231 protein-coding genes, 3 tRNA genes and 3 pseudogenes (2 of these 237 running past the window's edge) are annotated in these 222,678 nt (G+C 61.3%); 128 read left to right on the top strand and 109 right to left on the bottom strand.

What is annotated here, in order from left to right:
* Positions 1 to 1,939, top strand: partial view of an aminomethyl-transferring glycine dehydrogenase gene (gene gcvP, locus T8A63_RS15955; protein ID WP_322344395.1) — the 3' portion only. The gene continues 908 nt to the left of window position 1, outside the view; the window shows 1,939 of its 2,847 coding nt (coding positions 909–2,847); its start codon lies beyond the left edge, outside the window; it ends in the stop codon at positions 1,937 to 1,939.
* A 32-nt stretch (positions 1,940 to 1,971) separates the two neighbouring features.
* Here gcvP and T8A63_RS15950 read toward each other — a convergent pair whose 3' ends face one another.
* Together T8A63_RS15950 and T8A63_RS15945 are read right to left on the bottom strand one after the other, a co-directional pair.
* Positions 1,972 to 4,503 (bottom strand): ABC transporter permease, encoded by a 2,532-nt coding sequence (locus T8A63_RS15950; RefSeq protein ID WP_322344394.1) that lies wholly within the window; start codon positions 4,501 to 4,503, stop codon positions 1,972 to 1,974.
* Positions 4,500 to 5,168 (bottom strand): ABC transporter ATP-binding protein, encoded by a 669-nt coding sequence (locus T8A63_RS15945; RefSeq protein WP_067623362.1) that lies wholly within the window; start codon positions 5,166 to 5,168, stop codon positions 4,500 to 4,502. The genes T8A63_RS15950 and T8A63_RS15945 overlap by 4 nt, the downstream gene beginning before the upstream one ends.
* Positions 5,169 to 5,217: 49 nt before the next feature.
* Between T8A63_RS15945 and T8A63_RS15940 the strand changes: the two genes are divergently transcribed.
* Positions 5,218 to 5,874 (top strand): arylesterase, encoded by a 657-nt coding sequence (locus T8A63_RS15940; RefSeq protein WP_322344393.1) that lies wholly within the window; start codon positions 5,218 to 5,220, stop codon positions 5,872 to 5,874.
* 50 nt (positions 5,875 to 5,924) lie between these two features.
* Here T8A63_RS15940 and T8A63_RS15935 read toward each other — a convergent pair whose 3' ends face one another.
* Entirely contained in the window at positions 5,925 to 6,131 is a 207-nt protein-coding gene (locus T8A63_RS15935) for a cold-shock protein (RefSeq protein WP_067623368.1), read from the bottom strand.
* On the opposite strand from T8A63_RS15935, the gene T8A63_RS15930 reads away from it, so the two are divergent.
* From T8A63_RS15930 to preA, 3 genes are read left to right on the top strand one after another with little or no spacing between them, the layout of a single operon-like run.
* Positions 6,130 to 6,402: a hypothetical protein gene (locus tag T8A63_RS15930; RefSeq protein WP_150121181.1), complete on the top strand. Its 273-nt coding sequence runs from the start codon at positions 6,130 to 6,132 to the stop codon at positions 6,400 to 6,402. The genes T8A63_RS15935 and T8A63_RS15930 overlap by 2 nt on opposite strands.
* A gap of 60 nt (positions 6,403 to 6,462) precedes the next feature.
* Positions 6,463 to 7,794, top strand: coding sequence for an NAD(P)-dependent oxidoreductase (locus T8A63_RS15925; protein WP_322344392.1), 1,332 nt, complete (start codon positions 6,463 to 6,465; stop codon positions 7,792 to 7,794).
* A gap of 25 nt (positions 7,795 to 7,819) precedes the next feature.
* On the top strand, positions 7,820 to 9,133 hold the full coding sequence (gene preA / locus T8A63_RS15920; protein ID WP_067623374.1) for an NAD-dependent dihydropyrimidine dehydrogenase subunit PreA: 1,314 nt from the start codon (positions 7,820 to 7,822) through the stop codon (positions 9,131 to 9,133).
* Between the two features lie 21 nt (positions 9,134 to 9,154).
* Here the strand turns inward: preA and T8A63_RS15915 are convergent, their stop codons facing one another.
* Together T8A63_RS15915 and T8A63_RS15910 are read right to left on the bottom strand one after the other, a co-directional pair.
* On the bottom strand, positions 9,155 to 9,370 hold the full coding sequence (locus T8A63_RS15915; RefSeq protein ID WP_322344391.1) for a hypothetical protein: 216 nt from the start codon (positions 9,368 to 9,370) through the stop codon (positions 9,155 to 9,157).
* 98 nt (positions 9,371 to 9,468) lie between these two features.
* Positions 9,469 to 10,107, bottom strand: a complete 639-nt coding sequence (locus T8A63_RS15910; RefSeq protein WP_322344390.1) for a TetR family transcriptional regulator C-terminal domain-containing protein — start codon at positions 10,105 to 10,107, stop codon at positions 9,469 to 9,471.
* Positions 10,108 to 10,263: 156 nt separating this feature from the next.
* On the opposite strand from T8A63_RS15910, the gene T8A63_RS15905 reads away from it, so the two are divergent.
* The 6 genes from T8A63_RS15905 to T8A63_RS15880 all read left to right on the top strand — a co-directional run bounded on the left by T8A63_RS15905 (position 10,264) and on the right by T8A63_RS15880 (position 16,615).
* Positions 10,264 to 11,514, top strand: coding sequence for a Zn-dependent hydrolase (locus T8A63_RS15905; protein WP_322344389.1), 1,251 nt, complete (start codon positions 10,264 to 10,266; stop codon positions 11,512 to 11,514).
* Positions 11,515 to 11,587: 73 nt separating this feature from the next.
* The gene (gene hydA / locus T8A63_RS15900; protein WP_322344388.1) at positions 11,588 to 13,048 is read left to right on the top strand and encodes a dihydropyrimidinase; all 1,461 of its coding nucleotides are present in this window, start codon (positions 11,588 to 11,590) and stop codon (positions 13,046 to 13,048) included.
* A 74-nt stretch (positions 13,049 to 13,122) separates the two neighbouring features.
* The gene (locus tag T8A63_RS15895) at positions 13,123 to 13,908 is read left to right on the top strand and encodes an ABC transporter ATP-binding protein (protein WP_243261492.1); all 786 of its coding nucleotides are present in this window, start codon (positions 13,123 to 13,125) and stop codon (positions 13,906 to 13,908) included.
* Positions 13,908 to 14,768, top strand: coding sequence for an ABC transporter permease (locus T8A63_RS15890; protein WP_205570897.1), 861 nt, complete (start codon positions 13,908 to 13,910; stop codon positions 14,766 to 14,768). The genes T8A63_RS15895 and T8A63_RS15890 overlap by 1 nt, the downstream gene beginning before the upstream one ends.
* On the top strand, positions 14,768 to 15,607 hold the full coding sequence (locus T8A63_RS15885) for an ABC transporter permease (protein ID WP_322345754.1): 840 nt from the start codon (positions 14,768 to 14,770) through the stop codon (positions 15,605 to 15,607). The genes T8A63_RS15890 and T8A63_RS15885 overlap by 1 nt, the downstream gene beginning before the upstream one ends.
* A 27-nt stretch (positions 15,608 to 15,634) precedes the next feature.
* Positions 15,635 to 16,615, top strand: a complete 981-nt coding sequence (locus T8A63_RS15880) for an ABC transporter substrate-binding protein (RefSeq protein ID WP_300055517.1) — start codon at positions 15,635 to 15,637, stop codon at positions 16,613 to 16,615.
* A gap of 313 nt (positions 16,616 to 16,928) precedes the next feature.
* On the opposite strand, the gene T8A63_RS15875 is transcribed toward T8A63_RS15880, so the two are convergent.
* Positions 16,929 to 17,480: a L,D-transpeptidase gene (locus T8A63_RS15875; protein WP_322344387.1), complete on the bottom strand. Its 552-nt coding sequence runs from the start codon at positions 17,478 to 17,480 to the stop codon at positions 16,929 to 16,931.
* A 142-nt stretch (positions 17,481 to 17,622) separates the two neighbouring features.
* Entirely contained in the window at positions 17,623 to 17,829 is a 207-nt protein-coding gene (locus tag T8A63_RS15870) for a cold-shock protein (protein WP_067265226.1), read from the bottom strand.
* Positions 17,830 to 18,205: 376 nt separating this feature from the next.
* Here T8A63_RS15870 and T8A63_RS15865 point away from each other — a divergent pair, with 376 nt between their 5' ends.
* Entirely contained in the window at positions 18,206 to 19,183 is a 978-nt protein-coding gene (locus tag T8A63_RS15865; RefSeq protein WP_259947514.1) for a response regulator, read from the top strand.
* A 297-nt stretch (positions 19,184 to 19,480) separates the two neighbouring features.
* Here the strand turns inward: T8A63_RS15865 and ettA are convergent, their stop codons facing one another.
* Positions 19,481 to 21,136, bottom strand: coding sequence for an energy-dependent translational throttle protein EttA (gene ettA, locus T8A63_RS15860; protein ID WP_120350171.1), 1,656 nt, complete (start codon positions 21,134 to 21,136; stop codon positions 19,481 to 19,483).
* 356 nt (positions 21,137 to 21,492) lie between these two features.
* Here ettA and T8A63_RS15855 point away from each other — a divergent pair, with 356 nt between their 5' ends.
* From T8A63_RS15855 to T8A63_RS15845, 3 genes are all read left to right on the top strand, one after another.
* Positions 21,493 to 21,930 carry a universal stress protein gene (locus T8A63_RS15855; RefSeq protein WP_067623405.1) on the top strand — a complete coding sequence of 146 codons (438 nt, stop codon included), beginning with the start codon at positions 21,493 to 21,495 and terminating at the stop codon, positions 21,928 to 21,930.
* 11 nt (positions 21,931 to 21,941) lie between these two features.
* Entirely contained in the window at positions 21,942 to 23,489 is a 1,548-nt protein-coding gene (locus tag T8A63_RS15850; protein WP_067623408.1) for an alanine/glycine:cation symporter family protein, read from the top strand.
* Positions 23,490 to 23,571: 82 nt separating this feature from the next.
* On the top strand, positions 23,572 to 24,165 hold the full coding sequence (locus T8A63_RS15845) for a nicotinate-nucleotide adenylyltransferase (protein ID WP_322345750.1): 594 nt from the start codon (positions 23,572 to 23,574) through the stop codon (positions 24,163 to 24,165).
* Here T8A63_RS15845 and T8A63_RS15840 read toward each other — a convergent pair.
* Entirely contained in the window at positions 24,157 to 24,990 is an 834-nt protein-coding gene (locus T8A63_RS15840; protein WP_322344386.1) for a DMT family transporter, read from the bottom strand. The two genes, T8A63_RS15845 and T8A63_RS15840, sit on opposite strands and share 9 nt — an antisense overlap.
* A 100-nt stretch (positions 24,991 to 25,090) precedes the next feature.
* On the opposite strand from T8A63_RS15840, the gene dacB reads away from it, so the two are divergent.
* On the top strand, positions 25,091 to 26,680 hold the full coding sequence (gene dacB / locus T8A63_RS15835; protein WP_322344385.1) for a D-alanyl-D-alanine carboxypeptidase/D-alanyl-D-alanine-endopeptidase: 1,590 nt from the start codon (positions 25,091 to 25,093) through the stop codon (positions 26,678 to 26,680).
* A 7-nt stretch (positions 26,681 to 26,687) separates the two neighbouring features.
* On the opposite strand, the gene T8A63_RS15830 is transcribed toward dacB, so the two are convergent.
* Complete coding sequence (locus tag T8A63_RS15830) at positions 26,688 to 27,110, bottom strand: tellurite resistance TerB family protein (RefSeq protein WP_067622015.1); 423 nt, start codon at positions 27,108 to 27,110, stop codon at positions 26,688 to 26,690.
* Between the two features lie 122 nt (positions 27,111 to 27,232).
* On the opposite strand from T8A63_RS15830, the gene T8A63_RS15825 reads away from it, so the two are divergent.
* The 4 genes from T8A63_RS15825 to T8A63_RS15810 all read left to right on the top strand — a co-directional run bounded on the left by T8A63_RS15825 (position 27,233) and on the right by T8A63_RS15810 (position 33,628).
* A complete protein-coding gene (locus T8A63_RS15825; protein ID WP_322344384.1) occupies positions 27,233 to 28,813 on the top strand; it encodes a lysine--tRNA ligase in 1,581 nt (526 codons plus the stop codon).
* A gap of 134 nt (positions 28,814 to 28,947) precedes the next feature.
* Positions 28,948 to 30,303 (top strand): IS1380-like element IS1247 family transposase, encoded by a 1,356-nt coding sequence (locus T8A63_RS15820; RefSeq protein ID WP_006473457.1) that lies wholly within the window; start codon positions 28,948 to 28,950, stop codon positions 30,301 to 30,303.
* 475 nt (positions 30,304 to 30,778) lie between these two features.
* Positions 30,779 to 31,192, top strand: a complete 414-nt coding sequence (locus tag T8A63_RS15815) for a DUF4864 domain-containing protein (RefSeq protein WP_322344383.1) — start codon at positions 30,779 to 30,781, stop codon at positions 31,190 to 31,192.
* A 147-nt stretch (positions 31,193 to 31,339) separates the two neighbouring features.
* Positions 31,340 to 33,628, top strand: coding sequence for a glycosyl hydrolase family 28-related protein (locus T8A63_RS15810; protein ID WP_322344382.1), 2,289 nt, complete (start codon positions 31,340 to 31,342; stop codon positions 33,626 to 33,628).
* 60 nt (positions 33,629 to 33,688) lie between these two features.
* On the opposite strand, the gene T8A63_RS15805 is transcribed toward T8A63_RS15810, so the two are convergent.
* A complete protein-coding gene (locus T8A63_RS15805) occupies positions 33,689 to 34,360 on the bottom strand; it encodes a hypothetical protein (RefSeq protein ID WP_322344381.1) in 672 nt (223 codons plus the stop codon).
* A 118-nt stretch (positions 34,361 to 34,478) separates the two neighbouring features.
* Entirely contained in the window at positions 34,479 to 34,664 is a 186-nt protein-coding gene (locus T8A63_RS15800; protein ID WP_067622028.1) for a PLDc N-terminal domain-containing protein, read from the bottom strand.
* Positions 34,665 to 34,844: 180 nt separating this feature from the next.
* On the opposite strand from T8A63_RS15800, the gene T8A63_RS15795 reads away from it, so the two are divergent.
* Positions 34,845 to 35,201 (top strand): PRC-barrel domain-containing protein, encoded by a 357-nt coding sequence (locus tag T8A63_RS15795; RefSeq protein ID WP_067622031.1) that lies wholly within the window; start codon positions 34,845 to 34,847, stop codon positions 35,199 to 35,201.
* A gap of 238 nt (positions 35,202 to 35,439) precedes the next feature.
* Positions 35,440 to 35,709, top strand: a complete 270-nt coding sequence (locus T8A63_RS15790; protein WP_067622034.1) for a hypothetical protein — start codon at positions 35,440 to 35,442, stop codon at positions 35,707 to 35,709.
* A 61-nt stretch (positions 35,710 to 35,770) separates the two neighbouring features.
* Here the strand turns inward: T8A63_RS15790 and uvrB are convergent, their stop codons facing one another.
* Together uvrB and T8A63_RS15780 are read right to left on the bottom strand one after the other, a co-directional pair.
* The gene (gene uvrB, locus T8A63_RS15785; RefSeq protein WP_322344380.1) at positions 35,771 to 37,975 is read right to left on the bottom strand and encodes an excinuclease ABC subunit UvrB; all 2,205 of its coding nucleotides are present in this window, start codon (positions 37,973 to 37,975) and stop codon (positions 35,771 to 35,773) included.
* 87 nt (positions 37,976 to 38,062) lie between these two features.
* Positions 38,063 to 38,425, bottom strand: a complete 363-nt coding sequence (locus tag T8A63_RS15780; RefSeq protein ID WP_236627512.1) for an antifreeze protein — start codon at positions 38,423 to 38,425, stop codon at positions 38,063 to 38,065.
* A 63-nt stretch (positions 38,426 to 38,488) separates the two neighbouring features.
* On the opposite strand from T8A63_RS15780, the gene T8A63_RS15775 reads away from it, so the two are divergent.
* Positions 38,489 to 38,800, top strand: a complete 312-nt coding sequence (locus T8A63_RS15775; protein WP_067622040.1) for an ETC complex I subunit — start codon at positions 38,489 to 38,491, stop codon at positions 38,798 to 38,800.
* 339 nt (positions 38,801 to 39,139) lie between these two features.
* Here T8A63_RS15775 and T8A63_RS15770 read toward each other — a convergent pair whose 3' ends face one another.
* A complete protein-coding gene (locus tag T8A63_RS15770) occupies positions 39,140 to 39,706 on the bottom strand; it encodes a hypothetical protein (RefSeq protein ID WP_236646165.1) in 567 nt (188 codons plus the stop codon).
* 500 nt (positions 39,707 to 40,206) lie between these two features.
* Between T8A63_RS15770 and T8A63_RS15765 the strand changes: the two genes are divergently transcribed.
* The 3 genes from T8A63_RS15765 (at position 40,207) to T8A63_RS15755 (ending at position 43,046) form a co-directional block, all read left to right on the top strand.
* Positions 40,207 to 40,392 (top strand): hypothetical protein, encoded by a 186-nt coding sequence (locus tag T8A63_RS15765; RefSeq protein ID WP_150119947.1) that lies wholly within the window; start codon positions 40,207 to 40,209, stop codon positions 40,390 to 40,392.
* A 215-nt stretch (positions 40,393 to 40,607) separates the two neighbouring features.
* On the top strand, positions 40,608 to 41,804 hold the full coding sequence (locus tag T8A63_RS15760) for a GAF domain-containing sensor histidine kinase (protein ID WP_322344379.1): 1,197 nt from the start codon (positions 40,608 to 40,610) through the stop codon (positions 41,802 to 41,804).
* 219 nt (positions 41,805 to 42,023) lie between these two features.
* The gene (locus T8A63_RS15755) at positions 42,024 to 43,046 is read left to right on the top strand and encodes an IS110 family transposase (protein ID WP_322344378.1); all 1,023 of its coding nucleotides are present in this window, start codon (positions 42,024 to 42,026) and stop codon (positions 43,044 to 43,046) included.
* Between the two features lie 280 nt (positions 43,047 to 43,326).
* Here T8A63_RS15755 and T8A63_RS15750 read toward each other — a convergent pair whose 3' ends face one another.
* Genes T8A63_RS15750 through T8A63_RS15740 form a run of 3 tightly spaced genes read right to left on the bottom strand, consistent with a single transcriptional unit; the run spans position 43,327 to position 45,088 of the window.
* The gene (locus tag T8A63_RS15750) at positions 43,327 to 43,968 is read right to left on the bottom strand and encodes a transmembrane anchor protein (protein ID WP_322344377.1); all 642 of its coding nucleotides are present in this window, start codon (positions 43,966 to 43,968) and stop codon (positions 43,327 to 43,329) included.
* Between the two features lie 19 nt (positions 43,969 to 43,987).
* Positions 43,988 to 44,716, bottom strand: a complete 729-nt coding sequence (locus T8A63_RS15745) for a HupE/UreJ family protein (RefSeq protein WP_150119990.1) — start codon at positions 44,714 to 44,716, stop codon at positions 43,988 to 43,990.
* 57 nt (positions 44,717 to 44,773) lie between these two features.
* The gene (locus T8A63_RS15740) at positions 44,774 to 45,088 is read right to left on the bottom strand and encodes a hypothetical protein (protein ID WP_322345749.1); all 315 of its coding nucleotides are present in this window, start codon (positions 45,086 to 45,088) and stop codon (positions 44,774 to 44,776) included.
* A 106-nt stretch (positions 45,089 to 45,194) separates the two neighbouring features.
* On the opposite strand from T8A63_RS15740, the gene T8A63_RS15735 reads away from it, so the two are divergent.
* Both T8A63_RS15735 and T8A63_RS15730 read left to right on the top strand, forming a co-directional pair.
* Entirely contained in the window at positions 45,195 to 45,455 is a 261-nt protein-coding gene (locus T8A63_RS15735) for a metal-sensing transcriptional repressor (RefSeq protein WP_067623590.1), read from the top strand.
* Between the two features lie 10 nt (positions 45,456 to 45,465).
* Positions 45,466 to 46,788, top strand: coding sequence for an MFS transporter (locus T8A63_RS15730; protein WP_067623592.1), 1,323 nt, complete (start codon positions 45,466 to 45,468; stop codon positions 46,786 to 46,788).
* Positions 46,789 to 46,875: 87 nt separating this feature from the next.
* On the opposite strand, the gene T8A63_RS15725 is transcribed toward T8A63_RS15730, so the two are convergent.
* From T8A63_RS15725 to dsbD, 5 genes are read right to left on the bottom strand one after another with little or no spacing between them, the layout of a single operon-like run.
* Entirely contained in the window at positions 46,876 to 47,427 is a 552-nt protein-coding gene (locus T8A63_RS15725) for a L,D-transpeptidase (protein ID WP_067623595.1), read from the bottom strand.
* A gap of 32 nt (positions 47,428 to 47,459) precedes the next feature.
* A complete protein-coding gene (locus tag T8A63_RS15720) occupies positions 47,460 to 48,086 on the bottom strand; it encodes a DsbA family protein (protein WP_322344376.1) in 627 nt (208 codons plus the stop codon).
* 9 nt (positions 48,087 to 48,095) lie between these two features.
* The gene (locus tag T8A63_RS15715) at positions 48,096 to 48,821 is read right to left on the bottom strand and encodes a L,D-transpeptidase (RefSeq protein WP_300057804.1); all 726 of its coding nucleotides are present in this window, start codon (positions 48,819 to 48,821) and stop codon (positions 48,096 to 48,098) included.
* Complete coding sequence (locus tag T8A63_RS15710) at positions 48,818 to 49,633, bottom strand: TlpA disulfide reductase family protein (RefSeq protein ID WP_322344375.1); 816 nt, start codon at positions 49,631 to 49,633, stop codon at positions 48,818 to 48,820. Before T8A63_RS15710 ends, T8A63_RS15715 begins: the two co-directional genes overlap by 4 nt.
* Complete coding sequence (dsbD, locus tag T8A63_RS15705; protein WP_322344374.1) at positions 49,630 to 51,435, bottom strand: protein-disulfide reductase DsbD; 1,806 nt, start codon at positions 51,433 to 51,435, stop codon at positions 49,630 to 49,632. The genes T8A63_RS15710 and dsbD overlap by 4 nt, the downstream gene beginning before the upstream one ends.
* A 79-nt stretch (positions 51,436 to 51,514) precedes the next feature.
* On the opposite strand from dsbD, the gene T8A63_RS15700 reads away from it, so the two are divergent.
* Together T8A63_RS15700 and T8A63_RS15695 are read left to right on the top strand one after the other, a co-directional pair.
* The gene (locus T8A63_RS15700; RefSeq protein WP_067623611.1) at positions 51,515 to 52,180 is read left to right on the top strand and encodes a response regulator transcription factor; all 666 of its coding nucleotides are present in this window, start codon (positions 51,515 to 51,517) and stop codon (positions 52,178 to 52,180) included.
* On the top strand, positions 52,177 to 53,538 hold the full coding sequence (locus T8A63_RS15695) for an ATP-binding protein (RefSeq protein WP_067623614.1): 1,362 nt from the start codon (positions 52,177 to 52,179) through the stop codon (positions 53,536 to 53,538). Before T8A63_RS15700 ends, T8A63_RS15695 begins: the two co-directional genes overlap by 4 nt.
* Before the next feature lie 448 nt (positions 53,539 to 53,986).
* Here the strand turns inward: T8A63_RS15695 and T8A63_RS15690 are convergent, their stop codons facing one another.
* Positions 53,987 to 54,766 (bottom strand): 2OG-Fe(II) oxygenase, encoded by a 780-nt coding sequence (locus T8A63_RS15690; protein ID WP_322344373.1) that lies wholly within the window; start codon positions 54,764 to 54,766, stop codon positions 53,987 to 53,989.
* Positions 54,767 to 54,874: 108 nt separating this feature from the next.
* Here T8A63_RS15690 and T8A63_RS15685 point away from each other — a divergent pair, with 108 nt between their 5' ends.
* From T8A63_RS15685 to T8A63_RS15675, 3 genes and pseudogenes are all read left to right on the top strand, one after another.
* A complete protein-coding gene (locus tag T8A63_RS15685) occupies positions 54,875 to 55,789 on the top strand; it encodes a LysR family transcriptional regulator (protein ID WP_322344372.1) in 915 nt (304 codons plus the stop codon).
* A gap of 222 nt (positions 55,790 to 56,011) precedes the next feature.
* Positions 56,012 to 56,104 (top strand): annotated as a pseudogene (locus tag T8A63_RS15680) (VOC family protein); the annotation flags it as partial.
* Between the two features lie 92 nt (positions 56,105 to 56,196).
* Positions 56,197 to 56,412 carry a VOC family protein gene (locus tag T8A63_RS15675; RefSeq protein ID WP_322345747.1) on the top strand — a complete coding sequence of 72 codons (216 nt, stop codon included), beginning with the start codon at positions 56,197 to 56,199 and terminating at the stop codon, positions 56,410 to 56,412.
* Between the two features lie 361 nt (positions 56,413 to 56,773).
* Here T8A63_RS15675 and T8A63_RS15670 read toward each other — a convergent pair whose 3' ends face one another.
* The gene (locus T8A63_RS15670; protein ID WP_322344371.1) at positions 56,774 to 57,991 is read right to left on the bottom strand and encodes a multidrug effflux MFS transporter; all 1,218 of its coding nucleotides are present in this window, start codon (positions 57,989 to 57,991) and stop codon (positions 56,774 to 56,776) included.
* Positions 57,992 to 58,095: 104 nt separating this feature from the next.
* On the opposite strand from T8A63_RS15670, the gene T8A63_RS15665 reads away from it, so the two are divergent.
* A complete protein-coding gene (locus tag T8A63_RS15665; RefSeq protein ID WP_322344370.1) occupies positions 58,096 to 58,668 on the top strand; it encodes a TetR/AcrR family transcriptional regulator in 573 nt (190 codons plus the stop codon).
* 96 nt (positions 58,669 to 58,764) lie between these two features.
* Here the strand turns inward: T8A63_RS15665 and T8A63_RS15660 are convergent, their stop codons facing one another.
* The gene (locus T8A63_RS15660) at positions 58,765 to 59,349 is read right to left on the bottom strand and encodes a TetR/AcrR family transcriptional regulator (protein ID WP_322344369.1); all 585 of its coding nucleotides are present in this window, start codon (positions 59,347 to 59,349) and stop codon (positions 58,765 to 58,767) included.
* Between the two features lie 78 nt (positions 59,350 to 59,427).
* Between T8A63_RS15660 and T8A63_RS15655 the strand changes: the two genes are divergently transcribed.
* The 5 genes from T8A63_RS15655 to T8A63_RS15635 are packed head-to-tail and all read left to right on the top strand — an operon-like array spanning position 59,428 to position 66,382.
* Complete coding sequence (locus T8A63_RS15655; protein WP_322344368.1) at positions 59,428 to 60,609, top strand: efflux RND transporter periplasmic adaptor subunit; 1,182 nt, start codon at positions 59,428 to 59,430, stop codon at positions 60,607 to 60,609.
* 3 nt (positions 60,610 to 60,612) lie between these two features.
* Positions 60,613 to 63,720, top strand: a complete 3,108-nt coding sequence (locus T8A63_RS15650) for an efflux RND transporter permease subunit (protein ID WP_322344367.1) — start codon at positions 60,613 to 60,615, stop codon at positions 63,718 to 63,720.
* On the top strand, positions 63,717 to 65,075 hold the full coding sequence (locus tag T8A63_RS15645) for an efflux transporter outer membrane subunit (protein WP_322344366.1): 1,359 nt from the start codon (positions 63,717 to 63,719) through the stop codon (positions 65,073 to 65,075). Before T8A63_RS15650 ends, T8A63_RS15645 begins: the two co-directional genes overlap by 4 nt.
* A gap of 35 nt (positions 65,076 to 65,110) precedes the next feature.
* Positions 65,111 to 65,839 carry a DUF1499 domain-containing protein gene (locus T8A63_RS15640; protein ID WP_067626973.1) on the top strand — a complete coding sequence of 243 codons (729 nt, stop codon included), beginning with the start codon at positions 65,111 to 65,113 and terminating at the stop codon, positions 65,837 to 65,839.
* A gap of 3 nt (positions 65,840 to 65,842) precedes the next feature.
* A complete protein-coding gene (locus T8A63_RS15635; protein ID WP_322344365.1) occupies positions 65,843 to 66,382 on the top strand; it encodes a ricin-type beta-trefoil lectin domain protein in 540 nt (179 codons plus the stop codon).
* 1,117 nt (positions 66,383 to 67,499) lie between these two features.
* On the opposite strand, the gene T8A63_RS15630 is transcribed toward T8A63_RS15635, so the two are convergent.
* Positions 67,500 to 68,918, bottom strand: a complete 1,419-nt coding sequence (locus T8A63_RS15630) for an amidase (protein ID WP_322344364.1) — start codon at positions 68,916 to 68,918, stop codon at positions 67,500 to 67,502.
* 210 nt (positions 68,919 to 69,128) lie between these two features.
* Positions 69,129 to 69,935, bottom strand: a complete 807-nt coding sequence (locus T8A63_RS15625; protein WP_067628406.1) for an IclR family transcriptional regulator — start codon at positions 69,933 to 69,935, stop codon at positions 69,129 to 69,131.
* Positions 69,936 to 70,083: 148 nt separating this feature from the next.
* Here T8A63_RS15625 and T8A63_RS15620 point away from each other — a divergent pair, with 148 nt between their 5' ends.
* From T8A63_RS15620 to T8A63_RS15590, 7 genes are all read left to right on the top strand, one after another.
* Positions 70,084 to 71,640 carry a M81 family metallopeptidase gene (locus tag T8A63_RS15620; RefSeq protein ID WP_322344363.1) on the top strand — a complete coding sequence of 519 codons (1,557 nt, stop codon included), beginning with the start codon at positions 70,084 to 70,086 and terminating at the stop codon, positions 71,638 to 71,640.
* A gap of 34 nt (positions 71,641 to 71,674) precedes the next feature.
* Positions 71,675 to 73,285 carry an ABC transporter substrate-binding protein gene (locus T8A63_RS15615; protein ID WP_322344362.1) on the top strand — a complete coding sequence of 537 codons (1,611 nt, stop codon included), beginning with the start codon at positions 71,675 to 71,677 and terminating at the stop codon, positions 73,283 to 73,285.
* Between the two features lie 115 nt (positions 73,286 to 73,400).
* Positions 73,401 to 74,342, top strand: a complete 942-nt coding sequence (locus T8A63_RS15610; protein WP_120350187.1) for an ABC transporter permease — start codon at positions 73,401 to 73,403, stop codon at positions 74,340 to 74,342.
* A 1-nt stretch (position 74,343) separates the two neighbouring features.
* The gene (locus tag T8A63_RS15605; RefSeq protein ID WP_067625113.1) at positions 74,344 to 75,231 is read left to right on the top strand and encodes an ABC transporter permease; all 888 of its coding nucleotides are present in this window, start codon (positions 74,344 to 74,346) and stop codon (positions 75,229 to 75,231) included.
* Between the two features lie 3 nt (positions 75,232 to 75,234).
* Entirely contained in the window at positions 75,235 to 76,920 is a 1,686-nt protein-coding gene (locus T8A63_RS15600) for an ABC transporter ATP-binding protein (RefSeq protein WP_322344361.1), read from the top strand.
* Entirely contained in the window at positions 76,917 to 78,089 is a 1,173-nt protein-coding gene (locus T8A63_RS15595; protein WP_322344360.1) for a M20 aminoacylase family protein, read from the top strand. Before T8A63_RS15600 ends, T8A63_RS15595 begins: the two co-directional genes overlap by 4 nt.
* 71 nt (positions 78,090 to 78,160) lie before the next feature.
* Positions 78,161 to 79,300, top strand: a complete 1,140-nt coding sequence (locus tag T8A63_RS15590) for a M20/M25/M40 family metallo-hydrolase (protein ID WP_322344359.1) — start codon at positions 78,161 to 78,163, stop codon at positions 79,298 to 79,300.
* Between the two features lie 38 nt (positions 79,301 to 79,338).
* Here the strand turns inward: T8A63_RS15590 and T8A63_RS15585 are convergent, their stop codons facing one another.
* On the bottom strand, positions 79,339 to 80,232 hold the full coding sequence (locus T8A63_RS15585; RefSeq protein ID WP_322344358.1) for an AraC family transcriptional regulator: 894 nt from the start codon (positions 80,230 to 80,232) through the stop codon (positions 79,339 to 79,341).
* A 154-nt stretch (positions 80,233 to 80,386) separates the two neighbouring features.
* Here T8A63_RS15585 and T8A63_RS15580 point away from each other — a divergent pair, with 154 nt between their 5' ends.
* The 7 genes and pseudogenes from T8A63_RS15580 (at position 80,387) to T8A63_RS15550 (ending at position 87,251) form a co-directional block, all read left to right on the top strand.
* Positions 80,387 to 81,334: an SDR family oxidoreductase gene (locus T8A63_RS15580; RefSeq protein ID WP_322344357.1), complete on the top strand. Its 948-nt coding sequence runs from the start codon at positions 80,387 to 80,389 to the stop codon at positions 81,332 to 81,334.
* A 231-nt stretch (positions 81,335 to 81,565) separates the two neighbouring features.
* Positions 81,566 to 82,696 (top strand): TRAP transporter substrate-binding protein, encoded by a 1,131-nt coding sequence (locus T8A63_RS15575; RefSeq protein WP_322344356.1) that lies wholly within the window; start codon positions 81,566 to 81,568, stop codon positions 82,694 to 82,696.
* A 74-nt stretch (positions 82,697 to 82,770) separates the two neighbouring features.
* Entirely contained in the window at positions 82,771 to 83,355 is a 585-nt protein-coding gene (locus T8A63_RS15570; RefSeq protein ID WP_067625093.1) for a TRAP transporter small permease subunit, read from the top strand.
* A complete protein-coding gene (locus tag T8A63_RS15565) occupies positions 83,352 to 84,770 on the top strand; it encodes a TRAP transporter large permease (protein ID WP_067625090.1) in 1,419 nt (472 codons plus the stop codon). The genes T8A63_RS15570 and T8A63_RS15565 overlap by 4 nt, the downstream gene beginning before the upstream one ends.
* Entirely contained in the window at positions 84,760 to 86,115 is a 1,356-nt protein-coding gene (locus T8A63_RS15560; protein WP_416153219.1) for an amidase, read from the top strand. The genes T8A63_RS15565 and T8A63_RS15560 overlap by 11 nt, the downstream gene beginning before the upstream one ends.
* Positions 86,116 to 86,125: 10 nt before the next feature.
* Positions 86,126 to 86,287, top strand: a complete 162-nt coding sequence (locus tag T8A63_RS15555) for a hypothetical protein (RefSeq protein ID WP_162931793.1) — start codon at positions 86,126 to 86,128, stop codon at positions 86,285 to 86,287.
* A gap of 3 nt (positions 86,288 to 86,290) precedes the next feature.
* Positions 86,291 to 87,251, top strand: a pseudogene (locus T8A63_RS15550) (2-hydroxyacid dehydrogenase).
* 13 nt (positions 87,252 to 87,264) lie between these two features.
* Here the strand turns inward: T8A63_RS15550 and T8A63_RS15545 are convergent.
* Entirely contained in the window at positions 87,265 to 88,200 is a 936-nt protein-coding gene (locus T8A63_RS15545; RefSeq protein WP_322344354.1) for a DMT family transporter, read from the bottom strand.
* Complete coding sequence (locus tag T8A63_RS15540) at positions 88,197 to 88,733, bottom strand: TetR/AcrR family transcriptional regulator (RefSeq protein WP_322344353.1); 537 nt, start codon at positions 88,731 to 88,733, stop codon at positions 88,197 to 88,199. The genes T8A63_RS15545 and T8A63_RS15540 overlap by 4 nt, the downstream gene beginning before the upstream one ends.
* 73 nt (positions 88,734 to 88,806) lie before the next feature.
* Between T8A63_RS15540 and T8A63_RS15535 the strand changes: the two genes are divergently transcribed.
* The 13 genes from T8A63_RS15535 (at position 88,807) to T8A63_RS15475 (ending at position 104,615) form a co-directional block, all read left to right on the top strand.
* The gene (locus tag T8A63_RS15535) at positions 88,807 to 89,877 is read left to right on the top strand and encodes an alcohol dehydrogenase family protein (protein ID WP_322344352.1); all 1,071 of its coding nucleotides are present in this window, start codon (positions 88,807 to 88,809) and stop codon (positions 89,875 to 89,877) included.
* Between the two features lie 199 nt (positions 89,878 to 90,076).
* Positions 90,077 to 91,204, top strand: coding sequence for an ROK family transcriptional regulator (locus tag T8A63_RS15530; protein WP_322345746.1), 1,128 nt, complete (start codon positions 90,077 to 90,079; stop codon positions 91,202 to 91,204).
* Between the two features lie 3 nt (positions 91,205 to 91,207).
* Positions 91,208 to 92,134: a carbohydrate kinase family protein gene (locus T8A63_RS15525; protein ID WP_067627022.1), complete on the top strand. Its 927-nt coding sequence runs from the start codon at positions 91,208 to 91,210 to the stop codon at positions 92,132 to 92,134.
* A 149-nt stretch (positions 92,135 to 92,283) separates the two neighbouring features.
* On the top strand, positions 92,284 to 93,747 hold the full coding sequence (zwf, locus tag T8A63_RS15520) for a glucose-6-phosphate dehydrogenase (protein ID WP_322344351.1): 1,464 nt from the start codon (positions 92,284 to 92,286) through the stop codon (positions 93,745 to 93,747).
* Entirely contained in the window at positions 93,744 to 95,552 is a 1,809-nt protein-coding gene (edd, locus tag T8A63_RS15515; protein WP_322344350.1) for a phosphogluconate dehydratase, read from the top strand. The genes zwf and edd overlap by 4 nt, the downstream gene beginning before the upstream one ends.
* 3 nt (positions 95,553 to 95,555) lie before the next feature.
* On the top strand, positions 95,556 to 96,209 hold the full coding sequence (gene eda, locus T8A63_RS15510) for a bifunctional 4-hydroxy-2-oxoglutarate aldolase/2-dehydro-3-deoxy-phosphogluconate aldolase (RefSeq protein WP_322344349.1): 654 nt from the start codon (positions 95,556 to 95,558) through the stop codon (positions 96,207 to 96,209).
* 148 nt (positions 96,210 to 96,357) lie between these two features.
* Positions 96,358 to 97,386: an IS110 family transposase gene (locus T8A63_RS15505; RefSeq protein WP_067629787.1), complete on the top strand. Its 1,029-nt coding sequence runs from the start codon at positions 96,358 to 96,360 to the stop codon at positions 97,384 to 97,386.
* A gap of 351 nt (positions 97,387 to 97,737) precedes the next feature.
* Positions 97,738 to 98,769, top strand: coding sequence for a LacI family DNA-binding transcriptional regulator (locus T8A63_RS15500; RefSeq protein WP_322344348.1), 1,032 nt, complete (start codon positions 97,738 to 97,740; stop codon positions 98,767 to 98,769).
* Positions 98,770 to 98,884: 115 nt separating this feature from the next.
* Positions 98,885 to 100,189, top strand: a complete 1,305-nt coding sequence (locus tag T8A63_RS15495; protein ID WP_322344347.1) for a sugar ABC transporter substrate-binding protein — start codon at positions 98,885 to 98,887, stop codon at positions 100,187 to 100,189.
* 118 nt (positions 100,190 to 100,307) lie between these two features.
* Positions 100,308 to 101,174 (top strand): carbohydrate ABC transporter permease, encoded by an 867-nt coding sequence (locus T8A63_RS15490; RefSeq protein WP_120350206.1) that lies wholly within the window; start codon positions 100,308 to 100,310, stop codon positions 101,172 to 101,174.
* Positions 101,175 to 101,186: 12 nt separating this feature from the next.
* Positions 101,187 to 102,017, top strand: coding sequence for a carbohydrate ABC transporter permease (locus T8A63_RS15485; RefSeq protein WP_067625898.1), 831 nt, complete (start codon positions 101,187 to 101,189; stop codon positions 102,015 to 102,017).
* Between the two features lie 15 nt (positions 102,018 to 102,032).
* Complete coding sequence (locus T8A63_RS15480) at positions 102,033 to 103,037, top strand: ABC transporter ATP-binding protein (protein WP_067625895.1); 1,005 nt, start codon at positions 102,033 to 102,035, stop codon at positions 103,035 to 103,037.
* Between the two features lie 72 nt (positions 103,038 to 103,109).
* A complete protein-coding gene (locus T8A63_RS15475; RefSeq protein WP_322344346.1) occupies positions 103,110 to 104,615 on the top strand; it encodes a mannitol dehydrogenase family protein in 1,506 nt (501 codons plus the stop codon).
* 3 nt (positions 104,616 to 104,618) lie between these two features.
* Here the strand turns inward: T8A63_RS15475 and arsJ are convergent, their stop codons facing one another.
* The 3 genes from arsJ to T8A63_RS15460 are packed head-to-tail and all read right to left on the bottom strand — an operon-like array spanning position 104,619 to position 107,715.
* A complete protein-coding gene (gene arsJ, locus T8A63_RS15470) occupies positions 104,619 to 105,881 on the bottom strand; it encodes an organoarsenical effux MFS transporter ArsJ (RefSeq protein WP_322344345.1) in 1,263 nt (420 codons plus the stop codon).
* A complete protein-coding gene (locus T8A63_RS15465; RefSeq protein WP_067625889.1) occupies positions 105,878 to 106,876 on the bottom strand; it encodes an ArsJ-associated glyceraldehyde-3-phosphate dehydrogenase in 999 nt (332 codons plus the stop codon). Before T8A63_RS15465 ends, arsJ begins: the two co-directional genes overlap by 4 nt.
* Positions 106,873 to 107,715, bottom strand: coding sequence for a helix-turn-helix domain-containing protein (locus T8A63_RS15460; protein ID WP_322344344.1), 843 nt, complete (start codon positions 107,713 to 107,715; stop codon positions 106,873 to 106,875). Before T8A63_RS15460 ends, T8A63_RS15465 begins: the two co-directional genes overlap by 4 nt.
* Positions 107,716 to 108,339: 624 nt before the next feature.
* Here T8A63_RS15460 and T8A63_RS15455 point away from each other — a divergent pair.
* Together T8A63_RS15455 and T8A63_RS15450 are read left to right on the top strand one after the other, a co-directional pair.
* Positions 108,340 to 109,059 carry a LuxR family transcriptional regulator gene (locus tag T8A63_RS15455; protein ID WP_322344343.1) on the top strand — a complete coding sequence of 240 codons (720 nt, stop codon included), beginning with the start codon at positions 108,340 to 108,342 and terminating at the stop codon, positions 109,057 to 109,059.
* Positions 109,060 to 109,130: 71 nt separating this feature from the next.
* Positions 109,131 to 109,838, top strand: a complete 708-nt coding sequence (locus tag T8A63_RS15450) for an SDR family oxidoreductase (protein WP_067939457.1) — start codon at positions 109,131 to 109,133, stop codon at positions 109,836 to 109,838.
* A 15-nt stretch (positions 109,839 to 109,853) separates the two neighbouring features.
* Here the strand turns inward: T8A63_RS15450 and T8A63_RS15445 are convergent, their stop codons facing one another.
* On the bottom strand, positions 109,854 to 111,635 hold the full coding sequence (locus tag T8A63_RS15445; protein WP_067625878.1) for a histidine kinase N-terminal 7TM domain-containing protein: 1,782 nt from the start codon (positions 111,633 to 111,635) through the stop codon (positions 109,854 to 109,856).
* A 413-nt stretch (positions 111,636 to 112,048) separates the two neighbouring features.
* Here T8A63_RS15445 and T8A63_RS15440 point away from each other — a divergent pair, with 413 nt between their 5' ends.
* From T8A63_RS15440 to T8A63_RS15420, 5 genes are all read left to right on the top strand, one after another.
* Positions 112,049 to 113,590, top strand: a complete 1,542-nt coding sequence (locus T8A63_RS15440; protein WP_322344342.1) for an MHYT domain-containing protein — start codon at positions 112,049 to 112,051, stop codon at positions 113,588 to 113,590.
* A 331-nt stretch (positions 113,591 to 113,921) separates the two neighbouring features.
* A complete protein-coding gene (locus T8A63_RS15435; RefSeq protein WP_322344341.1) occupies positions 113,922 to 115,370 on the top strand; it encodes a histidine kinase dimerization/phosphoacceptor domain -containing protein in 1,449 nt (482 codons plus the stop codon).
* A 6-nt stretch (positions 115,371 to 115,376) separates the two neighbouring features.
* The gene (locus T8A63_RS15430) at positions 115,377 to 115,736 is read left to right on the top strand and encodes a response regulator (protein WP_322344340.1); all 360 of its coding nucleotides are present in this window, start codon (positions 115,377 to 115,379) and stop codon (positions 115,734 to 115,736) included.
* Between the two features lie 187 nt (positions 115,737 to 115,923).
* The gene (locus tag T8A63_RS15425; RefSeq protein ID WP_322344339.1) at positions 115,924 to 117,114 is read left to right on the top strand and encodes a tyrosine-type recombinase/integrase; all 1,191 of its coding nucleotides are present in this window, start codon (positions 115,924 to 115,926) and stop codon (positions 117,112 to 117,114) included.
* A 31-nt stretch (positions 117,115 to 117,145) separates the two neighbouring features.
* On the top strand, positions 117,146 to 117,292 hold the full coding sequence (locus T8A63_RS15420; RefSeq protein ID WP_322344338.1) for a hypothetical protein: 147 nt from the start codon (positions 117,146 to 117,148) through the stop codon (positions 117,290 to 117,292).
* 126 nt (positions 117,293 to 117,418) lie between these two features.
* Here the strand turns inward: T8A63_RS15420 and T8A63_RS15415 are convergent, their stop codons facing one another.
* The 7 genes from T8A63_RS15415 to T8A63_RS15385 form a co-directional block, all read right to left on the bottom strand.
* The gene (locus T8A63_RS15415; RefSeq protein WP_322344337.1) at positions 117,419 to 117,583 is read right to left on the bottom strand and encodes a hypothetical protein; all 165 of its coding nucleotides are present in this window, start codon (positions 117,581 to 117,583) and stop codon (positions 117,419 to 117,421) included.
* A gap of 9 nt (positions 117,584 to 117,592) precedes the next feature.
* Entirely contained in the window at positions 117,593 to 117,823 is a 231-nt protein-coding gene (locus T8A63_RS15410) for a hypothetical protein (protein WP_322344336.1), read from the bottom strand.
* A gap of 15 nt (positions 117,824 to 117,838) precedes the next feature.
* Positions 117,839 to 118,183 (bottom strand): hypothetical protein, encoded by a 345-nt coding sequence (locus T8A63_RS15405; RefSeq protein WP_322344335.1) that lies wholly within the window; start codon positions 118,181 to 118,183, stop codon positions 117,839 to 117,841.
* A gap of 11 nt (positions 118,184 to 118,194) precedes the next feature.
* Positions 118,195 to 118,398, bottom strand: a complete 204-nt coding sequence (locus T8A63_RS15400; RefSeq protein WP_322344334.1) for a hypothetical protein — start codon at positions 118,396 to 118,398, stop codon at positions 118,195 to 118,197.
* Positions 118,399 to 118,422: 24 nt separating this feature from the next.
* Positions 118,423 to 118,716: a hypothetical protein gene (locus T8A63_RS15395; RefSeq protein ID WP_322344333.1), complete on the bottom strand. Its 294-nt coding sequence runs from the start codon at positions 118,714 to 118,716 to the stop codon at positions 118,423 to 118,425.
* 172 nt (positions 118,717 to 118,888) lie between these two features.
* Entirely contained in the window at positions 118,889 to 119,089 is a 201-nt protein-coding gene (locus T8A63_RS15390) for a hypothetical protein (RefSeq protein ID WP_322344332.1), read from the bottom strand.
* 145 nt (positions 119,090 to 119,234) lie between these two features.
* Positions 119,235 to 119,717: a hypothetical protein gene (locus tag T8A63_RS15385; protein ID WP_322344331.1), complete on the bottom strand. Its 483-nt coding sequence runs from the start codon at positions 119,715 to 119,717 to the stop codon at positions 119,235 to 119,237.
* Positions 119,718 to 119,829: 112 nt separating this feature from the next.
* On the opposite strand from T8A63_RS15385, the gene T8A63_RS15380 reads away from it, so the two are divergent.
* The 4 genes from T8A63_RS15380 to T8A63_RS15365 all read left to right on the top strand — a co-directional run bounded on the left by T8A63_RS15380 (position 119,830) and on the right by T8A63_RS15365 (position 121,440).
* Positions 119,830 to 120,114, top strand: coding sequence for a hypothetical protein (locus T8A63_RS15380; RefSeq protein ID WP_322344330.1), 285 nt, complete (start codon positions 119,830 to 119,832; stop codon positions 120,112 to 120,114).
* Positions 120,115 to 120,185: 71 nt separating this feature from the next.
* Complete coding sequence (locus T8A63_RS15375) at positions 120,186 to 120,359, top strand: hypothetical protein (RefSeq protein WP_322344329.1); 174 nt, start codon at positions 120,186 to 120,188, stop codon at positions 120,357 to 120,359.
* 15 nt (positions 120,360 to 120,374) lie between these two features.
* Positions 120,375 to 120,575, top strand: a complete 201-nt coding sequence (locus tag T8A63_RS15370; RefSeq protein WP_322344328.1) for a hypothetical protein — start codon at positions 120,375 to 120,377, stop codon at positions 120,573 to 120,575.
* Positions 120,576 to 120,936: 361 nt separating this feature from the next.
* On the top strand, positions 120,937 to 121,440 hold the full coding sequence (locus tag T8A63_RS15365) for a hypothetical protein (protein WP_322344327.1): 504 nt from the start codon (positions 120,937 to 120,939) through the stop codon (positions 121,438 to 121,440).
* 21 nt (positions 121,441 to 121,461) lie between these two features.
* On the opposite strand, the gene T8A63_RS15360 is transcribed toward T8A63_RS15365, so the two are convergent.
* The 40 genes and pseudogenes from T8A63_RS15360 to T8A63_RS15165 form a co-directional block, all read right to left on the bottom strand.
* Complete coding sequence (locus T8A63_RS15360; protein ID WP_322344326.1) at positions 121,462 to 121,887, bottom strand: hypothetical protein; 426 nt, start codon at positions 121,885 to 121,887, stop codon at positions 121,462 to 121,464.
* Positions 121,884 to 122,561: a hypothetical protein gene (locus tag T8A63_RS15355; RefSeq protein WP_322344325.1), complete on the bottom strand. Its 678-nt coding sequence runs from the start codon at positions 122,559 to 122,561 to the stop codon at positions 121,884 to 121,886. Before T8A63_RS15355 ends, T8A63_RS15360 begins: the two co-directional genes overlap by 4 nt.
* Before the next feature lie 124 nt (positions 122,562 to 122,685).
* Positions 122,686 to 122,970: a hypothetical protein gene (locus T8A63_RS15350; RefSeq protein ID WP_322344324.1), complete on the bottom strand. Its 285-nt coding sequence runs from the start codon at positions 122,968 to 122,970 to the stop codon at positions 122,686 to 122,688.
* 127 nt (positions 122,971 to 123,097) lie between these two features.
* The gene (locus T8A63_RS15345) at positions 123,098 to 124,096 is read right to left on the bottom strand and encodes a phage late control D family protein (protein WP_322345744.1); all 999 of its coding nucleotides are present in this window, start codon (positions 124,094 to 124,096) and stop codon (positions 123,098 to 123,100) included.
* Complete coding sequence (locus T8A63_RS15340; RefSeq protein ID WP_322344323.1) at positions 124,096 to 124,317, bottom strand: tail protein X; 222 nt, start codon at positions 124,315 to 124,317, stop codon at positions 124,096 to 124,098. The genes T8A63_RS15345 and T8A63_RS15340 overlap by 1 nt, the downstream gene beginning before the upstream one ends.
* On the bottom strand, positions 124,286 to 124,696 hold the full coding sequence (locus T8A63_RS15335; RefSeq protein ID WP_322344322.1) for a phage tail protein: 411 nt from the start codon (positions 124,694 to 124,696) through the stop codon (positions 124,286 to 124,288). The genes T8A63_RS15340 and T8A63_RS15335 overlap by 32 nt, the downstream gene beginning before the upstream one ends.
* Positions 124,693 to 126,744 carry a hypothetical protein gene (locus T8A63_RS15330; RefSeq protein ID WP_322344321.1) on the bottom strand — a complete coding sequence of 684 codons (2,052 nt, stop codon included), beginning with the start codon at positions 126,742 to 126,744 and terminating at the stop codon, positions 124,693 to 124,695. Before T8A63_RS15330 ends, T8A63_RS15335 begins: the two co-directional genes overlap by 4 nt.
* A 117-nt stretch (positions 126,745 to 126,861) precedes the next feature.
* Positions 126,862 to 127,161 carry a phage tail assembly protein gene (locus T8A63_RS15325; protein WP_322344320.1) on the bottom strand — a complete coding sequence of 100 codons (300 nt, stop codon included), beginning with the start codon at positions 127,159 to 127,161 and terminating at the stop codon, positions 126,862 to 126,864.
* 9 nt (positions 127,162 to 127,170) lie between these two features.
* Entirely contained in the window at positions 127,171 to 127,677 is a 507-nt protein-coding gene (locus T8A63_RS15320; RefSeq protein WP_322344319.1) for a phage major tail tube protein, read from the bottom strand.
* The gene (locus T8A63_RS15315) at positions 127,677 to 128,864 is read right to left on the bottom strand and encodes a phage tail sheath subtilisin-like domain-containing protein (protein WP_322344318.1); all 1,188 of its coding nucleotides are present in this window, start codon (positions 128,862 to 128,864) and stop codon (positions 127,677 to 127,679) included. Before T8A63_RS15315 ends, T8A63_RS15320 begins: the two co-directional genes overlap by 1 nt.
* A gap of 83 nt (positions 128,865 to 128,947) precedes the next feature.
* A complete protein-coding gene (locus tag T8A63_RS15310) occupies positions 128,948 to 129,325 on the bottom strand; it encodes a hypothetical protein (RefSeq protein WP_322344317.1) in 378 nt (125 codons plus the stop codon).
* Between the two features lie 53 nt (positions 129,326 to 129,378).
* Positions 129,379 to 129,981 carry a DUF4376 domain-containing protein gene (locus T8A63_RS15305; protein ID WP_322344316.1) on the bottom strand — a complete coding sequence of 201 codons (603 nt, stop codon included), beginning with the start codon at positions 129,979 to 129,981 and terminating at the stop codon, positions 129,379 to 129,381.
* Between the two features lie 5 nt (positions 129,982 to 129,986).
* Positions 129,987 to 130,742 carry a hypothetical protein gene (locus tag T8A63_RS15300; protein WP_322344315.1) on the bottom strand — a complete coding sequence of 252 codons (756 nt, stop codon included), beginning with the start codon at positions 130,740 to 130,742 and terminating at the stop codon, positions 129,987 to 129,989.
* A gap of 3 nt (positions 130,743 to 130,745) precedes the next feature.
* On the bottom strand, positions 130,746 to 131,246 hold the full coding sequence (locus tag T8A63_RS15295) for a hypothetical protein (protein WP_322344314.1): 501 nt from the start codon (positions 131,244 to 131,246) through the stop codon (positions 130,746 to 130,748).
* The gene (locus T8A63_RS15290) at positions 131,243 to 131,596 is read right to left on the bottom strand and encodes a hypothetical protein (RefSeq protein WP_322344313.1); all 354 of its coding nucleotides are present in this window, start codon (positions 131,594 to 131,596) and stop codon (positions 131,243 to 131,245) included. Before T8A63_RS15290 ends, T8A63_RS15295 begins: the two co-directional genes overlap by 4 nt.
* 2 nt (positions 131,597 to 131,598) lie before the next feature.
* Positions 131,599 to 132,534 carry a hypothetical protein gene (locus T8A63_RS15285; RefSeq protein WP_322344312.1) on the bottom strand — a complete coding sequence of 312 codons (936 nt, stop codon included), beginning with the start codon at positions 132,532 to 132,534 and terminating at the stop codon, positions 131,599 to 131,601.
* 14 nt (positions 132,535 to 132,548) lie between these two features.
* Positions 132,549 to 133,358 (bottom strand): phage tail protein, encoded by an 810-nt coding sequence (locus T8A63_RS15280; protein ID WP_322344311.1) that lies wholly within the window; start codon positions 133,356 to 133,358, stop codon positions 132,549 to 132,551.
* A gap of 3 nt (positions 133,359 to 133,361) precedes the next feature.
* Positions 133,362 to 133,988, bottom strand: coding sequence for a phage tail protein I (locus T8A63_RS15275; RefSeq protein WP_322344310.1), 627 nt, complete (start codon positions 133,986 to 133,988; stop codon positions 133,362 to 133,364).
* Positions 133,985 to 134,947: a baseplate assembly protein gene (locus T8A63_RS15270; protein ID WP_322344309.1), complete on the bottom strand. Its 963-nt coding sequence runs from the start codon at positions 134,945 to 134,947 to the stop codon at positions 133,985 to 133,987. The genes T8A63_RS15275 and T8A63_RS15270 overlap by 4 nt, the downstream gene beginning before the upstream one ends.
* Entirely contained in the window at positions 134,944 to 135,282 is a 339-nt protein-coding gene (locus T8A63_RS15265; RefSeq protein ID WP_322344308.1) for a GPW/gp25 family protein, read from the bottom strand. Before T8A63_RS15265 ends, T8A63_RS15270 begins: the two co-directional genes overlap by 4 nt.
* Before the next feature lie 58 nt (positions 135,283 to 135,340).
* A complete protein-coding gene (locus T8A63_RS15260) occupies positions 135,341 to 135,838 on the bottom strand; it encodes a phage baseplate assembly protein V (RefSeq protein ID WP_322344307.1) in 498 nt (165 codons plus the stop codon).
* On the bottom strand, positions 135,835 to 136,380 hold the full coding sequence (locus T8A63_RS15255; RefSeq protein WP_322344306.1) for a hypothetical protein: 546 nt from the start codon (positions 136,378 to 136,380) through the stop codon (positions 135,835 to 135,837). Before T8A63_RS15255 ends, T8A63_RS15260 begins: the two co-directional genes overlap by 4 nt.
* Entirely contained in the window at positions 136,377 to 136,925 is a 549-nt protein-coding gene (locus T8A63_RS15250; RefSeq protein ID WP_322344305.1) for a phage tail protein, read from the bottom strand. The genes T8A63_RS15255 and T8A63_RS15250 overlap by 4 nt, the downstream gene beginning before the upstream one ends.
* Positions 136,912 to 137,244 (bottom strand): head-tail joining protein, encoded by a 333-nt coding sequence (locus tag T8A63_RS15245; protein ID WP_322344304.1) that lies wholly within the window; start codon positions 137,242 to 137,244, stop codon positions 136,912 to 136,914. The genes T8A63_RS15250 and T8A63_RS15245 overlap by 14 nt, the downstream gene beginning before the upstream one ends.
* 5 nt (positions 137,245 to 137,249) lie before the next feature.
* A complete protein-coding gene (locus T8A63_RS15240; protein ID WP_322344303.1) occupies positions 137,250 to 137,507 on the bottom strand; it encodes a hypothetical protein in 258 nt (85 codons plus the stop codon).
* A 64-nt stretch (positions 137,508 to 137,571) separates the two neighbouring features.
* Positions 137,572 to 139,656, bottom strand: a complete 2,085-nt coding sequence (locus tag T8A63_RS15235) for a phage major capsid protein (protein ID WP_322344302.1) — start codon at positions 139,654 to 139,656, stop codon at positions 137,572 to 137,574.
* The gene (locus tag T8A63_RS15230) at positions 139,583 to 141,202 is read right to left on the bottom strand and encodes a phage portal protein (protein WP_322344301.1); all 1,620 of its coding nucleotides are present in this window, start codon (positions 141,200 to 141,202) and stop codon (positions 139,583 to 139,585) included. The genes T8A63_RS15235 and T8A63_RS15230 overlap by 74 nt, the downstream gene beginning before the upstream one ends.
* Complete coding sequence (locus T8A63_RS15225; RefSeq protein ID WP_322344300.1) at positions 141,202 to 141,735, bottom strand: hypothetical protein; 534 nt, start codon at positions 141,733 to 141,735, stop codon at positions 141,202 to 141,204. Before T8A63_RS15225 ends, T8A63_RS15230 begins: the two co-directional genes overlap by 1 nt.
* A gap of 18 nt (positions 141,736 to 141,753) precedes the next feature.
* Positions 141,754 to 143,697, bottom strand: coding sequence for a phage terminase large subunit family protein (locus T8A63_RS15220; RefSeq protein WP_322344299.1), 1,944 nt, complete (start codon positions 143,695 to 143,697; stop codon positions 141,754 to 141,756).
* Positions 143,694 to 144,194 carry a terminase small subunit gene (locus T8A63_RS15215; protein WP_416153218.1) on the bottom strand — a complete coding sequence of 167 codons (501 nt, stop codon included), beginning with the start codon at positions 144,192 to 144,194 and terminating at the stop codon, positions 143,694 to 143,696. Before T8A63_RS15215 ends, T8A63_RS15220 begins: the two co-directional genes overlap by 4 nt.
* A 126-nt stretch (positions 144,195 to 144,320) precedes the next feature.
* Positions 144,321 to 144,848 (bottom strand): hypothetical protein, encoded by a 528-nt coding sequence (locus tag T8A63_RS15210; RefSeq protein WP_322344297.1) that lies wholly within the window; start codon positions 144,846 to 144,848, stop codon positions 144,321 to 144,323.
* Between the two features lie 389 nt (positions 144,849 to 145,237).
* Positions 145,238 to 145,447: a hypothetical protein gene (locus T8A63_RS15205; protein WP_322344296.1), complete on the bottom strand. Its 210-nt coding sequence runs from the start codon at positions 145,445 to 145,447 to the stop codon at positions 145,238 to 145,240.
* Positions 145,448 to 145,642: 195 nt separating this feature from the next.
* Complete coding sequence (locus T8A63_RS15200) at positions 145,643 to 146,263, bottom strand: YcbK family protein (protein WP_322344295.1); 621 nt, start codon at positions 146,261 to 146,263, stop codon at positions 145,643 to 145,645.
* Positions 146,256 to 146,702, bottom strand: coding sequence for a hypothetical protein (locus tag T8A63_RS15195; protein WP_322344294.1), 447 nt, complete (start codon positions 146,700 to 146,702; stop codon positions 146,256 to 146,258). The genes T8A63_RS15200 and T8A63_RS15195 overlap by 8 nt, the downstream gene beginning before the upstream one ends.
* 164 nt (positions 146,703 to 146,866) lie before the next feature.
* Positions 146,867 to 147,094 carry a hypothetical protein gene (locus T8A63_RS15190; RefSeq protein ID WP_322344293.1) on the bottom strand — a complete coding sequence of 76 codons (228 nt, stop codon included), beginning with the start codon at positions 147,092 to 147,094 and terminating at the stop codon, positions 146,867 to 146,869.
* A gap of 33 nt (positions 147,095 to 147,127) precedes the next feature.
* Positions 147,128 to 147,589 (bottom strand): hypothetical protein, encoded by a 462-nt coding sequence (locus T8A63_RS15185; RefSeq protein WP_322344292.1) that lies wholly within the window; start codon positions 147,587 to 147,589, stop codon positions 147,128 to 147,130.
* Positions 147,586 to 147,834 carry a hypothetical protein gene (locus T8A63_RS15180; RefSeq protein ID WP_322344291.1) on the bottom strand — a complete coding sequence of 83 codons (249 nt, stop codon included), beginning with the start codon at positions 147,832 to 147,834 and terminating at the stop codon, positions 147,586 to 147,588. The genes T8A63_RS15185 and T8A63_RS15180 overlap by 4 nt, the downstream gene beginning before the upstream one ends.
* A complete protein-coding gene (locus tag T8A63_RS15175) occupies positions 147,834 to 148,229 on the bottom strand; it encodes a hypothetical protein (protein WP_322345795.1) in 396 nt (131 codons plus the stop codon). Before T8A63_RS15175 ends, T8A63_RS15180 begins: the two co-directional genes overlap by 1 nt.
* Positions 148,230 to 148,547: 318 nt before the next feature.
* Positions 148,548 to 148,736 (bottom strand): annotated as a pseudogene (locus tag T8A63_RS15170) (helix-turn-helix domain-containing protein); the annotation flags it as partial.
* Positions 148,733 to 149,134 (bottom strand): VRR-NUC domain-containing protein, encoded by a 402-nt coding sequence (locus tag T8A63_RS15165; RefSeq protein WP_322344290.1) that lies wholly within the window; start codon positions 149,132 to 149,134, stop codon positions 148,733 to 148,735. The gene T8A63_RS15165 and the pseudogene T8A63_RS15170, both read right to left, overlap by 4 nt.
* A gap of 314 nt (positions 149,135 to 149,448) precedes the next feature.
* Here T8A63_RS15165 and T8A63_RS15160 point away from each other — a divergent pair, with 314 nt between their 5' ends.
* Positions 149,449 to 149,901, top strand: coding sequence for a hypothetical protein (locus tag T8A63_RS15160; protein ID WP_322344289.1), 453 nt, complete (start codon positions 149,449 to 149,451; stop codon positions 149,899 to 149,901).
* Positions 149,902 to 149,983: 82 nt separating this feature from the next.
* Here T8A63_RS15160 and T8A63_RS15155 read toward each other — a convergent pair whose 3' ends face one another.
* On the bottom strand, positions 149,984 to 150,457 hold the full coding sequence (locus T8A63_RS15155) for a hypothetical protein (RefSeq protein ID WP_322344288.1): 474 nt from the start codon (positions 150,455 to 150,457) through the stop codon (positions 149,984 to 149,986).
* A gap of 340 nt (positions 150,458 to 150,797) precedes the next feature.
* Between T8A63_RS15155 and T8A63_RS22425 the strand changes: the two genes are divergently transcribed.
* The 10 genes from T8A63_RS22425 (at position 150,798) to T8A63_RS15110 (ending at position 155,379) form a co-directional block, all read left to right on the top strand.
* Positions 150,798 to 151,139, top strand: coding sequence for a helix-turn-helix domain-containing protein (locus T8A63_RS22425; protein WP_416153217.1), 342 nt, complete (start codon positions 150,798 to 150,800; stop codon positions 151,137 to 151,139).
* 167 nt (positions 151,140 to 151,306) lie between these two features.
* The gene (locus T8A63_RS15150) at positions 151,307 to 152,020 is read left to right on the top strand and encodes a hypothetical protein (RefSeq protein ID WP_322344287.1); all 714 of its coding nucleotides are present in this window, start codon (positions 151,307 to 151,309) and stop codon (positions 152,018 to 152,020) included.
* Positions 152,021 to 152,112: 92 nt separating this feature from the next.
* A complete protein-coding gene (locus T8A63_RS15145; protein WP_322344286.1) occupies positions 152,113 to 152,256 on the top strand; it encodes a hypothetical protein in 144 nt (47 codons plus the stop codon).
* 356 nt (positions 152,257 to 152,612) lie between these two features.
* Complete coding sequence (locus T8A63_RS15140; protein ID WP_322344285.1) at positions 152,613 to 152,831, top strand: hypothetical protein; 219 nt, start codon at positions 152,613 to 152,615, stop codon at positions 152,829 to 152,831.
* 397 nt (positions 152,832 to 153,228) lie between these two features.
* Entirely contained in the window at positions 153,229 to 153,522 is a 294-nt protein-coding gene (locus tag T8A63_RS15135; protein ID WP_322344284.1) for a hypothetical protein, read from the top strand.
* Positions 153,519 to 153,869 (top strand): hypothetical protein, encoded by a 351-nt coding sequence (locus tag T8A63_RS15130; protein ID WP_322344283.1) that lies wholly within the window; start codon positions 153,519 to 153,521, stop codon positions 153,867 to 153,869. Before T8A63_RS15135 ends, T8A63_RS15130 begins: the two co-directional genes overlap by 4 nt.
* A 14-nt stretch (positions 153,870 to 153,883) precedes the next feature.
* Positions 153,884 to 154,195 carry a hypothetical protein gene (locus T8A63_RS15125; protein WP_322344282.1) on the top strand — a complete coding sequence of 104 codons (312 nt, stop codon included), beginning with the start codon at positions 153,884 to 153,886 and terminating at the stop codon, positions 154,193 to 154,195.
* Positions 154,192 to 154,512, top strand: a complete 321-nt coding sequence (locus tag T8A63_RS15120) for a hypothetical protein (RefSeq protein ID WP_322344281.1) — start codon at positions 154,192 to 154,194, stop codon at positions 154,510 to 154,512. Before T8A63_RS15125 ends, T8A63_RS15120 begins: the two co-directional genes overlap by 4 nt.
* A gap of 237 nt (positions 154,513 to 154,749) precedes the next feature.
* Complete coding sequence (locus tag T8A63_RS15115; protein WP_322344280.1) at positions 154,750 to 155,145, top strand: hypothetical protein; 396 nt, start codon at positions 154,750 to 154,752, stop codon at positions 155,143 to 155,145.
* A 15-nt stretch (positions 155,146 to 155,160) separates the two neighbouring features.
* A complete protein-coding gene (locus T8A63_RS15110; RefSeq protein WP_322344279.1) occupies positions 155,161 to 155,379 on the top strand; it encodes a helix-turn-helix domain-containing protein in 219 nt (72 codons plus the stop codon).
* 20 nt (positions 155,380 to 155,399) lie between these two features.
* Here T8A63_RS15110 and T8A63_RS15105 read toward each other — a convergent pair.
* Positions 155,400 to 155,476 (bottom strand) — tRNA-Arg (locus tag T8A63_RS15105).
* A 103-nt stretch (positions 155,477 to 155,579) separates the two neighbouring features.
* Here T8A63_RS15105 and T8A63_RS15100 point away from each other — a divergent pair.
* Complete coding sequence (locus tag T8A63_RS15100; protein WP_322344278.1) at positions 155,580 to 156,098, top strand: superoxide dismutase family protein; 519 nt, start codon at positions 155,580 to 155,582, stop codon at positions 156,096 to 156,098.
* A gap of 340 nt (positions 156,099 to 156,438) precedes the next feature.
* Here T8A63_RS15100 and T8A63_RS15095 read toward each other — a convergent pair.
* Positions 156,439 to 156,513 (bottom strand) — tRNA-Thr (locus tag T8A63_RS15095).
* 85 nt (positions 156,514 to 156,598) lie between these two features.
* Between T8A63_RS15095 and T8A63_RS15090 the strand changes: the two genes are divergently transcribed.
* From T8A63_RS15090 to T8A63_RS15060, 7 genes are all read left to right on the top strand, one after another.
* Positions 156,599 to 156,775, top strand: coding sequence for a hypothetical protein (locus T8A63_RS15090; protein ID WP_162931795.1), 177 nt, complete (start codon positions 156,599 to 156,601; stop codon positions 156,773 to 156,775).
* 3 nt (positions 156,776 to 156,778) lie between these two features.
* Positions 156,779 to 158,050 (top strand): UDP-N-acetylglucosamine 1-carboxyvinyltransferase, encoded by a 1,272-nt coding sequence (gene murA, locus T8A63_RS15085; protein WP_120350217.1) that lies wholly within the window; start codon positions 156,779 to 156,781, stop codon positions 158,048 to 158,050.
* A complete protein-coding gene (locus T8A63_RS15080; protein ID WP_067623929.1) occupies positions 158,047 to 158,517 on the top strand; it encodes a DUF2948 family protein in 471 nt (156 codons plus the stop codon). Before murA ends, T8A63_RS15080 begins: the two co-directional genes overlap by 4 nt.
* A 29-nt stretch (positions 158,518 to 158,546) precedes the next feature.
* The gene (locus T8A63_RS15075; protein ID WP_120350219.1) at positions 158,547 to 158,876 is read left to right on the top strand and encodes a hypothetical protein; all 330 of its coding nucleotides are present in this window, start codon (positions 158,547 to 158,549) and stop codon (positions 158,874 to 158,876) included.
* A 51-nt stretch (positions 158,877 to 158,927) separates the two neighbouring features.
* Entirely contained in the window at positions 158,928 to 160,229 is a 1,302-nt protein-coding gene (gene hisD, locus T8A63_RS15070) for a histidinol dehydrogenase (RefSeq protein WP_322344277.1), read from the top strand.
* Positions 160,230 to 160,368: 139 nt separating this feature from the next.
* On the top strand, positions 160,369 to 160,872 hold the full coding sequence (locus T8A63_RS15065; protein WP_260012785.1) for a UPF0262 family protein: 504 nt from the start codon (positions 160,369 to 160,371) through the stop codon (positions 160,870 to 160,872).
* Positions 160,873 to 161,334 (top strand): low molecular weight phosphatase family protein, encoded by a 462-nt coding sequence (locus T8A63_RS15060; RefSeq protein ID WP_067939435.1) that lies wholly within the window; start codon positions 160,873 to 160,875, stop codon positions 161,332 to 161,334.
* A gap of 4 nt (positions 161,335 to 161,338) precedes the next feature.
* Here the strand turns inward: T8A63_RS15060 and T8A63_RS15055 are convergent, their stop codons facing one another.
* Positions 161,339 to 161,701, bottom strand: a complete 363-nt coding sequence (locus T8A63_RS15055; protein ID WP_067623915.1) for a hypothetical protein — start codon at positions 161,699 to 161,701, stop codon at positions 161,339 to 161,341.
* 212 nt (positions 161,702 to 161,913) lie between these two features.
* On the opposite strand from T8A63_RS15055, the gene lepA reads away from it, so the two are divergent.
* On the top strand, positions 161,914 to 163,716 hold the full coding sequence (gene lepA / locus T8A63_RS15050) for a translation elongation factor 4 (RefSeq protein WP_322344276.1): 1,803 nt from the start codon (positions 161,914 to 161,916) through the stop codon (positions 163,714 to 163,716).
* Positions 163,717 to 163,805: 89 nt separating this feature from the next.
* Here the strand turns inward: lepA and T8A63_RS15045 are convergent, their stop codons facing one another.
* Positions 163,806 to 164,477: a Fic family protein gene (locus tag T8A63_RS15045; protein ID WP_322344275.1), complete on the bottom strand. Its 672-nt coding sequence runs from the start codon at positions 164,475 to 164,477 to the stop codon at positions 163,806 to 163,808.
* Positions 164,474 to 164,656 (bottom strand): hypothetical protein, encoded by a 183-nt coding sequence (locus tag T8A63_RS15040; RefSeq protein ID WP_322344274.1) that lies wholly within the window; start codon positions 164,654 to 164,656, stop codon positions 164,474 to 164,476. The genes T8A63_RS15045 and T8A63_RS15040 overlap by 4 nt, the downstream gene beginning before the upstream one ends.
* A gap of 274 nt (positions 164,657 to 164,930) precedes the next feature.
* Here T8A63_RS15040 and T8A63_RS15035 point away from each other — a divergent pair, with 274 nt between their 5' ends.
* From T8A63_RS15035 to T8A63_RS14975, 13 genes are all read left to right on the top strand, one after another.
* Complete coding sequence (locus T8A63_RS15035) at positions 164,931 to 165,764, top strand: 3-keto-5-aminohexanoate cleavage protein (RefSeq protein WP_322344273.1); 834 nt, start codon at positions 164,931 to 164,933, stop codon at positions 165,762 to 165,764.
* Positions 165,765 to 165,844: 80 nt separating this feature from the next.
* Entirely contained in the window at positions 165,845 to 166,615 is a 771-nt protein-coding gene (locus T8A63_RS15030; RefSeq protein ID WP_067940103.1) for an MBL fold metallo-hydrolase, read from the top strand.
* A gap of 276 nt (positions 166,616 to 166,891) precedes the next feature.
* Positions 166,892 to 167,947, top strand: a complete 1,056-nt coding sequence (locus T8A63_RS15025; protein ID WP_322344272.1) for a C4-dicarboxylate TRAP transporter substrate-binding protein — start codon at positions 166,892 to 166,894, stop codon at positions 167,945 to 167,947.
* Between the two features lie 25 nt (positions 167,948 to 167,972).
* Positions 167,973 to 168,506: a TRAP transporter small permease gene (locus tag T8A63_RS15020; protein WP_067627369.1), complete on the top strand. Its 534-nt coding sequence runs from the start codon at positions 167,973 to 167,975 to the stop codon at positions 168,504 to 168,506.
* On the top strand, positions 168,506 to 169,846 hold the full coding sequence (locus T8A63_RS15015) for a TRAP transporter large permease (RefSeq protein WP_322344271.1): 1,341 nt from the start codon (positions 168,506 to 168,508) through the stop codon (positions 169,844 to 169,846). The genes T8A63_RS15020 and T8A63_RS15015 overlap by 1 nt, the downstream gene beginning before the upstream one ends.
* Positions 169,843 to 170,631, top strand: a complete 789-nt coding sequence (locus T8A63_RS15010; RefSeq protein ID WP_067629997.1) for an IclR family transcriptional regulator — start codon at positions 169,843 to 169,845, stop codon at positions 170,629 to 170,631. Before T8A63_RS15015 ends, T8A63_RS15010 begins: the two co-directional genes overlap by 4 nt.
* A gap of 17 nt (positions 170,632 to 170,648) precedes the next feature.
* Complete coding sequence (locus tag T8A63_RS15005; RefSeq protein ID WP_067629994.1) at positions 170,649 to 172,745, top strand: 3-hydroxyacyl-CoA dehydrogenase NAD-binding domain-containing protein; 2,097 nt, start codon at positions 170,649 to 170,651, stop codon at positions 172,743 to 172,745.
* The gene (locus T8A63_RS15000) at positions 172,742 to 173,917 is read left to right on the top strand and encodes an acetyl-CoA C-acyltransferase (RefSeq protein WP_322344270.1); all 1,176 of its coding nucleotides are present in this window, start codon (positions 172,742 to 172,744) and stop codon (positions 173,915 to 173,917) included. Before T8A63_RS15005 ends, T8A63_RS15000 begins: the two co-directional genes overlap by 4 nt.
* 11 nt (positions 173,918 to 173,928) lie before the next feature.
* Positions 173,929 to 175,128, top strand: coding sequence for an acyl-CoA dehydrogenase family protein (locus T8A63_RS14995; RefSeq protein WP_322344269.1), 1,200 nt, complete (start codon positions 173,929 to 173,931; stop codon positions 175,126 to 175,128).
* The gene (locus tag T8A63_RS14990) at positions 175,125 to 176,258 is read left to right on the top strand and encodes an acyl-CoA dehydrogenase (RefSeq protein WP_322344268.1); all 1,134 of its coding nucleotides are present in this window, start codon (positions 175,125 to 175,127) and stop codon (positions 176,256 to 176,258) included. The genes T8A63_RS14995 and T8A63_RS14990 overlap by 4 nt, the downstream gene beginning before the upstream one ends.
* On the top strand, positions 176,239 to 176,646 hold the full coding sequence (locus tag T8A63_RS14985) for a PaaI family thioesterase (protein ID WP_067629985.1): 408 nt from the start codon (positions 176,239 to 176,241) through the stop codon (positions 176,644 to 176,646). Before T8A63_RS14990 ends, T8A63_RS14985 begins: the two co-directional genes overlap by 20 nt.
* Positions 176,643 to 177,410 (top strand): oxepin-CoA hydrolase, alternative type, encoded by a 768-nt coding sequence (locus T8A63_RS14980; protein WP_300055947.1) that lies wholly within the window; start codon positions 176,643 to 176,645, stop codon positions 177,408 to 177,410. Before T8A63_RS14985 ends, T8A63_RS14980 begins: the two co-directional genes overlap by 4 nt.
* A gap of 53 nt (positions 177,411 to 177,463) precedes the next feature.
* Complete coding sequence (locus T8A63_RS14975; protein WP_322344267.1) at positions 177,464 to 178,966, top strand: class I adenylate-forming enzyme family protein; 1,503 nt, start codon at positions 177,464 to 177,466, stop codon at positions 178,964 to 178,966.
* A 27-nt stretch (positions 178,967 to 178,993) separates the two neighbouring features.
* On the opposite strand, the gene rpe is transcribed toward T8A63_RS14975, so the two are convergent.
* Both rpe and T8A63_RS14965 read right to left on the bottom strand, forming a co-directional pair.
* Entirely contained in the window at positions 178,994 to 179,683 is a 690-nt protein-coding gene (gene rpe / locus T8A63_RS14970) for a ribulose-phosphate 3-epimerase (protein WP_322344266.1), read from the bottom strand.
* A gap of 64 nt (positions 179,684 to 179,747) precedes the next feature.
* Positions 179,748 to 182,954 carry a 4Fe-4S double cluster binding domain-containing protein gene (locus T8A63_RS14965; RefSeq protein ID WP_322344265.1) on the bottom strand — a complete coding sequence of 1,069 codons (3,207 nt, stop codon included), beginning with the start codon at positions 182,952 to 182,954 and terminating at the stop codon, positions 179,748 to 179,750.
* 122 nt (positions 182,955 to 183,076) lie between these two features.
* Here T8A63_RS14965 and T8A63_RS14960 point away from each other — a divergent pair, with 122 nt between their 5' ends.
* From T8A63_RS14960 to T8A63_RS14940, 5 genes are all read left to right on the top strand, one after another.
* Entirely contained in the window at positions 183,077 to 184,096 is a 1,020-nt protein-coding gene (locus T8A63_RS14960) for an ABC transporter substrate-binding protein (RefSeq protein WP_322344264.1), read from the top strand.
* Positions 184,097 to 184,273: 177 nt separating this feature from the next.
* A complete protein-coding gene (locus T8A63_RS14955; RefSeq protein WP_322344263.1) occupies positions 184,274 to 185,533 on the top strand; it encodes a cation:proton antiporter in 1,260 nt (419 codons plus the stop codon).
* An 81-nt stretch (positions 185,534 to 185,614) separates the two neighbouring features.
* Positions 185,615 to 186,382, top strand: coding sequence for an ABC transporter ATP-binding protein (locus T8A63_RS14950; RefSeq protein ID WP_067940056.1), 768 nt, complete (start codon positions 185,615 to 185,617; stop codon positions 186,380 to 186,382).
* Positions 186,375 to 187,181, top strand: coding sequence for an ABC transporter permease (locus tag T8A63_RS14945; RefSeq protein WP_322344262.1), 807 nt, complete (start codon positions 186,375 to 186,377; stop codon positions 187,179 to 187,181). Before T8A63_RS14950 ends, T8A63_RS14945 begins: the two co-directional genes overlap by 8 nt.
* A gap of 272 nt (positions 187,182 to 187,453) precedes the next feature.
* A complete protein-coding gene (locus T8A63_RS14940; protein WP_322344261.1) occupies positions 187,454 to 188,368 on the top strand; it encodes a D-amino acid aminotransferase in 915 nt (304 codons plus the stop codon).
* Between the two features lie 59 nt (positions 188,369 to 188,427).
* Here T8A63_RS14940 and T8A63_RS14935 read toward each other — a convergent pair whose 3' ends face one another.
* The 7 genes from T8A63_RS14935 to T8A63_RS14905 all read right to left on the bottom strand — a co-directional run bounded on the left by T8A63_RS14935 (position 188,428) and on the right by T8A63_RS14905 (position 192,763).
* Positions 188,428 to 188,598, bottom strand: a complete 171-nt coding sequence (locus T8A63_RS14935) for a hypothetical protein (RefSeq protein ID WP_161487407.1) — start codon at positions 188,596 to 188,598, stop codon at positions 188,428 to 188,430.
* A gap of 18 nt (positions 188,599 to 188,616) precedes the next feature.
* Positions 188,617 to 189,108, bottom strand: coding sequence for a copper chaperone PCu(A)C (locus T8A63_RS14930; RefSeq protein ID WP_322344260.1), 492 nt, complete (start codon positions 189,106 to 189,108; stop codon positions 188,617 to 188,619).
* Between the two features lie 42 nt (positions 189,109 to 189,150).
* Positions 189,151 to 189,522, bottom strand: a complete 372-nt coding sequence (locus T8A63_RS14925; RefSeq protein ID WP_322344259.1) for a polyketide synthase — start codon at positions 189,520 to 189,522, stop codon at positions 189,151 to 189,153.
* A gap of 113 nt (positions 189,523 to 189,635) precedes the next feature.
* Positions 189,636 to 189,710 (bottom strand) — tRNA-Gln (locus tag T8A63_RS14920).
* Positions 189,711 to 189,772: 62 nt separating this feature from the next.
* Complete coding sequence (locus T8A63_RS14915; RefSeq protein WP_322344258.1) at positions 189,773 to 191,116, bottom strand: mechanosensitive ion channel family protein; 1,344 nt, start codon at positions 191,114 to 191,116, stop codon at positions 189,773 to 189,775.
* Between the two features lie 67 nt (positions 191,117 to 191,183).
* On the bottom strand, positions 191,184 to 192,176 hold the full coding sequence (locus T8A63_RS14910) for an NADPH:quinone reductase (protein ID WP_322344257.1): 993 nt from the start codon (positions 192,174 to 192,176) through the stop codon (positions 191,184 to 191,186).
* A gap of 77 nt (positions 192,177 to 192,253) precedes the next feature.
* The gene (locus T8A63_RS14905; protein WP_120350271.1) at positions 192,254 to 192,763 is read right to left on the bottom strand and encodes an SH3 domain-containing protein; all 510 of its coding nucleotides are present in this window, start codon (positions 192,761 to 192,763) and stop codon (positions 192,254 to 192,256) included.
* A 155-nt stretch (positions 192,764 to 192,918) separates the two neighbouring features.
* Here T8A63_RS14905 and T8A63_RS14900 point away from each other — a divergent pair, with 155 nt between their 5' ends.
* From T8A63_RS14900 to T8A63_RS14885, 4 genes are all read left to right on the top strand, one after another.
* Positions 192,919 to 193,905 carry a 2-hydroxyacid dehydrogenase gene (locus T8A63_RS14900; protein ID WP_120350272.1) on the top strand — a complete coding sequence of 329 codons (987 nt, stop codon included), beginning with the start codon at positions 192,919 to 192,921 and terminating at the stop codon, positions 193,903 to 193,905.
* A gap of 103 nt (positions 193,906 to 194,008) precedes the next feature.
* A complete protein-coding gene (locus tag T8A63_RS14895; RefSeq protein ID WP_322344256.1) occupies positions 194,009 to 195,412 on the top strand; it encodes an FAD-binding oxidoreductase in 1,404 nt (467 codons plus the stop codon).
* Positions 195,413 to 195,624: 212 nt separating this feature from the next.
* Entirely contained in the window at positions 195,625 to 198,117 is a 2,493-nt protein-coding gene (locus T8A63_RS14890) for an FAD-dependent oxidoreductase (protein ID WP_322344255.1), read from the top strand.
* A gap of 11 nt (positions 198,118 to 198,128) precedes the next feature.
* On the top strand, positions 198,129 to 198,860 hold the full coding sequence (locus tag T8A63_RS14885) for a hypothetical protein (RefSeq protein WP_132444609.1): 732 nt from the start codon (positions 198,129 to 198,131) through the stop codon (positions 198,858 to 198,860).
* Between the two features lie 97 nt (positions 198,861 to 198,957).
* Here T8A63_RS14885 and T8A63_RS14880 read toward each other — a convergent pair whose 3' ends face one another.
* The 11 genes from T8A63_RS14880 to xdhA form a co-directional block, all read right to left on the bottom strand.
* Positions 198,958 to 199,746: a GH25 family lysozyme gene (locus T8A63_RS14880; RefSeq protein ID WP_322344254.1), complete on the bottom strand. Its 789-nt coding sequence runs from the start codon at positions 199,744 to 199,746 to the stop codon at positions 198,958 to 198,960.
* Complete coding sequence (locus tag T8A63_RS14875) at positions 199,743 to 200,396, bottom strand: DUF938 domain-containing protein (protein ID WP_322344253.1); 654 nt, start codon at positions 200,394 to 200,396, stop codon at positions 199,743 to 199,745. Before T8A63_RS14875 ends, T8A63_RS14880 begins: the two co-directional genes overlap by 4 nt.
* Positions 200,393 to 201,331 (bottom strand): aldo/keto reductase, encoded by a 939-nt coding sequence (locus T8A63_RS14870; protein WP_300056829.1) that lies wholly within the window; start codon positions 201,329 to 201,331, stop codon positions 200,393 to 200,395. Before T8A63_RS14870 ends, T8A63_RS14875 begins: the two co-directional genes overlap by 4 nt.
* 65 nt (positions 201,332 to 201,396) lie before the next feature.
* Positions 201,397 to 202,014 carry a glutathione S-transferase family protein gene (locus T8A63_RS14865; protein ID WP_300056827.1) on the bottom strand — a complete coding sequence of 206 codons (618 nt, stop codon included), beginning with the start codon at positions 202,012 to 202,014 and terminating at the stop codon, positions 201,397 to 201,399.
* A 115-nt stretch (positions 202,015 to 202,129) separates the two neighbouring features.
* Positions 202,130 to 203,203, bottom strand: a complete 1,074-nt coding sequence (locus T8A63_RS14860; protein ID WP_322344252.1) for a BMP family ABC transporter substrate-binding protein — start codon at positions 203,201 to 203,203, stop codon at positions 202,130 to 202,132.
* Positions 203,204 to 203,274: 71 nt separating this feature from the next.
* Positions 203,275 to 204,195, bottom strand: a complete 921-nt coding sequence (locus T8A63_RS14855; protein WP_322344251.1) for an ABC transporter permease — start codon at positions 204,193 to 204,195, stop codon at positions 203,275 to 203,277.
* Entirely contained in the window at positions 204,195 to 205,277 is a 1,083-nt protein-coding gene (locus tag T8A63_RS14850) for an ABC transporter permease (RefSeq protein ID WP_322344250.1), read from the bottom strand. Before T8A63_RS14850 ends, T8A63_RS14855 begins: the two co-directional genes overlap by 1 nt.
* Before the next feature lie 42 nt (positions 205,278 to 205,319).
* On the bottom strand, positions 205,320 to 206,837 hold the full coding sequence (locus T8A63_RS14845) for an ABC transporter ATP-binding protein (RefSeq protein ID WP_322344249.1): 1,518 nt from the start codon (positions 206,835 to 206,837) through the stop codon (positions 205,320 to 205,322).
* Positions 206,834 to 207,592, bottom strand: coding sequence for a xanthine dehydrogenase accessory protein XdhC (gene xdhC / locus T8A63_RS14840; protein ID WP_322344248.1), 759 nt, complete (start codon positions 207,590 to 207,592; stop codon positions 206,834 to 206,836). Before xdhC ends, T8A63_RS14845 begins: the two co-directional genes overlap by 4 nt.
* Entirely contained in the window at positions 207,589 to 210,003 is a 2,415-nt protein-coding gene (xdhB, locus tag T8A63_RS14835) for a xanthine dehydrogenase molybdopterin binding subunit (RefSeq protein WP_322344247.1), read from the bottom strand. Before xdhB ends, xdhC begins: the two co-directional genes overlap by 4 nt.
* Positions 210,000 to 211,391, bottom strand: coding sequence for a xanthine dehydrogenase small subunit (xdhA, locus tag T8A63_RS14830; RefSeq protein ID WP_322344246.1), 1,392 nt, complete (start codon positions 211,389 to 211,391; stop codon positions 210,000 to 210,002). The genes xdhB and xdhA overlap by 4 nt, the downstream gene beginning before the upstream one ends.
* Before the next feature lie 199 nt (positions 211,392 to 211,590).
* Here xdhA and dnaE point away from each other — a divergent pair, with 199 nt between their 5' ends.
* Both dnaE and T8A63_RS14820 read left to right on the top strand, forming a co-directional pair.
* Positions 211,591 to 215,127 (top strand): DNA polymerase III subunit alpha, encoded by a 3,537-nt coding sequence (gene dnaE / locus T8A63_RS14825; RefSeq protein ID WP_322344245.1) that lies wholly within the window; start codon positions 211,591 to 211,593, stop codon positions 215,125 to 215,127.
* A 95-nt stretch (positions 215,128 to 215,222) separates the two neighbouring features.
* On the top strand, positions 215,223 to 215,789 hold the full coding sequence (locus T8A63_RS14820) for a hypothetical protein (RefSeq protein WP_322344244.1): 567 nt from the start codon (positions 215,223 to 215,225) through the stop codon (positions 215,787 to 215,789).
* Positions 215,790 to 215,802: 13 nt separating this feature from the next.
* Here the strand turns inward: T8A63_RS14820 and T8A63_RS14815 are convergent, their stop codons facing one another.
* On the bottom strand, positions 215,803 to 215,997 hold the full coding sequence (locus T8A63_RS14815) for a SlyX family protein (protein ID WP_040700622.1): 195 nt from the start codon (positions 215,995 to 215,997) through the stop codon (positions 215,803 to 215,805).
* Between the two features lie 167 nt (positions 215,998 to 216,164).
* Between T8A63_RS14815 and hisS the strand changes: the two genes are divergently transcribed.
* The 7 genes from hisS to T8A63_RS14780 all read left to right on the top strand — a co-directional run.
* Positions 216,165 to 217,661: a histidine--tRNA ligase gene (gene hisS / locus T8A63_RS14810; protein ID WP_322344243.1), complete on the top strand. Its 1,497-nt coding sequence runs from the start codon at positions 216,165 to 216,167 to the stop codon at positions 217,659 to 217,661.
* Positions 217,661 to 218,743 carry an ATP phosphoribosyltransferase regulatory subunit gene (locus T8A63_RS14805; protein ID WP_322344242.1) on the top strand — a complete coding sequence of 361 codons (1,083 nt, stop codon included), beginning with the start codon at positions 217,661 to 217,663 and terminating at the stop codon, positions 218,741 to 218,743. The genes hisS and T8A63_RS14805 overlap by 1 nt, the downstream gene beginning before the upstream one ends.
* Positions 218,740 to 219,429, top strand: coding sequence for an ATP phosphoribosyltransferase (gene hisG, locus T8A63_RS14800; protein WP_067624598.1), 690 nt, complete (start codon positions 218,740 to 218,742; stop codon positions 219,427 to 219,429). The genes T8A63_RS14805 and hisG overlap by 4 nt, the downstream gene beginning before the upstream one ends.
* Before the next feature lie 211 nt (positions 219,430 to 219,640).
* Positions 219,641 to 220,456 (top strand): ABC transporter ATP-binding protein, encoded by an 816-nt coding sequence (locus tag T8A63_RS14795; RefSeq protein ID WP_067938221.1) that lies wholly within the window; start codon positions 219,641 to 219,643, stop codon positions 220,454 to 220,456.
* Between the two features lie 70 nt (positions 220,457 to 220,526).
* Entirely contained in the window at positions 220,527 to 221,531 is a 1,005-nt protein-coding gene (locus T8A63_RS14790; RefSeq protein WP_067938219.1) for a branched-chain amino acid ABC transporter permease, read from the top strand.
* Positions 221,528 to 222,598, top strand: a complete 1,071-nt coding sequence (locus T8A63_RS14785; protein ID WP_067938217.1) for a branched-chain amino acid ABC transporter permease — start codon at positions 221,528 to 221,530, stop codon at positions 222,596 to 222,598. Before T8A63_RS14790 ends, T8A63_RS14785 begins: the two co-directional genes overlap by 4 nt.
* A 33-nt stretch (positions 222,599 to 222,631) precedes the next feature.
* Positions 222,632 to 222,678, top strand: the start of a protein-coding gene (locus T8A63_RS14780; RefSeq protein ID WP_322344241.1) for an ABC transporter substrate-binding protein. The gene runs 1,162 nt beyond the window's last position; the window shows 47 of its 1,209 coding nt (coding positions 1–47); the start codon lies at positions 222,632 to 222,634; its stop codon lies off the right edge, out of view.

Genomic DNA, 222,678 nt, shown 5'->3' with positions numbered 1-222,678 from the left:
AATCGACGCCCATGGCAACCGCGCTTACCGCCTGTCGCTGCAAACCCGCGAGCAACACATCCGCCGCGAGAAGGCGACCTCGAACGTCTGCACCGCGCAGGCGCTGCTGGCCGTCATGGCGTCGATGTATGCCGTGTTCCACGGGCCGGAAGGCTTGAAGGCCATCGCGCAGCGCATCCACCGCAAGACAGTGCGTCTGGCGAAGGGCCTGGAGGCCGCGGGCTTTGACGTGCAGCCCGAGAGCTATTTCGACACGGTCACCGTCGAGGTCGGCCCCTTGCAGGCCGCGGTGATGAAATCCGCCGTGGACGAAGGCATCAACCTGCGCCGTGTGGGCGCGACCAAGGTTGGCATCACCCTGGACGAGCGCACCCGTCCCGACACCATCGAAGCGGTCTGGCGCGCCTTTGGCATCCGTCAGGCGGATGATGATTTCACCCCTGAGTACCGCCTGCCCGACGCGATGGTTCGCACGAGCGACTACCTCACGCACCCAATCTTCCACATGAACCGGGCCGAGACCGAGATGATGCGTTACATGCGCCGCCTCGCGGACCGTGATCTGGCTTTGGACCGGGCGATGATCCCGCTGGGGTCTTGCACGATGAAGCTGAACTCAGCGGCTGAGATGATGCCGGTGACGTGGCGTGAATTCTCGCTGATCCATCCCTTCGTGCCCGCCGATCAGGCGCTTGGCTATCAGGAAATGATCGACGATCTGTCGAACAAGCTGTGCGAGATCACCGGCTATGACGCGATTTCGATGCAACCGAACTCGGGCGCGCAGGGCGAATATGCGGGGCTTTTGACCATCGCCGCCTATCACCGCGCCAAGGGCGAAGGGCATCGCAACATCTGCCTGATCCCGATGAGCGCCCATGGCACCAACCCGGCCTCCGCGCAGATGGTGGGCTGGAAGGTCGTGGTCATCAAGACGGCGGCCAACGGCGACATCGACCTCGACGATTTCCGCGCCAAGGCCGAGCAGCACAGCGAAAACCTTGCCGGTTGCATGATCACTTACCCGTCGACCCACGGCGTGTTCGAGGAAACCGTGCACGAGGTGACCAAGATCACCCATGATCACGGCGGGCAGGTCTATATCGACGGGGCCAATATGAACGCCATGGTGGGCCTGTCGCGCCCCGGCGATCTGGGCGGCGACGTGAGCCACCTCAACCTGCACAAGACTTTCTGCATCCCGCATGGCGGCGGCGGCCCCGGCATGGGTCCGATCGGTGTGAAATCGCATCTGATCGCGCATCTGCCGGGCCACCCGAACGAAGAGGGGGCCGCGGTCTCGGCGGCGCCTTACGGCTCGCCCTCGCTGTTGCCGATCTCTTGGTCTTACTGCCTGATGATGGGCGGTGACGGTCTGACGCAGGCGACCCGCGCCGCGATCCTCAATGCCAACTACATCGCCAAGCGTCTCGAAGGGGCCTATGATGTGCTCTATAAAGGGCCGAGCGGTCGGGTGGCGCATGAGTGCATCATCGACGTGCGCCCCTATGAGGAAACCGCGGGCATCACCAACGAGGATGTCGCCAAACGTCTGGTCGATTGCGGCTTCCACGCGCCGACGATGTCTTGGCCGGTGGCGGGCACGCTGATGGTTGAGCCGACGGAGTCAGAGACCAAGGCCGAGTTGGACCGTTTCTGCGACGCCATGCTGGCGATCCGCGAGGAAATCCGCGAGATCGAAGAGGGCCGGATGGACCGGGCCAACAACCCGCTGAAAAACGCACCGCATACTGTGGAGGATCTGGTTGTGGAATGGGGCGACCGGCCTTACAGCCGCGAACAGGGCTGCTTCCCCCCCGGTGCCTTCCGCGTCGACAAATACTGGCCGCCGGTCAACCGCGTCGACAACGTGCACGGCGACCGCAACCTGATCTGCACCTGCCCGCCGCTGGAGGACTACGCCGAAGCGGCGGAGTGATCAGACCACCAAGACAGCCAAAGGGCGCGGGATCATTCCTGCGCCCTTAGCATATCCGCAGGCCGGGCGTTCAGCGCCTTTAGCGCAAAGCCCAAGCCCGCGAGAACCGTCGCCAGCACCCCGCCTGCGATGATCATCAGCGCATTGGGCCAAATCACAGTGAAATCGGTCTCCATTACGTAATGGCTCACCGCCCAGCCACCCGCGATGCCTGCCATCAGCGCGACGCCCCCGGCAAAGAGACCCAGCAGGGCTGCGCGCAGTACAAAGCTGCTGGCAATGGTGCGTCGCGAAGCGCCCATGGTTTTTAGCAAGGCCGCCTCATAGCTGCGCGCTCCCGTGCCTGCGGCTGCCGCGCCGATCAACACCATGAAGCCGGTTGCCAGCGTCGCCAGCGCCCCGAACGAAATCGCCGAGGCCAGCCCCGCCAGCACCGCCGCCACCCGGTCGATTGCATCGCGCACCCGGATCGCGGTGATGTTGGGATAGGCTTCGGCCAAATCGCGCAGGATCGCGGTTTCGGCCTCGGGTTCGGCATAGACGGTTGAGATGAAACTATGCGGCGCGCCGGCCAGTGCAGCGGGGTTCATCGTCAGCACAAAGCCGATCCCGGCGGTGGAGAAATCAACCTCGCGGAAGCTGGTGATCTCGCCGGTGATGGCGCGGCCCAGCACGTTGAGGGTCAGGCTGTCGCCAAGGCTCAACCCCAGTTCCTCGGCCTCTTCGGCGGCAAAGCTGATCTGCGGCGGGCCGGTGTAGTCTTCGGCCCACCAGTCGCCCGCCGTGATCCGCGTGTCTTCCCCCGGCTTTGCGGCATAGGTGATGCCCCGGTCGCCGCGCACCACCCAGTGATCGCCCGCCACCTCTTGGGCCGGCTGGCCATTGATCTCGGTTACCACGCCGCGCAGCATCGGGGCGCTTTCAACCCGGCCGACTGCCGCGTCGCTGGTGAGCCTTTCGGTGAAACCGTCGATCTGATCCTTCTGGATGTCGACAAAGAAATAAGACGGCGCCACATCCGGCAGATTGCCCGAAATCGCACGGCGCAGATTGCCGTCAATCTGGCCCACTGCGGCCAAGACCGACAGGCCCAACCCAAGCGCCAGCACCACCGCCGTGGCCCCTTCGCCCGGCCCGCCAATCGCCGCCAGCGCCCACCGCAGGCGCGGATGCCCCCGCACGCGCTTGGCTGCGGCCCGCGCGATCAGCCGCAACACGGCTGCCGCCAGCGCCAGCACCGCCAGTGTCGCCGCCAAACCGCCAAGGGTCCAAAGCGTGAGCGACCACGATCCGTTAAACCAGCCCGCTAGCGCCAAGAGCGCGGCCAAGAGCAGCGCCATCGCCACAAGGTAGGGCGCGCCGGGCAAAGGCGATTGGCGCTGCCAGTCATCGCGAAACAGGGTGGCGGCACGCACGTCAGCGCTTCGGGCCAGCGGCCAAAGGGTGAAAAGCGCGGCCGTGAGCAACCCGTATAGCGCGGCCTCGGCCAGCGGGGCGGGATAAATCGCAAAACGGGCGGGAAGGGGCAGTTGCGCTTCGATCAGCGGGGAAAGCACCAGCGGCAGCCCAGCACCGATCAGCAGGCCAAGCGCCACGCCTATCACGGCCAGCAGCCCGACCTGAATGAAGTAGGTCTGAAAGATCGTCGCCCGCGTCGCGCCCATGGCGCGGAAGGTGGCGATCACGGCGGTCTTGCGTTGCAGATAGGCCCGCACCGCTGCCGCCACGCCAACCCCGCCCACCGCGAGGCCCGACAACCCCACCAGCACCAGAAAGGCGCTGAGCCGTTCGACGAAACGCGCCACGCCGGGCGCGCCGTTGCGGGCATCGGTCCAGCGCATCCCGGCCTCGGCAAACCGCGCCTCGGCCTCGGATTCCAACGGGTCAAGCGCGGTGCCTTCGGGCAGATCGAGCCGATATTTGCTGTTAAAGAGCGTCCCCGGTGCGAGCAGGCCCGAGCCATCCAGCGCGGCGCGCCGCACCAGCGTGCGGGGGCCGAGCGAGAAGCCACTGGCGGCGGAATCCGGTTCGCGTTCAATCAGGGCCGTCAGGCGAAATTCGGTTTCGCCGAGGGCAAAAACATCCCCCGGGGCAAGGCCGAGCCTGTCCGACAATGCACGTTCCATCACGGCACCGGGCCGTCCTTCGGGACCGGTCTCAAGCGCCTGCTCCAGCGGCAGGGCAGGGTCCAACACCATCTCACCGATCAATGGATAGAGGTCGTCCACCGCCTTGACCTGCGTCAGCGCGCGTTCAGAGGTGTCCCCCGCGCCGACCACGGCCATAGAGCGGAACTCAACGATTTCGGATACACGTTCGGCCCGCTCGGCCATCCACGCCTGCTCATCTGGGCTGGCCGATCGATAGGTGAAATCAAGTTCGGCATCGCCGCCCAAAAGTGCGGCACCCTCGGCTTCCAGCCCCGCTTCAATCGCAGCGCGGACCGAGCCTACGGCGGCCAAAGCGGCCACGCCGAGCGCGAGGCAGGCCAGCAGCAGACGAAAACCGCGCAATCCGCCGCGCATCTCACGGCGGGCGAAACGGGCCGCGAGGGACAGGCTCATGCGAGACGCCCGTCGGCCAATTGCACCACCCGGTCACAACGCGCGGCCAGATCGTCGGCATGGGTCACCAGCACCAGCGTCGCGCCATGGCGGTCGCGCAGTTCAAACAGCAGGTCCATGATCGCTGCGCCATTGCGGCTGTCGAGGCTGCCTGTCGGCTCATCCGCCAGCAGGATCGCCGGGCGCGGGGCGGCGGCGCGGGCGAGGGCCACGCGCTGCTGCTCGCCGCCTGACATCTGCGCAGGGTATTGATCAATCCGGTGGCCAAGACCGACGGCCTCCAACTCGCTGCGCGCGCGGTCAAAGGCGTCCTCCGCCCCCGAAAGCTCCAGCGGGGTGGCGACATTTTCCAGCGCGGTCATGGTGGGAATGAGGTGGAAGGACTGAAACACAATCCCCATGCGGCCTTGGCGAAACTGGGCCAACCCATCCTCGCGCAGCGCGCTGAGATCATGGCCAAGGGCCATGACCTTGCCGCCCGTGGCACGCTCAAGCCCGCCCATGACCATCAGCAGCGAAGATTTTCCCGATCCCGACGCCCCGGTCAGCGCGATGCTTTCCCCTTGCTGGACCTGCAGCGAAATGCCGCGCAGAATATCGACGGTTCCGGCATTGCCCTTGAGGCTTAACGTGACATCTTGAAGGTCATAGACTGGGTCGCTCATCGGGCCGCCTTTGTTCTGAGTATCAGTTGGATATGGAGGTCCGTGAAGGATGCGCAAGGTATTGATCTGTTGTGCCTTTATTTTAGGCAGCGCGGCACAGGCCGAAGAGGTGGTGATCGCCGCCCTTGGCGACAGTCTGACCCAAGGCTATGGCCTGCCCGCCGAAGAGGGGTTCGTGCCGCAATTGCAGGCGTGGCTGGATGCCGAAGGCGTTGAGGCGAAAATCGTCAACGCGGGTGTTTCGGGCGATACGACGGCAGGCGGGCGGGCGCGGGTGGATTGGACCCTGACGCCCGAAGTTGACGCGATGATCGTGACGCTCGGGGGTAATGACATGCTGCGCGGGCTGGACCCGGCGCAGGCGCGCGGCAACATCGATGACATTCTTGCGGCGGCAAAGCGCGCCGAGGTTGAGGTGCTGCTGGTCGGCATGTCGGCACCGGGCAATTACGGCGCGGGGTATAAGGCCGAATTCGAAGCGCTCTATCCCGACTTGGCCGAAGCCCATGGAACGCAGTTCTACCCGGATTTCTTTACCGGACTTCTGGCCGAAGAGAAGGGCGCGGCCAGCGCGCGAAGCGAGACGATCCAACGCTATTTTCAAGGGGATGGTATCCATCCCAATGCCGAAGGCGTGGCGCTGATCGTGGAGGACATCGGCCCGGCGGTGGCCAAGCTTGCCGCACAGGCCGCAGAGATCCGCTAACAAGAAACGGACGCCGCAGCGTCCGTTTCAATCATCAAAATGTGGCCCGGTCAGGCCAGCGCGATGTTGCTCGCGCTTTCGCGGCCATCACGGCCTGCTTCGACATCAAAGGTAACCTTTTGATTGTCGGCAAGCCCGGTCAGGCCTGCGCGCTCTACTGCGGAAATGTGGACAAAGATGTCTTTGCCGCCGCTGTCCGGCGCGATGAAGCCGTAGCCTTTTGTCGTGTTGAACCATTTGACGGTGCCAGTAGCCATGACCCGTGTCTCCCTCTGTCTGATCTGCCCGCAACATGCGGCAGCGCGGCTCGGTCGAATTCGTGATCGCTGGAGCCTTAGGGCAGCCGGGTCGAAAAGTCTTCGCGTCGCAGTTGTGATATTGGAATCTCTATTTTTAAAATCAAGGATTTTTACGGGGCGGCATGGGGCAAGCAAGGAAGCGCCCATGAAATATAACCTGCCTGTTACAAAACTGGCAGGTGTCACGGGTTTTTCGGGAAGTCGCGCTTTTCAAAAATTTACCAGTTGATAAAAAAATGATTCCGTGTGAGCATTTTCAAAACACCAAGAAAACGACAGGGATTTTGATATGGCACGAGATGTCTTTGAGCCGGGGATCGTTCCGGGGCGGTTAGAGCCGCAGAACTACGCAGAGGGGTTTTCGGATCTCCATCCACCCTTGGACGAACATGAGGCTCTGGTCGCGGCGGACCGCTGTTACTTCTGCCATGACGCACCTTGCATGACGGCCTGTCCGACCGACATCGATATTCCGCTGTTCATCCGCCAGATCGCCACCGGCACCCCCGATGCGGCGGCCAAGACGATCCTCAGCCAGAACATCCTTGGCGGCATGTGTGCACGGGTCTGCCCGACCGAAACGCTTTGCGAGGAAGTCTGCGTGCGCGAAGTGGCCGAGGGCAAGCCGGTCTTGATCGGCCAGTTGCAGCGCTATGCGACGGACCATCTGCAACAACAGGGCAAACATCCGTTTGAGCGTGCGGCCCCTACGGGCAAGCGCGTTGTCGTCGTCGGCGCAGGCCCGGCGGGTCTGTCCTGCGCCCACCGTCTGGCGATGCTGGGCCATGAGGTCGAAATCCTTGACGCACGGCCCAAGCCCGGCGGGCTTAACGAATATGGCATCGCTGCTTACAAAACGCCGAACGGCTTTGCGCAGGCCGAGGTAGATTGGCTGATGCAAATCGGTGGCATCACCTTCCGGCACGAGGTTGCTGTGGGGCGCGATGTCACGCTTGAGGAATTGAAGACCGACTATGACGCGGTTTTCCTCGGCATGGGGCTGGTGGGCGTCAATGCGCTTGGGGCCGAAGGCGAGGATAAGGCCGGGGTCGCCAATGCGGTCTATTTCATCTCTGAACTGCGCCAGTCGGGCGACATGTCAGGCGTGCCGATTGGCCGCGACGTGGTGGTCATCGGTGGCGGCATGACGGCAGTCGATGCCGCGGTGCAGGCGAAACTGCTGGGCGCGCTGAACGTGACGCTGGTCTACCGCCGTGGGCGGGACCGGATGAACGCGAGTGTGTTTGAGCAAGACCTCGCCGCCTCCAAAGGGGTGCGGATCGTGACCCATGCGGTGCCGATCGCGGTGCATGGCAATGGCTCGGTGCGCGAGATCGAGTTTGAATATGTCGATGAGGCAATGAAGGGCACCGGCCAAACCCTGCGCCTGCAAGCGGATCAAGTGTTCAAGGCCATCGGTCAAACGCTGTTGGGCGACGGGCTGCCCGAACTCGACGGGCGCAAGATCAAGGTTGATGGCACCGGGCGCACCAGTCTGGATGGCGTTTGGGCCGGGGGCGATTGCGCCAGCGGTGGTGATGACCTCACCGTGACCGCCGTGGCCGAGGGCCGCGACGCGGCGATGGACATTCACACCACATTGATGGGGGCGGCGGGCTGAGGCCGCGCCGAGAGGGAGACATAACATGGCTGATCTGAGAAGCGAATTCATCGGGATCAAATCCCCCAACCCGTTCTGGCTGGCCTCGGCGCCGCCGACGGACAAGGAATACAACGTGCGCCGCGCCTATGAGGCGGGCTGGGGCGGGGTGGTCTGGAAGACCCTCGGCATGGAAGGCCCGCCCGTGGTTAACGTCAATGGCCCGCGCTATGGCGCGATCTATGGCGCGGACCGGCGGCTGCTGGGGCTCAACAACATCGAATTGATCACCGACCGCCCGCTGGAAGTGAACCTGCGCGAGATGAAGGCGGTGAAACGCGACTACCCGGATCGGGCGCTGATTGCCTCGATCATGGTGCCTTGCGAGGAGGAAGCGTGGAAAGCGATCCTGCCGCATGTGGAAGAAACCGGGGCCGACGGGATTGAGCTGAACTTCGGTTGCCCCCATGGCATGGCCGAGCGCGGCATGGGGTCCGCCGTGGGGCAGGTGCCGGAATATATCGAGATGGTCACCCGCTGGTGCAAGATGTACACGCGGATGCCGGTGATCGTGAAGCTGACGCCGAACATCACCAATGTGCTCTACCCCGCCGAGGCCGCCAAGCGCGGTGGCGCGGATGCGGTGAGCCTGATCAACACGATCAATTCGATCACCTCGGTCGATCTGGACCTCTTTGCGCCAGAACCGATGATCGACGGCAAGGGCACCCATGGCGGCTATTGCGGCCCGGCGGTGAAGCCCATTGCGCTCAACATGGTGGCCGAGATTGCGCGTAATCCTGAGACCCACGGCCTGCCGATCAGCGGCATCGGTGGCGTCACCACATGGCGCGACGCGGCGGAGTTTCTGGCCCTCGGCGCGGGCAACGTGCAGGTCTGCACGGCGGCGATGACCTATGGCTTCAAGGTGGTCCAAGAGATGATCTCGGGCCTGTCGGAGTATATGGACGAGAAGGGCATGACCTCGGTCGATGAGCTTGTGGGCCGCGCGGTACCGAACGTCACCGATTGGAACCAGTTGAACCTGAATTACGTCGCCAAGGCGAAGATCGATCAGGACTTGTGCATCTCTTGTGGCCGCTGCTTTGCCGCCTGCGAGGATACCAGCCACCAAGCCATCGCCATGTCGGAGGATCGCACCTTTACCGTGATCGAAGAGGAATGCGTGGCCTGTAACCTTTGCGTCAATGTGTGTCCTGTCGAAGACTGTATCTCAATGGAAGAATTGGCCGTAGGTGCCACCGACCTGCGCACTGGCAAGACGGTAACGCCGGACTACGCCAACTGGACCACGCACCCCAACAACCCCTCTGCCAAAGCGGTTGAACCGGCAGAGTAAGTCAAGGCCGCCGCCCTGCGTTCAGGAGTTTCTGCGCGACGGGGCGGTGGTTTCGGCAGATGGCTGCGGGACCATCCGTGCCAGATCGCGCCGCGCCGCAATCACTGCCATGGCCGCATCCCGCGCCATCTCTTCGCGCGGGATCGGTCGCGTGATCGCCGCTTCATCAGACCCCTTTGCATCCAGCCCCTTCGCATTTCGCGCAGACCCTGCGCCGTTAAAATCGCCTACATTCATCACTGCCCCTTTAAACACTAAGGAGCCCACACCCGTAGGCAGATTGCGGCGGAAATGTTAATGGGGGATTAAACGCGGTCCATCTCTGGCGGCTATGGTTAACCGTTTGCCGATGGCTCCGGCAGGTCCAAAAGCGCGCCAAACATCGCCTGAAGATGCGCCTGCGCGCGGGGGCGGGGATCGGTCTCGGGTCCGAGCAGAATTTGCGCCTGCGCCTCGAAATCCGCGTAGTGCTGCGTTGTGGCCCAGATGGAGAAAATCAGATGTTGCGGGTCCAGCGGGGGCAGTTTGCCCGCTGCCACCCAGCCCGCGATCACGGCGCATTTCTCGTCAAAGAGCGGTTTGAGGTGGCGCTTCAACTCTGGCTCGATCCGCGGCGCGCCTTGCAGGATTTCATTGGCGAAAAGACGGCTCTCGCGCGGCAGTTCGCGCGACATGGTCAGCTTGCGTTCGACATAGTCCAAAATCTCGCTCCGGGGGTCGCCTTCGGGGTCCAGTTCCACCAGTGGGTCGAGCCATGTTTCCATCAGCTGCGACAGCAAAGTGACGTGAATGTCTTCTTTGCCATTGAAGTAATAGAGAATATTCGGTTTGCTCAGCCCAGCCTCGGCGGCGATCTGATCCAGCGTGGCACCCCGGTAGCCATGTTTGGAAAAGACTTCGAGCGCGGCATCCAGAATCACCCGGCGGTTGCGTCTTTGGATGCGGCTGGGTTTTTTGGCGGTGCTTTCGGGCAAGGCAATGATCCTTGGTGCTGCTAAAAAAGGCGTTTGCCGGGTCGGCGGTGGGTTGTTTCAAACCAGTTCTTGACAGAGCCTAACCTAATCGCAATCGTGGATTTACCAAATGGTAAAAAAACAACACGGCCCAAGCCGATGACAGAGGAGTGACCTATGCCCGCGCCCGGAGAGAACCTCAAGATTGATCCCGACCGTCTGTGGGATTCCTTGATGGAAATGGCCCAGATCGGCCCCGGCGTGGCGGGGGGCAATAACCGCCAGACGCTGACGGACGAAGACGCCGAAGGCCGCGCCCTGTTCCAGAAGTGGTGCGAAGATGCGGGCTGCACCATGGGTCTGGATCAGATGGGCAATATGTTCGCCCAGCGGGATGGCACCGACCCCGATGCGCTGCCGGTCTATGTGGGCAGCCACCTCGACACCCAGCCGACGGGCGGGAAATACGATGGCATCCTCGGCGTACTCGGCGGATTGGAAATCCTCCGCACGATGAATGACCTGGGGATCAAGACCAAACACCCGATCGTCGTGACCAACTTCACCAACGAAGAAGGCACCCGTTACGCCCCCGCGATGCTGTCGTCGGGGGTTTTTGCTGGTATTCACACGCAGGACTGGGCCTACGCGCGCACCGATGCCGAGGGCAAAACCTTTGGCGATGAGTTGCAGCGCATCGGCTGGAAGGGCGACGAGGAAGTGGGCGCGCGCAAGATGCATGCCTTCTTCGAATTGCACATCGAACAGGGCCCGATCCTAGAGGCCGAGGGCAAGGATATCGGCGTTGTGACCCACGGTCAGGGCCTGAGCTGGACGCAGGTGACGATCACCGGCAAGGACAGCCACACCGGCTCCACCCCGATGCCGATGCGCCGGGATGCCGGTCTTGGAATGGCGCGGGTGTTGGAGAAGGTGAACGAGATCGCGCTCAGCCATGCGCCCCATGCGGTGGGGGCGGCGGGCCATATCGAAGTCTACCCAAATTCGCGCAACGTGATCCCGGGCAAGACGGTCTTTACCGTCGATTTCCGGTCGCCCGAACTGGCCGTGATCGAGGATATGGAGGCCCGTCTGCGCGACGAGGGCCAAAAGATCGCCGATGATATGGACATGCAGATCGAGTTTGAAAAGGTCGGCGGTTTCGACCCCGTGGCCTTTGATGATGGCTGTGTCACGGCTGTGCGCAACGCCGCCGAGCGGTTGGGCTACAGCCATATGAACCTGATTTCGGGCGCGGGGCATGACGCCTGCTGGATCAACCGGGTGGCGCCCACGGCGATGGTGATGTGCCCCTGTGTCGATGGTCTGAGCCACAACGAGGCTGAAGAGATCACCAAGGATTGGGCCAAGGCGGGGGCGGATGTGCTGCTCCACGCGGTGCTGGAGACAGCGGAAATAGAGGGCTGAACACGCGGGCGGAGGTCTGGGGTGCTGCCCCGGCCCCCCGACGTGAATTGCCAGAAAAGATGGGGAGAAGAAGATGAGCAAGGTAATCAAGGGTGGCATGGTTTGCACGGCGGACCGGACATGGAAAGCCGATGTCCTGATTGAGGGCGAGAAGATCAAGCAGATCGGTGAAGACCTGAAGGGCGACGAATATATCGATGCCGAGGGCGCCTATGTGATCCCCGGCGGGATCGACCCGCATACGCATCTGGAGATGCCCTTTATGGGCACTACGGCGGCTGAGACCTTTGAGAGCGGCACATGGGCCGCGGCGGTGGGCGGCACCACGATGGTAGTGGACTTCTGTCTGCCCGGCGCCGATGGCAGCATCAAGAACGCGATCAACGAGTGGCACCGCAAATCCGCGCCGCAGATCTGCAGCGACATCGGCTATCACATGGCGATCACCGGCTGGGACGAAAACGTCTTTAACGAGATGAAAGACGCGGTCGACATGGGGGTGAACAGCTTTAAGCACTTCATGGCCTACAAAGGCGCGTTGATGATCGAAGATGACGAAATGTTCGCCTCCTTCAAGCGCTGTGCGGAACTCGGCGCGCTGCCGATGGTCCATGCCGAGAACGGCGATCTGGTGGCCGAGCTGCAGCAGAAGTATTTCGATCAAGGCATCACCGGGCCAGAAGGCCACGCCTATTCCCGTCCGCCTGAGTTGGAAGGCGAAGCAGCAAACCGCGCGATCACCATCGCTGATACCGCCGGCGTGCCCCTGTATATCGTGCACGTCTCTTGCGAGCAGACCCACGAGGCGATCCGCCGGGCGCGGCAAAAGGGGATGCGGGTTTATGGCGAGCCGCTGATCCAGTTCCTGACGCTGGATGAGTCTGAGTATTTCAACAAAGATTGGGACCACGCCGCGCGGCGCGTCATGTCGCCGCCGTTCCGCTCGAAAGACCACCAAGACAGCCTTTGGGCTGGTTTGCAGGCGGGCAGCTTGCAGGTGGTGGCGACGGATCACGCGGCGTTCAGCACCGAGCAGAAGCGTGCAGGCCGCGATGATTTCCGGATCATTCCCAACGGCTCGAACGGGCTGGAAGAGCGTCTGGCCGTGCTTTGGACCGAAGGGGTAGAGACGGGGCGGCTTACGCCCAACGAATTCGTCGCTGCGACCTCGACCAATATCGCCAAGATCCTCAATATCTATCCGCAGAAGGGTGCGATCGTCGAAGGGGCGGATGCCGATATCGTGGTCTGGGATCCGAAGATCACCAAGACGATCAGCCCTGCGAACCACCACTCCATCCTTGATTACAACGTCTTTGAAGGGTTCGAGGTCAAGGCGCAGAGCCGCTATACCCTCAGCCGCGGTGAGGTGATCTGGGCTTGGGGTCAAAACAGCCAGCCGCAGCCGGGACGTGGGCGTTTCGTGCCGCGCCCAGCCTTCCCAAGCGCCAATGTCGCGCTCAGCAAGTGGAAGGAGCTCAACAGCCCCAAGATGATCAAGCGCGATCCGCTGAACATTCCGGCGGGGATCTGAGCGATGTAAAACCGCCACGACAATCAGGTAAAGTGCCGCGCTAAAAGCGGCCGACCAACAGGGAAGTAAAATACGTGAATGACAGCCAGAGCGTGATCAGCGCCAGCAATCTAGATCTGACCTTTCAAACCAATGACGGGCCGGTCCATGCGTTGAAAGACGTGAACCTTGAGATCCACAAGGGAGATTTCGTCAGCTTCATCGGCCCCTCGGGCTGCGGGAAGACGACCTTTCTGCGGGTCATGGCCGACCTTGAGCAGCCCACCGGCGGGCAGGTCACCATCAACGGTGTCTCGCCCGAGGAGGCCCGTAAATCGCGGGCTTACGGCTATGTGTTTCAGGCGGCGGGGCTCTATCCGTGGCGCACCATCGGCGGCAACATTCGCCTGCCGCTTGAGATCATGGGCATCCCCCGCGCTGAGCAGGCCGAGCGGGTGCAGCGCGTGCTGGAACTGGTGGAACTCAGCGGGTTTGAGAAGAAGTTCCCTTGGCAATTGTCGGGGGGGATGCAGCAGCGTGCCTCCATCGCGCGGGCATTGTCGTTCGACGCCGATATCTTGCTGATGGACGAACCCTTTGGCGCGTTGGATGAGATCGTGCGTGACCACCTCAACGAGCAACTGCTGAAGCTCTGGGCCCGGACGGAAAAGACCATTGCCTTCGTCACCCACTCGATCCCTGAGGCGGTCTATCTGTCGACCAAGATCGTGGTGATGAGCCCGCGGCCCGGCAGGATCGCCGATGTGATCGAAAGCCCGCTGCCGCGTGAACGGCCCTTGGAAATCCGCGAGACGCCAGAGTTCCTTGAGATCGCGCATCGCGTCCGTGAGGGACTGCGCGCCGGGCATGGGGACGATTGATGCGTAACATTATCCCGGTTCTTACGGTCGTGGGGCTGTTGATTGTCGTTTGGTATGGCGCTGCTGTCGCGCTCAACGCGCAATGGGCGCGGGATGTGGCGGCGCGGGCGGACAAGACGCTGACATTCTCGGAATTGGTGGCCGATACGTGGTCGCAGGATAAGCCTAAGCTGCCCGCACCGCATCAGGTCGGGGCCGAACTGTGGGAGACCACGGTGATGAAGAAGGTCACGTCGAAACGCTCGCTGGTCTATCACACATGGGTCACCTTCAGCGCGACCTTCCTTGGCTTTGTCATGGGCACAGCGCTTGGCACGCTGCTGGCGGTGGGGATCGTGTTCAACCGCACGATGGACATGTCGGTGATGCCTTGGGTGATTGCCAGTCAGACCATTCCGATTCTCGCCATCGCGCCGATGATTATTGTGGTGCTGAATGCCGTGGGCCTGTCGGGCCTGCTGCCGAAGGCGATCATCAGCATGTATCTGTCGTTTTTCCCGGTGGTCGTGGGCATGGTCAAAGGGCTGCGCAGCCCGGATCAGATGCAGTTGGACCAGATGCGGACATGGAACGCGAGCGGGTGGCAGACCTTTTGGAAATTGCGGTTACCGTCTTCGATGCCGTATTTCTTCACCTCGCTGAAGGTTGGGGTCGCGGCCTCTCTCGTTGGTGCCATCGTGGGCGAGATGCCGACGGGCGCTGTGGCGGGCCTTGGGGCGCGGTTGCTGGCGGGCAGCTACTACGGCCAGACCGTCCAGATCTGGAGCGCGCTTTTGATGGCGGCGGCCCTTGCGGCGGCCATGGTCGGGCTCATCGGGCTGATCCAGCGGCTGACGCTGAAACGGATGGGGATGGCATGATGGGCTGGATTTTTTTCGCCATTCTCGCATGGATCGCTGGGTTGTCGCTGAACGTCTGGCTGGCGCGGCAGCGGCCCTCGCGGGGTGCGTCGCTGGCGGCACCGCTGGTTTTTGGCATCACGCTCATCGCCGTTTGGGAAGGGGTGGTGCGTGGCTTCGACATCAACCAGGTGCTTCTGCCCGCCCCTTCGGCAATCGGGGCGCGGATGGCGTCGTCGCTTGATATCCTCTGGGTCGACTTCGTGCAGACCGTTATCAAAGGCGCGCTGAGCGGTTATATCATCGGCTGCGGCGCGGCGTTCCTGACGGCGCTGGCGATCGACCGCTTCCCTTTTCTGCAACGCGGGCTTTTGCCGGTGGGCAACTTCGTGGCCGCGCTGCCGATCATCGGCATGGCGCCGATCATGGTGATGTGGTTCGGTTTTGGCTGGCAGTCCAAGGCGGCGATTGTCGTGGTCATGGTGTTCTTTCCGATGCTGGTGAACACGGTGCAGGGCTTGCAAGCCAGTGACGCCATGCAGCGCGACTTGATGCGGACCTATGCCGCCGGTTATTGGCGCACGCTTTTGAAACTGCGGCTGCCTGCGGCGATGCCTTTTGTCTTCAACGGGTTAAAGATCGGCACCACCCTTGCCCTGATCGGCGCCATCGTTGCTGAATTCTTCGGCTCTCCGGTGCTGGGCATGGGCTTTCGCATCTCCACCTCGGTTGGGCAGCTTGCGCTTGATCTGGTCTGGGCCGAGATTGTTGTCGCGGCAATAGCCGGATCGGCGTTCTATGGTATCATGGCCCTTATCGAAGGACGGGTGACCTTTTGGCACCCCAGCCAGAGGAACTAAAGACGACCAACCAACAGGGAGATAAAAATGAAAACCATCACGAAGATCGCAGCCGGGGCCGCCTTGGGCCTTTGGGGGGGCGTGGCGCAGGCCGCCGACGACCTGACGCTGCAGCTCAAATGGGTCACGCAGGCCCAGTTCGCGGGCTATTACGTCGCCAAGGACAAGGGCTTTTACGAGGAAGAGGGGCTGGACGTCACGATCAAGCCCGGCGGGCCGGACATCGCGCCGGTGCAGGTGCTTCTGGGCGGTGGGGCCGACGTGATGGTCGACTGGCTGCCCTCGGCGCTGGCCGCGCGCGAAAAGGGCGCGCCGATTGTGAACATCGCCCAGCCTTTCGCGAAATCCGGCCTGATGCTGACCTGCCTCAAAGAGCATGGCATCGAAAGCCCCGAGGATTTCCCCGGCAATACACTCGGCACATGGTTCTTCGGGAACGAGATTCCGCTGATGAGCTGGATGGGCAAGCTGGGCTATGCCACCGATGGCTCCGAAGGCGGCGTGACGATCCAGAAGATCAACTTCAATGTCGATCCTCTGCTGCAAAAGCAGGTCGAATGCGCCACCACAATGACCTACAACGAATATTGGCAGGTGATCGACGCAGGGCTGACGCCCGAGGATCTGGTGGTCTTCAAGTATGAGGACGAGGGCATCTCGACGCTGGAAGACGGTCTTTACACCACCGAAGAGAGCCTCGAAGACCCCGAGATGGTCGACAAGCTGGCGCGTTTCGTCCGCGCCTCGATGAAGGGCTGGAAATACGCCGAGGAGAATGTCGAGGAAGCCGCCGACATCGTGCTGGAAAACGACCAGACCGGCGCCCAGACCGAGAAGCACCAGACCCGCATGATGGGCGAGATCGCCAAACTGACCGAGGGCAGCGATGGCCGCTTGGACGAAGCCGCGTTTGACCGCAGTGCGGAGATTACCATGGAAGGTGGTATGATCACCAAAGCGCCCGAGGGGGCTTGGACCCATGACATTACGGATAAAGCGCTTCAGTAAGCTTTGACGGTGATGAGAGGAGGGGCTGGCGCGCCGCGCTGGCCCTTTTTCGTTTGTGCGACGTTCCCAAGTGGCCCCACGGCCCGGAATCAAGCCGCAGGCGCCGGGCCATCGCCTGCCCGTCCCGGCGGGTAGGCGATTTGGCGAGAGTTACTCTGCGCTTTCCGCCGCACATCAAATCTGCGCCATAAAGTGGCATTGCCTGCTGTTGTGATCGCCTCCCCACGGGCAGACGATGGCCCTTGGAACCGGGGCCGATGGGGGCGGTAAAGGCCAGCGCAAGGCTCAGCCCTTATTCTCCTCTAGGCTGGCCTTAGAGCACCGTGACCTTCGTCCCAATCGGCATCCGCTGATAGAGATCGATCACATGTTCGTTCAGCATCCGAATGCAGCCGTTGGAAACCGACCGTCCGATGGAGTTCGGCTGCGTGGTGCCGTGAATGCGGAAAAAGGTGTCTCGCCCGTTCTGGAACAGGTAGAGCGCCCGCGCGCCCAAGGGGTTGCCGGGGCCGCCGGGCTGGGCGTCGGTGTTGCCGATGAAACGTTCGTAGGTCTGCGGCTCGCGTTCGATCATCTCATTGGTCGGGCGCCATGTGGGCCATTCTTTTTTGACGTCGATGGTGGCGGTGCCGGTGAATTCCAATCCCGCTTTACCGACGCCCACGCCATAGCGCATCGCTTGGCCCGGGGCGGTTACGAAATAGAGGTAATGACTGCGCGGCAGGATCAGCAATTGACCGGGCGCATATTGCGCTTTCATCGGCACCATTTGCGGGGCGGCACTGTAGGCGGCGGTGCGCGCCTGCGCCATCAGGGGGAGGGCGGCTGCGGCCACGGTGCTGGTCAGAAAACTACGGCGGCGCATGGCAGGCTCCATCAATCTATTGCTGTTTCGCCCTGCATTTTGCCACGGGGGCGCATTTTAGCAAGGCTGGACATAAAAAAACCGACCTGCCGGTATCAGCAGGTCGGTCAAATTCTTGCATCAGGGCCGAGGCCCCCGGCCATTAGGCCAGCGCGAGGTTGGTCGCGGATTCACGGCCGTCACGGCCTGCTTCGATGTCGAAGGTCACTTTCTGGTTGTCGGCCAGGCCGGTCAGGCCAGCGCGCTCAACAGCGGAAATGTGCACGAAAACGTCTTTGCTGCCGCCATCGGGAGCAATGAAGCCGAAGCCTTTAGTTGTGTTGAACCATTTTACGGTGCCAGTGGCCATATCCGTAGTCTCCATATTTATGCCATCCGCGTTGGTGCGATGGCCCGGCGTGGTTGGTCTGGATCGATAGACTGAGCGCCGTATGAGGGAGACAGTGGGTCGAAAAAGATAACGTCTGCACCGTCTATATTGCATCAGGAGGGGATTCGTTCAAGGGGCATCGCATTTTGGGGCCACAACAGGTCTGCGCTGTAGCGGATTTCGGCAAATTATCGCCACGAAGTTTCGTGTTCCCCATATTTTGCGGGGAGCGGCCCCGAATGCGCTGTCCCGAGTTTGCCTAAAACTGGTCTCATTGCTGCCCGGCATAGGTGGTTTTTTGTGAGAAAGCCCCAAGTGCGCCTGCCAGCGCCCCCCTCATGCGGAGTAATGAGACATGATGCGTATCCTTGCCGTAGACGATGACCCGGTCATCCTTGACCTGCTTACAGGTTGCCTGACCGAGAATGACAATTACGAGCTGACCTGTTGCGAAAGCTCGGAAGAGGCGCTTGAGATCATGCAGGAATCGAACCAACCGTTCGATTCCTTCCTGCTTGATATCATGATGCCCGGCATCAACGGGATCAGCCTGTGTGAGATGATCCGCGATGTGCCTTTCTACCGCGCTGTGCCGATCATCATGATCACCGCCAGCAAGGAACCCGCGATGATGCAGCGGGCCTTTGATGCGGGGGCCACCGATTTCCTCTGCAAGCCTTTGGATGGTGTTGAACTCAGCGCGCGGATCAATGCCGCCAGCATGCTCAATGCCTCGCTGCTGCGCGAACGTGAGGCGCAACATACGCTGAGCGAGTTGACGCAGATGATGCAGATCCGCTTTGACGAGGATTTCGATCTCGATGTCTCGGCCTGTAGCAACGTCTCCGAGCTGGAAAATTACCTGCTGCGCCTGCCGAGCGGCTGTTTTTCGATGAGCCTCTTTTCGATTTCGGTCGAGGGCGCGCGCGGCATCTATCGCGCGGTCAAGGCCCCGGCCTTCCGCCGCCAGATGGAGCAGGTGGCCCGCGCCTCGGTGCATTCGCTGGAGGGCATGCGCTTTCATCTGGCCTATGCGGGCAGTGGGCGTTTCATCGGGGTGGTGATGAGCCGCGCCCGGTTGAACACCGCCACCATGGCCGACCGCACGCGCGAGCATCTGGAAAAGAATTGGGACGGCAAAGGTATGAACGGCGGGCTGGCCCCGTCTTTGCAAGTGCATTCGGTGACCGAGCAGCGCCTCTGGTCGGGTCTTTCGGCCAGCAACAAGCTGCGTGAGTATCTGCAAAGCTGGGATCCGCTGCACGGTCTGGCGCGGCATGATGAGGACAACCTCTTTGCCCAGCTGGAAACGGCGATCGACGAAGAACGCTGAGAGCTCTGCTCGTCCTCAGCTTTGTGACGCGCCCGTTCTGCCGTGAGGTGGGGCGGGCGTTTCGCGTTCTGGCGGTGAGGGCAGTGCCCTCCCTAGGGGGCCTTCTTGGCGGTAATGGCTGGCGCAGGGGGCGCAGGAAACGCTGAAGTTGTCGTCAGCTGGTGTGTCGCAAAATCGCCCTTCGGGGGGGGAGGGAGGGCGATGCCCGGCGTGCCACCGGGCGGGACCGATTCTGCGCTGTGCAAAAGAAAAGGGCGCCGGAAATCCGGCGCCCTCCAAATCGCTAATCCGCAATGCTTACCGCGCGAATTTCTTGTGCTTCAGGCGCTTCGGCTCAAGCGCATCGGCACCCAGACGGCGCTTCTTGTCTTCTTCGTAATCTTCGAAGTTGCCTTCGAACCATTCCACATGCGCTTCACCTTCAAAGGCAAGGATGTGGGTACAGATACGGTCGAGGAAGAAACGGTCGTGCGAGATGACCACGGCGCAGCCCGCGAAATCGACCAGCGCGTCTTCGAGCGCGCGGAGGGTTTCGACATCGAGATCGTTGGTCGGTTCATCGAGCAGCAGCACGTTGCCGCCTTCTTTGAGCAGACGCGCCATGTGTACGCGGTTGCGTTCACCACCCGACAGCAGGCCGACTTTCTTCTGCTGGTCGCCGCCCTTGAAGTTGAAGGACGAGCAATAGGCGCGGCTGTTTACCTCGGCATCACCCAGCTTGATGATCTCGGCGCCGCCGGTGATCGCCTGCCAGACGGTGTCATCGTGGTTCAGGTCATCGCGGGACTGGTCAACATAGGACAGATCAACCGTGTCGCCGTATTCGATGGTGCCTTCGTCCGGTGTTTCATGCCCAGTGAGCATTTTGAATAGCGTCGATTTACCCGCGCCGTTGGGGCCGATCACACCGACGATACCGCCGGGCGGTAGGCTGAAATTCAGCCCATCAATCAGCTGCTTGTCGCCCATGTGCTTTTTCAGGCCTTCGACCTCGATCACCTTGTTGCCAAGGCGCGGGCCGTTGGGGATGACGATCTGGGCGCGGCTGAGTTTCTCGCGCTCGGAGGTTTCTGCCATCTCGTTATAGGCCGCGATCCGCGCTTTGGATTTGGCCTGACGTGCTTTGGCACCTTGGCGCATCCATTCAAGTTCGCGCTCAAGCGTTTTTTGCTTTGACTTGTCTTCGCGGGCCTCTTGGCTCAGGCGCTTGGCTTTCTGCTCCAGCCAATCGGAATAGTTGCCCTCGTAGGGGATGCCGCGGCCACGATCCAATTCGAGGATCCAGCTGGTGATGTCATCAAGGAAATAACGGTCGTGGGTGACGGCAAGGATCGTGCCTTTGTAGTCGATCAAGTGCTGTTGCAGCCACGCGATGGTTTCCGCGTCAAGGTGGTTGGTCGGTTCGTCCAAGAGTAGCATGTCGGGCGCTTCGAGCAGCAGTTTGCACAGCGCCACGCGGCGCGCTTCACCGCCCGAGAGGTTTTCGGGCATCGCGTCATCGGGCGGACAGCGCAGCGCTTCCATCGATACGTCGATCTGGCTGTCGAGATCCCAAAGGTCTTGGGCGTCGATGTCGTCTTGCAGCTTGGCCATCTCTTCTGCGGTCTCGTCGCTGTAGTTCATCGCCAGTTCATTGTAGCGGTCCAGAATGGCCTTTTTCCCGGCCACGCCCTCCATGACGTTCTCGCGCACGGTCTTGGTCGGGTCGAGCTTGGGTTCCTGCGGCAGGTAGCCGACCTTGGCGCCCTCGGCGGCCCATGCCTCGCCGGTGAAATCCTTGTCGAGCCCGGCCATGATCTTGAGCAGGGTGGATTTACCCGCGCCGTTGACGCCAACGACACCGATCTTCACGCCGGGCAGGAAGTTCAGGTGGATGTTTTCGAATGTCTTCTTGCCCCCGGGATAGGTCTTGGAGACGCCGGACATGTGATAGACGTATTGATAGGCAGCCATTTGGAGAATCCTCGAAACGCGATTTGGGGTTTGCAGTGCAATATCGCCCGGGCAGGGCAAGATCAAACACTCTATACGCCGCAGGGCTGTCGACCGCCGGTGTCGCAAGAGGCGCGTCTCGCGCCGCGTGCCTCAGGCGGGCGATGCGGGCTATTGGATGGTTTTACAACGGTTTGGCAGGCGATCTGTGCAGTTGGGAAGCGAAATGCGGTCGACTTTTCTGCGCTTTTCGCGCTAGGATTCTTGCAATCTACGATTGGGCGGCGATTTTCGGCCATCGTGGAGTAGGCAGGCTGAAAGCGGTGCCCACCATTCGCGGTGCATCGACTGGCAGTCATAAAAACAGGGAAATACTCATGTCAAAATCCACAATCGTTGTGGGTCTGGACGGATCGGAAGCCGGCGCGCGTGCTTTGGCCTTCGCTCAGGCTCAGGCCAAACAGATCGGGGATTGTTCGATCACGGTTTGCTTCGTGATCGAATGGTCGCCTTTCACTTTTCAGACCAAGGAAGAGAACGAGCAGCGCCACATGCGGCGCGAGCAGGAGTTGCAGCGCGCGCATGATGTGGTGCTTGATCCGGCAGTGGCAGAGGCCAAAGCCTCGGGCGTGGAGGTCGAAGGGATCGTTCGGCACGGTGATGTGGCCGATATCCTTGAAGGTGTCGCCAAGAAGCGCGGTGCGCTTCAGATTGTTGTCGGTCGGGTCGGTGAGCGCGGGCTCAAGCGGCTCTTTGGTGGGGTGACAGGCCGATTGGTCGCGGGCTCCAGCGTGCCGGTCACGATCATTCCCTGAAAGGATAAGCCATGAACAAGTTATTTACCTATGTGATGGCGGTATTTGCGTCATTGCTGCCGAGCTTTGCCGCCGCGCAAGAGGCTGTCGGCTTCGACGAGCGTATCAACCAGATTTTCGCAGATTACACCGGTTGGTATGTCTCCTTCATCTTTGCCCCGCTGCCGGGCACGAATTTCTCTTGGATCGCGCTGTGGCTGGTCGTGGGGGCGGTGGTCTTTACCGTCTATTTCGGTGCCATTCAGGTCAAAGGCTTCTGGCATTCGATCCAACTGGTGCGGGGCGATTACTCTGATCCGGATGACGCGGGCGAGGTCAGCCACTTTCAGGCGCTTGCAACCGCGCTGTCGGGCACCGTGGGTCTGGGCAACATCGCGGGCGTGGCCGTGGCTGTCAGCATTGGCGGGCCGGGGGCGACATTCTGGATGGTGGTTGCGGGCCTTTTCGGCATGGCGACCAAGTTCACCGAATGTACGCTGGGCGTGAAATACCGTAATGAGTTTCCCGACGGCCATGTTTCAGGCGGGCCGATGTATTACATCGTCAAAGGCTTCGCCGAGCGCGGCCTGCCGCTGGGTGGGTTCATGGCGGTGCTGTTCTCGATCTTCACCATTCTGGGCGCGCTAGGCGGGGGCAATATGTTCCAAGCCAACCAAGCCCATGCGCAGCTTGCAGGTGTTTTGGGCGACTATCCGGGCTGGATCACCGGTGTGATCCTTGCCGGTGTGACCTTTGCCGTGATCGCAGGTGGTCTGAAGTCCATTGCGCGGGTGACCGAGAAGATCGTGCCCTTCATGGGTGTCTTCTACGTGCTGGTGTCGGTGCTGATCCTGATCATCAATTGGGATATGATCGGCTGGGCCTTTGGACAGATCTTCATGGGTGCCTTTACTGGTCTCGGCGTTGTCGGCGGCTTTACTGGGGCGTTGATCCAAGGCTTCCGTCGGGCGGCCTTTTCCAACGAAGCGGGCATCGGCTCGGCTGCCATTGCCCACTCGGCAGTGCGTACGAAAGAGCCGGTGACCGAGGGCTATGTGGCGCTGTTGGAGCCCTTCATCGACACGGTGGTGATCTGCACCATGACGGCTTTGGTCATCGTGATCAGCGGCGTGCTGAACCAAGACCCGGAAACCGGGCTCTACATCTGGAACGCCGAAGCGGGCCGGATCGCGACCGAAGGTGAAGTCAGCGGCGTGGCCCTGACCTCGGCGGCCTATGCGCGGGCCTTCTCGTGGTTCCCGGTTCTGCTGATGATCGCAGTGGTACTCTTTGCCTTCTCGACCATGATCAGCTGGTCCTACTACGGCCTCAAGGCTTGGACCTATCTGTTCGGCGAGGGTGCGGTGAAGGAGTTGATCTTTAAGATTATCTTCTGCGTCTTCATCGTAATCGGCGCGGCGGCGAGCCTTGGTCCGGTGATCGACTTCAGCGATGCCATGCTCTTCTCGATGGCGATCGTGAACATCATCGCGCTCTACTTCCTGATGCCGATCGTGAAGCGCGAGCTGAACAGCTATGTCGCGCGGCTGCGCTCGGGTGAGATCGTGAAGCACAAGTAAGCGCTTTGCATTGACAAAGGGCAGCAATGCCCCTCCTTTGGCCCCTGATTTCCGATCGGGGGCCATTTTCTTGCGCAATACCATGCCATTCGCTGCCAAGGGCCAAGTTATCGGCCTGTTGGGCGGGTCGTTTGATCCGGCGCATGAGGGGCATGCGCATATCACCCGCGAGGCGTTGAAACGGTTCGGGCTGGACCGCGTCTGGTGGCTGCTTAGCCCCGGCAACCCGCTGAAAGACCACGGGCCAGCGCCCATGGCGCAGCGCAAGGCGCGGGCGCAGGCGGTGATGGAACACCCGAGGGTCGAGATCACGGACATCGAGGCGCAGCTTGGCACCCGCTACACGGCTCAGACGCTGGCGGCGCTGCGGCGGCACTACCCCGGCGTGCGGTTCGTCTGGCTAATGGGGGCCGATAACCTTGCGCAGTTTCATCTGTGGCAAGACTGGCGGCAGATCATGGAGACGGTGCCAGTGGGCGTGCTGGCCCGGCCCGGGCAACGTATCTCGGCCCGGATGAGCCGGGCGGCGGCGCTTTATGCGCCTTACCGGATCGCGGGGCGTAACAGCCAGCTTTTGGGCCATGCCACGGCGCCTGCGTGGTGTTTCGTGAATGTGCCGATGGTCGATGTGTCGTCAACCGCGCTTCGAGCGGCGGGGGGCTGGCGCTCAGCGTAGCCGGGCTGAGGTGATGCCAGCGGCGATGATCACCGCAAGCCCCGCCCATGTCAGCGCATCGGGCAGGGTGCTGAAGAGGAAGAGCCCCAGCAGCACCGCCGCGATCAATTGGAAATAGACCAAAGGTGCCAGCCGCGTCGCGGGCGCGCGGCGATAGGCGTAGAGCAGCAGCAGATTGCCCAACATCGAAAACAGCGCGCTTGCGGTCGCCAATCCGGCGACGGGCAGGGTGGCTTGGGGCAGGTTCATCAGGCCCAAGGGCAGCAGCATCACCGCGCTCATCGCCAGTTGGGTGAAGGTCAGCGCAAGGGGCGGTGCCAGATCAGAAAGCCAGCGCGACATGGTGAGAAAGACGCCGTAGAACAGCCCCGCCGCCACAGCGAAGAGCAGCCCCGGCCCGCCCGTGCCACCCCCCATGCCGGGGCGTACGACCAGCAGCACACCGAAAAACCCGAGTAAGATTAGCGCACTGCGTAGCAGGGTGATGCGTTCGCGCAAGAACAGTGCGGCCAATAGGTAGCTAACCATCGGTCCGATAAAGAAGGCGGCAAAGACATTGGCAATCGCCTCGGTCTGGAGCGCGGTTTGAATGCAGGTGATCCCCGCCGCCAGCGTCGCGGCGCGCAGCCAGAGCCGCCAGTCGCGCATCAGCCCCCAAGTGCCGTGCGGCAGGAACGGCAGCACCATCAGCGCGCCGATGGCAAAGCGCGACCACGCCACGAAAACCGGTGCCACGCCCATCCCCGAGGTCAAAATCTTGCCCGCGCTGTCCCCTGCGGGGATCAGTGACATGGCGATAAACATGATCGGAATAGCGCGTTGCATGACGTCGGGGTAGCAGGTCGGCGGTTTTGTGCAACCGCGAAAGGCCCCCTGTTGTCAGACAGGTTGTGGCCGAACGCCGCATGGGGTTTATATCAAGCCCATGAGCCAGAGTTTTACACGACGCATTTTCCTTGGAACGGCTGCCGCTGCGATGGTGGCGGCCTCTGCTTGGGCCGAGTCCCCGACCACTTCGTTGCGCCCCATGGGGCGTGATGACGACCTGTATAAACAGGCCATTCCCAACGTTTCCGAGATCATCGCGGATAGCGGGATCAGCGGCACGGTAGCCTTTGCCGTGGTCGATGTCGAAAGCGGCATCTGGCTGGAGGCGTCCAACGCCACCGATGGCATTCCACCGGCCAGCAGCATCAAGGCGATCACCGCGCTTTATGCGCTGGATCAACTGGGCCCCGATCACGTTTTCGAGACGCGGTTGCTGGCGACCGGCGGTGTGGTCAATGGCGAGGTGCAGGGCGATCTGATCCTCGTTGGCGGGGGTGACCCGACACTCGACAGCGACGATCTGGGCCAGATGGCCGAAGAGTTGAAAGAGGCGGGCATCATTGGCGTAAAGGGCACGTTCAAGGTCTATGAGGGCGCATTTCCCGCGACCTTTGCGATTGACCCCGAACAGCCCGACCATGTGGGCTATAACCCCGGCGTTTCGGGCATCGCGCTGAATTACAACCGGGTGCATTTCGAATGGAAACGCAGTGGCGGTGGTTATGACGTGACGATGGAGGGCCGCTCGGCGCGTTATGCGCCAGCGGTTCGCGCGGCAACGATGGAGGTCGTGGACCGCAGCGGGCCGGTCTATACCTACGAGAACCGCCCCGACCGCGATGTCTGGACCGTGGCAAAGAGCGCCTTGGGCTCGGGTGGCGCGCGTTGGCTGCCGATCCGGCGGCCCGGCGTCTATGCGGGCGATATTTTCGCGACGATTGCCCGCAGCCACGGCATCAAGTTGGGCGATGCGGAACTGGCCGAAGCGCTGCCCGAAGGGGAGACCCTCGTCACCCATCGCAGCGCCAAGTTGCGGCCGATCCTGAAGGACATGCTGGAATACTCCACCAACCTCACGGCAGAGATGGTCGGCTTGGCCGCCAGCGCCAAGCGGCTGGGAACGGTGCCCAGCCTGCGTGCCTCTGCCGCCGAGATGAACAAATGGGCGATTGAGGAACTGGGCATGGAAAATCCGGCAATGATCGACCACTCGGGCCTTGGCGATGACAGCAAGATGACCGTGCATGACATGGCCGGGGGGCTGGCGCGCATTCACGGCACCGGGCTGCGGCCTATTCTGAAACCGGTCTATCTGCGCGATGACCGGGGCCGTACAGAGCGGGACAATCCGATCAAGATCGACGCAAAGACCGGGACGCTGAACTTTGTCTCGGCGCTGGCTGGGTTTTTGACCACGCCCGAAGATCGGGTGCTGGCCTTTGCGATCCTGACCGCGAACACCGATGAACGCGCCAAGATCAGCCGGGCGGAACGGGAGCGTCCGCCGGGGGCCCGAACTTGGAACGGGCGGGCCAAACGTGTGCAGCGCGGACTGCTGGAGCGGTGGGGGCTGCTGTATAACGTGGCCGTGAAACCTGAGCCGGAAGCCGCAGCCGAGCCTGAAACGCAGACGGCTCCCGAGCCTGAGGGCGAGGCAGAGCCGGAAGCCGTACTGGAAGAGTCCTAACCCGCGCTTAGGTCAGATGCCGTGCCCGCGCGCCGCGCTCAATCGCGGCGGCGTGGAGCCGGTCGATGTTGAGCTCATAGCGGATTTCTTCGAGCAGGCGCAGTTCGGCTTCGTCGAGCGTGCCATCGGCGGCGGCCACGTCGCAGGCCAGCGCATAGGCCGTTTCATGCAGGCGTTCGGGCAGCGCTTCGCGGATCAGGCCAAAGAGGGCATCTAGCCCGTCTTCTTGTTCAAACAGGTCAAAGACCGTCTTGCTGATCGTCGCGACGCGGTCGTTGTCGTAGCCCGAGAACACTGGCAGCAGGTTTAGCGCGGATTCGATTTTGACCAGTTCGGCGGTGCGAATGTCTTCGTCCGAGGCCGAGACCGCGATCATCAGCGCGACAAGGCTATCTTGGGCGCTGAGCGAGAGGGAAGATGTGTCGGGCATCGGGAAATCCTTTGAACAGGTATGTTGCAGCGCAGAATATTGACCCTCAGGGTGCGAAGCAATAGGAACGGGCGACCCCGTGCGCATTGGGCGCAGGGGCGCCAAAAGATGGATGATCTAACATGTCCGAGACCCGAGACGCGGCACTCAGCAGCAAAGCATGGCCCTTTGAAGAAGCGCGCCGGGTGCTCAAACGTTACGCCAAGAAACCGCCAGAGAAGGGCTATGTGCTGTTCGAGACGGGCTATGGCCCCTCTGGCTTGCCGCATATCGGGACCTTTGGTGAGGTGCTGCGCACCACGATGATCAAGCGCGCCTTTGAAGAAATCAGCGATATTCCGACCAAGCTGGTGTGTTTCTCGGATGACCTCGACGGCATGCGCAAGGTGCCGGGCAATGTGCCGCAGCAGGACATGCTGAAAGAGCATATGCACAAACCGCTGACCGTGGTGCCGGACCCGTTTGGCACGCATGAAAGCTTTGGCCACCACAACAACGACATGCTGCGCCGGTTCCTCGATACCTTTGGGTTCGAGTATGAGTTCTATTCCGCGCGCGAGTTCTATCGTTCTGGTCAATTCGATGAGGTGCTGCTGCGCGCCTGCGAGAAATACGATGAGATCATGGCGGTGATGCTGAAGTCGCTGCGCGAGGAGCGTCGTCAGACCTATTCGATCTTTCTGCCGATCCACCCCGAGACGGGCCGCGTGCTTTATGTGCCGATGAAAGAGGTCAACGCCACGGACGGCACGATCACCTTCGACGACGAGGACGGCACCGAGATGACCCTGCCGGTGACAGGCGGCAATGTGAAGCTGCAATGGAAACCCGATTTCGGCGCGCGTTGGGCCGCTCTGGATGTCGACTTTGAGATGTACGGCAAAGAACACGCGACCAATACCGCGATCTATGACCGCATCTGTGAGATCCTCGGCGGCAAGAAACCCGAGCATTTCAGCTATGAACTGTTCCTTGATGAGAACGGTCAGAAGATCTCCAAATCCTCGGGCAACGGCATTTCGATCGACCAGTGGCTGACCTATGCCAGCACTGAGAGCCTGTCGTATTTCATGTTCCAAAAGCCCAAAACGGCCAAACGCATGTATTTCGACGTGATCCCCAAGGCGGTGGACGAATACCACCAGCAGCTGCGGGCCTATGAAACACAGGACACCAAGGCGCGGCTCAACAACCCGGTTTGGCATATCCACGGCGGCGATGTGCCCCAGTCGGATATGGTCGTGCCCTTCTCGATGCTGCTGAACCTTGCGAGCGTGTCGAGCGCCGAGGACAAGTCGCAGCTTTGGGGTTTCATCCAGCGCTATGCGCCTGAGGCCACGCCGGAAAACAACCCCGGAATGGATCAGGCGGCGGGCCATGCGGTGCGCTATTTCAATGACTTCGTCAAACCGACGAAAGTGTTCCGCGCGCCGAGCGATCTGGAGCGCGAAGCGCTGGAAGACCTGCGCGAGCGGCTGAAGGTTTGGGACGGTGGTCTGGATGCCGAGGCGTTGCAGAGCATGGTTTTTGCCGTCGGCAAAGAGCGTTTCGACCCGCTGCGCGACTGGTTCACGGCGCTTTACGAAGTGCTGCTGGGGGCCAGCCAAGGGCCGCGATTTGGTGGGTTTATCGCACTTTACGGCGTGGATGAGACCGTGGCACTGATCGACGCCGCACTAGAAGGCAAGCTGACCAACACGTGAAACTTTTGCCTCTGCCCTTGCGTGACTTAGATCATTCAATCCCACATTTCCCAAGTAAGGCGCTGATTTCGCTGTCCTGACCATTATATTTCCTATATAAAACATGGTGTTGAAGGCTGCGAGGGGCGCGTTTCATGGATCACCCAGAGGGTGCGGGCTTGCAACGGGCAGATCGGGTGGATTTCGACCCTCGCGTGCGGCTGGAATTTCGCGGCACGCAGCTCAGTTCCGACGGCGGCCTTCTGGTGATGCGCGAGCTTGATGACGCGCTCGGGTTGTCCGATTTGGCGTCAGCGGCGCTGCGCGATACTCGCTCTGGCAAGAACACGGTCCATCGGCTCGACGGCCTGTTCCGGCAATCAGTCTTTGGGCGGCTGGCCGGATACGAGGATGTCAACGACGCCAACCGTCTCGCCTGCGATCCGGTCATGCGCCAAGTTGTCGGCGGCAGAGCGGTCGATGCACAAGCGGCCTCGGCATCGCAGATGGGACGGTTCGAGACCGAGACGCTGGCTCTGGCCGGGAACCGTGCCGCGCTGGCCGACCTGAACGGGCAATGGATCGACCGGTTCCATGACCGTAACGGGCTGAAGTACATCGTTCTGGACATGGACAGCTCGGTCAGCCCGACCCATGGCGACCAGGAAGGGTCCGCCTGGAATGGCCATTTCGACTGTAGCTGCTATCACCCCAACTTTCTGTTCAACCAGTTCGGGATGCTGGAACGCTGCGCCCTGCGCCATGGCAACGTCCACAGCGCCGATGGCTGGCGTGATGTTCTCGACCCCGTCATTGCGCGCTACGCGGAGCGCGACCTTGGTGGCAGGTTCTTCCGGGCCGATGCTGCCTACGCGATCCCGGCGATCTATGAGCGATTGGAAGAAGCGCGGTTCTTCTACGCCATCCGGCTGCCCGCAAACGCGGTCCTCAAGGACAAGATCGCGCATCGGCTAACGCGCCCTGTCGGGCGGCCGTCACTGACCAAGGTCAAGCGGTTCTTCGAGGAATTCGAGTATCAGGCGGCGTCCTGGGACAAGGAACGCCGGGTGATCGCCAAGATCGAATGGCATCCGGGCGAACTGTTCCCGCGTGTCGGCTTCATCGTCACCAACCTGCCGATGGAGCCGGACTGGGTGGTGCGGTTCTACAACCAGCGCGGCACCGCCGAGCAGCACATCAAAGAGGGCAAATACGCCTTTCGCTGGACGCGGCTGTCGTGCCGGAAGTTCCGCGACAATGAGGTGCGGCTGCAACTGCACGCCCTGGCGTACAACCTGGCCACCTTCTTGCGCTGCATCGAGCTGCCCGAAGCCATGGCCGACTGGTCGTTGACCAGCCTGCAACTGAAGCTGATCAAGATCGGGGCACGTGTGGTCCGTCACGCCCGCACCATCACCTTCCAGCTGGCCGAGGTCGCTGTCACCGGCACGATGGTACGCGCCATCCTCGCCGCTATCCGCCGATTGCGAGCGCCACCGCTATGCGCATGATCGCGATCCACGCTCAAACTGAACGAAAGCGGCTGGACAGATCTGTCCGCTGCGCTGAAAAACGCCGCCCCTGGGCAAGGAAACAGCGGCTTCGCGGTCTGATCCGTCCAGATCCAGCAGTCTGCGCGACCGCAGGTGCCGCTTGCGGCAGAAAATCCTTGTCTAGCGATCGGATACAGGCGATCTTCACCTCAAACGACACGCCACCTGGGGAATGCAGGTTGTAGAGCTACCTCACCTCCCTCACCTCTGCCTCACCCTATTTTCTCTATCTAACTATTTGAAAATAAAGGAGTGGGTAAAGAAGGTGAAGGAGGTGAGGCTGTATACACATATGAGAAAATTCATATATAGCCACAAATATGGCTACAATGGTTGGCCACCACCAGCTTCACCTCCCCCACCCGCCATAGGTTCTTTGGGGCTTCATCCTGCATGGGTAATTCGCGTCAATATGGGCCAAGGGGGAAAGGCGATGCGTAAAGGGATGTTCACATTTTTCGGAGGGCTGGTGCTGTCGGCCCTCCTGAGCTTTGGCGCCATGGCGCAGCAGGCCGAGATCGAAGAGACGATCAACAGCCAATTCGACGCATTTCGCGCGGATGACTTTGCCGCTGCCCTCGAATTCGCCACGCCGAATTTGCAGCGCTTTTTCCAGACCTCCGAGAACTTTCGCAGCATGGTAAGCAACGGGTATCCCATGGTGAAGAACCCTGCCGAGGTGCGGTTTCTGGACCGTCGCGCGGATGGGTCGCGCTTTTATCAGGTGGTGCAGGTTGTCGACCCCAAGGGGTTTACCCATTTGCTGGGCTATCTGATGGAGCAGACGGACGCAGGCTGGCGCATCGGAGGGGTGCAGATCCTCGACGCGCCGGGGGCCAACGTCTGAGCGCTGTTGCGCGATGCCCGCACGGCGGGCCAAGCGGCGATTAACACATCGTTGATACTTCCCTGACCTCGCGGTTCGGCCTGTCCGAGCCAGAGCAGTTGAGCGGCGCGCCCCGGTGGGAGGTGCGGACCGGGGAAAGGAAAAGCGATGAACAAGGCGATTACCGACGGCGTGGTGCTGATGCCGACGCCCTTTGCGGCGGGGCTGGATGTCTGGTCAAGCGGCGATGGCACGCCGGGGTCAGACACCTACGAGAACGCGGCCAATGCGGCCTTTGTCCCGGCAGATCAGGATTTCGGCGGGGCGCTGGAATTGCTGAAGACCCAAAGTACCCAACAATTGCGCTATATGGGGCAAACCACGCTGCTGCCGGGGTGTTACCTGCGGGTGACGGCGCGGGTGAAGGCGGTCAGTGGCAATCTGCCAACGGTGCGGATCGCGGGATACCCGGCGCAATCGGGCGGGGGCCGGGTGAGCGGCGTGACGGAAGCTGGCCCGGCGGAGACGCTGACGACCTATGGCGAGGTGGTCGAGGTGAGCGCGATCATCGGCAGCGGCGACCGGGGCGGCGTCGACATGGTTTGGGGCACCGGGGCCGTCTACGGCCATTTTGGTCTGGACCTGACCGGGCCGACCGGTGGCGTGGTTCGGATCGACGATATCGAGATCGAAGATGTCACTTCTGTTTTCCTGCGGGACATGCTGGCGCAGGTTGATGTGCGCGACTTTGGTGCGGTGGGCAATGGGGTGAGCGATGACACCGCCGCCTTTGAGGCCGCCAATGCCGCCGCCGACGGGCGCACGGTCTTGGTGCCTGCGGGGAATTATCTGCTGAACGGGGATGTCACCTTTGACACGGCGGTCAAATTTGAGGGCCATGTCACCATGCCGGTGGGGGCCGTTCTGCTGCTGCGCCGCAACTTTGACCTGCCCAGCTATATCGAAGCCTTCGAAAACGAAGAGACCGCTTTTCTCAAGGCGTTTCAGGCGCTTCTAAACAACGCGGATCACGACTCTCTCGACATGGGCGGGCGCAAGGTGAATGTGACCGGACCGCTGGATATGCAGGCGGCGGTGCCGGACAAGACCAGCTATGCGACCCGCCGGGTGATCCGAAATGGCCAGCTTGAGGCGGCGTCGAGCAGCAATTGGGACACGGTGGTGGTGACCTCGCAGGCGCGCTATGCCGCCTCGGATAGCCGCAAGCTGACCAATGTAACCAATATCGCCAATGTGCCCGTCGGCGCGCTGGTCGAAGGCACCGGGGTGGGGCGCGAGATCTATGTGCGCTCCAAAAACGTCGCCACGCAGGAGATCACCCTTAATGCGCCGCTCTACGATGCGGAGGGGACGCAGAATTTCACCTTCCGCAAGTTCCAACACATGGTGGATTTCAGCGGCTTCGCCTCGCTGTCGAAGTTCGTGATGGCCGACATCGAATTCCAGTGCAACAACCGCTGTAGCGCGATCAATCTTGCGCCTGCGGGGCTGATCTTTCATCTGCGCGACTGTTTCGTCAGCCGCCCCAAGGACCGCGGCGTCACGTCGATCGGCGGGGGCTGTCAGGGCATGTTGATCGACCGCTGCCAGTTCCTGTCGGCGGAGGATGCGCTGACGGTGCCGAACCGGACCTCTATCGCGCTTAACACCAACGCCAACGACGTGAAGCTGCGCGACTGCCGCGCCACCAAGTTCCGCCATTTCGCGCTGCTGGCGGGGGGCAACAGCATCGTGACGGGCAATCACTTCTTTCAAGGGGATGAGGTCGACAACGGTGTGCGCTCGGCGGGGCTCATCCTTGCCTCGGCGCATACCAGCGCGGTGGTGACGGGCAATTACGTCGACAACTGCTTTATCGAATGGACGAATGAGCAGGACCCGACCCCCGCCTTCACTTCGGGCTATTCGTTCAGTGCGCTCAGCATCAGCGACAATATCTTTCTGTCGGGGGAGGTGGCGCCTTGGTTCAGCTATATCGTCGTAAAACCGCATGGCGCGGGGCATTTCCTGAGCGGGGTGGCGATCACCGGCAACCGTTTCCGCAGCCTGAACGGCAGCATCGACCGGGCGGAGCGGGTGGATACGACCTTTGCCGACCTTGATCTGTCGCGCTGCAAGAACGTGGTGATGAAGGGCAACTCTTTCCACGCGGTGACCACGCAGGTGGAGAATATGGCCGAGATTGAGTTCACGCAGTCCACGCCGTCAGAGACTTGGGTGATCGATACGGCGGGCCATTTGCCTTTCGAGGGGCAGGCGCTGAACAGCGATGCGGTGGTGGCTCACGGTGCGATCCGCAACAGCAACAATGTGGCGCAGTTTGATATGCCTTACGTGACACATGCCGAAGGGCCGGACCGAGATCAGCTTCATGTGGTCTGGCCGACGCCGGTGAAGGGGAAGGTCTCTGTGATGGTGCGGATGGACAACCGCTGATCCCGGCGGCTTGCTGAACCACTGAAGGGCCCTGCCGGAGATCGGCAGCGCCCTTTTTTGTCAGAACTCCCGCCAGAGGCTGAGGGTGAGGGCGGTATTTTCGGGCGCGTCGATTGGAATTTCGCTGCCCAATTGCAGGCGGTACTTGCTGAAGCTGGGCGACAGGACGATGGACGGCGCGAATTTGGCGTAGGTTTCGCCACCGGTGTAGGTCAGAAAGACCTGCGCCATTCCGGTGGTCACCGGAGTGAAGTCCAGCCCGGCGGTGCTGTCGATCTTGATGACCTCTTGCGAAAACCCAAACTCCCACCTTGCCGAAGTATCGACGGTCAGCCAGCCGTTTCGCGCGCCCAAGGTAAAGCCGCGGCCCCAAGACAGCCCCGCCCTGAGGTGGGGAGAGATTAGATCCCCCGACCAGCTTGCTCCGGCGCCGATGTCATAGGCCCAACGCCCCATTTCGGTCGGCTCTCCCAAGGGAAAACGCAGGAAAACGGTGGCATGGCCGCTTTGCTGGCCAAAACGGCTTTGGGCGGTGTTTAGATCGAAGCCGAGGGTCAAGGTCTCGTGCAGCCCATATTCGATATAGGTGCTTTGGCTAAGGTCGTAGAAATAGGTCGCCGAGAAGGAGCTTGAGATGAAAGTCGTGCCTTCTTCGCGCAGCCATGGTCCGGCTGGGGCGGCGGCGGGGCTTAGCTGGCAGGCCAGCAGGGTAAGGCAAAAGGCAGATCGCATGGCAGGCTCCTGCGGCGATCTTGGTTAATAGCGGTTAACAAATAGTTGCCTCGGACGGTCGAACGTAAAAACCCGGCGCCATGGGCACCGGGTTTCGGGGTCGTCTATGTCGGGGCTGTTACACGTGGGCTTTGTTGCCACGTGGGCCTGCGATCAGCCAGACGATGAAGCCGAGTACAGGCAGGATGATGATGCCCAACACCCAAGCGATTTTGGCAGCGCCCGAGGCGTTTGAGGTAATGACCTGATAGATGGCGTAGATGTCGGCGATGAGGACGATGAGCCCTAAAAGTCCATATTCCATTGTATGATCCCTCTCGAATGCGTGTGTTTCTATTGAGTGATCAACCCAAGCGAGGGCCAAATAGTTCCCAAGCCGCGCCGCGCGGACGTGAGCCGATCTTTGCCAGCCCGCCCGCATGACGGGAACCGGCGCCGCCCGCCTTGGGTTTTGTCGCTACAGCAATCATGAAAGGAACAGGCCATGACCGACACGACAGCACCCGCATCGCTGGTTTCTTCGGGCAATGTGAACGGCACCGCCGTTTTCAGCGCGGATGGGACCGAAATCGGCCATATCGACCACCTGATGATCGACAAGAAATCCGGCAAGGTTGCCTATGCCGTGATGGGTTTCGGTGGTTTTCTTGGCATCGGAGAAGAGCATTACCCCGTGCCATGGAACGCGCTGGACTATGATCCGGCCCGCGATGGTTTCAGGACAAACATCGACGAGGCCACGGTTAAAGGCGCGCCGGAACGGACCGAACAGTGGCACAGCGACCGCGCATGGCAAGAGCGCACGTTTGACCACTACGGCGTGCCCTACTACTGGCTTTGATCAATATTCCCGACTGACAAGGGGGAGGCGGTATCGCCTCCCTTTTTTGTGGGGGCGATATTCAGCGCAGCCCATTGTTTTCGCGGCGCGGATCGGGTCTCATGGCGGGACGGCCGGTTTGGCCGTGACCGGAAAGGGAATTCTCGATGCGCCGATTGATCGCTTTTAGCCTGCTGCTTACCCTCGCGGGGTGCGGCGTGCCATTCGTACCATTCATCTGATGTAGGAGATCCGTTTAATGGAAGCCTTTCTTGATACGCTTGGCGCGGTGGCGCTGATCGCGCTTGTGGTCGTCGGGCTTGCTGCCGGGGCGATTGCTGGCGCCGTGGCGGGCCGGAACCGACTTCTGTACCTCATTCTGGGGGTTGTGGGCGCCGTTGCGCTACCCTTTATCCTTGCCGCGCTTGGCGTCACGGTGGTGGCGGCGGGGGGCTTGCTTTTGCTGCTGGTCGTGGCGGCGATTGGCGCGGCACTGGTGCTGGCCTTGGTGGCGGCACTTCGACGGTAGCTTGGCCGCTCTGACATGCTGATCGTGCGTAAGGGCCACCCCAAGGGGCGGCCCTTTTGCGTTACCGTTTGCGGCGCTTGACGTTGCCGCCGCGCATCCCGCCGCGGCCAGAGGTGCTGCGCCCCGAGGCTTGTTGGGCCGCATCGACAGCGCGGTCCACCGCTTGCTGCCGGGCCATCGGGTCATCGGCCACGGCCAAATCCACCGCCTCCAGCCGTTTGACCTCATCGCGCAGCCTTGCGGCCTCTTCGAACTCAAGGTTCTCGGCCGCTTTGCGCATGTCGGTGCGCAGCCCGTCGAGCACGGTTTGCAAATTGCCGCCCGCCAACGGATTGTCGACTTTGGCGGTGACGCGGTTCATATCCACATCGCCTTTGTAGAGTCCGGCAAGGATGTCTTCGACGTTCTTTTTCACCGTCGCGGGGGTGATGCCGTGCTCTTCGTTATAGGCCATCTGCTTAACGCGGCGGCGCTCGGTCTCGCCCATGGCGCGCTCCATCGAGCCGGTGATGCGGTCGGCATACATGATGACCCGGCCTTCGGCGTTTCGCGCGGCGCGGCCAATGGTCTGAATCAGCGAAGTCTCGGAGCGCAGGAAACCCTCCTTGTCGGCATCCAGAATGGCCACCAACCCGCATTCGGGAATGTCCAAACCCTCACGCAGAAGGTTGATCCCGATCAGCACATCAAAGGCGCCCAAGCGCAGATCGCGCAGGATTTCGATCCGCTCGATCGTGTCGATATCGCTGTGCATGTAGCGCACGCGGATGCCCTGTTCGTGCATGTATTCAGTGAGGTCTTCGGCCATGCGCTTGGTCAGCACGGTGCAAAGCGTGCGGTAGCCATCGGCGGCGACTTTGCGGACCTCGTCGAGCAGGTCATCGACCTGCATCTCGACGGGCCGGATCTCGACTTGGGGGTCCAGCAGGCCGGTGGGGCGGATCACCTGTTCAGTAAACACACCGCCGGTCTGCTCAATCTCCCACGCCGCGGGCGTAGCCGAGACAAAGACCGACTGCGGGCGCATGGCGTCCCATTCCTCAAACTTCAGCGGGCGGTTGTCCATGCAGGACGGCAGACGGAAGCCGTGTTCGGCCAGCGTGAATTTGCGCCGATAGTCGCCTTTGTACATGCCACCGATCTGCGGGACCGAGACGTGGCTCTCATCGGCAAAGACGATGGCGTTATCGGGGATGAATTCGAAGAGGGTGGGGGGCGGCTCACCCGGTGCGCGGCCCGTCAGATAGCGCGAATAGTTCTCGATCCCGTTGCAGACGCCGGTGGCCTCTAGCATCTCAATGTCAAAATTGGTGCGCTGTTCCAGCCGCTGCGCTTCCAGCAGTTTACCATCGGCAACGAGCTGGTCGAGCCGGGTGCGCAGCTCTTTTTTGATGCCGATGATGGCTTGGGACATCGTCGGTTTCGGCGTGACGTAGTGGCTGTTGGCGTAGACGCGGATCTGGTCGAACGTGTCCGTCTTCTCGCCCGTCAGCGGGTCGAATTCGGTGATGCTTTCCAATTCCTCGCCAAAGAAGCTGAGCCGCCATGCGCGGTCATCAAGGTGAGCGGGGAAGATTTCAAGGCTGTCGCCGCGCACGCGGAAAGAGCCGCGCTGGAAGGCTGCGTCATTGCGCTTGTACTGCTGCGCCACCAGATCGGCGATCACCTTGCGCTGGTCGTACATGCCGCCCGCTTTCAAGTCTTGCGTCATCGCGCCGTAGGTCTCGACGCTACCGATGCCGTAGATGCAGGAAACCGAGGCCACGATGATCACGTCGTCACGCTCCAACAGCGCGCGGGTGGCAGAGTGGCGCATCCGGTCGATCTGTTCGTTGATCTGGCTTTCCTTCTCAATGAAGGTATCGGACCGCGCGACATAGGCTTCGGGCTGGTAGTAGTCATAGTATGAGACGAAATATTCCACCGCGTTGTCGGGGAAGAAGCCTTTGAATTCGCCGTAAAGCTGCGCCGCCAGCGTCTTGTTGGGCGCAAGGATGATCGCCGGGCGTTGCGTTTCCTCGATCACCTTGGCCATGGTGAAAGTCTTGCCCGTGCCGGTCGCGCCCAGAAGCACCTGATCGCGCTCGCCCGAGTTCACCCCTTCGGTCAATTCCTTGATCGCGGTGGGCTGGTCGCCCGCCGGAGCGAACTCGGTCACCAGCTTGAACTTATGGCCGCCCTCCAGCTTGGGGCGACTGCGCACGTCTGGCGCGGGGTTTGCCAGCATCGGCATCCCCTCGGATTTGTCGGAATGGGCATAGGGCATCGCGGGTATCCTTCGTCAAGCTTCCCATAGGTGCCCTCTTTCACGCGGGGTTCAAGGGGCAGGGGGTCGCGAAGGGCGCTTTTGCCGCTACTTCATCAATCGTTTACGATTCTGTCGCACCTTGCGGGCAAGGGGCGCGAGCGAGGCGTTCATGACCTGATCGGGGCTTTTGCCCAGCATCATCGCCTGCGTCCCGGCGCTGAAGGCTTTGACCATGGCGGGGCCTTTCTCGGCGACCATGCGGTTATTTTCACCGGGGCGCGCGGGCAGCGCACCGGCCATGGCCAAAAGGCGCAGGGACATCACGATCTGGGTTTCGACCGCCAAGGCGGCAAACTGGCTTTGTAAAGCAAAGAAGGAAAAGGGGGTCATATCGTGCTCTCCAATGAGGTAATCATGATGTAGTCTCTGCACCGCAGCATGGTAGGGTTTATTTGCACGATCCTGCATTCCCTTGCCCCTTGGCACGGAATATTAGATAAAGCCCGAGGTTCCTGAAGCGAGAGTCCCGAAATGCGCGCACGTATCTACCAACCCGCCCGTACAGCGATGTCCTCCGGCACGGCCAAGACCCGTGTTTGGTTGCTTGAGTTTTCGCCCGCGGAAGCGCGCAGCGTTGACCCGCTGATGGGCTGGACCTCGTCCGATGATACGCAGAGCCAAGTGCGCTTGCAGTTCGACACCCGCGAAGCCGCCGAAGAATACGCCCGCGATCACGGCATCGACGCGCAGGTGCAACTGCCCAACAAGCGCAAGCCCAACATCCGCGCCGGTGGCTATGGCGAGAATTTCGCGACCGGGCGGCGTGGGGCGTGGACCCACTGAGGGTGTAAATCGGGATAGAGTTGTCTCGTAATCGGGGCAAAATTACCGCGAACCTCCACCATTGTCCAAGATGCTGTGTGGCTTTAGCAATTTGTACCTACATGTAGCGGTTCGTGACTGGGCTCGCTTCACGTCGTTGATGGTTGTATGACCTGTTCGAGCTGCGGCTATTTTGAATGATGCCTCCCGCGCTATGAGTTACTGTCAGTTACCGCATACCTTTTCCAGAAATCACAACATAGGTTTTCCATGGGTTGCTTTTCAGGCGGATCGAAGGAAATAAAAAGAATGGCGCAGGTTCATCCTGCGCCACTATTTTATGATAGCAATATCGGATGTTTACCTCAGAATGCGATCTATCGCTTCCCGCAAATAGACGTTCCCGAAAGCACCACGCTTGCCAACAAAGGGCTTGATGCCCGCATCTCGTAACCGTCTAACCAATGCCTGCCACGATGCACCATGGGTCTGTGACAGCAGCTTGGGCGTCGTATAGCCTTCTTCGAAGGCGACGGCGTCTTCGGCGGTGAAGTAGGCCTGATCTACCTTAGTGATCGGGTTCTTGACGATCGTTATCTGAACATGCCCCTCGTCGATCATGCGTTTGAGGATCGAGAGCTGCCCGATGCCAACGGCCTTCGCGAAGTTTTCGATGCTCTGTGCGTCGACAGGGTCGGGGAGGAGCACTACCGCGACCTCGTCGTGATAGACGTGAACCGCTGCGTATCCTTCCCATTCCATGTGGTTGCCCACTCGAGTGATCCGATCGTCGCGGATGGCTTCGATGATCTCGACAGGACGGATCTTAAGTCGCTGGGCCTCTTTGGAAAGATGCTCCCAGCCATGTTGTGCTTGCCGGGTCTCTCTTGTGATGTTGTGTTGCTCAATAGCATTGTCGGCTGGCATCCTAATGTTCTGGCCCAGATATGCCATCTGCCTCGACTTGCAAGACAGTTCGTCCAGCCGATAGGTCAGAGTGCCGCTGGATTCTCGAGGATGGGGCCAACGCCCCTTCCGTGAATTTCGGCCCAAAGCGGATGCTCGGTCCGGTTCCGAAATACTGCAGCTGCGGCGAACAAAGCCGCCATTCGTAGCAATAGTAAATCTTGTGTCGTCTTCCATGGGATCTGTAACTTAGCCTGCGACCTCCCAACTGGAGCTTTCGCGAGTGCAATGGATAATCGCCAACGACTTAGCGTAGAATATCAAAGTCTGATCAGCCCCCTTAAGTCACCCGCGCCCAGCCCCCCTTTCGAACCAAGGCCCGTGCGGACCTATAACGGCCAATCTTAGCTTGTCATTTTGGTCCGTTTCCTTTCGGCCCCCGCGGGCTAAGTCATCATGAAGGTGTAGCTCAAGGTCACAGCAGCCCATTATGCTTTCAGCGCGAGAAAAGAGAGACACAGATGACAGTTCGAAAATCCCCTCAAGAACCCTCAAAACGAGAGACTATCGCCGAGCAGACCAGTGCTGCCGCAACCGAAATCATCGGCAAAGAAACCAGCCAACGATTGGAAAAGACTGCTCGGCTGCGTGCAGCCCGGCTGTCGCAAGAGCAGGCTGGGCTTTCCAAGACTTCAAAGACAGCCTGACGATGTCCGCGCCATCTAATTTCAACAATATAAGCTGGAAGTCAGTTGGCGATACATCCTATTGGTCGCCACCATGGTAAGAAAAACTTTGCCGTTGCGGAATTTAATCCCCTGCTGTGCCTCAAAGGCGCCCACTAATCTGGCTGACTTTGGGTTGGCGACGCGCTAAGGTTCGATATCGGCTCGAGCCTAACTTAGGTCAGTAGAGGTAGCACTTGTTAGAACAGCACGACTTCCGGGCCGACATCGACGCTGTCGGTCGCAGCAACGCAATTATTACCCTTTTAGAAACCGTTGCGTTGGCTACTGGGATGGGATTTGCAGCGGTCGCACGCGTTACTGAATCTCGGTGGGTAACTTGTCGTGCTATCGATCACATTTCATTCGGACTGATGCCGGGGGACGAGTTGGATGTCGAAAGCACACTTTGCCACGAAGTGCGGCAATACAACCAAGAGATCGTTATCGACGATGTCTACGCCGATGAAACCTATGTCGACCACCATTGTCCTGCTCGCTATGGATTTCGTGGCTATATCTCTGTCCCAATCTATCTCCAGGACGGCTTCGTCTTCGGCACTCTGTGTGCCATCGATCCGCAGCCTCGTAAGCTGAAGAATGACCGCGTGCTGTCGATGTTCAGACTTTTTGCGCAAATTATCGGGGAGATTCTGGATGCCGACGAGGAACTGACCGCCAGCCGAGAGGCCGTGGCGCAAGAACAAGAGCTGGCCCGTATTCAAGAGCGTTTTATCGCCATCCTGGCCCATGATCTGCGCAATCCCGTCAATGCGCTCAAAGCTGGCCTTCGCCTGATAGCGCGGCAAAATTTCGATGATAAGACGATTGAGCTGGTCAACCTGATGCGTGGCTCAGTCAATCGGATGGAGCATCTGATTGAAAACCTTCTCGATCAGGCCCGCCGTCGCCAAGGCGAGGGCATCGTAATTGAGAAAGCCTTGAGCTCAACCCTGAAGCCAGCGCTGCACCAGATCGTCGCAGAACTTCAAGCAGCGGCACCGGACCAGAAGATCGTAACCAACATTGATCTCCTTGAACCAATCGCTTGTGACGTGCCTCGTATATCTCAAATGTTTTCGAACCTTCTGGCGAATGCGGTGACCCACGGGGCTTCGGGTGCGCCCATCCAGGTGGAGTCCACCGCGACAACAGGGAACTTTTCGCTCTCGGTCACCAATTCGGGAAAGAAGATTTCTGATGACATGTTGCCCAGTCTTTTCCTACCCTTCGAGCGCCGCAAAGACCGCCCGAACCGAGAAGGGTTGGGACTGGGACTTTTTATCGCCTCCGAAATCGCGAAAGGGCACGGGGGCACCCTGGACGTGTCATCAGACGACAACCGCACTGTCTTTACCTTCCAGATGCCCATCCGGGAAGCGACAACAACGTGAGGAGCTGGAGTGTTGGTTGGGGCTAATCATCGACACGCCACGGATGCTCTAAGCGTCAGTTTTCAAGGGCAGCTCAATTCAAGCTCCCATCAACAGTCCCGGTAGCCTGCCGAAACGCTCCCGGCCCCAAGCTGATGGGGTGGATGGCTCCTGCTTCAACCGGCGTCGCAATGCGCCATAGTGCAGTTGTCAAAATCTGCTTATGAGAGGAGCCACCCCATGCAAGTTACCACAATCGGCGTTGATCTGGCCAAGAACGTTTTCCAGGTCCATGGGATCACCGCGAGCGAAGAAGTCGTGTTCAACAAGCCGCTGCGACGAACGCAATTTCTGCCGTTCTTTGCAAAACTGGATCCGTGCCTGATTGGCATGGAGTCGTGCAGCAGTGCGCATCATTGGGCCCGTGAACTGACAGTTCTTGGTCACGAGGTTCGGCTGATTCCGCCGATGTATGTGAAGCCATATGTCAAACGCGGTAAGTCTGATGCCATTGACGCCGAAGCAATTTGCGAGGCAGTGACCCGACCCACCATGCGGTTTGTTGCGACCAAAACAGTCGAGCAGCAATCCCTGTTGTCGCTACATCGGGCGCGTGACCTTTTGGTGCGCCAAAGAACGCAACTCATCAACAATCTGCGTGGTCTGGTCGCGGAGTTCGGCATCTTCATTCCTAAAGGGCTGGCCCGTGTGATTGGATTTGCTGAGGACATCACTCTTGGTGAAGTGCTCGACTTGCCAGACATCGCCAACGAGGTGATCCGCAACCTGTCAGAACAGCTCATGGCTCTACATAAGCAGGTCCGATGGTATGAAGAGCGCCTCAAACAAGTGGCCAAAGAAGATGCGCGTGTCCGTTTGCTGCGCACTATACCCGGCGTCGGCGCGGTGACGGCTTCTGCGATCATCGCCAGCATTGGAGATGGTCACCAATTCAAAAACGGCCGGGAGTTCGCAGCATGGCTGGGTTTAACGCCTGCCAACAAATCCAGCGGCGGTAAAGAGAAGCTGGGGCGGATCACCAAGATGGGTGACCAGTATCTGCGATCATTGCTTGTCGTTGGTATGACATCACTCGTTCGACAAACACGATCCCATCCCGAGCGAGCCAGCAAATGGCTTACATCCTTGCTTGAACGCAAACCTGCGCGTGTCGCAACCGTCGCCATGGCCAACAAGACCGCCCGGATCGTCTGGGCAGTGCTTACCCGCAACGAACCCTACAGCCCACGCACTGTAGCCTGAGACGAAAGGAACAACGAGTTAGCAAGACCCGCGAGATGATGGTGCATAAGTCTGCCGCCAAAGCCAAGACACTCCGCCGAATGGCGCGGGCATAATAGCCCGTAAAGCTGATAGGAACTTGGTTTGCGGAACCCATCAGGGCCAGCGGTCAAAACCGCGCAAACAGGCCGGACACATGACTGCTTCTGACAAATGCACAAATCAGATCAAAAATGTCTTGCTATGCAGGAGCCATCCACTGCTGCCGTTCGCCGCGCAACGCACGAACGGCAGCAGTGGTTCAGCTGGCGTCTTTGAACTCAGCGTATTCGCCACGGACCCGGACCGTCACGGTAACGTCCGCGCTGTCTCGGTTGCGCCAGAACCAGCCGTGTTCGCCGTCGAATTCAGCGACGATCTCGCCCTCGGACCCGGTCGAGCCACGACCCTTTTCGTAGGTCACAGAGTTTCCTCCGCCGTGGCCGTGCTGGTCAAAGTTGACGCGTCCACCTTCGACCAGCATGCGGTATTCCGCGGTTTGTCCGGCGTCCATCACGAGCTTCCACTCGGCCGAGTCGCCGGGTGCCAGCGTGAAGGTGGTCTCATCTCGCCATTCTTCGGCTGCTTCGGAGGCGGCCATTTCCTGCGCATGGGCGGCACCCACGAACAGGCCAAGCACCTCATTCAGCAGGTTTGATTGCTCTTCACCTGCCATGCCCATCTGCCGGTCGGCTTCCGCCTCGTCTGCGAGCTGCCTTTTGATCTCGCCCATCTCGGACAGGCCGATGGCCCGGCCGAGGCCGGTGGGGTCGATGCCGTATTCGGCAGGCAGCACCACGGTGACGAGGATCGCCACGGGAGACGCCCCGGCGATCACGGTGGAACGGATGAGTTGCTTCGAGCTGGGGAGTTCGTCGAGGCTGGGTTTTTCTGCGTTAAACATCTGTAGTTCTCCTGTCGAATTAGGTGGCCACGAAGAGGCCGGTGAGCTGGTAGCCCATGAGAATGAAGCCGAGCGCCATCATGACGACATTGGCGGTGTAGGCTTGGCGGAAGAAGTTCGGAGACTTCCGCCAGAAGCCCATGATGATGAGGATCACGGCCAGCGCCATGATCTGCCCCAGTTCCACGCCAACGTTGAAGGCCAGCAGGTTCGCCAAGAGCCCTTCGGAAGCGATGTCATAGTCCAGGATCTTGGTCGCGAGGCCGGTGCCGTGGAAGAAGCCAAAGATCAGCGTCGCGATCTTGGTGTTCGGCTGGAAACCGAACCAGCGCTGGTAGGCACCGAGGTTGTCGAGCGCCTTGTAGACGACCGAGAGGCCGATGATGGCGTCGATGATGTAGGCGTTGATGCCCCAGCCGAACCAGACGCCAAGCAGCATCGTGGCCGAATGCCCCACGGCAAAGAGGCTGACGTAGATGCCGACATCGCGCATCTTGTAGAGGAAGAAGACGACACCGAGCAAAAACAGGATGTGGTCGTAGCCCGTCACCATGTGCTTGGCCCCGAGATACATGAAGGGAATGATGTTCACCCCCCAGATTTCCTGAATGTAGCCGGCGTCACCCTCGGTAACGTTGTGGGCCGCAGCAGCACCCGCGCTGAGCGCGAGCGCCACGAAAGTCAGTAGATACGGGAGGGCAGTCCGAGATGGGCCCGGATGCCACAGATCCCGACGGGAAGTGGTCATAGATTCGTCTCCGTTAAATTGTCTGTTCTCTTGTCGCGCGCCGCATGGGCGCAGAGATCAGATGCGCGGAGGTCGCTCTATCCTTTGAACGGGCCAGGGCCCGGCATCGGATGTATCCGGACGCTTGAGGTCCCAGTATCCTTGAAAGGGCTGCGAAATGCGGCCTGCGATCAGGATCGCCTGGCTGTGGTCGTGGTCGGCTGTGTCATGGCCATGGCCGTGCATCGCCCAAGCGAGGTCTTCTTCCAGCCCGTGAGAATGCCCATGCTCGGCAATCATCTCCGCGTGGTCCTGGATTGTCTCGAAGATCAGTGGCGCGTGGGAAAAAGCCGGCATCAGCGTCCAGATCAAAAGCGCCGTGCAGAGAAACACTGCAAGCAAGCTTCGTCCTGTTGTGTGTGCCCTCGTCATCGCTGTCCGCTCGCGGTCCTTTTCGGACCACCTTGCCCTATCCCCCAGGGGAGGATAGCGTCACCCTATGACAAATGAACACCCCCACGCAAGCCACGGCAAGGTGGTTGCCCGGCTGAAACGTGCCGAAGGCCATCTCCGCTCGGTCATCGCTATGATTGAGAACGGTAAGCCCTGCGTCGATGTCGCTCAGCAGCTTCAGGCTGTAGAAAGTGCCATTGCCAATGCCAAGCGCGCCCTGATCCACGACCATATGGACCATTGCCTCGACGCCGAGGGTTCCGAGACCGACAAAGCGGAGCTCAAGGCCATTTCCCGCTATCTCTAACGGGGATTCCATGCTTTCCATTCTCGCTGATCGCACCTACCGACATCTGTTCCTCGCCCAGGTCGTCGCATTGCTTGGCACCGGGCTTGCCACGGTGGCGCTTGGCCTTCTGGCCTACGACTTGGAAGGCGGAGATGCAGGCCTCGTGCTCGGCATGATCTTCACCATCAAGATGGTCGCATACGTTGGCATCGCGCCGATCGCCGGGGCTTTCGTCGACAAGCTTCCGCGCCGGACGCTATTGGTCACGCTCGACCTCGTGCGTGCGGGCGTAGCGCTGGCCTTGCCGTTCGTGACTGAGGTTTGGCAGGTCTATGTCCTGATCTTCCTGCTGCAATCCGCCTCGGCTGCTTTCACGCCGACATTCCAGGCCACGATCCCGGATGTCTTGCCGGAAGAGGCTCGCTACATCCGCGCGCTGTCGCTGTCGCGCCTGGCTTACGATCTCGAGAACATCGTCAGTCCGGTTCTGGCGGGTCTGTTTCTGGCTTTAATGTCCTACAACGCGCTGTTCCTCGGCACTGTTGTCGGCTTCCTCGCCTCTGCTGTGCTGGTCGTGTCGGTGATATTGCCGAGTCCGTCGCCGACTGAGCCGCGCGGTATCTACGACCGCTCAACCCGGGGCATCCGCATCTATCTCGCAACCCCACGCTTGCGAGGATTGCTGGCGCTGAACTTCGCGGCCGCTGCCGGGGGAGCGATGGTGTTGGTGAACACAGTCGTTCTCGTGCGCGGTGAATTGGGGCTGCCAGAAACCGCGCTGGCTTGGACAATGGGAGCATTCGGCGCAGGCTCCATGTTCGCGGCACTCGTGCTGCCGAAGTTGCTCGACCAGGTGCCAGACCGCCCGGTCATGTTGACCGGAGCAATCATACTCACCTCGGCGCTGCTGTTGCTCGCCGCCCTCATTCTTGGATTTGGTCTGTCATGGCCGCTACTTTTGGCCGCGTGGTTGGCGGCGGGTGCGGGCTATTCAGCAGTGCTGACGCCATCGGGTCGGTTGTTGAAGCGCTCGGCACATCCAGCAGACCGCCCCGCGATCTTCGCGGCGCAGTTCGCGCTGAGCCATGCCTGTTGGCTGGTAACCTACCCCTTGGCAGGTGTGTTGATGACAATGGCAGGTGCGCCGGTCGCGCTCCTGAGTCTCGCACTGCTATCCGCTTTCGGTATCGCCGTAGCTGTCTGCCTATGGCCCGCGGATGACCCGGAAGTCATATCGCATCGTCATGACGACTTGCCTGCGGATCATTCCCATCTTGTCGAACATGGAGGCGGGCGGGTTCATGCACATGCCGCGGTAATTGACGCGCTCCATCGGAAATGGCCCGGATGACCTTTTCAGAAAGGGCGCTGAGGTAAGCTGTTGCGCGGGCTTTGAGCGCCTATCGGCTGGGCAGCCCGCGCATGGAGGGCGTTTAGGTTAGATGATCCTGACCTGAGTGCCCACTGGCGTGATCTCAAACAGCTCAGCGATCTTTTCGTTGTAAAGCCCGATGCAACCGTCCGAGGAGGGGCGCCCGATCTTGCGGGTGTCGTGGGTGCCGTGGATCAAATAAGCGGGCCACGACAGATACATCGCGTGGGTGCCAAGCGGGTTGTCCGGGCCCGGCGGCATGTAGGTCCAGCCGAAGCGTTCGACCTGGCTGGGCGTGGGGGTCCAGTCCGGGCCGATCTTCTTGCGCACGATCCGGGTATAGCCGCGTTTGGTAAGTTCCTCGGAGATCGGCACCGAGGTCGGGTAGATGCGATAATCAGACCCGTCGGCATTCCAGTAGTGCAAGGCGCGCGAGGCGGTATCGGCGACAATCGTGCCGACACCCAGATCATCGAAGTGGTCTTGCCACCGCTGGATCATGAAGCTCGAGGCATTGCGGCGGGCTGGCTCTGCGGCCCGTGCCAGTGCTGGGGCGGCAAGGCCGGCCAGCCCAGTCAGGATTGCGGCCCGGCGGGAAAGTCTGATGGTCAATTGCATTCTCCTTTCTGTTGAAGTGCTTGTTTCATTGTTTAGCTGCGCGCCAATTCGACAGCCTCTTTCAGCGCCGCCGCATCCATGCTGCCCGGGTAGAGCGTGGTGCCGATGATAAAGGCCGGTGTGCCCTGCAATCCGATCAGGCTGGCCTGTTCGCTGTTGCGGCGCATCAGCCCGTCCCATTTGCCGCGGTCGTCGCGATAGGACTGGTCAAGCGCCGCGAGGTCGAACCCTGCCAATTCCAGAGTCTCCTCGATCAGCTGATCGCTGAGTTTACCCTCGGTCTCCATCAAGGCGGTATTCGCCTTTTCGTATTGGCCAAGGGACGCCGCCCCGAGGGCAAGCTGGGCAGCCCGGATCGAGGGTGCGCCGAAAATCGGCCAGTCTTTCATCACCAGACGGATGTTGCCGTCCGCCTCGACCACCTCCGTCAGCGGCGGGTGGTTGGCTTTGCAGTAGGGGCATTGGTAGTCGAAGAACTCCACGATGGTGACATCCCCTTCGGGGTTGCCGAGCACCGGGTTGTCCGGGTCGAAGAGCACGTCATCGACGGTCAGTTCCTTGGCGAAGGCCGGCGTGCGGAACAGCGAGAAGAGACTGGCGCCGCCGGTGGCTGCGATGGCGCTGCCGGTCAGAAAGGTTCTGCGTTTGATCATGGGCATGTATTTCTCCTATTGCGTTTTGTTGCCTGTGGGGGTGCGGCCCGGTGGCGTCGTGCCCTTGCCGCTTTCGCTCTCGCTCAGCACGACCACATGGGCGCCGTCCTTCACGCGCTCGTGCAGGTCGAGGATGTCCTGATTGAACAGACGGATGCAGCCGGATGAGACGGCCTTGCCGATCGAGAAGGGGTTGTTGGTGCCATGGATGCGGTAGAGCGTGTCGCGCCCGCCCTTGAAGAGGTAGAGCGCGCGGGCGCCGAGGGGGTTGTCGAGCCCGCCCTCCATGCCGTTGCGCACCGGGCCGTAGAGTTCGGGGTCGCGGCGCAGCATGTTCTGTGTCGGCGTCCAGCGCGGCCATTCCCGCTTGAAGGGGATCACCCCCTCGCCGGCGAAGCCGCGACCCTGTTCGCCCACGGCCACGCCATAGCGCAGAGCGCGGTCGTCCTCGAGCACAAGGTAGAGGAAGCGAGCATAAGGGTCTACGATGATGGTGCCGGGGGGCTCATCGGTCCAATAGTCGACCTCCTGCCGGCGGTTGCGTTCGCTCAGCGCCGCTTCGGGGACTGCGGGGATGGTCCGCCCTCCGTCCTGCATTGCGCCGTAGAGCGGGTCGGGCTCTGCGGCGGCGGGAACCATGGGCGCCGCGGTTTCTTGCGGCGCTTCGCCGGGCGGCGTGGCGCAGGCCGCCAGAAATGCGATCGCTACGAGCCCCCCGAAGGTCATTGGTTTCAAAGTCATTCCGTCTCCTGAAGTTCTTGCATGCGGTTGATGAGTTCGGCGCGTGATATCTCGCCGGTGTGGGCCGCGATGAGGTTTCCCTCGGCGTCGAAAAACAACGTGCTGGGCAGGCCGAGCAGATCGAAGTGCTCCATCAGACGTTGGGTGTCGTCCAGCACCACATGCGTGTCACTCAACCCTTCCTGATCGAGGTAGCGGCCAACGGCCGAGGCCGGTTCGCCCTGATTGGCAAAACGCAGCACCACGTCATCCTGGGCCTCGGCCAGTTCCATCATCATCGGCATTTCGCGCCGACAGGGCGGGCACCAGCTTGCCCAGAGGTTCACGATCATCGGCCGTCCATCGGTCTCGGACAGGCGAACCGGAGTGCCGCCGAGGTCCGAGAGGGCAAAATTTGGCAGGCTGCCCTGCGCTTCGGTCGGGAAGATCCAGCCAGCGGCCGCCTGGGCCGAGCCGGCTAAAACCACCGCAAGGGCCAGCGGGCGCAGCACTGCGGGGCATCTCACGATCGCGGCGAGGCCCACGAGCGCAATTCCGAAAAGTCCCGCAATCGGTTCGAAACCCCCTTGCCAGACGGCCAGAGCCGACAGCGGGGCGTCGGCGAAAGCCTCGCGGTTGACCAGGACAAAGCCAAGCCGGGCCGCGACGATCCATGACGCCAACAAATGCCAGCCCCAGCGGTGAAGGGGGCCGGCGAGCGCCGGGCGGCGGCGACCCACCACCTCCAGCACCAGCAGAACGACGGCAAGGGCGATCACCGCGTGCAGTCGGTCGTTCGCGAATACCAAGGGACCGATGGAGGTCGCGTTCATTGCACCGCCCTCGCCGAAGCCACCACCTCGGCAGGCCTGGGTTCGCCGATAAGCCGCGTGCCCTTTCGCTCCTGCCCCTCCGCGTCAAGGAAAACCATCGTCGGCGGTCCGACCGAGCGCAAATGGTCAAGCAAACCCTGGCTTTCTGCGTCGAACGTGGTGAGGTCCGCGGCAATGACCTGCATTTCCGAAAGCGCTGCCTGCACCTCGGCATCCGGCCAGACGCGGCGCTCGATAGTGCGGCAGCTGACGCACCATTCGGCGGTGAAGTAGATCATCGCGGGCCGATCCGATTGCGCCAGCGCAGCCTCCAGTTCCGGCACCGATCGGATCGTGGTGAAGTCGATCGCCTTGTCACTGACCACATTCTGCGACCCGCCAGTCAATCTCGCGAGCGGACGCAGCGGATCGTCTCCGCCGCTGGCTGCGCCGATTCCCATGAGGCCACCAGCAAGAAGCGCCAGCATTCCTGCCGCCTGCCGCAGTCGGTGGATCGGCGCGGCACCGGCGTCCTGTCGGTCAAGCGCGCCAAGGAAGACGCCCGTCAGGACCAAGGCCCCAGCCCAGATTGCCAATCCGGCGGCAGGAGGCACCACCCGTCCCGCCAGCCAGGCGGCCATGGCGAGAAAGATGAAGCCGAAGAGGCGGTTCACCAGTCGCATCCAGCGGCCTGCACGCGGCAGGGCACGGCTGCCGAAGGCACCGAGGAGCAAGAGAGGCACGCCTTGGCCGAGGCCGAGAGAGAACAAGGCAGCAGCGCCGAGCGCGGTATCGCCGGTCTGGGCAATATAGAGCAGCGCTCCGGCCAGTGGCGCGGTCACGCAAGGCCCCATGATCAGGGCCGAGGTGAAGCCAAGCCCGGCAGCCCCGGCAAAAGTGCCCTGACGTCCGATGCCTGCCGCGGCCATGCGGTCGTTCCAAGCCTGCGGCAGGCGCAACTGGAATACGCCGAACATGGACATTGCGAGAGCGACGAAGAGCAAAGCCACGGCACCGACCGCCCATGGCGATTGCAGGACGATCTGAAGGTTCTGCCCCGACCATGCAGCCGCCACCCCCAGAAGTGCCAGCGCCGAGGACATGGCAAACACGTAAGCCGCGCTGAGGGCGAGCCCGCGCCGTGCGGTCAGGCTTTCGCCTTGACCTGCAAGAAGCCCGCCGAGGATCGGGATCATCGGCAGAACGCAGGGGGTAAAAGCCAAAAGCAGGCCGAAGCCGAAGAAACCCAGCAATAAGAGGCCCAGGCCGCCGCGTTGCACCAACCCATCCACCAGACCGGAGTCGTCGGCCAGCGTAATGCCGGCCGTGGGTGCGGAAGCCTGCTCTTCTGCTTCCGTCGCAGCCGACGCCGGTAGTGCAGGCAGGCTATCGGTGATCGGCGGGTAGCAGATCCCGTCTTCCTGACAGCCTTGGTAGGTGATGCTCAGCGCGCCGGATACGGGGCTAATTCGCGCACTCGCCTCGTCGTAGTAAACCTCTACAGTGCCAAAGGTCGGGTCGTTCTTTTGCTTGCCGGGCTCACTTTCCAGCGGGATTGATACCCCGCTGGCCGTCTCGACGGAGAGGTAGTCGCGGTATAGGTAATACCCATCGGCGATCTCCCAACGCAGCAGGCGGCTGCCATCGGGCTGTGGGGATACCGATAGAGCAAACGCCGCGCGCGGATCGAGCGGAGCCTCAGAAGAGAACAGGCTGTCCTGAGCCGTCACAGGTCCGGCAAAAGCCGCGATGAGCAGGAAGGCCCGAAGAGCGGTGCAAAGGAGCGCGAAAGGCCGGAGGGATTCGATAAGATGTGCTTTCATGCTGCGCTCCTCGACCCCCAACCTTAACGCTGGCTTAATGTTGAAGGCCGAAACCGAGCGCAGTCAGAAGGAAATGAGAATGCGGATATTGGTGGTGGAAGACGATGCCTCACTGGCGGACGGGTTATGCACCGGTCTGCGGTTGCACGGCTTCGTCCCCGAGGTGGTGGGCACCTGCGCGGACGCGCAGGAGGCATGGGAGCAGAATGGCTTTTCCGCCGTGGTGCTCGACATCATGCTGCCCGATGGCTCCGGCGTAGAGTTGCTGCGATCTATGCGGGCCGAAGGCAATCGGACCCCCGTGCTGCTGCTGACGGCGCTTGATCAGACGGGCGATCGGATCGCCGGGCTGGATGCCGGGGCCGACGACTATCTGGCAAAGCCTTTCGATCTTGGCGAGCTCGGGGCGCGGCTGCGGGCCATCACCCGGCGGGCAAAGGGCGAGGCAAGCGGCACGACCTGTTGGAACGGATTGGAGTTCGACCCCGCCCGCATGGCCGGGCGCACCCGGAGCGGCGAGGTGCGCTTTTCTCGCAGGGAATTCGCCATCCTACAGGCGTTATTGGAACGGCCCGGCGTAATCGTTCCTAAGGATCGGCTCGAAGAGCGGCTCTACGGTTGGCAAGACGGTGTGGAGAGCAACACCGTTGAGGTGCATGTCCACAAGCTCCGCGCCAAGCTGGGGGCGGCGTTTATCGAAACCGTGCGCGGGGTCGGCTATCGACTGGCGGAGGAAGGCGCATGACCTCTATCCGCACGCGGCTCTTTGCCATTCTATTGCTTGCCACCGGCGCTGTCTGGTTTTCGGCGGCATGGTGGATTCAGCACTCCACTCGGGTCGAGGTAGAGCAGGTGCTGGATGCCCGCCTCGCGGAAGCCGCCGGGATGGTGTCTTCGCTGCTTTCCGACGGCCGTGTCGAACTCTCGAGCGCCGCGGGGGCGATGGAAGCCCTGACCACGCGGGCCGACCAGGGGTATTCGCGGCAGCTTTCCTGTCAGATTTGGTCGCTCGACGGAACCATGGTAGGCGCCTCGGGCAGTGCCCCTGAGGGGCGGCTTACCGAAGCCGATTCAGGCTTCTCGGAAACTCTCGTGGACGGGGAACGCTGGCGCGTATTCACAGAAGTAAACGAACGCCTCGGCCTTAGGGTTATGGTAGGCGATCGCCTCGCCGTTCGGGACCGTCTCGTCAGTGATGTGACCCGGGGATTGCTTGTGCCGGCGCTCACCATTCTTCCGTTTCTTGCCGGGCTGATCTGGCTTAGCGTGGGCCGCGGTCTCGCACCGCTTTCACGCATGGCGCGGGCCTTGTCTGCGCGTTCGGCCGACAACCTCGAGCCGGTCGAGGAAGGCCCGCTGCCGCGCGAATTGCACCCTATGGGCGCTGCGTTGAACTCTCTGTTCGGGAGGGTTGCCGCGGCGCGGGAGCGCGAACGCAGCTTCTCTGCCTATGCGGCGCATGAACTGAAGACCCCGCTTTCCGGCATCAAAACGCAGGCTCAGATCGCCGCCATGGCCCCGGACGAGGAAACCCGCCGGCACGCGCTGGCACAGATCGAAAAAGGGGTGGCCCGCACTGATCGCATGGTGCGCCAGCTATTGGAATTGGCGGCCGTGGATGGTGCGACAGGTGGTGGCGGCGGTAAGTTTGACCTGATGGAGGTGATCTCCGGCGTTGTCTCTGAGATGCGGCCCCCTGCCGATGCGAAGGGAATCGATCTTCATGTTGATCTTCCCGAATCTCTGCCTGTCGTAGCCGGCGACCCCGTGCTGGCGACCCTGGCGCTGAGAAATGTCACTGAAAACGCCATTGCGGCCAGTTCAATGGGGGGCGTCGTCGAACTTTGCGTGGCTGTTTGCCAGGATTTGGCGGAAATTACCGTATCCGACAGGGGGCCGGGTATCTCAGCGGAAGACCGTACTCGCATAACGGAGCGCTTTTTCCGCGGTCAAAACGCTCAAGGGGGTGGCAGCGGTCTGGGTTTGTCCATTGCGCAAGCGGCTATGGAGCGTATCGACGGAACCCTAAAGTTCTGCACGCGGAAGGGTGGTGGAGAAAACGTCACCTTGACGTTCACGCTAATGAACGCAGGTGTTCGCTGAGCGACAGGTGAGAACTTTCTTTTCGAACAAGCGGTTTTTCTCGCCAGGTCGTTAAAGGCATGGGGTTTGACGGCGAAATCCGCCAGTATACCAGACTTGCTCAGATCACGATCTTCGCTGTCACCCTGCCTATGTTGACCGCTCAAGGGCGCGCGCCCCGCTCCCCCACACTTCAATTTTGTTAATAGATCTGTCTGCGGAAACAGATCGAGAACCCGACGTGGTGGATACCAGTCAGGCGATCATCCATAAGCTGACCTTCGCTGTGCAAAGCAGGAACGGCGGCTTTGGGCCGTGAGCGGCGCCGCACCTGAGGCGACCAGGCGCTTGGTCCGCCGCGCAGCGAAGATCTGGAGCGAGCCCAGGCCATGATGCTGCGCGCCACGCGAATGTCGGCTTTAGAGTCGCGCGCAGCTTATTCATTGCCAAGTGACCGCTTCAGATTTTCTTAGTTCAGCCGCCCATAAAATGTCATTCTGGCGGCTTCAGAAAGCTCGACGTCGGGTTCGGAATTGTACGCAAGAACAGCCAGAATACGCGTTAGGTCGCCTTCGTTCGGTGACACACGGTGAATAGAGTTGCGACCCCGGAAAAAAACCAGTGTACCAGCTTCAGCCTCGACAACTTCAACAGGTGCTTTTCCATCCAGAATTTCATCAACTTGTGTGAAACCCATCTCGCCTGAATCGGCATCGCGCACATCGTTGACATATTCGAATGTTCCGCCCTTTTCAGGGGCTTGCACCATCAGGGTGATGGCAAATGACGAGTTGTCAAAGTGCCAGCCAAGCTCTTCTCCCTTTTCGGCAAAATGCAGATTGATGGAAGATAGCGGGTCTGCATATTCGTGTATTTCCTTCTCGCCAAGAACATCACACAGGAAGCTCCGGAAAACCGGGGCGTCATAGAGTTGGCGCAAAGGCGATAGCTGCGGCATCAGATCGTCGGTGATGCATCCCTTGGATGAGGTCACAAGGCGGTTGCGCGCATGGTCATCGGCGAATCTGTCGTCTTTCGGGGTCAGGTAGACATTGTGCTGCTTTGTCGATTTGAAGACCTTGTCTTTGTTGGCAATGCCCTCGTCACGAACCGTGTCGATTGCGTTCTTCCGGACAAACCCCCGCATCACAAAGACACCCGCGTCCTCGAACTGTTTCTTACAGGCGGCACGGAATTCCGCATCGTCTATCGGAAAGGCTTCCAGGTCGATAATTTCATTCAGTTCCATGCGTATCTCCCGCGATTCAACTGCTATTGCGTGTTTGGTACAGGGACGCAAAGAACAAATAAAACTGTTTTTTATTGCCTTTAGAATGGAAAAACTTCATCAAGCGTCATGGCAGATATTACACTCAAACAATGCCGTTACTTCCGGGCCGTGGCTCAGACAGGCGGAATCGCATCTGCGGCGCAAGTTGTTGGCGTCTCGCAACCCGCTGTTGCCCAGGCCGTTACGAAACTGGAAGATCAAACAGGTCTTGTGCTGTTTCGGCGCCTGCATGCGCGCGGAATGGAATTAACCGCGCAAGGTGTTGAATTCCTTCGCTACGCGGAGCAGATGCTGGTCTATGCAGAGCAAATGAATGTCGCCGCAGCAGACATTGCGGCGCACAGAGTTGGACGCTTGCGTATCGGGTGTTTTCAGTCGATTGCCCCGTTTTACCTGGCAAAGATTGTCTGCGGTATGTCGCAGTATATGCCGGGCGTTGTTCTGGATGTGCAGGAACTGTTGCAAGAAGAATTGACCCTGTCTTTGGGCCGAAATGAGATTGACCTGGCGATCCTTTATGATCTTGGTCTTGATGAAACCCGGTTTAAATTACGCCCCCTTGCCGCGGCACCCCTCTATCTGATCGTCCCCCCTGATCACCGGCTGGCCACAAGAGAGTCCGTGTCGATCTGCGAAATCGACGATGAGGAATTTGTTCTTTTTGATGCCCCACAAAGCCGGGACTATTTTCTAAATCTGTTTAGCAAGTTCGATATCAAACCGCAGATTGCGTACCGGTCATCGTCGATTGAAACGGTGCGATGCTACGTAGCAAACGGGCTTGGTGTTTCGCTTTTGTCAATGAAACCTGCAGACGACATGACATACGATGGCGGCCGGACTGTGTCGATCAAGCTCAACGACGCAACGCCGCCGATGCAAATCGTCATCGCTTCACATCTTAAAGCTCCGGAAAACCTGCTCGCTGAACGCTTCGCGACCACTTGTCGGAACCTGTTTGCGAGACAGAAGAACCCTTAGAGCGTTAAGAGGGAGGTGCCTGTAATGGTAAGAGCGGTCGTTGGGAAAATTTTAGAAGAAGAATGCCGGCTTTGTCCGCACATCGGACACCAACACATCCTTCACTAATGACGATGCTCGCGCGCGCAGTAGTAGTCCGGTTTAAGCCCGTGTTCCCCGATGCTGGGCCGTACATGAATGTCTGCTATAATCATGCCGAACTGATAAAATCTGGATCAGCCGATGAAAATCTACGTAACAAGCGTCGTTGTGGACGACCAGGACAAGGCAGAGAAATTCTACGTCGATGTTCTTGGCTTCAAGGTGCGGAATGATATTCCTCTGGGGGAGGATCGTTGGCTGACGGTCGTATCGAGCAAGCAGCCAGACGGGCCTGAGCTCTTGCTGGACCCAGTTCCCACGCAGCAATACCGCCTTATAAGAACGCTCTCGTTGCTGACGGGCTTCCTGCCCACTCATTCAAAGTCGACGATCTCGATGCGGAGTGCAAAAGGCTTCGCGACCTTGACGTCAAATTTGCACAGGAACCAGTGGATGCCGGATCAGTTCGCATGGCCGTATTCGATGATACCTGCGGAAATTTGATCCAGATCATCGAGATGAAGAACGAGCCGCAAAACTGACTTCGCAAAGGGGACACTCGCGTTGCCGCGCCGAACGACGGCTTCGTCCGCGCTGCTGCCGCTCACTCAAAAGCAATGCTGCGCAATGCACGAATGACCGGAATGCGAAAGCTGCGACGTAGCGTTCAGATCGCCGTTGGACGGCGACTGTTGGCCGAATACGGAAGCCTTCATGACGGCGGCGAGCGGACCTTCGCTGCGGTCGGGGCCAAGGTCCGCTATAGGACGGAACGATCCGAGCTTAACAAATATTTTTCTACCGTTCCTTCCGCATCCGGCATCTTCCTGTGCGCGGCTGAAACGGGAGTTAAGTTAGGTGCGAAGGATGTCTCCGAACTGCTTTTTCCAACAAGCAAAGCCCCTATAGCTCCACAATTGAATTCTCAGACTCACTGGAGCGTCTCGTAACGAAATACAGCACGGATGCCGCGCTGGCTGGAATTGCGAGCCCAAGAGCCATTGGCAAGGCGGAAGACGCCCCGCCTACGGCTACGAAGCTGGAAACGGTGAAGGCGAGGGCGAACTGGATGGCACCCAGAAGCGCCGATCCCATCCCTGCCGCGGCCTTGGTCGATTCCATCGCAAGGGACATCGCATTTGCCGAAAGCAGGCCCACCAAGCCGATCGATACCCACAGGGGCACGACAAAAACCAACAAGGAGTCTGTCTGAGACAGAAAGGTGAGTAGGATGGTAGATGCGGCAAAGAGCGGCAACACGGTCTTGAGTATTTGTTCTGGTCTGAAACGATTGAGCAATATCCCATTGATCCGGCCAAAGATAATTAACGCGGTCGCGATGATCGCGAACATGATGCCAAAGCCAATGGAGCTTAGCCCAAAAATCCCTTGGAATACCCCCGATGAGCCTGTGATAAAGGCAAACATACCGCTTTGGATAAGGCCTGCCACCATGGCCATCGTGACAAACCCGCGTTGCGAAAGGAGGCGTTTCGCGGCTTTTAAGCCATTGTGAATGGGCGCGGGCTGTCGTTCCTGAGCGGGTAGGGTTTCGGGCAAGGTAGCCACGGAAAGGGTCAAGGCCACGAGGCTGATAAGCGCCATCGTTGCAAAGATCGACCGCCAGCCAAACGCTTCGAGAAGCAGGCTGCCCATCGTCGGTGACGTGATCGGCCCGAGCGTCAGTAACATGACCAGCACGGTCATGACCTTCGCGGCCTTTTGCCCCTCATAAAGATCTTTCACCATGGCGCGCCCGACGACCATGCCCGCACTCGCGCCGATTGCCTGTAGGAACCGTAGGGCATTGAACCATGCAATGTCATTCATCAGCGGCAGTGCAACCGAAGTGACGGTGAACAGAACGGTCCCTACAAGAAGCGGGCGCCTGCGTCCGTAGGTATCGGTCAATGGGCCAATGAGAATCTGCCCGAAACAGAGGCCGAGAAAAAAAATCGAAAGCGAAAGTTCAGCCGCCGTATGGGTGGCGTTCATCGAGGCCGCGAGATCACCAAGTGCGGCGAGGTACATATCCGTGGCCAACGGGGGGAAGAGGGACAAGAGGCCCAAGGTGGCGGTAACGGCAAAGGCCCGTTTCGGGGTAAGGGAAATCTGTGACATCTCGGCTCCGGCGATGATATTAGACTGCGGTCTATTTGCAGTTAGTGGACGGCAGTCTAATGATCAATCACGGACTATTCTGCATCTGTGAACAGGAACTGTGCATGTCAGGAAAAAAGCCAATCGGACGGCCCGCAAATCAAGAAGCCAGCACGGCATTGAAGGCTGTGGCTCTACGTCTGGTTCGGGAACTGGGCTATGAGAAAGTCTCGGTTTCGGCAATCATTGAGCAGGCTGGCGTGGCGCGTCAAACGCTCTACAACCGCTGGAATACGAAGGCTGACCTTGTCCTCGAAGCCGTTTTTGAGCAGACCAACACCTATGCCGCCGAACCTTCTTGGGACGGGGCAGAGGATTGTCGGACCTTGCTCGAAGGTTTCCTGATCCGTATTTTCGAACACTTGCGCATCGACGGGGACACCCTGCGCGCGTTAATCGCGGCCTCTCAGCAGGATGCAAAGTTCCACAACTCGTTTCATGCAAATTTCGTTCTACCTCGAGAGCAGATGATCACCGCTTTGCTCCGCCGGGCGCAGGATCGCGGAGAGCTTTCGCCGGGGCGGAACGTGGAGATACTGTCGACCTTGATACATGGCGCATTCTGGTATCGCTTGCTGAACCGCGGGGTGTTGGACGCTGGGTTCGCAAAGGATATAGTGGCGGAAACCTTCGCCTGATCGTTCGGCATTCTGCACCCGGAATGGCTTCGGCAAAGGGTTGCCGCAAACGTTAAACCCTTTGCCCGAAGTGCCCGAACGTAACGCTCGGAAAAATCAAGACGGCTGCGTCAAGAGGGCCGCCGCGGCGATTGTTCCTTCCCAAACCGTGTCCAACGCGGCATTCAGTGACAGTCCCTCTCCGTGCTCCCAGAGGAAAATCGCCCTTCCCACTGCGTCGGTAGTGTGGCTTGCGAGCGCGGCGGCGGCTTGGGAGTGCTCGATGCGGTGGCTCAGGCATTCCGTAAGCTCTTTGCGCTCCATAACCAGAAACCCCTGCAGGATGCCTCTCGCTCTTTCGTTTGAACGCAGAACCGTGCCGATCATCTTGAGAATAGGTTCATCATTGGTCAGCGCTGCGAAGTGTTGATCCAAGAACATCTTGAGATCGTCCGCGAGCGGTCCGTTTCCGCTGCGTAACGCTTCTTTCGCAGCCTCCGAAAAGGGGGGCGGAGCCCCAACCGCAGCCGTTTCCTTGTTGGTATAGTAGTTAAAGAAAGTACGCGTGCTGATGCCAGTTGCAGCAGCGATCTCCTCGGTCGTCACATTCTCTAACCCTTTTTGAACGGCCAGATCCAGCGTCGCCAGCTGAATGTCCCGCGCCGTCTGCTGTCGTCTTCGCTCTCGTAACGAAACTGTCATGTCTGAAATCCTTGCGTACTGTGCAATTTATGCCTACAAGGCACCAAACCAGCTGGATAGTCAAGGATCGAGAAGCACATGAAGATCGGCGTTTGGAAGATGTTTGGCGCAGCGCTTGCGTTGGCGGGGGCTGCCACGATGGCGAGCGCGCAGAGCGGCCCTCCCGGTGGCATGCCCCCCGCGGGGCCGCTTGAGGTGGGTGTGATCGACATGCAGATGCAGGAAATCCCACGCATTGTGACCACGCCGGGCCGGGCCGTTGCGTTTCAAGACGTTGAAGTGCGCCCGCGTGTCGGCGGTGTGGTCGAAGAAATCCTCTACACGCCCGGACAATTGCTTGAGGTCGGGGATCCGCTTTTCCGGATCGACGATGCCTCTTATCTTGCGGCTGTCGCGACAGCCCGTGCCAATCTGGCCACTGCCGAAGCCAACCTGCCCGTGAAGCAGGCGGCCTATGACCGCGCCGAACAACTCTCCGGTCGCGGCTACACCGAGGCAGAGGTCGAAGCGGCGCGTGCCAGTCTGGCCGAAGCAAAGGCCACGCTTGATGCAAACAAAGCGGCGGTTGAATATGCAGAGACCGAACTGTCGTGGACGACGATGACCAGCCCGATCGCCGGGCGTGCAGATGTATCAACCGTTTCGGTTGGGGATTTGGTTACGGCTGGGCAGGCCGACGCTTTGACGAGCATCGTTACCTCCGATCCGATCTATGTGGATATGATGGAGGCCAGCGCGCGTATCCTGTCGGTGCGCAGCGCCATTGCCGAGGGTGATCTACAACAAAACGACACCCTTCAAGCGACATTGACGTTAGAGAACGGCGACATCTATCGTGGTACCGGGCAGTTGGTCACACCGGGCAACAATGTCTCGACCTCCACCGGAACCGTGACCATCCGTTTCACCTTTGACAACCCTGACCACATCATCCTTCCCGGCATGTTCGTGCGGGGGGAAATCGTGCTGGGCACGATGCAAGCCTACCTTGTTCCGCAGCGTGCAGCGATGCGTGGGAACTCAGGTAAACTGACTGCTTATGTTATCGGTGAAGACGGCAAGGCCGAACAGGTGACGCTCGATGATGACGGTACCTATCAGAACGCATGGATCGTGCGTGAGGGGCTGAACGATGGGGACCGGCTTGTCGTGGATGGCCTTTCATCCGTCCGCGCAGGGCAAGAGGTCAGCCCCGTGGCCGTGACGATCGACGAGGATGGCGTTTCTCGCGATATCGCTGCCCCCTCGGCGGAGGATTGATTGATGGCGCGTTTCTTCATCCATCGCCCCGTTTTTGCTTGGGTTCTGGCGATTGCCACCATGTTGCTGGGCGCTTTCAGTATGACGGGTCTGCCGATCTCGCAGTATCCTGATATCGCGCCCACCACGGTTCGAATTTCTGCCACCTATACCGGGGCCTCAGCCGCGACGGTGGAGAATTCTGTCACCACTGTCATCGAGGACGGGCTGACGGGGTTGGACGGGCTCACCTATATGACCTCATCCTCCAGCGAAGGGGCCGCCAGTGTTTCGCTGACCTTTGATGATAGTATTGATCCTGACATGGCACAGGTGCAGGTCCAGAACAAACTGCAACTGGTCGAATCCCAACTGCCTGACGCCGTGACAAGCCGGGGTGTTTCGGTCACCCGCTCGACCAGCTCGATCCTGATGGTCGGAGCGCTGGTCAGTGAAGACGGCAGCTATACCTCGCTTGAGCTGGGCGACCTGCTGAGCAGCACGATTGAAGACGCGGTGCAGCGCACGGCGGGCGTGGGGTCGATCAATGTTTTCGGCACCGAATACGCAATGCGCATTTGGTTGAACCCCGAAAAGCTGTTTCAATATCAACTGACCTCCGCTGACGTGACCTCAGCCGTATCCGAACAGAACACAAACGTGACGGTCGGCAGTCTGGGTGAGCAGCCGGTGGTAAAGGGCCAGCAGTTCACGGTTTCCCTATCGGCGCAGTCCCAGCTTGAATCGGTTGAGGATTTCCGGAACATCTTGCTGAAAACCAATACGGACGGGTCGGCCATTTACCTTGCCGATGTCGCCACGATCGAACTCGCCGAAGAGGACTACGGCAGCATCAGCCGCTTCAACGGTCATCCGGCGGCGGGCTTTGCGGTGAACCTTTCCACCGGTGCCAATGCGGTGGATACCGCCGAAGCGGTGCGCGAAGTGGTGGGCAATCTTTCTTCCGCGTTGCCCGAGGGCGTTGCGGTCGAATATCCCTATGACACCTCGCCCTTCGTCGAGGAATCGATCGACCAAGTCTATGAAACGTTGCTCGAGGCGATTGTCCTCGTCTTTCTTGTCATCTTCCTTTTCTTGCAAAGCTGGCGGGCGACGATCATCCCGACCATCGCCGTGCCGGTGGTGTTGTTGGGCACCTTTGGCGTGCTGTCTGCCTTCGGCATGTCAATCAACACCCTTTCCATGTTCGCATTGGTTTTGGCCATTGGTCTGTTGGTCGATGACGCGATTGTTGTCGTCGAGAACGTCGAACGGGTGATGGAAGAAGAAGGGCTGGACGCCGTCACCGCCACGGAAAAGAGTATGGGGGAGATCTCCTCGGCGCTGATCGGCATCGTGATGGTGCTTTCTGCTGTGTTCCTGCCGATGGCCTTCATGGATGGGTCGACGGGGGTCATCTACAAACAGTTCTCGGTCACGATCATTTCGGCGATGGTTCTGTCGCTTTTCGTCGCTTTGATCCTCACGCCTGCGATGTGTGCGCAGCTTCTCAAACCGAACCATGACAAGAAGCCTCTGCTTCCGCTGCGCTGGTTCAATGGCGGACTTGACCGTCTGACGGGCGGCTATGGTTCGGTTGTCGGGCGGTTGTCCATGCGGCCTTTCCGTATGGTGGTGGTCTTGGTCCTTGTCGGATTTGGCGCCTATTGGGTCTACGACCGTCTGCCGTCATCGTTCCTGCCGACCGAAGATCAGGGCGTCCTCATGACCATGATCGAACTGCCACAGGGCTCGACAGTCCAGCAAACGGCCAACACGATTGAACAGATCGAGCAATATTTGCTGACCGAAGAGACCGAAATGGTCGATGGCGTCTTTGCCAATGTCGGATACAGTTTCGGGGGATCCGGTCAGAACTACGGGATGATGTTCATCAGACTCAAAGACTACGAAGAGCGTCCCGGGCTTGATGCGGCTGATCTGATGATGCGGGCCAATGGCAAGTTCTTTCAATCTCGTTTGGGCAGCATCTTTGTGCTTCAACCACCTGCCATTCCGGGGCTGGGCACGTCTTCGGGCTTTGCGATGTACCTCGTCGATCAGTCGGGCGCTGGGCAGGAGGCATTGAGCGATGCCGCCGATCAACTGGTCGCGGCAGGGCTTGCTGACGGTCGCGTGACCAACCTGCGCGGCAACGACGCGGCGACAGAACCTTCGTTGAAACTGCGTATCGACCAGCAGAAGGCCGAGGCTCTGGGCGTGTCATTGTCGAGCGTGAACACCATGCTCGCGACCGTGTTCTCTGGCACCTATGTCAACGACTTCCCTCTGGGCAACAACCTGCGTGAGGTCATTGTACAGGGCGGTGCAGACTGGCGCATGCAGCCTGATGATATCGACCACTGGTATGTGCGTAACGAAAGTTCGGAGATGGTGCCACTGTCGGCCTTTGTCAGCCGTGAATGGGAAACCATCACGCCCAAACTGTCGCGCTATGGCGGCACCCGCGCACTGGAACTTTCCGGCGAAGCGGCAGCGGGCATCAGCTCGGGCGATGCGATGGAGGTGATGGAACAGCTTACCGCTGATTTGGACGGCTCTTACGCCTCGGCTTGGACGGGGCTAAGCTATCAAGAACGGTTGTCCGGCGATCAGGAAGCTATTCTCTATACGATCTCGGCGCTGGTCGTTTTCCTCTGTCTCGCCGCCCTTTACGAAAGCTGGGCCGTGCCCTTCGCGGTGATGCTTTCGGTGCCCATGGGCATTCTGGGGGCGCTTGTAACGACGTGGTATTTCGGACAGTCGAACGACGTCTATTTCAAGGTAGGCTTGCTTACCACGATCGGCCTTGCGGCGCGAAACGCCATTCTGATCGTTGAATTCGCGGAATCCCTACGGGCGGAAGGCAAAGCATTGCTGGAAGCCACCGTCATGGCAGCACGCCAGCGTCTGCGCCCCATCCTGATGACCTCTCTTGCCTTTGGTTTTGGCATCATGCCGCTGGTGCTCGCCTCCGGGGCAGGGGCCAATGCGCAAAAATCAATCGGGACGGGGATGCTCGGCGGGATCATCTTTTCAGCGGTCATCGGGATCGTGATGGTGCCGGTCTTCTACGTCGCCGTAATCCGAACAACAGAAATTTTCCGTAAGCGAGTGGAGAAAGCTCAGTGAAACCTTACTATCTCGTACTGGGTCTGCTCGTTGCGGGCTGTGCTGTCGGCACTGATTACCAGCGCCCCGAAGTGGCCATGGAGACCCGGTTTGTCGGAGGCAATGCAGAGCAGATCGGCGCGGTAGCCACTCAGCAGTGGTGGCTGAACTACAAAGATTCGAACCTCACAAGTCTTGTTACGCGTGGCCTTGCCCAGAACCTTGATGTGATCGCTGCGGGTGAGCGCATACGCCAAGCGCAAGCGGAGTTGCGCACAACCGGCGTAAACGCCGCAGCGGACGGATCGCTGACCGGATCAGTGACCACATCCGGTGGCGACGGCACCAACGGTACAAGCACCGTCGAAAGCGGGACATTAGGTGCCTCGCTGGTGATTGATCTCTTCGGTGGTATCCGGCGTGAGCGCGAGGCCGCTGTCGCCTCTCTCACCGCCGCCCGCGCGGAGGAAGAGACCGTTCGTCTTGCATGGCTGGCCGAACTGATCGCCGCCTATTCCGACGCGCGTTATTATCAAGAGGCGATGGCCTTGACGCGCACCGCCATCGCCACGCGCGAAGAGACGGTGAGCATCACCCAAAGCCAGTTCAATGCGGGCGCGGCGACGGAATACGAAGTGGCCGAAGCGCGGGCCTTGCTGTCGACGGCGCGGGCCGATCTGCCGCAGTTCGCCGCCTTGTTTGACGCAAATGTCTACGCCATCGCGACACTGCTGAACGAACCTGCGGGACCGATCAAGGCACAGATGCAAAAAGGTGCCCCCCAACTCTCCAGTCCCGGGGATGCGCGCACCGGCGTACCGGCGGACCTGCTTCGCAACCGACCCGATGTGCGCAGCGCCGAAGCCGATTTGGCCGCTGCCGTGGCCAATGTGGGCGTCGCCGAAGCCGCGCTTTACCCGGCCTTGTCCCTGTCCGGAACGGTGGGCCGTACGGACGCCACAGATGCGTGGAGCTTCGGGCCGCAATTGTCCCTTCCAGTATTTAATCAGGGCCTCTTGAAAGCCAGCCGTGACGCGCAACTCTCTGTCGCTCGGCAGGCCGAGATCGCATGGCGGGCCTCGATCAACGAAGCGGTCGAGGATGTTCAGGTGGCACAGTCCAACCTGTCGCGGGCGCGGCAGAGGGCGCAGCTGTTGAGAACTGCTGCCAGTGACTACAGCCGGGCGCTATCTTTGGCACAGGAGAATTATCGAAACGGTGCCATCACGCTGTTGAACCTGCTGGAAACCGACCGAAACACCAATGCCGCAAGGATCTCTGCGGCTTCGGCCACGAATGAAGCGGCGCAGGCTTGGGCCACGCTGAAGATCGCGACAGGAGCGGGGGCGGCTGTGACTGGTCAGCCGAATAATTGAGCACATATTAACGCTGGTCGTGAAAGGCCGAACACATGAAACATACTGGAAAAATTGCTGCCCTGATCGCCGTTGCTGGGTTAATTTGCGTTACACTGATCTTGTTCGGAGCACGCTTGGGGCTTTGGGAGCCGATCATAGGGTTCGGGCTTTACCGGAGCTACTTCAACGCAATAGGGGCGGGCATCTTCAGCGCGGGTTTGATCGCTTTGGCCATCCACCTTGGGCGGGGCGAAAAGGGTTGGGCTGCGATCGGCGGCGTGGTCGCGTTGCTTGGGCTGGGGGTCCTGTTTCCCCTCATTTCAAGCACCGTGAACCCCCAACCGCGTTCCGCGCCAATTCATGACATCACGACTGATACCGCCAATCCCCCGGCCTTTGAGGTGCTGGATGACACCCGCGCGGGTGCGAGCAACACGCTGAAATACGGCGGTGCAGAAGTGGCAGATCAGCAAGCGACGGCCTACCCCGATATTGCGCCACTTGAGACCCGCCTGAGTACGGATGCAGCCTTTGAGCGGGCATTACAGGTGGCAGGCGAAATGGGGTGGGAGATCGTTGCGACCGATCCAACCCGCCATCGGTTCGAGGCCACGGCGCGCACCTCTGTTTTCTATTTCGCCGACGATATTGTCGTTGCAGTTACCCCTGCCGAGAATGGGAGCCGCGTGGACATGCGCGGCGTTTCACGGGTGGGGCGCAGTGACCAAGGCGTCAATGCAGCGCGCATTCGTACCTTTCAACAACAGTTCCATAGGGAGTGAGCAATGAGGTTTCCGAACTCAAACTTTGCCTCTGCCGCGCTGATCGTATTGGGCCAGAGCATCCCATTCTCAGCCCATGCGGAGGCACCAAGCCTCCAGAGCGACGGGCCCGTCATTCATCTTGCCGATAACCTTGACGAGGAAGCGTCGCTCGGCTGGTGCATCGATACTGAAGGGCGCGGTAAGAGCGATCAGCTTCACGCCCATTCATGCAAACCGGAAGGGGACGACGTGTTGTTCACCTATGCGGCAGAGACGGGCATGATCGCGTCGGCGACCTATGATGGTCTGTGCATGGCGTATAGTGATCCGGAGAATGCCGAAAACCCATTTGGTCTGATCTCCTGCGACAAGGCCGATCCCGCACAGCAGTTTGTCTATGACGACGCGAGTATGGAGATGCGTCTGGCCTCTGATCCCGCGCAATGCGTCACCGTTACGGAAACAATCGACGATGCGGGCCCATACCAGTCCCGCGACCTGATCCTTGCGCCATGTGGTGCATTGAAGGCGAGCTTCAAACAATGGGTCATTCATGAGTAAGAGGTATGGATATTCGCCGTCACCGTACATCATGCGGTGACGGCAACGCATATCGAGAAGAAAGCGTATCAATCGGTCAAAATCGTAATGGTAGAACCTTTCTTCCGTCTCACGTTATCTATCGGGAAAGTCCAATTGGTATTAGGCAGGTGGGTGCAATCCGTCGCGAGCGTTACCTTTCACAGTCTCTCTGCCATTGTGGGTATCGCGCGCCCGCGCCTGTCTCGCCTTTTGAAAAAACTTGGCGAGATCCCAGCGGGCGCAAGCGAAATCGAAAGCGGGAACATGGTGTTCGAGGCTGAAAAGACTGTTCCATTAGTTCGGGCAGTCAAAACTGCCGTCTCCCTACATGATGTCGCGGAGTACATTGGCGCCAGTAAGCGTCAGGTAGAATCCCTTTACCGCAAGGGGATCATTCGTCCTCTATTCCCCCAGAAACGGTCGCGGATCGGTTCGCCAGGTCGTTTTTGCCCAGGAACACCTCGACAGCCTCCTACAGCGGATCTCTGAATTACCCGAATTTAGAGAGAGGGTGGCTGGGGAATTTCACCCAATTTCCTATGCTTGCCAGCGTGGCGCTGGGCACTTCGAGGAAGCCCTTTCCGGCATTCTTAAGAATCGGATTCCGGCCTTACGCCATACTGGGAAGATTGGTATCGGCGCGATCTACGTTGACGTCCACTCCGTGGTGTTGATGAAGAAATCCGCCTGACCTTTAAAGAAATCTGCGTTCAACAAGCCCGCCTCGGCGGGCTTGTTTATAGCTATTGTTTTGGGGTTCGCGGGATCTTACCCCGATTTCCGAGGCATCTTGGCTCCGACTTCATGAGGCGCTGAAATAGCGCTTAGTATTCGTTCATTTTTTCGAGCTTGTCCGAGATGACCCTATCCCGATTTACAGTCAGACGGCTCTGCACTTCACCTGATCAACATCGCTGCTGGCCCCGCTTGCGGAGGGCTTGCGTGAATATGAACCGATGCCGCTGACAACTGTCACAATGGCGAAAACTGGCGCCGTTTAAGCGCCAGCGACATTCATTTCGTTCCGCTAAATCAGGTCCCGACCGGGGCTGCTGCCGCTCCGTTTCTGCGGAACGTTACAACCCCGATGATCGCCTCAATTGCCCCACAATCTGGTGCAGACCGGAGGAATCTCGCCTTCGATCGCCGCCATGGCATCGACGATAAGATCCTCGCGCCAGCGGCGGCCTGCGATTTGCACGCCGATGGGCTGCGGTCCGCTGGGCAGCTCTGCGATATGCGTGGGGATGTTGCCCGCGGGCAGGCCGGTAAAGTTCATGACGAAAGACCAAAGCCCCTTGCCCAAAACCTCACGAACGCCTTCCAGACCTTCGGTGTCGCGCCCGGCTGTGAAGAACGGGGCAAACATGAAGGGGGTCAGCACGAGGGGGTAATCCTCTAGGAATATCGACCATTCGCGCGCGTAATGGGTGCGTTTGGCGACCATGGCAAGCTGCTCGGTGCCTTTAAAGGGCGGGTATTCGGTGTAGTAATTTTCAAAGATCGCCTTTAGATCGTCAGACCCATGGGCCCGGATATCCTCGCCCATCAGGGCCTCGACTTCGCCCATGAGGGCGCGATACCCATTCTTCCCGGTTTCATAGGCGAGCGGCGGCTCCACCTCTTCGACGGCATAGCCCGCGTTGTCGAGCGCAGATGCCGCCTTGTCGAGGGCGGTGGCCACGTCCGGGTGCAGGCCAAAGCCGAAATCATCGCGGGTGAAGGCGACGCGGATCGGGCCTTCGATCGCTTCGCCGCGCCATGGCAGGGGCACGTGAAACGGATCACGCGCATCTGCGGCGATCAGGCTGGGCATCGACAGATGCAGGTCCGCTGCCCTGCGCGCAATCAGGCCCTGCACCGACATAGATTGCGCCAAAAAGCCCCGCTCGGCCCTCTGGCTGGGGTTGAATGCGGCCACCCGGCCCAGACCCGGCTTTACCGTCACCGCCCCATTGGCCGAGGCCGGGAAGCGCAGGGAGCCGCCGATGTCGTTGCCATGCGCCAGCGCGCCGATCCCCGCCATGACAGCCGCCCCCGCGCCGCCGGAGGAGCCGCCCGCCGACAGGTGTCGCCCCCAAGGGTTGTAGGTGCGCCCATAAAGCGGGTTGTCGGTATCGGCGCGAAAGGAGAATTCCGGCGTGTTGGTGCGCCCGATCACGATGGCGCCCGCTTGTTTGAGGTTGCGCACCACCGGCGCGTCTTCGGGCGCAATGACATCTTTAAAGGCAGGGACGCCGTTGCTGGTGGCGTGGTCCTTTTGATCTACGTTGATTTTGATGGTCACCGGAACACCGTGCAGCGGCCCCTTGGGCGCGCTGTTTTTATCGAGCGCTGCCGCTTCGGCGCGGGCCTCGGTGGCGAGGTTTTCGACCACCGCGTTCAACGCCGGATTGACCTCTTCCATGCGCGCAATCGCCGCCTCGGTCGCTTCAACCGCCGAGAGTTTGCCTGCGCGGGTCGCGCTTGCGATTTCCTGCGCGTCCCATTGCCAAAGCGGTTTACTGTCGGTCATTCCGGTTCCTTTCGTTCAGTCATTTTTCAAAGCGGCATCCGCGCCCCGATGTCGCGAACTTCGGAGAAAGAATTTAGCAACGCAAGTAAATTCGGGGCGAAATGCGCGGGCGTTGATGGGGTTGGTTATATAGCAGGCTTTTCGTGGCCCTCGCGCGGCTGGCCAATGTTTGGGGGCAGAGCGATCCCGCAAGGGCGGCCAAAAACACGATCATCCGGCCATGATGGCGTTGGCGGCTTCGATGGCCAAGGGCGCTGCTTTGGCGACAAACTCTTCCGGCGTGTATTCCGAGAGGGAACCGGCAAGGTGGATCGCACTGAGAGGGGCGCCGTTGCGGTCGGTGATGGCAACGCCCACCGCCACTTCGCCCAGTGCATATTCATCGCATACCACGGCAAAGCGATTTTCGCGGGCGAGGCTGAGTTCGGCCATGATCGCTTCGGGGTCGGTCTTGGTGCTGGAGGTGAAGGGATGCAGCGGTGCGCGGGTAAGAATTTCGCGCGCCTCGTCTTCGGGAAGCTGCGAAAGCGCCGCCCGCCCGCCTGCGGTGCAAAAGGTTGGCACGCTGTGGCCCACAAGGGTCGCGAAAAAGGTCTCGCGTTTGCTTTGCATCCGCAGGGCATAGATCAGGCGCGTCTCGTCATAGAGGCTCAGGTCGACCCGCTCGCGCAGGGATTTGCGCAGCTCCAACAAGACCGGGGTGGCTTTTTGCACCACGGGGTCGAGCCGCAGCAGATCAAGCGTGTGATCCAGCAGGCGGATGCCCGGTAGATATCCACGGTCGTCCCCGCTGCGCCGGATATAGCCACTCTTCGTGAGCGTATGCACCAGCCGTTGGGCCGCGGATCGGTCGATCCCGGCGGTCTTGGCGATGTCGGAAAGCGTCATCGGCCCGGTCGCGTGGTGGAAGGCCCCCAGCACCTGCATTGCGCGATCTGCTGCCCGGACGAACAATCGGTCGTCATCTGCCTGATTCTGCGCCGCCTGCGGGGCGTCTTCTCGGAAAAATCTGCTCATGAATGGCCTGTAGTTGACGAATCGTTAATGCGCCGCTTACGCTTGCTGTGCACTATAGTTGTATTGCAGTGCGATACTCAAGAGGTGCAGTCCCGCAAATAAAGGGGCTGGTAAGGCGAAGGAGACAGATTTGGGAAGTGGTTCTGGAATGCGCGTCGCTGTTGCGGGCTTTCTGCACGAGACGAACACATTCGCCCCCAATCCAGCGGATATGGAGGCTTTCCAACGCGGCGGCGGCTATGTCCCCATGGTGCGCGGCGCGGCGATGTTGCCCGCTTTCCAAGAGGTCAATCTGGGCATGGCGGGCGCGCTGCGGGTTGGGCGGGCTCAAGCCTGGGATATCGTTCCGATCCTTTGGGCAGGGGCGATCCCCTCGGCCCATGTGATCCGCGACGCCTATGAAATGATCGCCGGTGAGATCATCGAAGGCATCCGAAATGCCGGGCCGCTTAACGGGGTCTTTTTGGACCTGCACGGCGCCATGGTGGCTGAACATCTCGACGACGGGGAAGGGGAACTAATCCGGCGTCTGCGCGAGGTCGTGGGGCCGGATTTGCCCATCGCCACGGCACTTGATCTTCATGGCAATATCTCTGAAGATTTTGTTTCGAATGTCGATGTGCTGGTCGGTTTTCGCACCTATCCGCATGTGGATATGGCCGAAACCGGCGCCGCCGCGGCACGCCATCTTGACCGGATCATGACCACAGGCCTGCGCCCGGCCAAGGCCTTTCGCCAGATGTCATATCTGGTGCCGATCCCGTTCCAATCGACCGAAATGTCGCCGGGGCGCGAGATCTATGAGGGTGTTGCTGCCTGCGAGGCTGCCGGGGCGCTATCGGCCAGCCTGTTCATGGGCTTTCCAGCCGCGGATATACCGGACTGTGGCCCAGTGGCCGTGGCCTATGGCGAAACTCAGGCCGACGCAGATGCCGCCGCCGACAAGCTTGCGGCGTCCTATGAGGCGGCAGCGCCCGCTTTTCTAAAGAACGAAGCCTATGACCCCGACACAGCGGTGGCAGAGGCGCTCTCACGCGCCGCCGGGCCGGGCCGGGGGCCTGTCGTCATCGCCGACACACAAGACAATCCCGGCGCGGGGGGCGTTTCAGCAACCACCGGCATGTTGCGCGCCTTAATCAAGGCAGAGGCGCAGAATGCAGCCATCGGTTTGATCGTCGACCCCGCCGCCGCCGAAGCGGCCCATCAGGCGGGGGTCGGGGCCAAAGTTAACGTCGCCCTTGGCGGCCATGCCAGCGTGACGGACGACGTGCCGTTTCAGACGGCGGCCACCGTGATGCATCTGTCTGACGGCACGCTGCGCGCGACGGGGCCCTATTATGGCGGCACGGCGCTGAACCTCGGCCCTTCTGCCTGTCTGCGCATCGGTGGTGTTCATGTCGTCGTAACCAGCCGCATTGCCCAGATGGCCGACCGCGAAATGTTTCGTTTTGTCGGCATCCCGCCCGAAGAGATGCGCCTGCTGGTGGTCAAAAGCTCCACCCATTTCCGGGCAGACTTTGCCCCCATCGCGCGCGACATCCTTGTCGCCTGCGCGCCGGGGCCGATGCCCCTCAATCCGGCCGACTTGCCCTTCACGCGTCTGCGCGCTGGGCTTCGGCTGTCCCCAGATGGTCCCCGGTTCGGGGCCGACGGTGCACCTTCTGCACCACCTGACCATGGCGGCAAGACTGCCATGGCCCAATAAAAAATCAAAAGATCACTCAACAAGGGAAAACCACATGATACCTCTACGATCCGCACTGAAACAGTCGCGCGGACTTGCCGCCGCCTTCGCCGCCACCACGGCGCTTTTGGCGCCCGGCTCTCTGGCGGCGCAGGATGGCGAAACGACCATCACGGCGGTCATGCACTCGGGCCTGCGGGTTCTTGATCCGGTCATCACCACCGCGCATATCACCCGCAACCACGGCTATATGATCTATGACGTGCTGACCGCCGTGGACGAGAACTTTGAGCCGCAGCCGCAGATGGCCAGCTGGGAAGTCTCCGAAGACGGGTTGGTCTATACTTTCACCCTGCGCGATGGGCTGATGTTCCATGACGATGCGCCGGTCACCGGCGAAGATGTCGTGGCCTCTCTCAAACGCTGGGGCAAACGTGATGGCGGTGGCCAGCTGATCTTTGACGTGACCGAAAGCCTTGAGGCCAGCGACGAGAAGACCGTCGTTTGGACCCTGACAGAGCCTTTCGGACCGCTCTTGTCGGTGATCTCCAAGCAATCCGCGGTGCCGCCTTTCATCATGCCCAAGCGCGTGGCCGAAACCTCGGCGGATGAGACTATCACGGAATACATCGGCTCCGGCCCCTTCGTCTTTAACCAAGATGAATACGAGCCCGGCGTGAATGTCACCTATGAGAAGTTCGACGACTACGTCCCACGGGACGAGGAAGCCTCGTGGATGGCGGGCGGCAAGGTCGTCAATGTCGACCGTGTGGTCTGGACCACGATGCCCGACGCGCTGACCGCGATCAACGCGCTCTCGGCGGGGGAGATCGACTATCTCGAACAGGTGCAGATCGACCTGCTGCCGATCCTCGAAAGCAGCCCCGAGGTCACGGTCGAGACACGCGATGATCTTGGGTATGTCACCATCGGTCGGCCCAACCACCTGCACCCACCCTTTGACAACAAGCTGGTTCGTCAGGCGGCCATGGCGGCACTGGATCAAGAATCCATGCTGCAAACGATGCAGGGCGACCCGGCCTATTACAACGTCTGCGGCGCGATCTTTGGTTGCTCGACACCCTTGGGTGACGAAGCGGATGCAGAGATCGTGACCGGTGGCGCGGACCCTGAAAAGGCCAAGGCGCTGCTCGAAGAAGCGGGCTATGACGGCACGCCGATCGTGTTGATGGCGCCGACGGATGTGATCAGCCTGATTAACCAACCTGTCGTGGCCGCCCAAGCCCTGCGCGAAGCCGGTTTCGAAGTCGACATGCAGTCGATGGACTGGCAATCGGTCGTGCAGCGCCGTGCCCAGCAAAGCCCAGTCTCTGAAGGCGGCTGGAACATGTTCTTCACCAACTGGATGGTGCCCGAGATTTCGGACCCGCTGACCAACGTGATGGTCAGTGGCCGTGGTGACGAGGCATGGTTCGGCTGGCCCGATGACCCCGAGATCGAAGAGCTGCGCGCCAAGTTCATGAAGGCCGAAGGGCCCGAGGCGCAAAAGGAAGTGGCTGTCGAGATCCAGAAACACGTCATGGATAACGTCAACTACATCATGATGGGGGAATATCTGATCCCGCAGGCGCGCCGCAAAACGATCCAGAACATGCTGCCATCGCCCGTGCCGGTGTTTTGGAACATGACCAAAGAGGCGGAGTAATCCAACCCTCGGAGAGCGCGCCCGCCGCGCTCTCCACCGTCACCTCTGCACGCAGGCAGCGCCCCGAACCGACTTCGGGACTGCCTTCTTTCCGCCGAAAGGGACCTTCCGGAAAATGCTCGTCTATATCCTGAAGCGCGTCTTGGCCACGATCCCGGTCATGCTGATCGTCGCCATCTTCGTCTTCCTCCTGCTGCGTCTCACCCCCGGTGATCCGGCAGCCATTCTTGCCGGCGATGCCGCCACCCCCGCACAGCTCGAACGGATCCGTGACCGTCTGGGTCTGAATGATCCGCTGCTGACACAGTTTTTCACATGGATCGGCCAATTGCTGCGCGGTGATCTGGGCGTCTCGCTTTTGTCGAATACCTCTGTGGCGGGCATGTTGGGCGACCGGCTGGGGCCGACCATCAACATTGCGCTGATGACCATCACGATCTCTGTCCTGCTGGCGGTGCCGATGGGTGTGATCGCCGCATGGCGTCACCGGACATGGGTCGATTTTCTGGTGATGTCCTTCTCGGTGCTGGGCTTTTCGGTGCCGGTCTTCGTGATCGGCTATATCCTGATCCAAATCTTCGCGATTGAACTGCGTTGGGTGCCGGTGCAGGGCTACAAGGCCCCGTCGGACGGCATTGGGCCGTTCTTCTCGCGGGCCATTCTGCCGTCGCTGACGCTGGCCACGATCTATGTCGCCCTCATTGCCCGGATGACCCGCGCCTCCATGCTTGAAGTGCTGGGTGAGGACTACATCCGCACCGCGCGGGCCAAGGGCGTGCGCGAGAATGTCGTGCTTTTCCGCCATGCGCTGCGCAATGCCGCGGTGCCGATCCTGACCATCATCGGCACCGGGTTTGCGCTGCTGATCTCGGGCGTGGTGGTAACGGAAAGCGTCTTTAACATCCCCGGCATCGGGCGTCTGACGGTCGATGCGATCCTCGCGCGCGACTACCCCGTCATTCAGGCGATGATCCTGCTTACCGCGGGCATCTATGTCTTCGTAAACCTCTTGGTTGACGTCTCCTATTCATTCTTCGACCCAAGGATCCGGTACTGACATGATCGAGCAACCCCAATCCCGTCACAGCGCCTTTCAGGTGCTGACCGGACTGCTTTCCCTGCCTGCGGGCGCAAGGGTCGGTATCGGCCCCATGCTGGCGGCACTGACCCTTGTAACCATCGTGCTGGCTTCCATTTTGGCACCGCTCTACGTGCCCTATGATCCGCTGGCGATGAACTCAGCCGCGCGGCTCAAACCACCGTCCGAGGAGTTTCTGCTGGGCACCGACCCTTACGGGCGGGACACATTCTCCCGCGTGATGGTGGGCGGGCGCGTATCGCTGCTCATTGGCGTCGGCGCGGCGCTGGTCAGCGTCGCCATCGGCTTGGCCATCGGCCTTGTGGCTGGGTTCTTTCGGATGGCCGACAGCATCATCATGCGGATCATGGACAGCCTGATGGCGATCCCTGCGATCCTGCTGGCAATTGCCTTGGTGGCGCTGAATGGGCCGAGCCTTGGGTCGGTGATCATCGCGATCACCGTGCCAGAGGTGCCGCGCGTGGTGCGGCTGGTCCGCTCTGTCGTGCTCTCAGCGCGCGAGGAACCCTATGTCGAGGCCGCGATCGCGCTTGGCTCCTCCATGCCCAAAATCCTGATCCAGCACCTGATGCCCAACACGATGGCACCGCTGATCGTGCAGGGCACCTATATCTGCGCTTCGGCGATCCTGATCGAGGCGATCCTGAGCTTCCTTGGCGCGGGCGTCAGCACCGAGATCCCCACATGGGGCAACATCATGGCCGAAGGACGGACCTATTTTCAGATCAAGCCGGGACTGATCTTTTGGCCGGGTCTGCTGCTGTCACTGTGCATCCTGTCGATCAACCTGTTGGGCGACACCGCGCGCGATCTGCTCGATCCGCGCATGAAGAAACGGGAGGGCTGAGAGATGCAGTTCAAGAACAAAGACTTCTCGGAGGCGCGTGAGGTGCTCAAAGTGCGCGATCTGCGCATCGGGTTGAGCGGGCGTCCACAGGCCAAACCGGTGATTGACGGCATCGACCTGACGATCCGGGCGGGCGAAACGCATTGCTTGGTGGGTGAATCCGGTTCGGGCAAATCCGTGACCTCGCTCGCGGCCATGGGGCTGCTGCCGAAATCGGCCCTAGAGGTACAGGGCGGCAGCATCACGCTGGATGATTTCGAGATCACCAGCGCCAGCCACGCCCAGATGCGCCAGTTGCGTGCGCGGCGCATCGCGATGATTTTCCAAGAGCCGATGACCGCGCTGAACCCGGTGCTGCGGGTGGGCGAGCAGATCATGGAAGTGCTCAACATGCACAGTGATCTCAGCCAGTCCGAGGCCAAGAAACGCACGCTCGACATGATGGATCAGGTGCATTTGCCGGATGTGAACCACATTTTCTCGGCCTTCCCGCACCAGCTCTCCGGGGGGCAGCGCCAGCGCATCATGATCGCCATGGCGCTGATCCTCGACCCTGATCTGCTGATCGCGGATGAGCCGACAACGGCGCTGGATGTGACCACGCAATTGCAGATCCTCAAACTGATTGCCGAGATGCAAGAGCGACACGGCACCGCCGTTCTCTTCATCACCCACGACATGGGCGTGGTGGCCGAGATCGCGGATACCGTGACGGTCATGCAGCAGGGCAAGATCGTCGAACGCGCGCCGATTGAAAAGCTCCTGACCGATCCGCAAAAGGACTATACCCGCACGCTTTTGACGGCGGTGCCAAACCTCACCCCGCGCCCCGCAAGGGCGGCGGCAGCGCAGAGCGAGGTGGTGCGTGTCGCCGGGCTCGATATGACCTATGGCGGCGGCGGTTTCCTGCGCCGCAGCGAGGGCGTGAAAGCCGCGCAGGATGTCAGCTTTACCATCAAGCCGGGGCGGACGCTGGGCATCGTGGGGGAATCCGGCTCTGGCAAATCCACCGTGGCACGGGCCATTATGCGGCTGATCGACCCGACCGCGGGCAGCGTGAATGTCGCGGGGACCGAGATCGCCAAACTCTCCCGCCGTCAGCTGCGCGACCACCGCAAGCATCTGCAAATCGTGTTTCAGGATCCCTACCGCTCGCTCAACCCGCGCTGGACCGTGGCGCGCAGCCTTTGCGAAGGGCCGATCAACTTCGGCACCCCGCGTGCCGAAGCGATGCGCCATGCCGCCGAATTGATGGAGCTGGTGGACCTGCCGCGCGACGCGCTGGACCGCTATCCACATCAGTTCTCGGGCGGGCAGCGCCAGCGTATCGCCATTGCGCGCGCGGTGGCGATGAAACCCGATCTGCTGGTCGCGGATGAGGCCGTCTCGGCGCTTGATGTGAGCGTTCAGGCACAGGTGCTCGACCTTTTGGATGACATTCGAGAGAAGTTCGGCGTGGCTATGCTGTTCATCACCCACGATCTGCGCGTCGCGGCGCAGATTTGTGATGAGGTGTTGGTCATGCAGCGCGGGCAAGTCGTTGAATATGGCCCCGCGGGCGATGTGCTGGCCAATCCGCACCACAACTACACCCGCAACCTGATCGAAGCGGCACCGGGCCGCCATTGGGATTTTGCCAACTATCGCGCGCTCGGCAGCGCCACCATGACGACAGGAGCCACCGCATGACCGTCCTTCCCAAGATCGAAGCCTTTGCCGCCGATCTCACCGCCATCCGTCAAGATTTCCACGCCCATCCCGAACTGGGGTTCGAAGAGGTCCGCACCGCGGGCATCGTGGCCGAAAAGCTACACGCCTACGGCGTGGACGAGGTGCACGAAGGGCTGGGCGGCACGGGTGTTGTCGGCATCATCAAGGGCGCGGGCGGCGGCAACCGCCGTGTGGGGTTGCGTGCGGATATGGACGCCCTCCCGATTGTGGAGGATTCCGGCGTGCCCTACACTTCGACCAACCCCGGGCGGATGCATGCCTGCGGCCACGATGGCCATACCACCATGCTCTTGGGGGCCGCGCGCTATTTGGCGGAGACACGGGATTTCGACGGCACCGTGGTGCTGATCTTTCAACCCGCCGAAGAGGGCTTGGGCGGCGCGCGCCGGATGCTGGAGGAAGGGCTGTTCGAGAAGTTCCCCTGTGACGAGATCTATGGGATGCACAACGATCCAAACTCAGAGCCGGGGGTGGTCAATGTCACCCCCGGCGCGGCGATGGCCGGGGCGGCCTTCTTTGACATCACCGTCAAAGGCACCGGCAGCCACGCGGCGATGCCGCATCAATCGCGTGACCCCATCGTTATCGGCACAGCGCTGGTGCAGCAATTGCAATCCGTGGTCAGCCGCAACACCCCGCCGACCAAGCCGATCGTGCTGTCGGTTACTAAATTCAACGCAGGTTCGGCCTATAACGTGGTGCCCGACACCGCCACCATCGCGGGCACGATCCGTTATTTCCATGAAGACGTGATCGAAATGGCCGAGGCGCGGATGCGCGAACTTTGCGCAGGCATGGCCAGTGCTTATGGGATCGAGATCGCAGTTGATATCCGCAACGTCTTTGACGTGTTGATGAACGATCCGGAACTCACCACCGCCTATGTCGAAGCGGCGGCCAGTGTGGTGGGGGGCGAGAGTGCTCATGTCTCGACCGAGCAGGCCAGCGGGTCGGAGGATTTTGCCGATATGCTGAAAGTCGTGCCGGGCGCCTATTGCCGGGTGGGTCATGCGGGCAGCGTGCCGTTGCACAACCCCGGTTTCGTACTGGATGACGCCATTCTGCCCATCGGTGCCTCGATCTATGCGCGGATCGTTGAGACGCGCCTGCCGAAGGTCGGCAGCTAAGCCATTGCACTCGCCCGCTTAATTTAAGCCATTCGCCCTGCTGTCGCGCGGCGGAGAAAAGGAGTTTGAATATGACAAACCCGCTCGATTTGCCCTTTGATACCGACGAGATGCTCACCGGGCTGCGCCCTTGGATCGAAACCGAAAGCCCCACATTCGACGGGGCGGCGGTGAACCGCATGATGGATGTGGTGCAGCACGAACTGGCGATCTTGGGCGCGCGGACCGAGCGTATCCCAAGCCCGATGGGGCTGGGCGACAGCCTGCGGGTGGAGATGCCTCATCCGAAGGCGGGCGAGGGGGGCATCCTGCTCTTGGGTCACATGGACACGGTCCACCCCATCGGTACCCTGAGCAAACTGCCCTACAAACGCGAAGGCGAGATTTGTTATGGGCCCGGCCTGATGGACATGAAGGGCGGCAATTACGTCTATCTTGATGCGCTGCGCAAACTGCTGGCCGCCGGGATTGATACGCCGCTGCCGGTGACGGTGCTGTTCACCCCTGATGAGGAAATCGGCACCCCCGCCACCCGCCGGCTGATCGAAGAGGAAGCGAAGCGCCACAAATACATCCTCGTCCCCGAACCCGCGCGGCCCGACGGCGGCGCGGTGATCGGGCGCTATGCCATCGCGCGGTTCAATCTTCAGACGCGGGGCCGCCCCAGTCACGCGGGCTGGGCGCTGTCCGAAGGCCGCTCGGCCATCGCGGAGATGGCAAAGGCCGTGGGCACGATCGAAGGCATGACGACCGAAGACTGCACCTTTTCGCTTGGGGTCTTTCACGCGGGCCAATGGGTCAACTGCGTGTCCTCGGTCTGCGATGCCGAGGTGCTGAGCATGGCCAAAACGCAAGAACAACTCGACGCAGGCGTGGAAAAGATGATGGCGCTGAATTCGGACGAGGGCGACGTGATCATGGAAATCCGCCGCGGTGTCACCCGCCCGGTTTGGGAGCCCGATCAGCTCGGCACGATGGCGATGCTGAAGCTTGCCCAAGACATCGGGGGCGAACTGGGGATCGAGATCACCGGAAGCTCTGCCGGGGGCGGATCGGACGGCAACTTTACCGGATTTCTGGGCCTGCCAACGTTGGATTCGATCGGCGTGCGCGGCAAGGGGCTGCATACGTTGCAGGAGCATATCTATATCGACAGCCTGACCGAGCGGGCCAAGCTGGCGGCGGGTCTGTTCTGTCGGCTGACACCTTAAAGAGGGATCAAGGCCCCAGAGGGGGCGGTCGGTTCTCTCTACGCCAGCCCGGCGGCCACCTGCTGCGCGTCGCTCCATTCGCGGGGGGATTGGCCATACATGCGCTTGAATTCCCGGCTGAATTGCGAGGCGCTGACATAGCCCACACCCATCGCCGCTTCGCTGACCGTGCTCCCGCCTGCGATTTTCATGGCGGCATTGTTCAGCCGCATGGATTTGACGAATTGAATCGGCGACATCGTCGTTACCTTTTTGAACTTGCGGTGAAATACCGCGCGGCTCATCCCGGCGCGTTGGGCCATATCGTCGATAGAGATGGGCGCGTCCAAATGGGCAGCGACATGCGAAATCGCCCGTGCAACGGCATTGCCCGCCCCAAAGGCGCGCCGCGCAAAGACCCCTGCCTCCCCTTTGAGAATAGCATAGTAAAGCTCACGCAGGCGCGCATCGGAGAGCACGGCGCGGTCGGTCTCGCTCTGACCCAATTGCAACAGACGCAGCAGCGCGTCAGAGAAGGCATCATCCCATGCGGCAAGCTTGATGCCCTCCGCCCGCAGGTCGCCGGGGGCAGGGGGGATGAGGTTTCCCGCGCTTTCCATTTCCAGCGATAGTTCGGCCATCAAACGCGCATCAAGGGCGATCAAGACGCCATAAAGCGGGGTTTGGGGTGACGCGCTTGGCGTGCCCGCTTTGACCGGCATCGACATCGGGCAGCACATATAGCGGCTGTCGTCATAGACATAGCGCTTGCCGTCCAAAACGGCCTCCTTGGCGCCGCTGACGATGGCGATGGCACAGGGCTCATAGACCGCTGGCACACAGGGGATCGCGCTGGTCGCTTGAAAAAGCTGAACGCCCTTGATGCCGGTCTCGGTCAGGCCGTCGCGCTGGCTGTGCTGTTCGATGATATGTCGGATTTGCTGTTTGCTCATGGTGCCAACCTAGGGCCGCATGTTTGATTAAAGCAATAGGAGTGAGAGGATAAGGCAAGTAATCGCGACGATCCGGCCTGTTTCCCTCGGGTGGTGAGATTTATTTGCAAGGCCAACGGGGCGCGATGCCTCTTTAACGGTAAGGAGCAAGACCATGGCAGACAAGACTTTCGGCGCGCACGGCTGGACCCCTGAGCGGATTGGCAGGCTGGAGGGGAAGACCTTTGTGATCACCGGGGCCAATGCGGGGGCCGGTTTTCAGGCGGCGCGGACCTTGCTGAGCAAAGGTGCCGCGGTCGTGATGCTGAACCGCAGTGCAGAGCGGTCGGCGGAGGCCGTGGCAAAGCTGAAAGACGAATATGGCGCGGCGGCGCAGGTTAGCTTTGTTCGAATGGATTTGGCCGATCTGGACACGGTGCGCAGCGCTGCGGCAGAGGTTCTGAGCGATGTTCCCCGGATCGACGCGCTGATCTGCAACGCCGCCATTGCGCAGGTGCCAAGCCGCCAGTTGACCAAGGCGGGACATGAAAGCCAGTTGGGCACCAATCACTACGGACACTTCCTGCTCTGCGGGTTGTTGTTCGACCGGATCGAAGAGACCGCGGGCCGGATCGTGGTGGTTGCGAGCCTTGGCTACAAGATGGGCCTGCGCACCATCCAGTTCGACGACATGAACTGGGACAAGAACTACCGCGCCAACTCCGCCTATAGTCAGAGCAAGCTGGCGCAGATGATGTTTGCCTATGAATTGCAGGACCGCGTCACGCAGGCGGGAAAGAACGTTGAGGTCTATGTCTGCCACCCCGGTGCCTCGGCCACCTCTTTGATCAGCACCAGCGGTGGCCTGATGACACGGTTCACGTGGTGGCTCATGTCGAAACTGCCGATCGTTCAAACGGCGGAGCGCGGCGCCTATCCAGAGGTCATGTGCGCCACCGAAGACGGGCTGGCGCAGCGCGCGCTTTACGGGCCCACAGGCCGAATGGAGATGGTCGGCCCGGTCGGGCGCGGATCGCTGGAACCCTATGCCTACGACAAAGCCACGATGGTCAAACTCTGGCAGCGGTCCGAGGAAGAAACCGGTTTTCACTGGGCCGTGTGAGGTGGGGCGGGGCATGTAATAGCCCCGCCAAACCCTGCGAAATCAGGCACACTCGGACCCGGCGCAGAGTGTCGTTTCGTGTGTCAGTTGCACAATAAAGTTGCAGTTGATGAGCCGTCAGCGGACAATTCTTGCCAAATGAGATCATTCGGTTAGTCTCTGATCTCGGGTCGCCCGACCAATAGCGTATTTCAAGTAAGCAAAGGGGCGGCCACTCTGGGAGGAGGAAACATGACTGAGACTAAAAAGTTCAATCGACGTTCGTTCCTGACGAAGTCCGCACTTGCTGGGGGGGCCGCTACCGGGAGCATGCTGGCCGCACCGGCGGTGTTGGCCCAAGCGCCGATCGTCATCAAGATGCAGACGTCGTGGAACGACGCTAACATCTGGCAAGACTTTGCCCGCGACTACGCGACACGGGTGGAGGAGATGTCGGGAGGGCGTCTCAAGGTCGACGTGCTGCCTGCGGGCGCGGTCGTGGCGGCGTTTCAGGTGCTTGATGCCGTGAACGACGGTTTGATTGATGCGGCGCATTCGGTGCCCGTCTATTGGTACGGCAAAAACAAAGCTGCATCGCTCTTTGGCACGGGGCCGGTCTTTGGCGGCTCTGCCACAACCATGCTGTCGTGGTTCTACCAAGGCGGCGGTCAGGAGCTTTATAACGAACTGACCCAAGATATCATGGGCCTCGACGTTGTTGGCTACATGGGCTTCCCGATGTTTGCGCAGCCCTTTGGCTGGTTCAAAGATGAGGTGAACTCCGTCGACGATCTGCAGGGCTTCAAGTACCGCACCGTGGGTCTGGCCGCCGATCTGATGGCCAAGCTGGGCATGTCGGTCGCACAGTTGCCGGGCGGGGAGATCGTGCCCGCGATGGAGCGCGGCGTGATCGACGCCTTTGAGTTCAACAACCCCTCGTCGGACAAGGACTTCGGCGCACAGGACGTGGCCAAGAATTACTACCTGTCGTCCTATCACCAAGCGTCTGAGAGCTTTGAATTCCTGTTCTCCAAGATGTTCCTCGAAGACCTCGACCCTGATCTTCAAGCGATCCTCAAATACGCTGTGGAAGCGGTTTCGACCGCGAACACGGCCAAGGCGATGGACCGCTATTCGGCGGACCTGCAGTTCTTGCAGAACGAGGCTGGCGTGACCGTGCGGCGCACCTCCAAAGATATCTTAGATGCGCAGCTTAAGGCATGGGATGAACTGATCCCCGAGTTGGAATCCGATCCCTTCATGAAAAAGACCCTCGACAGTCAGCGCGAATGGGTCGACCGCGTAGCCTATTACGAGTTGATGAACTCGCCGGATTACGGTCTTGCTTACGAGCATTACTTCCCCGGCAAGATCAAAATGTGATCACGCATACCCGCAAGTAATGAGGCCCCCGGCGCCACCATGCGCCGGGGGCTCTACGAGACATTGGGGACATCATGATATCTTTCATTCGGTTCGCCGATAACCTTTCCGCATGGTTCGGCAAGGCTTTCGCTTGGCTCATCTTGCTGATGTCCATCGGCACGGGCTACGAAGTTTTTGTGCGCTATGTGCTGAACAACCCGACTGCTTGGGCGCTGGACGTGTCCTTCATCATGTATGGCACGCTCTTTATGATGGGCGGGGCCTATACGCTGTCGCGGGGCGGCCATGTGCGGGGGGACTTCCTCTACCGGCTGTTCCAGCCGCGCACCCAAGGCATGATCGACCTCGTGCTCTACATCATCTTCTTTTTCCCCGGGGTCACGGCGCTGATCCTTGCGGGGTGGAAATACGCCGCCCGATCTTGGTCATACGGCGAAGTTTCGGTCAACAGCCCGGCGGGCGTGCCGATCTACCAATTCAAGGCGGTCATCGTAGCGGCCGGAATACTGCTGTTTATCCAAGGCATTGCACAGGTTTGCCGCTGCCTTATCGCAATCCGCTCAAATTACTGGCTCGAAGCAGAGGAAGATGTCTTTGAAACCGAAGACCTCATGATGCGCGAAGCCAACAAGGCCGAGAAAGACCATATCACATGACCGATCCGCAAATTGCCCTGATGATGCTCGGACTCTTCATCGTCTTTGTTTTCCTGGGCTTTCCGATTGCTTTCACGCTGATGGCGATGGGCATCGGCTTTGGCTACTACGCCTATTTTGACGCCCGCCGGATGTGGCGTGGCTTTGACCGGCTGGATGAGGGGGCCGGCCAGTGGGAGCAATGGTCGACCTGGTTCGAGGGGTTTTTCAACAACCGAATATTCGATCTCTTCGTGAACCAGACCTTTACGGTGATGTCGAACGAAGTGCTGACCGCCGTGCCGCTGTTCTTGTTCATGGGCTACATCGTGGAGCGGTCGAACATCGTCGACCGGCTTTTCACCACGCTCAACATCGCGTCGAAGAACATCCCCGGTTCCATGGGGGTCGCGGCGCTGATCACCTGCGCGCTTTTTGCCACGGCCACTGGGATCGTTGGTGCTGTGGTGACGCTGATGGGCCTGCTTGCGCTGCCCGCCATGCTCAAGGCGCGCTATGATCCGTCCTTTGCGGCGGGCATCATCTGTGCGGGTGGCACGTTGGGCATTCTGATCCCGCCCTCGATCATGCTTATCGTCTATGCGGCGGCGACGAACGTCTCTATCGTGCGGCTTTACGCGGCGGCGCTGCTGCCGGGGCTGACGCTGGTCGGGCTCTATCTGGTCTACATCATCGGGCGGTCGCTGCTGCAGCCGTCTTCGGCCCCACGTCCCACAGCGGATGAAGTGCCGGACATGCCGATGGGCAAGCTCTTGTTAATGATCGCCACGTCCTTCCTGCCACTCGCCTTCCTGATCTTCGCGGTGCTGGGGTCGATCCTTTTCGGCCTTGCAACCCCGACAGAGGCGGCGTCGATCGGCGCGCTCGGCGGCATCTTCCTTGCCTTCATCTACCGCGCGATGACATGGCAACGGATGCGCGAGAGTGTCTACCTCACGGTGCGCACCACGGCGATGGTCTGCTGGCTTTTCGTCGGTTCCTACACCTTCTCGGCGGTGTTTTCCTACCTCGGCGGCGAGCATGTAATTTCGGAGTTCGTCCAATCGCTGAACCTCTCGCCAATCATGTTCCTGATCCTCGCGCAGCTGATCATCTTCCTGCTCGGCTGGCCGCTGGAATGGTCCGAGATCATTATTATCTTCGTGCCGATCTTCTTGCCGCTCTTGGCGGTGTTCGAGATTGATCCGCTGTTCTTTGGCATCCTCGTGGCGCTGAACCTACAGACCAGTTTCTTAACACCACCGATGGCCATGTCGGCCTATTACCTCAAGGGGATCGCCCCGCCCGAGTTGCGTCTGACGCAGATTTTCGCGGGCGTGATGCCGTTCCTCTTCTGCGTGATCCTGTCGATGGTGCTGATGTATGTCTTCCCGCAGATCGTCTTCTACCTGCCGGAGGTGTTCTATGGGCGCTGAGCCAAGGATGACCGCAGCGGCAGCACTTGGCGTGACCGAACTGCGGGACCGCTTGGCGAGCGGCGCGCTGGACGCGCTGGCGCTGGTCGAAAGCTACATCGCGCGGATCGAAGCGCGCGAGGAAGTCGTGGGCGCTTGGGCGTGGTTCGATCCCGAGTTCGCCCGCGCGCAGGCCCGCACGCTCGACAGTTATCGTCGGGCGGGCCGACCGCTTGGGCGGTTGCACGGGCTGCCAGTGGGGCTGAAAGACGTGATCGACACCCGCAGCATCCCGACTGAGAACGGCGCGGCCCAAGACAAGGGGCGCGTGCCGCTGCGCGATGCTTTCATTGTGGAGCGGCTCAAGGCCGAGGGCGCGATCATCATGGGCAAGACGGTCACGACCGAGCTTGCCTTCATGCATCCGGGCAAGACCTCCAATCCGCATAATCCGGCGCATAGCCCCGGCGGCTCGTCCCAAGGTTCGGCGGCGGCTGTGGCGGATGGCATGGTGCCGCTGGCCATCGGCACGCAGACGGGCGGCTCGGTGATCCGGCCTGCGTCCTATTGTGGGGTCACCGGCTTTAAACCGACCTTCGGCGCGATCCCGCGCCGGGGGGTGCTGACGCAGTCACCCTCGCTCGACACCATCGGCGTCTTTGCCAGCGATCCCGCCGGTGCGGCGCTGCTGGCCGAGGTGCTATTTGGCCATGACCCCGAAGACAGCGCCACCGAACTTGCCCCCACGCCCGCGCTTTTGGTGCAGACCACCACCGCGCCGCCGATCCCGCCGGTCTTTGGTTTCGTTCGCCCGCCGGGGTGGGAGGATGCCGATCCGCAGCTTCACGCGGCTTTCGAAGAATTGGTCGCAGCGCTTGGCGATCAGGCGTTTGAGCTGCCGCTTCCGTCGGTCTTCGGCGGGGCGGCAGAGGCGCGCAAACGCATCAACTTTGCCGAAATGGCCTATCACTATTACCCCTATTTGCGCGATGCTCCCGAATTGCTCTCATCCGCAACCCGCGAGGCGATGGAGGCGGGCAACAAGGTACTGGCCCGCGATTATCAATCGGCCCGCGATCTGCCCAAGGTGCTGACCGCTGCGCTGGAAGAATTGCTGACCCGCTGTGACGTGCTTTTGTGTCCATCGGCCACCGGCCCCGCACCGCGCGGGCTGGAGACAACCGGCGATCCGATTTTCAACGGTCTATGGACGCTCTGCGGCAGCCCCTGTGTGAACGTGCCTTTGATGACATCGGAAGACGGGCTGCCGATGGGCGTGCAACTGGTCGGCGGCCACGGCCAAGACGGGCGCCTGATGCGCAGCGCGCAATGGCTTTTCGACTGGGCCAATGGCGCAACCCAATGAGGATTGAAACATGAACCGTTTACTTGCTCTTTTCGCCTTTGCCGCGATTGCGGTCTTTCTGCTGATCCTCGCGGTTGAGGTGCCCAGCATTGATCTGATCATCATTGTCGCGGTGACGCTGGCCTTCGTGGCCTATGATTTCTTCACCTCCAGTCGGAAGGATCGGGACTGACCCATGGGCAAGCCTGTCATCTGGATCACCCGGCAGCTTTCTGACGCCACGCTCAACCGGGCGCGGCGTGACTATGAGGTGATCTGGGATCCGGCTGACGCACCCGGCAGCGCCGAGGATATCATCGCGATGAGCGCGCGGGTCGATGGCATGATCCCCTGTCACTCCGAGCATTTCAGCGCCGATGTGGTGGCCCAGCTTGACCCCCGGCTCAAGATCATCGCCAACCGACTCCGTCGGGGTGGATCACTGCGACCTGCCCAGCCTCAAGGCGCGGGGAATTGTCGTGACGAACACGCCCGGCGTTCTGTCGGATGCCACGGCGGAACTGGCGCTGATGCTGATGCTGGGGGCTGCGCGGCATGCGGTGGCGGGGGACCAGCTTGTGCGCAGCGGGCAGTGGCAGTCGTGGTCGCCCGCGATGCTGGTCGGCAAACAGCTCTCCGGTGCGCGGCTCGGGATCATCGGTATGGGCGGCGTGGGCCGCGCCTTTGCCCGCAAGGCGCGCGGGCTGGATATGGAGATTCATTACCACAACCGCCGCCCTCTGAACCCGGAGGAGGAGGCGGGCGCGACCTATCACGCCGAGTTGGATGACCTGCTGGCGGTGTCGGACTTCCTATCGCTGCACTGCCCGGCCACACCCGAAACCGTGGGTCTTTTGAACGCAGCGCGGCTGGCGCGTCTGCCCAAGGGCTGCGTGATCGTCAACACCGCGCGGGGCAATTTGGTGGATGAGGCGGCGCTGCTCGACGCGCTTACCTCGGGCCACGTTGGCGCGGCGGGGTTGGATTGTTTCGTGACCGAGCCGGGCGGCAACCCGGCCTTTGCCGCGCATGACAACGTGATGATGATGCCGCATGTCGGCAGTGCCACCGTGGCGACCCGCGATGCGATGGGGTCCAAAGCGCTTGATAACCTTGATCACTTTTTCCGAGGTGAGACCCCGCCGGATCAGTTGTAGCGACGGCGGCCCGTCAAGCGACACCCGGCGGCTGCGCAGCCACGCCGCGGCGCAGCCGTGATGGCAAGGGTAGGGTGATGATGGCAAGACAGCCAATCACCAGCGCCACGCCGATCCAGCCAAGCGGGGGAAGGCGTTCCCCTACGATGACCACGGCGAGCACCGCGGCGACGACCGGCTCGAACAGGGTGATCACGGTGGCCATGCTTGCCTCCACCCGGGCAAGGCCGTAGCCGAAGGCGATATAGCCCAAAAACATCGGTACAGCGGCCATATAAAGCCCCACGGCGGCGTTGTTCCATGAAGCCAGAAAAGCCCCGCCCGAGACCAGCAGTACCGGCATCAGCAGCAGCCCACCCAGCCCGAAGGTCGCTCCCATGGCCACGGTAGAGCCGGTGCCTTGCAGCATCATCTTGCGCGCGCTCCACGAATAAAGCGCGTAGGTGAAGCCCCCGATCAGGCCCAGCAAGACGCCCAAGGGAACCGATGGCGCGCGCAGCGTCTCCCCATGGGCGGCGTTTTCGGCCAAACAGATCAGCCCCATGCCGATCAGCCCCACCGCCGCGCCAAGGGACCAGCGCAGGGTCAGGCGGCGGCGATCCAGAAGGTACTCGATCAGCGCCGAGAGCAGCGGCGCAGAGCCGATGGTGATGACCGTGCCCACCGTCACCCCCGCCAGCCGCATCGCGCCGTAAAAGGCCAGCGGATAGACCGCCACCGCCACTGCGCCGATGACCAGCAGGCGGCGCTGCTGCCAGAGCCGCGTACGTTGGTTCAGGATGCCCCGCCCGGCCCAAAGGGCCTGCGCGATCCCGCCCAGACCCATGGCCGCAGCACCAATGGCGGCGGCGCTCACGTCGGGGGCAAAGGTGGCGGCGGCGCCGGTGGTGCCCCAGACGACGGCTGCGAAAAGGATGGCGATCACGCCCCAGCGGTGGCCCTGTATCACGTAAGCGTCCTTAGCATATCTTCGGCCATCGCGCGCGCCAAACGCTGCGCGGCGGTTACGGCCTCCGCCCCCCGAAGCGGCCAAGTCTGCGTGAGCCCTTCGATGATGAGCAATAGCGCCGTCTCGGCCCCCGCCAGATTGGTGGCCGCGGCGGCCTTGGCCGCGACCTCGGCCTTGTGCCGCGTTAGCAGGGCGCGCAGGATGTCGCTGCCGGGGTCGGCGGCGACGGCGGCATGGAACAGGCAGCCGTGAGAGGTTTCGGTTTCCATCCACTGCCCGACACGCGCCAAGATCGCCTCCAGCGCGTCGGTGGGTGCCTGCGGTAGGTCATCGAAGACCAGCGCGAGGTACCGCTGTTGGCGATTTTCCAATGCCGCCAGCACCATTTCAGCGCGGGAAGGGGTGTATTTATAAAGGGTGCGCAGGCTTACCCCCGCCGCATCGCGCAGGTCTTCGACGCTGGGTTCGGCGAAACCGCGGGCGGCAAAGGCACGCTCAAGCCCGGCGGCGATTTTGCTTTGGGTATCTGTCATGCTTGACGATGTAGAGGGCTCCCTCTACCTACGCAAGTAGAGTAATCATTCTACACCCGAAGGAGCCGAAGCGATGACCCTACCAGAGACGATGAAAGCCATGCTGCTGACCGGCCACGGCGGTTTGGACAAACTGGAGTGGCGCGAAGACGTTGCGGTGCCAAAGCCCGCAGGCGGAGAGGTTTTGGTCCGCGTCGGCGCGGCGGCGGTGAACAACACGGATGTGAACACACGCACGGGCTGGTATTCCAAAGCGGTGCGAGGCGACACTGGGTCGGCGGCGAGCGAGGGCTACGACGGCGCGTCGGACGCCGATGGCGGCTGGTCCGGCGCCTTGAGCTTTCCGCGCATCCAAGGCGCCGATTGCTGCGGAGAGATCGTGGCCGTGGGTGAGGGGATCGATCAAGGGCGGATTGGCGAGCGAGTTCTGATCCGGCCCATGTATAGCCCTGCGGGGGCGGGGCCGGATGATCTGGTCACCTTCGGATCGGAACGGGATGGCGGTTTTGCTGAATATGCCACCGCCGAGGCCAGCAATGCGCTGCGGATCGACAGCGCACTCACGGACGTTGAGCTCGCTTCTTTTCCCTGCGCTTTTTCGACTGCCGAAGGGATGATCCAGCGCGCGGCATTGGGGGCGGAGCGTGTGTTGATCACCGGCGCCTCTGGCGGCGTCGGCTCGGCTGCGGTGCAACTGGCCAAACGGCGCGGGGCGCATGTGACGGCGGTGACCAGCCCCGGCAAGATGGAGGCGCTGAAGACGCTCGGCGCGGATGAGGCGCTCGACCGGGAGGCGGCGCTGCCGGAGGACGCCTTTGATGTGGTGCTCGACCTTGTTGGCGGGGCGCGTTGGCCCAAGTTGCTGGATGCGCTGGTGACGCGGGGGCGCTATGTGACCTCGGGCGCAATTGCCGGGCCGATCGTCGAGTTGGACCTGCGCACGCTCTACCTCAAAGATCTGACCCTGATGGGCAGCACGCGGCAGGAACCGAGCGTTTTTGCCGATCTTGTGGGGTATATCGAACGCGGCGAAATCCGGCCTGTCGTCGCGGAAAGCTATGCGCTGCAAGACCTTAAGCAGGCGCAGGAAGCCTTTCTTGAGAAATCCCACATGGGAAAGATCGGCATCACGGTGGCCGGTTAAGCGCGAGAATGGCCCGCTTGCCACAGGGGCAGGCGGCTCTTCATTGCCAATAAGTAAATTAGATTGATTTAATCGTTGACTCACCCCCTCCCATTTGGGATTTGTCCTTCGAGACGCCGCATGAACCGGAGGGGAGGCCAGTTTGCAGCAGCTACAGACATTCGCCGACCGGACCGCGCGCGGCTCGAACCAGAGCGGGATGCGGGCCTATAACGAACGGCTCGTCCTGTCGCTTATCCGGCGCAGCGGCCCTACGTCCAAGGCTGAGATTGCCCGGCTCACCGGCCTGTCGGCGCAGACTGTATCCGTCATTATGCGCGCCCTCGAAGCGGATGGACTGCTGAAAAAAGGCGCGCGGGTGCGGGGCCGGGTGGGGCAGCCTTCGGTGCCGATCAGCCTGAACGCGGAGGGGGCCTTCTTTCTGGGGCTAAAGGTTGGCCGGCGCAGTGTCGCGTTGATCCTGACTGACTTCGAAGGCCAGGTGACGCGCCGCAGCAGCGAGGTCTATGCCCATCCCACCCCCGCTGCGGTAATGGAATTCGCGCGGCGCGCTTTGCAAGATACGCTCGCCTCTTTGACCGCCGACCAGCAGGCGCGGGTGGCGGGACTGGGGGTCGCCCTGCCGTTTGGCATGTGGGAATGGGAGGTTGCGGGCGGCGATCTGAGCGCGTGGCAGGACTTTGAAATCGAAGCCGCTTTGGCGGAGGTGGTCGATCTGCCGATCTCCATTTGCAATGACACTTCCGCCGCTTGTGGGGCGGAACTGGTCTTTGGCGCGCAGGACAAGCCGCGCGATTTTCTGTATTTCTACATCGGCTATTTCGTGGGTGGTGGGCTGGTGCTGGATAGCAAGCTCTACACCGGCAAAAGCGGCAATGCGGGGGCGCTCGGCTCCATGCCGTTGACGCGGGGCGCGGCTGGGCAATTGGTCGATGTGGCATCTTTGGCGGTCTTGGAGGCGGCGTTGCAGGAGGCCGGAGAGACCCGCCGCGCCCCATGGAGTGATCTGGCAGCTTGGGAACTTCCAGCCGACATTCTGGACCCATGGCTCGACAGCACCGCCGAGGCGCTGGCGCAGGCGATCCGTGCCGCAACATGCTTGATTGATTTTGACACGGTGATGATCGATGGATCATTTCCTGGGACAATTCGCGCGGATGTAGTGGCACGCACCCGCCACCATCTCGCCGCCCAGCCCCTGCCGGGCGTTACCCTTCCTGACCTGCGCGAAGGGACCGTCGGCAGCGACGCCCGCGCGCTTGGCGCGGCAAGCCTGCCGCTTTCGGACCGTTTCCTCGTCGACCGCGACGCATTTTTGAAAGGCTGACAGATGATCCTTTGCTGCGGAGAAGCCCTGATCGATATGATCCCAACCCCAACCACCGCAGGCCCCGATGGCTTTGTGCCCCATGCGGGCGGGGCGGTCTTTAACACGGCCATCGCCTTGGGGCGGCTCGGGGCGCAGGTGGGGATGCTGTCGGGCCTGTCGTCTGACATGTTCGGGCGGCAGTTGGTCGATGGGCTGAAGGCCAGCCATGTGGATGTCTCGCATCTGGTGGTGTCCGACCGTCCGACGACGCTGGCCTTTGTTCGGCTGGTCGGTGGCCATGCAACCTATGATTTCTATGACGAAAATTCGGCCGGGCGCATGATCACGCCGGGGGATATGCCTGCGCTCTCGGCTGAGGTCTCGGCGCTGTATTTCGGCGGGATCAGTTTGGCTTGCGAGCCGGGCGCGGATGCCTATGCAGACCTGCTGGCGCGCAACGCCGAAGGCCGTGCGGTGATGATCGACCCCAACATTCGCCCCGGTTTCATCAAGGATATCGAGCGTTATCGTCAAAGGCTCGACCGGATGCTGGCGCTGTCGGACATCGTGAAGGTCTCGGACGAGGATCTGAACTGGATCAACCCCGCGCCCCTGTCGCTGCGCGATAAGGTGGCCGAGTTGTTGGCCAAGGGGCCGTCGGTTGTCATCCTGACACGTGGGGGCGAAGGGGCAACGGGCTATCTGGCCAATGGTGAAGAGGTGCAAGTCCCTGCCGTGAAAGCCGAAATCGTCGATACGGTCGGCGCGGGCGATACGTTCAATGCAGGCGTTCTGGCCAAGATGTCCGAGCTGGGTCAGCTCCATAAATCCGCGCTCGCCACCCTTTCGCCCGAGGTGTTGACCGAGGCGCTGGCCTATGGCGCGCGCGTCGCCGCCGTGACGGTCTCGCGCGCCGGGGCGAACGCGCCTTGGGTAGAGGAAATATGAAATGTTGAAGAACCGCCTATCTTTTTCGTTCAGATATGTTAGCGCTACCAGTGGCCGCCCTGAGGAGGGCGCAGGAGGGATGGCGATGGCTTTGAGCAATCGAAAACATGGTGCCGCCGCGCATCAACGCAGGCAGGAGGGCTGACCCCATGGTATCGCGCGTAATTCCGGTTGACCCTTTCGACCTCGTCATTTTCGGCGCGACCGGCGACCTTGCCCGGCGCAAGATCCTGCCCGGTCTATTCCACCGTTTCACCGTCGGCCAGATGCCCGAAGGCGCACGGATCGTTGGGGCGGCCCGCTCCGAGCTTGATGCTGATTCCTTTCGCAAGATGATCCGCGACAGCCTTTTGGAGTTTGCCCCCAAGCTCGCGCAAGAAAGCGCCGCCTTGGAGCGGTTCCTTGGCATGGTGCATTACGTGCGCGTGGATGCCTCGGGCGATGCGGGCTGGGCGGACCTCAAAGACCTGATGCGCGATGATGTCGTGCGGGCCTTTTACCTCTCGGTCTCGCCGTCGCTATTCGGCACGATCGGCGGCAAGCTGCATGATCACGGCATCGCCACCCGCGACAGCCGGATCGTCGTTGAAAAGCCCTTTGGCCATGATCTGGCAACCGCGCAGGCGCTGAACGCCGATCTGCGGGCCAATTTCGATGAGAGCCAGATTTACCGCATCGACCATTACCTCGGCAAAGAGACGGTGCAGAACCTGATGGCGCTGCGTTTCGCCAATGCCCTGTGGGAGCCGCTGTGGAATTCCACCCATATCGACCATGTGCAGATTACGGTTTCCGAGAGCCTCGGCGTCGAAGGGCGGGGGGAGTATTACGATAAATCCGGTGCCATGCGCGACATGGTGCAGAACCACCTGATGCAGCTTTTGTGCCTGACGGCGATGGAGCCGCCCTCGCGTTTTGACCCCAATGCCGTGCGCGATGAGAAGGTGAAGGTGATCGAGGCGTTGGAGCCCGTGGCGCAGAAGGATATCGCCCGCGGACAGTACCGCGCCGCCAATGGGGCGGGCAGCTATCGCGATCATGCGGGCGACCCCGACAGCCGCACCGAAAGCTTCGTCGCCATGAAGGTCAAAATTGCCAATTGGCGGTGGGCGGGCACGCCCTTCTATCTGCGCACGGGCAAAAAGCTGCGCGGGCGTAGCTCCGAGATCGCGGTGATCTTCCGCGACCCGCCGCATATGATCTTCCCCGCGATGGAGGGGCATAAGGGCAACGCCCTGATCATCCGCCTGCAGCCGGATGAGGGCATCACCCTGCGCAACACGATCAAAGACCCCGGCCCCGGTGGCATGCGTCTGGCCGAAGTGTCGCTGGATATGACCTTTGCCGACGCCTTGGGCGAACAGGCCACTCCGCAAGACGCCTATGAACGGCTGATCATGGATGTGATCCGTGGCGATCAGACCCTGTTCATGCGCGGGGACGAGGTCGAAGCCGCCTGGGCTTGGGCCGATCCGATCATTCACGGCTGGGAAGAGACCCGGCAACCCCCGTACCCCTATGACCCCGGCAGCTCAGGCCCCGAAGAGGCGCTGATGCTGATGCACCGCGACGGCCGCCGCTGGCGCGAGATCACACGAAAGGACGACCAATGACCCTGCATTCCACGATTGACCGCGTCACCGACCGTATCATCGCCCGCAGCGAGGCGACCCGGCGCCCCTACCTCGACCGGATGGAAGCGGCGCGCGCCAAAGGGCCAGCGCGGGCGCATCTGTCGTGTAGCGGGCAGGCCCATGCCTATGCGGCGTCGGGCGAAGACAAGGACCGTCTGGCGACCACCAGTGCGGGCAATCTGGGGATCGTGACCACCTACAACGACATGCTCTCGGCGCATCAGCCATTCGAGCGTTACCCTGATCTGATCCGTGAGGCCGTGCGCGCCGCGGGCGGAACGGCGCAGGTGGCGGGCGGGGTGCCGGCCATGTGCGACGGGGTAACCCAAGGCGAGGCGGGGATGGAGCTGTCGCTTTTCTCACGCGATGTGATTGCTTTGGCGGCGTCGGTGGCACTCAGCCACAACACCTTTGACGCCGCCGTCTACCTTGGGGTCTGCGACAAGATCGTGCCGGGGCTGGTGATCGCGGCGCAGGCCTTTGGGCATCTGCCTGCCGTCTTCCTGCCCGCCGGGCCGATGGAGAGCGGGCTGTCGAATGACGAAAAAGCCAAGGTGCGCCAGCAGTTTGCGGCTGGAGAGGTGGGGCGCGATGCGCTTATGGCTGCCGAGATGGCCGCCTATCACGGGCCGGGCACCTGCACCTTCTATGGCACCGCCAACACCAACCAGATGCTGATGGAGTTCATGGGGCTGCACCTGCCGGGGGCGAGTTTCGTGCCGCCGAACGGAATGCTGCGTGATGCGCTGACCCAAGAGGGGGCGAAACGGGCACTGGCGCTGAGCGCTCTGGGCAATGACTACACGCCCGTGGCTTCGATCCTTGATGAAAAAGCGTTCGTGAATGGGATCGTCGGGCTCAATGCCACGGGCGGGTCGACCAATCTGCTGATCCACCTTATCGCCATGGCGCGGGCCGGGGGGATCATTCTGGATTGGGAGGATTTTTCGGACATCTCCGACATCACGCCGCTGCTGGCGCGGGTCTATCCCAACGGTCTGGCCGATGTTAACCATTTCCATGCGGCGGGCGGCCTTGGCTATATGATCGGTGAATTGCTGAAGTCCGGTCATCTGCACCCCGACACCCATACCGTCGCCGGGCAGGGGTTGGAGCATTACACCTCCGAGCCGAAGCTAAAGGCCGATGGTTTGGTTTGGGAAAAGGGCGCGGGCGAAAGCCTGAACGAGAAGATCCTTCGCCCCGCCAGCGATCCCTTCCAGCCCACCGGCGGGCTGCGCCGCATGGCCGGATCGCTTGGCACCGCTTGCATGAAAGTCTCTGCCGTCGCGCCCGAACACCACATCATCGAAGCCCCCGCGCGGGTCTTTGCGGATCAGAATGAGGTGAAGGCAGCGTTTAAAGCGGGCGAGTTGACCGACGATGTGATCGTTGTCGTCCGTTTCCAGGGGCCAAAGGCCAATGGCATGCCTGAGTTGCACAGCCTGACGCCGCTTCTGTCGATCCTTCAAGGGCGCGGGCAGAAAGTGGCTTTGGTTACTGATGGGCGCATGTCGGGGGCATCGGGCAAGGTGCCCGCAGCGATCCACGTCAGCCCCGAAGCGGTCGATGGCGGCCCCATTGCGCGGGTGCAGGATGGCGATATGCTGCGGGTTGACGCAGTTGCAGGGACGCTTGACGTGCTGGCCGAAGGGTTCGATGCCCGTCCCAACGTCACCGCTGATCTTTCTGCTTACCATGCCGGGACGGGGCGCGAGTTGTTCGCTATGTTCCGCGACACAGTCGGTTCTGCTACCACCGGCGCAACCATTTTTGGAGGCTGATCCATGACCCTTACTGCAAAAGACGCCAGCCGTCGCACCCGCGAAATCTGTGCGCTTGCCCCGATCGTGCCTGTTCTGGTGATCGAAGACGTCGCACACGCCCGGCCATTGGCTGAGGCGCTGGTCGCCGGGGGGCTGCCCGCGTTGGAAGTGACCCTGCGCACGCCTGCCGCGCTGGATGCGATTGCGGTCATGGCTGAGGTCGCGGGCGGCCATGTGGGCGCGGGAACGCTGATCACCCCCGAAGACGTGCGCGCGGCGAAACGGGCGGGGGCGACTTTTGGCGTCTCGCCCGGTGCCACCGACGCACTGATCGCCGCTTGCGAAGAAGAAGAACTGCCACTGCTGGCCGGTGCCGCCACGGCGACCGAGGCGATGCGGCTGTTGGAACGTGGCTATGACATGCTGAAATTCTTCCCCGCCGAAGCTTCTGGCGGGGCACCCGCACTCAAAGCCATCGGCGCACCGCTGCCGCAGATCACCTTCTGCCCGACAGGCGGCGTCAGCCCCGATAATGTGGAAAGCTACCTGAGCTTGCCCAATGTGCTTTGCGCGGGCGGCAGTTGGGTGGCCCCGAAAAAGCTGATCGACGCGCAGGATTGGGTAGGGATCGAAGCGCTGGCACGTGCAGCAGCGCAATCGGGAAAGGCGGGCTAATCCCCTAAAGACTGGTGGCAGTTTGGCTTTGGCGTCGGCCATGGAAAGCCTGCCGTCAACAGATGGAGTGGTTGCCGCCCTCCCCAGACGGCATCGCAATGTGCCAAGGTCGTGGTGTTGAAAGCCACACAAAGAGGAGGACGGCGAGATGAAGGATATGATGATCGGGGTCGATCTGGCAAAGAATGTTTTTCAAGTTCATGGGGCGCTGCACACGGGGGAGATTCAGTTTCGCAAGAAGCTGACGCGAACGCAGTTTCCCGTGTTCATGGCTAAGCAGGAGCCAAGCTTGGTTATCCTCGAGGCATGTGGCAGCGCACATTATTGGGCGCGCGAGATGGAAGCGCTTGGACATGAGGTAAAACTCATCGCGCCACAGTATGCTCGCCCGTTCGTGAAGCGCCAGAAAAACGACGCTGCCGACGCCGAGGCGATTGTCATCGCGGCTCGCCAGCCCGAGATGCGCTTCGTGGAGCCTAAAACAGTCGAGCAACAATCGCGCGCGGCAGTTTTCCGTGGCCGGGAACGCCTGGTGCATCAGCGGACGGCGGATGTGAACGCCTTGCGGGCGCTGTTGTATGAGCATGGGCATGTGTTTCCTCAAGGGATACGCAGTCTTAATCGCATCACAGCGCTTGTAGAGGATAAGACTGCCGACTTGCTGTCATTGATCCGCGAGGAGTGCTTGGACCTGCTGGCGCAGATTGCAGAGAAAACGGCGCGTATCAACGAACGCACCGCGAAACTCGAGTCGCTGGCCGCTGAGTCAGACAGGGCGCGCAGGCTTCAGACTATGCCCGGTGTTGGGCCACTGACGGCCATCGCTGTAGAAGCGTTTGGACCTGATATGGCGCAGTTCAAAACGGGACGTGACTTTGCGGCTTGGTTGGGTCTGGTGCCCAAGCAACATTCTTCGGGAGGCAAAGAACGTTTGGGGCGGATGACCAAGGCCGGGCAAGCTGATATAAGACGTCTCTTGATCATTGGGGCAATGTCGCGGCTGGGCTGGCTCGGACGGCGCACAATTACGGAGGGCAGCTGGCTATCACGATTGTTGGCGCGCAAGCCCAAGATGCTGGTCGCTATCGCGCTGGCCAATAAGATGGCCCGGCAAATCTGGGCGATGCTGACAAAGAACGAAGATTACAAGGATCCGGCGCTGGCAGTCGCGGCATGATGCTCTTGTTGAACTGCTAGCGACGGTGCCAAGGGGAGTGTAAGAAGACGACGACCTGAATGGGCAAAACGATCGAATAGATCTGGATTGGGAAAACCAGTTAGGGCCTACGAGCTCAGAGCTCGCTCAACAGATTTGGACCTGATCCGCTGATCACCATCCCGGCCCGCGGCTTTTGGAAGTGCCGCATCTCGAGGCCTTACAGAAGACCGCACTCGATCACTCGCCAATAGGGTCAAAAAATTCTTGCACTACGGGCGGCAACCACAGAAGACCCTTGCTGGCTGGCCGAACTTATCTCTATATTGACTTTAGTTTACGCGCGCAGCGTTACGTCAAGGGAGGGTTAAGATGGGGCAGCAAAAAATCCGCAATATGGAGGAGTTTGCCGCTGTAAGTGGCATTTCCCGGCCCACGCTGTCGAAATACTTTAACGATCCCGACAGCGTGCGGCGCTCGACCCGCGAGAAGATTGAAGCGGCGCTGAGCCAGCATGACTATCGTCCCAATGTCTATGCGGTGAACCAAAACCGCCGCAAAACCCGCAACATCGGCGTTGTCGTGCCCAACCTCTCCGACCCGTTCTTTTCCGAGATTGGCCGCGAGGTGGAACTGGCCTGTCTGGCGGCGGGGTATAGTCCGATCTTGCTCAGCTCGCACGGCAACCCGGCGCAGGAGCGGGCCAATCTCGACTCGCTTCGGGCGCTGAAACCTGCGGGCGTGCTTTTGGCGCCCTTCGGCAAAGCCTCGGACCGGGAGGCGATCGCGCGCTTTTGCCGGGATGTGCCCGTCGTGACCTTTGACGCCAATGTCGAAGGGGTCTGTGAGGCTTTCGTGGGTACCGACAATTTTCAAAGTGTAGAGTTGATTGTCGAATATCTGTGCCGCAGCGGAGAGCCGCCCTGCTTTTTCGAGATGAAGACACCCAGCAACCCGAACGCAAACAAGCGCCGCCAAGCCTATCTTGAGGCGATGGAGCGGCACGGCTTTGCCCCGCATATCCATCAGGTGCCGGGCGAGGGGTGGAACTTTGAAGAGATCGGCGCGATCGAGGGCGGGCGGCTGATTTCGGCAGGGGCGTTTGAGACCGATACGGTGCTCTGTTCGAATGACCGTTTGGCCATCGGGGTGCTGTCAGCGGCCTATGAGTTGGGGCTGCGGGTGGGCCATGGCAAGGACTGCGCTATGCGGATCGCGGGGCAGGATGACCACCCGTTTTCGCGCTATACCTGCCCGCCGTTGACCACCATCGCGCAGGATTACGGCGCCATCGCGAATCGCGCGGCCAGCACGCTGTTCCGTATTATCGAAAGCGAAACCCGCCTGACCGAGCGCGAAGAGACGCTGTTTGACGGCAAATTGGTGATGCGCGCCTCGGCCTAAGCTATTGAGTTCGCAAGTTGCTCAGAAAATAGTTATCGCGCGTAAAATTTAATTTGACTGCGCGTTATGTAGACCGTTAGTCTCGTTCCATCATCTATAGAGGGAGGAACTATCGATGTTCTCGAATAAATCATTGCACGCTGCGACGGCCCTGTCCCTGATCATGGGCGGCGGCGCTTTTGCTGAGACGATCACCATCGCCACCGTGAACAACGGCGACATGATCCGGATGCAAGGCTACACCGACAAATTCACCGAAGAGACCGGCCACGAAGTGGAGTGGGTCACGTTGGAAGAGAACGTGCTGCGCCAGCGCGTCACCACCGACATCTCGACCAAGGGCGGTTCTTTCGACATCATGACCATCGGCATGTACGAGACGCCGATCTGGGGCGCGAACGGCTGGCTGGTGCCGCTGGATGACCTCAGCGAAGAATACGACGCGGACGATATCCTACCCGCGATGGCCGGTGGTCTGAGCCACGAAGGCACGCTCTACGCCGCACCCTTCTATGGCGAAAGCTCCATGATCATGTACCGCACTGATCTGATGAAAAAGGCCGGCATGGAAATGCCGAAAGACCCGACTTGGGAATTCATCCGCGAAGCCGCCGCCGCCATGACCGATCGTGAGAACGACATCAACGGCATCTGCCTGCGCGGCAAGGCCGGTTGGGGCGAAGGCGGCGCGCTGATCACGGCGATGTCCAACTCCTTCGGCGCACGCTGGTTCGACGAAGACTGGAACGCCCAGTTCGACACCGAGGCTTGGGCCAATACCATCAACTTCTACAAAGACCTGATGGATGAGAGCGGCCCAGCGGGCTATGCCTCCAACGGCTTCAACGAGAACCTCTCGATGTTCCAGCAGGGCAAATGTGGCATGTGGATCGACGCCACAGTGGCGGCGTCCTTCGTGACCAATGCCGATGATTCCACCGTGGCCGACAAGGTTGGTTTTGCGCTGGCACCGGACACAGGCCTTGGCAAACGTTCCAACTGGCTCTGGGCCTGGGCGCTGGCGATCCCGGCGGGCACTCAGAAAGAAGATGCCGCGAAAGAGTTCATCGAATGGGCCACCTCGAAAGACTACATCGAGATGGTTGCAGAGAACGAAGGTTGGGCCAACGTTCCTCCCGGCGCGCGCAAGTCGCTCTATGAGAACCCCGAGTACCAAAAAGTGCCCTTCGCACAGATGACACTCGACTCGATCCTGTCGGCTGATCCTGAGAACTCCACCGTCGATCCGACGCCTTACGTCGGTGTTCAGTTCGCCGCGATCCCAGAGTTTGCAGGCATCGCGACCGACGTGAGCCAAGAGTTCTCTGCCGCCTATGCCGGTCAGCAGACTGTCGAAGAGGCACTTGAGAAGGCACAGGACCTGACCAACGACGCAATGGAAGCTGCTGGCTACCGCTAAGCCGCTGCTCCTCCGGCACAAAGGGCGGCGAACACCGCCGCCCTTTTCCGCCCAACCACCTGATATGATACCCTTCACCTAAACGCGGCATCCGCCGCCTGCAGAGGAGATGTGCCCGATGGCTACCCAACATTCCCGATCAGCGGCACGCCTGATGATGGCCCCTGCGGTGGTCTTGCTCCTTGGATGGATGCTCATCCCGCTGACCATGACGCTCTATTTTTCCTTCAAGAAATACCTGCCGATGCGCGGCGGTGATCTGGGCTGGGTGGGGTTTGACAACTACGTGCGTTTCGTCACCTCGAGCGCCTTCTGGCCCTCGGTGATGACCACGCTGATTATCGTCGGCGGTGTGCTGGCGATCACGGTAGGCTTGGGCATCTTGCTCGCCATCCTGTTGAACCAGCCGATGTGGGGGCAGGGCTTTGTCCGCATCCTCGTCATCGCGCCCTTCTTTGTTATGCCCACCGTTTCGGCGCTGGTGTGGAAGAACATGTTCATGGACCCGAACTACGGGCTTTTCGCCTACCTTTGGGAATTCTTCGGGGCGACCCCGGTGCAATGGATGAGCCAAGCCTCGCTGACCTCGATCATTATCATCGTGTCATGGCAGTGGCTGCCCTTTGCGACGCTGATCCTTCTGACCGCGATCCAATCGCTCGACCGCGAGCAGCTTGACGCCGCCGAGATGGACGGCGCGCCCGCTACCAAACGTTTCGCCTATATCACCCTGCCGCACCTGGGACGCGCGATCACCGTGGTGATTTTGATCCAGACGATCTTTCTGCTGTCGATCTTTGCGGAGATTTTCGTGACCACGGGCGGTGCCTTTGGGACCAAAACACTGACCTATCTCATCTTCCAGCGGGTGCTGGAAAGCCAGAACATCGGCCTTGGATCGGCAGGCGGTGTCTATGCAATCATTCTCGCCAATATCGTTGCCATCTTCCTGATGCGCATCGTCGGCAAGAACCTGGACGCCTGAGGAGGAGACATCATGGCACGCGCAGTCACCAGACAACGCAAGATCGTCAACACGGCCCTCGCATGGGGTATCGGTTTCCTGATCTTCTTCCCCATCCTTTGGACCATCCTCACCAGCTTCAAGACCGAGGCACAGGCCATCGCCGATCCGCCGATCTTCCTCGGCTTTGATTGGACGCTGGCCAACTACGAGGCGGTTCTGGAGCGGTCGAACTACGGGCGGTTCTTGTGGAACTCGATCATCATCGCCGGGGGCTCGACCGTCCTTGGCATCCTGATCGCGGTGCCCGCCGCATGGTCGATGGCCTTTGTGCCCGGCAAGCGGACCAAAGACATCCTGCTCTGGATGCTCTCGACCAAGATGCTGCCCGCGGTGGGTGTGCTCTATCCGATCTACCTGCTCTGCATCCAGTTCGGTGTGCTCGACAGCAAGATCGCTTTGGTCATCATCTTGATGCTCATCAACCTGCCGATCATCGTCTGGATGCTTTATACCTACTTCCGCGAAATCCCCGGCGAGATCTTGGAAGCGGCACGGATGGATGGGGCAAGCCTGCGTGAAGAGGTGCTTTATGTCCTCACGCCCATGGCGATCCCCGGCATTGCCTCCACGCTGCTGCTGAACTTCATCCTCGCATGGAACGAAGCCTTCTGGACACTCAACCTCACCGCGGCCAAGGCGGCACCGCTTACCGCCTTCATCGCGAGCTATTCCAGCCCCGAGGGCCTCTTCTACGCCAAGCTCAGCGCGGCCTCCACCATGGCCATCGCGCCAATCCTCATCCTCGGCTGGTTCAGCCAGAAACAACTCGTCAGCGGCCTGACTTTCGGCGCAGTCAAGTAAGTAAGGGACAGTCACATGGGACAAATTAAACTCAATCAGGTTTCCAAAAGCTTCGGCGATGTGGAAGTCATTCCGCCCCTTGATCTGACCATCGAAGATGGCGAGTTCACGGTCTTCGTCGGCCCCTCGGGCTGCGGGAAATCCACACTGCTGCGGCTGATCGCGGGGTTGGAGGATATCACCTCGGGCCATATCGACATCGACGGCACGGATGCGACCCATGTGCCGCCCGCGAAACGCGGTCTGGCGATGGTATTCCAATCCTACGCGCTTTACCCGCATATGTCGGTGCGCAAAAACATCGCCTTTCCGATGAAAATGGCCGGGCTGCCCGTGGATGAGCAGAACCGCCGGATTGAAGCGGCTGCCAAAGCGCTGAACCTGACCGACTATCTTGATCGTCGTCCGGGCCAACTGTCGGGCGGTCAGCGCCAGCGGGTCGCCATTGGCCGTGCCATTGTGCGGGAGCCCTCGGCGTTCCTGTTCGATGAGCCGCTGTCGAACCTCGACGCCGCGCTGCGGGTGGGGATGCGTCTGGAAATCAGCGAGCTGCACAAGCGGCTGGCGACAACGATGATCTACGTGACCCACGATCAGGTCGAAGCGATGACCATGGCCGACAAGATCGTCGTGCTACGCGCGGGCTATATCGAACAGGTCGGCACCCCGCTTGAGCTTTACTACAAGCCGCGCAACGAATTCGTCGCGGGTTTCATCGGGTCGCCCAAGATGAACCTCATCAAAGGCGCCGAAGCCGAAGCACGCGGCGCGCCGACGATCGGCATCCGCCCCGAGCATTTCGACGTCTCCACCACCGAGGGCGCTTGGGAAGGCACCATCGGTGTGGCCGAGCATCTGGGTTCTGACACCTTCTTGCACATCCACGGCGTTGCGGGCTGTGACCCGATGACCGTGCGTGTGGATGGGGAATTGTCGGTCAAACATGGCGACCGTATTTTCCTCACCCCGCAGGCGGACAAGCTGCACCGGTTCGACGCACAAGGCCTTCGGGTCGAGTAATGCAAGCGACAGGAACGACAGGCCGACCCCCGCACCCTTTCCCCGGTGCGCGGCCCTACAAGGATGTGGATCATGGATAATTTGGTAGACCTCTCGAACGCGACGCTTGGCGATCTAGATATCGCGCGGCCCACCTATGACCGCAGCGCCCTGACCCCCGGTATTGTGCATATCGGCGTCGGCAACTTCCACCGCGCGCATCAGGCGTGGTATCTGCACCGTCTGATGCAGAACGGCCAAGCGCATGACTGGGCGATCCTAGGCGCAGGCGTGCGCCCCTATGATGCGGCCATGCGCGAGAAGCTCTTGGCGCAGGACTGTCTGACAACTCTGATTGAACTCGACCCCGCGCAAACCTCGGCTGAGGTCGTGGGCTCCATGATCGACTACCTCCCGATTGAAGAGGGTAACGGCGCCTTGATCCGCGCGATGGCTGATCCGGCCATTCGCATCGTCGGGCTGACCGTTACCGAGAGCGGCTATTACATCGACCCGGTGAGCAAGGGGTTCGACGCGACCCACGCTGATATCGTCCATGACGCGGCGAACCCTGACACCCCGCGCACGGCCTTCGGGGCCATCGTCGCGGCCCTGCGGCTGCGCCGCGATGCGGGGCAGGGGCCGTTCACGGGGCTCAGCTGTGACAACCTGCAAGGCAACGGCGATATCCTGCGCCAAGCGGTCGTTTCGCTGGCGCGCATGTCCGACCCGGCGCTGGCCGATTGGATCGAAGCCAACGGCAGTTTCCCCAACTCCATGGTCGATTGCATCGCCCCGGCCACCGGCCCCGCCGAGATTGCGCAGGCGCGAGAGTTTGGCGTGAACGACGCGGCACCCGTCACGCATGAAGCCTTTCGCCAATGGGTGATCGAAGACGACTTCTGCGCAGGCCGCCCCAACTGGGATCAGGTGGGGGCAACCTTCTCGGACGAGGTCCATGCCTATGAAAAGATGAAGATCCGCATCCTCAACGCGGGCCATCAGGTTTTGGCCAATGTCGGTGAGGTGCTGGGGATCGAAACGATTTCCGCCACCATGGCGCATCCGGCGATCCGCGGGATGTTCCACCGCGTGCAGGCCGAAGAGATCACCCAGACGGTCGCCCCGGTGCCCGGCATGACGCCGCTGGCGTATCTAGAGCTGATCGAACAGCGGTTCTCGAACCCGCGCATCGTCGACACCACGCGCCGTGTCGCTTTCGACGGGTCGGCCCGGCACACCGGTTTTGTCCTGCCGATCTTGCGGGATCAACTGGCGGCGGGGCGTTCAGTCTCTGGCTTGGCCTTGGTCGAAGCGCTCTGGGCGCGGATGTGTGCAGGCACGCGGGAGAATGGCAGCGAGATCGTGGCGAATGATCCGATTTGGGACGAGTTGCAAGCCGTGGCGCAGGCCGCGCGGGAACGGCCCGAAGCGTGGCTAGAGCAAGACCGCCTTTACGGTGATCTGGCGCAGGCCGAAGCCTTCCGTGATGCTTTTGTCGCTTGGCTCACGCTGATCTGGGACACAGGCGCAGTCGCGGCGATGACCGCCTATACGCAGGACGGTCAAAGCAACGGTCGCGCCAGCAAAGCAGGCTAACGGTCAGCCTTGGTCGGGTTTCAAAAACCCGACCAGCAGCGCCGACAGGGCCACCATGATCGCCGCCGCCCCCAGCATCAGGGGCAGCCCACCGATCTGATAGCTCAGGCCCGACATCAACGTGCCCAACAGCCGCCCGGCCGCATTAGCCATGTAGTAGAACCCCACATCCATCGTCACCCGCTCGGCCTTGGTGAAAGACAGGATGAGGTAGGAGTGCAGGGACGAGTTCACCGCAAAGACCGCGCCAAAGGCCAGCAGGCCAATGACCAACGTCGCGGTGAGCCATGTTTGCGGTCCGTCGCTGAACAGGGCGGCCAGCGTCAGCGCCGCAGGCACGGCGGCAAGTGACCATGCCCATCCTTTCGCGGCTGAGATCAGGTCCTCCGCCGGGCGGGATTTCGCGCGGAGCAGGCGCGGGGCGTAGATCTGCACCATGCCGTAGAGGATCACCCAGACCGCCATGAATGTGCCGATCATGAAAAAGGCCGCGCGGTTGCTTTCCTCCGTGCCGTCCGAGAGGACCGCGTAGAAATAGATCGGGATGCCCACCACAAACCAAACATCCCGCGCGCCGAACAGAAACACCCGCGCCGCGCTCAGCCAATTCACGTTGGGGGATTTGGAGAAGACTTCGGAGAACTTCGCGCCCCTGCGGCCCTTCGGCAGGCCGGGCGGCATGGCGGTCAGGACGGCGATCAGGATCAGCGCAAGGATCGCGGCCATGCCCAGCACCGCCCAGACAAAGCCGAGCGTGGCCAGCAACGCCGCGCCGAGCAGAAAGCCCAGACCCTTGACCATGTTCTTGGAGCCCGTCAGCAGCGCGACCCAGCGAAAAAGCCCGCCATCCTCAGCCGGCGCCAGCAGCTTCACGGCGGATTTCGACGACATTTTGGCCAAATCCTTGGCCACACCGCTGGCGCCCTGCACGAGCATGACGAACACCACCGAGGCACCCACCGCCCAAGACGGATCAAGCTGCGCCAGTGCCAGCAGCGCCACGATCTGCAAGCCCAGCCCCGCATAAAGCGTCGAGGCCAGCCCAAACCGCGCCGCGATCCAGCCCGCGCAGAGGTTGGTGACAACGCCCGCGATCTCATACAGCACAAAGAGATAGGCCAGTTGCACCGGCGAAAAACCGAGCCGGTGGAAATGCAGCAACACCAACATGCGCAACGCGCCATCGGTCAGCATGAAGGCCCAATAGGCAGCCGTGACCGCGATATAGGCCGAGAGCCCCTCAGGGCGGGTCGCGCTCTGGCTCACAGGCTTGCCCCGACCATCAGCGCCACATCGACCAAACGGTGCGCATAGCCCATCTCATTGTCGTACCACGCGTAGATTTTCACCTGCGTGCCATTCACCACCATGGTGGAGGGCGCGTCGATAATGCTTGAGCGCGTATCGTTGGTGTAGTCTGCCGAGACGAGCGGGCGCTCCTCATAGCCTAGGATGTCTTTCAATTCCCCTTCGGCTGCGGCTTTGAACAGGGCGTTCACTTCTTCCACTGTCGTCTCGCGCTCCACCTCAAAGACGCAGTCAGTCAGCGAAGCGTTCAGCAGTGGCACCCGCACCGCGTGGCCGTTCAAGCGGCCTTTGAGTTCGGGATAGATCAGCGTGATCGCCGTGGCGCTGCCAGTGGTCGTCGGGATCAGCGAGTTCAGCGCCGAGCGTGCGCGGCGCAGATCTTTGGCAGGGCGGTCAACGATGGTCTGCGTGTTGGTCACATCGTGTATCGTGGTGATGGAGCCATGTTTGATCTTCATCGTCTCATGGATCACCTTCACCACCGGGGCGAGGCAATTGGTCGTGCAGCTTGCCGCCGTGACGATCCGGTGCCGTGCGGGATCATAGACATCATCGTTGACGCCGTAGACGATATTCGCCGCATCGCCGTCTTTTACCGGGGCCGAGATCACCACTTTCTTCACCCCCGCCTCGAAATAGGGGGCGAGTTTCGCCTCGGTCTTGAAAACGCCGGTGCAATCGATCACCACATCCACCCCGTCGAGCGGCAGCGCGCTGAGGTCGCGGGTGCCGATGAAGGGCAGGCGGGTGCCGTTGATCGTCACGCTGTCGGCGTCATGCGCGAAATCGGCCTGCCAACGCCCATGCACCGTGTCGAACTCCAGCAAATGGGCGTGCATCTCTGGGTCGCCCACCGCGTCGTTGATCCATGCGATTTCTGCGCCCTGATCCAGCAGCGGTTTCAAGGCGAGCTTGCCGATGCGGCCAAGGCCATTGATGGCATAGACGGTCATGCGGAGAATCCTTCTTTGTCGGTTTGGCCCGCGTCATCGAGCGCTTTTTGCAGCGAAATACGGTCGAGCGAGGTCAGTGGCAGGCTGGTAAAGCCCAACATTCGGTTGCGCAGCGTGCCATAGGCCTGCTGGAAGGCGAGGCTCTTTTCGGCGTCGGAGCCTTCGACCTTCACCGGATCGGGCAGGCCCCAATGCGCGGTGATCGGCTGGCCGGGCCATGTGGGGCATTCTTCGTTAGCCGCTTGATTGCAAACGGTAAAAACGAAATCAAAACCGGGCGCGTCTTCGCTCTGAAACTCGGATATATGTTTCGACCGAAGCTGCGTCACGTCATGGTCCTTCTGCCTGAGGACCTCTACCGCGAAGGGGTTCAATGCGGATTGTGGCCGCGTGCCTGCGGAGTAGACGTTGAAACGGTCCCCCGCGAGGTCACGCAGGATGCTTTCGGCAAAGATCGACCGGGCGGAGTTGCCGGTGCAGATGAACAGGACGTTGAACTTGTCGTCGGTCATGGGAGCGTTTCCATCTGAAGAGGTGAAGGGGAGGCAAATCTCTGGCCGTCCGCGGCAGCAGTCGTTCAGCAGGTAGCCGATGGTGTCACGGGCGGCCGCAAGATCGATCGCATAGCGCAGGGAGGTGCCTCGCCGTTCTTGGGTCACCAGCCCGGCCTGCATCAGCGCGCCGATATAGGTCGAGAGGGTGTTGGGCTTGAGACCAAGCGCCTGCGCCAGTTCGGTCGCTGGCACCCGGTCCGGGTAGCGGCGCATCAGCAGCCGAAAAAGCGCGAGACGCTGCGGATGGCCGAGGGTGGCGAGGCGATTGGGGATTACTAGTTCCATAATTCGTGAATTACGGAACTAGTTGTCAGATTGCCAGTGAAAATTTTCTAACAGCGCAATCTTGCAGGTGTATGAAGGCGATGGTTGGCTTTCGCGATTCACTCGCGACTATAAATTTTACTAGGTTTACAGGCGCACTCAGGTTCAATCAGTCAAGAACTGCCGGAAATTTAATCAAACTATAACAAATGCTTGGAGATCGAGCGCACGAATCTTGTTATCGGAGTTTGCGGCTGCGCAGAATGATAGCCAAATAAGAGACGCGCGCTCAGGTTGACGCGATCTTTTGACAGGGCCTGCCATTTGGCTCTGTTCCGGCCCCTGCTTCGGGACGCCGCGCCCTTGTCCGCTGAGTTGGACGTTTTTGTTGTTGTAGGGGGCGCATAGGTTTTCGGGCAGGGGCCGCTTTATGCCCTGCACGGCCTCGAGCGTGGGGGCGAATGTTCCGATCTTTGGTCGGGCGGTCCTTTGGCTTGGCCCTTGGTCATAGGGGCAAAAATGCAACGTCTTTGCCTGTTTCCCTCATCCCGGGAAATCATTCGCGGCGGCGATGTTCCCTCAGGGGTTGAGGCGTTCTATCAAGGTGCTCAGTTTTTAAACAAATGAGCTTTTGAACGCCGCCCTATGGTGACCCCGCTTTCCGACCGCTACCTCCTCCTGAAAGAGCAACGACCAGACATCAAGCCGACCGAGATGCTGCAGGTCTTGGCGCAGGAGATGGGGTTGAACAACCTGTCATATCTGGGGTTTCACAAAACCAACCCCGGCAACAGCGATCCGGTCATTCACACGACCTATGACCCGGCTTGGCTGACGCGCTACCAAGAGGAAAGCTACCATTTGATCGACCCGGTGGTCGACCAATCCCTTGAGGGCACCTTGCCCGTGGATTGGAGCGAATTGCCCAAGGTCGACCGGACCACCCGCAATTTTTTCGGGGAGGCGATGGAGTTTGGCGTGCGTCAAAACGGTGTCTCGATCCCCATTCGGGACCACCTGCATGGAAAGGCGGTGCTGACGCTGAACTCTGACCTACGCATTCACGAATGGCGCAGATACAAGCGCGGCATCCTCGCTGATGCGATCTATCTGGGCTGTTTGATCCAAAGTGATATCGTGGCGGAAATCAGCAGCGCCGCGCCGGGGCCGCGGCTCAGCAACCGCGAGAAGGAAGTGCTGAAATGGGCCGCCGTGGGCAAGACGGCATGGGAGACGGCGCAGATTATGACCGTCTCGAACAGCACGGTGAACCACCACCTCTATAATGCCTGCGCAAAGCTGCAGGTGACCAACAAGACCCATGCGGTGGCCAAGGCAATCCGGGCGCAAATCATTACGATCTGACCGACCGCGTGGGCAGGGCTTGGCGGAGGCTCCGCCACGCGGTAAGCCACCGTCAAGCATAGGAGAACGACATGGAACTGCGCGACAAACGTATTTTGGTTACCGGCGGCAGCGACGGGATCGGGCGGCACATCTGCCTGAAACTGGCAGAGACAGGCGCGCGGCTGGCCATTCTGGGCCGCGATGAGACGCGGTTGCAGGCGGTGGCCGAGGCCTGCACAGCCGCAGGCGCGGCAGAGGCCGTGGGGCTGACCTGCGATCTGCAAGACCCATCGGCGATCGACCATGCCGCGGCGCAGGTGCTGGCGCGTTTTGGCGGGCTCGATATCCTGATCAACAACGCCGGGATTTGGCACAAGGCCGGGCCGCTCGACACAATCGCGCCGGAGATGCTGCAGGCGACGGTGCAGACTAATCTGACCGGTCTGATGCAGATGACACAGGCAACGCTGCCCGCGCTGCGCGACAATGACGAGGCGATCATCCTCAATGTCGTGTCGAAATCCGGTGTCGTGGCGCAGGCGGGGCAGTCGGTTTATACAGCCACGAAATACGGCGTGCGCGGCTTTACCGAGGTGCTGAAGGCAGATGAGGAAAACACCGGCGTGCGGATTGGCGGGCTGTATCAGTCGGGCACCAATACCGGCATGTTCGCCAAGGCCGGAGAGGACGTGCCGAACCACATTTTCACCGAACCGGATGATCTGGCCGATGTGGTGGTCTTTGTCCTCTCACGTCCGCCGAAACTGTGGATCCACGACATCCGCATCGAACTTTAACCGCGAAGGGCGCGCTTAGTCGGTGCCTTGCAGCGCGCCTTGGGCCGCTTGCGGGGCGGGCTCTGCCTCGGCCCCGATGCCGAATTCGACATGGAAGGTCGATCCGACACCTGCCTCGCTTTCGTAAAACAGATCTCCCGCCATCTGCCGCGCCAGTTGGCGAGAGATATGCAGGCCAAGGCCAGAGCCTTGGGTCGATTTCTGACCGTCGTCGTCAAGTTGTCCGAAGCGGCCAAAGACCCGCTCCTCCATCCCCTCAGGGATGCCGCGCCCATGATCGCGGATAGAGATCCGTACCCGGCCTTGGTGCGCCGTCAGCCTGCCCTCCACGGTGTCGCCAACATGGGAGAATTTCACCGCGTTCGAGATCAGATTGTCGACCACCTGCCGGATCGCAAAGGCATCGCCCAAGACCACGGCAGGCTGCGTGATCTTGCCGATATCCAGTCTGATGCCGCGCTCATGCGCGTACATGCGGTTTTCCTCGATGCTTTCGCGCAGCAGGGCGGGCAGGTCGACGGGCAGCCACTCAAGTGCCAGCGCCTGTACCTCAAGCTTTTGCACCAGCAGGATATTATCGACCAGACGGGACAGGCGGACCCCGTTGCGATGGGCAATGTCGAGCGAGGAACGCAGCGGGCCTTTGACCTCGCCCAGTTTGCCGCTGAGCGCCAATGCCAAGCCGCCCTTCAGTGAGGTCAGCGGCGTGCGCAACTCATGGCTCACGACCGAGATGAATTCATCTTTGGCGCGGTTGGCCTCATCGGCCTCTTTCAGCGCTTGTTCAAGGGCCGTGGTGGTGGCGATCTGGTCGGTGACATCGACGAAGGTGACGCTCCAACCGATGGCGGGGCCGGCGGGGGAGAGCGGGTTTTCGATGGGGTGAATGCGCGGCTCATAGAGGCGTTCATCGCAGGTGATATGGGCAGAGGCGGTTTGCGCCGTTTGCGCCTTTATCCCCGCGATCAGATCATTCCCCAAGGACGGATCCGTCAAAAGCCCGCTGCGCTTGGCCGCGGCGTTCGAGCGAATGACGTGCCGCCGCGCGTCCAATAGGATGAGTGGTTCGCTCATCGTGTCAAACAGGGTCGATTGCCCGACAGAGGGCATGTCCATCGTTTTGTTGGTCACCAGCAGCCATGAAAAGGCGAAGATGCCCAAGGTGAACATGAAGGCCGTCGGATCAAGGCCAAGGACCGTGAAGCCGAACAGCGCATAGGCCGCGTTCGCGCCCAGTGGGATCAGGGTGATCACCACCAGCATCGTCAGCAGCGGCCAAGCGGCCCGTTTCGCCCGCAAAAATGCGCGCCCCAGCCAGATGAGCGTCGCCATCACAAAGCAATAGAGCACCGCAAGGACAAGAAAATATACCGCGCCATGTTCAAAGGTGATTTGATCCTCGCCGGGCTGGATCGCGGTCTCGGCGGTATAGATCAGGTGGTGCCAGCCGTTCGTCGCGGCGAGGATAAAGGCCATCAGCGGCACAGCGATCAGGGCCAAAAGGCTGGCCCGGCCACGCGCATGGTTCGAGGGGCCGACATATTCGAAGATAAAGAACGACCACGCGACGGGAACCAGAGCATGACCCAGCCACGCCAGTTGCGCCTGTTGCATCTGGCAGGCGTAGCCGGGCGTTGCGGCTTCGGCTCCGACCATCATCAGGGTCCAGATCATCCCGGCAAAGGTTAGCGCATAGTAAACCTTGCCATGGAACTCTTGAAACCTGAGCGTCCATAGGGCGACAGCCGCAGCGATCACGCTGACGGCAAGCACAGCCCAATAGACCGGGTCAAGCATTAGCCCTTGAAAACACGTTAGCATTGCGGAGTTACCTATGAACCAAATTGAATATGCGCAGATCAGCATTGGAATGCGGCGCAAGTTTGGCGTTCTAGTGGCGTATTAAGGCAGGGTGGCGCAACCCTTGGATGTGAAGGGCGTCATTTAGTAGCGTCACGGTCACCCATGGGGCGATGCGATTGCATCTCTCAACAGGGGCGAAGGGGCGTTCAGAATGGGCCACGTGGTGGGGTAAGTGCGCAGCGGCAGGCCGCAGAAACCGTCACATGTGCCCAAGGAAGGCCTTCCCCGGCTGCTCAGCACGTATCAGGGTTTTACTATATGAAATTACCGCCAAAAAGAACCCACTCGAACACGGTTTCGACGCATTCCTCGCGCAACACTGGCTTCATTATCTTGAGGTTTAAAAAATGCTGACAGTGGCTCATTCTATGCACTCTGACCACGATATGACGTTGGTCTTGCTTGCCGCGCTTTTGTGCGCATTCGGCAGCTGGGTGATCGCAAATCTTTACCGACACGGGCTTAAGCAGACACCGCGTCAGGCGTTGTTGTGGTATTTTCTGACCGCCGTGACCTCTGGCATCGCCATTTGGTGCACGCATTTCATCGCCATGTTGGCCTATCAGCCCGATGCGCCGGTAAGCTTCGACTTCGGCCTTACCTTCGCCTCGTTGGTGATCGCAATTACCGGATCTACGGTCGGCATTCTCATTGCGGGGATGTTTCGCAGACGGGTCACGACCGTGATCGGTGGGGTGATCTTGGGGCTGTCGATCTCGGCCATGCATTACACCGGGATGATCGCCTATCGGATCGAGGGGATCATTCACTGGGATAAGAGCTATCTTGTCGCCTCGGTTCTGCTGGCCATGGTGCTGTCGACCGTGGCTTTGTTCTTTGGCGCGCAGGGCGATAAATACGCCCGGTCGAAAATGACGGCGAGCTTTGCCTTGGCGATCGTCGGTCTGCACTTTACCGGGATGGCTGCCTTTCATGTGACACCGACAACCTTGATCGGCGGCCATAGCAACCCTGATGAGTACAGACTGCTGGCGCTGGTTATCGCGGGGACGGCTGCGATGATCGTGATGGGCGGGCTGTTCACCTATTTCATCGAAAACCGCACACGGTTGGAGAACATCGTCGAATTGCGCCAAGCCCGGGATGAGGCCCGCGATGCCAGCCGCGCCAAGTCAGAGTTCATGAGCGTTCTGAGCCACGAGTTGCGCACGCCGCTAACGATCATCAACGGCTACGCCAGCTTTCTGACGGGGCTCAAGGGCCATACCATCGCCAAGCTGAAGCCGAACGAGCAAATCTCGAAGGTGCATTTTGAAGAACTGGGGGACCAGACAGAGCGTTATGGCGGCCGTATCAAATCTGCGGGCGACCATTTGTTAACCATCATCAATGAACTCCTCGACTATACCAGTATCGAGCTTAACTCGATCAAGCTTAACAAAACCTCTTTTCAGGCTGGCGAACTGCTGGCCGAGTTGGAGGAGCAGTTTCAGGGGCTGGCCAAGGAAAAGCAGGCGGTGCTGGAGATCGAATGTAATGACTTCGACGTTTTCGCCGACCGTGGGCGCTGCAAACAGATCCTGATCAACCTTTTAGGCAACGCGCTGAAGTTTTCATCGGCCTCTAACATTCGCATGCGAGCCACGAGGGTCGGCGATACCTGCCGACTTGAGGTCGAAGACAACGGCTGCGGGATGCCGGAAGAGGATTTGCAGCGGATCTTCCAAGCCTTCATCCAAGCGGAAACGGCTGCCAAAAGCGCCGATGGCGGCACGGGGCTTGGCCTTGCGATCAGCAAGAAGCTCGCCGCGGCGCATGAGGGGGATATTCAAGTGGAAAGTGCTGTCGGCGTCGGGACGAAATTCACCGTGGATCTGCCCAATTGCGCTTCGGAGATCAGAGTGGCGAATGCGCTCGCCGCGGCGTAACGGGGGCTGTGGCGGGGCAGGCGCGATTTGAGGTGGTTGCGCTTGCTTAATAGGCGAAAAGCCCAAGGCTCTCCGGGTGCGCTATGGTTTGAATCGCATTGTCGAGGTCTTAATCGCTAATGGCAGCCCCCTTTGTTCGCCGGGACAACGGAAGTCAGGTGCAATTTTCCCCGCGCATGCGTTGCCCACATATTTCTGAAGCTGCTTGCGGTCCCCCACATCAACGCAGTTTGGTACAACTTAACTTAAATTAGTATCTCTTTGCTTTTATGTTCTAAATTAAAGGGCTACGATCAATAGTGAAGATGGTAAGTACCGGGAGAGCGGGCCTATGGGCGGTGGTAAATCGGCGAATGCGCGCGTGCCGAGATCTGCAATTTTTGCAGCGTCCCCCCATGGCTATCTTGTTTTAGATACTGATCTTATGATCATCGACGTGAATGACCGGTATCTTTGCATTACCGGGTCAAAAGCCGATGATCTCATTGGGAAATTGCTGTTCGATGCATTTCCGGATGATCCTTCTGACGCTACGGCGGATGGCACCAACAATCTGCGCAAGTCGCTTGAGATTGTCGCCGCCACTGGCATGCCGCATCGGATGGCCGTTCAGAAATACAATATCCCCATTCGCGACAGCGTCGACGGGGCCTTTGAAGAGAAGTATTGGCAGCCGTTCAACGCGCCTGTTTTCCAAGACGGCCAGCTGATCGCGCTTATTCACCATGTCGAAGATGTCACCTCGGAATTCATTGGTCGCCGCGACCAAGCGATACGGCTCAATCTGGCAAAACAGGTGTCGGGTGTCGGCTATGGGGAACTGGACCTTCAGACCGGCACCGCGAATGTATCGCATGAGTTGGCCGATCTTTTCGGCTATCCAGATACCGAGGGAACCTTTCCGATCACCAAGCTTTTTGAGCGTATCCATCCCGATGATCTGGAGCATGTGAAGAAGAGCTTGGAAGGGGTCACGGCCAGTGATGCAACGGTAAACGCCGACTATCGGATCGTCTTGCCCCGAGGGGATATTCGATGGCTGAACACACGTGGCGAAGTGCTTTTTGAGCACGGCAAACCCGCGCGGTTCATCGGTGCGTCCCTTGATCTGACCCATTCCAAAAAGCGCGAAGAGGTCTTGCAGAAAACACTGACCGAGAGGGACAAACTTCTTGGGCAGAAAGAAACGCTGCTGGGGGATGTAAACCACCGGATCAAGAACAGCCTCCATCTGGTGTCGAGTATCCTACGCCTTGAAGCCGCATCGGTGGAAGACGACCACGTCAAACACAGTCTGCAGCAGGCCTCTTTGCGGGTGCATGCCGTAAGCTCGGTTCATGAACTTATCTATAAATCGCAGAACGTTACCCATGTGGATGTCGGTGAATACATCCCGCAACTCGTCGACTTTCTTTCAACCAGCACAGAGACCGACAGCAGGCGGATTGAGAATGTTGTCTACGCGCAGGCGGTCGTTCTTCCGACGGATCTGGCGATCAACCTTGCGCTGCTGATCAATGAGCTTGTGACCAACGCGCATAAACATGCCTTCGTTGAGCGGGAACAGGGCCGGGTAGATGTTCGTTTGCATCAAGAGGGAACCCTTTTGACCTTGACGGTATCAGACGATGGGATCGGTAGCGCGAAAGGTCTAGAGAGGGTCGGTCTCGGTTCGAAGATCGTGGCGGGCATTGTTAGCCAGCTTGGGGCGACGATGGAGAAGAGGGCAACAGAGCATGGGTATTGCGTCGAGATTGAGATCCCCATGCCTGCCGGGTAATCCCCGATGAATATCCTGATCGTCGAAGATGAATTTCTGATTGCCTTGGATCTTCAGATGCAGATCGAACAGCTTCAGCATTCCGTTCTTGGCCCGGTCAAGGATTTCGCGGCTTGCCGGGAGGTGGTGGCGCAGTCTCGTCCGGACTTGGCGTTCATGGACCTGCGACTGGCGAATGGAGAATCCGGCGAGGACCTCGCGCAGTGGTTGCTAAGCCAATACAGTATCCGCTGCATCTTCATGAGCGGCAATCTGGACGAACAGACCCAAACACGGCTGAGAGCGCTTGAGCCGATTGCCATGCTCGGCAAGCCCACATTTCCGCATCTGATCGCAGCAGCGATTGACGATTTCGCGCGCGGGTAAGTGGGCGCAGGTAGGCGTGGCGGAAATTGGCGCTCCCTGAAGGAACCTACCCCCTGTCGCAGCGCGGCGCAGCCGGGAGCATTTGCCCTTTATTTATCAGGCACATCGCGGATAAAACTGTCGCATGTTGGCGCTTGCGGGATCACCGAAGCGCGCCCCAGCTTGGGGGAACAATTGGGGGAACGGAATGCCGCTCACTGCGATGGGTATCAAGAAGGCGCCGGACGGAAAGCACGAGGACGGGAACGGACTGCGGCTGCTCAAGAAGGGGGAGCGGGGCAGCTGGGTCTACCGCTACTCGATATGGGGCAAGCGCAAAGAGATGGGGCTGGGCAGCTGGCCAGCCGTGACGCTCGCCGAGGCGCGGAAAATCCGCGACCGATGGGCAGCGGAGCTCCGAGAGGGCCGCGACCCTATATCGGTGCGCAGACAGCAGAGGGAAGCCGACGCCCTCGCCGCCCAGCGCGCGGACCCGACATTCGCGCAGATGGTCGATATGGTGTTCGAGGCTCGGAAGGCGACACTGCGCGGCGACGGGAAGCGCGGCAAATGGCGCAGCGCCCTCGACACCCACATCATCCCCAAGATCGGCCGCAAGCCGATATCCCAGATCACGGTACAGGACGTTCAAGGCGCGATGGCACCGATCTGGCACACCAAGCCCAGCGTGTCGGTCAAGGCATACCAGAGGACGCGCCTCGTCTTTTCCAAGGCGAAACTCATGGGACACGACTGCGACCCGTTCACTGTCGACGCCGCCAAGGAAGTGCTGGGCGCGGTCGAGTACATCCCGACGCCCATCCCGGCGACACCGTGGCAGGAAATCCCGGCGCTTTACGCCCGGCTCTCGGAGACGAAAAGCGACGTGGCGCAATGCTTGCGCTGGATCATTCTAACGATGGTCAGATCGGATGCGGCCCGCGGCGCGCATCTGGACGAGATCGAGGACAGCATCTGGACCGTCCCGGCCGAGCGGGTCAAAGGACTGCGAAACAAGACGGACGATTTCCGCGTTCCGGTGACGGACGAGCTTCAGCGGATTGCAGACGAGCAGGCACAGATCCACAGCGGCTTGATGTTCACCGGCTTAAGAGGGCGCCCGGTGACGAGCCGCGGGCTGGAAAAGCACCTCGACAGTATCGGCGAGGCGGGTCGGCCCCACGGGTTCAGGACCAGCTTTCGCACATGGGTACAGGACACCGACGCCTGCTCATTCGAGGTAGCGGAGACGATCCTCGGCCACGCGATCAATACCAAGGTACAGCGCGCCTACGCGCGATCCGACCTACTGGATCGGCGACGGCTGGTCATGGAGGCATGGGCGCGGTTTGTGACAGGAGAAGGAGCGGCGACCGTCACACAGCTGCGCGGAACTTAGTCCAGGTATCTGCGTCCGGATCGGCGCCGGCATGACCGACGCCGAAAAAGAGCTCCGCGAGAAGATCGCAGCCGAGATTGACGAATGCTACGGGAGCCTCGGCCCCTACGGCATGGTGCAGCAGCTGGTCAGGACGGGGGAGCCGCCGCCGAAGGTTACGCTGAAGAAGCGGAGGTGACGAGTAATCAAGCAGCCGGGTCTTTGCCGCAATGGCGGCACCTGTAACGGCCAACCGGCCAATTCCGGTATGGCGCCAGTTTGAAGTCATGGAACCCGAGAAAGCATCCGAGCAGCTGCCAGCGGGTCATGCTTTTGCCTCGTAGTAAAACTCGCCACGGATAAACCGGCAACGCGCCAGCCCTTGACGACACAGCGAGCGATACGCCGCATTCATGCCATCAACGCTAGACTTCATCGGTCTGCCGATTGTTCGCAGCCATTCAAGGGCGTCTTGCTCTGCTTTGGTCACGTCGCCCTCCTATGTGGACTTCGTGGTTACGGGAACGGTCCTAGATTTGAACGCCTCCTGCACCGCCTGAGCGCAACCGCGCGAAACCGGCAGGACAAACCCATCTGAATAGGTAATCTCGCCATTATCTTGGCGCGGCCAGCCGCCCGCAGGGTTTGCGCCGACCTCTTTGACGAACCGAATGCCCTCTAGGTCGATCAGCACATCACCGTATTTCTCTCTATACCGCAGGTAGGACATAGACCTTGCTCCTATTCAGACTCTCGGCATAACCGAAAGATCAATCGTTTTCACATATCCATCGACTTGAAGTGACCACGCGCGCCGCCCATGCGGCTTTTCCTCTGGCTCACCAATGACGCACGCATTGAGGCATGTGCAGAGGGCTTCGACCAAATACTCATCCGAACCGGCAGTGACGGTCCAAGGTGCCGCGATCAGATCGCAATCACGCTTCATTGAGCCATGGAGGCCAACAGAATAGCCGAGCTTGCGTGCGACAGCCCAGATCAGTCGAAAGTCGGGCAGCGCTGTATCCTCCCAGCCCGGTGCTGCGTCCTCGTATTGTGGCGGCGCTTCGAAATCAGGCCATACACCCATGCCTCGCTCCTTCAATGTATTCCAAGGTGCGAATAAGCACCAAGTTCAATCGTGTACCATTTCCCATTTGTATCTGGTCCGGCGACTGCAAATTCAGCTTCGTCTGGGTCACAGTCGTTGCCGCAGTTGTCGAACCAGTTTGTGATGGGGTACGTTTTGCCATCATCCAGCAGAATGATGCGCAGGCTGCGGTTTAGGGCTTCAATCGTCGCCATGTCGCGCTCCTTTGTTGGATCGATTCAGTCAAAAGCGGAAACGCTCACGACTTGAATATCGTCGTCCTCGTCCACGTATGGGTCGACCTCCAAAATATCGAAGTGCCACGCGCTATTCTTTGCTTGCGTCACAGCATCCGAAACACTTTCGGCCATAACTTCTAGCGTTGCCTTGTCCCCACGTGGCCCCTCCAGATTTACGCGATACTCGATCAGGCCCTCCGATCTGGGCCGTTCAGTCGGGTGTCCATCGCGGCAAAGCTGACTGTGCGCTTTGCCCCATCCCGGCGTGTTGGCAAGTTGATGCAGGTCAACCATGATCGTTCTCCTTTTGGGATTGCGGCCAACTGGCCTTGGTTCGTTTCAACGTAGCAAGCCGCTCCGCCTTTTGAACGCTCGCGCCCTTAGCAATGTAGTGGTCGCGCCAAGCACGGCGGCGAGCAGGCCAAAGACGGTCAAATCGAACATGCTCAACGGGCATAAGTCTCTCCTATTGGGTCACGGTTGTGCGGTAGCGATAGACACAATCAAGCCTCAAGAATGGCCCCCGGTAGTGATCAACAATCCGTTCGACCGATTGCAGCCAAACCCAGTCGCCATTATCCATCTGCACAGGGTGCCAAGCAAACCAGCGCCGCCACGTCGCCATGCGTTTCACCCATTGATCTTGCGTTTCGCCTCGCCACTTCATCGCCCGCTCCTATTTGGACGCGAGCGGGCATGTGCCGCGCGGCGTCTCGCAACCGTGGTAGCCACAATTGCCAAGCGGCCCAGCCCCGCATTTTTCGCACCGATCGATACGATCATCTTCCTTCTTTGACATCGCTCCGCTCCTGTTAAGACTTCCGGGCGCGAGTTGCCCGCACCGCTGCTGCGTTTGCCAGCGCCCCCACGGAGGCGATGAACTCGGCCATATCGTCACCCGGCATGAATAGCGCCGGGCCGTTGTCTTTCAGCGTGTGGATATAGACCGACATGCCAATGCCGAAGCACTGATCGAGGGTATGCCGCGCGTGTTTCTCGGAGAACCCGACCGCGAGTGGCGTAGAGAAAAACACCTGCCCGCCATTGAGCTTAAGCGCCGCCATGCGCTTGAAGAAGTCAGCGCGCAGGGGCAACTTGCCCGGCCAATTTGTCGTTCTCTTGGCTTTGCGCACGTCCTCAACGAATACCGGCGACACATCGGCCTCGCCCAGTAAGTCCTCGGGGATGCCCCATGTGCGGGCCTGCGCGATCTGCGTTGCCTCGCTCGGAAGCCACGGATGCAGCGTCACCAAGGCGAACTTGTTGGATTTGGACGGGGTTTCCTTACTGGGCATTGGATCGCGCTGCTTTCTTTCAATTTTCTTACAAAGTAAAGAAAGGCGTTGCGCGGGTCAAGCGGCAATGTTATCTTACATCATACAGAAAGACGCAATCTGGAGACGAGCAATGCAAACCGCACACGCAATCGACTACAGCGCCCCCGGCCTCAAGATCGACGGGGCAAAAGCCTGCCAAAGCGAAATTATACGTTTCGTTCGCGGCATCCGCGGCCCACGCAAGACGCCGGTAACATCCGCGCAAGTCGTCAGATGGTTTCGCGCAACGCCCGCCGAGTTCGTCCAGGCGCAGATCGACGCGGCACTGCTGGCGGGACGCATCCGTATTTACCCCAGAAACTTGGGCAGCACTCGCCGCGCAAAGGGCGGCTACGTCTACGAGGTGGCCACCTGATGCGCTGCATATTTCACTACACTTCACGTCCGCCCAAAAGCGCAAAGAAGTCACGGACATTCTGGGATGAGATGGCAAAGACACATGGCAGGCAGCCCACCTCATTGGGCCTCTACATCTCCGAGGGCGGCTTCCGTGATTGGCACATCGAAATGGGCGATGACGACTTCGATTTTGAAGATGCGATTATCGGCGCGCCTTCGATCATCGACCCGGTGAAAGCCGCAAAATCCACAATCCAGTAACCCCCGGAGGAACCCATGAAGATCAACGCGGATACGGCAGAGGGCGGCGGGCGCGTCGAAGTTGAAGCCACAGAGGATGGCAACGTCCTCCTCTCATGGCTCGCTGCGGACGGCGAAACGTTTCGCTGGTGGAAGCTCGGCGCAGAGCAAGCCGACCACCTCGGCGACATCATCAAGAACCACGCACGGAAGGCGGCGGAAGCCGCGTCCAACTAACCCCGGTCACATCGTCAGCGACTTCTTCTTTGGAAACTTGACTACATAGGGCCACCCGGTGCCGCATCGGCAGGTGGCCCGCTTCTCGAAATCGTAATCGGTGATACCTTCCGGCACGTCTCCGGGCCTGAGCGTTACGCTGTGGCCACAGGACCAGCATTTCACCTCGATATGAGTGGTGCCTGGTTGAAAAAGTCGATTATCCAATCTTTCAGCTTAACCGCCCTTCGCGTGTTCAGGGCACTTATTCAGCATCATGCAGCTAGAGAAGTAGTGGCACCGTCATTATAGCAAAATGCTGTTTTCTGGTTTACAATAAGCATTTTTAAGAGCGGTGGCATCCGCATCTGGAGAGCAGAATATGGGACCGAAAGAATACAGAAATGAAATCCTTGAGGTATTGGCTCAAAGGTTTGAAGAGAACAACAACTCCCGGCCAGATGCTTACGCTCTCATTCTAGCGATTGATGTCTATGCGTCAGTTGTATCCTACAGGCTCAACGGGAAGGACAAAGACGTCGGATTTAAAGATGGGATAGAGGCGTACTGTGAACCCTTCAAAATTATTCGCAGCGCATCCAACGCGATCAAACATATCGAACGCAAAAATCCTACTTTTATTGTAACATCAATTGATAGCGTTCGACCAACCGAACGCCCTGGCTGGCACGGCTACTTCGGCAACGGAAGTGGCGTCAGTATTACTGTAAGTTGGGTGCACGATCCAGAAACCGATACATATAATGATCCCACTGGTAAGAAATTGGACTATACGCCAGTCAGTCCTTGGAAGACTCAGTACCTGCGAAAACTACACCGCCCTGCTATTGAGGCTATTGACGCAGAACTGATCGCTGGCACTTAGGTATCCCAGTGAAGCATTGGGTCACGTCATTGCACGCTCTTCTGCGACCCGCGCCACCCCAGCCCGAGCCAAGATCGCCAATGGCTCATCATGGAACATCGCGAGGATGGTGTTCGGATCGGCCACAGGATCGGGTTCGTCCTCACCTAGCCCCCATATGCTAACCAATGCCTGCGCCCTCTCAGCGCCTGCCATGTTGATCTGGTAGCCTACACCATCCTCGTCGCTGTTTTCGGTATCCCACACAGGCCGCTCAAGCGTAGACGTAGCGTCAGAGACAAGCACAGGAGCAACGTCCAGCGATGCAGCGGCATAACGATTACCCTCCGTGTCTTGCCAGCTTGCTTCTCCATATGTCGCTGCATCGGCAGGACCATAGCCAAGGACCATTGCGAGTTGGTTCGCATCCTCACGGTGTGCTTCGGGGCAAATGATTGTCAGTCTCATAGCGTCACCCCTGTCTTGCCAGCGAGGTGGCGTTCTGTGTTGGCAATCTCTGCGTCTGTGGTTGTCTTGCCCACAATCGTTAGGCCGTAGAGGTGGCCGTTGAAGAATAGGCTGGTTTGGTTCCTTGCGCCTATGTTTAGCAGATCGTCACCATACGAACCTACGCCTTGATCCCAACTCGCCACGCTGCCTTCAACGCCGTTCTTACGAATTGAGTTTGCCGCTGCGGATATATTCCCAAACGCAGAAACAACCGCGCTATCAGGGGTAGCCGAAAAAGACGACTGGGCGAGTTGGTCCGGGTGTGCTGCGGCGCTACCTCGACCAGTGAAAGAAAATACCCCGCTTGGATTGTTCGCATAAAGAGCGTAGCGGTGACTACCCGTACCAGAAGCACCAAGCTCAACAAATGCTGCTGTTGAACCACTCAGCCTCCGCACCCCAGCAAACACGCTCATTTCGTCTGTGCCAGTGAAGTCGATATCCGCAGTCTGCATAGCATCATCCACCCCGTCGAAGGAGAGGTAGTGCAGCGTTCCGTCTGTCTGGTATGTGGGCCGCTTGGAGGCAGTGGCTTGGCTGGCGTGGTGGCCGTTGCCGCTCTTATCCAGCATCAGCCCCACAGGTTGCCCCGGTGCCGTTACAGGTGTGGTGCCTGCCGCGTCTTGGAACATGGTCGACAGGTCAGACGGATCATACCAGATGCCCTGAGAGCCGTCACGGAATAGGGATGCGGGGGAGAACCGTCGCGCGCGCGAGCCAAAGGGTGAAAAGCGTGGAGATTTCGTGAACGGGCTATTAAGCATGGCTGACCGTTACTTTAGTTACCGACTTCCGGGTTTTTGCAAATAGTCGAACGGCAGAAATGCCGGGGAACAAATCATCAATCGCGACATTTAGCTCCCCCTGCATGGGTTGATAAATTAGCGCGCCGTCTTCGTTGGCCGGTGGGTCCGCATCCGGGGCGCCTGCAACGAGTAGGTCCTCACCGCTGATGTTCTGAAACGTTAAGGAGGTGACATCGGCATTCGTGATCTCGGTCCAACCCGTCGAGGAAATGATAAGAGTGGTATGTCGGGGCATGTGGCTAGTCTCCATGTTGCTAGGCTAGAATGCCTCGCCTAGCTTGGGGTTCACTCTGGCGGCTTGCGCGGCTTCGATACCGACAAATAGGAGCGGCGTTTGTCGGCTGCCGCTTCGCCGGGATTGTTTATTCCGGCGGCTCGCAAACGACCGAACAGCGGTAGCCGCCGCTGTCGAGGGAATGATCGACGCGCGTCACCAGCCACGCACCATCGATGTACGACCGGAACCCCGAGAGGACCACGCGCCCCTCGGCGACCAGATCGGGGTTGCCGGGCATTTGCAACTGCAGGCTTCGCCCCGCCCGCGCGGCCCTGCGATACTCGGCATCGGCAGCGCGCTGCGCCGCTTCGCGGGAGGGATACCGCTCCTTCAACCGCTTGACCGGCTTGCCGGAACCCGCAAAGCACTCGACGGCTTCGCCCGCGTCCAAATCATGCCAGACCGCGATCACCTGCCCGTCAGGCTCCCGCAGAGATCGGCTCGACCGCCACGACGACACATCGTCCAGCGCGACCGGGATCGAAGGCATAGGCTGGCCGGAGACGGTCAGGCTTTCGCCACGCTTGGCGAGGATCAGCTGCCCGTCCCCGGGCTTGGCGATTGCGTCCAGGTCTCGCGCCACCCGCGACAGGAGGTGGATGTCGCTCTCGTCCACTTGGTCGATGTGGGGCAGCTTGATATCGGCGAGAGAGCCGGAGACGGCCGCGCGCATACCATGCTCGCCCGCGATCTTTTGCACCATGGCGCCCAGCCCCGTATCGGCCGGCCACGACCGAGAACGCTGCTCGGTCAGCGCGGTCTTGCCCGAGGTGGTCTCGCCATGAACCGACGCCACGGCCGTGATCGTCATTTGATCGGGAGGACCGCCGATTTCGACCCGGTCGGCGATGAACAGCCCCATGTACTTCTGGCGCAGCCCATAGCCGAGCCAGACCTTCACCTCGGCCCCGGTGGGCGGCTCTTCCAGCCGGGCGAACAGAGAGCTATCGGAGAGCGTGATCGACACCCGGTCGGATTGGACCCCGGCGGCGTCGGACAGCTGCAGAGAGACGAGCCGGTCGGTCAGCAGGCCGGTGATATCCTCCCCGTCCACCTCGACCCGAAACGAAGGCTTAAAATCCATCAGCCCCACAGCCGCACAGCCTCCTGCGCGCGCGGCTCTTCGGCAGGCGGCAGGACCACCTTAGTGCCGAGCGGCAGTATCGGCCCCAGAGCCGCAAGCCCGCGGTTCGCGGCAAGCACGGCTTCGACCAGACCATCGGACTGCCGGCCGTAGTGCTTCCAAACGATCAGGTCGACCGTGTCGCCTTCTTTAGATTGGTAGTAGGGATCGGAGCCCGCCATCGTACCGCCTCAATCGTAGATCAAACTCCTGCCGGAGCGGCGCACCGCCCCGCTCGAATATCCGCTGCCCCTCGCGGACGCTCTCGATCACCCACGCGCCCATGACGCGCCCCCCGCTGGACAGCAGCGGCAGAGGCGCCCCGAGGGATGCCTGCGCGCGCATGCGGGTCACTTGATCGAGCCCACCCTTGTAGTGCGGATAGATCACGCCCCGTAGCTCCAGCGTTTCGGCAGGGCGCCCGGTGAACTGCAGCGCGTCGTTTGCGCCGATCCGCTCCTGCGAGGACCAGCGGTATTCGGAACCGCGCGAGAGCTCTTGATAGGCCGCGGTGGAGATCGAGAACTGGAATGCGCCCAGCTGCATCATCGGGTCACTCATGCCACGCCCCCGTACTGGCCATAGCCGCGCGCCCCGTCATAGAGCGCCCCGGCCGAGGCATCGCGCATCCGGCGCTCCAGCTCGTCGATGAGCGCCTGCGGAGACATACCGGCCGCGTTGATCTGAATGTGGTTCGTGATCGACGCGGCCGCCGAGCCACCCGAGGCACCGGCAAGAGCGCTGCCCATATCGGCGCGCGCAGATTCGGCCACACTGGCGATCCGCGCATCAGCGATGCTTTGAGTAGCCCGAGCCATATCGGCGCGCGCGCTCTTAGCGAACCCTGCCATGCGCTCGGTCGCACGATTGGTGGCGATGAAGCCGGAGCGATTGACGAACTCGAGTTCCCGCCCTTGCTCCCCAACCATTCGCCAGCCCGGCCTGAATGTCCCGCCGGTCGCGCGTTTTTGCGCCTGATGCATGGGATGGTTTTTAGGGAATGGACGGTCGGAGGAACCGAGTGTGGAAAGCCTCGGCCCGAGGCCGACCTTGCCTGTCTCAATGACCGCGCCAGCTTTGGGTGCCGTTGTGCCGTGCCATTTCTCATAGAGCCAATCATAGCCTCTCATAGCCGTGCCAACACCCGGGGTTGCCCGCAAGGAACTGTCCATACCCTCCCGGTTCTTCTTCTGCCAATCTGCAAGTTCTTCGGGGTTTTCCGGCGCACCATTCAACGCTAAGAAGCCTTGCACGGCCGCCAGAGATCCACTGATCGTCAGGCGAGCAAGAGATCGGTTCATTCGGCCAACAGCTTTGCCCGTCGTCGTCGCCGCAGTATTCATTGCCGTTCCGATGCCGCCAATACTGCCAATGACGCCGACGATGGCTCCACCGAAGCGGGCTACGGAAGCAATCATTTTTCCCACAGAAGAAAGTGTTTTTGCCAGTACCGCGCCGCCGATGATTACGCCGAAGTTTTCCCAGCCGCCGACCATATCGGACACCTCGGTGATAACCTCGCCGACTTTACCCCCGACCTTCCCCATGCCCGACGCAACTTCGCCAATGATGGGTACGACCTTCTCAAGTTTGTCACCTGCAGCGACGGCGAACCTCTTAACCTCATCTTGGTTGTCACGAAGGTAGACATTGAAACGGCTCATGACGTCACCGACGACCGGCATGAACTCTTTGCCCAGCGTGTTGCGAACGCCCGTCAGACCACCTTTCAATTCAGTGAGAGATGCGCGAAACTCAGCCGCCGACTTGATCGTGATGCGATCCAGAACCCGGCCCGTTTTCTCACCATTGTCTCCCAGACGCTTGAGCTCTTCGCCGTTGTTCTTAAGGAGCGGAACAAGGGCAGTCGAGTCCGATGCCATTGCTTCCATGTAGAAGGTCATTTGCTGCTGAGAGACGCCCGCCTTTTCAAGGCTTGAGACGTAGAGCTGCAGCGCTTCTGGGCCGGAAAGCTCTTTGAACTGATCGATCGTTACGCCGACTTTGGGAGCGATGTTCTCGAAGAAGTCAGCCATTGGGCCACCGCCGGTTTCGAGAAAATCACCAACGCGGTCGTTCACATCCTTCAGGATGTCGCCGAGCTTGTCCTGCTCAATCCCAACGCTTTCCGCAGCAATAGCCATTCGCTGGAATTCGGTTGTGTTGGCATTCGCCATGGCAGACATCTGCTCGACTTCACGTGCAGCTTCTGCCGTTCCGCGCGCGATACCCACCACGGCGGCGCCAGCGGCACCAATGCCGATCGCAGTGCTTCTGGCCACCCGACCGACTTCTCTGGTCATGGTGCGGAAATCATTACCGACCCGCTGAGAGGCTTGCGCCGCGCGGGTCCAACGCGCCTGCTTTCCGCGCAGCCTATCGAGCGTTCGGCCTAGATCCTCGTACTCGCGATCAAGCGCTTCAACAGAGCGCCCCTGCTTTTCGAGAATCCTGCGCTGCTTTGAGAGCTCTCTCTGTCGGTCGGTGACGACCTTAATCTCTTTGCCTACGCCCTCAAGTCCCGAGCGCAGAACGCCGATATTCTTCTTAACCGAACGCTCCAACACCGAGCCGATCTGGACCCTGGCGTTAAGTTTTTGTTGCGCCATCGCTTAGCCCCTCGATCCACCAAAGGAAGCGCGACACCCGCATCCCAAGTATTTCAGACTGACCCCAGCCGGTGTGCCGCGCCAGCGCCAGAGCGCCCGCACGTATCTGCTCCGGGGTCAGCCGTAAAAAAAATCTAAAGCCTTCTGCAGACGCGCGTAGTCCCGCATTTTCGCAGAGTGCAGGTCGGTTGGACTGATCTCGGCGAGATTGGCGATCAAGGCGATTTCGGTGTCGGCGCTTCCACCCGCTTGCTGTGATGCCAGCTGATCTTCTAGAGAGGGCTCGCGAAGTTTCAGCTTGGTCACCTTCGTGCCGGCGATTTCCAGACCCCGAACCAGATCGACTGTGTAGGAGCCATCGGCCCCTTCGGTGATGTAGGTCGGCAGACCATTTTTTTCTTTTTGATCTTTGGACATGCGCCCTCCTTACATTCCGAGCGCGGTGCGCCGCGCTTCCAACTGATCCACGCCGTTAATCACGCGCTTCATGTTCGGCACATCGATGTCGTGAATTTGGCGCCCGCCGAGCTCTTCCGAGTAAGCATCGAGGCGTACGGTGATGGTGAGCCGGGCAGGCTGGCCCGGTGTCCAGGTGCCGCGCTCGATGCGGGTCACCTTGCCGCGCAGGCGATGCACCGCGGCTTTGACTGTCCCATCGTAGCTCTCGACAGAACCACGCGCGGTGAAGTTGACGCCCCGGCCTTCCTCGACGCCCCAGATCGACAGCACGTCGAAATCATAGGCGGTGAGGACGAAGGACGCCTCAAGCCCCTCCATCCCCATATCGAGCGCAATCGGCGCGTCCATGCCACCGGCCCGGTGATCCTCGGTCTGCACCGCGAGGTTGGGCGGGGTGTATTCGGAGACGTTGCCGGCGTAGCCGCGCCCGTCCACGAACAGGTTAAAGTTTTTCAGGATATCGCGCGCAGCCATTAGCTAAGAGCCTCCGTGATGTAGGTATCCACCAGATGCGAGCGGAACGTGATGTGCTCGGCCGGATACGGCGGGGTGAAATCGAGGTTAAAATAGACCTTGCCCTCGGCGATGGCCGCGGGAGTGTTCAGGTCCGGGTCGGGAAAGCAGCGACCGCCAAGCAAGGCGCCGAGCTCGACCAGCTGGGCAATGTACCCGTTCACGCCGTCAGCGACGTCCTCCAGATACGTTTTCGTGATGTTGCGGTCCACGGCCCACATATGAGCGCGCTGCAGACTTTCGTGGAGAATATCGGCCGTCCGGCGCACCGAGATGAACTGCCACTTCGGGTCCTCGGTCGGCACTCGGTTGCCCCAGAGCCGGAAGCCGTCCTGCCGGATGATCGTGGCCACGTCATTCTCGTTCAAAAGGTTGGCGCGGGAAACCGCATCCCCCAGCTTGAAGTCCACCGGACGCGCGGTCCCGACGATGCCAAAGACGCCCTTGTTGGAGGGGGAGTGCCAGAAGCCGGCGTCGTTGTCGGTGCGCGCGATCACGCCCGCGATCCGCGCCGAGCTCGGCTCGACCACGACAGCGCCATCGCCGTCCAAAACCTTGACCCAAGGATCGACCACGTAGACGCGGCCGGAGGTTCCCCAATCGCCCGCGTAAGTCTGCGCTTCGTCGTCCGTTGTGTTCGGCCCATCAGCGACGATGATCGCGCGCAGGCGGGCCGCGATGCCTTCGAGCTCGGACACGACCGGGTTCGCGGCCGAGGTGGGTCGCTGGTGCGTCCAACCCGGAGCGATCAGGATGCGGGGGGTATGCCCGACGACTGACTCGGCGCCGGCCAGAGCGTGGACGCCCTCATAATTGCCAGTAGCTGCGTTCACACCGCCCGCAACATTCGCCAGCGTAGCGTCCTCGTCGGCGCCCTCTTCGACACGGACCACGATCACGACCGCGCCGATCTGGTCGAAGATGCCATCAAGCGCGGCCGGTAGAGTGCCTTTACCATCGCCGACTGCGTCCAGCTTGGCCGCTTCGGTACGCGAACCCGCAATCAGAACCGGAGTGTTTATGGGGAAGGCAGCGGCGTCCGCGTCAGGCGCGGTCCCCACAATGCCGATTACACCAGATCGAACCGTCCGGATCGACCGCGCGCCGGTGTCCACCTCGATCACTTCAACGCCGTGAAGGAATGCCATTTTATACGCCTCGAAAATTGCCGCCAGTTGCAGCGATCATCGACAGGAAGGCCGCCCCTTTCCTCTGGCGGGTTCCCCGCCGCCTATCGGCCCAGCCCGCAGGCTTCGGCCAGATCACCCGGCGAGTAGGTGTGCGGCTTCTTCAGCCCGATGGCATAGGCGCAGAGCTCAGAGCAGAACCAGCCCCGGTCGCTCTTGATATCGACAGGCAGCGCCGACAGCGCTGCGCCGATAATGTCATAGGGCAGACCGACTTCGTCTAGCGCTGCAGACCAAGCCTCGCCCATAACGATGCCGACCCGCGCGAACTCCCAATGGCCTCGGTGAAACTGGATCGTCCGCTCGCGAACGCAATTGCCGTCGCGCTTCGATGCTGACACCGCCCGCGCCGACCCGCCGGGCTGCGGCTGGATGGCAACAAGCTCGCAATGCGAAAAACGGCTGCGCGTTATCAAACGCACAGCCGCATCCTGCCAAGTCCCCGGCGCCTTGTAGAAGGCGAGCGTGGTATGCATCAGTCAGACCAATGCTTATCGTCGGTATAGTCTGACGGGATGCCATCGGGGAACTCGCCGGTGCCGTCCTTCATATCCCACGACACCGCGTAGATTTCTGCGGCCGCTTCCTTGCCTTTGCGGACCATTTCGAGAACCTGGGCCGGCGTAAGGCTATGCATTACGTTATCCGCATCCCGAAACGGGATCACCGCTGCCGTGTGGCCCGCAGCTAGTAGCTCCCGCGCCGTATCGCCGAGCGCGATCATGTTGATTTGATCAGCTGGGCGCCCTTGCACGGGGATGGAGCCATAGCCATCAATAGCCACCAGCGCACCGCGCTCTAGCCTGCGATCCCGCTCACGATTGACATCTCTGTGGCTGGGCGAGGGTTTGGCCGATACATCGAAAGTGACCAGTACGTGGTCAGCCTCGACGGTCCATTCAGAAGGATCGCGGTCAAGCGCCACTTCGGTTGCAGGATCGTGCTGCGGGTTACTTATGACAGGGAGACGACCATGCTCTGCCAGTGTCTCATCAGTGACTGGCGTCCCATCGTCGTAGAACCACTTAGGGCGCTGGCCCACGCGAACGACCACACCGTCTTTTACCTCTGCATACATGTCCACTAGCCGTAAACCTTCTTCCAGACGCCGCCATCGCGGGCGTGATATTCAGCCTCTTTCCACACGCCGCCATCGCGCGCGTAGAGCGTATCAACCGGCTTCCAGACGCCGCCGTCTTTGACGTAATATTCCTGAAGTTTGCCGCGTGGGGCCGGGTCGCCGTAGGTGCCGACCGATATGAAGTCGATAAAGGCGGTCATATCAATCGGAGTGAAGGACCGGGACGCTATGACCACAGTCCAACCATCGTTTAAGTACTTGCTCGATGCCGAAAAGAGGTCTGCAGTTATGGCTTCGCTCGCAGGCTCGGGTGTTCCGTACGCCCACTGCTGACCATGCCATTTGTCACCCCTCTTTCGGAAGCGCATCCACACCCACTGGTCTTCGGGGTCTACGCCCGTAATGCCAGAGGCAGCTGTTCCGTTTACGTTTAGGTTAACGATAGTCTCACTGGTTTCATTCCGCAGGTTTACCGAGTAGTCATCGAAGGCAAGAATCAAGAACGCGCTTCGGGAACTCCCCCCGGACAGTCGAACAAGAATCAAATATTCTAGGTCCGTGTTTGACAAGCCATCTACGCGGTAGTTGTCGGGGATCAAGTCGAGGTTGGCCAGGTATAAGCCATCCACCAGTTCTATCTTTAGCGATTGACCACCGATAAGGCTCGGTGAGGCAACTAGGCTAACTGTGTCACCTTGGGAATAGTTTGCTCGGGTGAACGGGTTGCCCGCCGACATGTCGTATTCGTACTGGGCCATGCCTTACACCTTTGCCCAGAAGTCGCCGTTCGAGCCGCCCGAAGGGTCGGACGAACTGATCGTTACGCTTCGTTCCGCCATACTTCCGATCCCAAGATTGGACCTCGCGCCGGAAGGTGAACTGGCCCCCGTTCCGCCATTGTTTATCCCCAAATCTTGGCCGGACCAATCGCCGTTGTTTACCTTGTCTTTGCCGGCAAGCGCACCGAATGTCGGCTTGTTAGTCAGCAGATTGTAGTCGGTCGGACCGGCAGGGCCTTCCGGGCCTTCCGGCCCAGCCGGACCTTCCGGGCCTACAGGGCCAGTGTCGCCTTGCGGTCCTTCCGGTCCCACTGATCCGGTTTCGCCTTTAACGCCCTGCGGCCCCCGCGGGCCGGTCTCGCCTTGTGGTCCAGTATCGCCCTTGTCGCCTTTAAGGCGCACGGCCTGCGTGACGACAACTTGCTCCTCGCCAGTTTCGATCCCGTCGAGTACCGGCGCAATGCGGGTGACGCGCAAAGTCATGGCCGCACCGTTTCGAGGACTTCCACCGTGCCGGACACATATGAACGCACCTCGCCTGCTGGCTCAGTAAGGCGCATTTCGTAGGGCATCGCACCCCCGTTCGGATAACGGATTGTGGTTTCAGGCGGAACGGTTAGCGAGACCGCCCCGGCGGGACCGTCAATCTGCAGGTGCCCGCTGGCGACCGTGTATTCGAGGATGCGGTCGCCACGGTCGATAGACAATATCGCATCCCACCCCGTCAGGTCGATCTCCGTTACAGTCTCGCCTTCTACATCGTCAAACAGAAGGGTTTCCTGCCATGTCGCGCCGCACACGCAGCTAAGGTTGATTTCAGCGCGGATGCTCATTGTCAGGCTCCGATTGCGTAAACTTGAATACGGCCCGCGACAAAGGGAGCATCGCTCTCACAGGAAAACCGAAGGCGATCCTCCGCCGTAGCTGCCGTGCGGATTTCCGCCTCGACGCCCTCGTTGATCTGCGAGACTTCCTCCTCAATAGCCAGAAGTTGCGTAATGTCGCCTTTCAACTCGTGGATCGCAGTTCGCTCGTTGGGATCGTTCATAAACTTCAAAACGAAAAGCCCCGAGAAAATACGGTCGTCGAGAATGTCCCCCGCATACATATAATCGAAGGCCGGTGAATTAACCGGCTGCGCGGTCAGTTGTAGATGAGGGACTGCCGGATCGTAATAGTCTCCGGAATTATCAAACCAACCGCTTGAATTGCCAAGTTGCATATAAAAATCTTCGCGGTGGGTAGGGGGACTTTGCAGCGTCAGGCCAATAGTCCGCACCAGATAAATCTTGGCGCCGGTGACGTTGAGAACGTCGACATTAAATGTGGGCGACGTAACCTTTGTCTCCGCGACTTTGGTGATTAGACCAGAACCGAGATTGCCGCCTGCGGACATGAGCGATTGCACGGTCGCATAGCGCGCCTCACCACTACTAACGTCCTGCATCATCACCCGGTCAGCTTGGGTGACCTCCGGCATCGGGGACGCGGAGCCCACCATTTTAGAGTGCATCCAGAGTGCGAACTGGCCCTCGGTCAGCGCCGACCAACCGCCGGTCAACGGGTTCCAACGCTTCAACGTATTCTGGCTGTCATGGTGCCAGAGCTTAGAGGTGTCGCCCGGCGCGCTGTTGCCGAACTTGATGTCCGCAAAACCGGACGTTTGAAGTAGGCGCGCGAGGGCAACCCGCCCATCGACCGGGGCCGCAGAGTTAAGGTTCTGCCCCGAAGCCGTGACGATCTTGTGGATATCAGGATTGAATGCGGTCATCTGTTATTCTCCAATTAGGCGGTTAGTTGCGCGGCCATATCGGTTAGGCCAACCACCACGTTGTCGCCCGTTGTCGTGACAGAGACACCGGAGCTGGCCTTGATCTTGCGGAATTGCAGGTTTGACCCGCTCGCTCCCTTGTAAACAGCGCCAGCACCGTCTCCGACATTCGCACCGCCCGAGATTGTGCCGGTCCCGGCCCCAAGGCCCGCAAGAAAGTCCTCGCGCGCCATCTGGACGTGCGATCCGTCCGACGCCTTACGGACAGCAATCGTGTCCTCGCCGTCGATGGTGTCAGCTGTATCAAGCGTGCTCCAATCAATCGCGTGGGTGCGATCCTGTGTGAAGTCGCCGCCCCCGGACAGGCCGGTGCCAGTGTCAACCCGGCGCGATGCGATTACGTTGTCACTCGGGTTCAAAAGGATAGACACGTTCGCCGTGTCGGAGACCACGATGATGATCCGAACCGTCAACGCCGTGGCGATGCCCTGCGCTGCTGTAAATTTCTCTGTCGCCGGATAATCCGCGACGGCAAACAGATCACCGTCCCCATCGACCAGACCAACTTCGCGCACCGTAAACGGTCCTGCCGCCTCCGGGATCGTCGCTTCAGCGATCAACCAATTAGCGTTTTGAGCATCACGCGCCACGCTCGCAAGCTGCACGTCATAAACCTCATTTACCAATTCGGTCATGGTCTCGGTGGGGGCAACAGCGTTGCCTAGACCGTCGCCGACGACCATTCTTGTAAGGTCGATGTCCGTGCCGTTGGCAATCGCGCCTGCGATCTTGCCTTGGCCTGCTAGCGTAACAAGTGCGCCCATGATTTATGCTCCGGGGTAAATGGTTGTGACTGTTTTGGCGCTCAACCCTGCGCCGATATGGGCATAGGGCCGCGCAACGATAAGATCGGCCACGAACGGGCCAATAGTTCGCGTCAGGCGCGAATGTATCGCGCCGCCGACGTGCGTCGCCCACGTCCGAGTTCGGCGGAACAGGATGTACTCCAGAAGAGAACGAACGTTCTTCGACCGCAGCGCTACGCGGGCGATCAGCTCGGTGTCCTTGCGCTTGAATATCTCGTCAGGCTCGAGATCAATGACGAGACGAAAGCGATACGGCTGACCGCTGTATTCGAACCATTCCTCAATCTGAACGTCCTGCCCTACGGCGGCAATGCCGACGCGCAAGCCGAATGCGGTCCCCTTTTTCTGATGGACTTCAAGCGATGCACGGATAACCGCACGCTTACGCTCGTCGCTCCATGCAGGGCTCCATTCATCAACGGAATACTCCCACGCGAGCGCGGGGAGTTGATCCGGTGGGCATTCATCAGCGACGGTGACACGGCGCACGATGTCCGCGTCAATATCTAGAACGCGATCAGCCGGCGCCGCGAGAGATTGCTCGAACGCGGTCGCATTAACCGGCAGAAGCGATGCAGCTTTGCTCAAGACAAAACCTCCACTTCAACGTTGATACCGGCTGCGCGAGCGATCCCCTTTGGGCCGGGGTCAATGTCGCCGTTGGCGTCGGTCGCGGAAAGGTAAAGGTTCACGTCATCGACAATCGCCGCCCCAGAGGTATCGGTGACGTGAAGCGCGGCTGCTATCGCGCTGTCGGATATCTTCATACCGACCTTCCGCCGACTGTCGAGATAAGCACCGAGGCGCGTGAGTGCGGTCCGGCGCACGACTTCCATGTCGGGGCCATAAGGCACCTGGAGGACTGCATCTATCGTGAACGGATAGTCATTCGCCGCTTCGATAATGACCCAATCCGTAAGCGGCCGGATCGCTTGCTGGCGCGTAACCTGCCGGGTGCGCGACGTGTAGTCCGCATACTTGATCGTGCGCGCGTCCAGAGAATTGGCAACCGCATCAAGCACGGCTGGCACTGGAACGCCATTTCCATCCTTCGAGGCGGTCACCACAAGCACTTGACCGGGGGCGCAAAGCCCCGATTGCGGGCCATAGATCGCAGCGTCACCCACGTTCGGATGGGCCGCGAGAGCGAAAAACAGATATGCACCCTCCGGACCGGCTGTAGACAACGCCTCGACGGCTAGCTGCCTGCGCCGGCGAAGGCTAGCATCGCTCTCGCCATCGAAGCGAGCCACACCGAACTCGGCTGCGATATGCTCGAGGTCGTGGCCTGATGCATACGCCAGCCGAACCGACTTCGCGGCATCGTTGACCCGCTGCTTCAGCAAGATATCAAAATACGCCTCGACCTGCATCAGGATAACCGCTGGGTCTGTTTCCAGAGCGCTGGCATCGTATTCAATACCCACCGCCCGTGCTGCCTCGGTGAAGCGGGCCATGCGGTCGGCCAAATTGCCCTCATAGTCGAGAGCCTTGACGGCATCGATGGCGGGCAGACGGGCGAGGTCAATATCGACAAATCTGCTCATTGGATAACAACCCCCTCCAACGTGAACGGCGCCCCGTCCTCAATCATTCTAAGATCGACATCCAGTTCTATGCGGCCCGGTTGGAGATCCACGGCGCGCACCTCTTCGACCTCGACGCGCGGCTCCCAGCGGGAGATCGCCACAGCCGTCGCGGTGTAGATTTCCAGCACGGTCGAGCTGTTGAGAGGCGCATCCACCAAGCGGTACAGATCACTGCCGTAGTCGCGGCGCATCACCCGACTGCCAACCGGCGTAGTCAGGATGTTGGAGATGGACTGCCGAAGATGGTCAATGCCATCCAGAGGCGCTCCGGTCGATGCGTTCATGCCAATCATGCCCGGATCATCGGCCGCGACCCGCCGCGTTTCCTCTGGCGGGTTCCCCCGAGCGGCCTTAAACCGGCTCGCCGGTAGTACCCGGCCCTGAAGTTACACCGGAGTGCTGGTGATCGTCGCCGATGTTCCGCCCGTTATGCGTGACCGAACCGCCCTCGACCGCCACGCCTGCGCCGGAAATCGTCAAGGATACCCCACCAACCGACAGATTAATGCTATCGGGCAGCATCACCAGAGCAGCATCGCCAAGATGGACCTCAACGGCTTCACCGGCGGAGGATGGGGCAGGCATGCCTTTCTGGAACGCCGCCCCGAGGATAACGCCCTGCGCGGTGTCGCCGCTTTCGGCCAGAACCCAGACTTGCTCGCCGACAGCCGGAGGCGCCCAGACCTTCGCGGCCCCGGCGCGCATGGCCATGAAGGGGAGCTCGGCGCTTTCCGCCTCGGCGCCGAAGGAGACGCGCGCCCGCGCCTTGCCCGGATCGACTGAGACGACCCGCGCGACCCGAACCATCGACGCCGAACGGCGCTCCGCTTCTGCCGCTTGAAAGCTCACAGGTCCGGCGCCGGCACGATTTGCCGATAGTCGTCGATGTGATCCGGCCCGGTGTCCGGCTCGATGCCGAGAAAGACAGTATCCGGCACAGCTAGTGGGCATTCCCAGACGGACGCGCCGAGATGCACCAGCTGCTCCCACTCGACCACCCATACCTCGTACTGGTCCAAATCGGGATCGAACGGGTCAGGCCCGACGAGCGTAACGCGCGCCGGCCCGACCGGCTGGCCCCAGCGGTTGAGATGAACCAAATGCGCCAGCTTTGATGCACCCTTGCGAACTTGCCTCTGCACGTCCGCAGTCCGAAACCCGAGGATCAGGCGCGCGCGCCACCGGGTCAGGACTGCCAGCTGCTCGGTACCCGGATCGGCGTCCGGCGCCGCCTCCATGTCCTCAAGATCCACGACCACGGCCGGGAGAGGCAGCGCTTCGCGCTCGCTCGGATACGATTGCACTGAGGCGACGGCCGGCATGCCATTCGAAATATTCGAGACGACCGCGTCATGCAGGGCATCCAGATCAATCTCTGTGTTTGCGTTCACCCGCCCACCTCATAGATTGTGCGCGCACGGATTTCGGCGCGGAAATTGCGAAAGAACACCGCGTCGATTTCATCGAAAACCTCGTCCTCGATGAAAATCGACCCCTCGTCCTCGATATCGAATTTCGCCTCGGCGATTGGATACCGACTACGACCGACGCGGCGCATGATAGTGCGCTGGCCTTTGCGGTTCTTGGCGACGAAACCGTCCTTCACGGATCGGCCCGCCATCGACGCTCCGCCCGGCGCGGCCTTCGGCCGTCCCTTAAAAGCCGAAGCGCGCAAATCGTTGAGACCGAACCACATGCGAACACTACCCAGATCGCCGCCGCCCCGGTTAAACCGAAATCCCGCCATCCGCTTGCGGAGCTCGGCTGCGGAGCGCAGCCCCAGCCGTTCGCGTAGCCCCTTCCGGGCTTGGGTTTTCATGTTCGAAGCCGTCCGGCGCAGCGCACGCGAGTAGGCGAGGGCGATCTGCTTTTCAGACGCTCCAAACTCGTCCGCGATGCGGCGCAATTCTGAAGCATCGAAGTCAAAATGCAGCACCACCGGCCTCCTGCTTCACCAGAGGGAGAAGCGCCATGCCGGTACCGTCCTCCTGCGGATCGCCGAGCGCGACGTAAAGGACACCGCCGATGGTCACCTCGTCACGGCGCTGGACGCCGGCCAGATCGGCCGCGCGAGCCGTGAAACGCGGCTGCGAGCCGTCGAGTGAATACTCACCCAGCTGCGCGTCGAGGAACGGCTCGTCAAAGATACCGGAGACGGAACGCGAAGCGCCCTCCGCAGACTCGATGGACGCCTCAACAGCAAAATCATCGGTCTGTAGGAAGGCGCCCAAGTCTTCCCAATCAGGAGACGGCATAGCCGTCAGCCCTTCTTGGCGTTGGCCCCAGCTGCGGCGGGAGCCTTCGCAGGTTTAGCCGGAGCCTTATCGGTTTTGGCGGGCGCCTTCGCGGGCTGGCCACCTTCGTCGGAATCATCGTCGTCCTTGGCGAGAACCGCTTTTTCCCGTTCCAAGATAGGCTTTGCGTCCGCTTCGGGCATCGTGACGGTTTGGCCCTTTGTGCGGATTTTGCCCTCATAGACAAAAGCGCTGGTGACCTTGAGTTTAACAGTTTTCGACATCATGCCGCTCCGATAATTGAAGAAAAAAACCTCGACCGCCTAAGCAGCCGAGCAGTCAGGGGGGTTAGGAGGCGTCAGAGCCGTAGCAGAAGCTCTCAACGCGGCGAAGGAGGATATCGACGTCCTGCATGGTGACGATCCGGAGACGGCCCTTTTTCGAATTGGAGTAAGGATCGACAGTGATATCGAGCCCGCCCCACATACCGACGACCACGTCAGCCCAGTTGCCGAAGAACAGGTCGCCCGCGACGATCTGGTTTGTGACTTCGGAGCGATAGCCGTTCACCGTGTTGCCGCTTTCCCAGATGGGCGAGCCGTTGGTGCCGTCGAACTTCTCGGTAGTCTTCAGGTGGCCACGCATGCCGGCGCCCATCGCATAGGCCATCGAATTGACGTCCGCGTTGTCCGAGGCGATCTTGGTCTCCATCTGCACCACTTCGGCGTAGGTCGGCAGAGCCGCACCACCACCGGAGGCAGCACCGCCGAAGTCTACCGCGTTCACGCCGGCATAGTTTTTGATGCCGCGCGGCTGATTGTTCGACCCGGTGCCGTAGAAACCAGCCTTATCGATGGTAAGCGCGAGAGCCGATGCCAGATCGCGACGGACCAGCGCCTCCATGTCGATGCTGGACTGCTTCAACAGCTTACGCGTGATCTCCGAATAGGCGGCGACGGTCTTCGGCGACATGGCCAACTGGCCGAGCTCCAGACCGTCCTCGGTCGCGTCCTCGTCCTCACCGATCCAGTAGCCGGAAGCACCCGACGCTTGCAGCGGAATATCCACGTTGCCGACCAGACCGGACAATGGCGTGGCTAGACGCATGAGCACTGCACGGTTGCGCAGCATGTCGATGAACGACTGAGACATCAGCGTAGTGGCGATGGCGTTACCACCCGTATCGCCGTCAGCTGCCCCGCTGGTCCCCGAGTTGAGCGCGCGGGTCAGAACTTCAGGCGGCACCATGATGCCCTCGGCCGAACGGCCCATTGCCTGCGCGGCCGCTTCCGACGCTTCGAATTCAAACGCGGCGGCTTCCTGTGCGCGACGGTTGGTCGGATCGGACAGCGCGCGGATTGCGCGGACGAAGGAGAACTGGTCCTGCTCGCGCTCGGTCAGGCCCGCATTGTGGCGATCCGACAGCGGCGTGGCATTGCGACGACCGCCGTCCAGATGATCGAGCAGCGCCTGACGGAACTGATCAACATCCTGCCCATCACGAACGGCATCACGTGCCAGATCGTCGGCACCATACTGCTCGCCCATTTCCATGATCGAGCGAACGCGAGCGCGCTCGGCTTCGGAGCCAGTGCGCTGCGCTTGGCGGGTGTTTTCACCCGCCTCCTCAATCGTTTCGAGGACTTCAACGATCTTGCCGTCCTTGTCCACCATTGCGCGCACGAGGTTGCCCGCGCTGTCCCGCAAAATTCGTTCCATAGTTTCGCTCCGTTCCTGCGATTGATTGGACGCACCCTCGTCCGCATTTGTCGCTTCAGTATCGGAAGCCGCCCCGCTGGCTTCCTCTGGCGGGTTCCCCGCGTCCATTTCGCGACCGACGCCGACCGAGGGATCGGCAGCGACAGCGACGATGGACACCTCGTAGGGCTCCCAATCGAGAACCCGAACCATATCGGCCTGCCCGGCGCGCTCCTCGACCTCGATCTTGTGAACCATGTAGCCAACCGAGACGTGGCGCCGGATGCCGTCCACCACGTCCTGCCAGATTTCATCGGCCCGAGCGCCGCGCCCGAACTTGACCACGGCCCGCCCGCGGCGATCCGCATCGATGCGCGCCTCGGTCACGACGCCGATCTGGTCGTCCCAATCGTGATTGACGAGCAGCGCTGCGCCACCCAGCATCCGATCCATCCGAACGGAGGCAGGATCATGCGAAAGCACCTCGACGCCGAACCAGCGCTCGACCTCGATCTCCGAAGAGAAGGCGAGCTCGACCGTCCGCGCTTCTTCGTCAATTTTGCCGACCGATGCGACCCGAGCCAGACCACGCTGCCCGCCCTCGCGTGCGGCGTTGATCTGCTCCGGCGTGACCGACCGAGTAAGAGAGCGACCGACGAGATCAGCTGCCGTCAGCACCCGAGCCCCCGTCGCCTTGGTTTCCGGCACTTTGACCGGCTGAGTTTGCTGAGCCATTAGACCCCTCCGCTTTCTGAAGAACGACCGCGCTGATGATTTCCTCGGGAATTCCAGCGGCGCGCATGTCAGCGATATCCCGAGCGATATCGCGCCAAACCGTCTGTGGGTCTTGGCCGCGATCACGGATGATCTGCGACGGAGACATCAGAAGGTTATTCTTTGCCGTCACGGCAGCTTTCACGTCCGCGTTCGGATCGATCCAATCCCAGCGGCGCGGTTGCCATGCGACCTGTGAGAACTTGCCCAGCTTCTCGGCTGGCAGGGGCTTGCCGCCGCGCTTGATCTTTCCAGCGACCAGCGACCGCTTCAGCCAGCGCGTGAATATCGGCGCCATCAGGCTCTCCACTACCCACTCCTGCAGGTCTTTCCAGTGTTCGCGCTCGTCGATGGTCCCCTGCCGGATAGACGAGTAATTCACGCCCTCAAGATCAGATGCCAGATTGTTGTAGGCGACCCCGAGCCCGGCCGAGATGCCGCGCAGCTGGTGCTTAGCGAACACCGCGAACTCTCCCGAGGGATAGGTCGGGTTGTATTCCTTGAACCGCGCGCCGGCAGGGAGCTCATGATAGACGCCCGCCTCGCTTTCGATTTCCACCTCGATGGGCTCATCATTCTCGTCCACGGCGTCTGCGCCGTAGCCTTCATCCCACTCGATAAAGCCAGCTTTGTTCGCGCCCTCGCGTGCGTTGACCAGAGCCGCCTTCTCGACTTGCTCCAGCTGGTGCATCCGCCAGAGCGCCGTCGCCATCCACGGCAGGCCGCGTTTCTGGCCGATCATGTCCGACACAAACGGATGGATGATCTGATCGGCCGGAATGCGGACGAAGGACCGACCGCCATAGGAGTAGTCGCTCTCTTCGGCCGCGGTGGTGGTGAAGTAGTAGGCGACCGGACGACCGTACTGGCTGAACTCGATGCCGTGCCGGATGAACCGACCGCCGGCCAGCTTGACCTCGTCCAGATCAACCGGGCAGCGCTGCGGATCAATCACGTTAAGCGCGAAGCCCCACGGCCCAGCATCACGGCCGGTCACGATCTGCACGAAGAACTCGCCATCGCGCGCCGCGGTCTGGACCGCGAGCCCTTGCAACTGACGAAGGGGTAGGCGCCCGGTCACGTCGCAATTCTCGGCCTTCGACCATTCGGCCCACGCCGCTTCGATTGCCGCATTAGCCTCCATGTCGAGCGAGCCGTCATCGTCTTTCGACTGCGCCTGCATCTGGATGCCGCGCGGCCCGATGATATTTTGCCTGACCATGCGCAGGAAGGCGCGACCGTGGTCGTTGTTCGCCGCCTGCTCACGCGAGCGCGCGACCAGCGCCCGGAGGTTCCGCCGGATTACATCGTCGGCCGTCAGCGGCGTGGTCGACCAATTACCGGTCAGCCGGTCGGATTGCCCGGCGTCGAACATACGCCGCCCGGCGCCGACACTGCGGCCGAGACGCGGCGCGCGCTTCTTGCCGACCTTCGGCACGTTGCTGGGCGCGTCCACGACGCGCGGCTCCTGCCGCTGCTGCGGCTCCCGCTTTCCGAACCACCGCATCAGCTAAACCTCACGCGCATCACGCGGCCGAGACGACCGCCCTTCTTGCCAGCCTTCTCGGCTTGCACTTGCGCACGATACTGCGCGCGCAGCTTGATCAGATCGGCAATCGGCGTCCGCGTCAGGCTGCGGTTATTGATCGAGTAGGACTGCTGGTCGAGCGTGGCGCGACCCTCGATCACAGCCTCGACGGCTTCCAGCACCTTGACCGCATGCGACCGACCGTCGAACGGCCCCTCAACCGCCGACAAATCCTGCAGGACTTTGACCTGCCCGTCCTCGAGTAGCCGCGTCTCGAATGTGTCGACGGCCCGCAGCTGCCACCAATATGTGCCGGGAGCCCACGCGGCCGTGGCATCCGCCGTCGCCGAGAAGGTGAACTCGTCACCATTGCGCGCCGCATCGAGTGTGATCGCCTGCGGCCCGCGCAGGATCAGCGTCAGACCCCACTCGGGCGCCGAATATTCAGGATAGGACAGCGACACACTGAACGTGATGCCCGCCGCGATTTCATTAGGGATTGAACCGGCCACAGCCTCACCATCTTGACGTCAGCGCCCGCGCCGCTTCTTCGGGCGCCACACTCTCTTTGCGCCAGCATCGCCACGCGGCCGCGCTTGTTCCTCTGGCGGGTTCCCCGCTTCGACTTCCGCGACGGCCGCGTCCTCTTCCTCGTCGCCCTCCGGCTCGACCGGATCGGCCTTCGCGGCGAGCCCGCGCACCAAACGGGCGATGTTCGGGTTAACCAGCTTGAGCGCGGCATAGGCATAGACGCGGCAATCGAGCGCCTCGTTGCGATCCCGCGTCTTGTGCCATTGGCGCACCGCGAAACCGCGCGACATCTTGGTGCGCAGCGCCTCGGCCGTGGCCTGAGCGAACCATTCCGGCTCGCGCGTGTCCGGCACATGGCAGAAGCCCGGCCCCGGCTCCGCGATGCCGAACCGCCGCGAGACGATCACCTTGGCCTCATCTACGCCGACAGGAAAAAGATGCACGACCCGCGCACGCCGTGAGCGCACCCGGCTTGGCGCAGATACAACAGGACGCCCCCATCCGGGGACACCTTTGATCGCGAAAAGCCGTCGGCCGGTCTTGCCGCGCGCGTATTCATATGCCGCCTGCGTCAAACCTCCTCCGCCGCCGGTGTCGAGACAGGCGCCGGAGATCGCCAGCTGGGCGCCGCTTTCATGTTCGAAGGTTTCCCCGAGGACGGCGTCGAGCTCCTCCCAGACTTCGGCACGGAGCGGATCGCCCCAAAGTACGCGGTAGTCGACAGACCAACTCTCCTCGCCGAGCCCCCAGCCGACGATTTCGACCTCCAAACGATCTCCCTGCATATCGATACCGGCGGTAAGGACGGCCGCGTCCATTGGCACCGGGGCAGGGAAGGGGTGCGCGCGCGCCAAGAGCTCGGCGCTTTCTACTTGGTCGCCTTCCTCCTCCCACGTTTCCGCAAGCGAGACGTTCACGAAGGTTTGCATATCCCCCGCCGCCTTCTTGTCGAGGAAGGACTGCACCACGTCCTGCAGACGCCGGAAGCAGGAATAGAGCTCGTTGAGATGGAACGAGGCATGGCCCCGGAACGGCCGCGCGGCGATCCAGCCCGCGCCCTTGGCCTCGGCCATGCGGATCGCGCCGATGCGCTCGGCATCGGACCAGACGACGCCGCAGTCCTCGCAGATATAGCCTGCGGTTTCCGGCCGGTGGTCGCCATCCTCGCCCTTGTCCCACGTTACCTGCGACCATTTGAGATGCTGCGAGTGATCACAGTGGGGGCAGAGGACGTGGAAGCGCCGCTGGTCGCCTTCTTCGAACGCCCCCTCGATATACGACGCGCCTTTGATCGTCGGCGTCGAAATTTCCAGCAGGAGCCGCTGATCGCCGAAGGTCGCAGCGCGCTGCCAGAGCAGGGACACCGGATGCCCCTCATGCGTCCGGTCGTAGCCGTCCGTTTCGTCGCAAACGATAAAGGGAGCGGATCGGCCCCGCATGGTCTTAGGCGAACCCGACCAGCTAAACATCAAGAACCCGCCGGGGTAGGACTTCATGCGCTGGTTATTTACGCCATCGCGGCCTCTGGGCTTCGCAAGAAGTGACTGCAGGCGTTCGTTTGCGTCAATGAGCGGATTGAACTTTGTTTCAAGCCAAGTTGTTAGGTCGCCCTGGCTGGGCTGCATCATAATTTGGCTGACCGGGTTGAAGCTGATCCGATATGCCTGCGCGCAGAGCGCCGTCTGCGTTTTTCCGACCTGCGCACCCCACATCAGGGTGATCCGCATGCACCGTGGATCGGCAGTTAGATCGATCACCTCCCGTTGATACGGGGCGTTATCGAACCGCATCGGACCCGGAACTGCGTTCCCTATAGGTATCTGGATATTTTCTTCAGCCCAATCTGATGGCTTCAGGTTCGGAGGGGGGCGTAAGAATTCCCGCGCCGAACGCGTTGCACGGATTACCGCGCGCGCGTTTGAGAAATCTGCGCGCTCCTTCACTGCCCACCCTTTGCCTCTTCATCTTCTTCGGTTTCCGTAAGGTCTTCTTCATGGATCAGGTCCATATCGGCCAAAGCCGCGAGCGCGTGGTCGATTTCCTCAAGCAGCACCTCTTTGAACCGCGTTTCGTCGGCCTCACCGATAAGGCGCCTCACTGCACGGCCCGGCACCACATTGCGTAGGCCCGCTCGAACCTCCCCGAATGCTTTAATCAAAGCGCGTTGGTACTGCTCCACAGGCACGAGCTCATTCCTGTCGCGGGAAAGGTCGAGCTCGGCTTGCTCCGTTTCAGCGGCCAGCTTTCGCTTCTTTAGCTCCTCCATTGAGGAGTTGATTGCACCACTGGCTTGCGCCCGGATGTCGTCATCCCGCCACTCTCGAACCTCAGCGGAGTTGAAGCTCCACGCTTTGCCTCTCCCGCCGCGCTCTACGACGGGACATCCGCGTCTGATCCAGTCATCTAGGGTGGGCATAGAGATGCCGAGATGGTCGGCCATCTCGGTTCTGTTCAGCAGCTGCCCCCGCCGGCCCTTTCGGCTCACACGCTCACCTCATTGGGATATAATAATAAAGTCGAAATCCCGGCGCCTCGCACAAATAAATTTTCGCGCGTACGCACACCCTCATTGGAAATTTTCCAGTAAGTACCTAAAGTTACCAGACCCCTCTGGCATACTCTTGCCTTTGGCAATGTTGTCCGCCGCCCACAGTGGCTGCAGATTCGGCAGCGACCAACACGCCCTCCACTGGGTCGGATCAGTTAAGTCGAACGCATACTGTGGGAGGACATGATCGATGTGTATTTCTCCACGATCAAATGCATCCCACGACATCCCCTCAGTGAACAGCGCTTCGAAGTGCTCCCGGAATTCATCTATCGAATAGCCGAGGTGCGCCTCTACCACACGTGACCTACCGCGAGTTGACGTAATCTGCCGAATGCGATCTCCAATCCAGTCGTTACGCGCATACTTGCGTATGGCTCTTCGCTTCCGTTCCTTGTCGTTGAACGCAGGATCAAATCGATATCGCAGGCTGTACTTTTCGCTAGGCGATAGCCTTGGGTCTCTCCATGGCATACCAGCGCGGATGAAATGCTCGCCTTTTTCGTCCGGTGACGCGCTCACCAGCCAACGGCGATATGTTTTCACGTGCTCTCGCACCTGCACGGGCTTTCGCATCCGATACGCGTGCCATGCTTTTACGTGGTGGTTCGCGTTTCGCCGCGCTGTAGCCCGCACGCGCCGCTTATAGTCCCGCCGCGCCGCCCGATCACACGCACGACACTGAGATTTCTGGCGGCCCTCATCGACACGCGAATGTGTTTCTTGGCAGGTCGAGCAGACGAACAGCCCGATAGCATGAAGCCAGCGCTTGTTTGATCGGGCGAAGAAACGTCGCTCAAACCCCTCAAAGTCTCGATCATCCGACCGTCGCAGGTGGTTCCGCCAACCATTACAAACCAAGCATACCTTTTTGCGTTTCCCTGAATGCAACAACTCAGAGCACCGGGATTTCTCACACTTTGAACAAACGAACATCAAAGCCCAGCCCCTTCATTTTCATCTGCAGCGCGCCCCTCTTCAAAGGGGAGCGCGTGATCAGGACACGCCGCGAGGAACACATCATAGCCGTCGCCGATCTCGACGCGGGTCCGCGCAGTGTCCAAGCGCGAGCGCGAGGGCAGGCTGTCACGCCACGCCTCGCAAGCCGCCCGCTCAGTCTCGGTAACCGCGCCCGTCCTCTTCATGGTCGCGCACCCGCTCGCGAGCAGCAGTAACTCTACGACGCAAATGAGCAGCACGATCCTCGTCAAATTCCACAGCGGCATCCAACGCGTCCTCCTTGCCAGTGCGCCGCCCCCGGCGCCAAGCCGTGCCGAGCGCGGCAATCACCGCGACAGCACCGCCCAACGCTGCGAGCAGCCATGCCTGCAGCCTGCCGATCATTCGGCCCCCGAGCGGAACGCCCGCCAAACCACGATGCCCAAGCCAAACACGGCCAAGCCGGTGAAGCCCCAAGTGACCAGCTGATCAGAAAGCAGTGGCGCCGCCTCATTCACAACACGCTCGGCCGCGACCGCCACAGCCGCCACCCCGGTGCCTTCCTTCGCCACCTTCTTCGCCTTCTCAGGCGTGGGCTCCGGAGCAAAGCGCCGCTCGCGCTTCGGGAACTTCGTACCCCAGCTGCGCGCCGGCCCGGTGTCGATGTGCATGAACCCGAGGTGCGGATAATAGCCAAAGCCAGTGAAGCCCTCGGCGCGCGCCGCCTGCTCAAATGCCTCGGGATCGTGGTTATCCATGCGGATATCGAACGCCATGCCGCGCATGTGGTAGCTGCTTTTGGCCCCGCCGACGCGTCTATTGTGCGCCGGATCACGGTAGGCGCTGGTCACCAGCATAGGAGAGCCGAGCCGGACACGCAGCCTCTGAAGCCGGTTCATGGCGTCGACACTGAGCTTCAGGCTGCCGTCACCCTTCGACGCCATCTCGCTGGGGGAGAAGTTCTTCCACCGCCAGCCCGTTACCTTCGACCAATGAGCCGCCTCAATCATTTCTTTAGTCATTACGCCCTCCGCGTTTTGCGCCTACACGCCGCCGCAGCTGCGCCACCGTTCGCGTGAAAGCATTGTGATCGGGAAACCAAGGTGCCTGCCAGATGGACCAATTCCGCCGCTCGCGCGCAGGGATCAGCAGCCAGAGCAGCACCAGCAAGTGATAGAGCCCGCGTAAGAAGATCAGGCTGAAAACGATGTTGACCGCAGTGCCGGTCATGCCGAACCAGAGCGACCACCAAGACGGATCGAGCGAACGGATCACCAACGGAGTAAACTCCCAATAGATCGAGCGCGCGACGTAAGACACCACGACCAGCGCAATCCCGACCGACAAGCGATATGTCGGGCTTTGATCCCGGTGGAAAGCGTGCGGGGTGAACCCACGCACAACCATGTATGCGAGCACCAAGCCCGCGCCGGACAGCAACACCACCACCCAATCAACCATCACGGACCCCACGCTCTCGCTGCAACTCTTCCACTAAACTCTCCAATCGTGCCGCCCGACGCTTTACGGCATCGACGTGCGCGCGGTTGCCGCGCCGCAGTGCTTCTGCCTCGGCCCTTTGCTCGGAAGCCTCTGACGGTTGACCAGACACCCACGCCCACATTTTACGGATCACGACGCCCCTCCAGCTCCAGCACGCGCGTCAACGCATCCATGCTCGAATTTGACGCCTCGGCGATCTCTCTGATTTCGCGCGCGCTTTCGCGGCTGTCTTTGATCCGGTCGCTCTGCACTTTCTCGTAGGCTCGGAACAAATACAGACAGGCATAAGACAGCCCAAGGATCACAGCCCCCGGCAGCCCGTAGATTTCTATGAATGCGCCAGTGTCCATGGGCCTCGCTTCCGGTTCCGCCGTTGCCACGCATTACGCGACCTCTCCTGAACCATTTTGACCGGCCCGGGCCGGCATTCCCTCTGGCGGGTTGCCTCGGAGAATTTCACGCACCCTAGACACCGAAAGACCGATCTGGTCAGCGATCTCAGCAGGCGCCAGCCCTTTGACCCGATGCAGCTGGTGGATGCCCCAAGCGCGCCAATTCCGCTCCAGATATCTCAGGTTTGAGGTTTGGAGGATTTCACCGCCGAAGGCTGCAGAGAGCCGGCGCGCGTCTTTCCAGCCCAGAATGCGAACCAGATCGTGATCAAGATGCAAGCGCTTGGGAACGTAGATGCAGACACGCCACGACCGGCCGGTGCTGCCGCGCATTTCCTCGATCAGCCGGCAGGTTTTCGCCCGGCCGATCACCTCGGCGATCTCGCCAGCCACACCGACAAGCGGCAACTCCGGAGGCGAAGACAAAGCGGGTACGAGCGCGCCATCCGTCAAACCGCCTCGCTTTCCGCCTCGATGGCGATCACGGCCGCATCGAGCAGCGCGCGCATGTCAGCCGCCCGGTCACCCCGTTGGTTACCCCAGTGTATGCGCCCGGCGCGGACGTCCGCGATGCCAGCATAGCAAGCCAGCACTTCGCCGCTGTCAGCGATCCACAGATCCACATTCCCAAGCAGAACGTCACAACGCATCGTCACCAGCCCAGCTGTGGTCTCGAAAAAGTCCTTGCCATCGCCCATCACGGCTTGATCCCAATCGCGCGCAGCTGGTCGCCGGTCACCAGCGCGAGCTCCATCATCCGCGTAGCCACATCAGCGCCGAACGAAGATGCCGCAACGAACTTGCCATCGTTGATCCGTTCGGCCCAAAACTTCGCCCGGTCGTCAATCGACGCCGGCGCAGAGCGAGCAGGGTAGGCGGTCTCTTCGCGCCACGCGCCGTCTCTCAGCCAATTCTGCGCCTTCTTCGCATAGCCACGCTGGACCTCTGGTGTGGCGCCGTACCGTTGCGCCAGAACCACCAGCCGCGCCGGGTTGGCGCCGTCCTCGACGGCATCACACCACGCCCGGTAGACCGCGTCCCGCTCCGTCGCCTTGGGGTGCGCCCGACAGAACTGATCAAATTTCTCAGACACACCCACCCAGGGGGCGCTTTCGCGCGCCCGCGCCTTACTGGTTATCTTTATAGGTTCCCTTACAGGGTTAGTGTCCGGATTCCGGACACGGCTTTGCCCCAAATCCGGACACGGCTTTGCCTGTTTTCCGGACACGGCTCCGTGTCCGGTTTCCGGACACGGCTTTTCTATTTGTTCCGATTCCGTTCCGTGTCCGGTTTCCGGACACGGAACTACATCATCAGGTATGAAGCCATCCTCGAACCCCAGAATGTAGCGCGTGGACTTTTGGCGATGCGTGGTCGGATTGAACCGAGTTTCACGCCGGATAAGCCCAGCGCTCTCAAGCGACTTAAGATGCTCATTAAGAGCCGAACGCGAGATGCAGGCATCCCGAGCGAGTGTGTCCTGAGAGGGGAAACAGCCCATGTCAGGATTGTGCCGATCCGCCAGACACAGCAAGATCAGCTTAGTCGCGGGTTTCAGACCGCGCTGGGCGAACGCCCAATTCGTGGCAACGTGGCTCATGCCCCCTCCAACGGCCGGCTTGGCGCGGCCTTAATGAGTGTTCGAAAGCCGTACCGGGCGAGCGCTGCTAGCGCGTCGTCAACGGAGCGGATGATGGCGTATGGGAAGCCCTGCGCTTCTACAGCAGCCTGAAATGCGCGCTGGGCTGACGATTGCGTGCCAGTGCGAGACTTTGTCTCAAGGAACAGGATGCGGCCCTCAGAGATCAGGATCAGATCAGAGAACCCCGGATAGACGCCCATCCCGGTGAGAATGCCCTGCTTAATCTTCGCGGCTTTGCCGCCCCCGGTCACCTCGTTTGCCGAGTGGTGCAAGATCGAGCCACGGGGCAAGACTTGGCGCAGGTCTTTGACGACTGCCCGCTGGATATCCGCCTCCGGTGTCCCGCGCCGCTTCATGATAGTCCCCCGCCCGAAGGCTCTCGGCCGGAGCAGCCGCTGTGTTCACGCATTGCCGTGTTTACATAGGGACAAACCGAAGCCCCGGACGGGCCACGGCCCGCATGCGCGATTGGTCTTGAACGGCGGAGCCACGATACCCAGCCTAAGAAATGCCCGTCCTTTCTCGTGCGCGGCACGGTAGTAGCGCCACGGATATGAGCACTTAAGCAGGCTGCTGCCCTTGCTTTGTGCTGCCCCCCAAGCCCTTGACCACGCCCTGAGCGCGCCACAGGATGCGGGCAATTAGAAGCTGACGAATTAAAGGACCGATTATGACCAGTATTTACCGAGCAAGCCGGCTTGCTTTCATTCTGCTCCTGCCACTGCTCCCCTCGGCCGTAAGCGCAGAAGCGTTTCCCGGAGCGGCCGCAAAAGCCAAGTGCGAAGCGGAGTGGGGCAATGACTATTCGATGCAGGCCTACTGCCTTTCTGAGCAGCGTAAGGGCTTCGGACAAGTCCTCGAAATGAAATCGAACTTGATGCCGGAATTGATCGGCGCGGTTGAGCAATGCGAACGGGACTGGACTGACGACTTCGTCATGCAGGCCTACTGTATCTCCGAACAGATCAAGGCCAAAAAGTCTCTTGAGCAGAACTGGGACGGCCCCCCAGCGGATGTGGTGTCGGAGATCAAACGAAAATGCGAAGCTGATTGGCTGGACGATTACGTTATGCAGGCGTACTGCACGACCGAACAAGTAAAGGCTTGGCGAACCCTTCAATAGCAGGTTCTTGCTGGTCGCGATGAGATTGTTAGCGCAATGCCATTTGGAGTGGCAGGGCGCTCCTGCATAAACACTCATGATCTCAACTCGCTTCCACTGAGCGCATCAATTCGGCTAGGGCGGCGATAGCTTCCGGCCCTTCTTTCCGGAGCGGTTCAGGGTCATTGTTCACAAGCAGGGCAAATATAGCGGGGGCCAGATCAGCAGCCTCTCGCAGCGCTTGATCCGCTTGGCTTGAAATAGCCCGGGGACCATCCGCATCACTGAGGCGACCAGCCATCAATCGCGTGATCGGAGCTCGCCCAAGAGCATCCTCCAGCGGACCGTAGCTTTCACAGCCAATAGCAGCATCGCCCGAGCACTGTTTCGAGATTGTACCTTTGGAGCACCCCAAGAACGCAGCGGCGGCGTCAAAGCCACCGAAGTCGTCGATCAGCTGACGGTACAGCGAACGAATAGCTGCACCCTCGTAGACCTTACGCATTAAAAACCTCGTTTTCTTGGATGGAATTACCGCCCAGCGCAGGCTGATGGCGTGAGACAGAAGCTCGGACATGAAGGGATTTGGCAAAGCATGCGCTCATACGGACTTCCCCAGAGCTTTGCAGGAATTATCCTGCTCAGCGCGATGGGGTCCTCGGATGTACTCCAGCACTCTCTGCGCCACATCCAAGGTGCAACTCCCTCCGGCATCAAGCGTACGATGCAGACGATTGTTGCCCACAGCATTCTTACAAAGCGTGGCCGTAGAGCAGCCGCGCCTTCGCGCTTCTCTCTCGATCAGAAGTTTAAGCTCATTCGAAGTCATGCACCCAGCATAGGGGATTATAGTCCCCCAATGTCAAGGGACATTCGTCGCCTTACGCAGATTGCCCGCCAAGGATATTCATACTGACATGAGAACTTTCCGAGAAGCTCTACTAGACAGACTCGCAGAAACGGGAACCTCCTTACGGCAGGTCGCCGAAGGATCAGGCGTGTCCTACGAGCAGCTCAAGAAGCTCAAGCAGATAGAGACGCGCTCCACTAACGTTGAAGATGCAATGAAGGTGGCTGATTACTTCGGCTTGACGTTGGACGAGTTCGTTCTGGGTCAACGAGCGTCAAGCCCATCTGGCATAGTTCGGCTTCTAGCGTCCCTATCACCTGAGGCCCGGAACTTTCTAGTAAACGCTGCAAAAGCACAACTTGCTGCGGAGGGGGACAAACCTGAGCAGCCTCAAGACACCTCAAAATAGATTGCACACCCACACCGTTCCCCTCGAATATTTGGCTCAAATTAGGTGGAACGTAGCAAGAACACCTAAGCCGCGCAATGTTGGCGCGACTGTTCTTGCGCTTGCGCAGACGCTTTGCAATTGCTCTGATGATCTCGTTGAGTTCAGAAAGAAATAAGGAATTTGGAATGGCGCTTATCAAGAAATGTAAGACCTGTAAGGGGAGCGTTTCAACGTCTGCCAAGGTCTGCCCGCATTGCGGACAAAAGCTAAAAGGTGGAATCATGGGTCTGATATACAGGGGGTTGGTGCCCACTGTGGTGTTCGTGCTGTTGGTGGGCTCCTTACTGCCTGAGCCCGAGGTTGATGGCCAAAGCGTGGCTGCACAGCCTACAACCTCGAACGTGGCAAACACCGGAACCCAAGCCCCCATCATTCCAACCCAGCAGCAGGATTTCATAAGAGCAATCGAGAAGGCTCGTTCGCTTGCTAAGACAGCAGATAATGACATGCAAAAGGGCGCCGCTCTACGAAATAGAGAAGACACGCTCTGCAATGGCTTGCCTGCTTCGAAGGCAATTTCTGACTGGAGGGGGAAGATCTACAGTATAAGCGCCAATGGTGATGGCAAAGGTGTTCTGGTGGTAACAATAGGTGAAGATGCGTGGGCTTCTACTTGGAACAACGCGTTCTCTGACATTTCGTATGGCACCCTCATAGAGACAGGCACACGCCTATTCGAAAATGTGAGCTCGCTTTCCTCAGGCACAGACATCGTATTCTCGGGCCGATTTCTTCCGTCTGACGAGGGGTGCTTGAGCACTCAAAACATCACCCTGAACAGCAAGCTCACCAAGCCTGAATTCGTTTTTCAGTTCGAATCTGTCTCAGCAGCTGACTGAGCGAACCAGACCAAATGGGGATAAAAGTCCCCATTTAACTTGACGGGGATAAAAGTCCCCACTACTGTCTTCCTAACCACGGGAGACAGCCAGTGACAAACCGCAACACCCTCACCAAAGCAATCACCGCCGTACTCGCGGTTTTAATCGTCGTGGCATTTGCCCGAGCTGCCCTCGAAACCGCCACGGCCATGCCGGACATGGCCGAGCGCACTCGCATCGCGGCGATGTACTGATGGCAGGTACTGTCGAGAGAAGCGTTGGTCCTGAGCCGAACTCAGCTTATCCGCGCGATTGCGAAAACCGCGAGCAGAACGACCGCAAGGAAGACTGTCAGTTCGGGATTGCTGTAGATAGTGGTCAGCATGCGCCGGACCTCCTTAAGAGATTTCATTCCGCTTTTCCTTTTCCTGAGCGGGATGAATTGGATGTCAGTGCTTCCAACACAGACATCCTCCCCGCGGGTGAGTTGTGCTCGCACGTTCACTCGCGGGTTTCGAACTTTCCTCTGGCGGGTTCCCCGCACGATCACTTCGCCCGATTCATCGACAGCCTTTCGGGTCGAGACCCGGAAACTCTCATAGAGACTGTGATGAACGAGGTGATCGAGGCTGGGGGCGAGTACTTCCTCCCGCCAGACAGGCATGCAGAGAACGCGCTTTGGGCGATCCGTCTGCATGGCGTTTTGGCGATTGGCGTCTCGGAGCTCGACGCTGTTTGCAAATGGCGGACAGCGGCAGTGGCTGCCCATCTCGCTGTGCGACAACTGACCTCGCCAGCATGGTCCCAGCCTATGGCGGTCGAAACATGAGGCCTGCCGAACTTGCTGCCAGCGAAAACAAAGCCGTTCGCCGCGCTTGGGGGGAGCAGCCCGATGGTCGCCGCTTCGCCAAGAAAAACGTGGCGGAACATGTGCGCCCCTTTCTCGGGTCGGGCCTGAGCGCAAGCGAAGTCGCCCGGCGGATCGGATGCACCCGCCCAGCCGTAACGGATGCGATCAAAAGGATAGGCGGCTCTCTGCAGCCCCGACCCGGCGACCCCTCTTAAAGTGAGCAAAGGACCAATCGATGTCGTTTACACCAGTACCACTCCCCCCAGCAAAGGCACCGGCAGGCACCGGCCTGAGTTTCAGCCTGCAATTTTTCCGGAACGTCCGCAAAGCGCGGATGACGATCCGCGCGCGGCCCGAATAAGCAGGAGAACCGACCATGAGCATCAACGCCGTAATGTGGGCATTGAAACAGGACCGCCTGTCGCCACTCGACCAACTCGCCCTAATCAAACTCGCGGATATCAGCCAACCGCATGCGCCAATCAAATGCACCTACGGTCGGATCGCCGGGATGTGCGGCGTCTCGCAGAACACCGCGTTCAACTCGGTGAAGCGACTGCAGGCTGCAGGCAAACTCACCAAGTCGCGCCGGGCGAGAGGGGTAACCATTTCCCTTTGCGCTCCGGTGAGCAGCGCGCCGGAGCCCCGAGTGCGGGAGGTGGCGCGGTGAGAGAGCTACACTCCCTCGGGAAGTACGCGGCCATGCTTGGCGAGGATGGCGGCGCCTTCAATGTCCCGCACTACCCAACCGGCGTCTTGCTACGAGTGATCGCCAGTAACGGAGGTGGCTGGGACCACGTCAGTGTCAGCCTACCGAACCGCTGCCCGAATTGGCGGGAGATGGAGCACATCAAACGCCTGTTCTTCAAAGAGGACGAAACAGCGATGCAGATTCACGTCCCGCCAGAGGACCACATCAACTGCCACCCGAACTGCCTCCACCTATGGCGCCCGCAAGACATAGAAATCCCGCGCCCGCCCGCTTGGATGGTTGCGCCCCAGAAACAATCCAGCTGAACCCGGAGCCGACCATGCACACCCCCACACCCGACGAAATCACCCACACGCCCGAGGACATCGTGCCGGACGCCGAGCTCGAGAAAGCCTACGGCCGGACGGACAAGCGCGGCGCGGTCGACTTGGCGGTGCTAAAGTATGCCCTCGGCTGGCCGGTCCCCCCGGCAACGCGCCGCGCGCTTGTGGAATGCGGCCTGATCAGCATCCGATACCCGAACCACATGGGGCAGCTAAACCGCAAGGGGAAGCACTACCTCCGCGCGATGCAAGCCGACACCACGCCCGAAACCATCCTCAAAGCCATGAACCGAAAGGAAAGCAAATGATATTCGCAAGCCCCGCATGGGATGAACTGACCGCTGAAGAACGGTACAAGCTCATGGAAGCCGCCGAGGTCTATAGCCGACCGGACGATGCCGGCCCCGAAGAGATCGCCTCCGAGATGTTCTATGTGGCGCAGGAGGTTCTCCGAGCACGCGGCATCGCAGGACGCACGGCAATCGAGAGCATGGTAGCGAAAGCCGAACGCGCAGAACTTGGCGAAGAAGCGGCCCTCTGGGCGCAGGCAGCGGTCAACGCCGCAGACGCTTTGCGGGCCGACGCAATCAATCAAGCCGATGAACCGGCAGGTCGGCTCAAGTAACCCGGAGGCATCATGGAAGTCCGAGAACTCACATTCAAAGGCGAGAGCGCCCCGAAACTCTACGCCTGCGGGAAATGCGGCAACGCTTACTCCCCAAGAAACTACGGAGGGCGAGAGGAAGTCGTGCATGCCGCCGCTCTACGGGCGGCCGAAGAATGCTGCAAGCCTCGCTTCTGTGAATGCGGCACTTCACTCGACAGAAGATGGACAGCTTGCGCACCATGCCGTGAGCGCAAAATGCTGACCAAGGCCACGGTCATCGACACAGCGGGATACAACGGGCCGGTGAGCGCGCAATGCGGCGGCGAATGGGGTGAAGGGTATTCTTCGGACATCGGGGCAATGATCGAGGCATGTCACGACGCTGGGGAGCCGGTCCCGGCTTATTGCCACCCCTGCAAAGAGCAGCGCCTAAGACTTGACCCCGTCAGCCTGCTGGAAACCGCGACTGACGACATGCACGAGGAAGCGCCCGACCAGATAGTGGACGCAGACGAACTGGTGGCCTTCATCACCTCATGGAACGAGAAGCAGACCTGCGTCTGCTACTACGAGGACCGCAGCCGCGTTATCATTATCGATCCGGTGCAATTTGACGACCTCATAGGCGGCAACGTCGACCAGCTCACCTAACCCCGGAGACGACACATGGCACATGCCCAAACACAGCAAGCCCCGATCATGGTCCGCGTCTCGCAGGCCAAGGCTGCCTTCGGCGTTCACCGCGCAACGATCTACCGCTGGGCCGCAGAAAAGCACATCAAAATCCACAAACGCGGATCGATGTCGTTCGTAGACCCGAACGAGGTGCGCGCTTTCATCATGGGGGAACAGCTGGGGGAACAAACGGCAGAGAGCGGAAATTAATGAGCGAAATCAACAAAAGATGGCGCTCCCTGAAGGATTCGAACCCTCGACCTGCCGATTAGAAGTCGGCTGCTCTATCCAGCTGAGCTAAGGGAGCACTCGGCCGCTTATAGGGGCAAGCCTTGCCCTGCATCAAGAGGAACCCGACGCGGGCCGGGTGGGTTGAGCCGTTATCGACATATAACCCAACGGAGGAAGCCATGTATCTGCGCAATATCCTACTCGGGGCCGCTGTGGCCACAGCCGGCGCCGTCGCGGCGCAGGCCGAAGGTCATATGCAAACAGCATCCGCTCAGGTGGCGGGCAATTCGGATGATATCTCAGGCACTGTTAGCCTGAACACGACCGCCTCGGGCCGGACCTTGGTCAAGATCGACGTGACGGGCGTGCCCGCGGGCACGCATGGCGTGCACTTGCATGAAGCCGGCGATTGTTCCGCAGATGATTTCAAATCTGCTGGGGGCCATATCGCGGGGGACCACCAGCATGGTGTGCTCGTCGAAGGGGGGCCGCATCCGGGTGACATGCCCAATATGGAAGTGGGAGAAGATGGCGTGCTTCAGGCCGAAGTCTTTCTCGATCTGCTCGATATCGAGACCATGATCCAAGATGACGACGGCGCGGCTTTCATTATTCATAGCGGTGCGGACGACTACGAATCGCAGCCCTCCGGCGATGCGGGTTCGCGCGTTGCCTGCGGGGCCTTTGAGGCTTCGTAAAGGGAACTGAGGCTTGGCACCCCGGTCTTATTTAATCGGGGGTGGGGTGTCGAATCGGCGTGATTGCCGCTGATCCGCGCGGGAAGACATGAAGCGGACGGCATGCCAGTGGGGTGCTGGAAAGAACCGGACTCTCGCACTCAGACTGCCGCGCAGCGGCGGGCGTAAGTCGAGAGACCAGCGCCCATGCGAGGGGTGTCATATCTAGTGGAGTGGGAGTTAAATGGTGCTGCTGGAGAGAATTGAACTCTCGCACTCAGACTGACGCATAGCGTCGGGCGTAAGTCGAGAGACCAACGCCTATGCGAGGCAGGGCATATCCAGCGGAATGATGGGTAAATGGTGCTGCTGGAGAGAATTGAACTCTCGACCTCTCCCTTACCAAGGGAGTGCTCTACCTCTGAGCTACAGCAGCGCCGTGGGCGGGTGATTAGCCGCAATCGAAAGGGGGTGCAACCCCTGATCTGGACCCTTCTTGCACCCTGCGCTAGATAGGCGGCATGGCAAAGCAAAACGCCCCGGAAAAGAATGCGAAAACACCCTCTGCGCGGGAGGCGCGGCTGAAGGCTGCGCTCAAGGCGAATATGGCCCGGCGTAAGGCGCAGGCCCGCGCGCGGGCCGAGGATGTGGCGCAGGATACAGGCAATGGCCCCGACGGGTCGGAAAAGGACAGCTGAACGATGGATTCCATTCTGGTCAAAGGCGGCGGTGCGCTGAACGGGCAAATTCCCATCGCGGGGGCCAAGAACGCCTGTCTGGCGCTGATGCCCGCAACATTGCTGAGCGAAGAGCCACTGACGTTGACCAACGCGCCGCGGCTGAGCGACATCCGCACCATGACCGAACTGCTGCGCTCTCTGGGGGCGGAAGTCACGTCAATGCAAGACGGCAAGGTCATCACGATGGCCAGCCACGGGCCGATCAATACCCGTGCGGAATATGACATCGTGCGCAAGATGCGCGCCTCTAACCTCGTGCTGGGTCCGTTGCTGGCGCGGGAAGGCCATGCCGAAGTCTCGCTGCCCGGCGGCTGCGCGATTGGCGCGCGTCCGATGGATATTCACACCGATGGGCTGGCCAAGATGGGCGCGGAAATCGATCTGCGTGACGGCTATCTCTATGCCAAGGCCGAGGGCGGCAAGCTCAAGGGCGCCGTGATCGACTTCCCTTTTGCCTCTGTCGGGGCGACCGAGAATATCTTGATGGCCGCGACTTTGGCCAAGGGCACGACCGTCATCAACAACGCCGCGCGGGAGCCTGAGATCGTCGATCTGGCGGACTGTCTGCGGGCCATGGGCGCGCAGATTGAAGGTGACGGCACACCGAGCATCACCATTCAGGGCGTCGATAGCCTGCATGGGGCGACCCATAAAGTTGTGACCGACCGTATTGAGCTTGGCACCTATATGCTGGCGCCAGCCTTTTGCGGCGGCGAAGTGGAACTGCTGGGCGGGCGTATCGACCTGTTGCAGGCGTTCTGCGAAAAGCTCGACGCGGCAGGGATCGAGGTGACTGAGACACAGGCTGGCCTCAAGGTGGCGCGGCGCAATGGGCGGATCTCGGCGGTGGACGTGACGACAGAGCCTTTCCCCGGCTTCCCGACCGACCTTCAGGCACAGATGATGGCGTTGCTCTGCACTGCCGAAGGGACCTCTGTACTGGAAGAGAAGATTTTCGAGAACCGCTTCATGCACGCCCCGGAATTGATCCGCATGGGCGCGCGGATTGATGTGCACGGCGGCACGGCCAAGGTGACTGGCGTTAAGAAACTCAAAGGCGCGCCGGTTATGGCGACCGATCTGCGGGCGTCGATCTCACTCATCCTCGCCGGGCTGGCCGCCACCGGAGAGACCACGGTCAGCCGGGTCTACCACCTTGATCGCGGCTATGAGCATGTGGTGTCCAAGCTGCGCGGCGTGGGTGCGGATATCGAAAGGATCAGCAGCAAATGACCGAAGATGCACGTTTTGAAGATGGCCGCGAAGCGCCGTTGAACCTCGGCGCATTGGATGCCGAGGATCTCACGGTGATCGCCTCGCTCACGCAAGATGCGGTGTTTCCCGCCTCTGAGATGCGCTGGCACCGCACGGGCGCGCGTTTCGCGCTGCTGCTGAACCGGCTGCGGCATGAGGATACGGGGGCCGCACGTCATGCGCCCGAGCGGGTGCAATCGGTGCTGATGTTCAACAACGTGCAGCGTGTGGCAAGCCAAGGCGTGCCCAAGGGCGATGCCGATACCATCCTCTCCCTGCTCGACATCACGTTCGAGCAAACCGACGCGCCTTCGGGCCATGTCACGCTGACCTTGGCCGGAGACGGCGCGATCCGGTTAGAGGTCGAGGCTCTGGAGGTAACGCTCAAGGATGTGACACGTCCCTATGTGGCCCCTTCAAAGAAAAGGCCCGTTCACCCCGAGTGACATCCCGTCACGGTGGCAAGGATCGCAAGATGCCGGAACTAAAACAGACTAGATTTACGCGGGGGCGCGTGGCGGCCCTGATGACCGAAGCGACGGGCTGGGCGCTTTTGCTGCTTGGTGTGGCGCTGGCGGTGCGGCATCTGTTGGGCACGGTCACCTTGCCGGGGCTTTTGGCCCCTGCCGCGGCGATTGCGGGCGGGCTGTTTGCCATTCTGGCAGCCCATGTCGCGCGCGCCGTGTTCGACAACGCCCAAGACACCCGCGCCATGCGTTTGGCGCAGCGCTCCGCCCCCAGTGCCGCTGTCAAAACATCGGGCCTGCGGGCCGAGCCCAGCCTGCGCCGCCCTTCCGCGCCTTGATACCTTTGGGCCAGCCCGCTGCGGTGGCCCCCTTTTCGAAAGCCTGACCCCATGCCCGTCACCCTTGATGCTTCCGCCCCCGATTTCGAAGCGGCCTTTGACAAACTGCTGAACGCCAAGCGCGAAGACAGCCCCGATGTCGATGCCGTGGTGGCCGAGATCATCGCCGATGTGCGTGCGCGGGGCGATGCTGCCGTGATCGACCTGTCGCAAAAGTTCGACCGCGTGACCCTCACCCCCGACAGCCTGCGCATCAGTGTTGCCGAGGTTGACGCCGCCGTCGCCGAAGTCTCCCCCGAGGACCGCAAGGCGCTGGAACTGGCCGCCGACCGCATCCGCGCCTATCACGCACGGCAGCTGCCCGAAGACGCCGAGTGGACGGATCCCGACGGCGCCACGTTGGGTTGGCGCTGGACGCCGGTTTCCGCCGCCGGCCTCTATGTGCCGGGCGGGCTGGCGAGCTATCCGTCCTCTGTCCTGATGAACGCGGTCCCGGCCAAGGTGGCGGGGGTGGAGCGTTTGGCCATGGTCGTGCCCACGCCCGATGGCGTGTTGAACCCGCTTGTGTTGCTGGCCGCCCGCATCGCCGGAGTGGATGAGATTTACCGCATCGGCGGCGCGCAGGCCGTGGCGGCGCTGGCCTATGGCACCGATACGATCCCCCCGGTGGACAAGATCACCGGCCCCGGCAACGCCTTTGTCGCCGCCGCCAAACGGCGCGTTTTCGGCAAAGTCGGCATCGACATGATCGCCGGCCCGTCGGAGATCCTTGTCATCGCCGATGGCGACAATGATCCCGATTTCATCGCCCTTGATCTGCTCAGCCAAGCCGAACATGACGAGAGCGCGCAGAGCATTCTGATCACCACCGACCCCGCCTTTGCCCGCGCGGTGGAAGAGGCGGTCGAGAAACGCCTGCTTACCCTTGAGCGTCGCGCCATCGCGGGCGCCAGCTGGCGCGACAATGGTGCGATCATCACGGTGGCTGACCTCGACGCCGCGGCGGCGCTTAGCAACCGGATCGCGCCGGAACACCTTGAGCTTTGCGTGGCGGACCCAAAGGCGCTGTCGGAAAAGATCACCCATGCGGGCGCGATCTTCCTTGGCCAATGGACGCCGGAGGCGATTGGCGATTACGTCGGCGGGCCGAACCACGTTCTGCCCACGGCGCGGTCGGCGCGCTTCTCTTCGGGGCTGTCGGTGTTGGATTTCATGAAGCGCACCACCTTGGCTCAGATGTCGCCCGAAGCCCTCAAAGCCATCGGCCCGGCGGCAGAGCGGTTGGCCCAGTCAGAGAGCCTTAAGGCGCATGGCCTGTCGGTCACCGCGCGCCTGCGCAAGCTGAACGACTAGGGCGGCGGGGCAGGGGGGGCAGAAGCCGCCTGCGCAGGAGGCAGGGCGCTGCCCGCTGTGCCCCCGGGCGCGACATTCGCCACCGGGCATGCTCTCGCGCATTGCCCCCTTCCCACCGCTGCGCTATCCACGAAATGGTATCGCCAGCAAAAAGGATGCGTCCATGACCCGCATCACCCATATCGCGCTTGATGACGCGAACATGCCGCCCCCCACGCCTGAGATCGATCAGGAGCGTAAGGTGGCCATGTTCGACCTGCTGGAAGAGAACAGCTTTGTCCTGCCCGAACGGGAGAAGGGCCCGGTGCCCGAAGGGCCTTATCATCTGTCCCTGTCCATCCGCGACAAGCGGCTGGTCTTTGATGTGGAGACCGAAGCGGCTGAAAAGGCAGCGGAATTCCACCTTTCCCTCGGCCCGTTCCGGCAGGTGGTGAAGGATTACTTCCAAATCTGCGAAAGCTATTTCGAGGCGGTCAAGAAACTGCCCCCCAGCCAGATCGAGACGATCGACATGGCCCGGCGCGGCATCCACAACGAAGGCTCCCGCGTGCTGCAAGAGCGCCTGTCGGGCAAGGCCGAGATCGACACCGACACCGCGCGGCGGCTCTTTACCCTGATCTGCGTTTTGCATTTCGGCGGATAAATGAAGCAGCTGCTGCCTCAATCCGTTCTCTTTTGCTGCGACCACAACGCCGTCCGTTCGCCCATGGCCGAAGGCTTGATGAAGAAATTCTACGGCACCGGCACCTATGTGCAGTCCGTGGGCGTCAAGAACGACATGGAGATCGACGGCTTTTCCATCGCCGTGTGCAGTGAATTGGATGTGCAGTTGGACCGGCATCGCAGCCGCAGTTTCGATGAGATGGAGGAATGGGGCGACGATCTGGGGTCATTCGATCTGATCATCGCGCTGAGCCCCGCCAGCCAGCGCCGGGCGCTGGAGCTGACGCGGTTTTACCATCTCGACGTGGAATATTGGCCGATCCTTGATCCCACGGGACTGGGCGAGAGCCGCGAGGCCAAACTCACCCAGTTTCGCGCCGCCCGCGATCAGATCGTCGGACGGCTGATTGACCGGTTCGGACCGCCGCTAAACGAAAGCTGAACAGTTAGGTGTTGGAGCAGGCCGCCGCGGCGCTCTGGCCATAGGCTTTCCACGTGCTCCAGAAGGCGTTGTCGCTTTTGTTGTCGGACTGACGCATTTCCTGCAAACGGTGCGGGTCGCGGAAAATCTTGGCGCCCTGGCGCTGATCCGAGCGCGACAACGTCTGATCCGCCACCGCTTGTACGCAGCCACAACGCGCGTGGCTGGAGCCGCGGCGCCCATCGGCCAAGCAGGCCTTTTGAATGGGTCCTGTGGCGAAAAGCACCGGCGTCGGGGAGAAACGTCCCACGGCGGCATCGCTGGAATAACGTGATCCGCCACAACCCGCCAAGACGACGAGCGCCATCAAACTTGCAACTGTCCGCATTGATTTGCCCTATTGTTTTGGACCATGGGGTTTTCCCCTTGTGGCCCGGTCTGCTCTGCCCATCACTATGCCGCAAAATGGGGCTTCGCGCAATTCTCCTTTGGGGGCAAAGCACCTTGGCCTGCGATAAAGCGCCGCGAAGGGCGCGAAGCGGGCTCTGGCACGCTCATGGCCAATTGACGCAGGCGCGGCACTGCGCCATATCCCCTTGCATGACACCGCTTGAAAATATCCGCAATTTCTCCATCGTGGCGCATATCGACCACGGCAAATCCACGCTGGCCGACCGGTTGATCCAACTCACCGGCACGGTCGCCGAACGCGACATGCAAAGCCAGCTTCTGGATAACATGGATATCGAGCGGGAGCGGGGCATCACCATCAAGGCCAACACCGTCCGCATCGAATACCCTGCCAAGGACGGCAAGACCTATGTGCTGAACCTGATCGACACGCCCGGACACGTCGACTTCGCCTATGAAGTCGCGCGCTCCATGCATGCGGTCGAAGGCTCGCTGCTGGTGGTCGACGCCACCCAGGGCGTCGAGGCGCAGACGTTGGCCAATGTCTATACCGCCATCGATGCGGATCATGAGATCGTGCCGGTCCTGAACAAGGTCGACCTGCCCGCCTCTGACCCCGACCGCGTGCGCGAACAGATCGAGGATGTGATCGGCATCGACGCCTCCGATGCCTGCCTGATCTCAGCCAAAACCGGCATCGGCATCCCCGACGTGCTAGAAGCGATCGTCAATAAACTGCCGGCACCTAAGGGCGGCGACCCCGATGCGCCACTCAAGGCGATGCTGGTGGACAGTAAATATGACCAATACCTTGGCGTCATCTGTATCGTCCGGATCATCGACGGCACCCTGAAAAAGGGCGACCGCATTCGCATGATGAAGACCGGCGGCACCTATGACGTGGACGATGTGGGCGTTTACCGGCCCAAGATGACCGGCGTCGAAAGCCTCGGCCCCGGCGAGATCGGTTATCTGAACGCCTCGATCAAACAGGTCCGCGACACCCGCGTGGGCGACACGATCACCCATGAAAAGCGCAAGTGTGAAACCCCGCTGCCGGGCTTTAAGCCCTCGGTGCCGGTGGTTTTCTGCGGTCTCTTCCCGGTCGACGCCAATGACTTCGAAGACATGCGCGATGCGATCGAAAAGCTCGCCCTGAACGATGCCTCCTTCACCTATGAGATGGAAACCTCTGCCGCGCTTGGCTTTGGCTTCCGCTGCGGTTTCCTTGGCCTGCTGCACCTCGAAGTGATCCGCGACCGGCTTGAGCGTGAGTATGACATCGACCTGATCACCACCGCCCCTTCGGTGATCTATCACGTCCATATGAAGGACGGGGAGATGCAGGAGCTGCACAACCCCGCCGACATGCCCGACATGACGCTGGTGGACCACATGCAAGAGCCGCGGATCAAGGCGACGATTCTCGTGCCCGATGAATACCTTGGCGATGTGCTGAAGCTCTGCCAAGACCGCCGCGGCATTCAAGAAGACCTGACCTATGCTGGTTCGCGGGCGATGGCCGTCTATGACCTGCCGCTGAACGAGGTGGTGTTTGATTTCTACGACCGGCTGAAGTCGGTCACCAAGGGCTACGCCAGCTTTGACTACCAGATGATCGGCTACCGGCAGGACAATCTGGTCAAGATGCAGATCCTCGTGAACGACGAGCCGGTGGATGCGCTCTCGACCATGGTGCACCGCGACCGCGCCGAGATGCGCGGCCGAGCGATGGTAGAAAAACTTAAAGACCTGATCCCGCGTCACATGTTCAAGATCCCGATCCAAGCGGCCATCGGCGGCAAAGTGATCGCGCGCGAGACGCTGTCCGCGATGCGCAAGGACGTGACGGCGAAGTGTTACGGCGGCGATGCGACGCGGAAGAAGAAGCTGCTGGAGAAGCAGAAGGCAGGTAAAAAGAAGATGCGCCAGTTCGGGAAAGTGGATATCCCGCAGGAGGCGTTTATTTCGGCGCTAAAGATGGACAGCTGAGGCTGTCCATCTCTAAGTTCAAACCAAAATTCAGTTGATCGCTTTTTTGAGCGAATGTACCTGTGCCAGTTTGCTGGCAGCTGGCTACATCAAGATGTCGCGTTTTGATGTCTGATAGTAAGTTGTTTTGCTAACATACCTGCCAGCAAGTATTCCATCTTTGGTACAACTTCTTCATTCAATTGCCCGCCATTTTCTTCGAACCGGCTGTCTCCATCTTCGAGAGCTTCGTAGTAAGGTTGACGGTTCTCAACTATTTGTTCAGGGATAGAGTATCCACCGGGGAGCAAGAATTGTTCCTTCGCGCACAGTACGAGGTATGAGGTGGCACGGGAGGTTCTACCATTGCCTTCTGTAAAGGGGTGTATCCAGTTCAATCGCCACATAACAACTGATGCCAGATGGATCCCTGAAGCTGTTTCCCAATTGTCGTTAACATAGTCACAAAGATCTTCGACTAACTCGGCGACTAAGTGGCCCTCCGGCGGGGTATGCTTGCTTTCGTTGATTATCACCCCACCAGGGCGCCAACTGCCAGCATAAGCGTCCAGCCCTTCAATCGCACAACGATTCAGATCAAGCAGCATTGAAGGCCTGAGCCTGAACCTTCCGCCCCGATCAATGCTTTCCAGAATATAGTCTCTCACTCGATCAGCTTGAAGAAGAGCATTGGCTGCTTCTTTCTCAGCCTTTTCGACCGAACCCGAGATCAGCGAGGCGGATTCCGCCTCGCTATGCCGAATGCGAAGTTCATCACTCATTTGGCTGCCAGCTTGCGTGCCTCGTTTTCCACCATTTCTTTAGTGATCATGGGGTTTTCGAAGGCTGAATTGCCGTAAGCAAAACTCATCCGCTGTTCGATCATTTCTGCGTCGCTCATCGTAGCTTTGCGTGCCTCGTTCAAAAGGTAATTGAGCTGGTTTTGTTGTTCAACAGTCATTGCTGCTTTCTCCTGTTTTCTCCACGATAACATGGATCCGCCATTTCGAAAGTCGAAAGCGAACGTGTTCCTTAGATCGTGATAAAATGGTTTTCCAGGCCCTTGATGATGTTTTAGGTTAAAATCTTCTCGCTAGTGGCGGAGCTAAGCTGACCAATATCTTTCTTTCTGATTAGTAGGTGGCAGGCATTGTCTTAGTCGCGAACCAATGTACACCGCCCCCACCATATGCGACCTTCCGCACCCAACCACCGCCGCCACAGGACCGCCACCCATGACCACCACCCCCTGCATCCTCTGCGTCGCCATCACCGGCTCCGTTCCCACCAAAGCCGCCAACCCCGCCGTGCCGATCTCGATCGCCGAGCAGGTCGAGTCGACCCACGCAGCCTTCGAAGCCGGGGCCTCCATTTGCCACGCCCATGTGCGCAACGACGATGAAACCCCATCCTCCGACCCCGAGAAATTCGCGCGGCTGATGGAAGGCGTGCAAAATCACTGCCCTGGCATGATCATCCAGTTCTCCACCGGCGGGCGCTCGGGCGCGGGGCGGGAGCGGGGTGGGATGCTCTCGCTCCGGCCCGACATGGCCTCGCTGTCGGTCGGGTCCAACAATTTCCCGACGCGGGTTTATGAGAACCCGCCGGAACTGGTCGATTGGCTGGCCTCGGAAATGAAAACCCACGCGGTCAAACCCGAGATCGAGGCCTTTGACCTCAGCCACATCCACAAAGCCGCCGAAATGAACCGCGACGGTCGCATTCCCGGCCAGCTTTATGTGCAATTCGTCATGGGCGTGAAAAACGCCATGCCGGTGGACCGTGAGACCTTTGATTTCTACATCCAGACGCTCAACCGCCTCGCGCCCGATGCGCAGTGGTGTGCCGCCGGGATCGGGCCGAACCAGATTGTGTTGAACGAATGGGCCATCGCCGCGGGCGGCCATACCCGCGCGGGGTTGGAGGATAACGTGCGGCTGGACCGCGATACGCTGGCGCCCTCCAACGCCGCGCTGATCCTGCGGGCGGCTGATTTATGTGCGAAATACGACCGCCCTATCGCCACGCCTGCACAAGCGCGTGAGATTCTGGGTCTGCGCCCGGCATAGGCTTGCCGCAAGAAGGGCGCTGCGTTGAAATGCGGGGCGGGGCAGCTATGTCCCGTTCCAGTAACCAACAGGAGCCTGAAATGTCCCAGACCCGCCGCCATTTCCTTGCCACCTCCGCCGCCGCCGCTGGCATCGTAACCCTGCTGCCCTTCGCCGCCCGTGCCGCCGCGCATAGCGGTGACACATTCGACACTAGCGCAGGGCCGATCACGGTGCATCCCGTCGACCACGCCTCTATCGTGCTAGAGACACCAGCGGGGGTGATCTATGTCGATCCAGTGGGCGAGCCCGCGCAATACAGCGACTTCCCCGCCGCCGATCTGATCCTCATCACCCATGAGCATGGCGACCACTACAACGCCGATACGCTGGCCGCGCTGGCCGGGGATGAGGTGCAGATCATCACCAACCCCGCCGTCTTTGACATGCTGCCCGAGGCGCTTGCCGCGAAGGCCAGCAAGATCGCCAATGGCGAAAGCACCGAGTTTAACGGCCTGCCGATCGACGCGATCCCGGCCTATAACATCACCGAAGAGCGCAAGAAGTTTCACCCCGAGGGGCGCGACAACGGCTATATCCTCGGCTTCGACGGCTTCCGCGTCTATATTTCGGGCGACACCGAAGACACCGCCGAGATGCGCGGGCTGACCGATATCTCGCTGGCATTCGTGTGCATGAATCTGCCGTTCACTATGGATTCAAACGCTGCCGCCTCTGCCGTGGCTGAGTTCAAACCGACTTACGTCTACCCCTATCACTTCCGGGGCAAAGATGGCGGCACGCAAGACCCCGAAGAGTTCGCCAAACGGGTCGGCACCGATGTCGAAGTCAAATTCGGCGACTGGTATTAATCTCGAACCCTTTCGGTCACGCCCCAGCGGCGTGACCGTTTTACCGGACAGGGCCGATCCATCAGATCAGCCGATTCCGGGGTGCAAAGCGGGGCGTTTGTCTCTCACACCGCCGCCCGCGCTCATTTTTCGCTTAACAAATTCAAGAGCCTAACTGCTCCCTCTTCAGATGGCTGAAGTTTCGCTTGATCGCTTTCGGTCCGCGGACTAGCGTGACCTGCGACAAATGCGAAACTATGTTTTGCATTGCGAAACAAGTCTCTGGGAGGAGCCTACATGACAATCTTTAAAAACCTGAGCTGCGCCGCAGCTCTGGCGCTGGCTGGTGGCGCGGTAAGCGCTGAAACTGTATTGATTCACGGTGAAGCTGGGCCCAACCGCGGTGCACGCGCCGACGCTTTGCAGTGGTTCGCCGATCAGGTCGCCGAGCGTTCGGACGGCGACATGCGATTCGACATCCAGTGGGGCGGGGCGCTGTTCAAAGCCAACGCCGCTGTGCAATCCATCGCCGATGGCGTGGCCGACACCGGTTCGGTCATCGCAGTCTACTACCCGCAAGAGATGGCCGGCTACGGCATCGCCGACCTGCCGGTGAACAACCCCGACGCTTGGGTCGGCATGCGCGCCACGGATGAGCTGATGCGCTCCAGCCAAGCGATCCAAGACGATCTGGCCGACAAGAACCTCGTCTATATCGGCACTTGGACCACCAGCCAGGTAAACATCGGCTGCAAGGGCGGCGCGATCAAATCCGTGGCGGATATCTCGGGCAAGAAGGTCCGCGGCGTGGGTGCTTACGGTAAGGTTTTCGGCGAGCAGGGCGCGAACATGGTCAACATGTCGATCTATGACGCCTACCAAGGGCTCGACACCGGGCTGATCGACTGTTCGCAGGGCTACAGCTATGCCGTGGCGGCCCTGAAGCAGGCCGAGGTGATGGACAGCTACACGATCCTCGACTGGGGTCAGGTCGGCGGTCTGGGCATCTTCATGAACAAGGACATGCACGACAGCCTGACGCCTGAGCAGCAGGAAACGCTGGCCTCTGTCGGGTCCGACATGGCGGATGAGTTTGGCCGAATGATCACAGAGGCCAACGACAACGCTATCGCTTCGATGAAAGAGCAGGGCGTCGAAGTCATCACCCTTCCCGGAGAAGACCGCACGCAACTCGTTGAAGCTGGCAAGAAGTTCCTCGACGAATGGGTGCAAACTGCCAGCTCTGCCGGTCTGCCGGGCGACGAACTGCTGGAAGAGTATAAGGGCCTTATCGCCAAATACACCGAGCAGCGCGATGCCGATGGCTATCCTTGGGAAGCCAAAAGCAACTGATCGCTAACCTAGGGAGGGGCAGCATATGTTGGTAAATCTGGAGAAAATCCTGTTGGGATTGGGCGCTTTGGCGGTGATCGCCTTGGGGGTGTTGATCACCTCCAATGTGATCGCCCGCGCGCTCTTTGCTAGTCAGGTGCCCGATAGCGTGACCATGGTGCGAGAGCTCATGGTCGCCGCCATCCTGCTGCCCCTCGCCGCCGCCACCGCTGCCCGCGCGCATGTCTCGGTTGCCTTTGTGACCGACCGATTTCCCGACCGCGCGCGTTCGGTGCTGATCGTGGCGGGCTCTGCCATCGGGATGCTGGCGCTGGCGCCGCTAATCTATTCCGGCGGTCGCGAGTTCTTTGCCGTGGTCGAAAAGGGCAGCTTTTTCTACGGAGACCTCAATCTGCCGAAATGGCCCGGGCGGCTTTTGTTCCTGATCGGGATGATCGCGACCTTCCTGCGGCTGGCCGAACTAACGTGGCGCGATGGGCGCACCGTGCTGGCAGGCGGCGTGGTCTCTGACGAACAACAACATGCGGCCGACCTTCTGGCCGAGAAGGACGTGCTGTAATGGATGCCTCAACCATCGGTATGATCGCCTTCGCGGCGGTTCTGATCCTGCTCGCCCTGCGCGTGCCGATTGCCTTCACGCTGGCGGCAGTGGCAACCGTCGCTACCTTCTTTATCTTCGCCTTCCGCACCGGGACCTTCATGCCCGAACGTGCGATCAAGGCGACGACTTCGATGGTGTTTTCCAACTCCTTCGACCTCATTCACTCTTACGACCTGTCGATGATCCCGCTTTTCGTGGCGCTCGGACATATCGCGTATCGCGCGGATATTACGACGAAAATCTACCATGCGGCCAAGGTCTGGCTGACCCGCCTGCCGGGTGGGGTGGCCATGGCCTCCGTCATGGGCTGCGGGGGCTTTTCCGCGATCACCGGCTCATCCATCGCCTGCGCCTCGACCATGGGTAAGATCTGCACGCCCGAGATGCTGCGCATGGGCTATGACCCGCGTCTGGCCACAGCTTCGGTCGCGGCGGGGGGCACATTGGGCTCGCTCATTCCCCCGTCGGTTCTGTTCATCATCTACGGCATTTTCACCGAGACTTCGATCTCGTCGCTATTCCTCGCGGGTGTTCTGCCGGGGCTGCTGACGTTGGCGGGCTTTGTGCTGGTCATCGCCGTCTGGGTCTGGCGCGATCCGGCGGTAGCACCCTCGACCGACCAACGCTACAGTGCGCGTGAGCGTTGGCAGGCGGCCCTTGATAGCTGGCCCGCGATCCTGCTTTTCGTGCTGATCATTGGCGGCATCTACGGCGGCATCTTCACCGCGACCGAGGCCGCCGCCGTCTGCGTCGTCTCCGCCACGCTGATCGGTTTCGTGCAGCGCAAGCTGGATTGGGCTGGCCTCTGGGCCGCGGTCAAGGAGACCTGCGTGCAGACCTCCGCGATCTTCCTCATCGCCGCCAGTGCCAAGATCTTTGTAGCCTTCGTCGCGCTGACAGGGGTCGCGGGCACCATCGTCGGGTTCGTATCGGATGCGCAGATGTCGCTGGTTGTGCTGATGCTCTGCATTGCGCTGATCTATCTGCTCTTGGGCATGTTCCTTGATCCCATCGGTATCATGGTGCTGACGCTGCCGCTGATGATCCCGCTGGTGGAGAGCTATGACCTTAACCTCATCTGGTTCGGCGTCGTGGTCATCAAACTGCTGGAGATTGGCCTCATCACACCGCCCGTGGGCCTCAACGTCTTTGTCATCGCCAATGTGGTGGGCCGCGAAGCGCCGATTGACAAGATCTTTGCGGGCATCACACGGTTCCTCAGCGTCGACTTCATCGTGCTGATCCTCATCATGTCCTTCCCGATGATCTCGCTTTTGATCCCGATGGCGGCAAGATGAACAAGGCGGCGTCTGATACCGTCACGGACCGTAAGTTCGCCAATACGCTGGCGCGGGGTCTTGGCATTTTGCGCGCGTTCCGCGCCAGCGACAGCGGGCTGAGCCACGCGCAGATCGCCGAGCGGACGGGCCTGCCGAAACCGACCGTTTCGCGGCTGACCTATACGCTATGCGAGTTGGGCTATCTGGCGCATGGCGGGCGGAACGATAAATTCCGGCTGGGGCCGGCGGCGATTGCGCTCGGCTCGGTCGCCTCTGTCGCGGTCAGTTTCGTCGATATGGCGTCAGATGCGATGCAGCAATTGGCCGACGAGACCCGCACGCTGGCGCTGATCGCGGTGAGGGATGGCGACCGGATGATGCTGGTGCGCACTTGGCGTCCGCATACCGCCTCGACCATCTGGTTGGAGCCAGGCCATCGCATCCCGGTCTATGGTTCGTCCTCGGGCCTCGCCACGCTGGCCAGTCTGAACGAAGACCGGTTTGACGCGCTCGACCCGGATGAGCGGCTGCGCAATTTCCGCCGCGAGGGGTATGAGCAATTGCTGGCGCAGGGTTTTGTCCTCGCCCCGCCTGAAACCCGCTATGCCCGCAGTATCAACGCTGTGAGCGTGCCTTATTACGCAGGGGAATTCGGCGAGCCTGTGGCCTTCACCTGCGGCGCTTTGCCGGGCGACTTGCCCGACAGCCGCATTCTGTCACAAGTGGGACCAGCGCTGCGCGACGTGGTCAGCGGCATCGAACAACGCACCGGACGGGCACCGGCCCTGTCCCGGCGCGGATAGATCAAGGAGTTACTGATATGACCGACAAGATTGCCTATTCCCGCCATGACGACATCGTCGTGCTGCGCATCGAAAACCCGCCCGTCAACGCGCTGAGCCAAGCCGTGCGGCAGGGGCTTTCCGACGGCATGGACCGCGCTGAGGCCGAAGACGGCGTGCGGGCCGTGATGATCGTGGGCGAGGGCCGCGCCTTTATCGCGGGCGCCGACATCACCGAGTTCGGCAAGCCGCCGATGGAGCCGCATCTGCCCAGCCTCTGCAACCGGATCGAAGCCTCGCCGCTTCTGGTCGTGGCCTCCATGCATGGCGTCAGCCTTGGTGGCGGTCTCGAAGTCGCGCTCTCGGCGCATTACCGCATCGCCCAGCCCTCGGCCCGCGTCGGTCTGCCCGAAGTGCACCTCGGCCTGATCCCCGGCGCAGGCGGGACACAACGCCTGCCGCGCCTCATTGGCGTTGAACCCGCGCTGGATGCCATCACCACGGGCCGCCACATCAAGGCACCGCAGGCGCTTGAGATGGGCATCGTCGACCGCGTGGAGGAGGGCGATCCGCAGGAGGTTGGTCTCGCTTACGTTCGCGAGCTGCTCGACAGCGGCGCCGAACGCCGCCCGATCTGCGAGATGCCCGCGCCTGCGCCGATCGACTGGGATGCCGCCTATGAAGCGACGCTGAAGAAAGGCCGCGGCCAGATTTCCCCCGCTGAGGCTGTCCGCGCCGTGCAGGCGGGTGTCGAGAAACCCTTCGAAGAGGGCATGAAAGCCGAGCGTCGCATCTTCTCGGAACTGATGAACACCGACCAGCGGCAGGGCATGATCCACGCCTTCTTCTCCGAACGCGCGGTCAGCAACCTGCCCGAGCTGAAAGGCGTCGAGCCGCGCGAACTGAAAGCCATTGGCGTGATCGGCGGCGGCACCATGGGGGCAGGGATCGCTACCGCAGCGCTGCTGTCCGGCTTCTCGGTCGTGCTGATCGAGATGAAGGACGAGGCCGCCAAGGCCGCGCATGAGCGTATCTCCGGCAACCTCCAAGGCGCGCTGAAACGTGGCAAAATCGATCAGGGGAAATTCGATCACCTGACCGGCGACGCCCTCACCGTTTCCACCGAGTACGCCAGCCTGTCGGACGTCGATCTGGTGGTCGAAGCGGTGTTCGAGGATATGGACGTCAAAAAGCAGGTCTTCGGCAGACTCGACGCGGTCTGCAAACCGGGCTGCGTGCTGGCCTCCAACACCTCCTATCTCGACGTGAACGAGATCGCCGCCAGCACCAAGCGCCCCGAGGACGTGATCGGGCTGCACTTCTTCTCGCCCGCCCATGTGATGAAACTGCTTGAGGTCGTTGTCGCCGACAAGACCGCGAAAGATGTGGTCGCCACGGGCTTTGCCTTGGGCAAGGCGCTCGGCAAGATCAGCGTGCGCGCGGGCGTCTGCGATGGCTTCATTGGCAACCGCATCCTCGCCACCTACCGCACCGCGGCGGACCACATGGTGCTGGACGGCGCAAGCCCCTACAAGATCGACGCGGCGCTTGAGAAGTTCGGCTTCGCCATGGGCCCCTTCGCGGTGGCCGATCTGGCCGGGCTCGACATCGGCTGGGCCACACGCAAGCGCAAGGCCGCCACGCGCCACCCCGAGGAGCGGGTGCCGACCTATATCGACCGGCTCTGCGAGCAGGGCCACTTCGGCCAGAAGACCGGCCAAGGCTACTACATCTACGAAAAGGGCAAACGCGGCGGCACGCCGAACCCGGAAATCACCCGCCTGATCGAGGAAGAGCAGAAGGAGCGCGGCATCGCCCCGCGCGAGTTCACCGATGCAGAGATCGTGCGCCGCTACATGTGCGCCATGGTCAACGAGGCCGCCAAGGTGCTGGAAGAGGGCATCGCGAAACGCCCGCTCGACATCGATATGACGCTGCTCTTTGGCTACGGCTTCCCGCGCTATTGGGGTGGCCCGATGAAATGGGCCGACATTCAGGGCCTGCCCAACGTCCTCGCCGCGATCGAAGGCTTTGCCGATAAAGACCCTTGGTTCTGGAAACCAGCGCCGCTGCTGGTCGAACTGGTCAAGACCAACCGCACTTTTGATGATCTGAACAAGGAAGCTGCCAAATGAAACAGGCTGTCATCGTCTCTGCCGTCCGTACCGGGCTGGCCAAATCCTTCCGCGGGTCATTCAACATGACCCACGGTGCCACCATGGGCGGCCATGTCGTCGCCGAGGCCGTCAAACGCTCGGGCGTTGATCCTTCGGCCATCGAAGACGTAATGATCGGCTGCGGCTACCCCGAAGGGGCCACCGGCTCGAACATCGCGCGCCAGATCGCCCTGCGCGCGGGCCTGCCGGTCACCGCCTCAGGCGTGACCGTGAACCGCTTCTGTTCTTCCGGTCTGCAGACCGTCGCCATGGCCGCCAACGCAATCTGCCAAGAGGGCGCAGGCCCGATGGTTGCAGGCGGGGTCGAGAGCATTTCGCTGATCCAGCCGGATGTGAAATCGGTGAAAGAGGCTTGGCTCAAGGAGCATAAGCCCGAGGTCTATATGGCGATGATCGACACCGCCGATATCGTCGCGAAACGCTACAATATCAGCCGCGAGGATCAGGACGCCTATGGCCTGCGCAGCCAGCAGTTGATTGCCGCAGCGCAGGAGGCCGGTCTTTTTGATGACGAAATCGTCCCGATGCAGACCACCATGGGCGTGCAGGACAAGGAAACCAAGGAGATCTCCACCCGCGAGGTCACAGTGGACCACGACGAATGCAACCGGCCCGGCACCACGCTCGAAGGGCTTGCGGGCCTGACGCCCGTGCGCGGCGAGGGGGCCTTCATCACCGCGGGCAACGCCAGCCAACTGTCGGATGGCGCTGCAGCCCTCGTGCTGATGGACAGCAAAGAGGCCGAGCAGCAGGGCCTGCAAGCCATGGGCGCGTTCAAAGGCTTCGCCGTCGCCGGCTGCGAGCCTGACGAAATGGGCATCGGCCCGGTCTTTGCAGTGCCACGTCTGCTGGAACGCCACGGGCTGACTGTCGATGACATCGACATATGGGAGTTGAACGAAGCCTTCGCGAGCCAAGCGCTCTACTGCCGCGATAAACTCGGCATCGACCCCGATAAATGCAACGTGAATGGCGGCTCGATCGCTATCGGCCACCCCTTCGGCATGACCGGGGCGCGGATGACCGGCCATATCCTGCGCGAAGGCCACCGCCGCGGCGCGAAACTCGGCGTGGTGACGATGTGCATCGGCGGCGGCATGGGGGCGGCTGGCCTCTTCGAAATCTACTAAAGGGGGCCGACATGGACCTGAGCTATACAGACGAAGAACGCGCCTTCCGCGAGGAGGTGCGCCAATTCCTCACCGAGAAACTGCCAAGCGAGCTTTCCGAAAAGGTGCGCCGTGGGCAGGAGCTTTCGAAGGATGATCACGAATGCTGGCACGCCATCCTGAACGATCAAGGCTGGCTGGCCACCAACTGGCCCAAGGAGTTCGGCGGGGCGGCGTGGAACGCCGTGCAGCGCCATATTTTCGAGGAAGAGGCCGCTGCCCATCACGCGCCGCGCATCGTGCCTTTTGGCCTGTCGATGCTGGCCCCCGTGCTGCAAAAGTTCGGCTCGAAAGAGCAGCAGGACTACTGGCTGCCGCGCATTCTCTCGGGCGAAGACTGGTGGTGTCAGGGTTATTCCGAGCCGGGCGCGGGGTCGGACCTCGCCTCGCTAAAAACCACGGCGGTCAAGGACGGCGACCACTACATCGTCAACGGCCAGAAGACATGGACCACACTTGGTCAGCACGCCAACATGATCTTCTGCCTCGTGCGCACCGACAAGGACGTGAAGCAGCAAGAGGGCATCTCTTTCCTGCTGATCGACATGGAGACGCCGGGCATCACCGTGCGCCCGATCATCCTGCTGGATGGCGGCGCCGAGGTGAACGAGGTATTCTTTGACAATGTCAAAGTGCCCGCCGAGAACCTCGTCGGTGAAGAGAACAAGGGCTGGACCTACGCCAAGTACCTGCTGACCCATGAGCGCACCAACATTGCCGGTGTGGGCTTCTCCCAAGCCGGTCTTCAGGCCGTGAAACGCATCGCGGAATCCGAAATGGCCGGGGGCCGCCCGCTGATCGAGAACCCGCATTTCGCCGCGCGTGTGGCACAGGCAGAGATTGATCTGATGGCCATGGCGACGACCAACCTGCGCATCATCTCCAAGGCCGCCGCAGGGCAGGCACCGGGGGTGGAAAGCTCCATGCTTAAGGTCAAAGGCACGATCATTCGGCAAGAGATCAATGATTTGGCGCGCCGTGCGGCTGGCGTCTATGCGATGCCCTTTGCCTCGGAAGCGGTAGCGGGCAGCAACGATGCGCTGCCTGACCCGAATGAGGCCGGCCCGGTGGCCGCGCAGTATTTCAACAACCGTAAGCTGTCGATCTTTGGCGGTTCTAACGAAATCCAGCGGCAGATCATCGCCAAGACAACGCTGGGAGGTGCAAAATGAATTTCGACCTAACCGAAGAGCGCCAGATGCTGCAAGACAGCCTGCGCCGTTTCCTGCGCGATAAATACGACACCGCCACGCGCAACGGTATTCTGGAAAGCGGTGCAGGTTTCTCTGCTGACATCTGGAACGGCTTGGCCGAATTGGGCGTCATCGGCGCGCTGTTCACCGAAGACCAAGGCGGCTTTGGCGGCGCGGGTTTCGACATCGCAGTGGTGTTCGAAGAACTGGGCCGCGCCGGTGTGGTCGAGCCACTGCTCGACAGCGCCGTGCTGGCTGGCGGCTTGATTGCCGATCTGGGCAGTGAAGCGCAGCAGGAACATATCGAGGCACTGATCGGCGGCACGTTGCAACTGGCCTTTGCCCATGGCGAGCCGACCAGCCGCTATGACCTTGAGCGCGTCACCACCACCGCGTCGCAAAACGGCGGTGACATCGTGTTGAATGGCCGCAAGGCCGTGGTGGCAAATGCCGAGGCTGCCGATATGCTCGTCGTCTCTGCCCGCGAAAGCGGAGAGGCTGGCGATCAGGCAGGCATTTCGCTGTTCCTTGTGCCAGCGGATACCAAAGGGCTCACCGTCACGGGCTACGCCCTGCTGGCCGGTGGCCGCGCCGCCGAAGTCACACTGGATGATGTGACCTTGCCCGAAAGCGCCCGCTTGGGCGAGACTGGCAAGGCGTTTGACGCTATCGAGGCCCGTGTGGCCGTGGCGACAACTGCGCTCTGCGCGGAAACGCTGGGCGCGATGGAAACCGCCTGCGATCTGACCCGCGAATACCTCGGCACGCGCAAGCAGTTCGGCCGCCCGATTGGTAGCTTCCAAGCGCTGGCGCACCGCATGTCGGACCTGCTGATTGACCTCGAACAGGCCCGCTCTGCCGTGATCAATGCCGCAGGCCATCTGGCTGACGACCGCGCCAGCCGCGAGCGTCACGTCTCAGCCGCAAAGAACCTGATGGGCCGCGTGGGCCGTCTGGTGGCCGAAGATACGATCCAGATGCACGGCGGCATCGCCATGACGCAGGAGTACGAACTGGCCCATATCGCCAAACGCATCGCCATGGCGGACCACCGCTTTGGCGACGTTGATCATCATCTGGAGCGGTTCATTGCACTATCCGCCGCATGAGGCACCGACCAGCGGGGTTCAACAGCTGATCGGGTTTCAACCCGACCTGTCGAACCCCGATGGCAGCACCCGCGTGACGCTCGATATTGGCCCGCAGCATCTGAACGTCTCGGGCGTGCTGCACGGGGGGTTGCATACGTTGCTCTTGGATGTGGCCACGGGCTTTGCCTGCGCGCGCCACTGCGCGATGAGCGGGCCCTTCGTGCCGATGCTGACCCTGTCGCTAACCACCGATTACATCTTGGCGGTGCGCGAGGGGCGGGTTGTAGCGACAGGCCGTGTCACCGGTGGAGGCTTCAAGATACTCTATGCCGAGGCGCAGTTGCATGATGTCGATGGCAAGCTGCTGTCGCGTGCGACGGGCGTTTTCAAAAGGGCGAAAACATGAGCGCACGGATCGAAGACCGCGGCGATCGATTGATCGTCTGGAACGGCAACGCCGAGAAACGCGGGGCGCTGACGCCAGAGCTTTATGAAGCGATTGCAGAGGCAATGCGCATGGCCGAAGACCCGCGCATCCGCGCGGTGATCCTCACCTCCGAAGGGCGCTTTTTCTGCGCGGGGGGAGATCTCAACGTATTGATCGAACGGCGCAAACTGACTGAGGCTGAGCGCCGCGAGCGGGTGGATGGGCTGCACGATCTGGTCCGCGCCATGCGTGCTTGCCCGGTGCCTGTTATCGCCGCCATCGAAGGTGGCGCTGCCGGGGCGGGGCTGTCGCTGGCGCTGGCCTGCGACATGATCGTGGCCTGCGAAGAGGCGCAGTTCACTGCCGCCTATGTGAAGGCCGGGTTGGTGCCGGATGCCGGTCTGACGGCTTCTTTGGCGCGGCTTTTGCCGCGGCCCTTGTCGATGGAGATGTGCCTTCTGGGCCGTCCCGTCATGGCGATGCGCTTTGCTGAACTCGGCGCGGTCAACCGCATCTGCGCCAATGGCAAAGCCTTGGACGAGGCGCTGATGCTGGCCGATACGCTCGCCGCCGGGCCGCGTGCCGCCCAAGGCGCGATCCGGCAGTTGGTGGCGCAGGCCTATGAGGCCGAAGAGGCCGATCAGCTTGATGCCGAACGCAACGCCATGGCCCACGCGGCTGGCGGGGATGAGGCCGCCGAAGGGATCGCGGCCTTTTTGGAAAAACGAAAGGCCCGGTTTTAGCCGGGCAGCGGCCGCCGGAGGAGGGGGTCGCGAATAGGCAGGAGGAGACACCCATGAATGCCAGGGTACAGGATTTTCTAGCTGAGCAATTGGCGACCCGACCAGAGGCGCCGGCGCTGAGTGACGCCAGCGGCGCCGCGTGGAGCTATGCCGATCTGGACCGTGCGCGTGTGGCCTTGGCCGCTGAGTTGCGCAGCGCGGGGGTGCAGGCGGGCGACCGCGTGCTTTTGATGGTGGAAAACTGTGTTGCGGCGGTGGCCTCGCTCTATGCCGCGTGGGAGTTGGACGCGGTGGCGATCCCCGTCAATGCCCGCCAGACCGAAGCCGAAGTCACCCGCATCATCGATCACGCGACCCCGGCGGCGGTGCTGCTGACCTGCGATGTCTCGCCCGAAGCGGCGGCCCATGCGGCGCGGCTGAACGCACGTGAGGTCTCGGGCGCATTCGGCAGCCTGCACCTTGCCACACCGCTCCCCAGCAGTCCCGATGCTGATCTGCATGACGTGGCGGTGCTGCTCTATACCACCGGCACCACGGGCGATCCCAAGGGGGTGATGCTGACCCATTCTAACCTGCGCTTTGGCGCGCGTGCCTCGGCGGACCTGCGACAGATGGTGCCGGGTGATGTGGTTTACGGCGTGCTGCCGATGACTCATGTTTTCGGTTTGGTGTCTGTCTTGATGGCCGCGGTGAGTTCTGGCGCGAAGGTCCGGCAGGAGAGCCGTTTCTCGGCGGCGAAGCTGCATGCCGCAACCCACGAGGATGTCACGATCCTTCCCGCTGTGCCGCAGATGCACGCGCTGGTGATGCAGTACTCGCGCGAACGCGGGATGCCCAAACTCGAAAGCCCCAAGCTGCGCTATGTTTCATCGGGCGGTGCACCGCTTGATCCGGCGTGGAAACGCAAAGCCGAGGCGTTTTATGAACTGCCGCTGCAAAACGGCTTTGGCATGACCGAGACATGCTCGGGCGCCTCGGCCACCACCAACGCGCTTGGCTCGCCCGATACGTCGGTCGGACCGGTCACGCCGGGCACCGAATGCAAGATCGACGACCAAGCCCCCGGCGGCAATGGCGCGGGCGAAGGCGAGGTGCTGGTGCGCGGACCGCATGTGATGAAAGGCTACTACCGCAACCCGACCGAGACCGACAAAGCCATCGACGCCGAGGGCTGGTTGCACACCGGCGATCTGGGCAAGTTGGATGAGAATGGGCGGCTGCACATCCTCGGGCGCAGCAAGGAATTGATCATTCACGGCGGTTTCAACGTTTATCCGCCCGAGGTCGAAGCCGCGTTGAACGATCACCCGCGCGTGGTGCAATCGGCCGTGGTCGGACGGCGGCGCGAAGGCGACGAAGAGGTGCTGGCCTTCGTGCAGGTCGCCCCCGGCGACGAGGTGACGGCAGAGGAGTTGCGCAGTTTCGTCAAAGAGCGGCTGACCGGCTACAAGCGGCCCGCGCAGATCATCGTGGCCACGGACCTGCCCGCCGCACCCACGGGCAAGATCCTGAAACACCGGCTGCTCACGGCCTTTGCCGACCGGCTGGAGGGCTAGGCGCGGCTTGAACCGCGCCCGGCCAGATCAGACGTAGGTGCCTTCGGCGGCGGCGCGGATCGCGCGGATGTTCTCGCCGTAGGGCGCGGGGTCGCTGACCGAGCCGCCCTTGAAGACGGCGGAGCCCGCCACCAGCACATCTGCTCCGGCCTGCGCCACCAGCGGCGCGGTCTTGGGGTCGATGCCGCCGTCGATCTCGATATGCACGGGCCGGTCACCGATCATCGCGCGCAGGTCGCGGATTTTGGCTGTCATGTCGATGAACTTCTGGCCACCGAAGCCGGGGTTCACGGTCATCACACAGATGAGGTCGACCATGTCGAGCAGTTCGGCCACCGCGCTGGCTGGCGTGCCGGGGTTGAGTGCCACACCCGCTTTCGCGCCCGCGCCGCGGATCGCCTGAAGCGTGCGGTGGATATGGGGCGTGGCCTCGACATGGGCGGTGATCACATCGGCGCCCGCCTTGGCGAAGGCTTCGATATAGGGATCGACCGGGGCGATCATCAGATGCACATCCATCACGCCCTTGATATGGGGCCGGATCGCCGCGCACATGGCGGGGCCGAAGGTGATGTTGGGCACGAAATGCCCGTCCATCACATCCACATGCACCCAGTCCGCGCCTTGGGCCTCAATGGCTTCGCATTCGGCACCGAAGTTGGCGAAATCGGCGGCGAGGATGGAGGGGGCGATCTTGATCGAACGGTCGAATGTCATGGGGGCAGCCCTTTGTTGCACAGGTTGGCTCCTCTTAACGGCTGCGCGCTTTTTGCGAAAGGGGTTAGAGGTCGAGTTCCAGCACACCACCCGGCTGGGCTGCGCGGGATTGGCAGAGGATGATCGCGCCTTCGCGCTGTTTAGCGGAGAGCACGAAGTCGCGGTGTTCGACTTCGCCGCCGCGCAGGCCGCATTTGCAGACGCCGCAGATGCCATCGCTGCATTTCAGATCCACTGGCACCCCCGCCGCGATCAGCGCGTCGGCGGCTGTTTCCTCGGCAGAGACGGCGATCTCGCGGCCTGAGGTGAGTTTCAGCGTGAAGGGGTGATTGACGTAGTCCGGCACCTCGGGGGTTAAGAAATATTCCAGATGCCGCGCGTCTTCGGGGATGCCCGCGGCTTCGGCTGCGGCCATGACAGATTGCATATAGGCATCGGCTCCGCAGGTGTAGACATGGGTGCCCGGTGCGCTGCGTTCCATGATGGCGGGCAGGTCGGCGCGGGTGCTCTCAGACGAGATATGCAGGTGCACCCGGTCGGCCCAAGGAGCCTGCGCCAGTTCTTCGGCAAAGGCGGCGGCTTCGCGGTCAGAGGCCGAGTAGTGCAGGTCAAAGGGCCGCCCAAGGGCGTGCAGGCGATGGGCAAAGGCGATCATCGGCGTGATACCAATGCCGCCGCCCATGAGCAGGCTATGCGGCGCGTCCTCTACCAGTTCAAAATGGTTCACCGGCTTGCCGACAAAGATGCGCCGCCCTTTGGTGAAGACCCGGTGCAGCAGCGCCGAGCCGCCCCGGCCCGCGTCCTCGCGGAGCACGGCGATGCGGTAGCGTTTGCGGTCACTCGGATCACCCAGCAGGGAATAGGGGCGCAGGAATTCGGGGGCGACGACCAGATCAAGATGCGCGCCCGCGGTCCATGCGGGCAGGTCGTGGCCTTCGGGGTGGGCGATGTCATAAAGCGCCGTGGTCGCGTTCAGACGAGTAACTTCGGTGATGCGCAGGTCAAGCACGGGGGTGCCGCTGCCGACTTTATAAAGATGCAAATGATCCGTCTCGCCCGCTGCAGTCTTGCGGCGGTGCTCAACGGCGCTCAGCAGGGCCGCATGGGCGGCAATCCCGGCCTCGCGGTTCATCGGATCGGGGTAAGGCCATGGGTGCGGGGCCAGCGGGGCGGGGTAGACGGAGAGGGTTTGGTCCTCGAACTTGAGATCCAGATCGGGTTGCAGATCACGGGCGTTCACCGGCTGGGCAGGCGTGTCGAACTGGCCCGAGGGTTTGCGCTCGATGTCCCACCACCACTTTTTGACCGGGTTCAGACGGCCCTTGCCGACCTTGTCATCCAGCTTGGCCAGCAGCGGTGCGGCGGCGGGGATGTTGGAGGCGGCCCAGCGGAAGGGGGCCTCGGCGAACAGCCCTTCAAGGTTCCACGGGCAGGTCTTCATGCAGCGTCCGCACATCGCGCCGCCTTGGTTGGTGATCCGGTAGGTGGCGCATTTCTGGCTGTCGGATTTCCAGATTTCATAGCCGTTGAACATCTTCTTCGGCCCGGCGGTGATCGCCCCCGAGGGGCATTCGCGGGCGCATTTGTTGCAGGCTTCGCAGAACTTTTGCAGGCCAAAGTCGATGGGCTTTTCATGGGTAACGGGCAGGGTGGTGGTGACCACGCCGGATTTCAGGCGCGGGCCGAGGAAGGGATTGAGGATCACTTCGCCGATGCGAGAGACTTCGCCCAAGCCCGCGAGCAGCAAGAGCGGCGGTTGCAGTACGTCGCCATCCATCACCGTATGCGCTTTGGCGGAATGGCCAAGGTTGCGCAGGTGCTGCGCCATCACGCCGCCCAACATTGAAAACCGCAGATAGGCCCGCATGGATTGCGACACGGCGATCCAATCATCGCCCGAAGACCCCTCCATCGTGTCAAAGCCTTGGTCGATGATAAGGCTCAGCGCTTGGTTATGCGGCGGGGTGATCGGGGTGCCGGTGGCGTCATGGCTGTACCACGTCCAATCGGGGCAGGCCGAGAGACCCGCAGCATCGGACCCCAGAAAATAGCTTGCCGCCTTGAGGTTGGCGGCATTGCGGGCGCTGTCTGTCATCGCAGGGGCGGCATCGTTCACCGGCCCGTCTTGCAGCAAGATCAGCGCGCCCAGCAGGCGGCGCTGCGCGGCGGAGGGGGCGGATTTCACCACATGGTGCCCGCCTTTCATGGCGTTCTGCACCTTTGGCCCCATGTCGCCGAACTGCCCGCGTGCGAAAAGATCGCCGCGTTTCGGCACGCGCGGCACGTTGGGCGCGTCGATATAGGTGGTCGGCTCGTCCACCCGTTTCAGCGTCTCAAACGGATGCGGCCCTGCGGCATAGTCGCGCCGGGCATAAGGATCGACATCGCGGGCGCTGACCCCGCCATGGGTGCCCAGCTGCCAATGCGGGCCTTTGAGCACCGACCACGGTTGTTCGGAGAGCGGAGCGAGCGGCATATCGGGCGCAAGCTCCATGTCAGTCGTCACCACGGCCAATCCGAAGCGTGGACCGATCCACGGCGCTTGCAGCCTACCGTCTTCCCAAACCGCCAGCCCCGCCGCCACGGCCAGTTGGCCGAGGTTCACATCGGCGGTGGTGGCGGAATGCACCTTGGCGGCGAAGCCCAATTGACGGATGTATTCGGCCAGCACGGTGGCGTTCTCGGTCCCGCGTAGGCAGGCGCGCTCGGCTTGGGCGTCGATGATCCAATCGCTACCCGGCTCACCCGCGCGCGGGTCACGGGGGTAGGCGGTGAGGATCACCAGCGCGTGGCTGTGACTGTCAATCGCGGTTTCGGGGGCGTCCACCGCATCGCGCAGGTTCGCCATGATGACATCGACCCCGGCAGCGAGCGACTTGGTCTGGCGGCTGCGCAGGTCATCGGCCAGCTGCGCGGTGCCCTCGCTTCGGCGCGGGGTGGGCAGCCGAGCCTCTTGCGGAAGGGCGCAGACGCCCATCATCGAGGCATCGTTGTAATAACCGAAGGATTTGAGGTGGTTGGCGCGTTCCACCGGGCTGTCGGGGATCACCGCGCCTGCGGTGTTGATCGGCCCATCCCGAAGCACGTCCATCATCGCCTGAAAGGGCGCCATGGCGTTGCAGATGCTCTGCGGCGTCTCGGGCCGCTCAAACCGCAACACCGGGATGGGCGTGTCCGGCAGTTGGTCATGCGGGGCATGCAACCGGCGCAGCCGCTCCAACGGGAAGGGGCCGAGGTGCATAGGGCGGGACTTGGATGAAAAGAGCTTCATGGCAAATCGATGCCACGCTTTGAAATGAGATGCCAGTCCTGGTTGTGGCCGCTGAGGGCGCTCTCGCTTGACTTTCGGCGTGGCCGCCGACCATGCTGCGGCAAAATTGGAGGAGTGAGATCATGACCCTGTTCAACCGCCGTCAGGCCATCGCAACCTTGGGCGCCGCCACGGCCGTGGGGCTGGCGGCCCCGGCGCTGGCGCAGAACCGCAAGATCACCGTGGGCGCGCTGCGTTTCACCAGCCACGCGGGCAGCTTTGTCGGCTTTGAGCGGGACTATTTCAAAGAGGCCGGGCTGGACGTTGAACTGCGCTTTTTCGAGGCCGCGCAGCCGATGGCCGTGGCGATTGCCAGCGGCGATGTGGACTATGCGATCACCGCGATCTCGGGCGGCTTGGTGTCGCTGGCGCAAAAGGGCGCGGTCAAGGTTATCGGTGGCGCGTTGCAAGAAGAGCAGGGCATCGACGGGCAGAAGTTCCTCGTTTCTGATGCGGCCTATCAGGCGGGCATCACCGAACCCAGCATGCTGGATGGCAAAAGCTTTGGCATGACGCAGGCCGGGTCGTCCTTCCACTATATGGGCGCCAAAATGGCCGAGGCTGAGGGGATCAGCCTCAAGTTCAAGCCGCTGCAAAAGGTCGGCGCGGTGATCGGTGCGCTGAAGTCGGGCCAGATCGATGCGTGGTCGATCGTGCCGCATATTGCCAAGCCGTTGGCCGGGTCGGGTGCCGTGCATATCATCGGCGATGTGGCGACCTATCTGCCGGACTATCAGGTGACCACGGTCTTTACCTCGACCAAGAACGCCAGCGAGGAGCAGGAGATGACCAAGAATTTCCTTGCGGGCTATTCCAAGGGTGTTGCCGATTACAACGCCGCGATGATCGCCAAGGATGGCGGCGATGCGGGCGTGGATGAGATGGTCGATCTGATCCATAAATATGTCTACACCGACCGCCCGCGCGACAAGGCTGCTCCGTCGATCATCAACGGCACCATGCGCTTGAACGAAGGTGCGATGCTCAATGTCGCCTCTGTGCGCGACCAGTTGGAGTGGTTCCAGTCCGAAGGGCTGGTCGATGCTGACATCACGCTGGAGACGCTGATCGACACCTCTTATGTCGAGACGATGGGCAGCTAAGCGTGTCGATTGTGTGATATGATTGCTTTGTAAAGGCGCGTTCCCCTCCGGCGCGCCTTTACCTTTTGCTCCCGCAGGTTGGGATTTCCGGCAGGCATCACTGGCAATACAGCGGCGCCAAGATACCTTTGGTGCTGATGCGGGGCCAAGCCCCTGACCATAAAACGGGAATATGCAGTGAGCGACGGCAGTTTTTTCGCCCTGAACGGCTATCATTTCGCCTTGGGGGCCGTTGGGGCCGTGGTGATCCTTGCCCATTGGCTGCCCCGCTTTTTCAGTCGGCGAGAGCCTGCGGCCTCGGGGCTGCTGATCCTTTTGGGGATGGGCGTTTTCGCCCTTGTTCCCGGCATGCCGAGTTTCCCCGACCCGCGCGCCACCCCCTTTCCATGGGAAATCGTGTCGGAGCTTTGCGTGATCGTCGCGCTCTTCGCGACGGGGCTGCGGATCGACAGGCTTTCTGATTGGTCCCGCTGGGGCCCAACGGCGCGGTTGTTGGCGCTGACCATGCCACTGACGATCCTGTCGGTCGCCGTGATGGGCTGGGCCTTTGCCGGGATGACAGCAGCGGGGGCGATCTTGCTGGGCGCGGTGATGGCCCCGACCGATCCGGTTCTGGCCGCCGATGTGCAAGTCGGCCCGCCGCAGGAAGGGGGCGAACATCCGGTGCGTTTCGCCCTGACCACAGAGGCGGCGCTGAACGATGGTTTGGCCTTCCCCTTCGTCTACCTTGGTCTTCTGGTCGCGGCCGAAGGCTTGGCCCCGGCGACTTGGGGCGTGGAATGGCTGGCGCGCGATGTCTTTTGGCGCATCGCTGTCGGCACCGCGATGGGTGCTGCGGGCGGTTGGGCCTTGGGGCAGGTGTTGTTCGCCGTGCCGCGCAAGGCGGTTCTGGCCGAGACATCTTCGGGCGTGGTGGCTTTGGCCGGGGTGCTCTTGTGCTATGGCACCACGGAATTAGTCGAAGGCTATGGTTTCATCGCCGTGGCGGTGGCCGGTCTGGTGATCCGGCGGGTTGAGGCGGACCACGAATTCCACCGCCGCTTGCATGATTTCACCGCTGCTGTTGAACACGCCCTAACGGCGCTGCTGCTGGTGGCGATTGGCGCGGTGCTGCCTGCCTTGCTGGCTGATCTGACCCTCGCCGGTGCGGTGATCGTGCTGGCGCTGATCTTTGTCGTGCGCCCCTTGGCCGGGTGGCTGTCGCTTTTGGGAACCTCGCTAGAGACGCGCCCCCGCTGGGTTGTGGCGCTTTATGGGATCCGGGGGATCGGGTCGATCTACTACCTTGCCTATGCGGCGGGGAAGGTGGAGTTTCTGGACGAAGAGCCGCTTTGGGCGATGGTGGGTTTTGCGATCCTCGTGTCGACCTTGGTGCATGGTTTTACCGCCGGGATCGCGGTGGACGGCCTGAGCCGTAAAGAGGGTGAGCAGCCCTAAGCGCGCCACCGGCGCAGGGCGGTTGCGCCGGGACGCGGATCGCACATTGCGCGCGGGGCGTTTTTGCCGGAAAAGGGCGGCATGGACCTCAAGCTTTCCTCCGTCTGCCATTATTATGGCGATACCCAAGTGCTGCGTGACATCACGCTCGATATTCCCTCTGGCCAGATCGTTTGCATCGTTGGCCCCTCCGGCTGTGGCAAATCCACCCTGCTGCGCATGCTCGGTGGGTTGGAGCGGCCCAGCGAAGGCCGCGTGCTGCAAATGGGCGATGCGCCTGAGGGCTGTTTGAACCCACTGACCTATATCTTTCAGGATTTCGCGCTGCTGCCGTGGCGCACGGTGCGCGGCAATGTGGCGCTGGTGCTTGAGGATCACGGGCTGGGTAAGGCGCAGCGTGAGGCGATCATCGCCGATGTGCTGGCGCGGACCAAATTGACCGATTTCGCCGATGCGCTGCCCAAACAGCTTTCGGGCGGCATGAAACAGCGCGTGGCGATTGCCCGTGCGCTGGCGGTGAATCCGGCGGTGATGCTGATGGACGAGCCGCTGAGCGCGCTCGACAGCCAGACCCGCGAGCTTTTGATGGACGACCTTGTGGCGCTCTGGACGCGGCAGCCGTTCACGGCGGTCTATGTGACCCACAACCTCGCTGAAGCGGTGCGGTTGGGGCATAAGATCGTCGTGCTCTCGCGCCGTCCGGGTGAATTGCGCGAGGTGGTGAACCTAGACATGCCGCTGGCCGAGCGTCGCCATGGCGACCCGGCGTTGGAGGCGCAGCAACAGCACCTATGGGGGCTGATGCGCGATGAGGCCGCGGCGGCGGATGCGGAGTTGATCGATGGCTGAAACGACGGATGTGAATGCCCGCGAAGTAACCTTTCGCGGCGGTGGCTTCCAGCCCGGCACGCGGCGCGGCGTGGGGCTTGCAGTCTTCGTTGTGCTGATCCTGCTGGCGGAATGGGGCACGCGCAGCGGCTTTATCTCGGCCCTGACGTTGCCTCGGCCCAGCGATGTGTTGCTAACGTTTCAAGAGCTTTACCAGTCGGGGTTGTTGTTCAAACACCTCGGCCCCTCGCTGACCCGACTGGCCGTAGGCGCGCTGATCGGTGCCTCGCTGGGGATCGGGATTGGGGTGCTGATCGGGCTGTTTTCTCTGGCCCGCGCGGGTCTGGTGCCGCTGGTGGCAGCGATTTTCCCCATCCCCAAGATTGCGCTGCTGCCGCTGTTTGTGATCTGGTTTGGCATTGATGAGGCGAGTAAATACGCGCTCATCGCCTTTGGCACCTTCACGCCCACGGTGGTCGCCACCTATGCGGCGGTCGACAATGTGGACCGGGTGTTGATCCGGATGGGGCAGAGTTTCGGCCTCGGTTGGTGGTCGATTGTTTCGAAAATCGTGGTGCCCGGCGCGATGCCGGGGATCCTCTCGGGGCTGCGGATTTCGCTGACGATTGCGATTATTCTGTTGGTGGCGGCTGAGATGCTGGGCGCGGAATATGGGATCGGGGCGTATATTTTGCAGGCGGGGAGCCTGTATGATTTGGAGCGTCTGTTTGCGGGTGTGGTGATCCTGTCGCTGCTGGGCGTGGCGGTGTCTGCGGTGGTGGCCTTCGTGGAACGGCGCGTGCTGAGCTGGCGGGTCTGAGGGCCAGCGCCTGCCCGCGGGTCGGCGATCTGACGTAAATTGGTCCCACTTTATTTCTCGGTTTTAATGTGCGGTCCGCGAGGGCACGCCCAGCCTCACCAAATCGCCTACCCGGTCGCACCAAAGGTGCGCCAATATAGGCTGGCACGCCTCCGGCGTGACGGGCGGGCAGGCGATGGCCCGGCGCCTGCGGCTTGATTCCGGGCTGGGGTGGTAGTCCTGAACGGCTTTGCTATCAATGCTGCAACCGCCCTCACCAACGGATCCCCACCATGACCGAACACACCACCACCCACGCCGCCGACGAAGACGTTCGCAACCGCGACATCAAGATCTACGTCAACGGCGACATCGTGCACCGCGACGAAGCCAAGGTCTCGGTCTACGACGCGGGCTTCATGCTGGGCGACGGCATCTGGGAAGGCATGCGCCTGTACAACGGGACATGGGCCTTCTTCGATGAGCATATGGACCGCTTCTTCAACTCCTGCAAAGCGATCTCGCTCGACGTGGGCCTGGACAAAGACGGCATCGCCGAGGCGCTGCGCCGCACGGCAGAGGCGAACGATATGCACAGTGACGTGCACTGCCGCCTAATGCTGACCCGCGGGATTAAGGATAAACCCTTCCAGCACCCCTCGCTCAGCACCACCGGGCCGACGCTGGTGATCATCATGGAGCATTCCAAACCCGTGGATCGCCTGCAATCGGCGGGCATTCGTCTGGCGAGCGTCCCGCAGGTGCGCGGGCTGCCACATAGCCAAGACCCCAAGCTCAACAGCCACTCAAAGCTGAACTGCATCATCGCCTGCCTTCAGGCCGAGGAAGCGGGCGCGGATGAGGCGCTGATGCTTGACCCGCATGGTTTTGTGAACACCACCAACGCCTGCAACTTCTTCATCGTGCGCCGGGGCGAGGTTTGGACTTCGACCGGGGATTACTGCATGAACGGGGTGACGCGGCAGAAGGTGATCGACCTGTGCCATGAAAACGGCATCCCGATGCGGGAGAAGAACTTCTCGCTCTACGAGGCTTATGGCGCGGATGAGGCCTTTCTCACTGGCACCTTTGGTGCGCAGACGCCGGTGGCAGAGATTGACGGCAAGACCATCGGCAGCGGAGAACGGCCCGTCACCAAACGCATTCAGGCGCTTTATAAAGAGCTGATCAAACAGCACACGGCCTGAGGGCCAAGCGGTGCCCGCCCCCGCGAAGGGGCGGGCGGCATTTTGCGAAACCATGCGTTTCAGCAACGGCACACGTCGCAGCAGCCGCAATCCAGCAGCACCATGGTCAGCGCGCCCTGTTTGCGCTCTGGCATGGTTCCGGGCGCAAGCGCCGAGAACGCCCCAAACAACACCACCACCGCCCAGAGGCAGAGGTGCCGAAGCGGGCCGGTCAACGCCTTGCGGCGCATCCTGCTGCTGTTTTGGGGTTAGTGTTTTTGCGCGTGCGCGCCGTGATCCGTGGCGCCCGCATCATGCCCACGGCGGCTTTCGACGTTGAATATCACCTCCAAGGTTCCGGCCTTTTCAAAGGTCAGGGTGGCGGGGATTTTCTCGCCTTCCTCGAAAGGGTCACCGTCGAGGCCCATGAACATGATATGCAGCCCTCCGGGCTTAAGCGTCACCGTCTCACCTGCGGGCAGATCGAGGCCGTCGATATGCGACATGCGCGCGACGCCCATATCATCGGTGGTCGTCTGATGGAGGGAGACTTCGTCGAAGCCCTCGGCGCTGATGCTGACGAGGCGGTCTGCGCTGTCTCCGCCATTGGTGATTGTCAGATAGCCGCCGCCGACGCGGGCGGTTTTCGGTGTTTCAAAGGCCATCGGATGATCGACGGTCAAAGCACCGGCGGTGTACTCATGCGCGGCGGCGGGCAGGGCAAGTAGGGCAGCCAAGGCTGCGGTATAGAAAGATTTCATTGTCGTGGTCCATTGTCTGAGTATTGCGAAAGAAGCGATGGCTCAGACGAATGGCGGCCCCCGGACAGGCGGGGGCGCCCCTGCAGGGCTGCGCGGTGCGCCGAGGGCACGGGCCACGCGCGGCGTGGCAAAACGCAGCCTCCCGCCCGGGAGCAAGACATCTGCCGGGGTCGGCAAGATCAACGCATTGACGATCCGGCAGGCTTCGCAATCCAAGGCTGCATGGTTCTGCCCTTCGAGCGGGCCGTCGCAAAGATCGCTCAGCGTGCCGCCCGCTTGGATAAAGGCGATAAAGGCCGGGTCTTGCTGTACCTGCGCGGTCGCACGATGTGCGAAGGGCAAGCTAGCAAGGGCCAGCACCAGCAAGACGGTCAGGTAGACCCGGAGCGAGGATATGCGCGAAACGGCGGACATGCGCGCTGATACCGCGGCTGACGCCGCAACGCTATAGGGCGCTTTGGTCTGCGACGTGATGTCGTAGGGCAGGCTCCGTGCGGTAGTCGGTGTTGGCTATCGGGGGATTGTGTTGGCTGGGATGGTAGGATTCGAACCTACGGTACACTGTACCAAAAACAGTTGCCTTACCACTTGGCTACATCCCAACACAGGGCGCTAATTAGAGTTCTCTGGCCCGGGGTGCAAGACCCGTTTTTGATAAATTAGCCTATTCTTCGGCGGCATCAACGGAGAGCAGGTCTTTGCTGGGCAATTCGGCACGTTCCTGCGCGACGATGCGGGTCAGCTCACGCTCGGTTTGGGGTGCGACGGGCAGTGCAGCGGCGGGATTCGCGGGCGCATCCGGCGTTTGGGGCGAATCGTGCGGCGCGGCGGAGGACGATTCGCTTTGGGTGATAAGCCGATAGGCGGGAGGCTCTGCGGTGAGGCCCGCCGCGTCAAAGGCGGCCAGCGTCAGGCGAATCGCTTCGCCGCGCGCCGCGACCAGATCGGTGGTCTCTTGATTGATCCAACCGGCGAATTGCATGTTGATCCAGTGATCAGCGACCTCCTCCACCCAAGCGGCGGCTTCGGGGCTGGGCAGGACAAAGGGAAGGGCATTCAACACCTCCAGCGCCAGTTCCCGGGCGCGGGCCAGATCGGCATCGCTGGCCACCGAAAGGGTAAAGGTGAACCGCCGCTCGGCGTTGCGTGAGTAGTTGATGATGCGGCTTTTAAAGACCGTGGCATTGGGAATGCGCACATGATTGCCATCGTAGCTGAGCAAGATCGTGGCGCGGCTGGTCAGGCGGATCACCTTGCCGGTGTCGCCGTCAATCTCGACCGTGTCATTGGGGCGGAACGGCTGGCGGATCGACAGCATGATGGAGGCAATGAAGTTCTCGACCGTGTCGCGCACCGCGAAACCGATGGCAAGGCCGACGATCCCCGCCGCTCCAAGGATGCCCGACAGCAGCGCCGTCGCCCCAAGAATATCAAGCGCCACGACCAGCGCCGCGATGATAAAGGCCAGTCGGATGATCTGGCGGTAAATGTCAGCGATGAAGGCGTTGGGGGCGAGCCGCTTCCACGGGTTGCGCAGCCGCGCTAGTGCCAGCCCGGCAACGACGATCAGGGCAAAGACCCCAAGCGCCACTAGGGCCAACGGAAGGAGGGCCACGGCCTGCTCCATCCGCGCCGTGAAGCGGTCCACGGCAGGGTTGAGCCGTTCGGAAACATCGGTGCTCTCGCGGACCTCGTTGCGGATTGCGACCACCCCTTCGACACGGCCTGCGAGCTCGCTCAGACGTGCGGCGCTGGCGGTGTCGAGCGTGGTGCCGCGCAGGGTGACGATGCCGGAAGAAACCGAGACGCTGACCTTCTCAAATCCTTCAAGCTCGCGCAGGATGGCGCGGATGCGGTTGGCGATGGCGGCGTCTGCCGTGGCGTCCCCTTCGACGGCGATGGTGCCTTCGGGCTGGTCGTTGTCCTGCGCCGACGCAGGGGGCGCCGGCAGGGCAAAAAGCAAAAGCAGGCACAGGATCAGGCGGGGCAGGGCAGCAATCAGGCGCATGGGGGTCTCCGTCGACGGACAAGGCCGCCGCCCCTTCATGAGGGCGGTGGCTTGGTCAATTAGTGCGCTACCCCTGACAATCGAGCAGCACCGCGCCGTTGCGATGTCCTGCCTCGACCAATTGATGCGCACGAGCGGTCTCGGCTAGCGGCAGGACCGTATCGACGGGACAGCGCAGAGCCCCGTCTTCCAGCGCGTGATGCAGTCGTGTGATCGCCTGTTCGCGCGGGCCGGTGGGCAGCAGGTAGATCAGGATGATGTCGATGGTCACGGCTTTGAACAGCAGCGGGTAGAAGGGCAGTGTGGGCGACATTTCCGCCGCCGAGCCATAGGCGGCGATGCGGCCATTGGGGGCGATGACCTCGGTGTCGGTCGTGAGGTTCAGGCCGAACTCTGTATCGACGATGGTCTCGACAGGCTTGCCGCCGTTGGCATCCAAAACGGCGGCGGCGAGGTTTGGGTCAGCGTAGTTCAACACTGCATCGGCGCCAGCCTCGCGGACCAGATCATTGTCGCGCGGGCTGCAGGTGGCGATCACCTTGGCCCCGCCCCATTTCGCCAATTGCACGGCGAGATATCCCACGGTTCCGGCACCGCCTTGAATGAGCACCGTCTCCCCGGCCACGCCGCCGCCGCCGAAAACGGCGTGGCAGGCCGTCAGCCCCGGAATGCCAAGCTGCGCGCCGGTCTCAAAAGAGACGCCTTTGGGCAGCGGCACGGCCTGATGCGCGGGCAGGGTGATCTGCTGTGCCGCCGTGCCAAAGGCGCGCTGCCATTGGCCGTTCCAGACCCAGACCTTTTGACCCACACGGGCAGGATCGACGCCCGCACCCACGGCGATGATCTCTCCCGCGCCGTCGCTGTGGGGGATGACCTGCGGGAAGGGTGGTTTGGTCACGCCGGGGCGGGTGCCTGCGCGGGCCTTTACATCCGATGGGTTCACGCCCGAGTGGCTCAGCGCCACGCAGACCTCGCCGGGTTGCGGGGCGGGGCTATCGATTTCTGACAGACGCAGCACATCTGCGGCGGCTCCGAATTGGTCATAGGTGATGGCTTGCATGGCGCTCTCTCCGGCTTGAATTTTGCCGGCAGAGTGGCGCAAGCGCCGGGATCATGCAATTGGCCTGAAAGGCGGTGTTATTCGCGCAGTTCCTTGGGGCCAACACCCCAAAGCCGCACTTTGGGGGCCCAGCCGGTAAAGCCGCCCGAACGCAACTCGCACCATTCAAGCGTGCATTCGCCCAAGCGCGCCACCACGCCCAGTTCCAACCGCGCCACCACGGCGGCCTTTGGGTCTGGATTGACGTGAAGCTGCAGCATGTCTTGCTCAACCAGCACGGTGCGGGTGCCTGACAAAAGCGAGTAATGCACCCAGCCGCCCATGCCGTCGCGGTCCTCTACCCGGCGCCAATGGCCGTGTTCGGCGGTGATCCTAAGCGGCAGGTCGCGGCGTTTGTAGACCCAGTCGATCCGGTGCGACAGCGACGGGCCGCGGCGGACGTTGCCCTCTGAGGCTTTCATCGAAACGAAACGGGGGAGGGGCAGGTTGGTGACCTGTCCGCGCGCCTCTTGTGCGACGCCGGAGGTCGCCTGCGCCAAAAGCAGCGCGCCCACCATCAGGGCACTGCGAAGGAAAGCGGTTATCATGGAATTGCCTGCTATGCGGTTCACTGCTGTGGGTCGGTGCTGTGCAAATCTGCGGGTTATTGTTGCTCTTTTTCCGGCGCGAGTTCTTGTGCCTCGTCGCTGCATGAGACACCATGCCTGTGAAACGAGGCGACGCCAAGACCGGGAGAGCAGGCATGTCAAAGAAGCGGTTGAGTGTTGTAGTGACGCGACGGTTGCCAGAGGCGGTGGAAACACGGCTGTCAGAGCTGTTTGACGTGACCCTACGCGAAGATGACAAGCCCATGACCCGCGAGGAATTGGGCGCGGCGATGCGCCAAGCGGATGTGCTGGTGCCGACGATCACGGATGAGATCGACGCGCCGCTGATCACCCAGGCGGGCGAGCGGTTGAAATTGATCGCGAATTACGGTGCGGGGGTTGACCATATCGACGTGGCGACCGCGCGCCAGCGCGGCGTACTGGTGTCGAACACCCCCGGTGTGCTGACCGATGATACCGCCGATATGACCATGGCGCTGATCTTGGCCGTGACCCGCCGCATGCCCGAGGGTATGGCGGTGATGCAGTCCGGCAATTGGGATGGCTGGGCACCGACCGCGCTGATGGGCGGTCGGGTCGGCGGGCGTCGTTTGGGCATTCTGGGCATGGGCCGGATCGGTCAGGCCGTGGCGCGCCGCGCGCGGGCCTTTGGCATGCAGGTGCATTACCACAACCGCAAACGCCTGCGTGAAGAGGTCGAAAGCGCCTTGGAGGCGACCTATTGGGACAGCCTTGATCAGATGGTCAGCCGGATGGACGTGATCAGCATCAACTGCCCCCATACGCCCAGTACCTTTCATCTGATGAACGCCCGCCGTTTGGGGCTGATGAAGCCCGACGCGGTGATCGTGAACACCTCCCGCGGGGAGGTGATCGACGAGAACGCCCTGACGCGGATGCTCCGTGCGGGTGACATCAAAGGCGCGGGGCTGGACGTCTACGAGCATGGCCGCGAGATCAATCCGCGCCTACGAGAGCTGAAAAACGTCGTGCTGCTGCCGCATATGGGGTCGGCCACGCTGGAGGGCCGGATCGAGATGGGCGAGAAAGTCTTGATCAATATTAAGACCTTTGATGATGGTCACCGTCCGCCTGATCAAGTTGTGCCCTCCATGCTGTAAGCCCGCGGGCGGCGGCGGTATGGCGGCTATTGGGTAAAAGTATTTTCGCAAGTTGCGCCCGCAGGGCTTCCTGCGGCGCACAGGCGCTGTTTGGAGTTGGAAAATGACGAAGATCGCAGAACTGCAGCGCAATGAGGCGGGCATTGCCGCAGCGTTAGATGAATTGGCACAAGCCTTTGGGCCCAATCTGCTGACCGGCCAAGCCATTCGCGAGCAGCACGGCCACACCACCACATGGATCGCCACGCAGGCCCCCGACGGGGTGGTCATGGCACGTTCGACCGACGACGTGGCACAGGCAGTGCGTATCTGTGCCGCGCATCGGGTGCCGGTGATTGCCTTCGGCACGGGCACCTCGCTCGAAGGACATGTGAACGCGCCGGCGGGCGGGATTTGCATTGATGTCATGCAGATGGACCGGGTGCTTGAGGTGAACGCAGGCGATCTGGATTGCCGGGTGCAGCCCGGCGTGACCCGCGAAGCGCTGAACACCCATCTGCGCGACCAGGGGCTCTTCTTTCCGATCGATCCCGGTGCCAATGCCTCACTGGGTGGGATGACGGCGACACGGGCCAGTGGCACCAATGCGGTGCGCTATGGCACCATGAAAGACAATGTGCTGAGCCTTGAGGCGGTGATGGCCGATGGCCGGGTGATCCGCACCGGCGGCCGGGCGCGAAAATCTTCGGCGGGCTATGATTTGACGCGGTTGATGGTGGGTTCGGAAGGGACACTGGGGATCATCACTGAGATCACGCTGCGCTTGCAGGGTATCCCTGAGGCGATCTCCTCGGCGCGCTGTTCTTTCCCGACGGTGCAGGCGGCCTGTGAGACCGTTATGGCAGTGATCCAATACGGCCTGCCCGTGGCCCGGATTGAGCTTTTGGACGCCGATGTGGTGAAGGCCGTGAACGCCTATTCCAAGCTGACCCTGCCCGAAACGCCGCTTTTGTTGTTGGAATTCCACGGCTCTGACGCCGGGGTTGTCGAACAGGCCGAGACCTTTGGCATGTTGGCCGAAGAATTTGGCGGCACCGGCTATGCGGCGACTACAACCCCAGAAGAGCGCAACAAACTCTGGCAGGCGCGGCATGACGGCTATTGGGCCGTTCTGGCGCTGCGACCGGGGTGCAAGGCCGTGGCGACGGATGTCTGCGTGCCGATCTCCCGGTTGGCCGATGCCGTGGTCGCGGCACAGGCGCGGGCGGAGGAGTTGAAGCTCATCGCGCCCATCGTGGGCCACGCAGGCGACGGGAACTTCCATGCCTCGCTGTTGATCGACATGGACGACGCCGATGAGGTGGCGCGGGGCGAGGTGTTCGTCAGTTGGTTGGCGGAATTGGCGATCTCTATGGATGGGACATGCACCGGCGAACATGGGATCGGGCAGGGCAAGCGGGCCTATCTGGGCAAGGAATTGGGCGCTGCGGTGGATGTGATGGCGACGCTCAAGGCGGCGCTGGATCCGGATAATATTCTGAACCCGGGGAAGATCTTGCCGGGGTGAGATGGGGTGGTCTGCCCTGATGTCGTGCGGCGGGAAATGTGGTGCACGGTATTTGTAAAAGGATGAAGTTGGGGTGGCGGTGCTCTGACGCGGGATTGGCGCGTTTGGTGAGGGGGTAAGGTCGGTTTTTGGCCATGTTGGGTCGGCTGGTGCCTGCGGTCTCTTGCCCTGCTGCGTACAACGGGGTGAGCCTAGGGCAGAGGGATTGGCAGATGAAAACGCAAGTCAAAGCATTGGTTGTCGGGGGCGGCGCGGTTGGCACGTCGATTGCCTATCATCTGGCGAAGGCGGGTTGGGATGATGTAATGCTGTTGGAGCGGGACGAGTTGACCTCGGGCTCGACTTGGCATGCGGCGGGGCTTTTGCCGTTGTTCAACATGTCTTTTGCGACGACGCATATTCATCAGTATTCGGTCGAGTTCTATAAGACCTTGGAGGCTGAGACCGGGCTGAACGCTGGATTTGCCGTGGTGGGCAATCTGCGGATGGCGCAAACCAATGCGCGGATGGATGAGTATATGCTCTATGCCTCGACCGCTGAGACCTGCGGTGTGCCGTATGAGTTCCTGACCCCGGATGAGATCAAGGCGAAGTGGCCGCTGATCGAGACATCGGATTTGAAGGGTGCGCTTTATCACCAGACGGACGGATATATTAACCCCGCCGATGTGACGATGGCGATGGCCAAGGGCGCGCGGCAGCGTGGCGTTTCGATTGAGCGCAAGTGGCAGGCGGATGCGTTTGACTGGAATGGTACCCATTGGGAAGTGACCTGCACCAAGATGGTGGAGAAGGGCGGGAACCTTGTCGACAGTGATGAGCAGATCGTCATTACCGCCGAGCATGTGGTTACCGCGAGCGGCAACCATGCGCAGCGCACCGCGCGAATGCTGGGGATCAAGATGCCTGCGATTCCCGTGGAACATCAGTTCATTATCATGGACCGCGATCCGGCGCTTGTCGATTATCGGGCGGCGGGGAATGTCGAGCATCCGGTGATCCGCGATGCTGATGCGCAAAGCTATGTGCGCGAGGAGCGCGGCGGCTGGATTCTAGGGGTCTATGAGAAGAACGCGCCGGCGCGGTTTGAATATGGGGTGCCGGATAGTTTCCGGGCGGATCTGTTTCAGTTGGATTTGGAGCGGATCGAAGATCAGTATATGGCGATGAACCACCGCATCCCCTCGGCTGAGAACTGCGGGTTGAAGGACGATTTCAACGGGCCGATTTGTTACACGCCTGATGGTAATCCGCTGGTGGGACCAGCGCCGGGGCTGCGGAATATGTGGCTGGCGGAAGGGTTTTCTTTTGGGATCACCGCTGCGGGGGGCACCGGCTATTATCTGGCGCAGATGATGGTTGAGGGCGAAGCCGAGATCGATATGGCAAGCCTCGATCCCAAGCGCTACGGCGATTGGATGACCACGGAATATGCCGCGAGGAAGAACGAGGAAGCCTACGATCACGTTTATATCTTGCACCATCCGGATGAGGAACGTCCGGCCTGTCGGCCGCTGCGGACCTCTCCGGCATATGATCGGCAGGCGGCGCGGGGGGCGCAGTTCGGGCAGGTGAACGGCTGGGAGCGGCCGAATTATTTTGCGCCGGAGGGGTTTAGCGACCATGACAGCCGCTCTTTCCGGCGCGGGGGCTGGTGGCAACACGCGGTGGACGAGGCGAAAGCCATTCGCGAAGGGGTGGGGCTGATTGATGCCACGGCCTTTACTAAGCATCTGGTGCGCGGGCCGGGGGCAACGGCTTTCTTGGATTGGTTCACCTGCAACAAGCTGCCCTCGGTGGGGCGGATTAACCTGACCTATGCGCTGACCGGGGCAGGGACGACGCGGACGGAATATACCATCGTGCGGCTGGCGCAGGATGAGTATTATCTGGTCTCTGCGGGGGCGTGGAGCGCCTATGACAGCGATTACCTGCGCAAGGCGATTGCCGATAAGATGCCCGAGGTGGGTTATGTCGAATGTCATGACGTGACCACGCAGTGGGGAGTTTTTGCGATTGCTGGGCCGAAGTCGCGTGATGTGTTGCGGGATTTGGTGCGCGATGCGGAGCCCGACACGGTGCTGAGCAACAAGCGGTTCCCCTGGCTGACCATGCGCAACATCGAGTTGGGGATGGTGCCGGTGCGGGCGATCCGGGTGGCCTATACCGGGGAGCTCGGTTGGGAATTGCATCATCCGATTGAGATGCAGAACCATTTGTTTGATCAGTTGGAAAAGGCGGGCGCGCCGCATGGCATGAAGCTGGTGGGCGCGCGGGCGCAGAACTGGCTCAGGCAGGAAAAGAGCTACCGTGCTTTTGGCAATGAGTTGGGCCGCGATGCAACGCCGCTAGAGGCCGATCTGCCGCGTTTCGTGGATCTGAGTAAAGAGTTTCACGGGAAGCAGGCGATGCTCGATCACGGCATTCGCGTGAAATGCGTGACGGTTCTGATTGACGGGCCAGAGGATGCGGACCCTTGGGGGCGTGAGGTGCTTTACAATGGCGAACGGCGCACCGGGCGGCTGACCTCGGGTGGCTATTCGGTCGCATTCGGCAAGAGCATCGGCATGGGCTATGTGCAACTGCAAGACGCGGTGGTAGGCACGAAGCTGAAGGTAAAGATGCTTGATCAATTGTGGGAGGCCGAGGTGGTCGAAGACAGTCCCTATGATCCGAAGAACCAGCGCATCCGGGCGGACGGTTGATCCGGCGGGGGTTGCTTGCTTTTTTCTGCGTGCTGGCGCTGACGGCGGCGCTGTTGCGGGACAATCCGGTTGTCAGCGCGGCGCAGGGCTATGCCGCGGATGTGGCGACCACGGCGGCGGCTTCCTATGTCACGCTGCGCACGTTGAATGCCTTTTTGTCCACTGCGCAAGAGATCGAGGTGGGGCTGTCCTTCATCGCTTCGGGGTCGGCGCGACCCCTGAAGGTGTTGGAGCCGATTGACGACACGGTTGAGCGGATCGCGGGGTTGGTTTTCGGCGTGATGGTGGCAACCGGGGTGATCGCGGTGGCGCTTGGCCCGGTGAGTGCTATTGGCTTGGGCTTGCTGAGCCTCGCGCTTGGGATATGGGCCTTGAGCAAGCGCGGACATGGGGGGCTGCCCCGGCGTTTGGCTTGGTATGGTGGGTTTCTGGGGTTTGCGCTGCCGCTGGCCTTGGTGGTGTCGGAGCCGCTGGCCGGGACGCTGACCGAGGGAGTCTATGACCGCAATATGAAGGTGATCGAGGAAATCACCGCCCGTGTCGGTGGCAGCGAGGCTTTGGGTGAGGAAGAGCCGGGGCTGACGGAGTATCGGCAGCTTGCCAGCAACCTCTGGAGCCGGGCGGATGAGTTGATTGGCGCGCTGTTGGCGGTGCTGGGCGTGCATGTGTTTCGGATATTCTTGCTGCCGCTTTTGTTGGTGGGCGGGCTGTTTGTCGTGGCGCGTCATTATGCGCGGGACTGACGCGCAACAGCGGCGTTGCGCGCGGGGCTGCTGAGGCGCAGCGGTATTTAAGAAAGGATGAAAGGGGGAGGAGGTGCGCCCCCCCCCCTTTTTGCGTTTAGCGTGCGGCGCGGGTGGCGACCCAGTTTTGCCATTGGGCGCTGCTGCCGGAGAAGGCGTTGAGATCTACGTCACCGCCGATGCCGGGGACGATGCCGGTGGCGCTGTATTGCCAGAAGCGCCAAGTTTGGCCGGGGTAGGCCTCGGCGGGGGTCTTGGCGGTGGTGCGCAGCCAGAAGTCATAGCCGTTGAAGCTGCCAAGATCGTTTTTGCGGTAGAATTCTGGCGTGGTGTAGATGATCGGGCGTTGGCCGTAGTGACCCTCGACCACCGCGAGCCAGCGGCGCATTTGATCGCGGACCTCTGATGCTGGGGGCCGGATGTGGGCGCAGGTGGGGGAAAACGGGTTCCATTCCATGTCGAGCACCGGGGGCAGCATGCCGGGGGTGCGCGGCACGTTGCGGATGAACCAGCGGGCCTGATCCTCGGGTGAGGTGCAGAAGTAGTAGAAGTGGTAGGCGCCGCGTTTGACGGCGGCTTGTCCTGCGCCTTGCCAATGCGTGTCGAAGTTGATGTCTTTAAGGTCGCCGCCTTCAGTGGCTTTGATGAAGGCGAAGTTCACGCCGTTTCTGCGGGCGGTGTTCCAGTCGATGTTGTTTTGAAAGCGGGCCACGTCAATCCCGTGGACGGGGAAGGATTGCGGTGTGCGGCCGTTGAAATCCACCGGGTCGCTGTCGCCGAAACGGGCCGGAAAGAGCGTGTCGGGATCGGCGGGGGGCGGGGTGCTTGGGCTCCCACAGGCGGCGAGGGCAAGGAGCGACAGGATCAGGGCGCGGCGGAGGATCATGGGCTGGGCTTTCTGGCGATGAATGCGAGGTTGTTGGCGGGCATGTCCACTTCGTCGATCGGGCTAAGGCCCGCATCGCTGAGCCAGCGGGCCATGTCGATGTTGTCTTTGTAGCCGATCGTGGGGTCGGCGGCGCGCAGTTCGGCGTCAAAGCGGGTGTCGCCGGGGGAGATGGTTTGGCCAGCGCGTTTGAAGGGGCCGTAGAGGATCAGTGTGCCGCCGGGGGCGAGGGCTGTGGCGGCTTCGGTGATCAGGCTCTGGGTGGCGGGGGTTGGGATGAGGTGCAGCAGGTTGGCCAACATGATCAGGTCGAAGGGGCCATGCTCGGCTGCCCAGCCGGGGCTGGTGGCGTCGAGCGGTAGGGCCGGGGCGATATTGGGCAGGGCGGCCTCGGCCGCGTGGGCGTTGATGCTGGCGCGGCGGGCGGTGTCGATGTCGCTGGGCAGCCATGTGAGGCCCGGCAGGCGTTTGGCAAAGCCGACCACATGCTGGCCGGTGCCGCTGGCGATTTCCAGCGCGCGGCCTTTTTGTGGAGCGTGGGTTGCCAGCAGATCGCAAAGCGCGTCGAGATTGCGTGCGGCGGCGGGGGCGAAAAGACGGTCGCCGCCTGCGTTTTCGGCGACGCTGGCACTCGGGGGCAGTCGGCTCATGATTGCTCTTCTAGCCGGTCGGTGGCCGGGGGCGGTGTGGGCGAGAGCGCGGCGATGGCGGCGTAGGTTTGTGGCGTCATTTGGTAGTTCAGCGCGGCCAGTGACGGTTCAAGCTGTGCCAAAGAGCGGGCGGAAATGATCGGGGTTGGCCGCGTGGGGTGTGCCGCCGCCCATGCCACAGCGAGGGTCGCCGGATGGGTGCCAAGATCGCGGGCGAGGGCGGCCAGCCCGGCAGCGGCGCCGTGCATCACCTCTTGTCCGTAGCGGGCAGCATAACGGTCATCTTCGCTGAGGCGACCGGTGCCTCCGGTGGCATATTTCCCGGTGAGCAGCCCGCCGCCCAAGGGAGAGTAGGGCGCGACGAGAATGTCGAGGTCAAGGGCCATGGGGAGGATCTCGACCTCGGCTTGGCGTTTAACGAGGTTGTACATCGGTTGGATCACCGTGATTTCTAGGCCGAAGTCGGCGGCGATATGGGCCGCTTTGACGACCTGCCATGCGGCGAAGTTGGACAGGCCAACTTGGCGGATGTGGCCCAGATCTTTCAATTCGGCCAGCGCGGCGAAGCTTTCGGTCAACGGTGTGTCTGGGTCGAAACGGTGCAGGTAGAGCACGTCGAGCGTATCAAGCTGCATCCGCTGGCGTGATGTCTCGGCAGAAGCGAGAATATTGGCACGCCCTGCGCCGCCGATATAGGCGGCTTTGGTGGCCACGATCAGGCTGTCGCGGCGATCTTGCACGAACTGGCCCAGCAGGGTCTCGGACGCCCCGTCGGTATAGACATGCGCCGTGTCGAAATGCGTGATCCCCGCCTCGATACAGGCGTCGAACATCGCGCGCGAGGCCGCCGCATCGGCACGGCCGCCAAATTGCATGGTGCCGAAGGCGAGGCGGCTGGCGGGGGTGCCGTCAAGGCTGGTAAGCATCTGGTTCATGCACGATTGGTGGCATGGGCGCTGCCCGCGCGCAATGGGCTTGGCGCGGGGCAGGCGGTGGGGCGCTAGGCGTCCTGCGGCTCGCCCTTTTCTAGCGCGCGTTGATAGGCGGGGCGGTTGTGGATCATCTCTACAAAGCCCTTGAGTGCCGGATAATCCGCGGCGCGGCCTTGGCGCATGGCAACCTCGGCGGGGAAGCTCAGCATGATGTCGGCTGCCGACAGCGTATCTTGCACGAAGTGGCCCGAGGCCCGCACGAGGCTGTTCATATAGCTGTAGTGGTTGTCCAATTCCGAACTGATGCGCGGGTGCAGAGGGGCTGCGGCATCGCCCAAGCGCGAGACATAGAGGTTGAGCAGGATCGGCGTCATGGCAGAGCCTTCGGCGAAATGCATCAGCTCCATATGGCGCAGGAAGGCGGGCGTGTTGCGTTCAGGGATCATTTCGGGGGCGAAGCGGGTGCAGAGCAGATCGACGATGGCAGCGCTTTCGACAACCAACTGGCCATCAATCTCTATCATCGGGGACTTGCCCAGAGGGTGCACCAGTTTCAACTCGGGCGGGGCGAGGTTGGTTTTGGCATCGCGCTGGTAGCGGATGACGTCATAGGGCTGATCCAACTCCTCCAGCAGCCAAAGGATGCGCTGCGAGCGGGAGCGGTTGAGGTGGTGCACGGTGATCATGGCAAGCGCCTTTCACAAAGAGGGAAGGGCGAGCCTAGCAACCCCGGCGCGGGCCGCAATGGAAAAGGGGCGCGCGGTTGCCCGCACGCCCCTGTCATCTGTGAGCCGGTTCGGCTTACTGCGGGATGGTGCCTTCGATGCCTTCGACATAGAAGTTCATGCCCGCGAGCGTGCCATCATCGGCGGTCTCGCCCTCGGCCAGCCACGCGGAGCCGTCCTGTTTGTTGATCGGCCCGGTGAAGGGGTGGTATTCGCCCGATGCGATCTTGTCTTTCATTTCCAGCGCTTCGGCTTTCACGTCGGCGGGAACGGCGTCAGAGATCTCGCCAATGCCGACCATGCCCGGCCCGATGCCGTCCCATGTGTCGGTGGATTCCCATGTGCCATCCATAACCGCTTTGACGCGGTCGATGTAGTAGGGGGCCCAGTCGTCAATGATGGAGGAAACGCGCGGCTTGGGACCGTATTGCGCCATGTCGGACGCCTGACCGAAGGTGATCACGTTGCCCGCTTCCTGTGCCGCCGCTTGGGGTGCTGTGGAATCGGTGTGTTGCAGGACCACGTCAGCGCCTTGTTCGATCAGAACCTTGGCGGCGTCGGCTTCTTTGGCCGGGTCAAACCATGTGTAGGCCCAGACGATTTTGAACTGAACGTCGGGGTTTACTTTCTTGGCGTGGATATAGGCGGAGTTGATGCCGCGGATCACTTCGGGGATCGGGAAGGAGCCGATGTAGCCGATGATGTTGCTTTCGGTCATCGAGCCCGCGATGTGGCCCTGAATGGCGCGGCCTTCGTAGAAACGCGCGGAGTACGTCGAGACGTTGTCGGCACGTTTGTAGCCGGTGGCGTGCTCGAACTTCACGTCGGGGAATTTCTTAGCGACGTTGATGGTGGGGTCCATGTAGCCAAAGGAGGTGGTGAAGATCAGGTCGGCACCGTCGAGCGCCATCTGCGTCATCACACGCTCACTGTCGGGGCCTTCGGCAACGCTTTCGACGAAGACGGTTTCGACCTTATCGCCGAACTCTTCTTCGACGGCCAAGCGGCCTTGGTTGTGCTCATAGGTCCAGCCGCCGTCGCCCACGGGGCCGACAAAGACAAAGCCGACCTTGGTCTTGTCTTGGGCAACAGCGCCCGAAGCAAGGCCGAGCGCAAGGGCCGCGCTGGTCATAAGGGTTGATAGTTTCATGAGGTTTCCCCTGTTTACGTGCCCCTTGCCGGGGCTTGATGTGCGGCGCAGGGCCGCGTGACGTGATGCCCCTAGTTCGAGGCGTGGAAGGTTCGGCCCAGTGAGGCCGGCGCGGCACTTTTGTCCGCCGACAGCACCACCAGAACGATGATGGTGATGATATACGGCGACATTGCCAGATACTCTACTGGAATGGCAACGCCCGCGCCTTGCAAGTTCAATTGCAACTGGGTGATGCCGCCGAAAAGATAGGCACCCAAGAGTGCGCGCCATGGTTTCCACGAGGCAAAGACGACGAGGGCAAGGGCGATCCAGCCGATCCCGGCGGTCATGCCTTCGGTCCATTGCGGCACACGGATCAGGCTGATGTAGGCGCCGCCGAGGCCCGCACAGGCGCCACCGAAGAGAATTGCCGCCGTGCGGATGCGCTTGACCTTATAGCCGAGCGCATGGGCCGCATCGTGGCTTTCGCCCACGGCGCGCAGGATCAGCCCGGCGCGGGTAAATTTCAGCACGGCCCAGACGGCGGCGACCAGCGCGATACCGAGATAGAGGATGATGTCATGGGTGAACAGGATCGGCCCGATTACCGGGATGTCGGCCAGCGGGCCGAAATCGATATCGCCCAGCCGGGGCGGTTTGATCCCGACGTAGCTTTGCCCGATCAGCGCCGAAAGGCCGAGGCCGAAAAGCGTCAGCGACAGGCCAGAGGCGACTTGGTTCGCTAAAGTGACTTGGGTAAGAAAGGCAAAGAGCAGGCTCAGTGCCGCGCCCCCGACAGCAGCGGCGGCAAAGCCCAAAAGCGGCGAGCCGGTCTCGACCGCCGTGGCAAAGCCGCAGATCGCGCCGGTGATCATCATGCCCTCGACCCCGAGGTTCAGCACGCCGGATTTCTCGACCACCAATTCGCCGATGGCGGCGAAGATCAGCGGTGTCGCGGCAACGAGGAAGCCTGCGACGAACAAAAGCGGGTTGATTGCGGAAAGGTCCATCAGGCAGCCTCCGCCGCGCCAAGACGCAGCCGGTAATGTGTGAAAACGTCCAGCGCGAGCAGGAAGAACAGGAGCATCCCTTGGAACACTTGGATCGCAGCGGCGGGCAGCCCAAGGTTCGACTGCGCGATGTCGCCGCCGATGTAGGTCAGCGCCATCAATCCGCCTGCGAGCAGGATGCCAATGGGATGCAAACGGCCAAGGAAGGCCACGATGATAGCGGTAAAGCCATAGCCCACGTTGAAGTCGATGGTGATTTGTCCCGAGGGGCCGGAGACTTCGAACATCCCCGCAAGCCCGGCGAGCAGGCCAGAGGTGCCGAGGCAAAACAGCACCAGCCGCGCCGGGTTCACACCCGAGAACCGCGCGGCGCGGGGGGCTTCGCCTGTCACGCGGATGGCAAAGCCCAACCGGTGTTTGGCGAGTAGGACGTAGGCGAATATCACCGCGATGAGGGCTGCGACCACGCCCCAATGCATGCCAGACCCGGCGAACAACTCGGCGTTATGGGCAGAAGCGTATTGTTGCAGGTTGCGCGAGCCGGGGAAACCATAGCCTTCGGGGTTCTTCAGCAAACCCAGTGACATAGAGGCAAGGAATTGCTCGGCCACATAGACCAGCATCAGCGAGACGAGGATTTCATTCGTGCCAAAACGCACCTTCAAAAGGGCCGGGATCATCGCCCAAAGCCAACCGCCCAAGGCCCCCGCGAGCACCATCAGCGGGAAGATATACCACCCTTCGGCAGGGTAGAACGCCAGCCCCGTCGCCGCGCCAAAGATGGCGCCCATGATGTACTGCCCCTCGGCCCCGATGTTCCAGATGCCCGCTTTGAACCCAAGGCTCAGACCGATGGCGATCAGCACCAAGGGCGCGCCTTTGATCAGCAGTTGCGGGCGGTAATAAAAGGCATATTCGCCAAACAGCGGCTGCCAGAAAATCGTTTGCAGCGCCTCGACTGGGTCTTTGCCCAGCACGGCGAACAAGAGCCCGCCGAAGATGAAAGTGGCCAGCACCGCCATGATCGGCGTCGACAGGGAAAGGGCCCGGCTGGGCTGCGGGCGCTTTTCAAGGCGGATCACAGATCACCCCCAATGGTCAGAGTGAAAGATGCGAGGTTTGGCTTAGACATGCGCCACCTCCATGCCATGCGCGCCGCCCATCATCAGGCCAATCTCGTCGACCGTCAGCCCCTGAGCGGGGCGCGTCGGCGACAGGCGGCCTTCGTTTAGCGCGGCGAAATTGTCGGAAATCTCCATCAACTCATCAAGGTCTTGGCTGATGACGATGACGGCGGTGCCGCCGGAGGCGAGGTCCAAAAGCGCCTGCCGGATCGCGGCAGCAGCAGAAGCGTCCACACCCCATGTCGGCTGGTTCACCACCAGCAGCTCGGGCCGTTGCAGCACCTCGCGGCCAATGACGAACTTTTGCAGGTTCCCCCCCGAGAGCGAGCGCGCCGCATTGCCGGGGCCGGGGGTGCGCACGTCGAATGTCTTGATGATCTTCTCGGCAAAGCTGCGCGCCTTGCCCCAGTCGAGCATGCCGCCGCGTTCCAGCCCCTCACGGGCGGCCCCGGTCAGCATGGCGTTTTCCGTCAGCGACATGTCCGGCACGGCGGCATGGCCCAGCCGTTCTTCGGGCGCGGTCAACACGCCGAGAGCCCGGCGCGCGGTGGGGCCAAGAAGGCCAATATCGCGCCCGTCAAAGGTGATCATGCCCGCCCCGACCAGCGTTTCACCCGAGAGCGCGTTGAGCAATTCGTCCTGCCCATTGCCCGCGACGCCGCCAATGCCCAGCACCTCACCGCGTCGCACCTCGACCGAAATCTCGCGCAGCGGCATGCCGAAAGCATGGGCCGACCGCGCCGAGAGTTTGTTGAGCGTCAGCGTCACTTCGCCCGGCGCCTTGCTGTCGCGCGTGGGTGTTTTCAGCGCGCTGCCGACCATCATCTCTGCCATGTCGCGCGCCGAGGTCTCGCGCGGGGTGCAATGGCCGACGACCTTGCCCAACCGCAGGATCGTGGCGCTGTCGCACAGGCTGCGGATTTCTTCGAGCTTGTGCGAGATATAAAGGATCGCGGTGCCCTCAGCGCTGAGTTTGCGCAGGGTTTTGAATAGGATTTCAACCTCTTGCGGGGTAAGAACCGATGTCGGCTCGTCCATGATCAGCAGTTTGGGCTCTTGCAGCAGGCAGCGGATGATCTCGACCCGCTGACGTTCCCCCGCCGATAGATCGCCGACGGTGCGATCCGGCGCAAGCGGCAGGCCATAGGTATCCGACACGTCGCGGATTTGCTGGCTCAGCTCGCGCATGCGCGGCGGGTTTTCCATGCCGAGGGCGATGTTCTCGGCCACGCTGAGCGCATCGAAAAGCGAGAAATGTTGAAACACCATGCCGACGCCCGCCTGTCGTGCGGCATGGGGATCGCTGGGGGCAAAGTTCTCGCCCCGCATCTGCATCTGGCCCGCGTCAGGTTTGACCAGCCCGTAGATCATTTTGACTAGTGTGGATTTGCCCGCGCCATTCTCGCCCAGCAGGGCGTGAACCTCACCCGGAGCGATCCGCAAGGACACGTCATCGTTCGCGACGACGCCGGGGTAGGCCTTGGTCAACCCAGAGAGGTCGAGAAGTTTGTCTGTCATGCGGAAACCTTTGTCTGGGTCCGGGCGATGAGAGAGATCAACGCACCATGTGCAATCTGGGCGGGCAGCTTGCCCAGCGACTTATCGCCAATAGGGCAGATGATGCCAGAGGGATCCAGCCCCATGTCGCGCAAGCGGCGGGAAAACCGTGACTTTTTTGTGTCAGAGCCGATCAAGCCGACACTCTCTGCCCCGCGTTTAAGCAGGGCAGCGCAGAGGGCGAGATCGATGTCATGGGAATAGGTAAAGATCAGGTGGTGCGCGTTTTGCGGCGCGTGGGCGGCAAGGCGCGGCATGTCGGCGGTGGGGGTGGCGGTGACATGGGGCAGCACGTCTTTGGGGAAACGGTCCGCCGCGCTGTCGATCCATGTGATGGCAAAAGCGTTGGCTGGGCAGGCGGCCACCACCGCGCGGCCCACGTGCCCCGCCCCCCAAAGCCAGAGGGGCGTGTCGCTCTCGAATGTGGCGTCCAGCGGCAGCGGCGTGGGGTTGTCGAGCGGGCGGGGCGCGGCAGTGTAGCGCAGGCTTACCGCGCCGCCGCAGCACTGTCCAAGGCCGGGGCCGAGGGGCAGGGTTTGGCTGTCCTCAAAACGCCCTTCGGCCAGCAGGCGGCGGGCATGGGCAATCGCCTGATGCTCCAACGCGCCGCCGCCGATGGTGCCGTCGATGCTGTCCGGCGTGATCTTCATCGCCGTGCCCGCATCCCGCGGGGCCGATCCGCGCGTGGCGGTGACCTCGACGAAAATCGCGCTCATTCCCGCGCCCGTCCGACGGCGGCAAGGACGGCCTCGGCGGTGGCGGGCGCTTGCAGATCGGCGTAGCGATCTCCGCAGGCCGATACCGCATCCGACAGCGCCATGAAGGCCGAGATGCCCAGCATGAAGGGCGGCTCGCCCACGGCCTTAGAGCGGTAGACCGTCTGCGCCGTGTTTGGCTGGTCCCAGAGTTTCACGTTGAACACGGGCGGCCGGTCGGAGCAGGCAGGGATTTTATAGGTCGAAGGCGCGTGGGTGCGCAGGGTGCCGGTTTCGTCCCAGACCAGTTCCTCGGTCGTGAGCCAGCCCGCGCCTTGCACGTATCCGCCCTCAATCTGGCCGATGTCCAGCGCCGGGTTCAGCGAGGCGCCCGCGTCATGCAGGATGTCAGTGCGCAGAATGCGGTTTTCGCCGGTCAGCGTGTCGATCACCACTTCGGTGCAGGCGGCACCATAGGCGAAGTAGTAGAACGGCCGCCCGCGTCCGGCGATGCGGTCCCATTCGATGTCGGGCGTTTTGTAAAATCCCGTGGCCGAAAGGCTGACGCGGTTTTCATAGGCCGAAGCGGCGGCAGCGGCAAAGGTGATCTCTTCGCCCCCGATCTGCACCATGCCGTCGGTGAACCGCACCTGATCCGGCGTGGTCTGGTAGCGTTCGGCCAGATGCGCCGCCATGCGGTCGCGGATCGTGTCACAGGCGTTTTGCGCGGCCATCCCGTTGAGGTCTGACCCAGAAGACGCCGCCGTGGCCGAGGTGTTGGGCACTTTGGCGGTATCGGTGGCTGTAATCTTGACCGCCTCGGGCGAGACGCCAAAGCGCGACGCGGCGACTTGCGCAACCTTCTGGAACAGCCCTTGCCCCATCTCGGTCCCGCCATGGTTCAGGTGGATCGAGCCATCCTGATAGACATGCACCAGCGCGCCCGCTTGATTGAGGTGGGTGAGCGTGAAGGAGATGCCGAATTTAACCGGGGTGATGGCGATGCCGCGTTTCAGTAGCGGGTTTGCGGCGTTCCATTCGGCGATGGCGGCGCGGCGGGCGTTGTAGTCGGCACTCTCAACCAGTCGGTCGGTCAGTGCATTGATGATACAGTCGTTGACCGGCTGCTGATAGGGCGTGGTCTGCACGTCCGACGGGGTTTCAGGGATCGCAGCCTTGCCTGCCGCCGCAGGGGGCGCGCCGCGAGAGGATAGATCGGCCTCTGCATCCGGTGGGGTGCGGTTGTCGATCGCGGTGCCGGTGGCCTCCACCTCGGTCGGGCGGTGGGCGTTGTCGGTGTAGTAATTCGCCCGGCGCACGGCGAGCGGGTCGAGGCCCAGTTCATGAGCGATATGGTCCATGACCCGCTCAATTCCGACCACCCCTTGCGGCCCGCCAAAACCGCGAAACGCCGTGGCGCTGGCGGTATTGGTGCGCAAGCGGTGCGAGGTGATGCGGATGTCGTGCAGATGGTAAGCGTTGTCGGCGTGCAGCATGGCGCGGTCGGCCACGGGCAGGCTGAGGTCCATCGACCAGCCGCAGCGGGTGTAATGGGTCACGTCCAGCGCGGTGATGCGCCCCGTCTCGTCAAAGCCTGCGTCGTAAGCGATGCGGAAATCATGCCGCTTGCCGGTGATGATCATATCGTCATCGCGGTCATAGCGCATCTTGCAGGGTTTGCCGGTCAGAGACGCGGCGACAGAACAGGCAATCGCCAGCGCGTTGCCTTGGCTTTCCTTGCCACCGAAACCGCCGCCCATACGCCGCGTCTCGACCCGCACGGCATGCATCGGGCGGCCAATGGCATGGGCCACTTTGTGCTGAATTTCGGTCGGGTGCTGGGTCGAGGAATGCACCAGCATGTCGCCGTTGTCCTGCGGCAGCGCCATGGCGGCCTGACCTTCGAGATAGAAATGCTCCTGCCCGCCCATCTCGATCTGGCCCGAGAGGCGGCGGCTGGCCTTGGAGAGCGCGGCCTCGGCATCGCCCTTCTGGTAGATGCGGGGGCCGTCTTCGAACCGGCTGTCGGCGGCGAGCGCCTGCTCGACGGTCAGGATCGGATCACGCGGGGTGATCTGTGGCTTGCCCAGTTGCGCGGCGCGACGGGCAGCGAGGTGGCTGGTGGCCACGACCAGATAGAGCGGTTGGCCCGCGAAATGAATTTCGCCCGTCGCCAAAAGCGGCTCGTCATGGTTCGAGGGTGAGGTGTCGCAGTCATGGAGGAGATCATCGGCAGTCAGCACTTTGACCACGCCGGGCGCAGACCGCACGGCGTCGAGGTCAAGCGCCGTCAATTCGCCCGCCGCGACGGGGCTGAGGCCAAAGGCCAGATGCAGCGTGCCGCGCGGCGTGGGGATGTCGTCGACATAGCGCGCGGCACCGGTGACATGGAGCTTCGCGGCGTCATGGGGAAGGGGCTTTGCAACGCTCATGCCGAGACCTCCTGCAGGTGGGTGGCTTGACCGTTGGCGTCATGGAAATAGCGCAGCAGCATGTTTTGCGCCGCCTCCATCCGGTAGCTGGCAGAGGCGCGCATGTCCGAGAGGGGGGTGAAATCGTCGGTCATCGCTGCCATCGCCTTGCGGATGGTGTCTTCGCTCCACGGTTGGCCGACGAGCGCCGCCTCAGCCGCAGCGGCGCGTTTCGGTGTTGCCGCCATGCCGCCAAAGGCGATGCGCGCGGTGAGGATTTCGGTGCCATTGCCGGTGATCGAAATACAGCCGCAGACCGCCGAAATATCTTGCTCGAAGCGTTTCGACAGTTTGTAGCAGCGCAGGGTGTCATGTTGGCGGGGGATGAGGATGGCTTCGACAAATTCTCCCGCCGCGCGGTCTTGTTTGCCGTAGTCGAGAAAGAAATCCTCAAGCGCTATCTCGCGTCGCGCATTACCGCGCCGCAACTGCAGGGTCGCCCCAAGCGCAATCAGCGCGGGCGGGCCATCCCCGATGGGCGAGCCATTGGCGATATTGCCGCCCAGCGTCGCCGCGTTGCGCACCTGCGTCGAGCCATAGCGGCGCAGCATGGTACCCAAGCTGGGATGCAGGGGGGCAAGCTTTGCCTCTACCTCGGTCAGCGTGGTCATTGCACCGATGCGCAGGCCGGTTTCGTCCTCGGTGATGCCGCGCAGATCGGCGCAGCGGTTGAGGAAGGCGACGGCGCCGAGATCGCGGAAGCCTTTGGTGACCCAAAGACCCACGTCCGTTGCTCCGGCGATCAGCGTGGCGTCCGGATTGTCGAGATACCAAGCGGCCAACGCATCGCTGTTCTCGGGCTGTACATGCGGCGCGCCATCGGCTTTGGCGGGCGCGGGGATGTCCTGCGCCAACTTGTCCTTGAGGCTGCACAGATGTTCTGGCACCGGTGCGCCTTCGGCGGCTTTGGCCGCGCGGATGATCGGCGCGTAGCCGGTGCAGCGGCAAAGGTTGCCAGCCAGTTGCACGTCATGATCCGTCGCACCATTGAGATGCGCCGTGGCCATGGAGACCACGAAGCCCGGCGTACAGAAACCGCATTGGCTGCCGTGATGCTCTATCATCGTCTCCTGCACGGGATGCAGCGTGCCATCGGCGCTTGCCATGCCCTCAACCGTGGTGACGGCTTTACCATTCACCTGCGGCAGAAACAGGATACAGCCATTGAGCGCGCGGCTGCCGTTTTCATCGGTGATCATCACCGAACAGGCTCCGCAGTCGCCCTCGTTGCAGCCCTCTTTTGTCCCGGTCAGCCCGCGTTCTTCGCGCAGCCAATCAAGCAGGGTGGTGGTCGGAGACACGTCGGAGAGTGACACGACTTCTCCGTTGAGAAGAAAAGTGATGTCCATTGGTTCTCATCCGCCGCAGTACAAAGTGGCCCATAACGGTGCGCGGGGTTCGATGCGGCGTAGAACCGGGCGCGGGCGAGGTAGAGGTCAGGCTAGCGGGGTGGGGGGCGTTTTGGCAAGAAAAAACACCTTGGGCGAAAAATGCGCTGGGTGTGATCCGATGCTGGTGCCTGCGGGGCGGGTCGCGTAAATTGCGGGCATGTCCAATGATCCCCGATTCATTCACCTGCGTAGCCATTCCGAGTATTCCTTGCTGGAAGGCGCGCTGCGGCTGAAAAAGCTGCCCAGCATGTGCCGCGATGCGGGCATGCCCGCGCTGGCGCTGACCGACACCAACAACATGTTCGCCGCGCTGGAATTCTCTGTCGCCATGGCGGGCGCGGGCGTGCAGCCGATCATCGGCTGTCAGGTCGACGTGGCCTATGTCGAGGTGCAGCCGGGTGAGAAACCGCGCCCGCCTGCGCCGGTGGTCCTGCTGGCGCAAAGCGAATTGGGCTATGAGAACCTGATGAAGCTGAACTCCTGCCTCTACCTCGACAAGGGCGGGGCGGTGGCCGAGGTGACGCTGGCGGAGCTTGAGGCGCTGAGCGCCGATCTCATCTGCCTGACGGGTGGCGCGTTGGGGCCGGTGGGGATGCTTTTGCAAGGCGGCCAGCGCCCGGCGGCAGAGGCGTTGATGGCGCGGCTGCAGGGTGCCTTTGGCGACCGGCTTTATGTCGAGTTGCAGCGCCACCCCGAAGACGGTGGCCAACCCGAGCCCGAGCGTCTGACCGAGCGCGGCTTTATCGAGATGGCCTATGCGATGGATATCCCGCTGGTTGCGACCAACGATGTCTATTTCCCGAAACCAGATATGTACGAGGCCCATGACGCGCTGATCTGCATCGCCGAGGGTGCCTATGTTGACCAAAGCCAGCCCCGCCGCCGCTTGACCGCGCAGCATTACTTCAAGTCGCAGGCCGAGATGGCGACGCTTTTCGCCGATCTACCCGAAGCGCTGAGCAACACTGTCGAGATCGCCAAACGCTGCGCCTTTATGGCCTACCGCCGCGACCCGATCTTGCCGAAGTTCGCCGACGATGAGGTGGCCGAACTGCGCCGCATGGCCAACGAGGGGCTACAGGCGCGTCTGGCGGTGATCCCCCATGCGGTCAGCGTGGAGGACTACCAAAAGCGCCTCGATTTCGAGCTGGGCATCATCGAAGGCATGGGGTTCCCCGGCTACTTCCTGATCGTTGCCGACTTCATCCAATGGGCCAAAGACAATGACATTCCCGTGGGGCCGGGGCGGGGCTCGGGTGCGGGGTCACTCGTGGCCTATGCGCTGACCATCACCGACCTCGACCCCCTGCGCTATTCGCTGCTGTTCGAGCGTTTCCTCAACCCCGAGCGGGTCTCGATGCCCGACTTCGACATCGACTTTTGCATGGACCGCCGCGAAGAGGTGATCCGCTACGTGCAGGAGAAATACGGTCGCGACAAGGTGGGGCAGATCATCACCTTCGGTGCGCTTTTGTCCAAGGCGGCGGTGCGCGATATTGGTCGCGTGTTGCAGATGCCCTACGGGCAGGTCGACCGTCTGTCGAAGATGATCCCGGTGGAAGGGGTGAAACCCGTCTCCATCGAAAAGGCGCTGGCGGATGAGCCGCGCCTGCGCGAAGAGGCCAAGAACGAAGAGGTCGTGGACCGCTTGCTGACCTATGGCCAGCAGGTCGAGGGGCTCTTGCGCAACGCCTCGACCCACGCGGCGGGTGTGGTCATCGGCGACCGGCCGCTGGACCATCTGGTGCCGCTCTATCAAGACCCGCGCTCGGACATGCCAGCGACGCAGTTCAACATGAAATGGGTCGAACAGGCCGGGCTGGTGAAATTCGACTTTCTGGGTCTGAAGACTCTCACCGTCATCCAAAACGCGCTTGATCAGATCAAAGCGGGCGGGCGGCATCTGCACCTCGCCGCAGATGGTCGCCAAATTTATGAGCCGCCAGAGGGGCACGTGGATGACGTGGCCACGATCCCGCTCGACGATAAAGCGACCTACAAGCTTTACTCCAGCGCCAAGACGGTCGCGGTCTTTCAGGTGGAATCCAGCGGCATGATGGATGCGCTCAAGCGCATGAAACCGACCTGTATCGAAGACATCGTGGCCCTCGTGGCGCTTTACCGTCCCGGCCCGATGGAGAACATTCCGGTCTATTGCGAGGTCAAGAATGGCCAGCGCGAGCTGGAATCCGTGCACCCGTCGATCGACTACATCCTTGAAGAGACCCAAGGCATTATCGTTTACCAAGAACAGGTGATGCAGATCGCGCAGGTCATGGCGGGCTACTCGCTTGGCGGCGCGGACCTGTTGCGCCGTGCGATGGGTAAGAAAATTGCCGAGGAGATGGCCAAGGAACGCCCCAAGTTCGAAAAGGGCGCGATGGCCAATGGGGTCGATAAAAAGAAGGCGGCAGAGGTCTTCGACCTTCTGGAAAAATTCGCCAACTACGGTTTCAACAAATCCCACGCGGCGGCCTATGCGGTGGTCTCCTACCAGACGGCTTGGCTGAAAGCGAACCACCCGGTCGAGTTCATGGCCGGGGTGATGAATTGCGATATCCACCTGACTGACAAGCTGGCGGTTTACTTCGAGGAAGTGCGCAAGCGGCTGGAACTGCCTTGGGTGCCGCCCTGCGTGAACCGCTCGGATGCGACCTTCAAAGTGGTCGATGGCGCGCTGGTCTATGCGCTCGGTGCGTTGAAGAACGTCGGGTTGGAGGCGATGCGGCTGGTGACCGAGGGGCGCAAGGTCGACGGTGTCGACAAGCCCTTTGCCACGCTCTTTGACCTCGCCCGCCGGGTGGACCTCAAGCGCGTGGGCAAGCGGCCGCTGGAGATGCTGGTGCGCTCGGGCGCCTTCGATCAGCTCGACAGCAACCGGCGGCGGGTGTTCCAATCGCTCGACGGGCTGGTCAGCTACTCCGCGGCGATCCATGAGCAGAAAGCCAGCAGTCAGGTGTCGCTCTTTGGTGAGGCAGGCGATGATCTGCCCGAACCGCGGATGCTGCCCTGCGATGACTGGCAATCGGCGGAGCGGCTGGCCGAGGAATTCAAGGCTGTGGGCTTTTATCTTTCGGGCCATCCGCTTGACGACTACATGCCGCCGCTGAAACGCAAATGGGCGCGCGAGGCGGGCTTGCCCTTCCTCACGCTGGACGAATTGAACGAAAAGGTCAGCACCCGCGGCGCGATGAACGCGCGGTTGGCGGGCGTGGTCGCCGGACGGCAAGAGCGCAAGTCGGCGCGGGGCAACCGCTTTGCCTTTGCGCAGCTGTCGGACCCCACGGGTGGCTACGAGGTGACGATCTTCTCCGACGTGCTGGAGGCGTCGCGCGATCATCTGGAGGTCGGGTCCAAGGTCGTCGTTACGGTCGAAGCCACGATGGAAAGCGACCAGTTGAAGCTTTTGGCACGCGGCATCGGCCCGATCGACGCGGCGGTGGCGGATGCGGGCAGCATGGGGCTGCGCGTTTTCATCGACGGGCCGGGGGCCATTCAATCGGTGGCCGATGTGCTCGACGGGGCGCGCCAAGCGGTCAAGGCGGCGGGGAAGGGGCCGGTGCAGTTCTGCCTGATGGACCCAAGCCTGCCCGGCGAGGTCGAGGTTGATCTGGGGCGCGAGTTCCCGGTGACACCGCAGATCAAGGGCGCGATCCGCTCGCTCGACGGGGTGATGGAGGTCGAGGAAATCTGACCTCGCCCCTCGCGCAGATCCGCCCTTTTTCCGCCCGTCAGTGGACGGCAAGCGGTGGCTGCGCTAACTGCCTGATAAGCAACGGGGAGCAAAGCATGAAACGACGCATCGGCCTTTTGATCATGGCAGCGCTTCCCTCGGCCTGCGGCATGGCGCCCTCCGCGCCGGCGCCTCAGGTTGACGAGATCGGCTTTGGCACCGCCCTGCCTTTTGGGGAGGTCGCCCGCGTCTGTGATGTGCGAGAGCAAGATTTGGGCAAGATGGTCGAAGAACCTGCGGCGCGGGGCTATCGGCTGTTCGATTCGCAACCCGGCAGCGCGGGGGCGCGCAGTTTCTATATCACCGGTTTTGCGGATGATTGCGCGCGCCAGTTGACGGCGGCCAATGTCTTGTTCGGCACGCCCTCGGTCTACGAACAGTTGCACTATGGCCCGGGCGGGGAAAACCTGCCCATCGCCGAGACCGACGCGGCCTATGAGGCGATCAAGGCCAGTGTCTGTGGCGTGGGCAAGGGCAAACCCTGCGGCAAGCGGATTGGCACGCTCGATAAAACGGCGTTTTTCGTCAATGCTTATGAGCGGTTGGGCCAAACCGCACGTTGGTCTGAGGTGCTGGTGCATGACGGGGCCGTGGCCGCCGTGGCAATGAAATCAGCGAATTGAGCGGGACCGTCGCTTAGTAATGCGGGGGCCGTTCATCGCCCATGACGACCGCGCCACCGCCCGAAGCATCCCGTTCTCCCTCGCGCTGCATCAACATATGCACGCGGCGGTTCAGGGTGACGATCTCATCCTCCTGACGGGTGACGATCTCTGACATATCGTCGACCGCGCGGGTCAGGTGGGCGATCTGCTCTTCGAGTTGGTTAATTCGTTCTGCGGTTTGATCTGGGGTTTGTTCTGACATAGGGGCGCGTCCTTTTTGCGCGATTTAGCATGGGCGGGCGGCACAAGACAGAGGCAATACGCAGCGTTGCTTGCTCTTGCGGGGGGCTTGGGCTAGACGCGAGGCCAATTGATGCACCGAGGATCCTTGCCATGGCAAAGCCCAAGAAAACCCCCCGTCCCAAGGCGCAGACCCCGAAGGGGTTCCGCGATTATTTCGGGACCGAGGTGACCCATCGGGCCGAGATGCTCAGCAAGATCGCCGCAGTTTACCACCGTTATGGGTTCGACGCACTGGAAAGCTCGGGCGTTGAGACGGTTGAGGCGCTTGGCAAATTCCTCCCCGATGTAGACCGCCCCAACGAGGGTGTCTTTGCGTGGCAGGAAGATTCAGAAGGCGACAAACCCGGTGATTGGCTGGCGCTGCGCTATGATCTGACAGCGCCCTTGGCGCGGGTCTATGCCCAGCACCGCAACGATCTGCCGATGCCCTACCGCCGCTATGCGATGGGGCCGGTTTGGCGCAATGAAAAGCCGGGACCGGGGCGGTTTCGTCAGTTTTATCAGTGCGATGCGGATACCGTAGGCGCGCCATCGGTGGCGGCGGATGCCGAGATTTGCGCGATGCTGGCCGATTGTCTGGAAGAGGTCGGGATCGCGCGCGGCGACTATGTCGTGCGGGTGAACAACCGCAAGGTGCTGAATGGGGTGCTGGAAGTCGCGGGCCTTGCCGGAGACGACAAGGACACCGAGCGCGGCATCGTGCTGCGCGCCATCGACAAGTTGGACCGGCTGGGGCCGGAGGGCGTGCGCGCGCTGTTGGGGGAGGGCCGCAAGGACGACAGCGGCGATTTCACCAAGGGTGCCGGATTGGAAGACGCGCAGGCCGATGTGGTCATGGGTTTCATGCAGGCCAAGCGGGACAGTGGGGCCGAGACAGTGTCGCGGCTGCGCGAGTTGGTCGCGGGCTCCGATGTCGGCGTGCAGGGTGTGGATGAGCTTGAGCTGATCTCTGACCTTCTGGCCGCGGGTGGCTATGGTCCTGACCGGGTTGAGATTGATCCGTCGGTCGTGCGCGGCCTTGGCTATTACACAGGGCCGGTGTTCGAGGCCGAACTGACCTTTGAGGTCAAAGACGAAAAGGGCCGCGCGCGGAACTTCGGCTCGGTCGCGGGCGGTGGGCGCTATGATGATCTGGTCAAGCGGTTTACCGGGCAGGAAGTGCCTGCGACGGGCGTCTCCATCGGCGTTGACCGGCTGTTGGCCGCGCTGGCCGCGAAGGGGCGGCTTGAGGGCGAAGCCACAGGCCCCGTCGTCGTCACCGTGATGGACCGCGACCGCATGGCCGATTATCAGGCGATGGTCGCGGAGTTGCGGCAGGCGGGCATCCGGGCAGAGGTATATCTGGGCAACCCCAAGAACTTCGGCAACCAGATGAAATACGCCGACAAGCGTCAGAGCCCGGTTGTGGTCATCGAAGGCGGTGACGAGAAAGACCGCGGCGTGGTGCAGATCAAGGACATGGTGCTGGGCGCGCAACTGGCGCAAGAGGCGAGCCATGATGAGTGGAAAGAGCGCCCCAACCAATATGAAGTGCCCCGCGCCGATCTGATCAAGGCGGTCCGCGATATTCTGGATCGGACAAGCTGATGCCGACACGTTCCGAAACGCTGGCGCGGGCGGCGTCGCTACGCGCGATTTTCGACGCGCAGGGCGCTGTGCTCGTCGAGCCGCCGATCCTGCAACCGGCCGACACGCTGCTGGACCTCTACGGCGAGGACATCCGCGCGCGCGCCTACGTCACCTCGGACGCGCTGTGTGGCGAGCAGATGCTGCGCCCCGATTTCACCGTGCCCGTGGTGCAGATGCATATGGCCCATGGGGCCGAGCCCGCGCGCTATACCTATTCGGGAGAGGTCTTTCGGCGGCAGGAGCATGATCCGAACCGCGCCAATGAATACATTCAGGTGGGTTTCGAGGTTTTCGACCGCGCCGACCCGGCGGCGGCAGATGCCGAGGTTTTCGCCCTGATCGCCGAGGCGATGCAGGGGTTGCCGGTGCGCCCGGTGACGGGGGATATCGGTGTGCTGATGGCGGCGGTGCAGGGGCTTGATACCTCGCCCGCGCGCAAACAGGCATTGATGCGTCACATCTGGCGCCCGCGCCGCTTTCGCGCGTTGCTGGACCGCTATGCGGGGCGCACCCCTGTGCCTGCCGGACGCAAAGCGTTGTTGGCCAAGGCAGAGGCTGAGATTTCGGCACCCATGGTCGGACTGCGCTCACAGGCAGAGATCGAAGCCCGCGTGGCAGCGCTGCGCGAAGACGCCAAGACCGCGCCAATTTCCGCGCAGCAAGTTGATCTTTTTGAGGCGCTGTTGGAGGTCAAAGAAACCCTGCCGAACGCGCTGAGCCGTCTGCGCGATCTGGCCGTCGACATGCCCGCCATCGGCGATGCCGTGGCCCGCGTTGCGGCCCGCGCCGATGCGATGCGCGCCCGCGGGATCGACACCGATGCACTGCTCTTCGAGGCCAGCCATGGGCGGTCTTCGATGGAATATTACGACGGTTTCGTTTTTGCCTTCCGCGCGGCCTCGCGGCCCGATCTGCCCAGCATCGCCAGCGGCGGGCGCTATGACGCGCTGACCCGGCGGTTGGGGCAGGGCGATGAAATCCCGGCGGTGGGCGGCGTGATGCGCCCCGGCCTGATGCTAGAACTGGAGGCCGGGCAATGACGCTGAAACTTGGTGTGCCGTCCAAGGGGCGGCTGATGGAAAAGACCTTTGAATGGTTCGGCGCGCGCGGCGTGAGCTTGCAGCGCACCGGGTCCGACCGCGAATATGCGGGCAAGGTCGAGGGCATCGAAGATGTCTCTCTGGTGCTGCTCTCAGCCGGAGAAATCCCGCGCGAACTGTCGGCGGGGCGGATCCACCTTGGCGTGACCGGCACCGATCTGGTGCAAGAGAAGCTGGCGCTTTGGGATCAACTGGTCGAGCCGCTGGAGGAACTGAACTTTGGCCATGCCGACCTGATCATCGCGGTGCCGCAGGCTTGGGTCGATGTCGATACGCTGGATGATCTGGATGCCGCCGCGGCGGCCTTCCGTGCGGAACATGGCTTCCGCCTGCGCATCGCCACGAAATACCACCGGTTGGTGCGGGAATTCCTGCGCACCCACGGTGTGGCCGATTACGCGCTGGTCGACAGCCAGGGCGCGACCGAGGGCACGGTGCTGAATGAAACCGCCGAGGCGATTGCCGATATCACCTCCAGCGGAGAGACGCTGCGCGCCAATCACCTCAAGATCCTCAGCGACGGTTTGATCCTGCAATCGCAGGCCACACTCTGGCGGTCGCGCATGGCACCCCTAGAGGATCACAGCCGCAAAGCGCTGAAAACCCTCATCGCGCAACTGACCTGACGTAGCGTCATAGCCAGGGGTTTTTCCCTTCCCTTCCATATGATTGCACCTCCCGAGCCTCTCTGGCTCGGGCGCCTGTCGCCCTGCGACCTATCAAGAGACTTGCGGGATAGCGCGCTTCGGATAGGGTGAAAGGGTCAACAGGCCGATACCACAAGCTCCGCCAAAAGGGGCAGGGATCGGGACATAGGGAGGATCCGTCGATGATCGGATGTCACGCGCCCCTCGCGAGGGGCCGCAGCCGTCGCCGCATGGGAGTGGGCGATTGCTGAAGATTGAGGATTTGCATCTGTCCTTTGGCGGCATCAAGGCGCTGCAGGGGGTGAATTTCGAAGCCGGGGCCGGAGAGATCACCGGTGTCATTGGCCCCAACGGCGCGGGCAAGACCTCGCTTTTCAATGCGATATCAGGGTTTTACAAGCCCGACCGGGGGCGTGTGTCCTTTGACGGGCAGGATATCACGACGCTCAGCCCCGACAGGCGCGCAGGGCTGGGGCTGGCGCGGACCTTCCAGAACATCGCGCTGTTTCGCGGCATGACCGTGCTCGACAACATCAAGCTCGGCGGTCACACGCGGCTCAATACCAACGTCTGGCAAGCGCTGCGCTATTTCGGCGCGGCGCAGAAGGCCGAGTTGGAGCTGCGCCGCGAGATCGAAGAGCAGGTGATCGATTTCCTTGAGATCGACCACATCCGCAAATACCCGATTACCATGCTGCCTTATGGTCTGCAAAAGCGGGTCGAACTGGGCCGCGCGCTGGCGATGCGCCCGCGCGTGCTGCTGCTGGATGAGCCGGTGGCGGGCATGAACCGGGAAGAGACCGCCGACATGGCGCGGTTCATCCTCGACGTGCAGGAGCAGTTCGGCACCACGATCCTGCTGGTGGAACATGACATGCACATGGTGATGGACATCTGCAGCCGCATCGTCGTGCTGAACTTCGGCCAGCAGATCGCCAGCGGCACGCCCGAGGAGGTCTCGAACAACCCGGCGGTGATCGAAGCCTATCTGGGGGCCGCGGCATGACGATTTCTTTAAAAGAAATCGGTCCGGAATCTTTCAAAGATTCCGGGTTTCAGGACAGGGGGGCGCTTTGATGGGGCAGTTCGTGCAATTCGCGATCAACGGGCTGATGGCCGGAGCGATCTACGCGCTGATCGCCGTGGGGATCGTCAGCGTTTACAAGGCGACCAAGGTGGTGAACTTCGCCCATGGTTATCTGATCATGTTCGGGGCCTATTTCTACTTCACCTTCGCCGTGATCGTCCCGGGCCAGCCTTGGGCGCCTGCTTGGCTCGCCTCTTGGCAGCCGGGCTGGATGGTCGAAATGCGGGGCGAACTGCCGATGTTTTCGCCCGTGGCGGCGGTGCTTGATTGGGTGGCGAACCTGCCGCGCATCCTGTTGGGGCTGGCGGGGGCGCTGGTCTGCAACGCCATTCTGGGCCGGATCATCGAGCGGGTATTGATGCGCCCGCTGATGGGGCAATCTATTTTTGCGATGATCATGGTCACGGTTGGCCTGATCTCGATCCTGTCGGGCGCGGCGCAGTTGATCTGGACGGCGGATGCGGCAAGCGTGCCCTATATCGCGCCCAACATGCCGATCCGGTTCGAGTTGTTCGGCACGATGATCTTCCTCTTTGGCACTGATCTGGTGAACATGGTCGTGGCCCTGCTGCTTTTCGGTGGCATCGTCGCCTTCGTGAAGTTCACCAAGGGCGGCATTGCCATCCGCGCCACCGCCGAGGACCAGTCGACCGCCTATTCGATGGGTATTTCAGTGCCCAAGGTCTTCTCCCGCGCTTGGGTGCTGGCCAGCACCACAGGGGCCATCGCGGGGGCAATCCTCGCCACCCGCAACGGCATTTCACCGAGCCTTGGTCTCTTTGGTTTTTCGGTGCTGGCGATCGTGCTGATGGGCGGGCTCGACAGCTATATCGGCGTGCTGATCGCGGCGATGGTCGTCGGCGTGCTTGAGGCGATGACACAGTGGCAGATGGGCGGCGGCTGGGCCGAGATCGTGCCTTACGTCACCGTGCTGGTGGTGCTGATCTGGCGCCCGCACGGGCTGATGGGCCAGAAAGAGGTCGAGCGGATATGATCAACGCAAATCTCAAATCCAGCTATGCCGCCGATGAGCGGGTGCTGAACAACCGCTACAAACAGGCCTTCGTTTACGGGTCGATCCTTGCGCTGGCGCTTTTCACCCTCTTCGGCAATGACTACCTGATCCTGATTGCCAGCCAGATGGGCATCCTGCTGATCGCCGTGGTGGGGATCAACATCCTGACCGGCTATACCGGGCTGGTCTCGCTGGGCCATGGCGCCTTCGTCGCCATCGGTGCCTATGCGGTGACCATCTTCGGTAACCTCGGCGCCGGGGTGATCCCGGCAGGGTTAATGCCCTTCGTCTCGGTGCCTTTGGCGGTGGCGCTGGCGGCGGCGGTCGGCGTGTTGGTCGGCCTGCCGAGCCTGCGGGTCAAGGGGCTCTACCTTGCCGTGGCGACGCTGGCGGCGAATTTCATCGTGATCTTTTTGATCGAAGAAGACCTCTTTGCCCCTTGGACCGGTGGCATGGTGGGGATCAATACCAATGTGCCTAATCTGCTGGGCTGGGAGTTGGATACCAAACGTGAGATGTTCGGTCTGATTGCGGCGGTGGGGTTGGTGTCGCTGCTGGCGGCGCAGAACTTGATCCGCACCCGCGTGGGTCGTGCCTTCATCGCCATTCGCGACCGCGACTATTCTGCCGAGATCCTCGGCATCTCGCTCTTGCGCTACAAGTTGATGAGCTTTGCCCTCTCGGCCGCGTACTGTGGTCTGGCGGGGGCGCTTTTCGCCTATTTCTACGCCCGCATCCTGCCCGAGCAGTTCGAACTGGCGCTGTCGCTGAACCTTGTGGCGGCGCTGATCATCGGTGGCATGGGGCGCACGATGGGGCCGGTTTTCGGGGTCATCATCGTGGTGATGGTGCCCGAACTTATCAAAGTTCTCTTTGGCGCGCTTGCGGGTGACAGCGCCGGCGCGGGGCAATTGCGCGCGCCCTTGCAGCAGATCGCCTTCGGCGTGCTGCTGGTGTTGTTCCTGCTCAAGGAACCCTTGGGCATCAACCAGATCGTCGACCGTATCCTGCGCGCCGCAAACCGTTGGCCGTTTGCGCGCGGGTAAGAATTCACAAGGCCACATCAGGGAGAAGACCAGATGACCATGAACCGCCGATCCTTCCTCGCCACCACCGCCGCCGCGAC

This window comes from Sulfitobacter sp. OXR-159, from assembly GCF_034377145.1.
Taxonomy (GTDB): Bacteria; Pseudomonadota; Alphaproteobacteria; order Rhodobacterales; family Rhodobacteraceae; genus Sulfitobacter.
Note: the sequence above shows the minus strand (reverse complement) of the source record. Positions and strands in the feature narration are given on the sequence as shown.

Excerpts from the sequence above, each read along its gene's own strand:
- T8A63_RS15950 (WP_322344394.1), bottom strand. The coding sequence starts at position 4,503 with ATGAGCCTGTCCCTCGCGGCCCGTTTCGCCCGCCGTGAGATGCGCGGC.
- T8A63_RS15945 (WP_067623362.1), bottom strand. The coding sequence starts at position 5,168 with ATGAGCGACCCAGTCTATGACCTTCAAGATGTCACGTTAAGCCTCAAG.
- T8A63_RS15940 (WP_322344393.1), top strand. The coding sequence starts at position 5,218 with ATGCGCAAGGTATTGATCTGTTGTGCCTTTATTTTAGGCAGCGCGGCA.
- T8A63_RS15930 (WP_150121181.1), top strand. The coding sequence starts at position 6,130 with ATGACCCGTGTCTCCCTCTGTCTGATCTGCCCGCAACATGCGGCAGCG.
- T8A63_RS15935 (WP_067623368.1), bottom strand. The coding sequence starts at position 6,131 with ATGGCTACTGGCACCGTCAAATGGTTCAACACGACAAAAGGCTACGGC.
- T8A63_RS15925 (WP_322344392.1), top strand. The coding sequence starts at position 6,463 with ATGGCACGAGATGTCTTTGAGCCGGGGATCGTTCCGGGGCGGTTAGAG.
- preA (WP_067623374.1), top strand. The coding sequence starts at position 7,820 with ATGGCTGATCTGAGAAGCGAATTCATCGGGATCAAATCCCCCAACCCG.
- T8A63_RS15915 (WP_322344391.1), bottom strand. The coding sequence starts at position 9,370 with ATGAATGTAGGCGATTTTAACGGCGCAGGGTCTGCGCGAAATGCGAAG.
- T8A63_RS15905 (WP_322344389.1), top strand. The coding sequence starts at position 10,264 with ATGCCCGCGCCCGGAGAGAACCTCAAGATTGATCCCGACCGTCTGTGG.
- hydA (WP_322344388.1), top strand. The coding sequence starts at position 11,588 with ATGAGCAAGGTAATCAAGGGTGGCATGGTTTGCACGGCGGACCGGACA.
- T8A63_RS15890 (WP_205570897.1), top strand. The coding sequence starts at position 13,908 with ATGCGTAACATTATCCCGGTTCTTACGGTCGTGGGGCTGTTGATTGTC.
- T8A63_RS15885 (WP_322345754.1), top strand. The coding sequence starts at position 14,768 with ATGGGCTGGATTTTTTTCGCCATTCTCGCATGGATCGCTGGGTTGTCG.
- T8A63_RS15880 (WP_300055517.1), top strand. The coding sequence starts at position 15,635 with ATGAAAACCATCACGAAGATCGCAGCCGGGGCCGCCTTGGGCCTTTGG.
- T8A63_RS15875 (WP_322344387.1), bottom strand. The coding sequence starts at position 17,480 with ATGCGCCGCCGTAGTTTTCTGACCAGCACCGTGGCCGCAGCCGCCCTC.
- T8A63_RS15870 (WP_067265226.1), bottom strand. The coding sequence starts at position 17,829 with ATGGCCACTGGCACCGTAAAATGGTTCAACACAACTAAAGGCTTCGGC.
- T8A63_RS15865 (WP_259947514.1), top strand. The coding sequence starts at position 18,206 with ATGATGCGTATCCTTGCCGTAGACGATGACCCGGTCATCCTTGACCTG.
- ettA (WP_120350171.1), bottom strand. The coding sequence starts at position 21,136 with ATGGCTGCCTATCAATACGTCTATCACATGTCCGGCGTCTCCAAGACC.
- T8A63_RS15855 (WP_067623405.1), top strand. The coding sequence starts at position 21,493 with ATGTCAAAATCCACAATCGTTGTGGGTCTGGACGGATCGGAAGCCGGC.
- T8A63_RS15850 (WP_067623408.1), top strand. The coding sequence starts at position 21,942 with ATGAACAAGTTATTTACCTATGTGATGGCGGTATTTGCGTCATTGCTG.
- T8A63_RS15845 (WP_322345750.1), top strand. The coding sequence starts at position 23,572 with ATGCCATTCGCTGCCAAGGGCCAAGTTATCGGCCTGTTGGGCGGGTCG.
- T8A63_RS15840 (WP_322344386.1), bottom strand. The coding sequence starts at position 24,990 with ATGCAACGCGCTATTCCGATCATGTTTATCGCCATGTCACTGATCCCC.
- dacB (WP_322344385.1), top strand. The coding sequence starts at position 25,091 with ATGAGCCAGAGTTTTACACGACGCATTTTCCTTGGAACGGCTGCCGCT.
- T8A63_RS15830 (WP_067622015.1), bottom strand. The coding sequence starts at position 27,110 with ATGCCCGACACATCTTCCCTCTCGCTCAGCGCCCAAGATAGCCTTGTC.
- T8A63_RS15825 (WP_322344384.1), top strand. The coding sequence starts at position 27,233 with ATGTCCGAGACCCGAGACGCGGCACTCAGCAGCAAAGCATGGCCCTTT.
- T8A63_RS15820 (WP_006473457.1), top strand. The coding sequence starts at position 28,948 with ATGGATCACCCAGAGGGTGCGGGCTTGCAACGGGCAGATCGGGTGGAT.
- T8A63_RS15815 (WP_322344383.1), top strand. The coding sequence starts at position 30,779 with ATGCGTAAAGGGATGTTCACATTTTTCGGAGGGCTGGTGCTGTCGGCC.
- T8A63_RS15810 (WP_322344382.1), top strand. The coding sequence starts at position 31,340 with ATGAACAAGGCGATTACCGACGGCGTGGTGCTGATGCCGACGCCCTTT.
- T8A63_RS15805 (WP_322344381.1), bottom strand. The coding sequence starts at position 34,360 with ATGCGATCTGCCTTTTGCCTTACCCTGCTGGCCTGCCAGCTAAGCCCC.
- T8A63_RS15800 (WP_067622028.1), bottom strand. The coding sequence starts at position 34,664 with ATGGAATATGGACTTTTAGGGCTCATCGTCCTCATCGCCGACATCTAC.
- T8A63_RS15795 (WP_067622031.1), top strand. The coding sequence starts at position 34,845 with ATGACCGACACGACAGCACCCGCATCGCTGGTTTCTTCGGGCAATGTG.
- T8A63_RS15790 (WP_067622034.1), top strand. The coding sequence starts at position 35,440 with ATGGAAGCCTTTCTTGATACGCTTGGCGCGGTGGCGCTGATCGCGCTT.
- uvrB (WP_322344380.1), bottom strand. The coding sequence starts at position 37,975 with ATGCCCTATGCCCATTCCGACAAATCCGAGGGGATGCCGATGCTGGCA.
- T8A63_RS15780 (WP_236627512.1), bottom strand. The coding sequence starts at position 38,425 with ATGCAGGATCGTGCAAATAAACCCTACCATGCTGCGGTGCAGAGACTA.
- T8A63_RS15775 (WP_067622040.1), top strand. The coding sequence starts at position 38,489 with ATGCGCGCACGTATCTACCAACCCGCCCGTACAGCGATGTCCTCCGGC.
- T8A63_RS15770 (WP_236646165.1), bottom strand. The coding sequence starts at position 39,706 with ATGCCAGCCGACAATGCTATTGAGCAACACAACATCACAAGAGAGACC.
- T8A63_RS15765 (WP_150119947.1), top strand. The coding sequence starts at position 40,207 with ATGACAGTTCGAAAATCCCCTCAAGAACCCTCAAAACGAGAGACTATC.
- T8A63_RS15755 (WP_322344378.1), top strand. The coding sequence starts at position 42,024 with ATGCAAGTTACCACAATCGGCGTTGATCTGGCCAAGAACGTTTTCCAG.
- T8A63_RS15750 (WP_322344377.1), bottom strand. The coding sequence starts at position 43,968 with ATGTTTAACGCAGAAAAACCCAGCCTCGACGAACTCCCCAGCTCGAAG.
- T8A63_RS15745 (WP_150119990.1), bottom strand. The coding sequence starts at position 44,716 with ATGACCACTTCCCGTCGGGATCTGTGGCATCCGGGCCCATCTCGGACT.
- T8A63_RS15735 (WP_067623590.1), top strand. The coding sequence starts at position 45,195 with ATGACAAATGAACACCCCCACGCAAGCCACGGCAAGGTGGTTGCCCGG.
- T8A63_RS15730 (WP_067623592.1), top strand. The coding sequence starts at position 45,466 with ATGCTTTCCATTCTCGCTGATCGCACCTACCGACATCTGTTCCTCGCC.
- T8A63_RS15725 (WP_067623595.1), bottom strand. The coding sequence starts at position 47,427 with ATGCAATTGACCATCAGACTTTCCCGCCGGGCCGCAATCCTGACTGGG.
- T8A63_RS15720 (WP_322344376.1), bottom strand. The coding sequence starts at position 48,086 with ATGCCCATGATCAAACGCAGAACCTTTCTGACCGGCAGCGCCATCGCA.
- T8A63_RS15715 (WP_300057804.1), bottom strand. The coding sequence starts at position 48,821 with ATGACTTTGAAACCAATGACCTTCGGGGGGCTCGTAGCGATCGCATTT.
- T8A63_RS15710 (WP_322344375.1), bottom strand. The coding sequence starts at position 49,633 with ATGAACGCGACCTCCATCGGTCCCTTGGTATTCGCGAACGACCGACTG.
- dsbD (WP_322344374.1), bottom strand. The coding sequence starts at position 51,435 with ATGAAAGCACATCTTATCGAATCCCTCCGGCCTTTCGCGCTCCTTTGC.
- T8A63_RS15700 (WP_067623611.1), top strand. The coding sequence starts at position 51,515 with ATGCGGATATTGGTGGTGGAAGACGATGCCTCACTGGCGGACGGGTTA.
- T8A63_RS15695 (WP_067623614.1), top strand. The coding sequence starts at position 52,177 with ATGACCTCTATCCGCACGCGGCTCTTTGCCATTCTATTGCTTGCCACC.
- T8A63_RS15690 (WP_322344373.1), bottom strand. The coding sequence starts at position 54,766 with ATGGAACTGAATGAAATTATCGACCTGGAAGCCTTTCCGATAGACGAT.
- T8A63_RS15685 (WP_322344372.1), top strand. The coding sequence starts at position 54,875 with ATGGCAGATATTACACTCAAACAATGCCGTTACTTCCGGGCCGTGGCT.
- T8A63_RS15670 (WP_322344371.1), bottom strand. The coding sequence starts at position 57,991 with ATGTCACAGATTTCCCTTACCCCGAAACGGGCCTTTGCCGTTACCGCC.
- T8A63_RS15665 (WP_322344370.1), top strand. The coding sequence starts at position 58,096 with ATGTCAGGAAAAAAGCCAATCGGACGGCCCGCAAATCAAGAAGCCAGC.
- T8A63_RS15660 (WP_322344369.1), bottom strand. The coding sequence starts at position 59,349 with ATGACAGTTTCGTTACGAGAGCGAAGACGACAGCAGACGGCGCGGGAC.
- T8A63_RS15655 (WP_322344368.1), top strand. The coding sequence starts at position 59,428 with ATGAAGATCGGCGTTTGGAAGATGTTTGGCGCAGCGCTTGCGTTGGCG.
- T8A63_RS15650 (WP_322344367.1), top strand. The coding sequence starts at position 60,613 with ATGGCGCGTTTCTTCATCCATCGCCCCGTTTTTGCTTGGGTTCTGGCG.
- T8A63_RS15640 (WP_067626973.1), top strand. The coding sequence starts at position 65,111 with ATGAAACATACTGGAAAAATTGCTGCCCTGATCGCCGTTGCTGGGTTA.
- T8A63_RS15635 (WP_322344365.1), top strand. The coding sequence starts at position 65,843 with ATGAGGTTTCCGAACTCAAACTTTGCCTCTGCCGCGCTGATCGTATTG.
- T8A63_RS15630 (WP_322344364.1), bottom strand. The coding sequence starts at position 68,918 with ATGACCGACAGTAAACCGCTTTGGCAATGGGACGCGCAGGAAATCGCA.
- T8A63_RS15625 (WP_067628406.1), bottom strand. The coding sequence starts at position 69,935 with ATGAGCAGATTTTTCCGAGAAGACGCCCCGCAGGCGGCGCAGAATCAG.
- T8A63_RS15620 (WP_322344363.1), top strand. The coding sequence starts at position 70,084 with ATGCGCGTCGCTGTTGCGGGCTTTCTGCACGAGACGAACACATTCGCC.
- T8A63_RS15615 (WP_322344362.1), top strand. The coding sequence starts at position 71,675 with ATGATACCTCTACGATCCGCACTGAAACAGTCGCGCGGACTTGCCGCC.
- T8A63_RS15610 (WP_120350187.1), top strand. The coding sequence starts at position 73,401 with ATGCTCGTCTATATCCTGAAGCGCGTCTTGGCCACGATCCCGGTCATG.
- T8A63_RS15605 (WP_067625113.1), top strand. The coding sequence starts at position 74,344 with ATGATCGAGCAACCCCAATCCCGTCACAGCGCCTTTCAGGTGCTGACC.
- T8A63_RS15600 (WP_322344361.1), top strand. The coding sequence starts at position 75,235 with ATGCAGTTCAAGAACAAAGACTTCTCGGAGGCGCGTGAGGTGCTCAAA.
- T8A63_RS15595 (WP_322344360.1), top strand. The coding sequence starts at position 76,917 with ATGACCGTCCTTCCCAAGATCGAAGCCTTTGCCGCCGATCTCACCGCC.
- T8A63_RS15590 (WP_322344359.1), top strand. The coding sequence starts at position 78,161 with ATGACAAACCCGCTCGATTTGCCCTTTGATACCGACGAGATGCTCACC.
- T8A63_RS15585 (WP_322344358.1), bottom strand. The coding sequence starts at position 80,232 with ATGAGCAAACAGCAAATCCGACATATCATCGAACAGCACAGCCAGCGC.
- T8A63_RS15580 (WP_322344357.1), top strand. The coding sequence starts at position 80,387 with ATGGCAGACAAGACTTTCGGCGCGCACGGCTGGACCCCTGAGCGGATT.
- T8A63_RS15575 (WP_322344356.1), top strand. The coding sequence starts at position 81,566 with ATGACTGAGACTAAAAAGTTCAATCGACGTTCGTTCCTGACGAAGTCC.
- T8A63_RS15570 (WP_067625093.1), top strand. The coding sequence starts at position 82,771 with ATGATATCTTTCATTCGGTTCGCCGATAACCTTTCCGCATGGTTCGGC.
- T8A63_RS15565 (WP_067625090.1), top strand. The coding sequence starts at position 83,352 with ATGACCGATCCGCAAATTGCCCTGATGATGCTCGGACTCTTCATCGTC.
- T8A63_RS15560 (WP_416153219.1), top strand. The coding sequence starts at position 84,760 with ATGGGCGCTGAGCCAAGGATGACCGCAGCGGCAGCACTTGGCGTGACC.
- T8A63_RS15555 (WP_162931793.1), top strand. The coding sequence starts at position 86,126 with ATGAACCGTTTACTTGCTCTTTTCGCCTTTGCCGCGATTGCGGTCTTT.
- T8A63_RS15540 (WP_322344353.1), bottom strand. The coding sequence starts at position 88,733 with ATGACAGATACCCAAAGCAAAATCGCCGCCGGGCTTGAGCGTGCCTTT.
- T8A63_RS15535 (WP_322344352.1), top strand. The coding sequence starts at position 88,807 with ATGACCCTACCAGAGACGATGAAAGCCATGCTGCTGACCGGCCACGGC.
- T8A63_RS15530 (WP_322345746.1), top strand. The coding sequence starts at position 90,077 with ATGCGGGCCTATAACGAACGGCTCGTCCTGTCGCTTATCCGGCGCAGC.
- T8A63_RS15525 (WP_067627022.1), top strand. The coding sequence starts at position 91,208 with ATGATCCTTTGCTGCGGAGAAGCCCTGATCGATATGATCCCAACCCCA.
- zwf (WP_322344351.1), top strand. The coding sequence starts at position 92,284 with ATGGTATCGCGCGTAATTCCGGTTGACCCTTTCGACCTCGTCATTTTC.
- edd (WP_322344350.1), top strand. The coding sequence starts at position 93,744 with ATGACCCTGCATTCCACGATTGACCGCGTCACCGACCGTATCATCGCC.
- eda (WP_322344349.1), top strand. The coding sequence starts at position 95,556 with ATGACCCTTACTGCAAAAGACGCCAGCCGTCGCACCCGCGAAATCTGT.
- T8A63_RS15505 (WP_067629787.1), top strand. The coding sequence starts at position 96,358 with ATGAAGGATATGATGATCGGGGTCGATCTGGCAAAGAATGTTTTTCAA.
- T8A63_RS15500 (WP_322344348.1), top strand. The coding sequence starts at position 97,738 with ATGGGGCAGCAAAAAATCCGCAATATGGAGGAGTTTGCCGCTGTAAGT.
- T8A63_RS15495 (WP_322344347.1), top strand. The coding sequence starts at position 98,885 with ATGTTCTCGAATAAATCATTGCACGCTGCGACGGCCCTGTCCCTGATC.
- T8A63_RS15490 (WP_120350206.1), top strand. The coding sequence starts at position 100,308 with ATGGCTACCCAACATTCCCGATCAGCGGCACGCCTGATGATGGCCCCT.
- T8A63_RS15485 (WP_067625898.1), top strand. The coding sequence starts at position 101,187 with ATGGCACGCGCAGTCACCAGACAACGCAAGATCGTCAACACGGCCCTC.
- T8A63_RS15480 (WP_067625895.1), top strand. The coding sequence starts at position 102,033 with ATGGGACAAATTAAACTCAATCAGGTTTCCAAAAGCTTCGGCGATGTG.
- T8A63_RS15475 (WP_322344346.1), top strand. The coding sequence starts at position 103,110 with ATGGATAATTTGGTAGACCTCTCGAACGCGACGCTTGGCGATCTAGAT.
- T8A63_RS15465 (WP_067625889.1), bottom strand. The coding sequence starts at position 106,876 with ATGACCGTCTATGCCATCAATGGCCTTGGCCGCATCGGCAAGCTCGCC.
- T8A63_RS15460 (WP_322344344.1), bottom strand. The coding sequence starts at position 107,715 with ATGGAACTAGTAATCCCCAATCGCCTCGCCACCCTCGGCCATCCGCAG.
- T8A63_RS15455 (WP_322344343.1), top strand. The coding sequence starts at position 108,340 with ATGGTGACCCCGCTTTCCGACCGCTACCTCCTCCTGAAAGAGCAACGA.
- T8A63_RS15450 (WP_067939457.1), top strand. The coding sequence starts at position 109,131 with ATGGAACTGCGCGACAAACGTATTTTGGTTACCGGCGGCAGCGACGGG.
- T8A63_RS15445 (WP_067625878.1), bottom strand. The coding sequence starts at position 111,635 with ATGCTTGACCCGGTCTATTGGGCTGTGCTTGCCGTCAGCGTGATCGCT.
- T8A63_RS15440 (WP_322344342.1), top strand. The coding sequence starts at position 112,049 with ATGCTGACAGTGGCTCATTCTATGCACTCTGACCACGATATGACGTTG.
- T8A63_RS15435 (WP_322344341.1), top strand. The coding sequence starts at position 113,922 with ATGGGCGGTGGTAAATCGGCGAATGCGCGCGTGCCGAGATCTGCAATT.
- T8A63_RS15430 (WP_322344340.1), top strand. The coding sequence starts at position 115,377 with ATGAATATCCTGATCGTCGAAGATGAATTTCTGATTGCCTTGGATCTT.
- T8A63_RS15425 (WP_322344339.1), top strand. The coding sequence starts at position 115,924 with ATGCCGCTCACTGCGATGGGTATCAAGAAGGCGCCGGACGGAAAGCAC.
- T8A63_RS15420 (WP_322344338.1), top strand. The coding sequence starts at position 117,146 with ATGACCGACGCCGAAAAAGAGCTCCGCGAGAAGATCGCAGCCGAGATT.
- T8A63_RS15410 (WP_322344336.1), bottom strand. The coding sequence starts at position 117,823 with ATGTCCTACCTGCGGTATAGAGAGAAATACGGTGATGTGCTGATCGAC.
- T8A63_RS15405 (WP_322344335.1), bottom strand. The coding sequence starts at position 118,183 with ATGGGTGTATGGCCTGATTTCGAAGCGCCGCCACAATACGAGGACGCA.
- T8A63_RS15400 (WP_322344334.1), bottom strand. The coding sequence starts at position 118,398 with ATGGCGACGATTGAAGCCCTAAACCGCAGCCTGCGCATCATTCTGCTG.
- T8A63_RS15395 (WP_322344333.1), bottom strand. The coding sequence starts at position 118,716 with ATGGTTGACCTGCATCAACTTGCCAACACGCCGGGATGGGGCAAAGCG.
- T8A63_RS15390 (WP_322344332.1), bottom strand. The coding sequence starts at position 119,089 with ATGAAGTGGCGAGGCGAAACGCAAGATCAATGGGTGAAACGCATGGCG.
- T8A63_RS15385 (WP_322344331.1), bottom strand. The coding sequence starts at position 119,717 with ATGCCCAGTAAGGAAACCCCGTCCAAATCCAACAAGTTCGCCTTGGTG.
- T8A63_RS15380 (WP_322344330.1), top strand. The coding sequence starts at position 119,830 with ATGCAAACCGCACACGCAATCGACTACAGCGCCCCCGGCCTCAAGATC.
- T8A63_RS15375 (WP_322344329.1), top strand. The coding sequence starts at position 120,186 with ATGGCAAAGACACATGGCAGGCAGCCCACCTCATTGGGCCTCTACATC.
- T8A63_RS15370 (WP_322344328.1), top strand. The coding sequence starts at position 120,375 with ATGAAGATCAACGCGGATACGGCAGAGGGCGGCGGGCGCGTCGAAGTT.
- T8A63_RS15365 (WP_322344327.1), top strand. The coding sequence starts at position 120,937 with ATGGGACCGAAAGAATACAGAAATGAAATCCTTGAGGTATTGGCTCAA.
- T8A63_RS15360 (WP_322344326.1), bottom strand. The coding sequence starts at position 121,887 with ATGAGACTGACAATCATTTGCCCCGAAGCACACCGTGAGGATGCGAAC.
- T8A63_RS15355 (WP_322344325.1), bottom strand. The coding sequence starts at position 122,561 with ATGTTCCAAGACGCGGCAGGCACCACACCTGTAACGGCACCGGGGCAA.
- T8A63_RS15350 (WP_322344324.1), bottom strand. The coding sequence starts at position 122,970 with ATGCCCCGACATACCACTCTTATCATTTCCTCGACGGGTTGGACCGAG.
- T8A63_RS15345 (WP_322345744.1), bottom strand. The coding sequence starts at position 124,096 with ATGGATTTTAAGCCTTCGTTTCGGGTCGAGGTGGACGGGGAGGATATC.
- T8A63_RS15340 (WP_322344323.1), bottom strand. The coding sequence starts at position 124,317 with ATGGCGGGCTCCGATCCCTACTACCAATCTAAAGAAGGCGACACGGTC.
- T8A63_RS15335 (WP_322344322.1), bottom strand. The coding sequence starts at position 124,696 with ATGAGTGACCCGATGATGCAGCTGGGCGCATTCCAGTTCTCGATCTCC.
- T8A63_RS15330 (WP_322344321.1), bottom strand. The coding sequence starts at position 126,744 with ATGGCGCAACAAAAACTTAACGCCAGGGTCCAGATCGGCTCGGTGTTG.
- T8A63_RS15325 (WP_322344320.1), bottom strand. The coding sequence starts at position 127,161 with ATGTCCAAAGATCAAAAAGAAAAAAATGGTCTGCCGACCTACATCACC.
- T8A63_RS15320 (WP_322344319.1), bottom strand. The coding sequence starts at position 127,677 with ATGGCTGCGCGCGATATCCTGAAAAACTTTAACCTGTTCGTGGACGGG.
- T8A63_RS15315 (WP_322344318.1), bottom strand. The coding sequence starts at position 128,864 with ATGGCATTCCTTCACGGCGTTGAAGTGATCGAGGTGGACACCGGCGCG.
- T8A63_RS15305 (WP_322344316.1), bottom strand. The coding sequence starts at position 129,981 with ATGTATGCAGAGGTAAAAGACGGTGTGGTCGTTCGCGTGGGCCAGCGC.
- T8A63_RS15300 (WP_322344315.1), bottom strand. The coding sequence starts at position 130,742 with ATGGCCCAGTACGAATACGACATGTCGGCGGGCAACCCGTTCACCCGA.
- T8A63_RS15295 (WP_322344314.1), bottom strand. The coding sequence starts at position 131,246 with ATGACTTTGCGCGTCACCCGCATTGCGCCGGTACTCGACGGGATCGAA.
- T8A63_RS15290 (WP_322344313.1), bottom strand. The coding sequence starts at position 131,596 with ATGAGCATCCGCGCTGAAATCAACCTTAGCTGCGTGTGCGGCGCGACA.
- T8A63_RS15285 (WP_322344312.1), bottom strand. The coding sequence starts at position 132,534 with ATGACCGCATTCAATCCTGATATCCACAAGATCGTCACGGCTTCGGGG.
- T8A63_RS15280 (WP_322344311.1), bottom strand. The coding sequence starts at position 133,358 with ATGGGCGCACTTGTTACGCTAGCAGGCCAAGGCAAGATCGCAGGCGCG.
- T8A63_RS15270 (WP_322344309.1), bottom strand. The coding sequence starts at position 134,947 with ATGAGCAGATTTGTCGATATTGACCTCGCCCGTCTGCCCGCCATCGAT.
- T8A63_RS15265 (WP_322344308.1), bottom strand. The coding sequence starts at position 135,282 with ATGATTGGCATGAACGCATCGACCGGAGCGCCTCTGGATGGCATTGAC.
- T8A63_RS15245 (WP_322344304.1), bottom strand. The coding sequence starts at position 137,244 with ATGCCGTCTCCTGATTGGGAAGACTTGGGCGCCTTCCTACAGACCGAT.
- T8A63_RS15240 (WP_322344303.1), bottom strand. The coding sequence starts at position 137,507 with ATGTCGAAAACTGTTAAACTCAAGGTCACCAGCGCTTTTGTCTATGAG.
- T8A63_RS15235 (WP_322344302.1), bottom strand. The coding sequence starts at position 139,656 with ATGGCTCAGCAAACTCAGCCGGTCAAAGTGCCGGAAACCAAGGCGACG.
- T8A63_RS15230 (WP_322344301.1), bottom strand. The coding sequence starts at position 141,202 with ATGCGGTGGTTCGGAAAGCGGGAGCCGCAGCAGCGGCAGGAGCCGCGC.
- T8A63_RS15215 (WP_416153218.1), bottom strand. The coding sequence starts at position 144,194 with ATGGCCGACCATCTCGGCATCTCTATGCCCACCCTAGATGACTGGATC.
- T8A63_RS15205 (WP_322344296.1), bottom strand. The coding sequence starts at position 145,447 with ATGAAGAGGACGGGCGCGGTTACCGAGACTGAGCGGGCGGCTTGCGAG.
- T8A63_RS15200 (WP_322344295.1), bottom strand. The coding sequence starts at position 146,263 with ATGACTAAAGAAATGATTGAGGCGGCTCATTGGTCGAAGGTAACGGGC.
- T8A63_RS15195 (WP_322344294.1), bottom strand. The coding sequence starts at position 146,702 with ATGGTTGATTGGGTGGTGGTGTTGCTGTCCGGCGCGGGCTTGGTGCTC.
- T8A63_RS15190 (WP_322344293.1), bottom strand. The coding sequence starts at position 147,094 with ATGGACACTGGCGCATTCATAGAAATCTACGGGCTGCCGGGGGCTGTG.
- T8A63_RS15180 (WP_322344291.1), bottom strand. The coding sequence starts at position 147,834 with ATGGGCGATGGCAAGGACTTTTTCGAGACCACAGCTGGGCTGGTGACG.
- T8A63_RS15165 (WP_322344290.1), bottom strand. The coding sequence starts at position 149,134 with ATGAAGCGGCGCGGGACACCGGAGGCGGATATCCAGCGGGCAGTCGTC.
- T8A63_RS15160 (WP_322344289.1), top strand. The coding sequence starts at position 149,449 with ATGACCAGTATTTACCGAGCAAGCCGGCTTGCTTTCATTCTGCTCCTG.
- T8A63_RS15155 (WP_322344288.1), bottom strand. The coding sequence starts at position 150,457 with ATGTCCGAGCTTCTGTCTCACGCCATCAGCCTGCGCTGGGCGGTAATT.
- T8A63_RS22425 (WP_416153217.1), top strand. The coding sequence starts at position 150,798 with ATGAGAACTTTCCGAGAAGCTCTACTAGACAGACTCGCAGAAACGGGA.
- T8A63_RS15150 (WP_322344287.1), top strand. The coding sequence starts at position 151,307 with ATGGCGCTTATCAAGAAATGTAAGACCTGTAAGGGGAGCGTTTCAACG.
- T8A63_RS15140 (WP_322344285.1), top strand. The coding sequence starts at position 152,613 with ATGAACGAGGTGATCGAGGCTGGGGGCGAGTACTTCCTCCCGCCAGAC.
- T8A63_RS15135 (WP_322344284.1), top strand. The coding sequence starts at position 153,229 with ATGAGCATCAACGCCGTAATGTGGGCATTGAAACAGGACCGCCTGTCG.
- T8A63_RS15125 (WP_322344282.1), top strand. The coding sequence starts at position 153,884 with ATGCACACCCCCACACCCGACGAAATCACCCACACGCCCGAGGACATC.
- T8A63_RS15120 (WP_322344281.1), top strand. The coding sequence starts at position 154,192 with ATGATATTCGCAAGCCCCGCATGGGATGAACTGACCGCTGAAGAACGG.
- T8A63_RS15115 (WP_322344280.1), top strand. The coding sequence starts at position 154,750 with ATGCTGACCAAGGCCACGGTCATCGACACAGCGGGATACAACGGGCCG.
- T8A63_RS15110 (WP_322344279.1), top strand. The coding sequence starts at position 155,161 with ATGGCACATGCCCAAACACAGCAAGCCCCGATCATGGTCCGCGTCTCG.
- T8A63_RS15100 (WP_322344278.1), top strand. The coding sequence starts at position 155,580 with ATGTATCTGCGCAATATCCTACTCGGGGCCGCTGTGGCCACAGCCGGC.
- T8A63_RS15090 (WP_162931795.1), top strand. The coding sequence starts at position 156,599 with ATGGCAAAGCAAAACGCCCCGGAAAAGAATGCGAAAACACCCTCTGCG.
- murA (WP_120350217.1), top strand. The coding sequence starts at position 156,779 with ATGGATTCCATTCTGGTCAAAGGCGGCGGTGCGCTGAACGGGCAAATT.
- T8A63_RS15080 (WP_067623929.1), top strand. The coding sequence starts at position 158,047 with ATGACCGAAGATGCACGTTTTGAAGATGGCCGCGAAGCGCCGTTGAAC.
- T8A63_RS15075 (WP_120350219.1), top strand. The coding sequence starts at position 158,547 with ATGCCGGAACTAAAACAGACTAGATTTACGCGGGGGCGCGTGGCGGCC.
- hisD (WP_322344277.1), top strand. The coding sequence starts at position 158,928 with ATGCCCGTCACCCTTGATGCTTCCGCCCCCGATTTCGAAGCGGCCTTT.
- T8A63_RS15060 (WP_067939435.1), top strand. The coding sequence starts at position 160,873 with ATGAAGCAGCTGCTGCCTCAATCCGTTCTCTTTTGCTGCGACCACAAC.
- T8A63_RS15055 (WP_067623915.1), bottom strand. The coding sequence starts at position 161,701 with ATGCGGACAGTTGCAAGTTTGATGGCGCTCGTCGTCTTGGCGGGTTGT.
- lepA (WP_322344276.1), top strand. The coding sequence starts at position 161,914 with ATGACACCGCTTGAAAATATCCGCAATTTCTCCATCGTGGCGCATATC.
- T8A63_RS15045 (WP_322344275.1), bottom strand. The coding sequence starts at position 164,477 with ATGAGTGATGAACTTCGCATTCGGCATAGCGAGGCGGAATCCGCCTCG.
- T8A63_RS15040 (WP_322344274.1), bottom strand. The coding sequence starts at position 164,656 with ATGACTGTTGAACAACAAAACCAGCTCAATTACCTTTTGAACGAGGCA.
- T8A63_RS15035 (WP_322344273.1), top strand. The coding sequence starts at position 164,931 with ATGACCACCACCCCCTGCATCCTCTGCGTCGCCATCACCGGCTCCGTT.
- T8A63_RS15030 (WP_067940103.1), top strand. The coding sequence starts at position 165,845 with ATGTCCCAGACCCGCCGCCATTTCCTTGCCACCTCCGCCGCCGCCGCT.
- T8A63_RS15025 (WP_322344272.1), top strand. The coding sequence starts at position 166,892 with ATGACAATCTTTAAAAACCTGAGCTGCGCCGCAGCTCTGGCGCTGGCT.
- T8A63_RS15020 (WP_067627369.1), top strand. The coding sequence starts at position 167,973 with ATGTTGGTAAATCTGGAGAAAATCCTGTTGGGATTGGGCGCTTTGGCG.
- T8A63_RS15015 (WP_322344271.1), top strand. The coding sequence starts at position 168,506 with ATGGATGCCTCAACCATCGGTATGATCGCCTTCGCGGCGGTTCTGATC.
- T8A63_RS15010 (WP_067629997.1), top strand. The coding sequence starts at position 169,843 with ATGAACAAGGCGGCGTCTGATACCGTCACGGACCGTAAGTTCGCCAAT.
- T8A63_RS15005 (WP_067629994.1), top strand. The coding sequence starts at position 170,649 with ATGACCGACAAGATTGCCTATTCCCGCCATGACGACATCGTCGTGCTG.
- T8A63_RS15000 (WP_322344270.1), top strand. The coding sequence starts at position 172,742 with ATGAAACAGGCTGTCATCGTCTCTGCCGTCCGTACCGGGCTGGCCAAA.
- T8A63_RS14995 (WP_322344269.1), top strand. The coding sequence starts at position 173,929 with ATGGACCTGAGCTATACAGACGAAGAACGCGCCTTCCGCGAGGAGGTG.
- T8A63_RS14990 (WP_322344268.1), top strand. The coding sequence starts at position 175,125 with ATGAATTTCGACCTAACCGAAGAGCGCCAGATGCTGCAAGACAGCCTG.
- T8A63_RS14980 (WP_300055947.1), top strand. The coding sequence starts at position 176,643 with ATGAGCGCACGGATCGAAGACCGCGGCGATCGATTGATCGTCTGGAAC.
- T8A63_RS14975 (WP_322344267.1), top strand. The coding sequence starts at position 177,464 with ATGAATGCCAGGGTACAGGATTTTCTAGCTGAGCAATTGGCGACCCGA.
- rpe (WP_322344266.1), bottom strand. The coding sequence starts at position 179,683 with ATGACATTCGACCGTTCGATCAAGATCGCCCCCTCCATCCTCGCCGCC.
- T8A63_RS14965 (WP_322344265.1), bottom strand. The coding sequence starts at position 182,954 with ATGAAGCTCTTTTCATCCAAGTCCCGCCCTATGCACCTCGGCCCCTTC.
- T8A63_RS14960 (WP_322344264.1), top strand. The coding sequence starts at position 183,077 with ATGACCCTGTTCAACCGCCGTCAGGCCATCGCAACCTTGGGCGCCGCC.
- T8A63_RS14950 (WP_067940056.1), top strand. The coding sequence starts at position 185,615 with ATGGACCTCAAGCTTTCCTCCGTCTGCCATTATTATGGCGATACCCAA.
- T8A63_RS14945 (WP_322344262.1), top strand. The coding sequence starts at position 186,375 with ATGGCTGAAACGACGGATGTGAATGCCCGCGAAGTAACCTTTCGCGGC.
- T8A63_RS14940 (WP_322344261.1), top strand. The coding sequence starts at position 187,454 with ATGACCGAACACACCACCACCCACGCCGCCGACGAAGACGTTCGCAAC.
- T8A63_RS14935 (WP_161487407.1), bottom strand. The coding sequence starts at position 188,598 with ATGCGCCGCAAGGCGTTGACCGGCCCGCTTCGGCACCTCTGCCTCTGG.
- T8A63_RS14930 (WP_322344260.1), bottom strand. The coding sequence starts at position 189,108 with ATGAAATCTTTCTATACCGCAGCCTTGGCTGCCCTACTTGCCCTGCCC.
- T8A63_RS14925 (WP_322344259.1), bottom strand. The coding sequence starts at position 189,522 with ATGTCCGCCGTTTCGCGCATATCCTCGCTCCGGGTCTACCTGACCGTC.
- T8A63_RS14915 (WP_322344258.1), bottom strand. The coding sequence starts at position 191,116 with ATGCGCCTGATTGCTGCCCTGCCCCGCCTGATCCTGTGCCTGCTTTTG.
- T8A63_RS14910 (WP_322344257.1), bottom strand. The coding sequence starts at position 192,176 with ATGCAAGCCATCACCTATGACCAATTCGGAGCCGCCGCAGATGTGCTG.
- T8A63_RS14905 (WP_120350271.1), bottom strand. The coding sequence starts at position 192,763 with ATGATAACCGCTTTCCTTCGCAGTGCCCTGATGGTGGGCGCGCTGCTT.
- T8A63_RS14900 (WP_120350272.1), top strand. The coding sequence starts at position 192,919 with ATGTCAAAGAAGCGGTTGAGTGTTGTAGTGACGCGACGGTTGCCAGAG.
- T8A63_RS14895 (WP_322344256.1), top strand. The coding sequence starts at position 194,009 with ATGACGAAGATCGCAGAACTGCAGCGCAATGAGGCGGGCATTGCCGCA.
- T8A63_RS14890 (WP_322344255.1), top strand. The coding sequence starts at position 195,625 with ATGAAAACGCAAGTCAAAGCATTGGTTGTCGGGGGCGGCGCGGTTGGC.
- T8A63_RS14880 (WP_322344254.1), bottom strand. The coding sequence starts at position 199,746 with ATGATCCTCCGCCGCGCCCTGATCCTGTCGCTCCTTGCCCTCGCCGCC.
- T8A63_RS14875 (WP_322344253.1), bottom strand. The coding sequence starts at position 200,396 with ATGAGCCGACTGCCCCCGAGTGCCAGCGTCGCCGAAAACGCAGGCGGC.
- T8A63_RS14870 (WP_300056829.1), bottom strand. The coding sequence starts at position 201,331 with ATGAACCAGATGCTTACCAGCCTTGACGGCACCCCCGCCAGCCGCCTC.
- T8A63_RS14865 (WP_300056827.1), bottom strand. The coding sequence starts at position 202,014 with ATGATCACCGTGCACCACCTCAACCGCTCCCGCTCGCAGCGCATCCTT.
- T8A63_RS14860 (WP_322344252.1), bottom strand. The coding sequence starts at position 203,203 with ATGAAACTATCAACCCTTATGACCAGCGCGGCCCTTGCGCTCGGCCTT.
- T8A63_RS14855 (WP_322344251.1), bottom strand. The coding sequence starts at position 204,195 with ATGGACCTTTCCGCAATCAACCCGCTTTTGTTCGTCGCAGGCTTCCTC.
- T8A63_RS14845 (WP_322344249.1), bottom strand. The coding sequence starts at position 206,837 with ATGACAGACAAACTTCTCGACCTCTCTGGGTTGACCAAGGCCTACCCC.
- xdhC (WP_322344248.1), bottom strand. The coding sequence starts at position 207,592 with ATGAGCGCGATTTTCGTCGAGGTCACCGCCACGCGCGGATCGGCCCCG.
- xdhB (WP_322344247.1), bottom strand. The coding sequence starts at position 210,003 with ATGAGCGTTGCAAAGCCCCTTCCCCATGACGCCGCGAAGCTCCATGTC.
- xdhA (WP_322344246.1), bottom strand. The coding sequence starts at position 211,391 with ATGGACATCACTTTTCTTCTCAACGGAGAAGTCGTGTCACTCTCCGAC.
- dnaE (WP_322344245.1), top strand. The coding sequence starts at position 211,591 with ATGTCCAATGATCCCCGATTCATTCACCTGCGTAGCCATTCCGAGTAT.
- T8A63_RS14820 (WP_322344244.1), top strand. The coding sequence starts at position 215,223 with ATGAAACGACGCATCGGCCTTTTGATCATGGCAGCGCTTCCCTCGGCC.
- hisS (WP_322344243.1), top strand. The coding sequence starts at position 216,165 with ATGGCAAAGCCCAAGAAAACCCCCCGTCCCAAGGCGCAGACCCCGAAG.
- T8A63_RS14805 (WP_322344242.1), top strand. The coding sequence starts at position 217,661 with ATGCCGACACGTTCCGAAACGCTGGCGCGGGCGGCGTCGCTACGCGCG.
- hisG (WP_067624598.1), top strand. The coding sequence starts at position 218,740 with ATGACGCTGAAACTTGGTGTGCCGTCCAAGGGGCGGCTGATGGAAAAG.
- T8A63_RS14795 (WP_067938221.1), top strand. The coding sequence starts at position 219,641 with ATGTCACGCGCCCCTCGCGAGGGGCCGCAGCCGTCGCCGCATGGGAGT.
- T8A63_RS14790 (WP_067938219.1), top strand. The coding sequence starts at position 220,527 with ATGGGGCAGTTCGTGCAATTCGCGATCAACGGGCTGATGGCCGGAGCG.
- T8A63_RS14785 (WP_067938217.1), top strand. The coding sequence starts at position 221,528 with ATGATCAACGCAAATCTCAAATCCAGCTATGCCGCCGATGAGCGGGTG.